Origin of the sequence: Aquimarina brevivitae (assembly GCF_004216895.1) — a bacterium.
Classification (GTDB): Bacteria; Bacteroidota; Bacteroidia; order Flavobacteriales; family Flavobacteriaceae; genus Aquimarina; species Aquimarina brevivitae.
In genome coordinates this window covers 1-230686 of the sequence record NZ_SGXE01000002.1, presented here as the reverse complement: position 1 = coordinate 230686, position 230686 = coordinate 1, and the positions used below count along the sequence as shown (strand labels likewise).

The following is a 230686-nucleotide window of genomic DNA, read 5'->3' as shown; positions in this document are numbered from 1 at the left end:
TCTATAATCAAATATTTGACCTGCAACATCATTAAGGCTTCCGGTATCAACAGGATCGCCATTAATAGACCAGGTTAAATCAATATCTTCGATACCATCTATTTCCGCTACAAAACGATATACTACGCTTCCAGGCACATTAGTAATGTCAATAGATACCTCTGGGCATCTATCTAACTCTTCAATATCCTGACAAGAATGGAACGTAAACAACACGGTGAATAACGCTACCAACCAAATGCTAAGTTTTTTCATCTTACTTTTATTTAGGGTTAATTTGAGTTGAGAACTAAATTCTATTATCCTCACACTTATAAAACGCGGCATTTAAAAAACACCCTACCCCCTTTTTTCATTTTTTTTGATACGACTAAAAAAAAAATTAGTTTTGGTGCTCCAATTAGCCATCTATGTCAGACAAAAATTCTACCTGCAACGAATCGAATTTTGATCACTTCTTTAAAGGACACGCCAAACTTTTAAGAAATTTCATCTATTATAAATTTGGGGATTTAGATCAGGCAGAAGATATCGTACAAGATGCTTTTATTAAATTATGGAACAATTGCAAGGAAGTACCATTAGAAAAAGCTAAAAGTTACATCTATACAGTAGCTAATAATTTTGCCATTAGTCTTACACGTCATCAAAAGGTAAAATTTAAGTATCAAAATTATATCGTTAGTAATACATCCGATGCAACGAATGAATCCTCGCCAGATTTTGTTATTGAGGAAAAAGAATTTGAAGAAAAACTAAAAAAAGCAATAGCAGCGCTTCCCGATCGACAACGCGAAGTGTTCTTACTGAGTAGAATTGATAAAAAAACGTATAAAGAAATCGCAGAATTATCTGATGTCTCAGTAAAGGCTATAGAAAAATTGATGCACAAGGCATTATCTACATTACGGGATAAAATCGGTGACATCTAATTAATTTTAAAAAAAGAGGTAGGGTATTTGGAAAGAAATACGTTACACTTATATATACCCTGAATTATGTATAAAGATCAAAACGATGAAAATTTCTTAGCGCGATGGATAAACGGAGAGTTATCCAAGGAGGAGCTTGAGGATTTTAAAAATCATCCCGACTATAAGACCTACCAAAAAATTAAGGTAGCTACAGATGCATTAGATACAAGAGCCTTTGATGAAGAAGCGGCACTGCGCTCGATTAAAAGCAAAAAAGAAAAACCGGTCAAAAAGCTGAATCCTATTGTAAAATGGTATCCCTATGTGGCTGTGGCAGCTTCACTAGCTATACTTTTTGCCTTGTTATTTTTTAACCCTACCGAAACTTTTGAAACCTCTTATGGCGAAAAACTTACGGTTACACTACCCGATGGTTCTGAAATGATATTAAATGCTACATCCAAAGCAAGTTTCAATGCAGATAATTGGAACGAAAATCGAGTAGTAGATTTATCTGGTGAAGCTTATTTTAAGGTAAAGAAAGGAAGTAAGTTTACGGTGGAAACAGAAAATGGTCAGGTTTGGGTTTTAGGTACTCAGTTTACTGTACAATCCCTAAATGATTTTTTTGAAGTTTCTTGTTTTGAAGGTAAGGTAAGAGTAGAAGACGCAAAACATAAACGCATCCTAACTCAGGGCATGGCATATCGCACGATAAATACCAATAGCGAGGATTGGACATTTGAGGAAGAAGAACCGACCTGGATTGATAATACTACCAGCTTACGAAGTGTGCCTTTTACCTTTGTTATCAAAAAGTTAGAACAACAGTATGGTATAACGGTAAATACTACCGCTGTAAATATCAATAAAACCTACACCGGAACGTTTCCAAATACGGATAAAGAAGTTGCACTTAACACAGTTTTTAGTACCTTAGGCGTTGCGTATTCAATTTCTGAAGACGGTAAAACCGTGATATTGGAAAAATAAACCAATGACTAAATATCTGTGTGTATTTTTAATAGTTTGTTCTATAAAAATATATTCTCAAAATGAGGATAATGCTACTTCATTTCAAAATGAAGCCTTACCCAGCATTCTAGACACACTACAGGATAGATTTAACATCAAATTTTCGTATCTGGATGAAGCAGTGGCAGCCCGAAAAGTCAATCTTACGCTAGTCCCTAATGGAGCATTAGAACCACTTTTAGACAGCTTAGAAAAACAAACGGGGCTAAAGTTTATCAAAACCAGCGATACCTTTTACACCGTACGCGCTTTTATGCCTTCGGACACCATTGCCATTTGTGGATATTTACTAAGTGAAATCGAAGAACCGCTTAGCGATATAGAGATTTTTATCAAAGAGACTAAAACCTACCTTTATACCGATAGCAAAGGTTATTTTTCTGGGGATAATATTCCTTACGGTTCAGCAATACTCGTTAGTGCTACTGGATTTAGACAACGGGTGTTACGAGGTAAAGCATTTATAAAAGAGGATTGTCCCACATTTATCCTCACAGAAAGCATTCAAGAACTAGACGAAGTACTGATACAAGAATATATTTCTACCGGAATTACAAAAACAGGCAACGAAATAAAAATTGATTTAGATGACGTCTCCATTTTACCCGGGCTAACTGAACCTGATATATTACAAGCGATACAGCTGATCCCTGGAATTAACAGCCCTTTTGAAACTGCGTCGGGTATCTATATCAGAGGAAGTGCCCCGCACCAAAATCTGGTACTGTGGAATGGTATAAAAACCTACCATCAAGGACATATGTTTGGCATGATCTCTGCCTTTAATCCTTATGTTGTCGATCAGGTAAATATCTATAAAAGTGGTGTTGATCCTACCTACGGTGATCGAATTGCAGGAGTAATTGATATTCAATCCGATACAGCAATCCCTGAATACACTACCGGAAATGCAGGTATAAACCTGGTCAACGCAGATGCTGTAGTACACACACCAATTATTAAAGACCAACTCTCCCTTCAGGTTTCGGGTAGAAGGTCCTATACTGATCTGGTAGAAACTCCAACTTTTGATCAACTATCAGATCGTGTATTTCAAAACACTACGATCAATACGGTATCCGATTTCCAAAATGACACCAATGACTTTTATTATGAGGATTATAGTGCACAACTAAACGCTAATCTTTCTACCAATAGTAAACTTAACTTTAGCAGTTTATATAGTACGAACAACTTAAACTTTGAACGCAGAAATGATACCTTAACCCTAAGCGATGAATTAAGAACCGAGAATGAAGGATATCGCATCAACTGGGAGTACCAACCTGGCCGAAAAAGATCCTATCAAATCAGTTCGTATTACTCTAAATACCTACTCGATTATCAATTCATCACCGATAATATGGGGGTGTTGGTAGAGAATGAACGCAAAAATAACAGCGTTCGGGATTATGGAGCCAAAATTACTACTACCTATAGCTGGTCGGAGTATTCCAAATTTACTAGCGGTCTCGAATATTCAAACAATGCAATTCGCTATGCCTTTGTGACCACAACACCTAACTTTGAATTGGTGTTGGATGAAGATGATAGAACCCTAAATACCTATTCCGTTTTTGCCAACTATAGTGTATCCGAACCAAAATCCTATCGTTTTGCTGTGGGGGCACGCCTTAATTATTACGAAGAATTAGATCAGATTGTTGTGGAACCTCGACTACAATATCAAAAACACCTCAACAACTATTGGCTAGTCCACACTACAGCAGAATATAGAACACAGGCCGTAAGTCAAATCAGAGAATCTGTGATCAGCGATCTGGCTCTCGAAAACCAAATTTGGACCCTGGCTGATCGCCAGGAGTTTCCTTTAGTTACAAGTTATCAATTGAGTACCGGTAGTACCTTTACTAAAGACAAATGGTTTATCGATGCTGAGGCTTATTATCGAAAAATTGATGATATTACTACCTTGACCGCTGGTTTTATAAATCCAATTGATAACACCTATAATCAGGGAAGCAGTAGTATTTTTGGTGCTGATATTTTTATCAAAAAACACTTTGAAAACTATAAAAGCTGGATCAGTTACTCCTATATCAATTCCAAAAATCAATTTGAAGCGATTAATAACAATAGCGCTTTTCCCGGGAATTGGAATATTGAACATACGATCAAATGGTCTCACTTTTATGAGACCGGTGATTTTCAATTTACACTGGGATGGTTATGGCATACCGGTAAAGTATACACCAACGTAGCTGGTGTTACTCAAGAAGGAGAAATTTTACTGCTCGATTATAATGAGATCAACGGTAGTACCCTGCCTTTATACCATAGACTAGATTTTTCTGCCACCTATGACTTTACCTTAGGGTCAAATAAGGAGGTTCGCTATCGCTTGGGCGCTTCAATATTAAATCTCTATGACCGAGAAAACATATTGAATCGTGAGTTTCGTATCAGTAATTCATTTAATACCAGATTTATAAATGACGATATGTATTCTTTAGGGATAACCCCAAACGTCAGTTTTCGAATATTTTGGTAATACTGCTAATAAAAAAACCGTGCTTACTAAAAAACACGGTCTTTCAAATATTTTCTTTGTTTTTGCTTAGAACTGCTCTCTACCTGAGAAATGAAAAGCACCCTCAATAGCCGCATTTTCATCGCTATCACTTCCGTGGATAGCATTTTCGCTAATGGAAGTAGCAAATTTGTTTCTGATAGTTCCTTCAGCTGCTTCAGCAGGATTAGTCGCTCCGATTAAGGTTCTAAAATCTTCTACTGCATTTTCTTTTTCTAAGATAGCCGCTACTATAGGACCACTCGTCATATACTCCACTAATTCGCCATAAAAAGGACGCTCTTTGTGCACAGCATAAAATTCCTTTGCGTCATCGGTAGTTAATTGTGTTAATTTCATTGCCACAATTCTAAAACCAGCTGATGTAATTTGCTCTAAGATCTGACCGATATAGCCTTTTCTTACCGCGTCTGGCTTAAGCATTGTAAATGTTCTGTTTGTTGCCATTATATCTGTATTTTAAGCTTTGATTATCCTGATAATGAATTCTGAAACGCTCAATATCAAAATGTTTGTTTTTAAATTTTGTGCAAAAGTATAGATAATAGTATCAAAAACAAGAAATAATAGTAGAAACTACATTTCTTATTTGGGATAGGTCTTACGATACGATTGAAGCAGTAGGTTATCCTTGCCACGCATTTCCATAGTTACTTGATAGGTGGTCAAATCAAACTTTAGTAAACCAAAACTAGGTATAGCAATCACCTTCCCTACTCTATGACGATTAGATTCTCCCGTAAAATCAGTATAGTCATGGGTTAATCCACTGCTGGTAAAATCCACCAAAGGATAGGATAAACCATCTGGCTGATAAACAGAAAACTCTGAGATATGACGATCTCCACTTAAAAAAATGACATTGCGCGCTTTATGTTTTTCTAAAAGTGCCATCATTTTGTTACGTTCCTTCGGAAAATTGCTCCAGCTTTCAAACTCGTGTTCTCCTGATAAGTATTGAATACTACTCACTATGATCATGAAATCCGAATAATTATTGGCTATTTCCTTTGCTAACCATTGCCACTGTGTAGCTCCCAAAACGGTAGCTGAAGGATCTGTTGTAGGTTGGTAACGTTTACCACTTTGACGATCCCTAACCAAAGGTGACCTAAAATATCTCGTATCTAATAAAATGATTTTAATACTTCCACCGGGTTTTTCAATGATTTTTGAGGTATAAATTCCTGCGCGATCTCTTCGTTCGTCGTCCTCATCAACTGCAAAGAAATCTAAAAATAGTTGTTGACTTTCTTGTTTCATTTTCCATTCCGCTCCCGCATCATTTTTACCATAATCGTGGTCATCCCATACCCCGATTACCGGTGTCGTTTGTAGCAATTTTTGATATCCCGGGTTTTGTAATTGTTGGTCATAGGCTTTTTTGAATTGTTGCATATCTGCGGTATCTGCATAGATATTGTCACCTGTCCAAATAAATAAATCTGGATCTTGCTTCATGATATCTTCCCAGAGCGGTTGTGGTTTATACTGCTTATTACAACTCCCAAAAGCAATGGTAAATCTTGCTTGTTCTGTAGCTGTTGACTCCTGGCTATATACCTTAGGCCATACCATAATTATCGCTACAAGCGTTATAAGCAACAGCAACTGTTGGTGTTTTTGCATAGGTAAATTCATACCCTAAAAGTAAAAGATCTAATATTAACAAACTATTATTTATTGTATATTCGCTCCCCTATGAATGAGAAAGAAATACAAGAGGTTAAGGAGTTACTATCACACAAAAAAAAGATTAGTATTACCGCCCATAAAAATCCTGATGGGGATGCCATAGGCTCCTCTTTAGGGCTGTATCATTATTTGGTAAAACTAGGACACGAGGTTTCGGTGATTATGCCCAATGATTATCCTGAGTTTTTAAAGTGGGTACCTGGAAACACTTCTGTACTTAACTATGAGCAGGAACAAGCCAAGGCCGATACCATACTGCAAGAAGCGGATATTATTTTTACCCTGGATTATAATCATTTATCCAGAACCGGTGATATGGAAACCATATTATCCTCAGTAGATGCGGAATTCATCATGATAGATCATCATCAACAACCAGATAGCTATGCGCGTTTTATGTACAGTGATGTTAGTATGAGCTCTACCTGCCAGATGATTTATCACTTTATTGAACTATTGGGCGATGTGGATAAGATTGATGCAGCTACTGCTACCTGTATCTATTTAGGTATTATGACCGACACCGGATCATTTCGTTTTCGATCCACCAATAGTGTAACGCATCAAGTAGTGGCTCAACTTATTGAAAAAGGAGCTGACAATTCGGCTATCCACGAACAGGTATATGATACCAATAGTGTTTCGAGATTACAACTCAAAGGTGTTGCATTGACTAACCTCAACGTACTCGACGAGTATAAGACAGCGTATATTACGATGTCGCAGGAGGAGTTAGACCGTCATAGTTTTAAAAAAGGAGATACCGAAGGATTTGTCAATATAGGACTCTCCATTGCAGGCATTGTATTCGCCGTTATTTTTATAGAAAACAAACAAGAAGGAATCATTAAAATTTCATTCCGATCCAAAGGCAGTTTTTCGGTCAATGAATTTGCTCGCGAGCATTTTGAAGGTGGAGGACATACCAATGCTGCAGGAGGAAAAAGTAATCTGTCATTACAGGATACAGTTGATAAATTTATTAGTATCTTACCATCTTATAAAAACGCCTTAAATTTATGAGAACAGCAGTAGTAATACTAGCAGGTTTGCTGTCCATATCCATGATCGCTTGTAAAACACCAGAGGCTCGAAAGCCCGTAACGGTAAAGACAGGATCTTTTATTGACGAATCGATTTCAAGAAATAAAAAACTTGCAGAACGCGAAGAAGCTAAAATCCAAGAAATCATTAAAGCAGATACCGCAAACACTTATATCACTTCTAAAGGTGGATTTTGGTATTATTATCAGGTAAAAGACACCAGCGCTGCGTATACCCCACAGTTTGGTGATGAAGTCATTTTTAATTATAATGTAAAAAGCTTAAGTGGTCAAACCATTTATACCGAAAAAGAAATCGATACGGTAACCTATCTCATCGATAAAGAAGAATTATTTTTGGGGCTACGCGAAGGACTAAAGCTGATGAAAGCAGGCGAAAAAGCTACGTTTCTGTTTCCTTCGTATCAAGCCTATGGCTACTACGGTGACGATAAAAAAATCGGTATGAATATTCCATTGATCACCGAAGTAACTTTACATAAAATCAATAGAGAATCAACAATAGAAAATTAATATTTAAAATGAAGAAACTAAGTTTTTTAATCTTAAGCCTTATTGCTATTACATTTACCAGCTGCGAAGAAAAATACCCGGAATTAGAGGACGGTATGTACGCAGAGATAGTAACCAACAGAGGTACCATCGTTGCAGAGTTGTTTTTTGAACAAACCCCAATGACCGTAGCAAATTTTGTTTCCTTAGCAGAAGGTACCAATACTATGGTAGATAGCACCTATAAAGGCAAAAAATACTATAACGGCATTAAGTTTCACCGTGTTATTAAAGACTTTATGATTCAAACTGGAGATCCGCTTGGAACAGGAACCGGTGGACCAGGTTATAAGTTTCCTGATGAGATCGTGGACTCATTGACTCACAAATCCAAAGGAATGTTATCTATGGCCAACTCAGGTCCTGATACTAATGGAAGTCAGTTTTTCATCACCCTTAATCAAACTGCCTGGTTAGATGGTAAACATACCGTTTTTGGAGAGGTTGTAAAAGGAATGGAAATTGTTGAAGCGATTGGAGAAACTCCGGTAGAAGGTTCTAAACCGAGAGATGATATCAAAATGAATGAAGTGAATATCATCAAAAAAGGTAAAGCCGCTAAAAAGTTTGATACCGATAAGGCCTTTACAGAAAAACTAAAAGAAATCGAAGCCGAAAAAGAAGAGAAAGCAAAAAGAGATGCAGAACGAAGTAAAAAAATAGCTGCAGATTTCGCTGAGAAAAAAGAAAAAGCAACGATGCTTGATAGTGGTTTAGGCATCTATTTTATCACTGAGGGTGATGGAGAAAAGCCTAACGATGGAGACACGGTTATGGTTAACTACGAAGGGTATTTTGCTGACGGTACCATGTTTGATACCAACAACGAAGAAAAAGCTAAAGACTTTGGTGTATTTAACCCAAGAAGAGCCGCTATGCCAGGTGGATATGGACCTATGCCAATGCCGTATTCTAAGGATGCACAGATGATCCAAGGATTTAAAGAAGGAGCATTACAAATGAAGATAGGAGATAAAGCTATTCTTTTCATTCCATCGCATATGGGTTACGGAGAAAGAGGTGCAGGACCAATACCTCCTAATACCGACTTGATTTTTGTAATGGAAATGCTTGAAGTGAAAAAAGAAGAAGCTGCACCAGCTACTAAGTAATAGTGTAGGCTAATGAGCTTTCTTACTTAGATAGCTAATTAACTTATAAGAATTAGAAAACTCCCTGAATGCTCAGGGAGTTTTTTTATATACTGCATTTAAATAGTGTTCTTTTTTGTATTGTCACCTTAAGCTGTTACATCAAGCTAAGTTGTAATGTTGTAGAAAGCATAAACCAAAAAAAACCGAAACATAAATCTCCTCCGAATTCTTCTCCTGGTTTACACGCTATTTATTAAGAATTTAATCCTTCTATTCTTTTTTGCATCGCCCAAAAAAGAACCAAAAAAGTCTAGCCTTAAGAAACATATGCTAAAAATATTGTTCCCTTCACTATGTAAAATGAACCTGTTGTACTCAAATCAATCATCACCAACATTAGTATAAAATATAGTGTATTAAGACATTATAGACTTTACGAATTTTACATTGTCGTTTCGTTCACTTCATTTTTTACGTATATCTTTCTAGGGCATTTTCTTAGTCAAAATTAATTTGTGGAACTTAAAAGTACTTTCCGAAAGTAAAGTAGCTAGGATATAAAAACATCCTGTAATACGCTTAAACACCCTAAATAAGCACATCCTTTTTCACTGAATTTTCAGAAGAAAAATGCATTCACTCTTTTTTGCATCGCCTTACCCTTCGACTAAGTTTATCCTGAGCCATGTCGAAGGACTCAGGGTGACCGTAACAAAACACTTTGACTATCCTTCAAAACACCATCAGAAAACCCTAGCTGCAAGAGAATATATACGCCTTATAATACTCCCCATTACCTGTGAAATTTAATGCATAATAAAAGTTTCGCCCTTTTTCACAAGAATAATCCTAGCAAAGCTCCGAGATTCAGGTGTAAAACACCGCGGAGTTTGTGGGATGGTTTTTAGCAACAGCTAAAAAATTCCTATGAAAAAGTGTCGTTTTCTTTGGTTCATTTCTTGTCTGCGTCCGACGAGTTTACGAGAGGAATGCATTGTCAAAAGAAATGAACTAGAAACTAAATCTTCACCGAATTCTTACCCTGGTTTACACGCTATTTACTAAGAATTAAATTCCAATATTCTTTTTTTGCATCGCCTTACCCTTCGACTAAGTTTATCCTGAGCCATGTCGAAGGACTCAGGGTAACCGTAACAAAAAACTTTGATCATCTTACGACACCCAATAACTATCGAAATAAGATGACCGAAGCATAGCTTGTGTTGAGCGTATTAACTACTTAAAAAAATAAAATAAACCTTGTTCTTACTTCTTCGGAATACGCTTTAGCGTTTCTAACACAAATTTCCAATACTTCTGAGCAGAGGAAATACTAGCGCGCTCATCAGGGGAATGGGCTCCTAAAATCGTAGGTCCAAAAGAAATCATATCCATCTCTGGGTAATGTTGTCCCAGGATTCCACATTCCAATCCGGCGTGGCAGGCTGCTACATGTGCTTTTTCACCATTAAGTTCCTCGTATAAACCATCCATTACTTTTAAGATGGGTGAATCCATATTAGGAGCCCAACCTGGATACTCACCACTGGTAGTTACATCGCATCCGATCAGTTCAAAAGTAGCGCGTAATTTATTCGTCAAATCCTGCTTAGAAGAATCTACACTACTCCGCGTTAAACACTCTATCGTAAGCGTCCCCTCTCCTACCGTAACTTTAGCAATATTATTTGACGTTTCAACCAATCCAGGAATGGAAGCACTCATCGTATACACCCCATTATGCGCGGCATATAATGCTTTCAATAAACCTTCCTGCACGCCTAATTCCATCACCCTATCGGGTAATGATGTCGGTACTACTTCAATTTTCAAATCTTTATCCACAAGCGCCAATTCTGCCTGTATGGTAGCCGCCAATTCTTGTGTTTCAAACTCAAAAGCTTCTTTATGGATCTCATCAATGATCACCGTAGCGCTGCTTTCTCGTGGGATGGCATTTCGCAAGCTTCCGCCTTTAAGGGCAGCAACGCGTAGCCCAAAATTTTCATAGCCTTCAAACAAAATGCGGTTCATGATCTTATTGGCATTACCCAACCCTTTGATGATATCCATACCCGAGTGTCCGCCTTGCAAACCTTTTACCGTAATGGTGTATCCTAAAGAATTCTCGGGAGTACTTTCTTCCTTATAGGTTCTAGTAGCAGTAATATCCACACCTCCTGCACAGCCTACTCCGATTTCATCATCCTCTTCGGTATCCAGATTCAATAAAATATCACCTTGTAACCAATCTCCTTGCAGTTCCATAGCACCGGTCATTCCGGTTTCTTCATCAATCGTGAACAAGGCTTCGATGGCAGGATGTTCAATTGCTTTGGATTCTAAAATCGCCATAATGGTAGCCACGCCTAAGCCGTTATCTGCGCCTAGCGTAGTACCCTTAGCACGTACCCAATCGCCATCTACATACATGTCTATCCCCTGCGTATCAAAATCAAAATCAGTGCCTTCATTTTTTTGGTGTACCATATCCAGGTGCGATTGCATCACCACAGTTTTGCGGTCTTCGTAACCAGGAGTTGCCGGTTTTTTGATCAAAACATTACCAACAGCATCCACTTCGGTTTCCAGACCCAGTGATTCCCCAAAGGATTTCATAAAAGCGATAACCCGCTCTTCTTTTTTGGAAGGTCTGGGTACTTCATTAAGGTCTGCAAATTTATTCCATAGCGCTTTAGGTTCCAGCGCTCTTACTTCGTTACTCATATCCTATGTGTGTTTTTAGCAAAAGTACATTATGCGGCTATTATATCAAATGATTAACGAAATGTTGTAAGTTTGTTTGCCTAAAGTGTACTGTATGAATACCAAAACAAAACTATATCTCACGATATTACTCCCGGTACAAATTGTACTATTGAGGCTACTCACATTTTTTCCAGAGGTGGTGGAACACTGGTATAGTAACGGGATCTATCGGTATATCTCCAAAGCATTTCGCTATGCGCTGGGGTGGATTCCGTTTTCATTTGGCGACCTCTGTTATGCTGCACTGATCGTTTTACTGATCCGGTATATTTTTACTAACATCTTAACCCGCAAGATACAATGGAAAACTGTGGCTCTAGATATCGGCGCTACGCTATCGATCGTATACGCTGCTTTTCATTTGATATGGGGTATTAATTATTACCGTTTGCCCCTGCATCAGGTATTAGCAATTAACGATCAGTATACGGAAGAAGAATTGATTAGCGTGAGCAAAAAGTTAATCGAACGTGCGAATGCGTTGCACCTGCAATTAGAACAAAATGACTCTGTACCAGTTCGTATGCCCTATGATAAAGATGAGATTTTTAAACAAACCATCCCAGCCTACGATCAGTTGGATACTATTTTTCCGGAGCTGAAATACCATCCCAGAAGCATTAAAACATCTTTACTCTCCTTACCCCTTACCTATATGGGCTTTAGTGGATACTTAAATCCGGTGACCAATGAGGCGCAGGTCAATGGCTTGATCTTAAATTATAAAGCACCCACCACCAGTTGCCACGAAGTGGCGCACCAATTAGGTTTTGCAAAGGAAAATGAGGCCAACTTTATAGCGGCTTTGACGACTATGAATTATGACGATCCGTATTTTCAGTACAGTGGTGTGACCTTTGCGCTAAAATTTTGCTTGAACGATTTATACTTTAGAGATGAGCAAAAGGCGATCTGTATGATCGAAGAAGACCTACGACCCGGTATTCGTAGGAACTATCAGGAGGTTAATGACTTTTGGCTGAGTTATGAAAACCCTTTAGAACCCTTATTTAAATCTACCTATAACAGCTATCTCAAAGCCAACAACCAACCCGAAGGTATGGAAACCTATAGCTACGTGGTAGCGCTATTGGTCAATTATTTTAAGGATAGAGAGGTTGGGATTTAGAAAGGTACTTTTTACTTATCAAAGGATAGAATTAATAAAACCAACTTTACTCATGTTCAAATTTTAATTGAGGATTATTCCACCAGTCAGTTTGTTTAAAATTCAGAATATGCTTTTTAAATTCTGAGTCCATGATTGCAATTTTTTCTTTAAAGTCTTTTAGAAGAACATTTTCAGAAATAGGTTTATGATCAATTACTTTCTGAATTTTCTGTCTAGATTTAATTCATATTTCCATTCTAAAAAGTAATCCTCTTCTTCATCGTTTAGTTCAGCTATCAGTTCTTCATAGCGCAGTAACAAAGCCGCAGGACTTAAATTAGTTAAATTTTCAACTTCTTGAATAAACTCAGTATAGTCTTTCCAATATTTTTGATCCTTTTCGGATTGCATTGATTTATAATTTTATCTCAGCTTGACATACCAGTGAATTCTAATAAATCTATTACTACCATGAATAAAACTCAGATTCGGGCTGAAATTCACATAATTCCACTACCGATTCAATTTTTTGTGCAAATGATTAATTTTATTTTTTTGATCAGTTGTCAAAATAATCTCCGTTTCGGAAATTACATAAATCAAGTGGTCAAATGCACAACCGTATTCGTTTTGCGCTAAAAATTCAAATATAATTTTTTCACTATCTAGAATTCCAATACTTTTCTCTTCTTTGGTTGTTTTTAGGCTTTTCCAATGTTCATTTAGTACACTTTTAGCTAATTCACCAATTTGGCTTTTAGTTGAATTTCCAAAAATCATTCTAATTTTATTATGTCTCTAAAATAGTATTTAAAAATTATCGGCACTGTAACCGCCAGAAGATGCTAGCTGGAGCATATTGCTGGGATTTTTATCGCTCATTTTAAAACCGCACCCTTTTGGCAATGGTAAAAACAAATTCGCTAAAGACACCTAGCTCGGAAGTTACGGTGATCTCGCCTCCTAAATTTTCTACAAGATTTTTTACGGTGGAGAGCCCTATACCGTGTCCTTTTTGTCCGGTATTATCTAGTTGCCCAGCCGTAGTGAATAGCTCAAAAATGGTATCTAGTTTTTCCTTTTCGATACCAATACCATTGTCGCGCACCTTAAATTCATAAAGCTTATCCATTTCAGTAACTGCAATCTGAATGACAGTTTTTTCTTTATCACTGTATTTCAAACTGTTTCCAATGAGATTCATAAAAATTTGTTGAAGGGCGGTACTATTGCAATGTATCGCTATATTATTTTCAGGGGTAAGTATCTCGCAATTATCTCTAATATTCATTAAATCGATAACCCCCTCTAATAAATCATTCACTTCAAATGCCTGAGTATCATCAATGTCGTACGAACTACATTCATAGTGATCCAAAATCTTTGTGATATAATCACTCATCGATAGCGATGATTTTTTGAGATAATCCAGATACGCTTTTCCTTGATCATCTATAAATTCGCCATACTTCTTTTTTACAATATCCGAAGTAAGAATAATATTCGCTAACGGCATTTTAAGGTCGTGGGATACGACACTCGCAAATTCTTTAAGCAGACCGTTGTGCTTTTTAAGACTTTCTTTGGTCGTTATCAATTCGTGATTCATACTGCGCAATAGCAGCAGTCGCTCTACCTGTTTCCCTAATTTCTTTAAGGCACTTCTTTGATCTGGCGTCAGCGCATTAGGCTTATGGTCGATCACACAAAGTGAGCCTATAGGCACTCCGGTATCCGTTCGTAGGGGTACGCCTGCATAAAAAACCACGGGAGTTTCATTTTCGGTGAGTGGATTGTCGATAAATCGTGGATCCAATCTCGCATCTGGGATTTCCAGGATTTCTGTAGGTTCGAGAATGGCGTGCGCACAAAAAGAATGCTCGCGAGCGGTCTCACAGACATCCAATCCCTTCTTGGACTTAAACCACTGTCGCTCTTCATCTACCATCGAAATCAAAGAAACGGGAGTACCACATAGTAAACTGGCCAATTCTGTGATCGTATCATAATCATCATCAGCAACAGTATCCAAAATTTTTAGGCTATGAAGCACTTGGAGACGCTCCGTTTCATTGGCTGGTTGTTCTGCAGGTATCATTCTTAGTTCCTTTGTTGATCAATGGATAAAGTTAGTCATTTAAACGATACCCTTTTTTTAATACACTTACGTATTATGGTTAGAACGATATAAACGACACAAGCAGGATGCTCGCACCAACGAGGAGATTTCTGTTAACGGTCACTTTGGATCGGTTTTTAAATCTTTACACCTTACTATTGTAAAAGAATAGGCTTAGAAGTTGCCACTTGTCTGCCTGTGGCAAAAACTTCGAAGCGCTGCAGTCGAAACCGTTTATAGCGCATTCTCAAAAATAACAAAATAACTACTTTACTTTCAGTGTTTTACACCACTCCTTGCTACTCGTTATTTTAAAATTAGGAGTGCTACTTAGCAAAAACTACTTTTAATAATAGGAATATCTCCTTTACTTAGCAATGTTTCAAAAATACTGATAATCAACTACCTAAAGATTCGTATGCTGCAAACACATTACCATTTTCAATTACGCAAACAGAAGGATCCTGATCCTGGTAAGAAATGATTTCTTGAAAGCATTCACAATGAAATTTAATTTTTTTAATAACTCACAACTTAAAACGAAATGTTTAAAAACTTAATTCTTCTTAGTATTACACTATTGAGCTTAGTGTCAACGGCAGCACCAAATGCTTATGCCTATGAACATGAAGTATGGAAATCCGGGGAACGGTATTATTGGAAAACCTTTGGTGTAGAAAGAAGTAGTTCCACCGATTTGGCGGTGGCTATCGAAGGTGCCATGGGAACTTCTGGAAATCGTGATATTCATATTTTAAATAGTGGAACCTTATATTCTACTATTAACATATCGAAACCAGGCGTAAGAATATATGGCCACGGAAATACGCTTACCTGCAACTTTTCTGGTACTGGTATTTCAAATAACGGTTACGATGGATTTGAAATCCACAATCTGACACTCAGAAACGTAGTAAGTGGCTACGGTATTCGCAGTAGTGCAGCCAGTAACCTAAAATTTACAAACCTTAATTTGATGAATATTGGTTGGATTGGCATCCGTATTGATAGTAAGTCCCGTAATCCCTGGGACCACACAGCATACAACCTTTATATGAAAGATATTTATGTGGATAACACAGGGGGGCACGGTATTGAGACCTACAGCATTGATGGTGTAAATTTCGATGGCACGATGAAGGTTAGAAATACTGGCGGTTGTGGTGTTTTGCTTAACCAATCTCATAACGGAACTATTGAAACTGTAGATGCGTACAATTGTGATTGGGGAGGCGGTTATGCCGGTTTACGTTTTGCAAATGGATGTACTAACCTCACTGCAGAAAGGCTTTATGCAGATCATTGTGGAAGGGGGTTTTTCATTGTTAAATCAGGACCTACTGTCAATTGTCACCTAAACTATGCAGAAATCGGTGAAAGTTCAGATATAGGTATCTGGATAGAAAGGGGAACTAATTGTAGTGTAAAATCAGGTTGTAGTGAGTCAGGTGTATCCGTTTCAGGGGCTGGAAGCTATGCAAATGTCAACAACACTTGCTCATCTGGCATAGAAAATGGAACTTATGTACAATTAAAAAATCGCGCAACAGGCTTATTCCTGGATGGCATGGGTCGCACTGCAAACGGAGATCCTGTAGGGCAATGGCCAAACACAACGCATTTCAACTCCCAATGGGAGGTCGTAGATGCCGGTAGCGGATACAGCCAACTTCGTAATCGTGGAACTGGGTTGTTCCTCGATGGCATGGGGCTTACTACAAATGGAGCTACTATTGCGCAGTATGCAAACACCGCTCATTTTAATGCACAATGGGCACTAGCAAAGTATAGCGGAGATTACTATAGAATCCAAAATCGCGCAACAGGCTTATTCCTGGATGGCATGGGCCGCACAGCCAACGGAGATCCTGTAGGGCAATGGGCCAATACCACAAGTCCTAATGCGCAATGGGAGGTCATTTATGTGGATGCTGCTAATCGGGTAGCTGATCAACAAACCTTATCTGAAACAGCTGCGATCACCTACTATCCTAACCCGGTGAAAAATGAACTTAACATCAAACTGGCAGAACATAAAGGCAGTGCAACTACTGCAACAATCCTTACAATGGCTGGTGATGTAGTATCAGTGACAAGCCTTAACGACGTAAACAATACAATTGATGTACAAACCCTGATACCAGGTATGTATTTTATTCAAGTATCAAATCACTTAGGTATCCGAACAACAAAGTTTATCAAAAAGTAATGTTGTAATTAGTCCATTGCGTAGCAACTTGCTATCATTACCCCTTAGCACTCGTTATTAGTAACGAGTGCTTTGGTTTACTTTCAAAACCAAAGTCCAATGACACAATGCTTAGGAATAGGAAACTTATAATTAGGACTTATGATCAACTATAGTGCAAAACTAGTTTGTCATTATAATAATTTATAAACTAACCTGGCACCCGAAAGGGTTCGGGCGCTAGGGTCTCTTTTTTGTTGTTATAAATAATTAGTTTTTAGGTTAAAGTTTCGAGGAGCTGGGAAGATTTGCAAAATATTTAAATACTTAAAAATCAATATTATGAGATAATTAAAAATAAAATATTAAATTAGAGAAGATGGACTAAAGCTTTTCATAGAAAACATTGGTGGCATTAGTTTTTTATTTTCTCAAATGAACAAGCTTTTATAAAAGATTTTCCAAAGTCAGTTATTTGATAGTAGCTTTTCTTCTTTTCAACTTTAGAAAATGCGCCTGTTTTTGTATAACTTTCATTCACTTTTTCAAATTCGTATTGTTCATATAAATTGTTGTATATATTCTCATCCATTTTATGCAATTGATGAGATATATCTAAAACTCCCATACTAGTTAAATTGTCTAAATATGTACTAATGTTTTGTGGAAATAGTAGTTCTAATTCAGTTTGTAAGGATGTTCCGTTTTTTAAAATTTCCATAAACCCTCTATTTCCTTCTTTCATATGGGCTCTTAATGAAATGCATGGGATAAAATCTTTATTTAGTAGATGTTTTATTATTCTAGCTTCGTCAACCGACAGCCTTTCAATTAATTGTATAAAACTAGGATGTGCTAAATTGACAGTTTTTGAAGAACTTGCTTTTGTCAAGAGACTTGTAAAAAGGTCAGCAATTTCATCATTTGTAGTATAACTTAATTTATCAATTATTGGTGTTCCAATTTGTGGATTGACTTCACAAATATCCTCTTCAGGTATTGTATCAAGTTTTTCTTTATAGTCGTTTAATCTTTTTTCAAAATTCAGTTTAAATTTTTCATTTAACAACTTTACAGGTAAAAGAATTGAAGTACTAAATTCTAAAACGGTTTCAAGAGCAGTTCCTACTTTTTTGACTCCAGGTTGTGCTAAATCCTGATAAATTGAAGTTAGGACTTGTGGCACATCTTTTACCAATCCAATTAGTTCTTTTCCTGCTTCCATTTTTGTTTGTTTAAATTAATGCCAACGATTATTGCCAGGATAGTAGCCGTTTGCGGACGACAAACCTATCAAACCGCTACAATTTTGAAGCGGGCTAAAACCGCCTGAACATGCACTTTCTCGGCTATTATTTTTACATATTGTTAGTGGCTGGGCTTTATTCATTTCTTATTCTTATATTGTTCCCATAATCCATCTGATACTGGTTTAGCAAAATTTGTTTTAGGGTCAACTGATAAAAACATCAGTCCATTTTTTACTTTTGGATTTGTTAGATTTTGATGAAAATAAGAGTTTTTTAATATCTCCAATCTTAATGCGTCTAAAATAGATTCAATATCAATGAAGCATTTTTTAATCAACCAAGATGATAAAAAAGCTAAGGTGATTTTCTCATCAGGGTATTCTTCTCTAATTACTTTAAAATGTTTAATTGCCAAATCCGATGCTAATATTTTTAAATCAAATCTAAAATCAACAAGTTTTACAGATGTATTAAAAATATGTTGGTCTTTCTTATTATGTAATAATCTTGAACGATAATCATACAACTTACCTGCTATTTTCTTATCAAGCTCTGCAATCACTTTTCCAATTTCCAGATTAGAAAACTCGTTATTTTTCCCATGTGCAGATGATGCTAATTTAGTCCAATACAAGGTCTTTGATTTGTTAGTTAAGCATATGTAACAGATCAAGTGACTCAAATAGTCAAATACAGATGATAATTGAAAAATAATATTGTCAAATACAGATGAAATTTCTAAATCAACTTTTTCAAAATAAGGATTCCCCATCGGAAACGCATTAAATTTCTTAGGGTCCTTTTGGTGTAGTTCCTGTAAATAATGTTCTGCATAATTTAATTCTCTAAGAAATATAAGATATTGATGTTTCAATGAAAAGATTCTATAATGCACATTATCCTTCAGTAGAAATATGTTTTCTTTAGAATTCTTATCTGATGAATGATCATCGTACATTACACAAATTGAACGTATACCCTTCTCTGCTCTCCAACTTTGTCTATCTATTTCTTTAAAGTCAGCCTGTCTATCATCGATATTTAATATCTTATCTTCCAATTTTGCAGTTTAGTTATATAGTCTTCTTGCCTTGCCGCTAAAGGTTTTGTGTAAGATTAGTTGCATGTTTATACAACTAATTTAGCAAATACAAACCGAATAGAAAATCCGCGAGGATTTTCGTAAGTAGGCTAGAACCAGCAATTAATTTTATACGTTTTTGCCAGTAGTTTTTTTGTCAGTTATAATTTCTGTTTCGTTAAATATAGATAACTTCAAGGTTTTTAATAATTCCGATGGTCTAAATTCAGTCAGTTTTAGATTAGTTAATATTCTTTCGAATGCGATGAAAGTTACAAAAGATTGTAAAATTGCTTTGTCAATATTTGGGTTTTCATAGTAGCTACTTTGTTGTAATCCTAAAAAATTAAATATAATTAACACTATAAAAAATATAGAGTATATAACAAGTTTTATATTGTTTTTAGAAACGATATATTCACATAATTCAACAAGTTTAAATCTTTTCATTTTTTCTGATTTTCTTGCTAAAAAAGGAATAAGCTTAAAAGTCAGAAATGTAATTTGCTTATGCAGTAATGTAGCTATAATCACTCCGGAAGTTATAATTAAATAAATCCAAGTTTCTTCTTTCAGTCCAGTTATTAATTGACTTTCGTCAATTCTATAAAGTACCATAGGAATAGAAAAAGATAATCCTAAATAAGCAAATAGATAGATTTGAGTTGACAGTATTGGGATGGCAACTGTAACAAAACCAATTAGTAAAGAGAAAGGCAATAAAATGACTTGTACTATAAAATCAAAAGTCTTGTTTTTAAATTTTTGATTTAGCTGATAAAATATAATACAGACAATAATATAAGTTCCGATTAACCAATATAGATTTTCAATAGTGGAAGCGTATTCAGTTAAATATTTAATTCCGACTACGAGTAAAATCATTCCCAAGTTAATGAGAAGGACTATTACTGTTGATATGATTTCTTTCTTAAGATTGTTCAATTTTCAAATTACTGGTAACATCTTTATAAAGTCACCCTCTAGTAACTCTATTTCTCTTTTTTCGTTAGTCTAGGTACTTATATATCTTACTTATTGGTGCATATAAGTACTTACTAAATTCAAAACTAGTAGTCTTCTCTTGATTTCTATTACAAAAAACCACAGACAAGAACTGTTTCAATACATGTAACGACTTAATTATGTGGGGTGGGTAACGATAAGTGTAGTAAAGTAACTAAATTTTTGGGTAAACTAAAAATTTAAGTGTGTGAGTCAGTGAGTTTATGATTTCATTGACAGCGTATGGCTTCCTCGTTATTTATTAATATCACCCGCCAGCTGTAGTAATACATAGAACTCCAACTACATCTCGATATATCCTGTTGAGCAAGGAGTTGCAAACTTCGAAGAGGTGGGATTTATCAACATTTAAACACTTTAAAATAAAAACTATAAAGTAATTAGAAATAAAATGTTAAATTAAAGAAACTTAATTAAGGCTTTTCATGGAATACCTTGTTAGCCACCGTTATTTTTATACCGGTTCAGCTAAAAAGTGTCTTTCTAAATTCTTTTACGTATTTACCTTTATGGAATTTCCATTTCGGATTTTCGTCAAAAATTTGTTCAAATAAATCTTTTGTCATTGAGTGACCAAAACTGTGAAACACCATAGCTAAAATCATATCGTACGCTCGGAATACAATTTTATTTATATCCGTAAACATTTTAGCAGATTCAAATCCGATGGTGTTATTCCGTTTGTAATTATTCACTTGCTCGTCAATTTGTTTTTTAGAAGGATGGACATAAGCACAAGCTTTATAGAAGAAATCTTTTAATTCACTTCTGAATTGAGTTTTTATCTCGTCCGAAAAGGGCGTTGAATAATCTTCTATAACTTCTATTGATGAATTAGGGACATTATCCCTTAAATATTCCGTTTTTGAGTCGAAACTGTCTCCCATTTTCACATAATCTACTAAGACATATTTAGTTGTCATTTCGATTAGATACCTTAACTCTCTTCTCACTGTATTGTGAATTCCATTTTCAACCATTGTTTTAATTCCAATAGCAGATTGAATTAAATCATCAATTGTTCTTATGCATAAAAAGTTAGTATAAATATCTCCACCTCTTGTTGAATAAATTGAAATAGCTCTAGTTGTATTTACAAAATCCATTGATATTGCTTCAAGAGTTTTAATTTCTTGTTGATATTGCTGAGAATTATATACATTATCTCTCCAATCAGAAGTTTTTGAATTTAGAGATTCCTTAAATTTTTTGCTTAATTCTTCAATTGGATCTTCCATAATTAAAATTTACAGGATGTCGCTGTTAGCCTCGATCTTTAATTAATTTCTTAAGTTTTTCTATACTTAATGTGTCAATTTCACGATGAAGCATTCTATGACAATTTGCACAGACTAAAGCCAAGTCATTTATTGATATTAAAGATTCACCTTCTAATTCAGACAAAGGCTTTTTGTGGTGACATTCAATAAACCCTTTTCCCAAATCTCCATAAATCTTATAAAAGTCAAATCCACAAATTTCACAATCTAGTTTGCCGTGTTTTTTTTAAATATCTTTTCTTTTTCTTTTTATTCAATTTAGGATTTCGTTCTCTATGTTTATGTAATTTATAGATTACTTTTCCTTCTTTTACTTTTAGTTGTTTTTCGTCTTCGTCATCTCCAATTTGATACAAATTTTCGGTTAGTTCCGAATCAGAAACAGTTTTCCTTATTTGTTCTGCGATTCGTTTAAGTCCATCATTATTATTTTGAAACTCAAAGAAAACTTCTTTATCAAGTTTACTGTATCTATCCATTCCTTTGCCATCATATTCAGGGTCAATGGCTTTGAAGTTATTCAACTTCATAGAAACACCATTCGGATTTCTAAATTTCATACTATCAATTCTCTGTGTATGGATTGGAAGATTATTTAATATTTCTGAAACTTCAATGATTTTAGGATTCTTACTATCCATTTCCCTTGGTTCAATTGAATGATAAAGGTCAAGTGCAAGTATTATTTCATCCCTATGCCATTTCGGTGGTCTAATAGATTTTTTAGTTTTTGGATGTTTAATTAAACTTACTATCGCCCCATTTCTATTAAACAAATTTGAATAAGTTCTGGTTCTTCCGTGTATTTGAAAGGCAGTTATATCTGAACCATCTTTCTTCCGATACAAATTATTTTTATTCAATTCGTTCGCGATTTCAGTAGTCGTCATTTGAGTTCCTTTTGACTCAATAACTTTTACAATCGCTTCGTGAAGTTTCATTTTTGATAATCGTTTTATAAATGGTGGGCAACAAATTTATAAACCCAATTGGGTTTATTTCTATTATATCTTTCTAAAGATACAATAATACCTCAAAAACCTTAGGGATCAAATCATTTACTAGACTAAACACATCTCGATACATCCTGCTGCGCAGCACACTAAACCCGGATGAAACGGTACAGTGTGACACCGCTGTTACTATGTAAATAAAATGTCAGGTCGAGTGGCGGATGGCGTAAAGCGCCAGCCGTTGTATCGAGACCCATTACTCAGTAATCATAACGTTCAATCCTTTTCTTAATACAACTCATCTCGATACTTCCTGCTTCGCAGAAAGTTGCAAAATTCAAAGAGCCAGGGTCTACCAATATAGCAATCAAGCCAATTGTAATTCGATATTCTCGTGTTCTCTAATAATTTCAATTATTCGGTCATAATATTTTAAATCCGCTTTGCTTTTTTCACTTCTGTGCCATTTTAGGATATATTTTTCGTTAACATCGTGAACTCCAAATCCCCCATACAGTACATCATTAAAGGCATTAAGATTACGTCCAATTTTCCAATTCAATCCAGAAGTCAATTTCGATTCTATCTCTCGATAAAATCCATTCATATTTGAAAATTTATTTCCGTTTATCTCTATTATTCGCATTTTGGTAAATTAATCGCAACGTGTTTGTATTAGAATAGTTGCGGTTTTGTGTGCGAGGATTTTTCGAATGGAAATTAGACGTAACAAAACCGCAACGACCTTTGGTTAAGAACTAATTTAGCAATTATTTTTATACGGTTTTTTGGGGAGTGCTTTACTCCAAAATTCCCCATATAACTCCTATTATTGTCGCTAATCCAACAATCAATGCAATAATTACATTCGCTTTCGACCAATTCGATTCTTTTTGTTCAGTTCCATTATTAAACGATTGTTTTTTGATTGTAGAATCATTATTTATAGTCAAATTTCCGTAGTTAATAATCTCCTGTTTTGAGCCTTCTTTTACATTCACATCTTGTTCTTTTAAGTAATCAATAAAATTATTACCTTCTTTTTCAAACCATTTTAAAAATTCCGGAATATTATCTTTAGAGAAATCAGGAACTGTTTGTAAATCTCCATCTTCTATTGCTAAATCTCCATCTTTAATTTGTAAGTCAAATTCTTGATTTTCTTCAAACCATTTTTTAAAATGCTTTCTAACACTTTGTTTGTCCAAGTTTATTAATCTTTTTTCTACTATAATGTCTAAAAAAAAATCGGCTTGATTAGTTCTTTTTTCAAGAAGTCTGTCATAATATTTATCCCACTCTTTTTCATCAAATAAAGGATTGCCATTAAATTCCTTTTCCATTTCTCTTTTGAGAAGTAAAACTATTGTAGACTCATTTTTTTCGACAAATTCTCTGCCTTTTCCACTCAAGTTATATTCACATTGACCGCTTAAAGTAGAATTATCTCTTCCTCTTACAAAATCTACTAAATTTAATTCTTCGAGGATATATTCAAGTGTTTTAAATTTCTGTTTATTTTTCTCACTTGGAAGTTGATTTCCTTCAATTCCCATAGCAAGTGAAATGGGATAATTAGAATCATATAATTTCCTTAAAAACTGGTCAATAAAATTGGCTTTTTCGCTTACTTCCATCGTTTTTTTGCAATACCCACAACAAATTTACAAACCCAATTAGGTTTATTTCTATTATCTTTTTAAAGATACAATAATACCTAAAAGCCCTAAGGCTAACGGCTCCTACTTATTTACATAATTCTTAACAATAGTTTTTAGCCTTACCCAACACCAACAACCAAAACTACTTACAAACTCCATCCCAACACTTCTGGGTAAGTTGTGACACCGCTGTTACTATGTAAATAAAATGTCTGGTCGAGTGGCGGATGGCGTAAAGCGCCAGACGTTGTATCGAGACCCATTACTAAGTGCTCATAACGTTCAACGCTTTACTTGATACAACTCATCTCGATACATCCTGCTACGCAGGACACTCGATGTGACAAATCGGGACAAGTTATGACAGATCGGGACAGTGTAATTCCTCAGGCTTCGAGACACCTCAGCCTTCGGGACTTACTTACTCCTCTTGCGCTACTGTAAATTCTATATCCCATCGTTGCAGATAAGCTTCTAAAGGACCAAAGCCAATTGCTGCTCTTCTTTTGTTGACAGTTTCAGGATTCGCCAGATCGTAGAGTACAAACTCACCTTTCTTTTGGGTAACCTGAGTGCCGTAGAGCTGAGGCTCTCCGTCCATCATCAGTATCCTATCCTTCATCATAGCTATATTGGTGGCTTGTAAGTCGCCATTGGCAGCTGCTTTTTCTAATAGTGGCAGATACTTTTTTCGGTTCGCGTTATCTGCATGCTGAAATACCAACCAGATCGCTGTCATTTGTAATTGATTTACCTGAGCTAAGGTAGGCATACCGCATTTTTCGATAATGCTAATAACCATTACCAAATTTTGTCTATCTACATCCTGATCTAACTGTTGCTCACCAGAGCGCATCCCTTGATCGGATTCATAAATCTTTTGTAATAATTGTGGTAATTGATCACAATCTACATCCACCACAGTTATAGGTTCTTGCTTATTATAAGCCTCTTGTATCTTTTTTCGTATTGCCTTATCTTCTTCATTAGCTTTCCTCAGGACTAACTCTTTGATTACATTAGTTTCATCTACATAATAATCTGCAGCCCATTCATCAGGATCATAATTTTTTCGTAAGCTATCCAGGGGAATGATCACTCCCATTTCGGTTTTATAGGTCACTTTAGTAACATCAGGGTATTCCTTATTCGTTGCTTTTTCGAGTAGTTGCTCTTTGGTGAGTTTGGTTAAGCCTTTAGGTTGGTATTTTTTATCCTTACAGGCAGATAGTAACGTAATGAGTGATAAAACAATAATGATTTTTTTCATAAGACGGTATGCGTATTCTTGTTGATATCGGTTTGAACTTTTTCAAATATAAATGAAATGGTAGTATTACCTATAGATATGGAATTTTCCTTTACCAAAAGATTGCAAAAAAAGTCGTTCTCCTATCATTGTTATGAGCTAACAAGCCGCTAAATTTAGCATGCAATACAACTCTAATGACATCTCGATACATTCTGTTTCACAGCACACTCGACCTCGATGTGAGAGATCGGGACAGTGTGACAACGCTGTTACTATGTAAATAAAATGTCAGGTCGAGTGGCGAATGGCGTAAAACGCCAGACGTTGTATCGAGACCCGTTACTAAGTACTCATAACGTTCAATGCTTTACTTGATACAACTCATCTCGATACATCCTGCTGCGCAGGAAACTTGACCCCAACGGATCGGGTTTTTAGCAAGGTATTATTTTAATCTATACTTTAAAGTTACAAACTTCGTAGAAGTGACTCTAAAGCTCAATATTATCTAGTTCATCATTGTAACATTTTTTTTTCAGTTTGATGAATTTATGTAATTTTCCGAAGCGATTTCATAATCAAACATCTCTCTATTTCAATTTTTTATACATCTAACGCAATGTCTTTGAGTATTAACACCGTCTACAAGAAGGTTATCAAGTATAAAAAAAGAATTAGCATCTTTTGTTGTACCAAATATGGAATATCTTCCTTGACTACTTATAGTACTTGTCCATTGATAACCTTCTTCTCCAGTATTTCCAAATTGGTTTTGAATATTCCAAATTCCGGTTGGCAGATGATTATATCCGCTATAATTATTCCCACCAGTGTTTCCAACCCATCCGCTAACACTTTTTAATAAAGCTTCATAATTAAAAAATCCAAATTCTCTCTCAATAGCTACAAATTCAATTAATTGATTGAATTCTTCATTTGACGGTAAATGCCATCCCTCGGGACAAGATACAAGAGCATCCTCAATAAAATAGAAGCGGCCATATAGTGATACAGTTGATTCATCATTATTTAAGGCAATTGCTGCATCGTTTGTTCTAAATCTAAGATTATCAACCATCCATATTTGATCTCCAATACCTATCCATCGATATTCTTCATTATCTCTTGGATCGATGAAAGTTCCTGAATTGGCAATTGTAGTAAATGTAAAAACTGGGCTTTCCGAAACTCTATCATTAGCATCTGTAGCCTTGACCTTCCAGTAATAAGTGTTTTGATTGGTAAGTAATTTTGAATAATTAAAGCTGATTTCATTTATATTTTCTTTAATTAATTCGAGATCGTTGGGGTTTAGCCCTAAATAAAAGTCATAAGTTATTTCTACTCCATCAATAGAACCATTAACAGACCAATTAAATGATGAGCTAGTATCAATATTATCGCTGTTATTCAAAGGAGTATTTAAAATAACTGTCAGATTTTCTTGTTGTATCGATGGAGTAGAATCATCGGAAGCACAAGATTCTAAAAAAGTTAGTATAAAAATATAAATTACAAGTTTTAAAAATTTAGTTTTCATAATTAGGTGTTTTCCGTTTTTATATTTTTAACAGTAATATTTTTTGTTACCATTGGATCAATTCCGAAAACAAAATGAGGATTATAAACAATATTTACTTTAATGTTTTCAACAAAATAAGAGGTTGCTCGTGTCTTCCACAAAAATTCTCTACACAGGATAATCGCTATAAAAAAGGCTAGTACCAATATTGCTTTTCGTTTTATGAAATATCTCATTTTGTTAATGTAGCACAACAAATTTATAAACCCAATTGGGTTTATTTCTATTTTTTTTAAAGATACAATAATACCTCAAAAACCTTAGGGATCAAATCATTTACTAGACAAAACTCATCTCGATACCTCCTGCTACGCAGGACACTCGACCCCGACGGATTGGGACAAATTGTGACAACTTATTGTGCCCTGAGCGTAGTCGAAGGGCTACTTATAAAACCTTAGCCTTCGTTCTTCAAACTACCAACTACAAACTACAAGCCTCACCAACTCATTAACTCACCCACTCACCTACTCACTTACTCCATCCCGAGACTTCGGGGCTTGCACCTCAGGCTTCGAGTCACCTCAGCCTTCGTACTACAATCTACCAACTACAAGCCTCACCAACTCATCCACTCACCCACTCACCCACTCACCCACTCCCTTGTTAAAGTATTATTAAACCCTTAGTGCTTTCTACCTCATCCGTTATCTTTAAAGCTTATTCTAACACATTACAACTTTTCATGAAAAAATTACTAGTATCACTAGCGGTGATCGGTGTTTGCATGTCGGTACATGCGCAGGAGTACTTTCCTAAAAATGATGGGGTAAAAACAACCAATTCTAATTACACAGTTTTTACCAATGCTACCATCCACACCACACCCGATGAGTTTATTAACAAAGGAACCCTAGTGGTTCAAAAAGGGAAAATCGTCGCTGTAGGCAAATCTGCTTCTATTCCTAAAAATAGCGTGGTTATCGACCTACAGGGCAAGCACATCTATCCTTCTTTTATTGATCCGTTTACTAATTTTGGGATTGAACCCCCTAAAGGTGGTGGCGGTAGCCCTTATGGTGGTAATCCACAGTACGGTCCCTCTAGAGAAGGCCATTATTGGAATGACCACATTCGCGCAGAGATCAATGCCTTGGATCATTTTAAATATGATGACAAAAAAGCAACGGAATATATTAAAGAAGGCTTTGGTGCCGTCAACACCCATATGCCAGATGGTATCGTCCGTGGTACGGGCTTATTAGTAGCCTTAAATAACGAAGGCTCTGAGGGGGAGCGATTGATCAGTGACCGCTCAGCACAGTTTTTATCTTTTGAAAAAAGTAAAGAAAGTAAACAGCTGTATCCTACCTCGCTTATGGGAGCTATGGCCCTGTTAAAGCAAGTATACCTGGATGCAGACTGGTATAGTAAAGGGAATGTAGCGACTAAAGATCAGTCCCTGGAGGCTTTTATCGCCAATAAAACTTTACCGCAGATCTTTGAAACCGACAGCCGTATCAATGGTTTCCGTGCGGATAAGGTGGGTGGTACTGGTGGGGTACAATACATTATCGTAGGTGGCGGAGATGAATATGCTCGCATCGACAAGGTAAAAGCGACCAATGCGTCATATATCCTTCCTTTGGATTTCCCAGATGCCTATGATGTTACGGATCCTTATGCTGCTAATTTGGTAAGTCTTGGGGATATGAAACACTGGAACCAGGCGCCTACCAATCCAGCTGCCTTAGCCAAAAATGGAATTACCTTCTCCATCACAGCCCATAAACTTAAAAAACTAGAGGAGCTTCAAAAAAACATAATGAAGGCGATCGAATATGGTTTGGATCGAAAAACAGCGATCAAAGCATTGACTACAGTGCCTGCTCAGCTTTTAGGGATGGGCGATCAACTGGGAACGCTTAAAAATGGTGCGTACGCTAACTTTTTAATTACCAAAGATGAGCTATTTACGAAGGACAATGTAATCTATGAAAACTGGGTACAGGGTAGTAAAAATGTCATCAATGATATGAATATCAAAGAAATCAAAGGCGAGTATGACATTACCCTGGCGAGTAAAACCTATGCGCTAAGTATTTCTGGTACGGCAGAAAAGCCAAAAGCGGAAGTAAAACAAGGTGACCTAAAGCTAGGTAGTAAGATTGAATACAGTAACGATTGGATCAACCTGACCTTTACGGATACTGATACCACCACTACCAAATACATCAGACTTATTGCTGCAGTTAAAGACAATACTGATGTACTCACTGGTAAAGCAATTTTAGCCAATGGGGCTGAAACCAGTTTTATGGCCAAGAAAAAACCAGCAACTGCGGATAGCAAGGACAAGAAAGACAACAAAGATAAGGACGAGAAAAAACCAGAAGTAGTTCCGGTTACCTATCCTAATAAGGCGTATGGTGCTGCTCAATTACCAAAGGCAGAAACGATCTTATTTAAAAATGCAACGGTTTGGACCAATGAAGCCGACGGCGTATTACAAGAAACCGATGTACTGGTCAAAGACGGTAAAATCGCTCAAATCGGCAAAAACCTATCTGCCGGAGGGGCTAAGGTTATTGATGCCACCGGTAAGCATATTACTGCTGGTATCGTAGATGAGCACTCGCACATTGCCGCTGCGGCGATTAATGAAGCGGGGCACAATTCTTCGGCCGAAGTGACTATCGAGGATGTAGTACAACCCGATGATATTGATATTTATAGAAACCTGGCCGGTGGTGTGACTTCCATTCAGATACTACACGGATCGGCAAACCCTATTGGGGGTAGATCTGCCATCATTAAGCTAAAATGGGGTCAAGATGCGGATAACCTGATCTATAGCAACACGCCTAAGTTTATCAAGTTTGCGCTTGGTGAAAATGTAAAACAGAGTAACTGGCAGAGTTTTAGCCGTTTTCCACAATCGCGTATGGGTGTGGAACAAGTGTATATGGATTATTTTTCGAGAGCGAGAGCTTATGAAAAAGCCAAGAAAAGTGGCGAACCGTATCGTAAGGATATCGAGTTAGAAACGCTGGTAGAGATCCTTAACGGAGAGCGCTACATCAGCTGTCACTCGTATGTACAAAGTGAAATTAATATGCTGATGAAAGTCGCAGAGAGCTTTGGGTTTAGAGTCAATACCTTTACCCATATTCTGGAGGGATACAAAGTAGCGGATAAGATGGCTGCACACGGTGTTGGAGGATCAACCTTCTCTGACTGGTGGGCGTATAAGTACGAAGTAAATGATGCCATCCCTTACAATGCTGCCATTATGCATAAAGAAGGCGTTACAGTAGCGATCAATAGTGATGATGCCGAAATGGCGAGACGCCTTAATCAAGAGGCTGCGAAGTCGGTGAAGTACGGTGGTATTAGCGAAGAAGATGCACTGAAGTTTGTAACACTTAATCCTGCGAAGCTATTACATATTGATGATCGTGTTGGTAGCATTAAAGTAGGTAAAGACGCGGATCTGGTACTATGGACAGACCACCCGTTATCTATTTACAGCAAAGCGGAAAAAACATTGATTGAAGGTGCGGTTTATTTTGATCTGGAAAAAGACAAAGCAATGCGTCAATCCATAGCCCAGCAAAAAAATAAGTTGGCCACAATGATGCTCGAAGCTAAAAACAGCGGACTCAAAACACAACCGGCTAAGAAAAAGGAGAAGCAACGTTTTGAGTGTAATACGTTAGAAACCATCCATTAAAAAATAGATCAGCTTCAGCTTTGATATAAGCAAGGCTGACACTAAGTAAAGACATAAGAACAATGAAACATATAGTAATAATCATAACGCTGCTATTCTTTTCCTTCGGAGAAGTAGCAGCCCAACAAACACCGGCCGATAAACAAACGGAAGCCATAAGTATTGTAGGTGCTACAGCGCATATCGGTGACGGTTCGGTGATCGAAAACAGTACGATCGTTTTTGAAAACGGTAAAATCACCGCTATAGGTACCAAAGCCAGTACAACGACCAAAGGTAAGGTCATCGATGCTAGTGGAAAACATGTATATCCGGGTATCATAGCGCCTAATACTACCCTAGGGTTAGTAGAAATTGGTGCGGTACGTGCCACAGACGATGATAGCGAAATAGGGTTATACAATCCACACGTGCGCAGTATTATTGCCTACAATGCCGAAAGTAAAATTGTAGAGTCTATGCGTCCAAGTGGCGTACTCATCGCTCAAACTACACCTAGGGGAGGCAGAATTTCGGGTACCTCATCCATTGTACAACTGGATGCCTGGAACTGGGAAGACGCCGCTATGAAAATAGATGATGGTATTCACATCAACTGGCCCAACCCTTTTACCAGAGGAAGATGGTGGATGGGTGAAGATCCTGGCTATAAACCCAACAAAAAGTATACTGAGCAAATCACAGAACTTGAAGATTTTATCAAACAAGCCAAAGCTACCATTCAAAGCAATGAAAAAGCGTATCACCTGCCCCATATGGCGATGAAAGGAGCGTTTGACGGTACGCAGAACTTGTACATTCACGTAGAATCTGAAAAGGCAATCCTGGATGTGATTAATTTTGCCCAAAAGCACAGCTTAAAAAACATTGTCATTGTAGGTGGTGATGAAGCCTATAAGGTAACTGCGCAGTTAAAAGCAGCCAATATTCCGGTGCTATTAACCCGAACACATTCTACACCAAACTTTGAAGATGATGATTATGATCAGCCCTATAAAAATGCACGCATCTTATTTGATAGTGGTGTTTTAGTAGGATTACAAAACAGTGGTCAAATGGAAAGAGCAAATGCACGGAATCTTCCATTTCAGGCAGGTACGGTAGCGGCACACGGTTTGGATAAAGAAAAAGCCTTACAGTTGATTACCCTTAATAATGCTAAGATCCTTGGAATTGATACTATGGCTGGTACTTTAGCGGTGGGCAAAGATGCTACCCTATTTATCAGTGAAGGTGATGCCTTAGATATGCGTACCAACCAATTGGATAAGGCCTATATACAAGGTAGAGATATCAGTTTAGAGAGTCATCACACCAAACTTTGGAAACGGTATAGTAAAAAATACGGTAAATAATTTAGGCATAAGCCTATAAGAATAGTCCTGCTAAGCGTTTGTTGTTTAGCAGGACTTTTTTTTAAAACTATTTCTTGACAGCGTCTGTCCTGAGCATAGTCGAAGGGCTCGATGTGACAGTGATGATATTTTTTACAATCTTCTTTTATCAATCAATACCAATTGAGTATTCTCAATTGAAAATTGCAACATTACATTTTAGTAAAGCCACAAGAAAATCAATTTTTCACTGCTCTTCCGACTGTTCTAAAAGTAATTCTCTGATTTGATGTAATGACTCTTTTCCGTATCCCCTTTCTATGATTTTCAACTCTTTATTTATCAATAAGAAGGTAGGATACGTCTGAATTCTAAGATCTTTGATTACCCTTGGATGATTTTTGCCTTTTGCGTTACCTTTTATAAAAACATGAGTCCAATTCATATCATGTTGTTCTATATAAGACGCGACTTTATTTCTTTCTTCATCATACGCAAAACTTACTATTGAAACCCTGTCAGGAAAATCAGTCTTCAATTTTACTAAATCTGGGGTAAGCTTGATACAAGGAGCACACCAGGTTCCCCAGAAATCTATTAATACATACTCATTTTGAGTCAAGAGCTGTGAAAGACTATTCGTTTTTAGGTTCATATCTATAAACCTAATATCCTTAATAGTTTCGCCTCTTCTATAACCGGTTAATTTTTCTTTTATCGCTAGTTTTTTTAAAAACAAACGAGACACCTGGTTATCAATACTATCCATTCTAAAATAAGAGCTACCTAACTGAATGGTATCCTTTAGTTTGTAGTCGATATAATCGTACTCTGCCCTTGTAGGGAACTTATCGTTTATTTTAGCAAATAAAAAATTAGGATAAAAAAGACTTCCAGGATCATAGGCAAGCTTGTAGATTTCATTTTCAATAGTAGTTTCGCCAGACCACCAGGGATCATAAGTTTGCATTTGTAATGACAATGTTGTTTTTATGGGATCATTTCGATAAACAATCGAACTATCATTCAATTTCACCTTATACATCAAAGTTATCAGCGCTGAATGACCATTTTTGAAGCCTTTATATTGTAAGGTATCTAATCGAGTTGTATACTTTCGCAAAGCCTCTCTTCCGTTCTTGTTGTTTAAAAATTCTTTAGAAAAATATAGCTTTCTATCATCACTAAAATCTTTATTATAATTTAAATCTAAAGAAATTACGATGCTATCATTTTCAAAACCAGAAAATAGGTGAATACCCTTAGGCTGCACAGAATCGTATAGTTTTGATGTTTTAAATCCATAATATTGAACTTTCAACGTATCAATAGCTGGAAGCCCTTTGATATCAATAGGCTGTTGATCGTATACATATAAAGGCCTGGAAGATGCGGGAAAAGGTCCATCTTCAATTTTTTTATGTAAAGAGATTACAACGTCGGTAACAGATGAAGCTCTATCCTCTTTTTGAGCACAAGCAAAAAGAAGAAAACAACTAAATACGATAAGTATTCTCATTTTGATCAAAATAAACTGAAACTCAGGAACAAGTTGTTCCTGAGTTGTCTAATAATTACCAAGATCGTGCTTTTTTAATACTTTACATTAATGAAGAATAATTAAAATTGACAAATTTCGATAGCATTTCGACAGCGCCTGTCCTGAGCATAGTCGAAGGGCTCGATGTGACAGTGATGATGTGTTTTACAACCCTTTTTGATCAGGTAACCTTACAAGGAAAATTCTTAGATTGACTTATTCCTTTAAAGTTATTTGAGTTCTGTTTACTTGTGAAGCACTTCAGCTTAAGAAAGTGCCCTAACAAATATATATGTTAAAAATGAAGCTAGCGGAATGGCAGTGTAAAATTCTTAAAATCAAGAATGGTTCTATTAGTAAGCATGTTTACTAGTGCAGCCTATGTTTACATAAAACAGAAAAGTTTCATTTTACACAATGTAGCGTGCAAAATTTTTAGCATATATTTCTTAAGGCTAGCTTTTTTTGTTTCTTTTTTGGGCAATGCAAAAAAGAAAAGATATGAGGATTTTGATATTTTCCTCATACCTAAGTTTTCAATAAATTTATAAATACAAATCTCATGTATGATGAAACTAGTTGTCTATTCATCTCTTTTACTAATGCATTCCTCTCGTAAACTCGTCGGATGCAGACAAGAAACGAATCAACCTGCTCGCCGTACTTAGTACTAAGGCAGGCGGGAGAAAACGACACTTTTTCATAGGAATTTTTTAGCTAAAGCTAAAAACCATTCTACAAACTCCGCGGTGCAAAGCACCTGAATCTCGGAGCTTTGTTAGAATTATTCTTTTGAAAAAGAAAGGTCTACTTTTACGATTTAAACTCCTTCATATCCTCGAGTGCGCTGATCAGCATATTAACGTGGTTTAGGGTACAGCTTTCACCCATGATACCGATTCGCCATATCTTTCCTGCAAAATCACCTAAGCCACCGCCTACTTCGATATTATATTCATCTAATAATTTTCTTCGGATCAAAGCCTCGTCGTTACCTTCAGGCAAATACACCGAATTCAAATTGGGTAAACGGTACTGTTCCTCTACCAAATACTTGAAACCTAAGTTTTCAAGCTTGGTCTTCAATACCTGGTGTACCTCCTGGTGTCGTTTCCATCGGTTTTCTAAGCCTTCTTCTAGTACTAAACGTAGCGATTCGCGCAACGCAAAAATTGAAGAAACCGGCGCCGTATGGTGATACGCTCTTTTGGATCCAGCCCAATAATTCTTTACGAGGGTCAGGTCTAAAAACCAACTCTGCACCTTGGTTTTTCGTTCGTCTAACACTTTTATCGCACGCTCAGAAAAGCTAACCGGTGATAATCCCGGCGGGGCACTTAAGCACTTCTGGGTTCCGGTATAAATAGCGTCAATATTCCATTCATCAACCTGAAGTTCCACCCCGCAATACGAAGTTACCGCGTCTACCATCAATAAGCCACCTGCATTATGAATAAGATCACTGATCTCCTGAAGCGGTTGTAAGGCTCCTGTAGAGGTTTCTGCATGGACCAAGGCCAGTAGTTTTGGCTTAGGACACTTCTCTAAAGCCGCTTTTACATCTGCTGTTGTAACGACAGTTCCCCATTGCTTTTCGATGCGGTGTACTTTGGCACCACAACGCTCGGCAATCTCAGACATTCTACCGCCAAACACACCATTGACTCCAATGATTACTTCGTCTCCTGGTTCAATCAGGTTTACCAGGCAAGTTTCCATACCGGCACTACCCGGTGCAGAAACGACAAAGGTTAAGTTGTTTTTGGTGATAAAGGTTTGCTGTACCATTTCCTTTACCTCATCCATGATCTCCACAAATTCTGGATCTAAATGCCCAATTAAAGGAGTTGCCATGGCTTGAAGGACTTTTGGGTGCGCATCAGAAGGCCCAGGCCCCATCAAAATTCTATTACTAGTATGCAATTCTTTGGTTATCATTTAATCTATAAATTTTACGATATCGTTTTCGTAAAGTTATTGAATTCAGAATATTGAAAAATCCAACTGATAATACATTTGTAATAAAACAACCTTAACGTTAAAAATTTAGTAGCTAAACCTGGTTATACAGGGTCTCGGTTGAAAATAATGCAAAAAAAAGCTTAATTTTTATCAAAAATAAATCTACGATTTTGGTTTCCCCCATCTATAGATGTGGTTTTTATCTTCAAATTGAAGTTTTTCCTTGTTATACCTGAAGGAATTTACATCTGCGTTTTCCATGATTTTCCCTTCAAAAAACACGTGATTTTTATCTTTACCATATTGATATTTAATCATTGTAAAGGTGGAAACATCCGCTTTTTCAATTCGCTGATCCTGAAAGTATACAGAGTTTTTATCTATAAAATACCCCTTGCTTACTAATTGAAAACTTTCAGCATCTACATTAGGGACTACTTTACCCTTGTAATAAATGTGTTCATCTGCCCTCAAAAATTGTGAGTCAGGTCCTACTAAGATTGAGCTACTGTCAGTAAACGGAATTACTATCAGCTCACGCCCGTATGACAAAAACATATATATAGATTGAGCATCCCTAATAATGGTTGAACTCAACATCTGTGTATTTTCGGGATTTGCAGCTATTTTTTGAAGTGGTTTATTAATTTGATGGAGGTACACTCCTAATTTATCTTTATAGAAATAATCGTTGACGGAACTAAATGTTTTAGGGTCTAATGCAGGTGCAATCGTGTCATTGTAATACACATGCTGCTTGTCTATTGAAAACGCAAAATCCAATTTTTTAAAGGTTTTAGGATCTGCACCTTTAATGATCTGTAAACATACCTTCGTTTGTGCTGTATCGCAATTCGTTTGTAATGAATACACATGGTTTTTATCCATGGGAACATTATCGAACTTTACGGTAAAAGAAGGGATATCTACAGCGGTTTTGATAGTTCTATACATATGGTATGCATTGTTTTTGTCTTTGGCATAAGATTTAGACAATACCTCAAACGACGGCAAATCTGCCTGAAAACTAGTCTTACCTAATTCAAACCAATTTCCCATAGGGCTGTACACCAAACTATTACCATCGGTAGCGTAATAATACGCATCCGATTTTTCTTCATTAACGGGATCGCCCAATTGATTAAATAATCGGTAAACCCCATACCCTACTAAACAAATGACAGCTACGACCACGATAGCGAATCCCATTACTATTTTTTTCAACATACCAATCTAATATCTAGTAGTACTACTAACTTTATTTCGTAAAACTAGGGAATATTGAAAACAATACGAGTACGGAAAAGGAAGTATCTAAATTTAAAGGTTGGATTTTTGCTTTTTTTCGCTAATTCCGCGAATATCCCTGGCTTAGCATTTTGGCAAGGTGACACAAAAAGTACTCCCTACTCCTAGCGAACTTTGAACACTGATATCACCTCGATTTAGCTTAATCAACTCTCTACAAATTTTCAAACCTAATCCAGTACCGGACTCATTATGGGTTCCTTTTGTGGTCAGTGTAATATCGGAGAAGATTTTAGTTATATTTTCTTCGGTAATCCCAACCCCGGTGTCTTCAAAATAAATCGTGGTTTGATCCTCTGCCTCCTCCTTAGAAATGGTAATCGAATCACCAGCACTACAAAATTTAACGGCATTGGCGATTAAATTTTGTACCACAATTGTACACATATCTTTATCCGCAAACACTTTGGTGAAACCGGTTAAATTATTAATCAATTGAATCCCCTTATTAGAAGCTTTATTTGCAAAAAAGGCAAATTTATCATTTACAATTTCTGAAAAATCAAAGTCACTCGGCTTGGCATTTAGACTATTCATTTGAGATTTGGACCAATTCAGTAGATTGGTCAATAATATGGAGGTTTGATGCGCACTGGTTGATAGTACTGGTATGATCTCTTTAAACTCACTTTCAGAAATCATATCGTCTTTCAACAAATTAAGGGTGCTGTCTAGTCCGTGAATCTCATTTTTTAAATCATGTGATATTATGGAAAACAATTTGTCTTTTACCTGATTGGATTCGTTAAGTTCCTTAATATATTTTACTCTCTGTAATCGTGTCTTAATGATTCCAATGATAAAAATAATAGCAACAATAAAAGCAGCTATGGCAATATAAGTATATACCTTTTGCTTAAACAAGGCTTTATCAGCTTGTTGTTTTTCAATTTTTCGTTTATCCAAAAGCGCTTGATGTTTTTTCTCATTCTCTAACCGCTTTCTTATCAAATCAATTTTCTTGCTGGATTCATTTAGGGTGTGATCTTCATACAATTGTTTATAGCGATTGCTCCACGCGTAGGCATCCTTATAATTTCCGCGTGTAGAATCTAATTTTGCCAACAACTCATAACTATCCAACAACAAAGGTGTTGAGTTGATGGCTTCAGAAGTCTCCCTTGCTTCAGATAAATACCTTGCAGCTTCATTATAATTGTTCGTTTTCATCGCTATTTCACCAAGGGATAATTTGGTACGGATTAATCGCAATTGATATTCTACTTTACCCCCGATTTGCAGCGAAGACTCATAGTATTTCTTTGCTTTGTCGTATTCTTTTTTATGATAAGCTATTTCGCCTAATAAAATATAGGCTTCTGCCATACCGGCGTCATTTCCTTCTTCTTTATTTTTTACCAATGATTTATCCAAAATCACCAAGGCGCTATCTAATTTTGACTGATTGACATAGGCTGAAGCCAAATTATTATAGGTTGGGCCAATCAAATTCGAATTGGTTTGCTCCTTAAGTGCTATGGATTTGAAGTAACATTTTTTTGCATCTTCTATCTGGTTGAGATCAAGATGTACATTACCCACATTATTGATGGTAACTGCCAGGCTTGTGCTATCTTTAAGCTTTTCGTAATACAAATTGGCTTCAAGAAGATGTGTAATACTTTTTTCTGGGTTACCTAGTTTTTGTTCAATAACCGCTTTATTGTTTTGGATAATTGCTAACCCTCTATCAAAATTTACCTTTTTGAAATAGTACGAAGCATGATCAAAACACTTTAAGGCCTGATACAGTTGATCCGTTTGGTTATAGAGGTATGCTTTTTCATTATAGATTTTACCAACCCCTTTATAATACTTGATTTTTTTTGAAATGCCTATCAGTGTATCACAATACTGTAGGGCATCATCAAATAGTTCTCTTTTATTCATTTCATACACCAAGTCTGCAGCTTGGTTGATATGTAAAGAATCCTTTGTAGATGTAGTGACTTGAATAAGACTGTCCAATTGTTTTTGCTGGGCAATAGCAAAAACACTAATCATAAGACAAAGAAGTAAAGCAATAGTAGAAGTACTAAATTTCATGATAACATTTTAGGGCACTTAAAAATAATCTTTTTTTGGTTGAAATCTAATTATTTTGCGCAAAAATAACCTTTTATCTATAAAATCATACTTTTTAACGATAAAAATTACTAAAAATAGTACTAGGTAGCATTACAAAAAGCAAAGTGTTTTTAGATGTTTTCTAAAAAATTGACGCATTTTAATTTTTATTACTTGTTTACAGTAAGTTTTGTGGGATTCGCTATATAGACATAGGCGAAGCACAAAGAAAAGATGATATACACTACAGTAATTCCTATCATAATCGAAAACACATCACCTGAAAATTGGTGAACCACCTTAACTAAAGCAAAGGAACTAATGACATAATGCGCTAAATTACCCACCACTAAGGGTTTGCTATAGATCCCGCCTATAAGATTATTTTTTGCCATCCAATTGAGCATTGCAAAACCCAGGTATAACGCACCTAAAACCTGTAACAACAGCCGAGTCACTTGATCGGAATTACTATTGAGATTTTGGGCGATTTCTTGTGGTAGAAAAGTCAATGCCAACCCCGTTAAACCTAAATAAACAGCGGTTGCCATCATTAAAATCTTAGTATTCATAACGCTTTTTTGGTCGAGATACATCGACTATGAATTTTAAATTCATAACCTTATCCAATTAAGGAATAAAACTAAAAGAATGGTATGTCTCTAAACACCCTGAAAGCAGTGAATTATAAAATATCAGGTTTTTTGTTTTTTCTTCTTAGCCGCAGGAAAAAGAACATTGTTTAAGATTAATCGATAACCGGGCGATGTAGGGTGCAATTCTAATTCCGTTTTAGGATCTCCTACCCTATGGGTATAATCCTCAGGGTCGTGCCCCCCATAAAAGGTAAAAAAACCTTTGCCCTTGATACCGTGGATGTATCTGGCTTCGCCATTGGTTTTGTTTTCTCCTAGTACCAATACATTGGATTTAACTTCGTTTGGATTATAGGCTGTGGTTTGTCCCATAAATCCTTTAACCAACATAGTATGATTTTGACACAACATCGTAGGCACAGGATCCCATTTGGCAGAAAACTCCATCAAAGAAAAATAATCTGTTTCTTTATTGATTCTACGATTACGGGTCATATCAATAGAAGAAAACTCATATACATTAGGACTACGCTCTAGCGTAAAATTCTTAAACGCAAAGGTTTTACTATAATCTATCTTGGATTGATAACCTGGATCGCTAGGATCCCCATCGAACATAGGTTCACAAATATCTACACCTTCCGCTGCTAGGGCAATATCAAAACTATCGGTAGCACTGCACATGGCAAACATAAAACCTCCACCTACTACATAATCTCTTATTTTGAGCGCAACAGCCAATTTTTGGTCCGACACTTTACTATAGCCCAGTTCTGCAGCTTGTTTTTCTGCTTCTGCTTTTTCTTGTATATACCAAGGTGTGGCTCTGTAATTAGCATAGAATTTACCATACTGACCAGTAAAATCTTCGTGATGCAAGTGTAACCAATCGTATAAAATCAGATTATCATTGAGTACCTCTTGATCATATATGGTTTCATAAGGTATTTCTGCAAAAGTCAATACCATAGTTACCGCATCATCCCAGGGTTGATTCCCTTTAGGAGAATATACCGCTATTTTAGGTGCTTTTTCTAAAATAACAGCCTCCATATTTTTTGAAGGACTACTGATTTCATCTAGGATTGCAGTAGTTTCTGCGTCGGATAAGACCTCATAAGAAACCCCACGGATGGTACATTCTTTACGGATTTGTTCTGTATCAGGTAGTAAAAAAGAACCACCACGATAATTGAGCAACCATTTTACTTTAAGATCCTTACTTAAAGTCCAGTAGGTTATTCCATAGGCTTTAAGGTGGTTTTGTTGCGTTTCTGCATCCATTGGTAATAAGACATAAGATGCCTTAGCTACAGTACTACAACATAAAACTATTACTACAAAAAGGTATTTAAAAAGGTACTTCGTCTTCATCATCATTAGAATCGTTTAGGCTGCTTCCGAAAGCTTCATCCGCACTAGGAAAATGAGAAGTACTAAACGGTTCTTCTTCATTTCCGTCGTTCATTTTAGAATGAAATTCAAAAGGAGTGCCAAAGTCATCTAAGTTATCAAATTTACCTAAATGTCCAATGAATTTTAACCTGATATTGTCCAATCCACCATTTCTGTGCTTGGCGACAATAAATTCACCTTGACCTTGTGTTGGTGAACGTTCTTCATCGTCCCATTCATCAATCTTATAATATTCTGGTCTATAGATGAAGGCAACGATATCCGCATCCTGCTCAATTGCTCCAGATTCCCTAAGGTCACTTAACAACGGACGCTTACTACCCCCACGGGTTTCAACCGCACGAGATAACTGAGATAAAGCTATTACAGGTACCTCTAATTCTTTAGCCAAGGCTTTTAGGTTACGCGAAATAGTAGAGATCTCTTGCTCTCGATTTCCATTCTTTCCACTTCCACCAGCAGTCATTAACTGTAAATAATCGATTACAATCATTTTAATACCGTGCTGAGAGGCAAGACGCCTTGCCTTTGCCCTTAAGTCAAATATAGAAAGTGAGGGGGTATCATCGATAAAAAGTGGCGCTTTTTCCAGATCCTTGACTTTAACATTTAGTTGTTCCCACTCGTGCTTTTCTAACTTACCTGTCCTTAATTTTTCTGAAGAAAGACCGGTCTCAGAAGAAATCAATCGTGTAATTAACTGAACCGATGACATCTCTAGTGAGAAAAATGCAACAGGTATATTTTGACCTACGGCCATATTTCGAGCCATGGACAAGGTTAGCGCTGTTTTTCCCATACCTGGACGGGCAGCCACAATGATTAAATCACTTGGCTGCCATCCTGAGGTAAGTTTATCCAATTTATCAAACCCAGATGGGATCCCACTCAGACCTTCTTTGTTAGATATCTCCTGTATTTTCTTTTTGGCCTGGATAACCAAACTTTGTGCTGTTTCTGTAGATCGTTTAATGTTACCTTGGGTAACTTCGTACAATTTAGATTCTGCGGCGTCTAATAAATCAAAAACATCAGATGTTTCATCATAAGCCTCTTCAATAATTTCATTCGAAATTTTGATCAAGCTACGCTGAATGTATTTCTGTAAAATAATACGTGCATGGAACTCAATGTGTGCAGAAGATGCTACTTTTTGGGTAAGTTGAATCAAATAATAATCTCCTCCTGCAACTTCGAGCTTAGCATCTTTCTTCAATTGACTCGAAACAGTTAATAAGTCAATTGGTTCTGAATTTTGAAACAATTTATAAATCGCTTCAAAAATGTATTGATGTGCTTCTTTGTAGAAAACGTCTGGATTAAGAATATCGATAATTTCATCGACTCCCTTTTTATCGATCATCATTGCGCCAAGCACAACTTCTTCTAAATCAGTAGCTTGCGGAGGTATTTTCCCCTTTTCTAATGAAATTATATTTGCTCCCCCGTATTTAATGTTTTTAACCTCTGGCACTTTTTCCATAGTTACGAATGTAAAAAAATTGTAAAGAGATCGCCCCTTTTACAAAGATACGAATGTTAACAGCTCTTCAACAATCCTGCTGTTAATAACTTCTATTTATTGTTAATAAGCATAAAAAAATCCGAAACTGCAAGTTTCAGATTTTGTTAGCAAGTGTTTTCTTAGGGATTATCCTTTAAAAACCCCCATGTTACTATATTTTTCCATTCTGGATTCCACCAATTCTTCTGGTGATAAGTTTTTCAACTCTTGAAAATTTTCAAAAATTCGATCTCTAACGATAGCAAACGCTTTTTCGCGATCAGTATGTGCACCTCCAAGCGGTTCCTTTACAATCTCATCGATAAGCTTTTGCTTTTTCATATCCTTGGCAGTCAACTTCAGTGCTTCAGCTGCCTGTTCTTTATATTCCCAGCTTCTCCATAAGATAGAGGAACAAGATTCTGGAGAGATCACAGAATACCAAGTATTTTCTAACATCAACACTCTATTTCCTACTCCAATTCCAAGGGCTCCACCACTCGCACCTTCTCCTATAATCACCACAATGATAGGTACCTTAAGGCGTGTCATCTCCAAAATATTTCGTGCAATAGCTTCCCCTTGTCCTCGTTCTTCAGCTTCTAAGCCTGGATAAGCACCCGGTGTATCTACAAAGCAAACTACAGGTATATTGAATTTCTCTGCACTTTTCATAAGTCGTAATGCTTTTCGATATCCTTCGGGATTAGCCATACCAAAGTTTCGATATTGTCTGGTTTTGGTATTGTACCCTTTTTGTTGGCCTACGAACATAAAACTTTGGTCACCTATTTTTCCTAAACCACCAATCATGGCTTTATCATCTTTAACCGTTCGATCCCCGTGTAATTCTAAAAAAGAATCTCCACAGATAGCCTTGATATAATCTAAGGTATAGGGTCTAGAAGGATGCCTGGATAACTGCACGCGCTGCCAAGCCGTAAGATTCTTATAGATTTCTTTTTTGGTTTCCTTTAGTTTCCTTTCGATTTGTTTACAGGTATCAGAAACATCCACATTACTTTCTTCACCTATCTCACAAGCTTTATGGTATTGCTCTTCTAATTCTTTGATAGGGAGTTCAAAATCTAAATATTCCATAATATAAGATTAGATTTATTTGTTTCAAGGGTTAGCAGACAAATATAAAAACTTTAGTTGGTATAGTTGCTTTTAAAAGGAGCTCTTTTTAGTTTTTTAGCATTTTTAAAAATACCATTTAGTAGCACAGTCGCTAGAATAATTGCAGCACCATAGTAAAACTGTACACTCATTTGTTCTGCGTCTCCAAATATCAAAAAGGCTAAAAAGATACCGTAAACGGGTTCTAAATTAATGGTTAACATCACCGTATACGGACTTAAAAACTTCATGACCTTAACAGAAGCGATAAAGGCATAGGCGGTACAGATAATGGAAAGAATCATTAAATACATCCAATCAGATGCGGATAAAATAAAAAATGCTTTCGTGAAACCTAAGTCAGTCTTACCAAGTACCGAAGTTATAAGCAGATATATGGTTATTAATCCTACCCCACATCCTAATTCATAAAAAGAGATCCTACTGGGGTTATGCCGCTTCGCTAATTTACCGTTAATAAGCGAAAAAACAGCCGATAAAAATGCAGAAATAATGGCTAAGATGATCCCAGTCACGTACTCCCCTTCTACCTTAAAAATTATATACAATCCTCCAATTACGATAAGTCCAAAAAGCACTTCATACCAAATAATTTTTCGTTTATAAAACAGCGGTTCTAATAAAGAGGTAAAAAATGCTCCTGAAGATAAAATCGATAAGGTTATAGAAACATTAGAGGCTTTAATGGCTCCAAAAAATGTAATCCAATGCAATGCAATGACAGCCCCGGCAAAAGACAAGAGATAAAAGTCTTGCTTACTTACCTGTAATGGTATTTTCATCAATTTGATATAAATGAAAATAAATATAGTAGCGGTAAGCATTCTATACCAAACTAAGGGTAAAGCTTCAATAGTTATTAATTCGCCAAGTATTGCGGTAAATCCCCAAATAAAAACGATAAAATGGAGATGGAAATAATTTTGGAGTTTAACGTTTGGCATTGTAGAGTAAATAAATAGCTAAAATCCCAAAAGTTACATTAGGAAACCAAACAGCTACAATAGGTGGAAAATCAGATTGATCTGCCATAGTACCTAGTACTTTGTCAAAAAATATAAAAACAAAAGCTAATGAAATACCAACGGCTAAGTTGATCCCCATGCCTCCTCTTCGTTTTACGGAAGACACTGCAACACCGATAACGGTTAAAATAAAAGCTGAAATAGGTATACTCCACCGTTTGTATGCAACTACCATATACCTATTGATATCGGAAGAACCCCGTTTTTTTTCCTTTTCTATAAAATCACTCAATTCCGTATAATTCAATGTTTCGGCAACATAAGTTACCGGCGTAAACTCGTCGATATTAAAAGGGAGCACCGTATCTTTTTTTCTGGCTTTTTCGATTATGTCTCCGTTTTCAAGCACCTTTCGCTTTACGAAATCTCTCATTTCATAAATGCTGTCTTTTTCAATAAACACAATTCTTCTTGCAGAAATTTTAGTATCCAAACGATTGCCGTCAAAATACTCTAAAGTAAAATTGGTAGCCGATTTTTTCAACGGTTCAAAATTACTGGCATACAAAAATATACTATCGTTAAGCTGTCGATATACATTACGAGTATCTTGAATTTTTCTTCCTTTTTTGAGATACGTATATTTAAAATCGTTAAAACCTTCGCTTGCTTTTGGCGCTAAAAAAAGTCCCATAGCCAGCGCACCAATACAGATAATGATTGCTCCTATCATATATGGCCTTAAAAAACGCCAATAAGACACTCCTGAGCTTAAAAAAGCAACAATCTCTGTTTTATTCGCTAGTTTTGAGGTAAACCAAATGACCGATAGAAATACAAAAAGCGGAAATAATAAATTGGCGAAATACACCGTAAAATCGAGATAATACGCTAACACCGCCTTCAAAGGAGCCTCGTGCTCCAACATATTATCTATCTTTTCTGACAGGTCTACAATGATCCCAATTGGTATAAAAAGGAGTATCATGGTAAAAAAAGTACCTAAGTATCTTTTAAGAATGTACCAATCTAATATTTTCATCAAAATTACTTTACGTTCACCAAAAGTGTTATAGACGGCGATCCATCTGTTTCACCATTTTATTTTTCCACGATTCAAAATCTCCTGCTAAAATATGCTTTCTTGCTTCTCTAACCAACCATAAATAAAATCCCAGGTTATGAATTGTTGCAATCTGCTTACCTAATAATTCATTTACCGTAAAAAGATGTCTTAAGTAGGCTTTGGAATAATCCGTATCCACGAAGGTGATACCCATTTCATCTATGGGCGAGAAATCGTCTTCCCATTTTTTATTTTTAATATTTATCGTTCCATAAGCAGTAAAAAGCATTCCATTTCTGGCATTTCGTGTGGGCATCACGCAATCAAACATGTCTACACCCAGTGCAATATTTTCTAATATATTTATAGGAGTACCAACACCCATTAAATAACGAGGCTTATCCTCTGGCAGTATTTCTGTAACCACTTCTGTCATGGCGTACATTTCTTCCGCTGGCTCTCCAACGGACAGACCACCGATAGCATTACCCTCTGCCCCAACACCAGCAATATATTCTGCTGATTGTTTTCTTAACTCTTTATAGGTACTCCCCTGAACAATCGGAAAAAACGTTTGCTCATACCCATATTTAACGGGTACTTTTTTGAGATGTTGCAAACAGCGCTCTAACCATCTATGGGTCATGTGCATACTCCGTTTTGCGTATTTAAAATCACAAGGATACGGTGTACATTCATCAAAGGCCATTATAATATCAGCACCAATAGTTCGTTGTATCTCCATCACATTTTCTGGGGTAAAAACATGATATGATCCGTCGATGTGAGATTTAAACTTTACCCCTTCTTCTTTTATTTTTCGATTTGCCGATAAGGAATAGACCTGATAGCCGCCACTATCCGTAAGTATGTTTCTATCCCAATTCATAAATTTATGCAGTCCACCTGCTTTCTCCAGTATCGTAGTTTGTGGTCTTAAATACAAATGATACGTATTACCTAATATAATATCTGGGTTGATATCATTCTTAAGTTCTCTTTGATGCACTCCTTTAACAGAGGCCACCGTACCTACAGGCATAAAAATTGGTGTTTCGATTGTACCGTGATCTGTAGTGATGGTACCCGCTCTTGCCTTTGTTAATGGATCTTTAGATTTTATCTCAAACTTCATAGAATTGACGCGCTATAGCTATTTATGCCGTATAAATAAGCATTTGGTAAAAATTGAACGGCAAAGATAGGCAACTAATCTAACTTCAATTCTCTAATCTTTTTAAAAAGTAGGTTATTAACAATAATCTTTTAATTAAAAGGCTATTATTCATTTTGTAGCAGGACACAAAAGATTTATTTTTGCGGCTTAAACGTAATAAGGTTCATAATGCCAAACACAACACAATTAGAAGATTTTGTAACCCAGGTCCGTAGAGATATTCTACGCCAGGTACATAAAGTAAATTCAGGACATCCCGGAGGCTCTTTGGGCTGTGCCGAATTTTTTGTTGCTCTTTATCAGGAAATCCTAGAAAGAAATGATGGATTTGAAATGGATGGAATTGGAGAAGATTTATTTTTTCTCTCTAATGGTCATATTTCTCCAGTTTACTATAGCGTTTTAGCACGTAGCGGATACTTTCCGGTTGAGGAACTTAACACCTTTAGACTAATCGATAGTAGATTACAGGGGCATCCCACTACTCACGAAGGCTTACCAGGTGTACGAATTGCCTCTGGGTCACTTGGACAAGGAATGTCCGTTGCTATTGGCGCAGCGTTATCTAAAAAATTAAATAACGACGACCATCTAATCTATAGCCTGCACGGAGATGGCGAATTACAGGAAGGACAAGTTTGGGAAGCAGCTATGTACGCGGCTGGAAAAAAAGTAGATAATCTAATCAGTACTATCGATTACAACGGACAGCAAATCGATGGATCAACAGATGATGTTTTACCATTGGGCGATTTAAAAGCCAAATTTGAAGCATTTGGTTGGGATGTTATGGAAATTAAGGACGGAAACAACATCACTGCAGTTATCGATGGACTTAAGGAAGCAAAATCAAGAACTGGTAAAGGAAAACCTGTTTGTATTTTAATGCATACGGTAATGGGTAATGGCGTGGACTTTATGATGCACACCCACGCCTGGCACGGTAAAGCACCGAATGATGAACAATTAGAAAACGGTTTAGCTCAAAATCCTGAAACCCTAGGAGATTATTAATAATCCCTTTTAAAAAATCGAATACATGAAAAAATATACAGATACAGGAAAAAAAGATACACGTTCAGGTTTTGGAGCTGGATTAGAAGAACTTGGTAAAGCAAATGAAAACGTGGTGGCCTTATGTGCTGATCTTACCGGATCCCTAAAAATGGATGCCTTTAAAGAAAATCATCCAGATCGCTTCTTCCAAGTAGGTATAGCCGAAGCTAATATGATGGGTATAGCAGCCGGAATGACAATTGGAGGTAAAATACCGTTTACTGGTACATTTGCTAACTTTTCCACCGGACGTGTTTATGATCAAATACGACAATCCATAGCATACTCCGGTAAAAATGTTAAGATCTGTGCTTCGCACGCTGGTTTAACCTTGGGAGAAGATGGTGCTACGCATCAAATCCTAGAGGATATCGGCCTAATGAAAATGCTACCTGGAATGACAGTGATCAACACTTGTGATTTTAATCAAACTAAGGCAGCCACTATTGCCATTGCTAAACACAACGGACCGGTATACCTAAGATTTGGACGTCCTAAAGTGGCAAACTTTACTGCTGAAGATCAAAATTTTGAGATTGGTAAGGCAGTACGTTTATTAGAAGGAAAAGATGTGACTATTGTAGCAACTGGTCATTTGGTTTGGGAAGCTATACAAGCGGCAGCATCGTTAGAAGAAAAAGGTATTAGTGCAGAAGTAATAAATATACATACGATCAAGCCTTTGGATAGTGAAGCTATATTAGCTTCGGTTAAAAAAACAGGCTGCGTAGTTACTGCAGAAGAGCATAATATTTATGGTGGTTTGGGAGAAAGTGTTGCTAGAGTACTTTCAACGAATCATCCTTGTCCTCAGGAATTTATTGGAACTCAGGACACCTTTGGTGAAAGTGGTACACCAGCACAACTTATGGAAAAGTACGGTCTTAATGCTTTATCTATCAGTAAAGCTGCTGAAAAGGTAATGAAGAGAAAATAAAATTTGCTTTCTCAAATAGCAATAATAAAGGGTATCAATTTTTGGTACCCTTTTTGATTTTAGAAAAACTGAAACATTTATGAATTAAAACTCTTTTAAAGAAAGATGAAAAAAGCAATTATTTTATTTTTCATTACTGTTAGTAGTGTAACAATGGCACAAAACGGTAGTGGAATTACATTTGGACTTAAAGCTGGGCTTAACTACGGCGATAATGGTGAAATTGAAATTAGAGATCTTACTGGAGCTGGCTCCAACATTATCACAGAAGATGCCAATGACAGAATTGGATATCATTTTGGGGTATTTCTCCGTGGAGATCTCTCTGATAAATTCTACTTAAAACCAGAGCTACAGTACACTAAAAACAGTAGTAGTTATACCGTAGATAACCGCAAGCTGGGGTATGATATTCAAAAATTGGATCTACCAATTTTGGCGGGGGTGAGAGTACTTAAAGTTTTTCATGTTTTTGGTGGACCATCCTTGCAATATATGGTAGAGAATGATTTAGATGATGTCCGATTAGGTGATGTAAAAAATGAGTTTACCATAGGCTTTCAATTTGGAACCGGAATTCAAATCGGCCCATTTAATGCGGATATCCGATACGAGAGAGGTTTTACTGATAACCAGGCTCAAGCAATCGATACAAATACAGGAAGTGATGTACGTGTTGATTCACGCCCAAATCAGTTCATTCTTAGTATTGGATTAGATTTATAAAAGGTCCTTGTGACCAAAATGAAAAAAGCCAGTAGAAATAAATCTTACTGGCTTTTATACTATTTGTAAAGTACATACATTTTACCTAGCTACTATGCGTAGTTTAAGTATAACTTAATCATTTTTAAATTCATCATCATCAGGATCTAAATGATTCGGTACCCCATCACCATCATCATCATAAAAAACCAATTCATCTAAGGATATGCTTCCATCATTGTTCAAATCACCTAATTCGGTGATCTCATCTTTAGTAGGCGTACCATCACCATCATCATCCGCGTCTATATAATTCGAAAAACCATTATTATCTGTATCATCGTCTTCATCAATAACTAATCGATCTCCATCCAAATCTTCAAGATATGAAGGAATTCCATCTCTATCGTGATCTGCTTCATTTAACTCATACAATTGTACGTTAAATACTAAAGAAGAATACAAAGGTATTCCAGAACCTAGAGGAGGATTTACATAATACGCTAAACCTGAAGGGATGAATACTGTAAAGTCCCCAAAGTCATCGATGTAATCTACCGTTCCATCAGCTGGCGGAGGACTTTCTAAGCCTGATGAAACTTTGAAATCCACAGTTGCTTCTCTAAACCCTTCTATTACAGATACTAGATTAAACCAAACTGGAGTCACAGCACTATCAAATACTCTTCTGTCAAGATCCGTATTATCTACAGGATCTTTTTCGTCTATAATTCCATCACCATCACTGTCTTCTTTACCAGGGTCAGTTCCAGGTGTACCATCATCATCTGCATCACTGTCATCAGCAATTCCGTCTCCATCCCTGTCTGTTCTTACTTCTTCGTCAATCACATCAGCGACACCATCTCCGTCAGCATCTACATCAGCTACGTCCGGGATACCGTCTCCATCAGCATCTACGTTATCATACAGGATTTCTCCTCTATACGTAACATAGGTCGAGTCTGTAAATACCGGTGAACTTTTACGTTCACTAATCCCAGCACCTTCGTTAAATTTTAAGATATATAACGTATAATTCACATCATTTCTGGTAATAGATTTTGTTTCTAGTAAACCAGAATCCCAAATCGATTGCTGCCCTGAATTATCACCTGCTATGGTATCAAAGATAGGTACCTGATATTCTGCAATATCATCATTATTTAAATCTATATCCTGTAGCGTATAAAAATGCGTTCTAAGATAATCTTGTAATAGCGCATCATCTACGATTTGTTGTTCGCCCCGATCTCTTACCGGGACAGCTACTACCTCATTATCATCATCTTTGCGACAGGAATATACCACTGTACATATGGCTATTGCCAAAAGAAGATATGTTACAAATTTCATCTCATTACCTTTTTGAGGGCGCAAGATACGATTTTCTTGTACTTTTGTTTTATAATTAGTAGAGAATAAAAACATTTTTTTAAGACTTTATTATGCGTGTTGATAAATATTTATGGTGTATCAGGTACTTTAAAACCAGGAGCATTTCTTCTAAAGCTTGCAAAGAAGGAAAGGTACGCGTAAACGGTGATTTGATTAAACCATCGCGCGAGGTATATCCTACAGATAAAATTACGGTACGCAAAAACCAAATTAATTATGAAATTGTAGTATTAGACATCCCAGATAATCGAGTGGGTGCTAAACTTGTTGATATCTATCGAAAAGACGTAACTCCTGAGGAAAGGTTGCAAAAATTGGATCTGTTAAAATACTCCAAAGAGTATTATCGCAAAAAAGGTAGTGGCCGACCTACCAAAAAAGACCGAAGAGATCTTGATGATTGGTTCGATTGGGATAATACAGATGCCAAAGACAAAGAAGAATGAAATTAGACAAAAACTACTGGGCTGAGCGTTACCAAACGCAACAAACGGGTTGGGATATTGGCTATCCTGCACCAGCGCTTGTGGAGTATATTACCCAGATTGAAGAAAAAACAATTAAAATTCTTATCCCGGGGGCTGGTAACGCTTATGAGGCAGCTTATTTATATCGACAAGGATATACCAATATTTATATCTTAGATTTCGTACCCAAAGTTCTGGAGGGATTTATGCAAAAAATACCGGATTTTCCAAAGGAACAAGTGATTGTTAAAGATTTTTTTAACTACACAAATACATTTGATATTATCCTAGAGCAAACTTTTTTTTGTGCCATACCCAAAGAAAAAAGAGAACGCTATTGCCTACAGGTCCAAAAACTTTTAAAACCACAGGGTAAAATTGTAGGTGTATTATTTGCGTCTGAGTTTGAAAAACCAGGCCCTCCTTTTGGAGGAGTAAAGGAAGACTATCAAAAATTATTTTCAAACTTTTTCAACATTAGCACCTTAGCTCCTTGTTATAATTCTATTCCTCCGAGACAAGGTAACGAACTGTTTTTTATCTTTGAAAACAATTAAGCAAATAGCAATCATGGAAACTAAAAGCAGTACCATACTGGATCATAAACAAATTCAGCATAAAATTAAAAGAATAGCCTATCAAATTTATGAAACTAATGTTGATGAAAAAGAAATCGTACTCGCTGGTATTGCTGACAATGGGTACGTTTTTGCAAATAAAATAAAAGCAATACTCGAAAAGATTTCTGATATAAGAGTTACCCTTTGTAAGGTTTCTATGGACAAAAAAGCGCCTCATAATACAGTCACGACAGATCTTTCCCCAGAAGCCTATCGCAATAAATCGCTAATACTTGCAGATGATGTGTTAAATTCTGGGACTGCCTTAATCTACGGTGTCAAGCATTTTTTGGACGTACCCTTAAAACAATTTAAAACCGCCGTATTAGTAAATCGAAACCATAAAAAGTATCCGATTAAAGCAGATTTCAAAGGTATTTCTTTATCTACTTCGCTAAAAGAGCACATCACAGTACAATTTGGTGAAGAAGATATAGCTATTTTAAATTAGCACACTTCCTCACTAAGGTTAGACACAATCTCTGATATTGATTTATTATCTGTATTTGCGATGATATTTGCTTGATTGTAATAAAAAGCGCGTTCAAAAAGATGTTTTCGTATAAAATCTTCTAGCTGACCCTTTTCGGTTACATGAGCAATTAATGGTCTTTGATCCTTTTCTTTAAACAAACGATCTGTAAGCACTTTTATTGAAGATTTTAAATACACACTCACTGAACCTTGTTGTTGTAGTGCTTCTAAGTTACCTGCAAAACAAGGGGTGCCTCCACCCAAGCTTAGTACCAAATTTTGATGTTCTTTTAAGAGCTTTTGTAGAAAGAAAGATTCCTTTTTCCTAAAATACAACTCCCCTTTTTGAGAAAAAAGTTCTTTTATCGATAATTGTTCTTGTACTTCAATATATTCATCTAAATCAACAAAAGGATACTTTAGACTTTGGGCTAACTGCTTGCCAATCGTAGACTTACCACTTCCCATGTATCCCATTAAAACAATTTTCATTATTTACTTTTTTTACGCAAGGTACTAACAAAAAATTGCGATTTTGAGGAATTCTGAAATTTATCTCAAATTCTTCTTGAAAAATAAATTATTGATAGTATATTTGCACCCGCATTCAGGAAATAAGAATGCTTATTATTTGACCGGGTAGCTCAGTTGGTAGAGCATCTCCCTTTTAAGGAGAGGGTCCTGGGTTCGAGCCCCAGCCCGGTCACATTTTAGTGTATTTTAATACCGTAGTTCATATCACATAATGACCGGGTAGCTCAGTTGGTAGAGCATCTCCCTTTTAAGGAGAGGGTCCTGGGTTCGAGCCCCAGCCCGGTCACAAAAAAGTATCACTTTGTTGTGATACTTTTTTTAGTTTGTATATTTACCTTCAAGCCCACGTGGTGGAATTGGTAGACACGCCATCTTGAGGGGGTGGTGTTCGCAAGGACGTGCTGGTTCGAATCCAGTCGTGGGCACTTTACTTTTCTAATTTTACGTATTCCATAAATATTACAAGGTTTTAACAAAAAAGCTATTCATTTTATAATCTTAGATTTCAAATCGTTACCTTTTAACAAAAACCTACTTATTTTTAACAAATAAAGAAATAATTACTATCCAGTTTTTAGTATGTTTGTTTAAACATTTTTAGCTAAAGGTGAACAATATTAAACAAACATTTAGTATTAAAGATCTTGAAAATCTTTCAGGAATTAAAGCACATACTATTCGTATATGGGAAAAGCGATATAATCTATTAGAGCCCGACAGGACTGATACTAATATACGAATGTACAATTTAAAGAGCCTGCAGAAATTACTTAACGTAACTTACCTTGTTAATAGTGGTTATAAAATCTCTAGGATTTCAAAACTTAATGAAGAGGAGATAAATGAATATGTGAGACGTATTGTTTCTGATAGCAGCACCAAGTATCAAGCTCTGAATTCACTTAAAATCGCAATGCTTAACTTTGATCTTGAGCTCTTTTTAGGCACTTATGAGCAATTAACCGATCGAAGAAGCTTTAGGCAAATATTCTTAGATATATTTATTCCGTTATTGACGGAAATTGGTTTACTATGGCAAACAAATACTATTGACCCCGCCCACGAGCATTTTATCACCAATTTGATTAAGCAAAAAATGCTTTTGAATATTGAGAAACTACAATTTGCGAAGCCCACGAAAAATGATAAGGCTTTTGTATTATTTTTACCAGAAAATGAAATACACGAATTGGGGTTACTATATGTGCACTACGAAATTTTGCTTGCCGGATACAAAGCCATATATTTAGGTCCCAGTATTCCTTTGGACAGTTTAACTAGCCTAACCAAATATCATGATAACGTAGTTTTTGTGTCCTATTTTACTATCAAACCTGAAAAAGATCAAGCCGTAGACTACGTGCAAAGTTTTAATGATATTGTATGTAAGGATAAACAACACGATTTCTGGATGCTTGGCAAACAAACCGCATTTATGCCCAAAGAAAGTGCTACTAATCATAAATATTTTGACTCCATTAGTGAAATCATCACTATACTTAATTAACACCCCATGAATAAAAAAATTATCATCATTGGATCAGGGTTTTCCTCGCTTTCTGCTGCTTGTTATTTAGCTCAATCCGGATACGATGTCTCCGTTTGTGAAAAAAACGATTCTGTTGGCGGAAGAGCAAGACAGTTTGAGCAAGAAGGATTTACCTTTGATATGGGACCCTCGTGGTACTGGATGCCTGATGTATTTGAAAAATTCTTTAATGACTTCGGTAAAAAAACTTCGGATTACTATCAGTTAACAAAGCTAAATCCAGCTTACAAGGTTATTTTCGACCAAAATGATGAAATTACTATAGGTGACAATCTTGATACCATTTATGAAACGTTTGAAGCAGTTGAAAAAGGTAGTTCAGATAAGCTCAAAAAATTCATTGCGACAGCCAAAGATAATTATCAGATTGCTATTGATAAATTGGTCTATCGCCCCGGTATTTCACCTTTAGAATTAGTAACGAGTGAAACCATAACACGACTAAATCGATTTTTTAGTAATATTTCTAAAGAAATTCGTAAGGAGTTTAAGAATGAAAAATTGATCAAAATATTAGAATTTCCGGTTTTATTTTTAGGTGCTAAACCAAGTGCAACTCCATCTTTCTACAGTTTTATGAATTATGCAGACTTTGGATTAGGTACCTGGCATCCTAAAGGGGGAATGTTTCAGGTCATACAAGGTATGGTCGATTTAGCAAAATCACTTGGAGTACAAATCCATACTAACGCTGATGTTACCAAAATTGAAGTAAAAGACGGACAATGTACAGGTATAAACGTAAATAACACCTTTCAAGCCGCCGATATGGTTATCAGCGGAGCAGATTATCACCATACGGAAACATTACTAGATAAGAAATACAGACAATACTCAGAGCAATATTGGGAGAAAAAAGTATTTGCGCCTTCATCATTACTTTTTTACGTTGGATTTGACAAAAAACTAGATAATATAGAACATCATAATCTGTTTTTTGACACTGACTTTGACCAGCACGCCAAATCGATTTATGACGATCCCTCCTGGCCAGAAGAGCCACTGTTCTATGCAAACTTTACGTCAAAAACAGATCGGGATACGGCTCCAAAGGATCACGAAAACGGATTCTTTTTGATTCCTTTAGCTCCTGGAATTGAAGATACTCCTGAGTTGAGAGCACAATATTTTAACAAAATAATAACTCGTTTTGAAACCTTAACCAATCAAAAGGTGCAAAATAATATTATATTTAAAGAGTCGTATTGTGTAAATGACTTTATAAAAGACTATAATTCTTATAAGGGAAATGCATATGGAATGGCCAATACCTTATTACAAACGGCATTTTTAAGACCTAAATTAAAAAGTAAAAAAGTAGATCGATTATTTTTTACGGGACAATTAACTGTTCCCGGACCAGGAGTTCCTCCATCGCTCATTTCGGGAAAACTAGTAGCTGGGATCGTAGCTTCAGAATACAAACTAGATTCGAAAGCAATTCTATCAACCACTTAAAATTAATCAACCTAAACACAAATTATTATGAAAGCAATATTCGACCTAGTATCGCACCAATGTAGTAAGATCGTTACGCAATCGTATAGCACTTCTTTTTCCATGGCTACAAAAATGTTATCTGATACCATACGCCAGGATATTTATAATATTTATGGTTTTGTTCGTTTTGCCGATGAGATTGTTGACACCTTTCACGATTATAATAAAGAAACCCTTTTCAATGAATTTGAAAAGGAAATGTATGACGCTATTGAACGTAAAATCAGTCTAAATCCAATATTAAATTCTTTTCAGGAAACCGTACATAAATACAATATCCACCCAGAACTCTATGAAGCTTTTATGAGCAGTATGAAAATGGATTTGTATAAAAAAGTATACACAACTACCGAAGAGTACAAGGAATATATTTATGGTTCTGCGGATGTAGTAGGGTTAATGTGTCTTAAAGTTTTTGTAAATGGTGATGAAGAAAAATATCAGGAATTAAAGCCAAGTGCTATGCGCTTAGGATCTGCTTTTCAAAAAGTTAATTTTCTCAGAGATCTTAAAGCGGATTTTGAAGATTTAAATAGAACTTATTTTCCTGGAACAGATCTCAAACGATTGGATGAAGCTTCAAAAATGAAAATTATCAAAGAAATCGAAGATGACTTTAATGAAGGGCTAAACGGTATAATGCATTTACCAGTAGAAGCAAAATTTGGCGTATACACCGCATATATATATTATAGAAAGTTATTGAATAAATTAAAAAGAACACCTTCACTTGAAATAAAAAATACTAGAATAAGGGTGCCTAATTATCAAAAAGTTGGTTTATTAGCCAAATCATATGTTGATTATCGATTAAATATGATTTAATTTTGACCAAAAGTTAGCTTAGAGCATGAAATTACTGATTCAGATTTTAGTATTTATTACCGCATTTTGTGTTATGGAGTTTATGGCATGGTTTACACACAAGTATGTTATGCACGGTTTTTTGTGGACACTACATAAAGACCACCATCACAAAAAGCACAACAGCTGGTGGGAGCGCAATGATCTATTTTTTATTTTTTACGCTATTGTCAGCATGACTTGTATTATGCTTCACGATGCAGAAACATTTTGGTTAGGGTTTCCAATAGGTTTTGGTATTCTAGCTTATGGGATCGCTTATTTTATAGTCCACGATATTTTTATTCACCAGCGGTTTAAACTTTTCAGAAATGTAAATAACTGGTATGCCAAAGGCGTTAGAAGAGCACACAAAATACACCACAAGCATTTAGGTAAAGAAGAAGGTGAATGTTTTGGAATGCTAGTTGTACCTTTCAAGTATTTTAAAAATCGGTAAGCCCTTCATCACTCCAATTGCCTAAAGATTTAAAAGGTTGAAAACGGGAGAAAAGTTCTTCTCTATACCAATTCAATTTTTTAGTCTTCGTAATAGCTTTTGCGTGATGTGGTTGTTTATAAGCAAACTCAAGTAAAGCCTCTTTGTCTTTCCATAAACTAAAGGTTGCCATTTGTAGAAAAGGTATTGTGCCAATTCCCTGTGTATACAGCAATCCTTTATTATGGACAAGGTCTTTTCGAGAAATAGGTACATAATTCCAAAATCGAAATAACTTATTCCATTTTATGGTAGCTCTGGTGATGACCGCGATCTTATTTTGATTTGGGTCTAAGGAAGTACTCCTTTGAAATGGATTTTTACCGATCCAACTCCCTTTAGCAGATATATTTTTTAAAAAAAGAGTATAATGATGCTCGCTTTTGGATTTAAATTTATCGATTACATTCGACTCGGCGAAGAAGAGATCAGCACTTGCTTCGTTATCCCAAACCTGTAACAAAGCATAAACACTCCAGTTCGGCCAGGGTTTAAACTTATTTTGTCCACTACCCATTAATCTATAAAATGACTGTCCCGCAATTGACTTTAAGCGCAAGGGCATCAATCCCATCATACGTAAGGCCCAAAACTTGTTAAATATACCTTTGTATTTGAAAAATGTAATTGTGGTTATCTGGTTCATATCTTTAGTTAGCGATGAGTTGATCCAAATATTCCTTGACCGTATTTGTGTTCCAATCGGCAACTCCTCTTTTATAGATCGCTATTTGACCTCCTTTATCCAATACATAAGTTCCCGGAATAGGATTCATTACAAAGGGCTCTGGATAGGTAGACAAAGAGCGATAAATAGGATATTCATACTTTTTATCCTTTAAATATTTATTGATCTCCGGATCATCATCTTCCGTTAAGAACACGAAAGCAATATCATCATTATTCCGGTAGTGGTTATATAAATCTTGGAGCGAATACATTTCTGCTATTGAAGAAGGCTTCCAGCTATTCCAAAAATTTAAAACAACCACCTTTCCTTTGAGCTCTTTAAAATTCATAGATTCCCTATTGACTCCATGTAATTTCCAGTCATAATCAGACACCGAACTTCGTTCCTCTTTTTCAATCATATCCGGACTTAATGAAAACAAACGGTTTAGGTAGATCTGCATCATACCCCTAGTGTTAGGAATAAAAAAAAGAACGATAACTGAGACAAATAAAAGATTGATTACATTTTTCTTTATGCGCTTTGAATCCATAAATTATACCGATTAATGATATCACAAATGTATTAATATTAGGTAAAAGCACACCCTATAAATTAAAAAAGCGAAAGAATAATCTTCCGCTCTTTACTTACTTCAAGTTAAAATTATTTTTTTTAATAAAGTAACGTATCAATTTCTTGTTACCCTAACTGAATTTGAAAGATCAAAATCTTCCATAATGGCATTAGCATTCATACCTGTTTCCAAGCCAGTAACCATTCCATTATATCTTGCGTACCAAATCAAACAAACGCCTGGACCAGCATCATCAAAGTTTACCCCCTCAACAGCGGTTAAGGTTGGTGGCAATCCTAAAATGGTTCCCGTATCATCAGTAATGATCCACGTACTGTTTTCACCAAAGGCGAAAGTATCATCAAGCGTAATCCCTGATACAAAATCAGCGGCTCCATCCACAGTAAATTCAAAAGGGCCACCTGAAAGTGATCCTGCATTGACTACCTGATTTCTTGTTACGGTTATGGAATTGGAAAGATTAAAGTCGCCAGTGATATCATTTGCATTCATACCCATTTCTAAGCCTGTAACCGTTCCGTTATAACGAGCATACCAAATCAAACATACTCCAGGCCCTGCCCCATCAAAATTAACACCCTCTACAGCCGTAAGTGTAGGTGGTAGTCCAAGTATATTTCCCTGATCATCCGTAATTATCCAGGTACTATTAGCACCTAAAGATGTGGAACTATCTAATGTAATTCCGGATACAAAATCTGACTCTCCATCTACATCAAATGTAAAAGGTCCACCACTAATGGTCCCAGCATTGGCTACTATCACTGCAGTATCATCATCGTCGCTACAAGAAATAGCGATCGAAGCTACTACGGTAAGTCCTAAAAAAAGTTTTTTAAACATTGCTTTTTGTTTTTATGATTTATCTAAGCATAAAAGTATACACCTAAAACATCATAAAATGTTAGCTAGCTAACACTACCTATTTTTTTATACGAATTTCTTTTCTATTGAAATCGAGAAGACTGTTCTCTTTAAGCTCATTCATCATAATATTTAATGTAGGTCTTGAAGTACCTATTAAACTTGCGATATCCTTTTGGGTAAAAGGATGTATAATAACCATATCTCCAGTTTCAGGACAACAATGGCCATAGTCATCTTGCAAATCATATAAAAACTCTAGTAATCTGGTTTTGGCATCTTTACATAATAGCAATTGTAGTCTTCTTTCTAATTTTTTTAATCGTAGACCGATAAATTTATAAATTTTGAGGGTAAAGCTTTGATTATCTCGCATTAACTCGTGTAGTGTCTGTACCCCGACTGGACAAATAGAAGTGGTATTATCCATAGATTGTGCAAATTCGCTTCTCTTATTTTCACCCAAAATTGCTTTTTCTCCAAACAACTCACCTTTAGTAAGTATTGCATTGATGACTTCATCACCATTCTCTGAGTAATAACCAATTTTAACTTTACCTTTTTCGATGAGATACACTTTATTTGCTGAATCCTCTTGAAAATAGATATAGTCATTTTTGTTATACGCATTAAAAATGTGATCTCTTTTGTAAGCTTTAAATTTATGTGGACAAAGTAGTTTAAAAAGATCTGTCCCTTCGAAAAACCAATAGGAATCCATGAGCAAGCAACTATTAACTATTAAGACGTATGATGTAGTCGATAAAGCATTGAAAAACTAACCAAGATGATAAAAAAACGCTCTAAGTTACCTTAGAACGTTTTTATTAGTAGTTCAGTTTTATACTATGCTAATCGTTGTCTTATGCTTGATAATTCTTCATCAATCAACAACTTTCCGTCTTTGAATACAGTTCTAAACAAGCCTTCTTTTTCCTGCGCTTTGGATACCTGATCTTTAAACTTCAGTGTGTCATCCTCTTCATAGAGATAAATTAGCCCTTTTGCAGATTTTTTAGTTCCATCATCAGTTACAGGATCTTTATAGATTTCGCGTCCTTCGCCATTTACTTCTACATAAGTAGCTTTCATAGCAAATCCAAAGGTATCTCTGGTATTGTATTGATAGGTAAAACTACCGATACCTAAAACCACATTGGTTGACGCAAAACCTTTTTCCTTTAATCGCTCGCAAATCTGAGTAGCTCTTTCTAGAGTTATGCTATCACCATAGATGGCACCTATTTTAGGATTAAGCACTTTATATCCCTGATCATTAGTTGTACCTCCAAAGGTGTCCCATAATAACTCAATAACTCCTTTGGCAATGATCGGATCATCATGATCACAGCCACAAATGATATCCACAGGATCTCCAGAGTCAGGTCGAATGACTAATTTACCGTCTCTAGCTAAAATTTCTTCTTTTAGTTGCGGCAAATAATCGGTAACTACCTTCCATAAATCCCAGGTGTCTGAAACCACAGATAATATACCTGTAGGATATGTGTTTAAAAGTCTTCTAAACGTTCCTATTTCATCATCTTTACGACCTGCACACATTACACTATGCTCTGTAGCATTTACACTACCAATAACCAATTCTTTGGTTACATCTGCTCCATAATAGGTTTCAAAAGCTTTAGCTACCGGTAGGGTGTCACTACCTGAAAAGGATAAAGCATGTCCCATACCACTTAATATAGAAGATTCCGTACCCGACATACCGCGCATTGAAAAGTCGTGGCCCTGCCAAGTGATAAAACCTGTATTATCACGATCTGTTTGCTGAGCAAAGGACAGTAATATTTTTTGATATTGGCTAGCAATGGTAGCAGAGGTACACGGCTGCCATATGACATTGGACAATAGTGTTTCTAAATAATTAGTTAACCAAAAAAAATCAGGTATGGTATTCACCAATGTAAACATAGGTACTCGAATCGGCACCTCACTACCCTCTGGCAGTGCCTTGATTTCAATAGGTAAGTACCCTAAATCGTGTAATTTTTCAATATGGCTAATATCATAATCAACGCCTAGATAATGATCCACATAACGCTTATATTCAGCAACCACCTCTTGTTTTGGTAGGTTAAAGAAATGTGCATCAAATTGCTTGATTAAATATTCTTTGATGAAATATTGTAGCCCAAAAAAAACTACTTTATCTACACCCTCAATTCTACTTTTTCTTGGCGTCCAGTTAGAATATACTAAAGATGTACCTTGTGGATACTGTTCTCTATGTCCAAGTTTGTAACCGTCTGTTAGCAATAGTGGGTTCATATATTTTATTTTGCGTTATTTTTACACAAATTTAATTTAATTATTTAATGCCTGCAAGTTTTTATCAAAAAGAATTTAAAATTACCCTTCAAAACTCCAAAAAATACAGTTAATCGCATACCCTGAGAACCGTGAAATCCAAATGGGTTATTTCAGCGTTAAGCAAGGCATGAATCACGATTTATATTGAAATTACAGCCCAAAAAAAAGAGAATAGATTCTTGCTTTTAGTAAATAAGTGTTTAGAATTTGATATAGCTTGGAGGTACCGAATCGGTAAGCCAAACGCCATTTGCAGATGTAAAGAATTGAATACCATCAGTAGCCATGGCAGCAGCAGCAATTTGTAACACTATAGGTTTACCTCTTCTGGCACCCACTTTTGTTGCCGTAGTTATATCTTCGCTTAAGTGCACGTGATGCCGATTCATTTTAAGTAATCCTTTGGCTTTAATCTCAGGCAAATACTTAGCAATAGTTCCGTGATATAAAAATTCTGGCGGTTGCACCGCAGTATATTGTAAGTCTATACTAATAGAATGCCCTTGACTTGCCCTGATTTTGCTCTGATTTTCATTAAAAGCGAAGCGTTGTTTATCATTGGTATACACAAGGTCTGGAGTACTTCAAAAGTGAAATTAGGTTCTTGAAGGCTAATTTTTGCTATCAGTTCCTTTACCTCCGCCCAACCGTGATCATCTAACTCTAAGCCAATCTTGCCTGGATTATGCCTTAAAATAAAGCTTAAAAATTTGCTTAAATGTTTATATTCTGATTTCATTTGAATTCAACACTAGTTTTAATTCTTCAAATCCATCAACTATTTGGAATAGTTCGTATTCATAACCAGGAAGTAATTGTTTTTTAACTACCTCAATAACTTTTTTCCAGGCATCACCAACAAAAAACATCATAGGTCTGTTTGCTATTGGTTCTTTTCTTAAAATATCTAGAACCAGAAAAACTTCTGAAAGTGTCCCGATACCTCCTTTTTGCACAATAAAAAGCTCAGTATTATTGATTAAAACCTTAAGTCTATCGTACAAATCCTCAGTAACTATAGTTTGGGTCAAAAAATCATTACCTTCAATTGTTCCAACTTGTTTACAAGTAACTCCGATTACCTCTCCTCCCTGTTGTAGCGCACCATAGGAAACAGCCTCCATCATACCACCATAGCCACCATTTTTAACAACATAACCCATATCGGCTAACAATCTTCCTATTTTAACAGTATCGTTATATTCTAAGGTAGTTTTATCTTTACCTGAACCCCCAAAAAGTGCTGCATATCTTTTCATACTAATAACATTTTTGATTCCAGCTTTCGCTGAAATGTCAGTTTATCCAACCACTTCAATTTGCACTACCCCTTCTTCTTGTAGGTTCCTAACTGAATTGGTAGTAAATACCTGATCAAAAGCTGTTGTTAATTCTTTAAACCCTTTACTAAAAATTCCGTGACTTACCACTAAACTTAGTTTAGCTGCATTTTTATCCTTTAAGGCCTGTGCCAATCCTAAAAATGTACCTCCTCCGTCACAGATATCATCTACAATGACACAATGTTTCCCAGATAAATCTTCTTCATATACCCTAAAGCCTGAGAGCTGACCTGTCCTCACATCTCTTTTCTTAGAACATTCTACTACCTCAATTCCTCCCAGGTATTCAGCCACCTTATAAATCTTTTTCAGCGCACCACCATCGGGAGCAATTAGTACAACATCCCCCTCAATAGTTTCCAGGCATTTTTTTACAAAAGCATAATTATTAACAACGGAAACGTTATTTAGTAATGCGGGTGTAACTTCAGAATGTGGATCAAAAATAATCACCTCATTATACTGCTGTGCATTTATGATGTCTGCATATACTTTAACACTCAATGGCTCACCAGCCACCATTACTCTATCCTGTCTGGCCGCAGGAAAATAAGGGATGAATAACTTAATTACCTTAACCCCCATTCGTTTTAATGCATCAGTAGCCACCAGGATAAACCCTAGGTCCTCAAACGAATTTATGCGGTGAGTAATCGTAATTTGATCACTGATAGGCTCTAAAATTTTGATATGGGGCTCACCTCCATTAAAGGTAAATGCCTCAAAAGCAATAGAACTATCAAAGGGTGAAAAACTGGGATCTAGATGAAGGTATTTCATATTTGTGTAATTTATACGCAAATATAAATAAGTAATTTAAACTACACAATTAATTTATGTGGTTATTACACAAATTAAAATATTCAAGGAGACTGTAATTATTTAATATCAAAAAGAAAACCTTCTTTCTTATGCTTAAAGTATTGTTCTTTATTAAATCGGAAGAGGTTTGCAGGTCTTCCTCTACCCTCGGATACTTTTTCATCTAACTCTTCGAGTATATTGAAACTTAAAATCTTTTTGCGAAAGTTTCTTCGGTCTATATCCTTTTCGAGAATCGTTTTATATAAATTTTCTAAATCAGAAAACAAGAACTTATCGGCTAGCAAATCAAAACCTACGGGCTCATAAGTAAGTTTATTTCTTAACCTGGTTCTGGCGACATCCAAAATTTTACTATGGTCAAAAGCTAGATCTGGTAAGTCGTTGATATCAAACCAGTCTACTTCATCTGCATCAGTATCTGCAATGATAATATGATGTTCTGGTTTAACCAAGGCAAAGTAGGTAACACTGACCACTCTATTTCTAGGATCACGCGTTGGTTTTCCAAACGTATATAACTGTTCCAAATAATCAACAGTTACATTAGTTTCTTCTTTTAGCTCTCTAATAACAGCCTCTTCCAGACTTTCTGTATCCAATACTAACCCACCCGGTAGCGCCCAGGAGTTTTTAAAGGGTTCAACATTTCTTTTAATCAAAAGAATATGAAGACTTTTCTCCTTATATCCAAAAACTACTGCATCTACTGCAACTTTAATATTTTGGTGTATCATATACACAAAATTACGATTTTGTAAAGAGCATAAAAAAAACTCCCGAAGATTTCGGGAGTTTTTTATCAATTCTATTATAAATACTTATTATGCATTTTGTCTTTTGATTAAGTTCAAAGCAGAACCTGCCTTAAACCACTCAATTTGTTGTGCATTGTACGTGTGATTTACTTTGATCGTATCTTTTGATCCATCAGCATGCACTACCTCTATATGCAAAGGCTTATCTGGTGCAAATTCATTTAGATCGATAAAGTTGAACGTATCATCCTCTTGAATTAGATCGTAATCATTTTCATTGTCAAAAGTAAGTCCTAACATCCCTTGTTTTTTAAGGTTTGTTTCGTGGATACGAGCAAAAGACTTCACGATTACTGCACGAACCCCTAAGTGACGTGGTTCCATAGCAGCGTGCTCTCTTGAAGAACCTTCACCGTAGTTATGATCACCAACTACAACAGTAGGAATACCTTCAGCCTTATATACACGTTGTACATCAGGAACTCCACCATATTCTCCATTTAATTGGTTCTTAACGAAGTTGGTTTGCTTATTGAACGCATTCACAGCGCCTATAAAACAGTTATTAGAAATATTATCTAAATGCCCTCTAAAACGTAACCAAGGACCTGCCATAGAAATGTGATCTGTGGTACATTTTCCGTACGCCTTCAACAATAATTTAGCACCTGTGATATTCTTACCATCCCAGGGGTCAAATGGCTCCAATAATTGTAATCTTTCAGAATCCGAACTCACTTTAATTTCTACTCCGGTTCCATCTTCTAATGGAGCAATGTATCCAGCATCCTCAACGGCAAATCCTTCTGGTGGTAATTCGTATCCTCTTGGCTCATCCAATCTAACCTCTTCACCTTCTTCATTAATTAATGTATCGGTTAATGGGTTAAAGTCTAAACGCCCTGAAATTGCAATTGCAGTTACCAATTCTGGCGATCCTACAAACGCAAGTGTATTTGGGTTACCATCTGCTCTTTTTGCAAAGTTTCGGTTGAACGAATGTACTATTGTATTTCTTGGACCATCTGCAGCGTTATCGCCATAACGATCCCACATTCCGATACAAGGACCACAAGCGTTGGCAAATACGGTAGCCCCGATTTTATCGAAGGTATCGATATACCCATCTCTTTCAATAGTATATCGTACTTGCTCAGAACCTGGAGTGATCGTAAATTTAGATTTTGTTTTCAGTTTTTTATCAGATACCTGTTGTGCTAAAGAAGCAGCTCTTGAGATATCTTCGTAAGAAGAATTCGTACAAGAACCTATAAGTCCAACCTCTACGTTTAATGGCCAATCATTTTCTTTAGCCACTTCACTCATCTTAGAGATAGGCGTAGCTAAATCTGGTGTAAATGGACCATTAAGGTGCGGTTCTAGTTCAGATAGATTAATTTCGATAACTTGATCAAAATATTGCTCTGGATTTGCATATACCTCTGGATCTGCTGTTAAGTATTCCTTTACTTTATTAGCTGCGTCCGCAACATCTGCTCTATCTGTTGCTCTAAGGTATCTATCCATAGACTCATCATAACCAAATGTAGAAGTCGTTGCTCCAACTTCTGCACCCATATTACAGATAGTACCTTTACCAGTACACGACATAGAAGTTGCACCTTCTCCAAAATATTCAATGATAGCTCCTGTACCACCTTTAACAGTTAGTATATCTGCTACTTTAAGAATTACATCCTTTGGCGCAGTCCAACCAGAAAGCTTTCCTGTTAATTTAACACCAATAAGCTTTGGAAATTTTAATTCCCAAGGCATTCCTGCCATTACATCAACCGCGTCAGCTCCACCAACACCTATAGCAACCATCCCAAGGCCACCCGCGTTAACGGTATGAGAATCGGTTCCGATCATCATACCACCCGGAAACGCATAATTTTCTAAAACTACTTGATGTATTATTCCTGCTCCTGGTTTCCAGAATCCTATACCATACTTATTAGATACTGACTCTAAGAAGTCAAATACTTCATTACTGTTTTCATTTGCTCTTTTAAGATCTGCTTCAGCACCAACTTTTGCCTGAATTAAGTGGTCACAATGCACTGTTGTAGGAACGGCAACTTTTGGCTTACCTGCGTGCATAAACTGTAAAAGTGCCATCTGAGCAGTTGCATCCTGACATGCGACACGATCTGGTGCAAAATCCACATAGTCCTTACCTCGTGTAAATGCTTTTTCTGCCTTACCATCCCATAAGTGTGAATACAATATTTTCTCTGCTAGAGTTAAAGGTTTACCTGTGATTTCGCGAGCAGCATCAACCCGCTCCGCAACTTCACTATAGACCTTTTTTATCATGTCGATATCAAATGCCATATTTTTGTTTTTTTTATTGTTTGAAAAGTCCTGCGAAAATACGAATTTATAAGGACTTTATTAAACCATGCGAAACATAGTCTTGTTTTTAAGTATTTGAGAATTTTACCCCCTTAATTTAGAGATGTTTATAATTTAACACTGTTTATATTGTGTTTTTTTAAGAAAAATTAAATTTGGAATGCCTAAAACTATACATTTCACGAAAACGTTGTAGTTTTTTTATGATTTAACACCAAGAAAATTATATAGAATACAGAAAAGCATAGTTTTTACTATGCTTTTTCTCTTTGTTATTGATACCACTTTATTAGCCTTGCCGTTTTTGACCTTTTCTAAATTCTGTCATACGTTCATATAGTTCTTTTTATTCTGCCGTGAAGGTAGTGATCAATTTAGTACGCTCTGCTTTCATGGATTCCTTATGTGCTGAAATCATTTTCTTTTGAGCTTCATTTAACAACGGCTGCAAGGCCATTCGCTTACCATAGCGAGACAGTTCTTTATTTTCAACTATTTTATACTGTTGATCCGAAAAGGTGACTTTTAATTGTCGCAGGTGCTGTTGCCTTAGCTTCTTTTGAAATTGCAATTGCGCCTTTTGTTCCGCAGATAACGTACAATTCAATTCATTTCGCAATTCGCGCAATTCAGATTTATCTGTCTTACTTTTTTGCTGCGCAACTGTTAAAGATATATTACAGACAATTAGAAGTATTACTAAACTTACTTTTTTCATTTTCTTACTTTTTTAGGATTATTACTTTACCGAACGTTCTAATCCTTAGACCGGTAAAAAATGAAAAAGTTTAACTTGGTATCTTACTTTAAAATAAGTCTTCTATAATCTGTTCGATAGTAATACCTTCCGCTTCGGTTTTATACTTTTTAATCATACCCAACCTTTTTAATACTCGATCAGGATTTTTACTTTGTATTTAGTCCTAACTTTATTAAGTATTAAAAATACTAATGTGGCATTTGTTGCTGAGTTGGCTCTGAAGGTCTATTTGTACCTACCCTTATACTTTGTGAACCATTAATGCTATTACCTCCACCGTTTTGGGCAACTTGTGTATTGGCCGAAGATGGATTGCCGTGAACGCCTCCGCTTACTACTTCCAATTGACTATCATTCAACTCAAAGTCTCTTTCTTGATCTTCTGTCAAATTTTTCTTTTGTTCAATTTGCTTTTTTTTAAAGCCACTAAATAATCTTCTTATCATTTTAAATTTTAATTTAAAACAAATGTTAGTTCACTTGTTCTTATGTAATGATGTAAAAATATTTAGTTGTTGATATACAATAATGCCAATATACCTGAGAAAACTGCAACAAACCTTTTTTTAGACATTCAAAGTTAGACCCCTTTCCAACATTTTTCAAAAAACACTTACAATTCTATTCTATATATTAGTAAACTAGAAAAAAATTGTCTTGACTATCTATTTTTAAAATAAGTCCTCTATAATCTGTTCGATAGTAATACCTTCCGCCTCAGCTTTGTAGTTTTTTATAATTCGATGTCTTAAAATACCAACGGCTACAGCTTGGACATCTTCTTTGTCTGGCGAAAATTTACCGTGAATAGCTGCATGAGCTTTAGCAGCCAGTATTAGATTTTGTGATGCTCTAGGGCCTGCGCCCCAGTCTACATAATTGTTCACTAAATTGGTAGCGTATTCTCCTGAAGGTCTGGTTTTAGACACTAAACTAACGGCATACTCAATTACATTATCCGCAACAGGTATCCTTCTAATCAAATGTTGAAAATCTAATATTTCTTGAGCTGAAAATAAAGGATTAATGGTAACGGTTTCGTCGTTAGTCGTTTGTTTTACCACATCCACCTCTTCTTGAAAACTTGGATACTTCAATTCGATAGCAAACATAAATCGGTCCAATTGGGCTTCGGGTAAAGGATAAGTTCCTTCTTGCTCAATTGGGTTTTGTGTCGCCAATACAAAATAGGGTAAATCCAATTTATAATGTTGTCCTGCAACAGTTACTGCACGTTCTTGCATAGCTTCTAACAACGCAGCCTGTGTTTTAGGAGGAGTTCTATTAATTTCATCTGCTAGAATTATATTAGAGAACACCGGTCCTTTTATAAATTTAAAATGACGTGATTCATCTAATATTTCACTCCCTAAAATATCACTCGGCATTAAATCCGGGGTAAATTGAATTCTTTTAAAATCCAATCCCAATGCTTTAGAAATCGTATTGACCATAAGTGTTTTGGCCAAACCCGGTACTCCTATCAATAGCGCGTGACCTCCTGAAAAGATGGAAAGTAATATTTGATCGATTACGTTTTCCTGGCCAATAATAACCTTTGCAATTTCAGATTTGAGTTCACCGTGTTTTTGAACCAGTTTTTTTACTGCCGCTACGTCGTCTGACATATTATTTTTCTTTTTTAAGCCAGTTACCGCTAAAATCGCAGTCTCTGTATTCGCCATTAACTTTTATGTAGGTATCCATTATTTTCTCTTCCTGCCATTTTTTTATGGCCTCAATCTGTTTTTTTCTAAGCGCTAACTCTCTGATTTTAAGATAATCCTTTGAATAATCTGCGATATGCTCATCATATCTATTCAATACTGTTATCAGCTTAAACTTTTGGCGCCCTTGTCTATCCTGATCTGGAATAACCAACGACACTTCGTTATTTTTAAGCTTAGACACTTGGTCATACAATATAGGATCAATTTTAGTAAGTTCAAAACGCGTGTCACCTGTTGTTGGGTTAATCAACAAACCACCGTCTTCTTTAGTTTCTTTTTCATCACTAAATTTCCTTGCTGCTTCTTTAAAATCTAGTTTACCACCTACAATTTGCTTCCTTATGGAATCAATTTGCTTTTTGGCCTTCTCCACACTTTCACTAGTTACCTCAGGTATTAATAGTAAGTGACGTACATCCACATCTTCACCACGTATTTTATCCACCTTTAAAATGTGCCAACCAAATTCAGTTTTAAAGGGCTCACTCACCTCTCCTTCGGGTAAACTAAATGCCATATCTTTAAACTCTTTCGCAAACCCCGATTTTCTATTTAAAGTATACTTACCTCCTGTGGATTTAGAACCTGGATCCTGAGAATATAATACTGCTTTGGTTGCAAAACTTGAGCCATTTTCAACGATATCCGCTCTAATTTCATTTAGTCGATCTACAACCTTTTGTTCCTCTTCTTCCGGAATTTCGGGTTCTATAATAATTTGTGCCAACTCTAATTCTGTACCGAATAAAGGTCTTTCATCTTTTGGTATGTCATCAAAAAACTCCCTAACTTCTTCAGGGGTTACCTCTACCGTTTCCACTATAGTAGCACGCATTTTATCGGCCAATTTGTTTGCCTTATTGATTTCAAAAAGTTCTTTTTTGAAGTCTTCGATATTATCTTTTTTATAAAACTTAAGTACCTTATCCAAAGTTCCTAACTGCTGTGTCATATATCCCAGTTGTTGATCAACCATGGCATCGACCTCTCCATCTGCCACCAATATACTATCTTGAACAGCATGATGGGCGTACAACTTATTTTCGAATAAGCTTCCTGCTAACTCACATTGACTAACATCCTTTTTGGATACCCCTTCACTAATTAATTGTTGATATGCAATAGCTACATCACTATCCAAAATTACGTGCTCCCCGATAACCGCAGCAACCCCATCAATTTTAATACGCTTAAAATCCTGAGGTGCCTTTTCTACTTCAGCTACCTCTTCTTCTTCTTTTTCTTCTTCATCTTCAATAATTTCTTGAGCAACTATATTCATATTGCTCAGAAACATAAAAAGACCTGCCAATAGCAAGCTATTACTCATAGACTTCAAACTGTTTATTTTTAATTGCATCTTTTGTTATATCCTTTTCTAATTTTTTTATCAATTCTCTTTTTCGTTGGTTAAGTATAATTTGACTGATTGTCGGTTTAATATACTCTAAAGGCGCGGGTTCATTCATTTGCAGTACACGCTCTATCTTAACCATATAAACACCTGTTGAATCTCGCAACTGGTTAAATTTACCTTCTTTTAATAGATCTTTTCGTTCTTTATTCTTCAAAATCGGGATTTTACTAATTACCTGATCTAAAGAAATCCACAGGGAATCATTGAACGAATATGAAATAAAGTCCACGGTATTGCTTTGCAATGTCTCTTTATCTGTATCATTATAACGATTTAATTGAGATTGCGTTGCAACAATATTACCATAATCTGGCGGCAAATGTAAGTAGCGTAATTGAACTAATTCTTCTTTTAGATTAAAATTCTCAATATTTTCTTCATAAAAGGTCTTCATCTCTGCTTCAGACACTTCGAGATTAAGGGATTGCGTCATCACCGCATCTTTATATGCATTGATATACAACGTGTTTCTATAATCATTAACCAAGGCATCAAAGTCATTTTGCTCTTTTTCTGTTAAATTTCGTTTTGCCTGATCGATAAAGAGTTGTTCGGTAGCCCATTGATTGATGAAATTTTTAACCAAAACAATACTATCTTCCTTTTTTACATCAGCAGGCACCACATTTTTGAGATCCTTTTTATATAAATAACTGTCATTAACCCTTGCAACAGCTTCCAATTCTAATTCTTTGGTGAACTTATCGCAAGAAAGAACCAGTGTAACACTTATAATTATAATTAAGTAACGCATTATTGATTTAATTCTTTTTTTACCCCTTTTAACACCTTTTTGTTTACCTCAACAGTGTATTTATCTCTTAACTCTTGCAGCCATTGACCTTCAATATACTCTTGATAATCGTTAATCACTGCTCCTTTAACCTTATCAAAAGGTTGAACCCGCTCTGGAATTATATTTTCAATATACACCAAAGTATGATAGCCATCATCGGTTGAGATATCGTAAACTCCCTTTTTCTTAGTTTTAAGATGAGCTAAACTTGCATCCTCCTCCTCTAGTTCAACTTTAGAGATCAGAACGCTTTCGTTCTTATTATCACTAAAAGACGATTTTAGCTCCTCAAACTGTTTATCAGCATTTAAGGCAATGACAAGGGCATCAATTTTAGCCCGATTGTTAGAAGATGCCTTAACAACACTATATGTTATTGGCTTGGTATACTTTGATGGGTTGGCCTTATAATAGTTTTGTAAGGCTGTAGTATCCTCCTTTGCCGCACCCCAAACTTTAAATTCCATTAAGTCAAAAAGTAGTAATCCCTCCTTATACTCCTTGAGTACTGAGGCAAACTCTTGGTTATCCCTTTCGAGATTGTCTTTATAATAGGTTAATAGGGTACTGGAAAAAAAATTATCATACAAGGAAGTGATGAAGTTATCTTTGTCTTTAGCTTTTGTCAACCTTACTTGTCTAGGTTTAATGTATTCTGCAAAATCACCATAACTTATCGTAGTATCCTTAATATTAAATAGGGGCTGATTCATTTCTTTTTCATTAGCTAGTAAAGCTTCCAACGATTTACCAATTTCTAATTCGGAAACAAAGTAAGCAACCACGCTTTGATCTTCTTGGATATTATATTTTTCCTTTAAGCTGTTGATGAACGATTCCGTAATCTTTTTAGACCGTACATCTCTGGTAACTTTTTTTGTCAATTCAGGCTTAAGTGCTTCAAAGGTTTCGATTGGGTGCTTTTGAAGTAGTTTTATGATATGCCAGCCATATTGTGTTTTAACCGGAGCCGAAATTTCTCCAGGTTCTTGCAAAGCAAAAGCTGCATTTTCAAATATTTCCGAATTTAATTCACCTTTGGCAAATCGGTTAATTCTACCTCCGTTTTTAGCCGTGTTTTTATCATCGCTAAACTCTTTGGCTAGGGTATCAAAGGGAGCTCCGTTTTTTAATTGCGCTTCTATCTTTTGGATTTGCGCAAGTGCTTCTTCTTTTTTAGTACCGTTTTCATCCGCGATCATTATATGAGCTACGCTAACCTCGCCTTGTTTATCCTCCTTTGCATTTACTTTAAGAATATGGTAACCAAACTGTGTTCTAAACGGTGCTGATACTTCACCTACCTTGGTGGTAAAAGCCGCGTTTTCAAAATCATACACCATGCTAAATGCAGAAAACCAGCCTAAATTACCTCCATTTTGTTTTGCCGATGGGTCCTCACTATACTGTTTAGCCAGTGTATTAAAATCTTTTTTCTCCGTAACTATTTTATCGCGTATCATTGCGATTCGGTTATAAGCTTCTAGGGTATCCTGTGGGGTGGCATCTGATGCTAAACGGATCAAAATATGACTGGCATTAACGCGCTTTAAAGTTCTTTCGTAAGCTTCCTTTACCAGTTCTTCCGTTGCTTTGGTATCGGTGAGGTATCCAGAGGCCAATTGCTTTTTATAACCTTCTAATTCCTTTTGGTATGTAGGTTTTTTATCAAACCCCAGTGCCTTTGCTTCTTCTATTTTCAGCTTGTAATTAATAAAGAGATTCAGGTATTCATCAATATCTTTTTGAGATTCATCTTTTACTAAATCTATATTCTTTAAATACACTTTTTTAAATTCCGCTACAGATACTGGTGTATTATTTACAGACAATAAATTTTCTTCATTTGACTGAGACCAAAGACTGGTACAAATGATAAGCCCTACAAAAAGTAAATAAAAAGATTTATGCATAATAAGATCCTCGTAAAAATCCTGAATCGGACAAAAATAACAATTAATATACGTTAAACAATAGTTATAGTAACGAAACCTAAAACTAAGATAGTATTCTATTTTAAAAATAATTTAAAACGAAGTATCTTGTCCAAAAGCAAGAAATTCAATGCAACATGAAATACACCATTAAAATCACCTTAGCCATGCCCAGAAATGAGGTTATTGCCAAGTTTGATAATGAAAATAATTTAGAGCACTGGCAAAAGGGATTAGTGAGTCAGGAACATATCAGTGGCACCAAAGGTGAAGTGGGAGCGGTGACCAAGTTAAGATATGCTATGGGAAAGCAGCAATTAGAAATGATTGAAACCATAACCTTTAAAAATCTTCCGGAAGCCATTCATCTTACTTTTGACACTAAAAACGTATATAACATTCAGCAGAACTATTTTGAAGCCACTACTGCAGAAACCACCACCTGGATTTCTAAAAATGAATTTAAATTCTCTGGTTTTATGAAATTTGTGGGCTTTTTAATGTCTAAAGCGTTTAAGAAACAAACGATACTATTTATGAAGAATTTTAAAGCCTTTGCCGAAGAGGGAAAAAGTGTTCTGGATAACTAAAGCAGCCTATGGAAGAGCGAAAACTTAAACTAATTTGGGATTTCAAAGGGCCCAATGCCCATAAAACTGCAGAACACCATGCAATTCACCTCAAAGATTATGCACTGCAAGAAACTATCCCCTATTTTAAAATTGGTCAAACTTCACTACACGACTTACATAGTATTGCTTTCATCGCTGTCCCTGAGCGTGTGATGAAAAAGGTGCGAGACGATCTTAAACCACATCGAGGACAACTGTATACCGAATAATTTTTAAAAAAGTAGCAGGCTGGCACATATATTGATTCTCACCTTTTATATTTGCAAAAAATTAAAAATCAGAAAATCAATATGTATATGAAAAAATTCATAGTATTTCTTTTAACCCTTGTTATCAGTTTTTCGGCACAAGCTCAAACTAAGACCGGCACTATAGATAGTGAATTCATTTTATCTCAAATGCCTGAACTAGCAAAGGTACAAGAGGATCTAAAAGCCTACAACAAAAAGTTAGAACTTGAGCTAAAAGAGAAGCTAGATACGTACCAGGTAAAAGTAAAAGCGTATCAAGAAAAGGAAGCTACTTTTACGGATCCTATGAAAAAAACTAAGCAAGATGAAATTATCAAACTTGAAAATGAAATCACAAAGTTTAGACAAAATGGGGCACAATTAGTACAAATCGAAGAGAATCGTCTTTTACAACCGTTGTACCAAAAAATAGGAAAAGCATTAGAAGAAGTCGCTAAGGCAGAAAAATATACTCAGGTATTTACCATAACCTCTAGTGGACTAGCCTATATCGACCCTAATTATGATCTCACTAAAAAGGTAGCTACTAAACTGGGTATCAGTTTAGAAACCAAAAATTAAATTAGTTAGTTTTATTCTAACTAAAAAAAGACGCGCAAATGCGCGTCTTTTTGTTTAATTAGCGTTGTAATTCTGCTAACTTATCTACAACCTGCATCTGATATATTTCATTATAAACTTCTTTGTAGGGATCAGATTTTTTATAGCCTAACTTTATTAAGTCAAGAGCCTTGTTAAGATTTTTTACAGCTTCTTCTTTTTTGTTTAGTTTCACGAGGGTTAATGCCCTGTAATAATACGCCATAGAAGACTTATCATAAATTTGGAGCGTACTATCGTAATCCTGTAACGCTTTTTCAAATTGACCGAGGTAATCATAACTTATTCCTCGATACACAAATGCTGCGTAATCTATAAAATCTCCTTCTACTTCAATTGCTTTTGTAAATTCTTCAATCGCTTCCTCATGTCTTCCTAAAGCCTGTAACACCTCTCCTTTTAAGAAATTTACATTTTCTCCCCAGGCGTAATCTGTTTTACCTGGAGTATATGCATCATATTGATTTAAATAACTAAGTGCTCTATCGTAGTCCTTATATAAATCAGACATGAGCCAAGAAGTGTAATACAACGTTTCTTTAGGATTTAACTTCATTGCTTCTTGCAGTAAAGGAAATGCAAGATGATAATCTCCTATTTTACTATGTGACATAGATTTAGCCTTATAGTATTCGTGGTTTGATGGATTCAATTGTATGAGCGAATCAAAGTATTTTTGCCTTCTCAGACTCCCTTGAAAGTAGGTTGCTTTTGCATACTCGAACGATTTAATTTTCTGAGTTTTCTCATCTGCCGACAGATCCTGAAAAGGATTTTTATTTGTATTGCAAGAAGTCAAGATAGATATCAGCAGCAAACTAAGGATATATGCGTGTAATTTTTCCATGCTCAATTCTAAAATTTAAATACTTATAGGTGTCAATAACCTCTCCTTTTTTATTTCTACCAGGGTTCCAATCTTGAAGTGACTTTACAATAGTAACTATTTGACTCACAATTGAATCGGAAAATTCTTTTAACTTATAATCAAAATCAAAAGCCTGATTTTCAAATAACCCTGCTTTACCTTCACAATTCACCACAAACCTTACCTGTACGATTCCGGATTCTTTACTGTTGGATGGTGCTTTATACTGTTCTGCTACAATTTTGCGAATATGGTACAGCCCTCCCTTAAATTCTGTACCCTTATAATAATACCTATCCAAAGGAAAGTTTTTATTTAGGTATGGATTACAAAGCTGAAAATTCGTTGGTTTATTAAAGAGGGTTTCTTCTTTTAATTTTTTGGAGTACACCCTGGTTTTAAATTCTCCGTTAGCAAAACCATAAGTTTCTATTTGGCTTTCTTTAATTGCTATGATTTGTTCTAAAAATTGATAATCCCTATTACAGTCCAGCTGGTTTCCCTTTTTACTTAAAAAAAACTTATCCTGATATTCTAAAATATCATAACAATACTGTAAAAATCCTTCACCTCCATTTTTTGCAACTAAAATCTTCTGGTTATCTGTAAAACGATACGTAGCAGAAGAATCCTTCCAATCTGACGACTTTAAGATTGTTTCTATTTCTTTATGATCTACATTTAACTTTACATTTTTTGGTCTACCAGCAATTAATCTATCTAGGTATAATGCATTCTGCCTGAGTTTAAATTTATCCCTGGAAAACGTCCAATCCCCAAAATGAACAGAATCTTTATCAACAGTAAACGGATGAACTGATACAACGGAATCCTTAACATTCTTGATAAAGCAAGAATCTTCTGTAAACTCCATTATAGCAATCGAAGGTTTGTAAAAATTCTCATCGAATTCCCACGCAGCCCGCAACCACTCCCCTTGTATATCTTTTATCGCTAATGGAGCACTTTGCTGCTCCCTTTTACAACAAACACAAAATAGCGCTATAAACAAAAAAACTAAAGACACAGCCTTTAGTTTTTTGAATATTACTCGTTTTTGCATCGTAAACTTCATATTATCGCCTGCTATAGTTAGGCGCTTCTTTGGTAATGGTGACGTTATGCGGGTGGCTTTCTGTGATACCACTTGCTGTTAACCTAACGAATTGAGCTTTTTGTTTTAAGTCCTCAATATCCTTCGCTCCACAATATCCCATACCTGCTCTTAATCCGCCAACGAATTGATGGATACTTTCGATAAGATCTCCTTTATAAGCTACTCTTCCTACAATTCCTTCAGGTACTAATTTCTTAATATCATCTTCTACATCTTGGAAGTAACGATCCTTAGAACCTTGTTTCATGGCTTCTACAGATCCCATTCCTCTATAAGTTTTATACTTTCTACCTTCGTAGATAATCGTTTCTCCCGGTGATTCCTTAGTACCTGCTAATAGCGAACCTAACATTACACAATCCGCACCAGCCGCTATTGCTTTAGGGATATCGCCTGTATATCGAATCCCTCCATCTGCGATAACAGGCACTCCTGATCCTTTAATAGCCGCTGCCACCTCTAATACAGCAGAAAACTGAGGAAATCCGACTCCAGCAACAATTCTTGTAGTACAAATAGAACCCGGGCCAATACCCACTTTAACCGCATCTGCACCCGCATCCACTAAATATTTAGCCGCATCTGCGGTTGCTATATTACCTACAATAACCTCTAATTGCGGAAATTTAGATTTTACTTCTTTTAGCACTCCTACAACCCCTTTGGTGTGGCCGTGAGCCGTATCGATAACAACAGCATCCACACCTGCATTAACTAGTGCTTCTGCTCGTTCCACTGCATCTCCTGTAACACCAATTGCAGCAGCAACACGTAGTCGACCTAATTTATCTTTATTGGCCATCGGTTTTAACGTTAGCTTAGTAATGTCTCTAAACGTAATTAATCCCACCAATTTATAATCATCATCGACTACTGGTAACTTTTCTATTTTATTTTGTTGGAGTATAACCTCTGCCTCTTGTAACGAAGTTCCTTCTGCAACGGTAACCAAATTTTCGCTGGTCATCACTTCAGAAATAGGTCTATCATCATTTTTCTCGAATCTTAGATCGCGATTCGTAACGATACCAATGAGTTTATTGTTTTGATCTACAATAGGAATACCGCCTATACTATGCTCTCGCATATTGTTTTTTGCATCGACAACTTTCGCATCTTTGTGCAAGGTTACTGGATCGATAATCATACCGCTCTCAGCTCTTTTTACCTTACGTACTTTTACCGCCTGTTCCTCGATTGTCATATTTTTATGCAAAACACCGATACCACCTTCTTGTGCCATGGCAATCGCCATACGGCTTTCCGTAACTGTATCCATAGCAGCAGATACAATAGGAACATTAAGCGTAATATTTCTGGTAAACTTTGATTGAATACTAACCTCTCTAGGTAGAATCTCTGAATAGGCCGGTACTAAAAGGACATCATCGTAGGTTAGACCTTCTCCTACAATTTTGGACTCATGTGCTGTCATCGCAATTAAGATTTAATTGCGTGCAAATATAGGCCTTTTTAAAGTAATAATAACAGCATATCGTATTAATTTGTTTTTGTCCCATTATGTAATCCAATAGCTACAAAAGCGTTCCATAAATTCCTACAAAAATACATGTTTTTCGAAATAAAATTAGTTACTATATTCGTTTAAAAACATTTAACAACGTTAAAATACACAAATAATCTATTTTTATGATTTTATTATGAAAAAACATGTATATTGTATCTCCCTAAATCTAATTATCCCTATAGCTATGAAAAACCTATGCTTAGTATTACTTTTGATCACCAATTTTAATTTTGCCTATTGTCAAATCGAAAACACCGAAGAACATCCTGAGTTTTCCAAAAACATAAATTTCAAGTCCGTACAAAATGATTTCAATGTAGAAAAGCCATCCCTTGTGCAACGATTAATTCCTGTTGCCTTAATTACCTCTGGTGTATTATTATCTACATCAGATTTTGAAAAAGCTTTACAAAGTGATGTGCGCAACTCAGTTGGTAATGATTTTTATACTACCGTAGATGACTACTTTAGATATGCTCCAATTGTACAAATGTACACCGCGGATATGCTTGGTGCCAAAGCTAAAAATCATTGGTTCGACCAAACTAAAAATATGGCGCTTTCATTAGCTATTGCTAATATCACCAGTACATTATTGAAAAAAGAAGTTTATAAATTACGCCCTGGTGGTGGTACTAATGCCAATTCTTTTCCCTCTGGCCATACTACAACCGCATTTGCAACGGCAACAGTGTTGTACGAAGAGTTTAAGGGTAGTAACCCTCTTCTAGCCAACAGTGGTTACTTGTTCGCTGCTGCTACCGGAACACTGCGCATGCTAAACAACGCCCACTATTTATCTGATGTATTGGTTGGCGCCGGTATCGGAATTCTATCTGCAAAACTAGTTTACCAGTTTGATAACTTGATCAAATGGAATCCATTTAAAAAAGAAAAAGGTTTTGCCTTTGCTCCGCAATTTAGTGAAGAAGGATTCGGGTTTTATTTTACACGTTTATTCTAAAAATGGGGCTAATCTCCCTTTTAAAATCAGTTAATATCACTGGAAAGACTACTGTTATCTTGATTATATTTATAACATATCTAGCTAATACTAGTACAGTGCTATAAACCTAGATAAACCATTTATCGACAAACTAACTAAAGGTATAGCGATAAGTCCGAAGCATAGTGTACTACACCTTGCTCTTGTATTGCCATGGGCCAACCAGAAAAGGGGAGCACATAAGAAAAGGGAATTATGACTGGTAACAGTGGAAGTGTCAATACTCATATATATTATGCTTCGGGCTTATTCTTTTAAATCTTCAATTTTTTGAGGCACCGATCCTAATTCTCCTAATCTAATAATCTTCATAATAAAATTCGCTATAAAACCAGGTTCTGTAATGATTTTGGCTTTTTTGGCAATTTTAATGTCACGCTGATTGATTACATTTACTTTTTGATCTTCTGCTGTAGCAAATAAGGTTTCTGCAAATTTCCAGGCGCCATCTCTAGCCAATTTCATACTAAAATCTACCAGGAAGTTATCGACATCTTTAGTAAGGGTCAGTATCTTTTTTAAGGTCGGCCAAATTTTCGATAAATCCTCTTCAACATCATATACCAAATCAGATAGTATTTGATTAATTCTTTCAAAATCTGTTTTTAAACTAGAAATATCACCTCCTTTACTAACCTCAGCAGCAGCGATACCCAGGTCTAAGTTAATATGTGCATTCATTCCTATAAGCAGATGCTGAAAAACAGTAGGCCAAAACTGTGTGGCAAGACTAAAAGCATATTGCCAGGATGCCGTAGTTGGTTGATTGGATTGATACGCATAGTATGCATCAATGTACCGGCTGGCAAAAATGACATCCAATTGCTCCATTCTAGGGTTATCTTCAAAAAACTCTTGTTGAATCCCTTCTTTTACCTTTTGGGTCACTTTATAGTACAGCACGGCAAAGTACCCCAAAGGATCTTTATTTTTGATTGAAGTGTCAATAATTTGTTGTAGTGCCTGAAGCACTTCGTCGATTGTATGTAGTGGTTTCAAAAGTAATTAATTTGCTAGGTGTAAAATATCTGAGTAAGATAATTAAATTATACATTGATTCACCTAACTGCACTTTCTATACTGCTAATTTTTAAGTATCTTTTTGCTAAAAATAGCAATGAAAAAATTTATTGCCTTTCTTTTTTACCTGGGCCTGGCTAACAGCTATGCTCAAGACAAGGCCACCTATTATGGGCTTAAAGGGCATTATGGGTTTATCATTGCGCACTCTAGTGAGTTAAAACCGATATCACAAACGAACCCCTTCGGACTTCAACTGGAATACAGCAAGCTAAGAAGCAGTGACAACGCCTGGAAAACCTGTCATTGCTATGGTCGATCTGGGTTTTCTTTTGCTTATTTTAACTATGCCAATCCTGATGTTTTAGGCAGTTCCTATAACTTGATCTATTTTGTAGAACCCTATTTTACGTACAAAGGACCGCTAAAGTTTTCATTACGCGGATCCATTGGGGCAACCTATCTAGACACTATCTATGACGAGGAAAATAATCCTGAAAATTTATTGTTTAGTACCCACCTGAGTTTCTTTTTGGGTTTATCACTAAACCTAAACTATCAACTATCCGACAACTACGCGATCAATCTATCAGCCAACTATAACCATATCTCTAATGGAGGTCAAAAACAACCGAATAAAGGAATGAATTTCCCTACTGTTTCTGTAGGTATTGATAAAATCATCGATCATACTCCCTTGCAAAAAAAGCCAGACTCGCTACGTTTCTATAATCCTTCGTTATCTTATTATATGGGTGCTTTTGGTAGTTTGCGGTCCTCGGATCGCGAGGCTGAAGCGACCAACCATCCACTAATCGGAATCACCGCAGGCGGATTAAAACCATTATCGGGTATTAATGGAATTAATGCTGGAGTAGAACTTTGGTATGATTACTCGGATAAAAAGATTGCCGAAAACATTGAGGTGGATGATTCTGCGTTTTCCTCGGCTATAAACCTAGGGCATCATTTTCATTTTGGTAATTTCTACTTTTTACAACAGTTTGGTATTTATGTTACCCGACCGAAAAACATTCAACCAAAATGGCTCTACCAGCGCTATTCGTTTTGGTATAAACTCCACAAAAACTGGGCAATCGGTGCATCCATGATTGCTTATGGACACGTGGCAGATCATATGGACGGTAGACTTATGTATATCTTAGATTAATTATGCGATTACGTAACGGTATTAATTCCTGATGCATTTGCGTTAGGGATAGGAGTGAAAAGCCCACAGCCTGAAATCATCAGGCGAGGACTTGAAGCGTATAGCCCGACCCGAAGGGTAACGCCCTGATAAAAAATACTATTCTGCTTTGGTCAACTCTTGTTTTACGGCAATGATCTCTGATAGGTTTTTCAATTCTTTTTTAACATCCTTTCTTATGATCCAAATAAGCACACTAGCAATAGCGATATACGAAACGTTCATTACGATCAATTGCCACGCTTCGAAATAGTTGCTAAACTCAGGCATAAGCATAAAGAAGCCTATACTATACGCTGCGAATATGGCAATGGTTATGGGCTTATGGATTACCCTTCTGAAATTATAAAAGGCACGCGTTTGCTCTAGATTTTGGACCGCCAGATCGGCCATGTTGATCTTTTTAACCTTAGCTACACTTACAAATTCAATGATTATCCTAAGTATCAACCCTCCTATCATAAGTCCTACCCCTACCCTGCTTAAAACGTGCTGCACAGGAGCCAGGAAGTAAAAGAATAACACCAGCATTACTACTGTTGCGGCAAGTACTACTATATTGCCATAATGAAACTTGGCACTGGATTTCTTTTTGGCTTTTAGCTTTTGCAGCTGCTGTTCTATTGCTTCAGAGGTAGTAGTAATTTCTTTTTTATTACTGCTCCATTGTTTTTTTAATTGTTCTAAATCCTTATCCATCTTGTAATATTTTTTTAAGTCGTTTTTTAATTCTATGAATTTTTACCCTAACATTTACGGCGCTAATCCCCATCACTTCTGCGATATCCTCATATTCCTGCTCTTCGAGCACCATCATAATCAGCAGCCGATCAACTTCATTTAATTGACCTATAGCTGTATACAGCTCACTATGATCCTGATTCTCTTGTGGTTGCTCCACTTGCTGTAATTTATACGCTACTTCATCAAAACGAGCGGTTGGTTTTGTTTTTTGCTTGCGCAAATATTGCAAGCAGGTATTTACGGTAATGCGATATATCCAGGTTTTGTAACTCGCAGTTTCTTTGAATTGATCTAAGGCGCTCCAAACATTGATAAATACTTGTTGTGCAAGATCTTTAGCTACCGGTCGATCTCCCTTGACAAAACCTAAACTCATCTGCAGCACCATAGGATAATACTGTGTATACAATGCTTCAATCGATGGGATAGTTTTAAAATTGGTCATTGGTTAGAAAGGCATTTATTTTTGCGTATAAGACTTCTGGTTGATCAAACATAATAAAGTGTTTACTGTTGGGCACCATTACGATGTTTTTATTTTTAAGATTAGCATACTGGGTTTCAAGGGTGTTTTTAGCCATCTCCAGCGATGGAAAAGTAGCTCCAAGAATTAATGTTTTGGCCTTGATAGTAGTTAATTTTGGTCTTAAATCTAGTTTCAATAAATCGGTATAACCATAGACATACGTTTTGCGATCCGCCTCTAACATCCACTGTAGTAAGGTGTCCACTTTATCCTCTTTATTGGTCATATTCTTAGCCATAAAGGTAACGGACTGCTTAAACTGCTCCTCGCTTAGCGATAACATTTGATTATTGTATGGACTATCATATTGCAATTGCGTTGCCGGAACGCCAGGCATCATCACTGCTCGCATACAAGGTAGCGCGTCTATCAAGACCATATTTTTTACTGCATCGGGTCTTGCGGCTGCGAGATCGACCGCTAAGTTACCACCCATGCTATGCGATATGATAGTTAAGTTATGTAAAGCATTATTATCAATATAGGTCAATAAATCAGCGCGCAAAGTATCATACCAGGGCATTTCAATTGTAGGTATATTATTAAATCCTGCATAGGATACAAAATGGTGTTGCCCTTTAGAGCTAAGATTTGCTGCGGTTGACTTAAAAATAGATCCGGGATTAGTAAAGCCTGGTAAGAATAGGACTGGGTCACCGGTGCCGTTGACCTCTACTTTAATTGCTGTGGATTGTGCTGTCATTGTTGTAACTGCAAATAAAAATACGAAGATGTAATTGAAAGTTTTCATTGTGATGTTGTTTTTGGTTTTCCCTTTGATGCAGTAGTTTCTGATTTGTTACATCCAAGGGTGAAAAAAATTATTTTTAGGTCAAAACCACAGGTTTTACAATGCTTGAGCGGGTATACTTATTTTTTTGGTGAACATTAAGGCAAATCCTATTTGCGTCATTTTTTATAGAGCACAATAATCAAAAAGGTAGTTTTACGCATTTTAACAGCTCGTTCCCTAATTCCATATTGGGTATCGCTACGCTAACGCATAGGTTTGATGCCATAACCAAAACATATATACTATGAAAACGCAATTCAACCTAAGTATCCAAAAACCATGTACTCAAAACTTTAATCATTTTGCGCCTACGCCAAAAGGAGGGTTTTGTGATTCTTGTAAAAAAGAAGTAGTAGATTTTTCGACTATGAAATCCGAAGAAATTAATACCTATTTTAAAAATCATTCAGCTCAAAACACTTGTGGAAGGTTTAAAACCGATCAATTCACCACCTACACCTATCCTACCCTTACAAAAAAGAGGACAAACTTTATTAACAGTCTGGTTTTGGGCTGTATCGCCTTTTTTTCGTTTGCAAAAGCACAAGCTCAAGAGAATTCTACAAAAGAAGTAGTTGCCGATAAGGATCAGGCATCCGTATCAGATACGCTATCGTTACAAGAAACTACCATTAAAGGCGTAGTTACAGATGGTGAAATCCCTTTACCTGGTGTCAATGTAGTATTGCAGGGGTCTACAATAGGTATACAAACCGATTTTGATGGTAAGTTTACCTTCCCTAAACTCTTAAAAAAAGGAGATGTATTGGTCTTTAATTATCTAGGCTTTAAGACCAAAAAAGTACCTGTTTTGGATACAAGCTCAGCAAAAGAAGTAACCTTAGCCGTAGATCTAAAAGAGGAAACTATTATGCTGATGGGCGCCGTTGCGGTAAAGAAAGTATACCAGTCTAAATCTAAATAAAACTGCAATTCTTATGAAACTAACCAGGTATCTACTTCCCATTATATTAAGTATACAACCCTTGTTTGCACAGGTATCGGATTTCGCGGCTGTAGATTTTACAAAAGCTGACAATCGAGCACAATTCTATTATGGCGCTTCCTTAGACAATCTACCGGTCTTAGCTCATCAATTAACTAAGGATTTATCTACTGATGTAGAAAAGTTCAGAGCTATCTACCTGTGGGTTTGTCAAAACATCAAGGGCGATAACCGACAGTTTCTCAAAGTGGAACGGCAACGTAACAAGCTTCAACACGATTCCATATCTTTTATGAAATGGAATTATAACTATGCCAGAAAAGCCTTTAAAAAGCTACTCAAATATAAAGCTACAATGTGTACGGGATATGCCTATTTGCTTAAAGAATTGTGCTATTTAGCCAACCTACCTTGCGAAATTGTAGATGGATATGGCAGAACTGTTAGCGCTAATGTGTTAGCGTTAGATACGCCTAATCATTCCTGGAACGCGGTCCAACTAAATGGCAAATGGTATGTGTGCGATGCCACCTGGGCCAGTGGATATTTGGACGAATACTATGTATTTATCAAAGCCTATAATGACGGATATTTTTTGACCGATCCCACCCTGTTTGCCAAAAATCATTTTCCATTGGATAAAAAATGGTTACTAGATGCAACCTTAACAGCAACTGAATTTGTCAATGCTCCATTGGTATATGGTGAGAGTTTCGCCACAGGTGTTTCCCCAATCTATCCCAAAACCATGGACATTGAGACCACAACAGATAAAGCAACCACCTTTAGCATTGGTACGAATACGGATGTACTTCCAAAAAATGTTGCGCTAGTACTTTACCTAGGACCTAAAGAAAAAGAATTACCAAGCGATGTGAAAGCGCAAAAGGATAATATCCTAACGATAAGCCATCGGTTTAAGATCAAAGGAACTTATGATGTGCATCTCAAAATTGATGATGCTATTATAGCAACGTATACGGTTAAGGTAAAGAAGGTGTGATGAATAGGCACTCGTGTTATCATTGCTCAAAGTCCTGAATTCGAAAATTCGACAAATTCAAACTTTGCGCAGTGGGAGTTTTTATTTTATTCTATACTCGATCAAATATTGATAATAGGTAAAATCATATTCCTTTTGCCCATATTGTATTTTGGATAGATTTAAATCAAAAGGAGTTTTTTTAATAATTTTGTTATTTGGTTTTAAAACCCAGATATCCGAATGATCGGTTATCATAGGTGTGAATTCTATACCTCCATCTCTACAAATTAAGTACCAATCATCGTGAAGATATCTTTTTACTTCATTCAAAAATGATTCCGGGTAATTAGGTGGATAGACATATTTATCTTTTTTTGAATAAACCAATACAGGTTTACCATTAAAATAAAAATAAGAAGATATTGGATGACGATAGATAGAAGATAGATTAACCATTCTAGTTAAGAAAATATCCTTTTTATCTTGGACCAAAATAATAAGAAAGTTTTCAGGATTATTCTCTTTTTCATAGTTACTAATTGCCTCAAGAACTTTTTGATCGGTGTATGCTATTTTTTCCAAATCTTTGTATAAACGGACTAATTTTTCTGGTCTGTGGCAGCTTATAAAAGCTATTAGAATACTTAATATGGATATACTTTTTTTCATAGAATAATCTTATTCGTCTATATTTTCTTAATATTCTCATAGCGCTTTTGCGCCGCGGATTACAAATCTGCACTATCTAGTTTTACGAAGGAATTATTTAATTTACTATATAATCGTTTATATCACCTTTATGAATCCGTAAACTATCTAAATTAACTTCATCTGAATACCAATAATTAGGATCATGGTACAAAAATTCATTTTCCCTAAATTTCGTATAATCTACAATTTTCTTCTTCCCTTGTTTAATTACCCAATACTTGGGATGTAAACTATACTTAATATCTTTACCATATAGAATTGCTCCTTTAGGCAATGTAGGATCTGTATAGATGTTCCAATCATCCAAAAGTTTCGCATTAAACAACTTTACCTGATCCTCGGTAAATAGTTTAGGATTCGCGTACTTTTCAGTATTACTATAAATAAAAACAATACGATCATTATACATAAAAAAGTAAGATGGAGGTGTGTTAAAAACTGATGACAAATAAGGTTTATCACCTAAAACATAACTTTGATCCTCTAAATCAGATAATTTCTTTATATAAATGGTTATTAAAAATTTATCATTGTAACGAGATTGAATTTGCCTTTCATAATAGGCATTTTCAATATATTCATCAATTGTTTTTAAAAGAAGTGCATGTTTCAACACTTGATCACTAATATTTGTTAAGGGACGATTATGATCAATAAAAGATTTTTGAGCCTTACATCCGTAAAACATCACAATCAGCAATAACAGTCTAAAAATTTGGGTAAGCCTATTCAAACGATAACAATAATTTAATAAGAGATTTCAGTAACTTGATTTTTCCAATTCCAACAACTCAATGTCGCAAAAGTAATGTTATCAAATGATAAATTCCGATAGTTCATAGGAATTTGAAGATCTTGATAGTTCAAGATGATTTCAGCATTGAACTCTAGTTCTATAATGCGCTTGATATATCAGCGTTATTTAGGATTACTAGTTAAAATAATAAGATTCTATCGTATAAATAGTTCAAAGCCTATCAGGCTCTATTTAAAACAGTATTCTATATTTGCCACGGGTTAAATAATAATACATTCTACAGTATATTACTATGGTAGCTAGTCACAGTTTTAAGAATCTCTTCTTTATACTTTTTATAAGCCTATTTTTGAGTGGGACTTTCGTAAATTTTGCTCAAACCACTGATATCGAAAAGCGACAACAAGAAGCTATAAACTTCAAAGAGCAGGATTCTATACGCGTTGAGCGTATGCTTGACACTATCTACGAGACCTACCCTAATGACCCCACTGGTGCCAGACTACTGGCAGACCAGGCAGAAGCTATCGCTGAGAAGATAGATTTAAAAATTCCAAGAGCTACAATTACTTACTTTAGAGGGTACATTGAAAAAGTAGAATCGAATAATGATAAAGCCTTACTTTATTTTAACCAGGCCTTGTCGTCCTATGAAGCATTAGACCATAAGCAAGGGATTTCCTATACTTTGAATGCGATGGGTAATGTGTATTATCGCAAAGGAAATTTTGATAAGGCAATTGAGTACTACAAAAAGGCAATGGTTGTCGATAAAGAGCTGAATAGTCCTAAGGATATTGCTTCGAGTTTGATGAATATTGCGAATATATATGCAGATCAGGGAAATTATGATTCCGCAATCAACAACTATTTAAAATCACTAGAGATAAGAGAAGAAATCAAAGACGAATACGGGATAGCAAAAACATCTAGTAATTTAGGGAGTGTCTACACCGAACAAGGTAACTTTCCAAAAGCGCTAGAATTCTATAATAAAGCCCTAGAAATTACCGAGAAATCAGAAAATGTAAATATCGAATACTTATATAGTAATCTTGGTATATTTTATAAAAATAACAACCAACCCAACAAAGCACTGTTCTATTTTAAAAAAGGATTACAAAAATATAGAGCAATTGGAAATAAACGTTTGATTGCGAGATATCTCAATGACACTGGTAATGTTTATAAAGAGCTGAAAGATTATGAAAAAGCGTATAGCTGCTTCGATGAAGCTTTAGCCATCAATGAACAAATTGAAAATCAAGTCGGTGTTACTTTTAGCTTAAATAATTTAGCCGATCTCCAACTGATCCGCCAGCACTATAGCGAGGCTTATAAAAATTATGAAAAAGCACTTACCCTAAATAAAAAGATGGGATATACTATAGGCCTTTATAGACCTTTGTTTGGTATGGCTACTATTTTTTATCATCAAAAAGCATATACTAAAGCATTAGATAATGCACTTCAAGCCCAGAGGATTGCTATAGAAACGGATGGCATTACGGCACAACGAGATATCGCAAAATTGTTATCGGATATTTATATTGGACTTAAGGATTACAAAAATGCTTTTGAAACTCAGAAAGTTTTCAAAAAAATGAATGATAGTGTCTTTAATAAAGAAAATATCCAAAAAATTACTCGACTAGAATATGAGTACAAGTATCAAAAAGAATTGGATGCTGCCAAAACAAAGGAAATTACGCTAACCAAAAAAATTAAAACCGTAGATGAAAACTTGGCCATTTCTCAACGCCAAACGCTCTATGCGATTATTGGTATTCTTTTACTAGCCATCGTATTAGGTGCTAGAATATTTATATTACGGATTCGAAATATAAAATCAATCAATGAAAATATTTTAGTCGAGCAAAAATTATTACGGTCTCAGATGACACCGCATTTTGTATTTAATTCGCTTTCTGTTTTGCAAGGCATGATTCTTAATAAAGAGTTTAAAAAAGCGGTCACCTATCTATCTAAATTTTCAAAATTATTGCGAATTACGCTTGAAAACTCAAGGGACAAAATTGTGCCCTTGGAAAATGAACTACAAGCCTTGGATAATTATGTTGCCGTACAAAATCTTGGAGCAGAAATCCCCTACGAGTACAATCTACACTTGCCAAGCGCTATTGATAAAGAAAAGATCTGCATTCCACCGATGATGATTCAACCTTTTGTAGAAAATGCTATTGAACACGCTTTTCATAAAACAGATGCTAACAAAAAAATTGATATCACTTTTACTTTTAAAGACCACAAACTGATTTGTGTTATCGAGGATAATGGTAAAGGTATTGAAGCCGAGTCCACTTCGTCTAATCCTGACAAAAAATCCTTGGCTACCACCATTACGTCAGAAAGGCTACAGCTATTGGCAAAAGAGTTTAAGGTAGAAACCAAGTTGACTATTGAAAACAAAAAGCATCTTGGCGAACAGGGTACACGCGTTACCATTATCCTGCCTTATCAATATACATAACATACCGTACACAAACCAAGTAAAGGTTATATAGCACAATAAATAAAGTTCTAAATCCTTCCTCATACTGGTGTTCTACCAGTACTACTATGACATCCTATGTTAGTTGTACTTACGAAAAAACATTAAGGTGCTACGAATATATATTGACAACTTGTTGTGGTCCATCCTAATTTTACATTTGTTAAGGAATTCATAACAAATCACGGAATACATTAATCACAACAAATTCACTTCTTATGAAATTGAAACTACTCTTATTCGTCAGCACTGTTTTTATTTTACATAGTGCTATGGCACAAACGACTTACACTTTTTCTGGTAGAGGAAATTGGACAGACACTGCAAACTGGAGCCCTTCTTATCCTGGAGTAATAACCGAGGACGGAGACATTATTCGTATTAACTATGGGGCTAGCCTTACCATAGATAGCAATATTATCAATAATGCCGACATGCAAATACTAAATCTATCAACGTTTACTATACCAAAGGACATAGTTTTCACTAACATTTCTAGCTCTGTAATCAGTGAAGGTACCATAACCAATCACGGTGTTATGGTAAATGACGGGAGCACTTATTTTGTAATGGTCAATAAATTTATAAATGAATCTGATGGTAAAGTTATCTTACAGAACAGAATACCAGGTAGTTATGCTGGTTCGTTTAATTTAAACCGGGGTAATTATCCAAATACTGAATTTATCAATAAAGGAATCATCATAATTAGTGGTAGGGCACAATTCTTGTTAAGAACGGAAAGCATATTACATAACGAAATAACAGGTATTATCAATATCACCGATGGTTCTGATTTAATGACGCAATTCAATGGAGGATTGATCAATAATAAAGGATTAATTAAAGCGGTACGCGGAAAAGTTTCTGCATTTGGAGGAGAAATCAGGAATGCCGGTAAAATTGAAATTAATCACGAATATCTTGTAATATTTGACCACTATTTATCAATAACACCAGCATTCTTAACAAATATGCCAGAAGGTGTCATCGATTATGCAAATGGTTTTCTATATATTGAAAATTATGACACCTATAATAATTACGGAACCATAATAGAAAATACAGCGTTAATTCAACAGGAAAGAACAATATCTCAAGTACATATAATAGATAGCAATACCTTTAATAGTACTCAATTTACGGACATAAGTAGTGTACCAGAAAGCAGAATTAATGGTGATCTTACTATTAGTATTGAAGATCCATCAGTATTGCGTATTGGAGATACGTTTACCATTCCCTTAAATGGATTATCTGGAAATTTTAAAACAGTCAACGTACTGAACAACTCAACTACTTTTGACATAGCTTATAATGAATCAAATTTTGAACTCACGGTAACTTCTTTACCACAAACTCCAATTGTCACCCCACCAGCAGCTCCCATCGTTTATGAAGATGCTAGTGCAGTACCCTTAAGTGATGCTATACAGGTTGCAGATCCCGATAATGCAGATCAAACGGTTACGTTTTCCGTCACTGGTGGTAGTGTTACACTAGGAACTACAGGGGTAAGCTTTGGTGGAAACGGTAATGGTACCGATAGTTTTATAGTATCTGGAACATTAGACGCAATCAACACTGCATTAGACGAGGCCACCTTTACGCCATTACCTAATTTGGCAGGAGATGATGTAGCTACTATTAGCTTTAGTTCTTATAATGGAATTTTTGAATCGAACACAGCCGCTGTAACCTTTAGCATAATTCCTGTAAATGATGCTCCTTATTTTGAATTACAACGGTTTCCAAATCTTACAGTTACTCAAGATGCAGATGGTCAACGTATTGCCGACTTTGTACGTAACGTTAATGATGGAGATCCCGAAACTGATCAACGATTAGTCTTTAAAGTTAGTAATACTAATAATGCATTATTTGAGTCACAACCTTATATCGATAGTAGACAAAATACGTTGTTTTTTACTCCAGCAAATCGCAGTACTGGTACTGCAACTGTAACCGTTCTATTATTAGACGATGGAGGAACCGCTAATGGAGGGGTTGATATGTCTGAAAGTCGAACCTTTACTATTACAATTACCGAAAGTAGCAGACCTACTGTAAAAATTGAATCACCTCTAAGTCCAGGACCTACCTCAGAAACAGTAATACCGATTACTTTTTATTTTTCAGAACCGGTTACAGGTTTTGACCAAACTGATCTTTTGCTATTAGGCAACTTTATTATTCCAAACGGAATTGAAGGTAGTGGGGATACTTATACTATGGATGTAATACCAACTGATGGAGGCCTAATTAACATATCCGTTCCTGGAAATGCCGCAATCGATGCTTCAGGAAACGGTAACCTTCCCTCATCTCAATTTACCATTGAATTTAAACCCGGTTCAGGGGATCCAAATGACATCTATTTTTATCCTAATCCCACAAAAGATTATATCTACTTCAGCTTACTCTATGATGTTATCAATATTACGATTTATGACCTGAATGGTCTTGAAGTATTAACCAGAAATGTACAAGGACAAGGATCATTAGATGTTTCATCTTTAAGGAATGGAGTCTATTTGATTCAATTTATTACCGGAAGCGGTCAGGTATCAAAACAAAAATTAATGAAAGAATAAAAGTTGGTGTTGAGGAAGCGTATGGATCGATAGTTAGTTCATACGTTTCCTTTTTAAGCTTTAATCAACAATCTAAAAACTATAAAGTTGGAAACAATGAAGATCAAAGTAGAGAATCAATTCAAAACGCTCGAAGAAATTGTGGCGCATCTAAAAAACAAAACTGAATATGAAATAAGCATAAGACCAGATGAATGGCTTACAGACGACTCTTGGATGCTAACTCCAGGAAAAAAATGTGTAGTTGTTAAAAAAAGTGCTACAGCTGGCGCCAAAATTGAATTTGTTAACGACAACACTATAGAAGTCAACCCTATTGCTCCTAGCAGTTTTATCAATCGGGTGGTACAAAATGGGATAATTGCCTTTATCGTCTATGGAATTATCATTGGTTCCCAAAAGCAAGTAGCTAAAGAAGTAGAAGCTTATTTTGTAGCAGAATAATACTAATGCACCATAAATCTTTGAGGGAGTTCTTTGCCTGTATTGAAAGTTATAATACTACGAGAATTCCTTCAAAGGTTTCCTTTCTTAACCTACCTTATTACAGGCTTATTCAATATGTTTAAATTGTAAAGAGCGAAGAAAGTTAATCAATTATAGTTCCTAATAAGATCTAAAGCTTAGGACAGCGTTTACAATTAGATTTGCCTTTTTTCTTATATTTTTTACAACATTTCTTCTTTTTGTTTAGACAAGAAGAAGAACAATCTGTTACTGCACAAGGAGAATATAAAGATGGTGTACTCAATGCTTATAATTATTTTTATTAAATCTAAATAAGCACAAAAATACAGTATAATACCCTAACCCACAAGTACATTAGTGTTAAAAAATGGGGATTTACCCCTCTGAATCTTCACCCTGAAATTTTAAGATATCACGGTCAAAAAGATAGTGCCCCGACTTATCATCACCTATAATTCTTAATTTATCTAATAAGGTTCTGGCAATAGCCTCTTCTTCTAATTGTTCTGCTACGTACCATTGCATAAAATTATGCACATTGTAGTCCTTAAGCTGTAAACATTCAAAAATTACATTATTGATTTTTTCGGTAACGAACTCCTCGCTTTTCAAAAACGTTTCAAACAATTCTAATAACGAAACATAACTTTCCTTAGGCTGATCAACCGCAGGAATTACTGCCCTTCCATTGCGTTCATTAACAAATTTTACTAATTTGGTCATATGACCTCGCTCTTCTTGTGACTGTGCATAGAAAAACTCTGCAACACCATTGTAGCCTTTAACATCTGCCCAACTAGCCATAGCTAAATATTGAGCTGCAGCATTGGCTTCATATTTTATTTGATCGTTGAGTAGTTTTTCAATTTCGGCAATCATAGCGGGATTTGTTAGTGTTTGATTCTACCACTAAAAGTAAGAAATAATCCAGAAATAAGCATTATTAGGCAGCAGTTTCAAAAGCAATGTAATTAATCAAACTTCCCTTTTTATCAAAAACAGGGTAACCTTTAATCACACAATAATAGGGTTCTGCATTTTTTTTATAGTTCAGAATTTTCTCTTCAAAAGGTTTTGCCTTATCGATAGCAGCGCGTATTCTAGAACTCGTTCGCGGACAGGTATCTGCTCCCTGAAATAATTTTGGAGTATTACCCACTACTTCATCTGGGGTATATCCGTTTAGTTTCTCGATATTAGCAGAGGTATATACAATTCTTAATTGCACATCTGTTATAATTACTACATTTTGCTCGAAAACCAATTTTTTACGCAGCCCGTAATCAGTATTCCATCTTTTAGTGATCTTTTGCAACTTGGCACTTTCTTGGCCAAACTGGTGGTTATCCATCAAATGGCTTCCATAAAACTCCCAGCTTAGTAAGGGAAGAGCTGAACAATTTGCGTTGGTTTTATCAGTAGTTTTAGTTCTATCGTAGCTTAATAGCTCTTTCATACCTATGCTTTTTTAACAAAAATATAGATATAATCTTAAAATCAGCTTGAACAAAAGTTAAACCTTTAATTGCTTACCTACTTATTATAAGCTATTTACAATTTTATTTCTAAAGTTGCATACCAGGAACGAGGAGCAGCCGGAATAATACCTGGACCAGGATAACCCGTAGCACGCTGCGTAAAATAGGACTCATTTAAGGCATTATTTAAGCCGGTTTCTAAGGTGAATCTTTTGTACGTATAGGACAACGATATATCTAGAATAGAGTACGCAGGTATTTTACCTAGTGTGCCTTCTTCTCTACTTCCAGGGGGTGCTGCATCAGCATTAGTAACCTCTGTATATTGGTCTGATAAGTGGGTAAACTGTATACTGCCTAATAAGTTTTTATATCCAAAACCTACTCCTGTTTTTAAATTAATAAGAGGAATAAATTCTACCTTTCTTCCTTCTATAGGTCTTTCTGAACGGGTATATTCTGAATCCGTCACAGCTAGATTTAGAAAAGTATTGAATACTGCACTATTAGCTTTAAAGAAGGTTCGATTTATATCCCATTCCAAATAACTTTCAAAACCATAAATAAAAGCATCGCCAATATTACCTCGTTGCCGCTGTGCTCTATCATTGAAAACCTCTCCGATTCTATCTTCATATAACAAGGCAAACACATTAGTATCATAATTTAACACGTTGAAAGCCTTTCCTCTAATTCCCAGATCAGCTGTATAACCTCGTTCATCGCTAATATCAGGTCGAATGGTAAAGGTTGGGTTAACGATTCTTATGTCACTGAATGTAACTGAACGATAATTTTGTGAGATGTTACCATAGGCTTCTAAAGAAGTAAAAGGTTTATAACTTAAGCCTACACCTAACAATATAAAGGATCGTTCTAACTCCTCATCATCTCTACCGATACTACTACTTATGGGATTACCTGCATTATCATAAACCACATTATTGTATACTCCATCTGCCTGCGTTTTGATATATTCAAAACGAATCCCAGGGGTAACAGAGAACTTGTCGGTAAGGTTGAAAATATTTTCGCCAAAAACAGCTACGTTGAGGTTTGGAAATTCAAAATCTGACTGATTTGCATAACCCGGAAACTCCTCATTTCTGAACGAAAAATCTGCATCAACTCCAAGGCTACCTGGTCCTTGCCTGGCCTCATTTGCTGCCTGATAATACTTGGAGCCAATTAAAAAAACGGATTCCTCGCCAAAGAGTTTATATCTACTTAATAACCTAGCTTCTGCTCCCCAATTTTGAAAGCTACCTACTATAAGATCCCTAGGCGTTACAAAATTGCCATCCGCATCGATTTCATCTGATACGGTAATAGGATTACTATTTAAATCCGTAGGTAATCCTCTAAATCCTATCGCTCTTCTTGAGGCATCGAGTCCAAACAGATTAAGGCTAAAATCTGTTTTTTTAGAAAATTGATGTTCTAATTTTAGTGCATACAGCTTCCAGTCTACTTCAAACCAGTTACGTGTTCGGTTACTGAAATCTGGGTCTAGATTAAACTGTGTATCGGTTAACCCTCCAGGTTGTTGGGCTAAATAATTAAGATAAGTAAACTCCCCAGTAAGTTTAGTACGCTCATTAAATTGATACCCCAAATGTGTATACACATTTTTAGACTCAAACTCAGAATTAGGTCTAAAACCATCACCTTGTTTAAAGTTGTAATAGGTATAATAACTAAACTTATCCACAGTACCGCCTATACTATTAAAGCTAGTGAATAAATTAAAATAACCTAAGGTTTGTCTAGAAACAACCTCTAGCTTCTTATCTTTTGCCGGTTGCTTCATTTTAAAATTAATCAAACCACCAAACTGCGTTCCATATTGTAATGAAGCCGCTCCGCGCACCACCTGAATCTCTTCTAAGGCTTCTGCAGGCGGGGTATAGTAACTTTCTGGATAACCCAACACATCTGCACTAATGTCGTATCCATTTTGTCGGGTATTGAAATTAGCAGATCGATTAGGATCTAAACCTCGTCCACCAATATTGAGTTGCAATCCCCCGATACTATTTTCATAAATATTAAGTCCGGCAACTTGCGCATAAATTTGTCTTGCATTATTTGAGGCCAGGTTACCCACGGTATTATCTAGCAATACTACTTCACTTTTTTTACCGGCATAAATGGCTGTACCCTCTACGGGTTTTAACTTTTTTAAACCAAACACCCGAGCTCTTCGCTGACTGATGATAACCTCTGACAATTCTTCACCTAATGGTTCTAATGTAAGTACTTGTCTTTGCTCGGCAGGAATCGTGATTTTTGTTTCTAAAATTTTATATTCAAAACTAAAAACCGTGATATTATAAGTACCAGCTTTGAGATCCTCAAAACTAAATTCACCCTTAGCATCTGTTAGCGTCTGCGACCCTAAATTTTCGTTATATACTTCTGCATTAGCAACAGGGATATTCTTTTGATTTACAACCCTTCCCTGTAAATCAAATTGTGCCCACAGTCCAAGAGAACTTAGCAAGCAAATTATGGTGATACTATAATCCTTTAATTTCATCTTTAAATGGAATAATCCACGTTTTATGTTTAAATGACTCTTTTTGTTTTCCTAAATCAACAGTAGGATCGATAAATCGCGTACTCAACCTACCATTAAGTGCTACATAACTATCTACGTAAACCTCGACATTTTGATGCCCCTGACTTTCAAAATGCTGTTTTAAAAAATGTGCGTATTCTAATATAAAATCTGGCTGTGTAGCCATTTGTTTTTCCTGAAAAGCAGATAAAAAATCTGTATTATCAACTAAAAAAGAAGTTCCTGTTTTTCCATTTACAATCTTAAAAGAGGCATACCCCGCTTTTTCAATCAACATCACTCGCCACGAAAATCGATATCCTTCTTCTGTCCAAAAAAGCTCTCCGGGGTATAAAAGATACCGAAAAGGTAAAGCAAGCTGTATTATAAAAAATAGTGCTAAGAACCAAAGTAACGGTTGCTGGTGGTTATAGTGTAGGATTTGACCTGAATCGAATCGTTCCTTTGTGATGCGAAATACCATGGCAATACTGTGTAAAATCTTATGGTGTAATTTTGCCTCAAAAAACACAAGCACACTTATCGTCATAATAAATGGAAACATTCCGATAGGGAATAGTACTCGAGTAAGGGTGTGAAAAATAACCACAGCGATGAAAGCGACCCATCGGGTTCTTTTATAAAACAGCAAGAATGGGATAATTAGGTCGTATATAGCCCCCGAGTAACTAAAAAAGTAATGTACCCATTCTTTTTGCAATACACTTCCTAAAAAAGGAAGGTCATATTTTGAAGGCAACCAAATTTTAAGCGGCATAGCATTTAGTAACCAATCTGAATTTAACTTCGCCAGTCCAGCATAAAAATAGACGATTGCCAAGAGCAGTTTTATCGAATCTATAGTCCAGGCAGGTATGCGTTGGTAAGACCTTCCTTTTAGCTTAGCATCTACGGAGAAATAGGCTGAAGCTGGTAAAAATATCATCACAAAACTGAGCACACTGATAAAGTAGTAGTGGTTAAGATAAGTGGTCTTATCCATCAACTCTATGTAGGTAAAGCTCAGAAAAAATAAAACAATGGACAACCTATATTTATAGCCTACCGCTACTCCGATCGACGCTAAAGCACACAATACGAAAATCAAATAGGTATACTCCCCAATGGGTTTTACAAATTCAAACCCATAAAATGAAAAGAAGAATTTTGGTTTTACATATAACTTATCAATCCATCCATAACTCCAAAAACGGATAATACTAATAAGCATCATAAACCCAAAAAAAATACGGAAGACTGCAAGTGGTGCAGCCTCCGTATCTTTTGAAAAATATGATTTTAAGGTATGATTCATAATGAATTGATGGTGGTACTACTTAATCTCCATCTGCATCTATAAAATCAACACTTACGCTAAATGCTGACAACATATCAACTTTTAGTAATACTACATTTGCTTGAAGATTGTCAAAGGTTTGAAGCATCAATGTATTATTGGTCCTTACCTGCGCAGAAAAATTATCATCAAGTTCTGCTGATTCCAATCGTATGATATCAAACTGATCGTTAATTAAAGTACTCAAATCATTTCGGTTTAAGTACTCAAGATAGGTTTTAAAACTTTCTCCATTAGTTGCCGCATCAAAATGCTTGCCATTAAAAAAGTCTTGCATAGCATTCAGGTTAGCTAAAAATAGAGTTTTGGAAAACTCCCCATCATAATATGCTTCAACTCTATCTTCTAAGGGAACATTATTAAAAGCTCCGGCAGGAATTCCAATTTTACCTGCTCTTAGATGCTTTTCATAATGAAATAGGTAGTCATTTACCAGTTTATCAAAAGAACTGGTCGCTGAAGAACCACTATTGTTTACAAAATTATCTCTATAGGCTCCTTTCCAATCCGATACTACAACATCCGTCAATTGAACCATCCTGGCTACAACATCAGTAAGGTACTGTCTATAATTAGCACCTGTTGTAGGTTCATTGAACACAGCGACTACCTCTTCATCGGTAGTTCCTATTCCATTTAATAGGTAATCTATTGCTGCGAATCCCTGTTCATCTTGTTTAGAAACCAATGATAAGTCATAGGAACCCGAAGAAATATTAGCCTCAATGTCTGCAACAGTCACTGGGTAAACATTCATAAAATTTCGGAATGAAATCTCTTCTGCTTTTCCAATTTCAAGAAAACTGATGGCTTGCCATGACACATAGGCTTGTTTCCAAGATGTTCTCAGACTAGTTAAATTCTCCACACTAACCGTTGTGGTAAATGCAGTGGTGCTAGACTGTAAAGAATTTAGACGCGCTGCTAAATTTTCATAAGCAGGTATCGCAATATTATCTGCTACATTTTCTAACAACACTTTTCTATCAAATCCACTTTGATCTCCACCGCCGCCATTAACATCGTCCTCGGTAGAACAAGAAAGTAATAGTGTAATAAATAGTATTCCAACAAATGATAACCTCTTCATCTTATTTTTATTTATTCTTAATAAATTTTTGCAAATGTATTAAAAGCGTAGAAAAACAACTAGTTATCTCCACTACTTTTTATCAGAATTAACGTATACTTAATTTGCCGCTTCTTCAATTGTAAAATTGAATTCTGCCGCAATCGTTTCGGACATAGTTTGTAATGTCGCTGGTGTAACGTTCCAGAAACCATTCTGTGGTGTATCCACAAGAGTAGTTATAAAATCTTCTACCTCAGTTTTAGTAAAATAGGGTTGAGTTGTTCCTGGTCTTCTTGTAAACTGCAATGCGTAAATGAATCCTAATCCCTCTGATAAATCATGGAAGACACTAGCGTAGTCTACTACACCTGCCTCTAAACCTAACTTACCTTGTTGTAGATAGTACACGGCACGGATTCCTATGATCTCTGATGCTTTTTCTCTAATAATTTCCGCCTGAGCATCTCTAACGGTATAATCTTTAGCTACAATAGCTGCTCTTCCTAACTTAAATGCATTAAATATATCTGCAGCTATACCTGCAAAGTCTGAATCATTTTCTGCTCTACCAATATATTTGTTCATAAACCCATCATCCTGTCCGATAGTAGCATTTGGATTCGCAGGATCTGCAGCAGTACCATAGAAATAACCGTAAGCTTCATCCCACTTGTGTTCCATAGTGGTATAGTTTCTACCTTCGGCGGTAATCCCATTGTTATTATTTTCGATGTTGTCCGCTTCATCTAAAACTGCAGAACTTAAGTAATTGTTTAATGCTTGATCTAACATTAATGCACCAATAAGAGATTTCGTAAAAAGCTGGTTGTATTCTACCCCTTCTGCATTGACATAACGCACTGGGCCACCACCGGCTTCTTGTATAGCTCCTGCCTGACCTGCGGTAGCATCAGTATTCCAATTTGGAAACACTTCGCTTACCTGATTTGCGATCCATAATTGATAATCTGCTTTGATGTCAGCAGATGCTACTGTATTGGCAAAGAAAAAGTCTCTTGACGCCGCAGTTTTGCTTAAAATATTTTTATCAGAAGCGTTTAAATCAGCATCAGAAAAATCGTTATCTCCTTGCTGATGCGCAAACATAGCATCTAACTCCGCTTCTGTAGCAGTAGGGTCTAAAAAAGCAGCTGCTAATTCTTCAGCCATTAAAATACGGGTAGTCTGACCTGAAAAACTAACCGTGCTTTCGTTATTTCTTGTAAAATTGTACGTTGCTGGTTCAACAATTCCTGGAGTTGTATCATCATCCGAAGAACAAGATAGTAGTAGAGTTGCTCCTAAAACAAATGCACCTTTGGCAATGCTATTAAATTTCATATTTCTTTTAATTTAGACTTATTTTAAATAATAAACTGATGCAAATATATTTATCACATCAGTTTTCACAAAATTTATTTATATTAAATCTAAATAAAATTTACAAGCAGCTGTTTTACAGAAAAATAGAAATACTATTTTTTAGCCTGTAATGCTTTTCTTGATTTTTTTGCCCACTCAATAAGTGCCGTTTGTTGGTCTTTGGTAAGGTCACCGTGCAGCCAAGTATAGGAATCTAAAGGCATATGTCCTTCCTCTACTTCTTCTTCTAACTCTTCGAGCTTATGATCTTTTCTTTTTACACTATAGCTTTCCCATTCAGATACATTAAAATGTTCTTTACCTTCTTCAATATGATCATTTAACCAATAGGATACCGGTGCAATTTCTGCATACCAAGGATAGGTAGTTTGGTTACTATGACAATCGTAACAATTATTCCTCAAAATGGTTTTGATTTCCTCCGTGGATTGTGTTTCCGCTTCAAAAGCGACAACGCTTTCATATCCCTGTTGATTCTTTTTTGGTCTTATAAATTGGATAATAACTAAAGCAATAAGGAGTACGCCTCCTATTATTTTTCCTACTTTTTTCATGAGTTTTATATTAATGGTAATGGGTAAAAATTTTAGTCGCTTCATTATGTGAAGACTCAAAACTTAAGGTTCTGATATTAGTATCTGCATTTTTTGTCGTAAAATAAGAAATCATACGTTCTGTGGGCATATTACCGGTTAGCTCATCTTTTGCCATAGGACAACCTCCAAATCCTTGTATCGCTCCATCGAACCTTCTGCATCCGGCATTAAAAGCCGCATCCACTTTTTCGAACCAAGTTGTTGGGGTAGTATGGAGATGAGCTCCAAATTCAATATCAGGATACTTAGGAATTAGGTTGGAAAATAAGTAGTCTATCACCTCAGGTGAAGATGTACCTACTGTATCGGATAAAGATAAAATCTGTACGCCCATCTTTCCCAGCTTTTCTGTCCATTCGCCTACGATGTCAACATTCCAAGGGTCTCCATAAGGGTTGCCAAACCCCATAGACAAATATGCTACTACGCTTTTATTATGAGCATCTGCAATTTCAAGTATTTCTTGAAGGGTAACGATAGATTCGGCAATGGTTTTATGCGTATTACGCATTTGAAAATTTTCGGATATAGAGAATGGATACCCTAAATAATCAATCTCTGAAAACTGAGAAGCATCCTGAGCCCCACGTACATTAGCCACAATAGCCAACAATTTGCTTTGGGTATCTGATAAATCGAGTTTAGCCAAAACCTCAGCAGTATCTACCATTTGAGGAATGGCTTTGGGCGAAACAAAACTACCAAAGTCAATGGTATCAAATCCACACCGTAGTAAGGATTGAATATATTGAACCTTTTTATCCGTAGGAATAAAATCTTTGATACCCTGCATCGCATCTCTTGGGCATTCAATTATTTTTACTTTTTCGCTCATTGGATAGCTTTACAATAAAAGAAGTTCAACATTGGGTATAAAAATATGATTATTTTTCAGAAAGAAGAATAAAAATTCCAATTCCGATAAAGACGATTATTTGCAGCCATTTTAAAAATCCACCGATTTTTTTATGCTCTTTTACATATTTTGATATCCTACCCGAAAGCAAAGCGATAAGTCCAAATACAATAAAAGATATCACTATAAAACCTAATCCTAGGATATAAAACTGTGTAATCTTATTAAGATCTTGACTAAATAGAAAGCCTGGAAAAAAGGCCAAAAAGAAAATGGATACTTTAGGATTTAATACATTCATCATAAATCCCTGTTTAAATAGCGCTTTGTCAGATTTTACAGGTACTGTTGAAGAATTCAAGTGTATGGTTGCATCGCTTTTAAACACTCTAAACGCCAAAAAAAACAAGTAAGACGCTCCAAAAATTTTTATCACTAAAAAGATTAGATCACTCTCTTTAATCAAAGCAGAAACACCAAAAGCAACTAAGGTAGTATGCACTAAACAGCCAGTCATTAATCCTAAAACGACCAGTAAACCACTCTTTACTCCGTGAGCGATACTTTGTAGTAAAACAAATATATTATCTGGTCCTGGAGATATCGCCAACGCAAATACCGATATAGCAAACCCCAATAAGATATCTACCTGGATATCCATACTACTTTAAAAGCGCTTTATTGATTTTTTTAATCAAGGCCGGACCTTCATAAATAAAACCAGTATACAGCTGTACAAGGCTAGCTCCTGCGGCCAATTTTTCTAAGGCGTCTTCTGCACTATGGATTCCACCCACTCCAATAATCGGAAAGGCGCTATTACTTTTTTCTGCCAAAAATCGAATCACTTCTGTTGATCTTTTGGTCAATGGTTTACCACTTAATCCACCCATTTCATTAATTACCTCCTCATCGGACTGTAAACCTGATCTATCGATAGTAGTGTTGGTAGCGATTACTCCATCAATTTTAGTTTGTTGTACGATTTCAATAATATCTATCAATTGGTCATCCGTAAGATCAGGGGCTATCTTTAACAAAATGGGTTTCTGTTTGGGTTTCGTTGCATTTAAATCTTTGAGTGTCTTGAGTAGTTGGGTCAAGGGTTCCTTATCCTGTAACGCTCTTAGATTAGGGGTATTTGGAGAACTTACATTAACCACAAAATAATCTACATACTCAAATAAGGCTTCAAAACACAAGGTGTAATCATTAACCGCATCTTCATTTGGAGTAACTTTATTTTTACCAATATTACCACCAATCAACACCCCTTTATTTTTCTTTAATCGTTCTATGGCTTCCGCTACTCCCCCGTTATTAAACCCCATGCGATTGATAATGGCCTTATCTTTTTTTAATCGAAACAATCTCTTTTTTGGATTACCGGACTGTGGCTTAGGGGTTAGTGTACCTATTTCAATAAAACCAAATCCAAAATCCGACAACTCATTAAATAATTTGGCGTCTTTATCGAATCCAGCGGCCAAACCTACTGGATTTTTAAATTTCAATCCGAAAACTTCTCGTTCTAAACGCGGATCTTTAACCTCATATATTCCCTTAAAAACAGTGCTCATTAAAGGCAATTTAGCTAGTAACTTTATCATTTTAAAGGTAAAATGATGCACTTTTTCTGGATCGTAGTTAAAAAGAATTGGCCTCAGTATGGATCGATACATGTTGTGAAGAAATTTTATTGGACAAAAATAAGTTTAAATACCTTTAATAAAAATGTATTTTTGAAATAAAAACATGATTGAAAAACAACATATAATAGATCGCTTTATCAGTTATGTAACTATTGATACCGAAAGTGATCCTCATAGTGCTGCGACACCTAGTACCGAAAAACAGTGGGATTTAGCAAACAAATTGGTCGATGAACTCAAGGATATTGGCCTCGAAGATGTGACCATCGATGAAAATGCCTATATCATGGCAACGCTACCAGCTAACGTAGACCACGATGTACCAGTCATTGGCTTTATCTCACATTTTGACACCACCCCTGATTTCACCGGTGCTAATGTGAAACCACAGATCATCGATGAATATGATGGATTGGATATTATTTTGAATCCAAAAGACAATATGAAATTGTCCCCTTCCTATTTTGAAGACCTTAAGCAGTATAAAGGACAAACCCTTATTACCACAGATGGCACTACCCTATTAGGAGCTGACGATAAAGCAGGTATCGCTGAGATTGTTACGGCTATGGAATACTTAGTACAACACCCCGAAATTAAGCACGGAAAAATACGAGTAGGCTTTACTCCGGATGAAGAAATTGGTAGAGGAGCTCATAAATTTGATGTTGAAAAATTTGGAGCAGACTGGGCCTATACTATGGACGGTAGTCAAATTGGTGAATTAGAATATGAGAATTTCAATGCAGCCGGAGCCGTGGTAACGGTAAAAGGAAAAAGCGTGCATCCTGGTTATGCCAAAGGTAAATTGGTCAATAGCATCCTTATAGCTCAAGATTATATTGATTTACTACCTAAAATAGAAGTTCCGGAACAAACAGAAGGGCGAGAAGGTTTTTTTCATTTACATACAATAAAAGGTAATGTAGACAAAACGCAATTAGAATATATTGTAAGAGACCACGATAAGCAACGTTTTGAAAATAGAAAACAGTTACTAATTGATTTAGCTAAAAACCTTAATGAAGAACACGGAAAAGAAATTGTTACCGTAGAAATAAAGGATCAATATTACAATATGAAGGAAAAGGTTGAGCCTGTGATGCATATTGTAGCTATTGCAGAAAAAGCAATGAAAGCAGTAGGCGTTGAGCCTATCATTAAACCGATACGAGGAGGAACAGACGGATCTCAATTGAGTTATATGGGACTACCCTGTCCAAATATCTTTGCCGGTGGCCATAACTTCCACGGACCCTATGAATACGTACCGGTAGAGAGTATGATCAAAGCGGTAGAGGTAATTGTTAAAGTTGCAGAACTGACGGCTGCTGAAAAAAAATAGTCTACTTAGCATAGTACTATTTTATCCTGGTAGTATAAAAAAAAGCGGTGAATGATCACCGCTTTCTGTTTTTAATGCAATTAAAATATTGTCTTATTTCTTTTCTGCTGCAGCAGGAGCGTTTAACTTTTGGCTCATATCCATAGAAATGGCTGATTTATCAAAAGTAAGTTTACCTGCCCCAGTTTCAATAACAACTGCATTGTTTTTTTCGCTAAAGTCAAAAACTTTACCGTGTAAACCACTTTTAGTAATGACACGATCTCCTTTTTTTAACTCCGCTGCAAATTTCTTTTCCTTTTTCGCTTTTTGCATCTGTGGACGTATCATAAAAAAATACATCACTACAATAATCAATAAAAAGGGAAGAAATGATTGTAATTGTTCCATAAAATTATTTGCTTACTGGTGTTCCACTTGCTGGTTGAGCCTTTGGAGTAACCATAGCTTTTATTTTTAAGATTTCTTTACCTGCCTGTGTATTTGTAGTAATGGTAACTTGCTTATTTTGTAAGTTTGGTTTACCATTAGAATTAAACTTTACCAACATCTCACCAGAGTCTCCTGGAGCGATTGGCTGCTTTGGCCACTCAGGTACTGTACATCCACAGCTTCCTTTAGCGCTTACGATTACTAATGGTGCTTTACCTGTATTTGTAAACTTGAATACGTGCTCTACAACATCCCCCTCATTGATGGTACCGAAATCATATTCAGTTTCCTCAAAAGTCATTACAGGTAAATCTTTGTTTTGTTCGTCACGCTCAGCAGCTATTCCTACATTTTCTTCTTTTACTTTTTTACTTGCGTTCTCTTTACAAGACACTACAGTCATAGCAAAAATTCCTGCTAAAATTAAGATTCCTTTTTTCATTTCTTGGGTTTTTAAAATTTTAAGGGTTAAAAATACTATTTTTTATAAAACTACATAAGTCCTCGACCGACTTTATTTAATCTTCCATTTTCTTGATACTCCTTCGAGACTTTATCGAGTATACCATTGATAAAAATACTACTTTTAGGAGTACTATATTCTTTTGCGATTTCTAAATATTCGTTAATTGTGACTTTGATCGGAATTGAAGGAAATTTTAGGAACTCACATAAAGCCATTCGTATGATAACTTTATCTAAATCCGCAATTCGATCCTTATCCCAATTTGGGGTTTTACCTTCTATCTCTTGATTAAACTCCTCGACATTTAAGGCGGTTTTTCTAAAGATGCGCTTTACAAAGTCTTTATCATCCAAATCTTTATACAAATTAGGAAGTGCCATATGCTCATCCTTAGTTGGTTTGATTTTCTTCAGCATTTTTAAAATCGCTGTATTAACCAGTGGCAGATCATCCATCCAGGTTAGACGTTTGTCCTCGATATACTCGTGTAATTTTTCATTAGGAGCAACAACTTCTTTAAAGATATCCATAACAAACTCCTTATCTTCTTTAAAAGAGCTTACTTTGGTTTTCATATATTCGTTATATACCTGACTTTCCTTTATTTCGTTCCACAAAATACTTACGTATTCATCATCCAATTCCCAATAATTCATTTTCTTATTGGAAACCATATCCGACAATTGGATATTGTTTTCAAGCAAAACTAATACTTGATTATCTACAAATTTGGTATTCGGATTTCGTTCTTCGTTGGTGGCAAGATGCTTTTTTTTACTGATATCAATATATCTAGCTACGTGTTTTTTGATTTCGACTAAAAGTTGAAGATTGATTAAAAATAAATCATACATCTGATCTATACTGTAAAAAAGAAATTTTTCTTCTTTATCAAGATGATCACTTTTAGCCTGCCCCATTGCATATAGGGACTGCATTACTTTAACTCTAATATGTCTTCTGGTTAACATAGAATAAATTACAAAGAACTTAAATTAAAAAAAGCGAAAGTAACTTTACTTTCGCTTTGCAAAAATACTATTATTTTTTATCCGACTAGCTTAATTTTTCTTTTTTTCGTTGTGCTATGCGATCATCAGCAATTCGCACTGCTGCCTCATTGGTTGTAATCCCCATAGCTTCAGCCTTAGTCAGGATATCTAATGTGGTATTGTAGATATTTTCTGTCTTTGTAATGATTTGATCTCTACCGTATTTTTCAATCTCTGCAAAAACGTTAATAATACCTCCTGCGTTGATTAAGAAATCTGGAGCATAGATGATTCCCTTTTGTTGTAATAAAGGGCCGTGGATATGCTCGTTCGCCAATTGGTTATTGGCTGCTCCTGCAATAACTTTAACTTGTAGTTTGTTAATCGTATCATCATTTACGGTAGCACCTAATGCACAAGGTGCATAGATATCCGCTGCTTCAGCGTATAAATCCTGACCTCGGTATATTTCAACTCCGTATTTAAGGCTAACCTCATTTAAGCGCTCTTCATTGATATCACTTATGATCACCTTAGCACCTTCTTCAGCCGTAAGACGAACTAGCTCCTCACCTACGTGACCTATACCTTGAACTAAGATTTTTTTACCAGTTAAATCATCTTTTCCAAAAGCAAATTTTGCAGAAGCTTTCATACCCATATAAACACCATAAGCAGTTACTGGCGAAGGGTTTCCTGCTCCACCTTTGGCTTCTGATATTCCGGTAACATAAGGTGTTACTTCTCTAACGGTATCCATATCAGAGGTTTCCATCCCTACATCTTCTGCTGTATAATACTTACCACCAAGGGTATGGACAAATTCTCCAAATCGTCTCATCAAATCTGGAGTCTTTATTTTTTTAGGGTCACCCATAATAACAGCCTTTCCACCACCCAGGTTTAAACCTGTAATGGCAGACTTATAGGTCATCCCTCTAGACAATCTAAGAACATCGTTAAGGGCGTCCCATTCTGTCTTATAATCATACATCCTAGTGCCGCCTAGTGCAGGTCCTAAAATTGTATTGTGCACACCAATAATTGCTTTTAAACCTGTATCTTTGTCAAAACAAAAAACAACTTGTTCGTGATCATCAAAAGAAAGCTGGCCAAAGACAGGCGCTTCTTTCTTTAATTGATTTGCAGTTAGCACTTCAGTAATCATATGCAGTAGTGTTTAAATTATGTATTAATCAAAAATCGGGTGCTAAAATAATGCATTTTTACGAATTTAAAATTTTAAGTTGTTAAATTTTAAGAATATAATAATTTCAACCTTTTTTTAGAATAAATCTTTATGCGCGCACTTCGCCACCTTAATAAGTATTTTCTAAAGTATAAATTTCGATTAATAATTGGATTAATAATCACTATCATAGCTCGCATTTTTGCCATAGCAGTGCCTAAATTTGTTGGTGATTCCGTTGATATAGTTGAGCAATATATCAATGGAGAAGTTAGTAGTATTAGCGAAGTTAAATCTGGTCTGATGACCAATATTCTATTAATATTAGGTGCTGTACTGATATCTGCATTTTTTACTTTCTTAATGCGTCAAACCTTTATTGTGGTTTCACGTTTTATTGAATATGACCTTAAAAATGAAATATTTCAACAATACGAACGTCTTTCGTTAAACTTTTACAAGAAAAATCGAACTGGTGATTTAATGAATCGCATTAGTGAAGATGTTTCAAAGGTTAGAATGTATGTAGGACCAGCTATTATGTATAGTGTCAATACCATTACCCTATTTGTGGTCGTTATAGGTTATATGATCAGTATAGCTCCTATGCTGACGCTCTATACCATTGTCCCTCTTCCGATATTATCCATATCCATTTACAAACTCAGTGTTACCATTCATAAAAGAAGTACTGTTGTACAACAGTATTTATCAAAACTAACCACCTTTACACAAGAATCCTTTAGTGGAATCACGGTGATCAAAGCCTACGGGATTGAAGAACAAACGCAGCACGATTTTAAAAACCTAGCCAATGATAGTAAGGACAAAAATCTTGACCTGGCCAAAGTACAGGCTCTATTTTTTCCGTTAATGATTTTACTAATTGGAATAAGTAATGTCATTGTCATATATATTGGTGGTAAACAGTTTTTAGACGGAAAAATAGAAGACCTCGGAGTAATTGTTGAGTTTATCATATTTGTCAATATGCTAACCTGGCCGGTCGCCACAGTAGGTTGGGTAAGCTCTATTGTACAACAGGCAGAAGCTTCGCAGGTTCGGATCAATGAATTTTTAAGTCAGGAGCCCGAAATTAGTAATACTGTAACCGAACATACACCAATCCAGGGCGATGTAGTTTTTGACAATGTTTCTTTTACTTATGATGATACTAATATAGTAGCTCTCAAAAATGTTAGTTTTGAAGTTGCCGCTGGCGAAACTATAGGAATCATTGGCAAAACAGGCTCCGGAAAATCCACCATACTCGATTTGATTGGCAGACTATATGATGTTAGTCAAGGAACTATCCGTATCGGAAATACTCCGATTCAGCAACTTAATCTCGACGAGCTCAGAAAACATATTGGTTATGTCCCCCAAGATGCCTTTTTATTTAGCGACTCCATAAAGAATAATATAAAGTTTGGCAAAGAAGAAGCCAGTGATGAAGAGGTTATTGAAGCTGCAAAAAATGCCGTAGTGCATCGAAATATCATTGGATTTTCAAAAGGATACGACACTGTTCTCGGTGAAAGGGGAATCACCTTATCAGGTGGTCAAAAACAACGAGTTTCCATTGCAAGAGCTATCATAAAAGACCCAAAAATCCTTCTTTTTGATGATTGCTTATCTGCTGTTGATACCGAAACAGAAGAGGAAATTTTAAATAATTTACACAAAATTTCGAAAAACAAAACCACTTTTATTGTCAGTCATCGGGTTTCTACAGCTAAGAATGCTGATAAAATAATAGTACTTGAGGACGGTAAGATAATCCAGCAAGGCACTCATAACCAGCTCGTAAGCCAAGAAGGATACTACAAAGAACTCTACCTAAAACAGCTTAGCGAAAAAGAAATCTAGTTTTTTTTTGTCCGATTAACAATTTTTTTGGATTTTTGGTTCCATCATAATATACTAACTAATAAGCAAAAGAATTATGAGTGATAATGGAATGATGGAGAAAGAAGAAATTTTCTCAAAAGTTTTAAGAGCAGGTAGAAGGACATATTTCTTTGATGTAAGAGCTACTAAAGCCGGTGATTATTATCTAACAATCACTGAAAGTAAAAAGTTTACTAATGATGATGGATCTTTTCACTACAAAAAGCACAAAATCTATCTTTACAAAGAGGACTTCGAAGGCTTTAAAGAGATCCTAAATGAAATGACAGAGTTTGTCATCGATGAAAAAGGGGAAGAGGTAATTAGCGAAAGACATCAAAAAGATTATCAAAAATCGTACGATAACGAGAAAGAAACAGTGACCACAGACAGCTTTACAGATGTAAGCTTCGATGATATTTAAAAAAACTTAGTTAAAGTTATGTAAACCGCCTCAATAATTGAGGCGGTTTTTTTTTATATTCCGCACACACTGTAATTTTAAAGTAATGAAGAAACGAATTTCGTTAGTTCTCCTAATTTTCACCGTACTCGCAAATGCCCAAGATGACCTATCCTTAGGCTATTATTTACCTAAAGATATACGTTATAATACAGAAATCCCTACACCACAAGAAATTCTTGGCTTTGTACCAGGGCAATGGCACGTCAGTCATGATAGATTAGTCACCTATATGAAAGCGTTGGCAGAAGCATCTCCAAGAATAACTATTGAAGATAGGGGCGACACTTTTGAAGACAGACCTTTATTACTTCTAACGATTACCTCAGTAGAAAATCATAAACGCCTGGATGAAATTCAGCAAAAACATCAAGCATTAACCGCTCCTGGCGCGGAAAATATTGATTTAAGCTATTTGCCTGCAGTGGTGTACCAGGGTTTTTCAATACACGGTAATGAGCCGAGTGGATCCAATGCTGCTTTGGTAGCTGCATATTATCTTGCAGCAGCAGAAGGTGCTGCTATTGATAAACTATTAAATGATGTAGTGATTCTATTTGACCCATCCTTTAATCCAGATGGATTACAGCGCTTTGCGTATTGGGCAAACACCAACAAAAGTAAAAATATCTCCACCGATCCACAAGATAGAGAATATGACGAAATTTGGCCAGGAGGTAGAACTAACCATTATTGGTTTGATATGAACAGAGACTGGCTACCTGTACAATTACCAGAGTCCAGGGCCAGAATAGCAACATTCCACCAGTGGTACCCAAATATATTAACTGATCATCATGAGATGGGTTCCAATAGCTCATTCTTTTTTCAGCCTGGTATTCAATCTCGTACCCATCCCCTAACCCCTAAGTTGAATCAACAACTAACCAAAGAAATTGCAAAATATCATGCTAAGGCGTTTGATGAATTAGGTTCATTCTACTACACTGAGGAAAATTTTGACGATTTTTACTATGGAAAAGGATCTACCTTTCCTGATATTAATGGAGGAATTGGAATATTATTTGAGCAAGGTAGTTCTAGAGGGCACGCACAGGAAACAGAAAATGGAATTTTAACCTTTCCCTTTACGATAAGAAATCAATTTACGGCAGCTTTATCTACATTAGAAGCTGCTCAAAACATGCGCACGGAGCTTCTTAATTACAAAAGAGACTTCTACAATACCGCTAATACTTCTAAAACAAAAGGATATTACGTTTTTGGAAATGAAAAAGATGCAGCTTCCGCTTACCATCTTGCAGAAATTTTAAAACGTCATAAAATTAAATTTCACGAGCTCACTAAAGATATAAAACTAAATGACATTGCTTATAAAAAAAACCACAGCTATGTTGTTCCAAAAAACCAACGGCAAGGCAAATTAATTGAAGCTATTTTTGAAAAACGAACTACTTTTGAAGATAGCTTATTTTACGACATTTCTGCCTGGACCTTCCCACTTGCGTTTAATTTGGATTATACACAAAGTAATGATGATAACCTAATCGGAACTGAGATCACTGAACTTAAAAAACCAACCACACCGCCAGTTACCAAAAGTGACTACGCATACCTAATGGAATGGCACGAGTATTACACCCCAAAAGTATTATATCAAATACTTAACAAAGGGTTGCGCGCTAAAGTAGGTATGCAAACATTTTCTTTAGCTGGCAAATCCTATGATTATGGAACCATACTTATCCCGGTACAAAATCAAAAACTAGACAAAGAGGAGTTGTATACCCTACTACAGGAATTATCTAAGGAAAACTCAGTAGCTATCGATGGTGTAACTACCGGTTTAACTAAGGGTATTGATCTAGGTAGTAATCAATTTAGGGCAATTACCCTGCCTAAAATAGCCTTGATGACAGGACCCGGTATTACGCCTTATGATGCCGGAGAAATATGGCACCTGATGGATCAACGCTACGATATACCTATTACTAAAATCACCACCGATAATTTTTCGCGATTGGATCTAAGCAGATACACTCATATTATATTACCGAATGCCTGGGGAACTGCCATTGAAAAAACTGCTATTGATAAATTGAAAGCTTGGATTCGATCTGGTGGAACACTTATTGGATATCGAAATGCCGCTAGCTTTTTTAAGAACAATAACCTATTAAAAATAGAGTTTAAAAAAACTGAAAATATCGCTAAAAACATCTCTTTTGAGGAGCGACGCGATTTCTTTGGTGCCCAAGTCATTGGAGGTGCTATTTTTGAAGCCAATATTGACCGATCGCATCCTATAAACTTTGGATACAAAAATGATAAAATTGCATTGTTTAGAAATACAACGATTTTTATTGAGCCAGATGAGCAGAGTTATAACAATCCGATTCAATATACCAAATCACCACTTCTCAGTGGATATATCAGTTCTAAAAATCTAGATTCTCTGGCTACCACTGTACCCTTTAAACATCAAAGTCTAGGAAGAGGAAATAATATACTTTTTACAGACAATACCAATTTTAGAGCGTTTTGGTACGGAACCAATAAGCTATTGATGAATGCCATCTTTTTTAGCGATGAGATGTAAATGGTAGTGTAACAAATATATAATTTGAGAGACTAATCAGGTAAAAAGAAAAATTATGGCAAGGACTCCATCAAATATGCTTCCTTTAGGCACTAAAGCACCTGACTTTAAACTGCTTGATACGGTTACGGACGAGCGTGTTAGTTTGGCAGATGTCAAAGGAGAGCACGGTACTGTAGTGATGTTTATCTGTAATCACTGCCCGTTTGTCATCCACGTCAATCAAGAAATTGTACGTTTAGCCAATGATTATAGAGCACAGGGATTTGGCTTTGTGGCTATTAGCAGTAACGATGTGATAAACTACCCTCAGGATAGCCCTGAAAATATGAGAAAAGTAGCGGAGAAAAATCATTATACCTTTCCCTATCTTTATGACGAAACTCAGGAAGTTGCTAAGCAATATGATGCAGCCTGTACTCCAGATTTTTATCTTTTTGATGCAGAATTACAATTGATTTACAGAGGTCAACTTGATGACTCTAGACCAGGAAATGGTATACCCGTTAATGGTAGAGACCTAAGACAGGCCTTAGATGCTGTATTAAGAAATGCAACGGTTTCCAAAAATCAAAAACCAAGCATAGGGTGTAATATCAAATGGAAAACTGAAAAACCATAAGGTTATCGATCTGCAATGAGTTGAAGATGTGCCAGATGATGCTCCCCGTGCCAGGCATAAATACCAATATCTTCAGCTAGTGTAAGGGTAACATTGCCTTCAGGGTGAATGAAAGCCCTTTGAAGATCATCCTCTAAGCTTAGCCCTTTTAAAAAATACACCCACTTAGCGTGTAGTGCTTTGATGAGGTTAAGGGATAATTCAACCGGAGCAGATTTTGAATCAAAGAGTTCTGCCCAGGATTGTTCATTATACGCTTTAATAACAGGTGTATCTTCTGTCATTGCCCATTTGAAACGTATATATCCGTTATGATGACTATCGTGAATGTGGTGCACCAGCTGTCTTGCATTCCAACCACCGGGTCGATAGGTAGCTGCCCAATCTTTTTCGTTAAACGGACGTATAAGTTTTTCAATACGTTCTGGTAACGTTTCTATGCTGGCTATCCATTGCCTAAGTAGTTCTTCTGATATCAGATCAGGGCAAGAAAATGTACCGATCGGGTATTGTAGTTTATTCAATTTTGGCATAAACTAATTCTTCTTTTGTAAAAAGGTCTGTCAAGGTCAGTACATCCTCAGTCACCTCTACAATCTTGTATTGATAAATACGTTCATCCATAGGTACCCAACAGGTCAAAACACCGTCTTCAATTTTTGTCTTAAGTCGGTTTCTAAATTTTCCATTATAAAAGTTGAAGCGGATCGTACCGTCAAACACAATATAGTCATTGGTACTTTGCACAAACAACCATTTGCCTTGTAATGCTTGATAGGTCTCCTTATTGTAATATTTATTATCCAATAGGGATTTCATCTTAGTAGCATATTTTACAAAAGCGGTTTCAGGTTTTACATCAGCTAAAGGTTTACCTGAAGTTTCTTTTTTAATTTCTTTACCGTTATCAATGTAATGTTTGGACTCAAAGGCTACATAGGTAGTACCGTAGTCATAAACTTTCTGCCCGTTAGCTGCGGTAGTTTCAAAATAAGGTCGATGCTGATATATAACGTGAATCAATTCGTCATTCCAAAAATAAAACGTTGTTAGTATGTCAGCAGTTCGATACCCAACCTTTCGTACTATTTTTTTTAGCCTTTCGTGCTCATAATATCCATTAAGTTCAGCTCCATGATCTGCCATGCGATCAAGAAATTCTTCTGGATCCAGGGTAAAAACTTCAGAATCACTATAACCATCAATAATCTGCACTTGATCATTAATAGCCGTAAGTGTCTCCTTGTTTACTTGCCCAAAAGCTACATTAACCAAACAAACTAATACTAGGGGAAATAGTGTTTGTCTCATAATCTAATATTCTAAAATAAGGTTACATCATTCAATAATAATGCCACTTATCAAAGACAAATATCTAATTAATAAATTAAAAACCTAATGATTTAGCGAACTAATTATCAACAGCATATATCGAAAAATACTTGTAAATAAGAAATTCTTATGTAAAAAATAAAAAAACTCATGAATGCTTCAGGAGTTTTTTTAATAACTATTTAGAGGCTACTATTATTTTACCTGCATTAATTCTACATCAAATATCAAAGTTGCATTAGGTGGAATTACACCTCCGGCACCGCGAGCTCCATAGGCAAGGTGAGCCGGGATTACAAAACGTGCTTTATCGCCAACACTAAGTAGCGCAACACCTTCATCCCATCCTGGAATTACCTGTCCCGCACCTAATGAAAAGTCGATAGGTTGATTTCTTTTATACGAAGAATCAAACACGGTTCCATCTGCTAAACTTCCTTTGTAATGTACTGATACCATTTTACCTTTTTCTGCTTTGGCACCTGTTCCTTGTTGGATAATCTTATAGCGCAAACCGCTTTCTGTTTTATCGAACCCAGCGGCTAGTTCTTCTAACAACTGCTCGGATTTCTTTTTAGCAGCAGCCTCGCGCTCAGCTTTGGCTCCGTTGAATTGTCGAAAAGACTCCACCGCGTTAAATTGTTTCGCCTCCTCACCTACACGCACGATTTCTATAGCATCTATGGTATCACCCTGAGCAATGGCATCTACAACCTCTTGCCCTTCTACGACTTTACCAAAAACAGTATGCTTACCATCTAACCAAGGCGTAGCAGTGTGTGTTATAAAAAATTGACTTCCATTAGTCCCTGGTCCTGCATTTGCCATAGATAATACCCCTGGTCCATCATGCTTAAGATCGGGATGGATCTCATCATCAAACTGATATCCCGGACCACCGGCGCCTGAGCCTTGTGGGTCACCCCCTTGGATCATAAAATCTGGTATCACTCTATGAAATTTAAGTCCATTGTAATATGGTTTACCCTGTGGTATGGCGTCATTCTCCAAGTTTCCCTCGGCCAGACCGACAAAGTTACCTACCGTTCCTGGTGTTTTAGTGTATTCAAGATCTACGAGTATTTCTCCTTTTGGTGTATTAAATTTAGCGTATAAACCGTCTTGCATAGTTCTATTTTTATGTAATTTTTGAGATAAAAAGGCAAAGATAAGGATTTAGGTACTGAAGCAAAAGATATTACTTTAATTCAGCCTGCCTACTTACTCAAGTGCTTTTTTAATCGCCAATGCTTTATCGTAATGATAAGAACTTTCAGATTGTAAAATGCGATTTAAAATTTGTTGTGCTTCTCTCCTATTTCCTTGTTTTAAGCTTGTAAGTAACAAATACCAATTTGCTTTTTCACTTTGTAAAGTGTTTGATTTTGCTAGTAAGTTAAATTGGTTTTTTGCTTTGCTGTATGCGCCCACTTCAAGATATGAAATCCCCAAATAAATATAAGATAATGGATTTATGACTTCACTTTGGGATTGGTAGTTTTCAAAATTCTTGATAGCTTCTTTATAATTTTCATTATCAAACAGCGATTGTGCTTTATCCAGGATTCCTCCTCCTGAATTCCGGGTAATCATGGAAGGCAGCTCTTCTTTATTTATATATTCTGCATATAAATCACTTGTTCCACCATCTTTAAAGATTACAAATGTCGATGCAAGCAACACGGCAAAAGACGCGGCAATGGACAACCAAATAAATTTTCGTCTGTCATTATTTTTGCGGTCCGCTATAACCGCTGCAATACTATTTTTGACCTCATCAGCTTCGGTACTTTGATAATATGCTTTGAATCGTTTACCCTCTTCACTATCAGCTACAGCCGCTTTATTTGCCAATATCCAATCTTCATCAGAAAGTAGCGCCCGCATATCTTTTTCGAGTTTTACCTGATCTTGTAATTCTGGATTCAATTGCAATTCCTCTTCAAAACGTTCCAGTTCTGCAGCAGTTAATTCTCCATCCAGGTATCTGTCTATATGTTCAAACACGTCTTTCATAATTCTTTAAGATGCTTAAACCTTACATCGTTTGTGATCATTTTAGTCAGTTGTGATTTGCAATTAAAGATACGTTGCCTTACCACATTGTCTGAATTATACCTTAGTTGTTTAACAATATCCTTATATGGAGTTTTTTTAAAAAAGAGTTTTAACAAGGTTTTGCAGTTCTCTGATAACTCTAAGAGCTTTTCTTGAAACAACTCCCACTTTTCTTGTTCTAAGGTAGCTGCTGTCATATCCTCTGCTTCATTATAGAGTTCCACTACCTCTTGATTTGTTACTACCTTTTTTCGTTTATTTAACTCTCTTCTCCATAAATTTCTGCAAGCAGTGAATAAAAAGGCCTCAAAGGAAGATTCTATGGATAGCCCTTTAACCTTATACCTAGCGATAATTTGCATCAATGCTTTTTGAAATACGTCTTCTGCGTCTTCTTGCTTCCCTTTATTTTTTAACACAAAAGAATGTATTTTCGGAAACACCACTGTATATAGCCGCTGCAAAGCTATCTTATCCCCATTGGCGACATCATTAAGTAGGCTTTCGTTATCGGACATCTATTATTTTAACTTTTTTTTATACTTTTGGACCAATTTTTGTATGATAAGGGAACATACTAATAATTTTAAAACAAAAACATATTTTTATGAAAAAAATCGCTTTAGTACTCGTAGCGATTCTTGTGATTGGAATACAAGGATGCTCAACAGAAGAACAAGAAATTAACGGAAGTGAACAATCATTAACAGTTGAAGAATCTTCTAAGCATTGGCTCAATACTGAATGGTGCAATTTTTTTGTACGTTATCCAAGAGAATGGACACCACAGCAAAGAGACGATTTCGAAGCTTATGCCAGAGAACATATGTTTAGTCGAGTTCTTGTTCTTAATGAGGATGCTTGTATAGAAGTAGACGAATGGCGTGTGCCTTGTCAAGAGTTGTATGATGTCATTAAAACTGATGGACAAAACAATGCTACTGACGCCAAGGCCGTTGTAGAAAATGATCCGACGACAACGCCTAAACCCGATGACGAAATGCCAACTATATTAGGGTATACACTTACATTAATAGACAATACCGTTTATAATTCTTGTGAAGAAGTACCACTCCATGGAGGTATTTAAGAAATATTTTATTGTTCAATACACTACAAAAAATGTAAGAAGGCGACCTCTCTTTCCCTTCTTACATTTTTTTACTTTCCTTCTCATTTCCTACACTTCATTTGCTCAGGATATATCAACTGCATTAGATATTATACTATCCAGTACGGCTACTGATTCGATAAAAAAAATTCAATACACTCAGTTATTTAATCACTATAAAATTGATAATAATTTTAAACAACTTGGTGATGACGCTCATGAATTGGGTAAATATTATTATCGAAAAAAAGATAAAGACAACACCATTTTATATACTAAACTAGCAATTGATGCTAAAAAAAAGGCAGTTCCCTTTGATGAGCAACTATTAAAAAATAGTTATCTTAATTTAGGTTTTGCTTACAAAAAATACGAACAATACGATAAAGCAATTGTAGCTATTACTAAAGCTGTACCTTTTAAAAACAAAAAGTTGAATATCATAGGGTACGGTTATTTATCAGAAATTTATGATATTCTGGAAGACCCCTATAATGCCGTTGAAAACCAGCTCAAAATATTTGAATTTCTTGACCCAAAAGTAGATCAAGAAAAAATAATTAAAAACCACATTGAAGTAGCATTTTCCTATAGAAATATGGGGCAAAAAAAAACTAGTAAAGAGGTTATTCGGCACCTTTTAACCGCTGACTCTTTATCGAAACTCCTTAAAGAACCCAACCAAAAAGATAGTTATTTAATCCTATTAAATTTAGGAGTCCAATACCACGAGAGAGGGGATGAAGATTACTTGATAAGTAAAAATAATAAAAACCTTCTCAAAGCGATAAACTACTATAAAAAAAGTCTTACTATAGCAGAAGAATTAGAACACAAAGGCTTATTATCTTCTACCTACTACAACCTAGGATTAGCCCACGTGGATGTTGACACTGATAAAGCTATTACTTTTTTTAACAAATCCTTAGAATTGGTGGATCAGGCACCTCATTTATTAAAATTAATTTATTTTGGTAATGGTAAGGTTGCTTATAAAAAAGGAAACTACACTAAAGCAATCCAATGCTACAAGCAATCAATTGAAGCCTTTTTTGACGCTAAAGAAAAAAGGCCTAATTGGCAACCCAATCAACAACAGTTAAATGCTGTAAAAGAAAAATCAGAATTATTAGAAGTGTTAAAAGCCAAAGTAGAAGCGCATATAGATAATGCAGGAACTACTAAAGATGCTACTTCTTACCATAACGCTTTGGCTACTTTAGATTTAGCTGATAATCTTATAGAGCTGATGTTGACCTCCGATGCCTCACCGCAAACAAAACTTCAATGGCGTGATCTCGCTTCAGAGATTTATATTTTAGGTTTAGAAGCATGTTATCAAGGTAATTTATTAGAAAAAGGCTTTTATCTCATGGAAAAAAATAAGTCTTTACTATTAATGAAGGACCTAAATATCGGTAAAGCAAAACTTCCGGAAGCTTTGCTTCGAAGAGAATTGGAGTTTAAAAATAGTATTTCTTTTTTACAAGAAGAAAAACAAACAGCTACCGGCACCAAAAAAGATGCTATTGCTATTGCAATTTTTGATAAAAAAGAAGAATTACGTCGTTTTCACGATTCCATATCCCACTATTATCCTGGCTATTTTGTTTCAAGAAAAATGCCAGATGTTTTACCATTATCAAAAGTAAACGTCAAAAGTAATGAAATCATTATTCAATTCGCTATGGCAGAAAGAATGGGCTATACCACTCCATATGCCTATGGAATGATTATATCTAAAGATCAGAATAAGCTCTATAAAATAAACAATATTGCTACACTAATCGATGATATTAAAACACTCAGAGGTCTGCTTGATAAACCTTTCCAAACAATAGAGGATCAAAAAAACTATAATGCTAAAGCATTTGCCATCTACCAAAACCTGTTTCCTGCTGAACTACGAAGAATAGTAGAAGGTAAAAAAGTAACCATCATCACCGATCATGTGCTAAACTTTATTCCTTTTGAGGCTTTACTTACCAATACAGATCAACCTGCCTATCTTATTGAACAATGTCAAATAGCTTATGCGTATTCTTTATCCTTTCTTGAAAAAAACTCAAGCCTTACCAGAAAACCTGAACATGATTTGTTTGGTGTTGCTCCTCTTAAGTTTTCCAACAACTTAGCAGCGTTACCCAGCAGCAAACAAGAACTTGAAGCTATTGAAAACTACTATAGCGGAAGCTTACTTTTGGAAAACCAGGCAACAAAAGAAAATTTTATAACCGAACTGAACAAGTATAAAATTATCCATCTGGCAACGCATGCAGATGCCTCAGATCAGGTAGCTCCTTGGATTGCATTTCGAAATGAAAAATTAACCGAATTAGAACTAAATAGTTTGCAAAGTCAGGCAGAACTTGTCGTACTAAGTGCCTGTAATACTTCTATAGGAGAAATTCGACGGGGCGAAGGGGTGCTAAGCCTGGCAAGAGGTTTCTTTAAATCTGGAGCCCATACCGTTATACCCACCTTATGGAGTACTAATGACAAGACAACTGCAGAAATCACCAAAAACTTTTATAAGCACCTTAGTGAAGGAGCTACAAAACCCGAAGCCTTGCATAAAGCCAAATTGGAGTATCTTAAAAATCATAAGGGTGCAGAAGCTTCTCCGCACTATTGGGCATCACTTATTCTTATTGGCGATACTGGGCAATTACTACCCCAACACAATTACCAAATAATACTGCTTTGTATCGGTTTGTGCCTAATAATTATCTTCTTGACTGCCTATATCTATCAACGAAGGAAAAAGTAACTTTTTATTTTTTTTGATTTTTTTTAAAATTCCGTAGTAACAATTTTATGACCTAAAGAACATCAGTGTAGTTAAGTAAAAAAATTATAAAGCTACACTATGATTTCAAGACAAATACTGGCCTTTCTCCTACTAGCAGGACTTACTTGCTTGGCGCAAGATAATAGCCAAAATGATCTAAGTATTGATTATGGAGGGGAACTCTCCAGAATCGCAGCTGCTGCCAAATCACCCGAAACTGCAGCATTTCAACGCTATGGTAATACCGACGTAGGTTTGTATACAGGTACTGCCAATGTTAGTATACCGCTTTATCAACATACCGGCAAGGAATTTACTCTACCAATGGCATTAACCTATGACGGTCAAGCTATAAAGGTAGAACAACAAGCTACAAATGTTGGTTTAAGTTGGAATCTAAATATAGGTGGACGTGTTTCGAGAATTGTCAACGGAATGCCAGACGACTATATTTTTTCAGATTACAATACCATTTTCAATACTACTATTAGAGCTTCTTATCTGCAGTATAGAGAAAATAATTTTTCCTTTGACTCCGCACAAGAAGCAATTGCGTATTTTGATTTTCTAGAAGATGTTAACGACAATAGAATAGACATAGAGCTAGATTACTATAGTATCAATGCCCCAGGTTTAAATGATATGGTGGTAATTGACCCTGAAACCCTTACAGCGAAATGTTTAAAAAATCCAAGAAATAAAGTTACCTATCTTGGATCTGGATATATAAATAAATGGTTAGTAACCAGTGAAAACGGTACGCAATATATTTTTGAGGAATTAGAACTTACAAAAACGCAAGGTAACGATGCTGGCTCTGTTGGAGGTATTGTAAAAGAATATGTGTCTTCTTGGTTGCTTACCAAAATCATCTCTCCACTTCAACAAGACACCTATGAATTTAACTATACCAGTACTGGTTATTGGTCAGAGCCATTTACCTCATCACCGGTTAGCCACGTTACCAACCAATTAAGAGAAAACCCCGGAGGACACACTATAAGTGCAGCTAAGGGTGGCTCATTCATACCGCAAACTTGGATAAGTCAAAAGATGCTTACCTCAATAAGCTATAATAACAATCTTTTGGTTTCTATGCTATTAAAGAACCGCTTGGATTTACCGTTGACGGTAGCTTCTGCGATTGATGAAATTACTATTCACGCTCCCAATTTAGCAAATGACAGCCCGCCAGTTTTAAACAACCCAATAAAAAGAGTAAAACTTTATCACAGTTACTTCGGTATTACGGCTAACGAAAATCCCGCCTCTAAGCACCATATGGAATTGCGACTTAAGCTCGATCAAGTTGAAATATTTGGTAGCTCAAACACCGAATCCAAAACCTATTCCTTGACATACATTTCACCCCAACAACTACCTCATAAAAATTCGCGGGCCCAGGATTACTTAGGATATTATAATGGAAAAAACAACGATGTACTGTATCCAAGTTATGTAAAAAATGGTGATAAATATACAGGAGCAGACCGAACTCCCGATTTTGGATATATGAAAATAGGAATGCTTTCTAAAATAACATATCCTACGGGTGGGCATAGCATTTTTGAGTATGAACAACATAGAGCTATTACTGGATCCTCTGCTACAACCGAAACAAGAGAAGTTGTATATGGATCATTAAGCCTAACCGGTGGTGAAGATGAAACTAATAGTGCAGTTTGTGGTAGTTACTGTATAGATAAATACCAATTCCCTCCAAAAATTAATAGTTCGGTATTTACCATACCAGAGGGCTATACCTACGAGTTAGAGTATAATATCGAAGGACAAAATAATGCGGCTGCGTATTTGTTTAAACATATGTCAGACAACCCTTCTTCTCCTGCATATAATGCTGATCCGCTACCCTATAATCAAATCATAAATCAGTCGACTGGTCAGTATTCGGTTAACATGCTATGGAGTTCCTATGGTTCTGCTGATAAACGACAAATTTACCTAGCGGCAGGAAATTACCAACTAACCCTGGTAAATGCCATGAGTGGTTATCAATATGTACGGGTGTATCGAGAAGAAACTTTTGATACCTCAGAGAGCAATGGCGAATTTCTAAAAGCAGGATTACGAATAAAATCAATAAAAGATTATGAAGACAATGCAACCCTAGCCTCTTCTAAAGTATATCGATATACCACCAGTAGTAATGGCAGCTCTGGTAGGGTTATTTTCAATCCTAACCTAGCCTATACGGTGACCCGAACAATGTCAGATGGTATAGACAATCAAATCATTACAACCTTACATAGATTATCCGGTAGCTCAAGTAATCAACCCCACGTGGTATATCAAGCAGTAAAGGTTATACAACAGAGTACTATGCCTACTGCAGATGACCATAATGGGTATACGTTTCATCAATTTAATATAGGCTCCGATGGAATAACATCTTTTGGCAAAAGACCGTATACCAATAATTTTGTAGCCAACTACAAGGTAGGTAAAGAGGCAATAAATTATGTTTTCAATAAAGATAACGACACCTTAGCTACCAGTGAAAGCTATTATGAAAACCCATTGTATTATTCGACAGTGAGTCTATCCTTGGATCACAATGAAGACAACAGTACGAAGTACATTCAAATTTATTTTGACGAGTCCACAAATCAATATAGATATCGCTATTTAGAACCCCTATGGACTGGTGGTAGTTTAGGATCGACCTCTGATGTTTTAGGACCTAACGGTACTGCAGCCTCTCCTGCTCCGATGCCTCCACCAGCTTGCGACGATCCAAATAGTATCTGTTTACAGGATTTTTCGTTATCAACATTACAACTGCGTAGAAACCTAATTCAGGCTGGCGCGGGTAATCTAAACCAAACGATTTCCACACAGTATTTCGAGGATAAAAAAGTAACCACGATCAATGAAACGGATTTTGACCCCGCTATCGATTATCTTCCCAGAACCACAAAAAAAGTGTTAAACACCAGCGATAGTTTACAAACCACATTTTATTACCCAAAGGATTTCTCCTCTACAGCACATATGGCTATGGTTGATGCCAATAGATTAACTGAAGTGGTCAAGGTAGAACGTTTTCAAGTAGATAGTATTGGTGGAGAACAGACCACTACGCTACTGGGACAAAAACAAACGCTATACCGACAAGAAGGCAACGGTCTATATGTACCTTCAGAAATCCAGGTAGGAAAAGGCGCATCAGAACCTGAATCCAGAATTGTATATCATAAATACGACAGTAGTCTCAATCCTATAGAAATAGCACAGCCAAATGGCATCCACAGCATTTTTATTTGGGGATATCACAAGCAATATCCAGTGGCAAAAATTACCAATGCCTCATATACTGATATGCCACAGGATTTATTGGATTTAATCGCTGCTATACAGGCTGACTCTGATCAAGAAAACACCAATCTAGAAGAAATAGCATTACAAGAAAAGTTAAATACCCTAAGGGCGCATCCCTATTTTTCAAATTCAGCGGTTACCACCTATACCTATGACCCGTTAATCGGAATCAAAAGTGTAACTGATCCACGCGGGTATACCACTAGCTATCAATATGATTCTTTAGGGCGATTACAGCTTATAAAAGATAACGATGGCCATCTGATTTCAGAAAACAAATACAATTACAAAAATTAAATCGCTAAGAGATGAAAAAATTATATATATACTTAATACTATGTTTACCATTTGTAGGATGGAGTCAATTGATGCCACCATCTGGTGGAGATGATTGTAGCGATGTGGATCCCAATGCTACCCGATGGTATAGAGATGCAGACGGAGATGGGTACCACGGATTACAATCAATGTGTTCCGTTACTAAGCCAAATGGTTATATCGCTAAAGGAACCTTTGACTGTGATGATACGGATAGCTCTGTAAAAGGGTTAAGAACCTGGTATCGTGATGCAGACGGTGATGGGTATGGTAATAGTGCTGATTCTAGAAAAAATTGCTACCCCATAACTGGATACGTAAGCAATGCCAATGATTGCAATGACAATAATCCTAATATTAATATTGATAAAGTATGGTATCGAGATGCAGATGGCGATGGGTATGGTCTCTCAAATAACTCTATCACTAGCTGCACTCAACCTAGCGGCTACATCAGTATAGGTGGAGATTGTAATGATACAAATACTGCGGTTAATCCTGGGGCGACTGAGCCATGTATTAAAGATAATATCGATAACAACTGCAACGGTCAGATTGATGAGCGAAGTGCATCAACCACCACATTTTCTATTGTAAAAAACTGTGGCAGCACAACAATTGAAAAAGGAGCGCATAATCAGTCCTTTGAAACCTGGTATTGGCAGAATAGTGCTACAGGGACCAGTACTACAAATGCCAGTCAAAGCTTAACCAAAACCTCTGATGGTACTATCTATCTTAGAGGTAGAAATAATGCCTCAGGATGTTGGGGACCATCAAAAAGAATCAATTATACGGTAAACCAAAAACCTGGCAAACCAACCGCTACCATAGATAACCAATGCGGCAAAACTGTGCTTAAAAGAGGAACACCACCTAATGGTATCACTTGGTATTGGCAGAGTAGTTCCGGAGGTACCAGTACAGCAAATTCTGCTGTCGCAATTACCAGAACGACCGGAAACACTTATTATTTAAGGGCTAGGAACAATACATCAGGATGTTGGAGCGCAACAACCGTACTCAATTATACGATACACCAAAACCCTAATATGCCCTCGGCTCCATCAGTTGCTACTAACTGTGGTAGTACACTACTTACTCGAGGCAATCCACCTAGTGGAGAGACCTGGTACTGGCAAAGTACATCTGGAGGCACTAGCACTACTAACTCGGCTACTTCTGTAACCAGAACTAGTGGTGATACCTATTACCTGAGAGCAAGAAACAATAGCACACAATGCTGGAGCCCGGCAAGATCGGTATCCTACCAAGTACATGCTATACCGAATGCACCTGCTTTGAACAACATTACAGTTGTCAACAATTGTGGAGCCACAATCTTAACAAGAGGACCCGTATTGAACACGTTTACCTGGTATTGGCAAAGCACTGCCAACGGAACCAGCTTAGCTAATTCCTCAGCTTCTATCACCTTAACAAGCGGTAGCAGTTATTACATTAGATCCAGAAACAATAGCACCGGATGCTGGAGCCCAGCTACTACAATAAACTATACCATTGATCAAGCACCAGACTGGTACTTAGACGCCGATGGAGATGGTTTTGCGATTAGTAAAATTACACAATGTACCAGTCCTGGTCAGGGTTATACCACAACAGCGCTTCCGCTAACTGACTGTAATGATAGCGATGCAGCCATTCACCCAAATACCGTTTGGTACCTGGATACCGATCAGGATAATTATGCAGCAAGTACTGTTGTGCAATGTGCTAATCCGGGTATAGGCTATACAATTATTGTGTTGCCAGTTACAGATTGTAATGATGCTGACCCCTCTTTGAATCCGGGTACAGTATGGTATGCAGATACTGATGGTGATGGGTTTGGAGATGCCGATCAAACCCTACAACAATGTACCGCTCCAAACGGTTATGTGGCCAACGCTGAGGATCTTTGTCCGGCAGTGGCTGGTAGTTTTGAAGGATGTAGCGCTAGGCCCTATCAAGCACCTGTATTTAGTAATGAAAATTATGTGTTTACCAGAGCCTATCAAGTACCTCTCACCGATAGCCTAGACATTCAATACAATAAAGATGTTGTTGAAAGTATTTCTTATTTTGATGGTCTTGGGCGGGCCAAGCAACAGATAGGTATCAAAGCTACTCCTGACCTTAGAGATATCATTACCCATATCGAATATGATGGTTTTGGCAGACAAGACAAGCAGTATTTACCGTTTGTACGTAATTCAGCACCGGGCAGCTATCAAACCGTAGATGTAAACACTGCTATTGGTGCGTACTATCAAGACAAGTATCCTGAAGATTTTACTACAGCCATGGGTATAACCATAGCCCCTAACCCCTATGCAGAAAGTATTTTTGAATCCTCCCCACTAAATCGTGTGGTAGAACAGGGGGCTCCGGGAACCGCTTGGATGGCCCTACCGGATTCAGATCTCGACAATACCATAAAGTTCGATTGGGATACCAATAACACAGAAGAGGTAGTCTACTTTAAAGTAGGATTTACCGACGGTAACACAGAAGCTCCAGAATTGGTACAACAAGGACATTACCCGGCAGAAGAGTTGTATGTTTCCATAACCAAAGACGAAAACTGGCAGCCTACGGATGGAGACTTAAGAACTACGCGAGAGTATAAGGACAAGCAAGGCAGAGTGATCTTAAAAAGAACATTTATAGACACTCCCCCCTTGGGGGAGACGGAGGGGGTTGACACCTATTATGTGTATGACGATTATGGTAACTTAACGTACGTACTACCACCCAAGGTCAATACTGACGATGGCGTATCTTCAAATGAGCTCAATGAGCTCTGTTATCAGTACAAATACGACTACCGCAACCGACTGATCGAAAAGAAAATACCAGGTAAGGGTTGGGAGTATATCGTATACAACAAACTGGATCAACCTGTACTGACTCAAGATGCAAATCAACGTGCTAATAACGAATGGCTCTTTACTAAGTACGATGTTTTAGGTCGTGTAGCGTATACAGGTATAAAAAGTGATGATCGTGATCGCCTTGTACTACAAGATGAAATCAATGCTTTTACCGGGAATCTATGGGTAGACAGAGATGTAAGTCAGCTTATAGGTGGCGTAGCGATGTATTATAATAACGGAGGTTATCCCAATACATTAAGTGCAGAAGTATTAACCGTGAATTACTACGACGATTACGAAGTTGGCGACATAATTGTTTTTAATCCAGCAAACGGCGCTGGTACCTGGGAGGGTATGACAGCTACAGCTAATGCTAAAGGGTTACCCACCGTATCTCAGGTTAAAGTTTTAGAAACCGAAACCGACAATTGGATCACCACAGCTACCTATTATGATAACAAAGGTAGAGCCTGGGAAACACACCTGGTTAATGAGTATCTGGGTACAGAAGATTGGGTCTTAAATAAGCTTGACTTTGCCGGTAAGGTGTTAAAAACCCGAAGTATGCACATCAAAGATGGACAAACCCTGGTTACAGTAGACACCTTTGAGTACGATCATATGGGTAGGCTCTTAAATCAACAACAAACCATCAACAACCAGGATACAGAGCAGATTGTAGCCAATACCTATGACGAACTAGGACAATTAGTTTCCAAAAACATAGGAGGCCAACTCTCCCCCTCTGGGGGAGCCGGAGGAGGCTTGCAACAAGTGGATTACACCTACAACATCCGTGGCTGGTTAAAAGGTATCAATGATGTCACCAATTTGGGTAATGACCTGTTTGGGTTTGGGATCAATTATAACGATCCGCAAAACGGAGCTACGGCTTTATACAACGGTAACATTAGCGAAACGCTATGGAGAACGGCTAATGATGATATACAGCGTCATTATACCTATGACTATGATGCGCTTAACCGTATTACCGCAGGTACTAGTAGTGACAACCGTTATAATCTAAGTAACGTATCCTATGATAAAATGGGTAATTTACTGACACTACAACGTGGTGGGCATATCAACGAAGCTGCTACCAGTTTTGGGGTGATGGATGATCTTACCTATAGCTACTATGATGGCGGCAATAAGCTAAAAGCAGTGGCCGAAGCATCACCAGAACCTTTTGGATTTACCAAAAATGCAACAACAGGTACAGACTATACCTATGATGCTAATGGTAATATGGTTACGGATAACAACAAGGGTATCACTGGTATTAGCTATAACCATTTAAATTTACCGACTACTGTTAACGTTAATACCAATGCGCATAACGGAAATATTACCTATATTTACGATGCCACCGGAGCAAAACTAAGAAAAATTGCAACGGAGGGAAGTGCTGTGACAACAACGGATTATGCAGGTAATTACATCTATAAAAATGGCAATCTGGAATTCTTTAACACGCCCGAAGGGTACATCGAACCCACGGTCACCTCGAGCGGAGTCGAGAGGTATGACTATGTGTATCAGTTTAAAGATCATTTAGGAAACATCAGACTCTCATACGCAGATAACGACAAGGATGGGAAAATTGATGTTTTACGTAATGACGCAGATGTTGACGGAGATAATGACAATGCACACGAAATATTGGAGGAAAAGAATTATTACCCTTTTGGCTTACAACATAAGGGATATAATGACCTAATTGTATCGGAGCATAATTATGGATTTGGTGGAAAAGAAGAACAAGATGAATTAGGCCTAGGATGGATTGATATTACAGCGCGTAATTATAACCCTGAATTAGGTCGTTGGATGAACCTTGATCCATTAGCTGAACAGATGCGTAGACACTCGCCTTATAACTATGCTTTTGATAATCCTATCTACTTTATGGATCCTGATGGGATGATGCCTGTCAGTGGTGGAGATGATGACGTCATAAAGAAAGTATCTAATACAAAAAGAGCAGGCAATCGAGTTCAAAGAGACGTTAGCGTAACGGTTACTCTTTCTGTTGTCGCTGGACCAAATGATGATTTAACTAAAACAATGTTTAGCAAAAAAAGTGGAACAATTAGTTTAAGTAATTTTGAGGGTAAAGCCTCTGCGTATAATGTTGATGCCGATCTATTATCAAACGATAATGTTACTGACTTTAATATTGAATATAAAGTAGTGAGTTCTTTAGATGATGTCGGAGAAAACGACCACGTAATGATGCTGGTTGACGAAATTCCAGCACTTACTGCATCTGGAAAAGACCCAGTCGGAAAAGCTGAATTAGGAGGTAGAGTATCAGCAGTAGAAAGAGGAACTTTATCGAATGGTTCTTTTAATGAAGCTTCTCAACACGAATTAGGGCATAATTTGGGTTATGGTCCTGGACACTCAAAAGGAGGAGGATTAATGGGAGCAAGTATTAATGGAAATACAGCTTTATCCAAAATAGACCGTGGAAAAATGGTTGGAGGAGAATATGGAATGTTAGTCCACTCACAAGGTGATGGCACTTATAAAGAATCGAATAATGGAGGAACTGAATATAAAACGTCAATAAAGACGCAAGCTCAAAAATTTATAAAGAAGAATAAAATCACACAATAAGATGAAATTTAAATATCATTTTTTATTGTCTTTTATAATATTGACAGGTTGTAATAATAGCCAACAAAATAAGGTAATAGACTTTAATAGTTTTGAAATAACAGTTCCTAGAACTTGGAATAAACTTGATGTAAAAGGGATTGATTCTTATGTAGGAGGTTTTTCTACTAATTCAGGAGACAGTATTTTTTTTGATTACGGAAATCATACATTCAAAATGGATTTAGTACTCAAGGTTAATGACCTGAAAGAATACAAAAAATTAGATTCTATAGGTTTTGAAGTAAATGATTTAATATTTTCAAAGTATCCAAATATCGACCAAAATCAAGGAACTTTCCACAATGAATATTATATGTATGATAGTATTGATAATTATCAAGCAAAAATTAGTGCGCCTAAAATAATCGGAAATGGTACAACAGGAATTTATTTTGAAGGTTTGCCGAAAGGAAAAAATCTCTATGTATATGGTAACAACCTAACAGATAATGAACATAGAGAACTTCTTAAATCATTTAAAACGATAAAGATTAAATAAAAATAAACCTGACCCGCTCTTCGAAGTTTGTAACTTCGAAGCATGTAATGATTGAAAATCCAATCGGGTGGAAATGTTTTCCGTGCGGTTCACAAATACGATTTATTAAATTAAACAAAGACCAGATCGCTCGGATATGATAGCGCGGAAATGTTTTCCGTGCGTTTAATAAAGACAAAGACCAGCTGCATTGATGTGGCTGGTTTTTTTATTAACCAGATAGCGCGGATTTGTAATCCGTGCGTTTAATAAAGACAAAGACCAGTTACATTAGATTGTAGCTGGTTTTTTATGCGATAGACTTTAGTTTTACATCCAAGCTCTTCAAAGTTAATCATCATCAAATTTTCAATTTCCTGACCTTAGACAACGTTCTGACATTTTGTAAAAATAACACGGTAGTCCATCTACAGCAATGCAATTGAACTCTTTTGATTGTCCGATCAGCAAACTTTGATCCTTTTATAGCCTAAAGGATTTTAGATCTGTACTATGAACTTCATTTGATCAAAGTAGTGTCAAAATACACAATATTCTATTTTTTTAACATAACTATTAGATTATTGTGATTTTTTGATATCTTAAATTGTTTATTTCATTAATTTAATCACTCAGAATATAAGTTGATGTACCATCAATCTTACTATTCCTTCACACAACTTTTAAAACCAAAAACTCATGATTAAAAAAACAACGTATTTTCTTTTTAGTGTATTACTGCTAAATTTTATTTCTTGTACAGTAGAAGAGCCATTACCTAGTAAGATTGGATCTATAACCGGGGTTCCCTTAGAGCTCACACAAATTGAGGGACAGCCATTTGATGATGGTGTTTTCGAAGCTATAATTGGTGAAACCAAAAGTAGCGTAGTCGTCCAAAACAACACTATCCATTGGATGATACCCCATATAAAGCCTGGTGATCATACCCTTCGCATCCTATACAAAGAACAAGAATACCAGGTAGCAGTTACCATTTTACAACATAAAATAATGAGTGCTCCAAAAGCTTACCTATTAAAAACTATTGAGGAATTAGCTCTTGGCATTACCCCGCTCGAGGTTGAACAAATGACAGCAGCGCAGCAACGTACTTATGCGCAATATCTAAACGCAAACTATACACAGATACTATCCAATGCATCTACTAACGTACATAGCCAGCAGCTTCAAATCAGTCGTAAACTTGCGATTCGTGAAAGTGTAACTTTGACTGTGGCCTCCAAGGAAAAATGGAACAGATCAGGGATATATGCTTTGATAGGTGAGGAATATGAAATTTCTGCTTCCGGAAGCTGGACGGATTGGTATATCGATACCGATGCTAATGGTTACGAACGATGGCATCTTAGTTTAGCCGGTTTTCTTAAACGAGCTCCCAAAGAAAATTGGTTTAAACTCATAAGTGCTGTCGATAGACAGCAATACCATCCAATTGGAGCAGCTAATACGATAACGGTTACGACCGAGGGTGAATTAGAGTTTTTTGCCAACGATATCCTAGGATTTTACTGGAATAACAAAGGAGACATATCGGTTAGGGTTACAAGAATAAAATAAACTAGAGTGTTTTATAAAAGCTATTTCGGGTAGAAGTAGCTTTTGTGTTTTGGTAACTTTATATTAGCACTAGTAATACCATAGTAAGAGTTAAGTAAGGCCAATGATGTTACCAATGCTAAATAAAATCAAGCAAATTTTAAATGCAACTAATTGTAAGGTAAGATTTGCTTGGTTCTACGACCCAGGTATAGAAGTAACAGCGTGGGTAAATAATTTTACTTTTCCCGAGAAAGGATATATAGAAATACCACTTACAGGACCAATTAAAGCAGAGCAACTTAAGTGGCTTGAAATAGACCCTATAGAAACGCAGGTTATTAGCAGGTTAATTGCTCCCAAAAAGATATCACAACTAAAAACTTTAACTGATTTTTTAGCAAAAGAAAATATTATATTTTCATTTGATGGAGAATTAATTAAGATTGAGTTATAGCTAAAAAAGTATAAAAATGAAAAAATATTTGCTTGTTTTAGTCTTAGCAACATTTAGTTGTACACCCAATAAAGACACTATGGAGATCTACTTTTTTGAGCGTGAGGTCTCATCTCAAATACAAGCAGATTGTAACTTAATATTTTCCTTTTATGGACTGAAAAAAATTGAAATTACAGATAATAAAACTATAGCAAAGGTTCTTGAAGAGATGAATAACTTAAAATACGCTGGTTTTGATAAAGCTATAGATGTAAGAACTAAGGTTGTCGTGAACAAAGACACTTTATGTTTTGATACATTTGATAACATATTGGTAAACGACAAACTGGTTGATAGTACAACATCAACCCACTTAATTTCATTAATTAAAAATAGTATTCGAAAAAATAAGGACAATGCTATTATCATTAATAAATTTCCAGAGTTTCAATTCGATAATAAATAATTAAAGGAACGTTACTATATAAAAATATATTTAGTGCTTTTTTAATCAGATAGCGCGGATTTATTCATTAATTTAATATTTAAATAAATAGAAATTCATTCGTTCGCTTTGCTCGAGTTTAATCAGTGCGGTTAAAAAAGATCAACCAATTACATTAGATTGTAGCTGGGATCAAACAAAAAAAGATGGCCATTATTCAAAGACTTGCGGAAGCGGTGATGCTTACTTTCAACAAGAAAACGCTAAATGTCATAAAAAAGGTACTTTGGTAGAAATTTCAGTTAAATAAAAAGTTTTTCAAGAAAAACAACGAAAATTGGACTCGGTTAAAAAATCTAATGGAATAAATTAACAAATGTTATGATGAAATTTAATAACCTAATTTTTGTTCTATTTCTTATCTCTTGTACTAATGTCACAAATAAAAATAACTACCCAAATGTCCAAGAAAATGATGAAAACATTACTTTGAATTTACCTAATGCTATTTTCATAAATGAAAAGATTAAGGACACTATTTACTATAAATCACCTTTAGACACAATTAACATATCTGATATTGAAGAACGTTTTATAATATTTTATACTGCTACTGATACTATGAAATTTAAAAATGTAAAAGAAATCGAATCTACACAACACCAAATGTTTATCGAAGAAGAAAAGGGAATGATACCTTTTACCATAAAGTTTGATCGATTAGGAGATAATTATTTTACAGGAATAATTGAAGATCAAGTTATTTTAGAAAACCTTAAGAATGGTAAAGCACGTATTATTACAAACGAAAGTGTCGTTACGGTTAAAGTAAGGGTAAAAGAAAGAAAAAAGCAAAAGATATAATAGAGTCCTGCTGTACAAATTGTGATTTGCGAATGCCTGTGACTTCGTAGCAAATTATGATTAGTAAATAGCTTTTTAACTATAAATTAAAACTGCGAAGTTGCAAACTTCGCAGAGCTTAGATTTCCTTGATTCTTTAGGGAGTTCAGAAAACAATCCTGATGTAAATTTTCAGGACGGTAAAGGAAACTTTTTAAGAATAGGTTATTGGAACCATATTGTTAATTTCGCAGATTTATATAGCATCAACAGGGTAAAGTTTGATGATCGAATAGGTGAAAATAATTATAAAATTTATCTTAAATCGCATTCCAGAGGAGGAGGTGATCCTCCAACAATAATATTCATGCACTTCCAAGGAAAAAATAAAAACTTTTATAACAGAATTAAATCTAGAATAGAATCATACAAATATGAAAGCGTTAAAATTATCCCTTATAAAAATTAAAGTAATAATAAGTTTCATAGTTTTTATCCTATTTATTTCTTGCAACCATATAAAAAAAATAAACCCTGAATTAATAGAAGGAAACTGGAGTCTTGTAAGAAATGATACTTATGAATTGTATTATTTTAATAATGATGAAATGTATACCTATGAGCCTTACTCTGAGAACATTGTTCATTTTAATTATTTTATAGTAGAAGATTCTTTATATAGATGTTTTGTACATCCTGAACTTCTAAATAAAGATTATGTTTTTTATGATAAAATTGTTAAACTGGATTCCTTTAACTTAGAGTTTAGAAAAATTGAGCTTGAAAGATTGCAAAATTCCCAAGTCGGTTTAGATTCATACCTATTAGGAAAGATTAGTAGGAGAAATTTTTTATTAAATAGTCTTCGCTCAGCAAAACAAGATAGCGCGGATTTAAGTATGTAACCTTATGAGGAGTCAATTTGTAGGTTCAGCCTCTGGAAATAGAATAACACCCGCTAAGCGAAGTGTGCTCTTCGAAGTTTGTAACTTCGAAGCACATTATGATTAGTGAATAGCTTTTTAACTATTAAACTGTAGTGTTCTATACAATAGATACTACAGTTCTATTTTATTGTAAATTAAAACTGCGAAGTTGCAAACTTCGCAGAGCTTAGGACTTTTACTGGAATAACAAAGGAGACATATCGGTTAGGGTTACAAGAATAAAATAAACTAGAGTGTTTTATAAAAGCTATTTCGGGTAGAAGTAGCTTTTGCGTGTTATTCAAAAGTACTGACACAAGTAATGAACTGGCCGAGTAGAATGTATTGAAATCTTAGTAAACCAAAAAGGCTCCGATTTCTCGGAGCCTTGTTACTATGTATTTATTCGTAATCTTAGTTTGCGACTTCACTGATAAACTTGATACGGTATAAGCGCAGTTCTTCATCATCATAATCGCCATCAAACTCCTCAATAGCCAAATCGATTTTATCGTTCTCTGCTTCTAAGAAATAATCGTGTATCTCCTCCTGTTGATCTTCATCCAGGATTTCGTCAATCCAGTAGGTAATATTAAGCTTGGTACCACTGTAGACAATAGCCTCCATCTCTTTGATAAAGTCATTCATCTCCATTCCCTTAGCGGCTGCGATATCGTCTAACGGCAACTTACGATCCACGTTTTGTATGATATACAATTTGAGACCGCTATTGGCACCAGTACTCTTCACCACAAAATCATCAGGTCGTAGAATATCATTTTCTTCTACGTACTTGGCGATAAAGGCCACAAACTCTTTCCCGTATTTCTTGGCCTTGCCCTCGCCCACTCCGTGGACATTACCTAATTCTTCAATGGTTACCGGATACTTCAACGCCATATCTTCTAAAGACGGATCTTGGAATACCACAAAAGGAGGCACGCCTAGCTTTTTGGCAACCTTTTTTCGCAAATCCTTTAGCATTCCGATCAGTTTATCATCCGCCCCACCTTTGTTGGCGCTTTTACTAGCGGTAATAATACTTTCATCTGTGGTATCAGCGTATACGTGATCATCCGTCATCATAAAACTCTGTGGGTTCACCAAAAAGGATTTTCCGGCTTCTGTAAGTTTAATCACCCCATAGGTTTCGATGTCCTTTTTAAGATACCCGGCCACCAACACTTGTCGTATCAACGCCATCCAGTACTTATCTTCTCTGGATTTACCCTGCCCAAAAAAGGACTGTTCATTGGTCTTATGAGAAAGGATCAGCGCATTGCTTTTACCCACCAGGGTATTCACGATTTCCTTAGCCTTATAGATTTCGCCAGTTTTACTAACCACTTCTAGTAATAACTGTACCTCATCGCCGGCTTCATGTTTCTTTTTGGGATTACGAACATTGTCATCCATATCTGCGCCTTCGCCGTGAACCTCATCAAATTCTTCACCAAAATAGTGTAGTATAAATTTACGACGAGACATAGAAGTTTCGGCATAGGCAACTACCTCTTGCAACAGCGCGTGACCAATCTCTTGCTCCGCTACTGGTTTGCCGCTCATAAATTTTTCGAGCTTTTCAATATCTTTATAGGAGTAATACGCCAAACAGTGTCCTTCGCCACCATCTCGGCCGGCTCTACCGGTTTCCTGATAATAACTCTCTATACTTTTCGGGATGTCATGGTGAATCACAAAACGCACATCCGGTTTATCGATACCCATACCAAAAGCAATAGTTGCTACCACCACATCTACATCCTCCATTAAGAACATATCCTGGTGCTTGGCACGTGTTTTTGCATCTAATCCGGCGTGATAAGGTACTGCTTTCACTCCATTTACTTCTAGGGTTTGCGCCAATTCCTCAACGCGCTTGCGGCTTAAGCAGTACACAATACCGCTTTTGCCTGCATTCTGTTTTACAAAACGGATGATATCGGCATCGACATTTTTTGTTTTGGGTCGTACCTCATAGAATAAATTCGGTCGATTAAAAGATGCTTTAAAAGTGTTAGCATCATTCATCCCTAAGTTTTTCAGAATATCTTCTTGCACCTTAGGAGTTGCAGTGGCAGTCAATCCAATAATAGGAATATCTTCGCCAATACGTTTTATGATACTACGTAAGTTTCTATACTCAGGTCTAAAATCGTGTCCCCACTCACTGATACAGTGGGCTTCGTCTACCGCTAAAAAAGATATTTCCTGCTCTTTAAGAAAGTCTACATACTCTTCCTTGGTCAAGGATTCCGGTGCTACGTAAAGCAACTTGGTAACCCCGTTGACGATATCATCTTTTACACGTTTGACTTCTGTTTTGTTAAGGGAAGAATTTAATACGTGTGCTATTCCTTCTTGAGAAGAGATACTTCGAATAGCATCTACTTGATTTTTCATTAGCGCAATCAAGGGTGAGACCACGATTGCTGTACCTCGACACATTAAGGCCGGAAGCTGATAACATAATGATTTTCCTCCTCCTGTAGGCATAATAACAAATGTATTCTGTTTGCTAAGAATACTTTTGATCACCTCCTCTTGTAATCCTCTAAATTGACTAAAACCAAAATACTTTTTTAAAGCATCTTGTAAGTCGGTCTCATTTAAACTCATTAAAACGTTACACTTTTATATACCAATTAAAAATAGATTTCACCTTCATTACGTCTATCTTCCCCAAAAATAGATGTAATAATTTTTCGTTTTCGAATTTTAAAAAAGCCCACAAATATACGTAAACCAATAAATTAAAAAGGTTTTTTTACTGGCTATTTACTTTTCATACGGTATTCTATACCTTTGTATTTTTAAAGATAATAAAATCTTTATTGATAATACGCAAATTTTTCAAATTTTGAATATACAAGAGACGATCATTTCTTATGCTAAAAAGACCATTGCAGAAGAAGCTCAGGCTATTGCCTATCTAGAATCACTAATCAACGATGAGTTTGCAGCAGCCGTGAGTGCTATCTACAACTCCAAGGGAAGAGTTATTATAACCGGCATAGGAAAAAGCGCCATCATTGCCTCAAAAATTGTAGCGACAATGAACTCCACCGGTACACCAGCCGTTTTTATGCACGCAGCAGATGCCATACATGGAGATTTGGGTAATATACTGGATGATGATATCGTCATTTGTATTTCCAAGAGTGGTAATACCCCAGAGATTAAAGTGCTGGTGCCTTTGATTAAGAACTTTAAAAACACCTTAATTGGTATCACTGCTAATCGAGGTTCTTACCTGGGGCAAGAGGCTGATTATGTATTAGAAGCCTACGTAGAAAAGGAGGCTTGCCCTAATAACCTGGCACCTACCACCAGTACCACAGCACAGTTAGTTATGGGTGATGCCGTAGCTGTTTGCTTATTACATCTCAAAGGGTTTTCGAGTCACGATTTTGCCAAATACCACCCAGGGGGGGCGCTTGGTAAAAAACTATACCTCAGAGTACACGATATTACGTCCAAAAATCAAAAGCCACAGGTATCTCCAGAGACAGATATCAAACAGGTAATTGTAGAGATGACCGAAAAAAGATTAGGGGTTACTGCCGTAGTGGAAAATCAAGAAATTATTGGTATTATTACCGACGGAGATTTAAGACGGATGTTAACAACAAACACTTCTTTTGAAGGTTTAAAAGCTAAAGACATTATGTCTAAAAATCCCAAAAGCATCTCCAATGATGCAATGGCGGTTGACGCCTTGGAAATGCTTGAAGAAAATGGTATTTCGCAATTATTGGCACAAGATAATGGAGCGTATACCGGCGTTGTACATATTCACGATTTAATGAGAGAAGGTATCATTTAATGAAAAAGAAAACAACTAAAGATCCACAGGCGATGTCATTTTTGGATCACCTGGAGGAGTTAAGATGGCATCTGATCCGTTCTACCCTTGCAGTACTTATTGCAGGAGTTATCGCATTTGTGGCTAAAGAATTTATTTTTGATGTGATTCTCTTTGGTCCCAGAAAAGCAGACTTTCCGACCTATAATGGATTATGCAATATTTCAAAACTATTAGGACTCGACGAAAGTTTATGTTTCCAAGAGCTTCCTTTTACGGTTCAAAGCAGAAAAGTCGCCGGACAATTTTCGGTACACATCTGGACCTCTATAACAGCTGGTTTTATCATTGCTTTCCCCTATGTGCTTTATGAATTTTGGAGTTTTTTGGCTCCAGCATTGTATGAGAAGGAGCGTAAATATTCTAAAGGATTCATTATCATTTGCTCCATGTTATTCTTCTTAGGTGTATTGTTTGGGTATTATGTCATCGTACCTTTAACGATTAACTTTTTAGGAGGATATCAGGTAAGTGAAGAAGTGATTAATGAATTTGATATTGACAGTTATATCGGTATACTTAGAGCATCCGTGATCTCCTGTGGGTTAATTTTTGAATTGCCTGTGGTAATGTATTTCTTGGCAAAAATTGGTCTAGTCACACCAGAGTTTCTCAGGAAATACAGAAAATATGCGCTAGTTATTGTGCTAATTTTATCTGCGGTGATCACTCCACCCGATATTGTTAGTCAAATTATAGTGGCTATCCCCATCTTGATCTTATACGAGGCAAGTATTATTATTACAAAATTTGTGACGAAAAAAGAAAATCAAAAATTAAAAAAGTATCGCTAAATGAGCAACATTGTTGAAGATTTTGACAATTATCGCGAAAAGATGAACACTCGCATCTTAGCGGATAACAACAAGATTATTAAAAGAATTTTTAATCTTGATACTAATGCGTTTATGGCTGGTGCCCTGGATGTAAAAACTAAAGAATTACTAGGCTTAGTCGCCTCTACCGTACTGCGCTGTGACGATTGTGTACGCTATCATCTCGAAACCTGTTATAAAGAAGGACTGACAAAGTCAGAAGTTACAGAAGCCCTAGGTATTGCTACTCTGGTAGGGGGTACAATTGTAATCCCACATTTAAGAAGAGCCTATGAGTTTTGGGAAGCTTTGGAACAACAGCAAGAATAATAGGTATTTGATTTGAATCTATTATTTTTGTTCCCCCACAGTGGCAACACTACCCAAATAAAGACGTCTATACAATTATGAAGTTATCAGCACAAAATTTAATCAAATCCTATAAAGGTCGAAAAGTTGTTAAGGGGATTTCCCTTGAAGTCAATCAAGGCGAGATCGTTGGCCTTTTAGGACCCAATGGAGCCGGAAAAACTACTTCGTTTTATATGATCGTAGGGTTGGTAAAGCCTAATGGCGGTAAAATTATGTTAGAGGGTACAGAGATCACCAAGTTTCCGATGTATAAAAGAGCACAAAACGGAATTGGTTATTTGGCCCAGGAGGCTTCAGTGTTTCGTAAACTGAGTATAGAAGATAATATCCTTAGTGTATTGCAAATGACCAAGCTCTCCAAAAAAGAGCAACTGTTAAAGATGGAAGGACTTATTGAAGAGTTTGGTTTGAATCATATTCGCAAGAACAGAGGAGATTTATTGAGTGGTGGTGAGCGTCGACGAACAGAAATCGCCAGAGCCTTAGCCACAGACCCTAACTTTATTCTTTTGGATGAGCCCTTTGCTGGGGTAGATCCGGTTGCGGTAGAGGACATTCAACGTATTGTGGCGCAACTTAAAAATAAAAACATTGGAATTTTAATTACGGATCACAACGTACAAGAAACGCTGGCTATTACAGATAGAACCTATTTGATGTTTGAAGGAAGCATCCTAAAAGCCGGAAAACCAGAAGAGCTTGCAGAAGACGAAATGGTTCGTAAAGTGTACCTGGGGCAAAACTTTGAGCTTAGAAAAAAGAAACTCAATTTTGATGAGTAATTTATTTTGCCACAGATTTCTGATTTGTAAAAATTGAAATTAAAATATAACTTAAAATTATCACCGGGACCGCCATAAACTTTAATAAAGCAATTAAAACGAATACCAGAATCAAAAACAGGTATCGCACTTTATTTTCCTTAAAACCCCAGGTCTTAAACTTCAAAGCAAAAAGTGGAATTTCGGCATTTAACAAATAACAACTCAGTACTGTTAAACCAACAAGAACGTATGGACTTAATAGTATAGCACTGATCCAGGCTTCATTCTGGTAGATCAATATTAGGGGTAAACTTAAAATCAAAATCGTATTGGCCGGTGTAGGCAACCCAATAAATGAGGTAGTTTGACGAGTATCAATATTAAATTTTGCCAATCGATAAGCGGAGGCTAACGTAATACAAAATCCCAGCAATGAAACGTAAGACACATCAAAGTTGGTGATCAATTCATCAGAATTCCAAGAGTCAGCCGACTCATAAAACGGTTGTCCAAAAGCCCTAGTCATCAACTGAAACATTACAATCCCGGGCACTACTCCACTGGTTACCATATCCGCTAAGGAGTCTAGTTGTAACCCCAAGTCACTCTGTACTTTGAGTACCCTTGCGGCTAGCCCATCGAAAAAATCAAAAACAATACCTAGCATTACAAAAAATGCAGCAAGTGCCAATTGATCTTTTACCGCAAAAAGCACCGCAATGCATCCACTAAACAGATTCAACAAGGTAATTAAGTTAGGTATATGTTTTTTAAACCCCATAATGTGTTATTTTTTGTAAAAATAGAAAACAATTTTCGTCTAATTCCTTTTCATTACAATATGAAAAAAGAAATAAAGTTTATATTATTGAAAAATAGTAAGATATTTGCCAAAAATTGCAAGAATTGAAAAAAGTCATATTCAGTTTTCTATTCTTTATTAGTATATGTACCATTGCGCAAACTGCACGTAAGTATTCTAATGAATTTCTAAACATAGGTGTGGACGCCCGTTCCCTTGGGATGTCTAATGCGGTGGTGGCCCTAACTGGTGATGTGAATTCAGGGTATTGGAACCCCTCTGGTCTCTTGTCCTTAGAAGATAATCAGGCGTCCTTTATGCACGCAGCCTATTTTGCGAATATCGCCAACTACGACTATTTGGCCTTCGCTATGCCTATAGACGAAAAAAGTGCTGTTGGATTTTCATTGATTCGTTTTGGGGTGGATGACATCTTGGACACTACGAGTTTGGTAGATGCAGATGGTAATATTGACTATACAAGGATAAACCTCTTCTCTGCAGCCGATTATGCGTTTACCTTCTCCTATGCAAGAACCACAGGGATAGAAGGATTACGGTTTGGTGCCAATGCCAAAGTAATACGTAGGGTAATTGGAGACTTTGCCTCCTCCTGGGGATTTGGTTTTGATGCTGGCTTACAGTATACCCACAAGCAATGGCAATTTGGAGCAATGGTAAGAGATATTACCACCTCTTTTAATGCCTGGAGCGTTGAAGAATTTGAAGTCGGCGACCTCAACGGAGACGGAATCCCTGATGAAGATCAGATTCCTCAGCTCAGAGATCAGGAATTACCAGAAACTACTGAAATAACGATACCTAAACTTCAATTTGGCGCTGCAAGGAGTTTTGAGTTAAATTCAAAATTCTCGCTACAAACCGAATTAGATATGATTGTACGTTTTGTGGAAACCAATGACGTTATCTCCACATCAGCCATGAGTGCAACTCCTGCTTTTGGATTTGAACTGGATTATAACAAACTGGTTTTTCTACGTGGCGGTGTAGGTAATTTTCAAAACATTCGTCAATTTGATGACTCCGAAGAAATCGGTTTTCAACCTAATTTTGGCGTAGGGTTTCAATATAAAGGCATCACTATCGACTATGCACTAACCGACATCGGTGACCAAAGTGCCGCAATCTACTCCAATGTATTTTCGGTAAAGCTCGATTGGAGTATTTTTAGGTAGTTTATTTTGTTATAAAAATCATATTTTTATGAAAGGAAACAGATATGCTCCAAATGAAACGGTTATAAAAATTTCAAAAGTAAAACTCTTAACAGAGAGTGGCTTAAATGTTTTCTTATCTTTTTTATGTCTTTATTTTGCTTTTAGTAATCTTTTTGGATTAAGGTACTTATCCCTTTTACTTTTATTCTTATTCTCGTATACCAGTTATCACAACATAAAGAAATATAAGCAGGAGCCTAAAGTTCAATTACGCTTATCAAACAAAGGATTGATTCCCAAAAATGAATTTTTGATTACTTGGTCTGAAATTTTAAATATTAAAGTTACCGTTAAACCAAATTATACTTCTTGGGTTCAAAAAGAATATTTAGTTGTAAATACTAACAATTCTAAAATGGAATTTTTTATTAATGATTTAGATATTACAGCTTTGAGATTAGAGTACTTAATAAAAATCTACAGAAATAGGTTTGAACAAAATAATGAATAAAAGTAAACAAGGTTTAATCACGAAACCATTAGCTAAAATTCATTAAAACCTAATTTAAATCATCACATTTTTTTAGCATCTCTGATTCTTATAGCAATATAAATTACCTTATTTTCGTAACCAATCGCACGAATAGTTCACATGAAAAATATAGTACTTGCTGTCCTCACCGGAGTTTTACTAGCTATCAGCTGGCCAACTTATGGATTTCCGTTATTTCTTTTTATTGCTTTTATACCGCTTATGCTCGCAGAGTATTCCTTGCGAAATGATAAGCATGCTAAACGCAAAGTATTTGGGCTGGCCTATCTGGCCTTCTTTATCTGGAATGTAGCTGCGACCTGGTGGATCTATAACTCCACCGCCTTGGGTATGGGGTTTGCAGAGATCGTCAATACACTATTGATGGCTTTGGTGTTTCTACTGTATCACGTCATTGCTAAAAGAGCTTCTTTTACCTCTGCTACTTTATTCTTAGCGTGTATTTGGATTGGTTTTGAATATTTTCACCTGCAATGGCAATTCTCCTGGCCCTGGCTTAATCTGGGCAACGGCTTCGCCTCTTTTACCAGCTGGGTACAATGGTATGAATATACGGGTAGTTTTGGTGGCTCCTTATGGGTATGGATTGTCAATATCAGCCTTTTTAAAAGTGTGCTCCTTTATCAACAGCATAAAGAAAAACCGATTGTTATACGTGCGGTGAAAAAAGCGATGCTACTCATAGGTTTACCCATAGTAATTTCCCTTACGCTGCTGTATACCTATGAAGAAAAAGGAGATGATGTGGAAGTAGTGATCCTACAGCCAAACATCAACCCCTACACAGAAAAATATAATATCACAGATCAAAGAATCGGAGCGCTACTCACAGAAATGACCAGTGCTGCGATAACAGAAAGCACGGAGTATATCATTGCCCCAGAAACCGTTTTTGCAAACAGTAATCGCCTCAATGAATTTCCATATTCCACTGCAAAAAGCACTGCGGCTAAAATCATTTCAAGGTATCCTAATCTCCATTTTTTATCGGGTATCTCCCTAATCGATGTATTTAGTGATCCCACACGAATTAAACAACAGACTAATATTTACAAAGAGAATATTTTTTATGATGATTACAACTCAGCCTTCTTTGTGCGGCCTGATGGTTCTACAGAATTGTATCACAAAAGCAAGTTAGTAGTCGGTATTGAAAATTTTCCGTATCAAAACCTTCTAAAACCCATCTTTGGTGATATGATGATCGATCTTGGCGGTACCGTAGCCAAAAAGACTACACAGCCCGATCGTGAAGTATTTTTCACCAAAGACAGTGTTGGTGTAGGGACTATGATTTGCTACGAAAGTGTATATGGAGAATTCGCTACTGGTTATAGCAGAAATGGTGCCGATTTCTTAGCCGTAATTACTAACGATGCGTGGTGGGGTAATACACAGGGCCATAAACAACATCTCAATTATGCCAAATTACGCGCCATTGAAAACAGAAAAAGCATTGCCAGGAGTGCAAATACCGGTATTTCTGCCATTATCAACCAAAAAGGTGAAATCGTAAAATCATTAGGCTATGAGCAAAAAGGAGTCCTCAAAGGTACGCTCAAAACTAATGACAGCATTACCTTTTACGTAATGGCTGGTGATTATATCGCTCGGGTAGCCATATTCATAGCCGTATTTGTTTTATTAATATCAATTACTCCGCGAAAAAAGAAACTGAATCTGTAAATGTCTACAAAATATGTGTAGCCTACAGTTCTACTTTGTATTTTTGCACTCTTTATAACAGATTGTGAATTACGTATCAGTAGAAAATATAGCAAAAGCCTTTGGAGAACGAGTTCTTTTCAAGGATATCTCCTTTGGAATCAATGAAGGACAAAAGATTGGTTTTGTAGCCAAAAATGGAACCGGTAAAACCTCATTACTCAATATTGTGGTAGGCGATGAAGAACCGGATGAAGGACAAGTGGTGTTTAGAAAAAATCTAAAAACAGCTTTCCTTCCACAAGAGCCAAATCTTAACCCAGAACTGACTGTAGAGCAAACGATTTTTGACGCTGATAACGAAATACTTCGTATTATCAATGCGTACGAAAAAGCCTTACAACATCCTGAAGATACAGAAGGCTATCAAAAAGCCTTTGAGCAGATGGAGGCTAAACAAGCCTGGGATTTTGAAACACAATACAAGCAAATTCTTTTTAAGCTCAAGCTCGAAGACCTCAGCAAAAAGGTAAGTGAATTATCTGGTGGGCAAAAAAAACGCCTGGCCCTGGCCAATATCCTATTGAGTAAACCCGGACTCCTATTCTTAGATGAGCCCACCAACCATTTGGATCTCGAAATGATCGAATGGTTAGAGGACTATTTTGCTAAGGAGAACTTTACACTATTTATGGTGACTCACGATCGTTATTTTTTAGAGAACGTATGTAATGAGATCGTAGAATTAGAAAACGGTAAACTGTACAGTTACAAAGGAAATTACGATTACTATCTAGCCAATAAGGAAGCACGGATAGCGAATGAAGAAATTGAAACCGATAAAGCCAAGCAGTTATATAAAAAAGAACTGGATTGGATGCGTCGCCAACCTAAAGCGCGTACTACCAAATCCAAATCCAGAATTGACGATTTTTATGAAATCAAAGAGCGTGCCCATCAACGCCGTAATGATCATCAGGTTCAGTTAGAAATAAATATGGAGCGCTTGGGTAGTAAGATTCTGGAACTGCACAAGGTGTCTAAGTCCTTTGGCGATCTAACGCTATTGGATCAGTTTGAGTATGTGTTTAAAAAAGGAGAACGCATCGGTATTATCGGTAAAAACGGTACCGGAAAATCTACTTTCCTCAATCTGATCACCGGAGGTATTGAACCAGACCAAGGTAAAATAGTCATTGGCGAAACAGTAAAATTTGGGTACTACACCCAGCGCGGGATTGAGATCAAAACTGGCCAAAAGGTTATTGATGTAATCCGCGAGTTTGGTGATTATATTCCGTTAAAAAAAGGGCGTCAGATTTCTGCACAACAGTTGTTAGAGCGATTTTTATTCGATCGTAAAAAACAATATGATTTTGTAGAAAAATTGAGCGGAGGAGAACAAAAACGTTTGTATTTGTGTACGGTATTAATCCAAAATCCAAACTTCTTAATACTAGATGAACCTACCAATGATTTGGATATAGTAACACTTAATGTTTTAGAAAACTTTCTACTTGATTTTCCAGGGTGTTTGTTAGTGGTATCACACGACCGTTATTTTATGGATAAGATCGTGGATCACCTGTTTGTATTTAAGGGAGATGGAAAAATTGAAGATTTTCCGGGTAATTATACCGATTACCGGGTCTATGAAAATAGTAAGGATCCAGAGCCCAAAAAAGCTGCAGAAAGCGAACCAAAACCAAAAAAATCCTGGAAAAAAGATGAAAACGCCGGTTTGTCGTATAACGAACAAAAAGAATACAGTAGAATCGAGCGGGATTTAAAAAAGCTAGAAATCCAGAAAAAAGAAATAGAAAGCTTGTTTGTAACAGGTGATCTTTCCCCCGACCAGATTAATGAAGAATCTGCAAAATTACAGGAGATCATTGACAAGATTGAAGAAAACGAGCTACGGTGGTTTGAATTGTCAGAAAAATTAGAAGGGTGATTAATGGTTCGTAGTTTATAGTTAAGAGTTTATAGTTAGGTGTCTAATCTTTTATCTTTTCTAACCAAAGATGCTTTTCAGAATAATAACATATTTACATTTTCTACACAGATCCACCAATCAACACGGAGTGCACTCCCCTTTTGTGTATAGTTTGGTGACTAAATGCTTTTATAAAAGAGCTGATAGAAAAATCAGTACTCAAATAAATCTTTGGACTAAAAAGGTGAAAAACCTATCCATTTCCCCAAAAAAAATAAAACTGATCCACAGTACCATTAGCTACTTAGACCTTAAACATGGTTTAATTCAAAGTGATCATAAAGCAGTATTAACACAATGTTTTTCACTCAAAACTGCGATTTGTTTTCAGGAGGCTGACCTTTATGATTTTATATATCTTGAAGGTAATAACGTGAATACAGCCTCATTTGAAAAGTATGTCAACAGAGTGCATAATGATTCCGTAATGGTCATCAATAAGATCCATCATAGCAAAGGCTCAGTACAACTATGGAATGAGCTTAAACATCACCCAAAGGTTATTGTGACTATTGAAGGCTATAATCTGGGTTTTATTTTTTTCAGAAAAGAGCAGGTTGAAGAACATTTTGTAATTAGATTGTAACAACTTGGACAACTCTGCGTCATATAGAAAAAATTGTATCTTCATCAACTAGAAAGCACATTTCATGAGCAACGTAATAGAAATCCGAGGTATTATCAGAAATTTTCAACTGGGGCAAGAAACAGTTTATGTTCTAAAAGGCATAGATCTGGATATAGAACGTGGAGAATATGTAGCGATTATGGGACCTTCGGGTTCTGGTAAATCGACCTTGATGAATTTATTAGGATGTCTGGACACCCCTACCGCTGGGAGTTATAATTTAAATGGTCAGGATGTGAGTCAAATGACCGATGATGAGCTTGCAGAGATCCGAAATAAAGAAATTGGTTTTGTATTTCAGACTTTTAATTTATTACCCAGAACAACTGCGCTTGATAATGTAGCCTTACCGATGGTGTATGCGGGGGCTTCTAAAAAAGACAGAGAGCACAGAGCTGCAGAGGTACTAACCGATGTAGGATTAGCAGATCGAATGGATCATAAACCGAATCAGTTATCCGGTGGTCAACGTCAACGTGTAGCTGTAGGTAGAGCATTAGTTAACAAACCGTCGATTATCCTTGCCGATGAACCAACCGGAAACCTGGATTCTAAAACCTCTTTGGAGATCCTGCAATTATTTGATCAGATCCACCAGGCTGGTAACACTGTTATTATGGTAACCCACGAAGAAGATGTGGCTGAGCGTGCACACCGAATTATCAGACTTCGGGATGGGGTGATCGAAAGTGATATACGAAACAAATAGTTGTACTCCCTTATTTATGGTTGCTAGTTAATTTGTATTTTGGCTACAATTTTGTAATTAAAATACATGAAACCTATACATATCTTATTGCTCATAGCAGCATATTTTGGTGTACTTATTCTTATTTCCTACTTCACCGGAAAAAATTCAAGTAACGATACTTTTTTTAAAGCGAATCGACAATCCCCTTGGTATATAGTAGCTTTTGGAATGATCGGTGCCTCCTTGAGTGGGGTAACTTTTATTTCTGTACCCGGTTGGGTAGAAGAATCCCAATTTAGCTATATGCAAGTAGTAATGGGTTACGTATTAGGCTATTTAGTAATTGGAACAGTACTGTTGCCTTTATACTACCGCCTGAATCTAACTTCAATTTACACCTATCTCGAGGACCGTTTTGGCAACTATGCCTACAAAACCGGAGCTTCCTTTTTTTTACTGTCACGTACTGTCGGTGCCAGCTTTAGACTGTTTCTAGTAGCCAATGTATTACAAACCATACTTTTTAATGAGCTTGGAGTTCCCTTTTGGGTTACGGTGATTATAACGATTCTGCTGATCTGGTTATACACCTTCAAATCAGGTATCAAAACCATTGTATGGACAGATACACTACAAACGCTTTTTATGCTTATTGCCGTTGGCGTTGCTATATATTATGTGTCTGACGACCTGGGAATTCAAGAAATCGGCATTTTTAATTATATTATGGATAGTGAACTCTCTAAAGTCTTCTTTTTTGAAGATATCAAAAGTGGAGAGTATTTTTGGAAACAGTTTATATCCGGAGCGTTTATCGCAATAGTGATGACAGGTTTAGACCAGGATATGATGCAAAAAAACCTAACGTGTCGTAGCCTAAAAGACGCACAAAAAAATATGTTTTGGTTTACCATCGTACTTACTATTGTCAATTTTATATTTTTAGGATTAGGACTGCTATTGACGCAATATGCATCGCTAAATGGTATTGATGCCCATAAAGATCAATTATTTCCGATAATCGCTATTACAGGCGAATTAGGTATAGGTATCGCCATATTCTTCATTCTAGGATTAATAGCAGCAGCATATAGCAGTGCGGATAGTGCGTTGACATCTCTGACCACATCCTTTAGTATTGATATTTTAGATATTGAAAAAAAATATGAGGAAAATGATCAGGTTAAAATTCGAAAACGAATCCATATATTATTTTCTGTATTATTGATACTAGTGATAATCACCTTTAAATACATCATTAAAGACGAAAGTGTAATTGCAAAACTGTTTGTTTTTGCAGGCTATACCTATGGACCATTATTAGGATTATATGCATTTGGCTTGTTTACCAAATTAAAGATAAAAGATAAACTAAGTCCTGTGGTTGCCATCGCAGCTCCTATTTTATCTTATGTTATTAGTGTTAATAGTTTAGCCTGGTTTGGCTTCGAATTTGGGTTCTTCATCTTGATATTGAATGGATTCTTGACCTTTTTGGGTTTAATACTGATCCATAGAAAGTAAAACCAAGGTACAGGCGATCTCTACTTCAATACCATTTTTCTCTAAACGCTTATATAGCTCTGGATTCTCAGTTCCGGGATTAAAAACGACCCTCTTAGGCTGAAGATCAACAATATAATCATAGCATTCCTGCTGTCGTTTTGGATTCAGATATAAGGTAATGGTATGTATATTATCATAAGGTTTAAGTTCGGTATCAATCGACACTCCAGCTACTTCACCTTCTCGCAGTCCTATAGCGACTACTTCTTGCTGTTTGGCAACTAATCGGTTGATGGCTAAATTTGAATACCTTCCTGGATTTAAAGATGCTCCAAGTACTAATGTTTTTTTACTCATAACAAATTGATAAGTCTTGAAAATAGTAGAATCTAAAGGGTATAGCTATACCAAAAACGTTAAAAATTATTGCCAAAGTGTTAAAAACGTCTTCTCATTGTAACACAAGGTATTGAATCGCGTCTTACTAATAAAAGATTTAATTTTTCATAAATTTAGTTAGTTAGTTACTTAGATAATAATCAAATTTTATTCATAGTTGATGGTTAGTGTTACTATTTGGTTATTATACGAAAACCGCTCTTAGGAGCGGTTTTCTTTTTTAAACACTTGTCACATTAAATCAACACTTTACCATTTTCCTAATACATATTTGAAAAAATTATACGGTTTTACTGTAACAGATTTTAAAATCAATCGTCATACTTATTATACACGCCTAATCACCGTGCAATTTTTAAAATTTTTTTGGCTTTGTATTATGCAATACAAAGTACAATGCAATACAAAAATCAATAAAAAACGACCAGATGAAAACTATCAATCAAAAAACGATCCTATCGTTGCTATTTTCTTTTTGGTGCTTACTACTTGTAGCACAACCAAATAATAATGCTGTAGTAGGCACCATAAAAGGAAAAGTAATGGACAAAAACCTTAAACAACCTATCCCCTACGCTACTATTGTAATCAATGGAGCCAATGACAAAGTAATTAGTGGGGGGATTACTACAGAAGAAGGAGATTTTTTAATTGCAGATATCCCGGGAGGAAAATACACTTTAAATATTCAATTCATAGGCTATAAAACCTTTAGTCAGCCTATTGAAATTACCAGAAAAAATAAAGATCTCGATATCGGTACCATCAATCTAGAAGAAACAGCCGAGGCCTTAGATGACGTGACAATTGTGGCCGAAAGAACTACTATTGAACAAAAAATTGACCGTAAAGTAATAAATGTGGGTAAAGACCTAACCACTACAGGAGGCACGGCTTCAGAAATTATGCAAAATATCCCATCCGTTAATGTAGATCAAGATGGAAATATTGCGCTGAGGGGAAATCCTAATGTTCAGATTTTAATTGATGGAAAACCCACCAACATTTCACCTGCACAATTATTAAGACAAATTCCTTCTACCTCTATCAAATCGGTAGAATTGATTACCAATCCATCTGCAAAGTATAACCCAGAGGGTATGAGCGGAATTATAAATATTGTATTACATAAAAATGCAAATGTTGGTTTTAATGGTAATATCAATATCGGCCTAAATTGGGATCAAAATGCTCGATTTAACAACTCCGTAGATCTTAACTACAGAAATGGTAAATTTAATATCTATGGCAACTATGGAGCCAATATAAACAAAAACAGAATGGGTGGATTTGTATTTAGGGCAGATCAAAATTATGAGACTGATCTCGCTATTTTAGACAATAACAAATCACACTTATTCAAAGTAGGCCTGGATTATTATATAAACGATTACAACACGGTCTCTTTTTATACCAATCAAAATCTATTTGATGGGCTAACAAAAGGAAATGTTGCGCTTCAATTTAATGATAACCCAGATGCTGACTTTAGTCAAATTTTTGTTAGTGACAGTGATAACCTGGGGAGTACCTATAATTTTGATTATAAACGAAAATTCAAAAAAGAGGGACATAGCCTTGAATTAGAAGTGGATTATAATGCCTTCGAAAGCGATAGCGAAGACAGCTTTAGATTCACCGGTGGTCCAACACAGAATTATGTAGACCTCATCGATAATGAGCGTAAAAACACTACTATAAATTTTGACTATGTGAATCCCCTTACTGAAAAGACCAAATTAGAATTGGGTTATGAAGCGCGATTACGAAGAACAGACAACGACTACCAATCTACACTGTTTGATGACTCCGATTATAGCTATGATAGAGATATCCACGCGGTATACGCAACCTACGGAACTACTTTTGAAAAATGGTCTTATCAGGTAGGTGCTAGATTGGAGAATTATGAAGTGGAAGCAATTTTTAATAATCAAAAAATATTTGAGGATCAAATTTTAACGGTTTACCCTTCAGGATATTTAACTTATACTCCGGGAGAAAAAGACACCTATCAGCTGAGTTATAGCAGAAGAGTAGATAGACCCGGCTTAAACCAGGTTAATCCAATACGGGAGTGGGCAACCCCAAGAATTACCTCACGTGGAAATCCACAGCTAGATCCACAATTTACCAACTCCATTGAGTTTAATTACACAAGACGTTTAACAGGGGGTTCCATAACAGGAGGTGTATTTTATAGACTTATCAACGATGAAATTAATCAAACCCTTATCGAAGATCCTACCATTGAAGAAGGACAAATATTAACCTTTGACAATTTTGATAATAATTCTGCTTATGGGGTAGAGATTTCCAGTAATTATCGCCCAACTAAATGGTGGAATTTTAATGCCAGTTTTGACCTTTACGGGCAAACACAACAAGGCGTTGTTGAAGGTATTGCAAGAGAAGTGGATGCGGTTATCTATAATTTTAGAATGAATAATAATTTTAAGGCCACCAAAAACCTTACGTTTCAAGTATTTGGTTTCTATAGAGGAGAACAAGAAGGGATTCAATTTACGACTAAACCATTTTACTTTATCAATACAGGAGCACGTTATAACTTCTTAGGAGGAAAAGGAACTGCTAGTATCAATTTTAACGATATCTTCAATACGATGCGTTTTCGATTCTCTGGCGACATCCCCTTTCCACAAAACGGAAGATTTCAGGGAGAAACACAAACGGTTTTCCTTGGACTATCCTATAGATTTGGAAGTGGTAAAAACCGAAAAGTTGCTCGAAAAAGAAGAGATGATAATGAAAAATCTGGAGGAGGAATACTTTAGTTAATTTTTTAATTTCATTTGTTAATCTTCTATGTAATTATTTGATTATGTGGTATATTAATGTAGAGTTAAGGAGTGAAATCCAAAAGTTAAATTATTCCAAAAAATTGACGGTTTTTGTAACACTTAAAGATTTATAACGTTTAATACTATAGTGACGGTTATAATTTATTTGAATTAGCCTTTAAAAAAAGAGTAGCCAAAAACCTGATATAAAAAACGCGAGATTTGACCCTCGCGTTTTTTTATGTTTGTTACTTTAGTGTGGCATACTCAATTACCATCTAATGATTGCACTACCCCAGGTAAATCCACTACCAAAAGCTGCTAGGACAACTAAATCGCCTTCTTTAATTTTACCTTGTTCCCACGCTTCGGTTAATGCAATAGGAATGGATGCAGCCGTTGTATTTCCATAGCGTTGAATATTATTATACACTTGATCATCTGTTAACTTAAAGGTTTTTTGCACATATTGACTAATCCGAAGATTCGCCTGATGTGGAATCAGCATATTAATATCAGCTGGAGTTAGCTCATTAGCTGTTAAACCCTCATTTATTACTTCTGCAAAACGGACTACAGCATTTTTAAAAACAAACTGTCCGTTCATATGTGGATAGTAAGGAATGTCTTCTTGTGGGTTTTCTGCAATGATTTCTGGCACCCAATGTTCAGTACTTGGCCCCATCAATACAAGTTCCTCGGCGTGTTTACCTTCACTATGTAAATGTGTTGACAGAATACCCGTACCTTCTTTATCACTTCGGGTTACTACCGCAGCACCTGCACCATCTCCGAATATTACTGAAACCGCTCTACCACGTGTGGTCATGTCCAATCCACCACTGTGATTTTCACTACCAATCACCAGTACATTTTTATACATCCCGGTTTTAATAAATTGATCAGCGACGGATATTGCATAAATAAAACCACTACACTGATTTCTAACATCTAATGCAGGTATTGTATCCACGCCCAGCATCTCTTGTACTTGGACCCCGCCTCCAGGAAAATACATATCCGGACTCAAGGTTGCAAAAATGATTAAATCAATATCATTGGCGTCTATACCCGCTCGCTCTAAAGCAATTTTAGAGGCTTTAACGCCCATAACAGCGGTACTGTTACCATCTCCTTTTTTAATATGACGTCTTTCTTTTATACCTGTACGTTCTTGTATCCAAGCATCATTGGTTTCCATTATTTTAGATAGATCGTCATTGGTAACTAAATTTTCAGGAACATAGTAACCTAAACCTGCTATTTTTGAAGTATACATAGTTTAATTGTATTGAATGTGTATTGTGCGTTCTCTACCAGAATGGTTAACACGAAAACTGCCGCACAATATATGTATTCTGATCTTTTTGATAAAAGAAACAGTTGTGATATTGTATGCACGCATAGTAGTTTTTTTGAAGAAATTCGATCAAGTGTTAAAAAAGCGAAAAGCACGCCAACCACAGCGTGCTTTTCAAACAACCTAACCAATAAATAAACAAACCAAGTCAGTCAGGTCGACTGACTAAAGGAATCTTTCAAAATTTCTTACGACTACCTTAGCTTTAAGATCGTGTAACAAATTATATAAGCCAAAAAACGTACGATTCATATATAAAAAGTGTTTACTTCCTCTATTACCATTCATTTTTCTAAGCTCAGTATCTTTACTATATTTTTCACTCAATTCTGTTATTTTTTTCCAAAATGTATCATCACCAAAATCAAAAGTTTCACTGTTAAAGGGTTTAGTGAACAAACTCAGTAATTCATGAAATAGCTCCGAGAAAAAGCGGACTTCTTCTTCCGAATCATCTTCTCGGAGTATTTCAAGCTGAAACATCTTACGGGCAAAAAAAAGAGGGTCATTCAAATTTTCACTAACTGCCAACTCAAAGTATGGTTCATAAAACTCGTTTGGTATCTTTTTTATACATCCAAAATCTATAGCAATTAAATTATGGTCTTTATCTACTAAAAAATTTCCAGGATGTGGATCTGCGTGGACTTCTTTTAACACATGGATTTGATACATATAAAAATCCCACAATGTTTGTCCTATTTGATCTGCGATTTTTTGGTCTTCATTTAATTTTGCAAATTCACTTAAATGTTTACCTTCCATCCAGTCCATTGTAATGAACTTTTGACTGGACAGTTCCTTATAGTATTTTGGAAATTTTAAATTTGGAATAGAAGCGCAAGCATTTGTTATCTGCTCACTTTGCTCCAACTCTAATATATAATCTGTCTCCTCCAATAATTTGGATTCTATTTCTTTAAAATACTTATCTGAATCCTTACCTTTTAAGTTAAACATCCTGATGGCGATGGGCTTTACCATCGCCAGGTCTGAACTTATACTATCTGCAACACCAGGGTATTGAATTTTCACAGCAAGTTTTTTCCCATCTTTAACGGCTTTGTGTACTTGACCTATACTAGCCGCGTTTACTGATTGTGTTGCAAATTCATCAAATAGCTCTTCAGGATATTTCCCATTATATTTTTTAAATGTTTTTCTTACCAATGGTGCTGACAATGGAGGTACACTAAATTGTGACAAAGAAAAACGTTCCACATAAGCATTCGGTAATAAATTCTTCTCCATTGAAAGCATCTGTGCCACCTTGAGCGCACTACCCTTTAAATTTTTTAAACCATCATAAATATCAGTAGCATTACTTTCGTCTAATTGATCCCGGGTAGTTTCAGGATTAATAGCCTTCTTGCTATAATATTTAATATAATTACCTCCAACTTTAACTCCAGTCTTCACTAATTCGGCAGTGCGACCTATTTTTGAGGTTGGTATTTTATCTAAAGTTTTCAATATATACTTTCTCTATTTTAATTCCAGAAGGATTTTTCCTTCCATAAAAATTTACTAAAATCAATAATACTATCTAAAGGCGTATTGTCAAATACGTCAAAAATTGTATTCACAGATTTCTCAATAGCCATATCCGTTTTTTCAAAGTCAGCCGAGTCATCGTCAATCCAAAATTTCAATAAAAAAACCAATTGAATCCAGGCTCCTTCAGCAAACAAGGTTACCGGCCGTTGTGTAAGCTTGTATTGCTTCTCCTCATTGTCATCTTCAATTAGCTTAGCCGCAAATTCTCTTACTTGCTTACGTAAGCCGCTTAATTTTTTCATTTTCTTTAAAGAATCATTGTCAGTATCTAAATCAAACAATACGAAACTCCGATTCATTTTAAGTAATTCAAAAAAGGTATAAAAGAAGGTTAACATCTTTTCGCGACTGCTAAAATTTTCATATTCTTTGTTATCCAGCATTACTTGATGAGTATTGGAAAAAAATTCATTCCAAACGGATCTTATTAATGCATCGACGTTACCAAAATATTTATAAAAATCTTCTTCCTTTATTTTAACGTCCTTACAAAATTTATAAACTGATTTAGGATAGTGCTCATAATCCAATACATATTGCATGTACTTGGTAATGATTATTTGCTTATCAATTTTTGTTGTTTTTTTTGCTGAGGCCATTTTTATCAACTTTACATTACAAATATAATCATTGTTTAACTTTTCAATTAAAAACTTAAACAAAATATTTGTTAAAGTTGTTTCATTTTTTTTGAAATCAAATAGATTGCTGTTCAGCAACTTAATTCCTTTTATAATACAAAAAAGTCAAAACCAAATGCCAGTTTGTCAGCATCAAGGAATTGGTATTTTTTTTGAGTTCTTGGGATTGTTATAAATCAATAGTAGACATTTAAAAAATAATCATATGGCAACAGGAAGTATTAATGTATCTGTAGAAAACATTTTTCCGTTAATCAAAAAGTTTCTATACTCTGATCACGAAATATTCTTAAGAGAATTAATTTCTAATGCTACCGATGCAACTTTAAAATTAAAACATTTAACAGCTATCGGTGAAGCTAGTGTAACCTATGGTGACCCAATAATCGAGGTTAAAATTGATAAGGAAAACAAAACGCTCCACATCATTGACCAGGGAGTTGGGATGACCGCCGAAGAGGTTGAAAAATATATTAACGAGGTTGCTTTTTCAGGAGCTGAGGAATTCTTAGAAAAATATAAGGATTCTGCTAAGGATGCAGGTATTATTGGACATTTTGGTTTAGGTTTCTATTCTGCCTTTATGGTAGCAGATAAAGTAGAAATTATCACTAAATCTTATAAAGATGAACCTGCAGCACACTGGAGCTGTGATGGCTCTCCGAAGTACACCCTGGAGCAGCACGATAAAAGTGAACGCGGTACAGAAATCATCTTGCATATCAATGAAGAAGAAAAAGAGTTCCTTGAAGATGCAAAAATCAATGAGCTATTGGTAAAGTATAATAAGTTTATGCCAATACCTATTAAATTTGGTACCAAAACAGAGACCTTACCAAAGCCTGAAGATGCTAAAGAAGAGGATCCGGCTCCAACAAAAGAAGTTGATCATATCATCAATAACCCTAATCCTGCCTGGACAAAGCAGCCAGCAGATTTGGAGGACAAGGATTATAAGGAATTTTATAGGGAATTGTACCCTATGCAGTTCGAAGAGCCGCTATTTAATATCCATCTTAATGTTGATTATCCATTCAACCTAACGGGTATTTTATATTTTCCAAGGTTGGGACAGGATATGAATTTGCAAAAAGATAGAATTCAATTGTATCAAAACCAGGTGTTTGTAACCGACAATGTCGAAGGTATCGTGCCAGAGTTTTTAACGATGCTGAGAGGAGTTATCGATTCACCTGACATCCCATTGAATGTTTCCAGATCTTATTTACAAGCTGACGGTAATGTTAAGAAGATATCAAGATACATCACCAAAAAGGTTGCTGATAAATTGAGTGCGATGTTCAAAAACAATCGCGAAGATTTTGAACAAAAATGGAATGATATTAAAATCGTTATTGAATACGGCATGCTTTCGGAAGATAAATTCTTCGAAAAAGCGGATAAATTTGCTTTGTATCCTACTGTAGATAATAACTACTACACTTTTGAAGAACTTATTGGAAAGGTAAAAGCAAATCAAACCGATAAAGATAATAAGACCGTTATCCTATATGCCTCTAATAAAGATGAGCAACACGCGTACATCAGTGCTGCAAAAGATAAGGGGTATGAAGTGCTATTATTAGATTCGCCTATCGTATCGCACTTAATACAAAAACTAGAGACTACAAAAGAGAACATCACTTTTACCCGAGTGGATGCGGATCACGTCGATAATTTGATCAAAAAGGATGAAGAAAAAATCTCTAAACTATCAGATGAAGAAAAAGAAAAGTTAAAGACAGATCTTGAAAAAGTGATTCCTGCAGAAAAATATACGGTACAATTAGAAGCGATGGATAGTAATGCTGCTCCATTTATGATTACGCAACCAGAATTTATGAGGCGTATGAAGGAAATGCAACAAACTGGAGGTGGTGGAATGTTCGGTATGGGTAACATGCCAGAGATGTACAACCTGGTAGTTAATACAAATCACGAATTAGTTGGTCAAATCGCTGAAACCAAAACCGATAAGAAGAAAGAACGCTTAATTAAGCAATCTTTGGATCTCGCTAAACTGTCGCAAAATTTATTGAAGGGAGAAGAACTTACGGCCTTTATAAAAAGAAGCTTTGAGATGGTTAAGTAAAATTATAACTAACCAAGGATTAGATATAAAAGCCCAATTCAGTTAGAATTGGGCTTTGTTTATATTAATTTAAGATTGAAACTCAAATTTAATTTAGTTATCTCCTTTTAAATGTTGAGCAAAGAAACCCATCATTGCCTTATACATCGCAATAGAGTTTTCTTCTTTAGCAAATCCGTGTCCTTCATCATAACGGACCATATAAGGCACTTCAAATCCTTTGGCTCGCAATGCCTCAACAATCTGATCGGATTCATCAATATTTACCCTTGGATCATTTGCCCCTTGGACTACAAACAATGGTTTTTTGATCTTATCAATTTGATAGACCGGAGAAACCTCTTCCATAATGGCTCTTTCTTCTTCAATGTCCTCATCATACCATATTTCTTTGATGATTTTCAAATAAGGTTTCCAATAGGGTGGTATGGTTTTCATAAAGGTAAAGATGTTAGACACCCCAACATAATCCACCCCGCAAGCATATAAGTCTGGTGTTTTGGTTAATCCTCTAAGTACAGCATAACCACCATGACTTCCTCCATAGATAGCGACACAATTTTCATTGATCCAACCTTCTTTGATAACGTACGCTATACCATCTTCTACATCATCCATTGCTTTTCTACCAATCTGTTTGAAACCAGATTCTAAAAATTTTCTCCCATATCCTCCAGAGATTCTAAAATTAACCTGAAGCATGGCATAGCCTCGGCTAGCAAAAAGTTGCGCTTCGGGATTAAAACCCCAGGTATCTCTTATCCCCTGTGGTCCGCCATGAGGATTAACAATAAGTGGCACTTTATTGCCTTCTAAAGCTATTTTTGGTAATGTGATATAGCCGTGTAATTCAATCCCATCTCTACTTAAAAATTGTATCGGACGCATATCCGCCATATCTTCTTCTTGTAAATGTGGCATTAAATCATACAATAATTTAAACTCGTCTTTTTTTACATCATAAGAATAATAAATACCATAGCATTTATCGCTCTGTAGAAAAATCAAATATAGATCCTCATCGTCGGTCTTGTCAGCTAGGCTGTATTGCTGATTAGGGAATTGTGTGGTAATTTTTTGGTGTAACTTTTTATAGTATTCACTAACCGGAATTACATTTCTTTTTTCACCCTGATACGAAAAGTAATCCAATTCATAATTTCTTTTTCTGGATAAAGACAAACCAGCAACATCATATTTTTCATCAGCAAATAGCATCTCTATCGGTTGATCTTCTTTGAGATCATACCGATAAATCCTAGACCGGTCCGTTTCTAGATTTGACACTACATAAGCTTCATTTGAATTATCAGACGCATAATTAAAACTAAGAATAGAGAAGGCATCTTTCCAGCTTAATTTTTTGATTACCTCATAACTTTGCCCATCCAACGTATAATATAGCTCTATATCTACCCCATTGATCAACCTAGAAAATCCTCTTAAATTACCATCTTTATCAAAAATATAATCCATTATAGGGTTGGATGGATCATCATTTTGGTATAACTGCTCCAACTCACCTGTAATCACATTGATCTTATAAGGTTCAAAGACTTCTGGATTATTTTTATTCATTGATATGATGATATGATCCTTATCTTCCTTCAGTAACTCTAAGAAATTAACCTGTACTCCTTCATATGGGGTAAGATCTTTACTATCCGACCCTTGTATTGTAGCGGTATACAAATGATAATTTTCATCTCCACCTTTATCCATTACATAAACCAATCGTTCATTGTTGACCCATCCATATCCACGGATCAATTCTTCATTTTCAACTATAACCCTGGTGACTTTTTCTGTAGTAACTTCTTTAACAAAAACATGATTCTTACCATTATCATCTTTCTCTCGATAGGATATAAATTTTCCGTTTGGCGAGAGTTGAAAACCTCTCGCTTTGGGTTTGGCAAAATAATCCTCCACTGTGTAGTTATATTTTGTCTGGTCTAGTTGTGCTAATTTTTTAAGTTCCTCCTCTGAGGTAACTAATTGTGGGTTACCCGGTACTTCTTTTTTACTTTTCTTCACATCTAAAGATGATTCCATATATTAAATCTCTAATTATCTAATTTTAAATAAGAATGTTGTCCATATAATCGACAGACATCAAATGTACTGGTTTGCTTTTAAAAAATAAATTTCACCACAGTTTTCTGGAATAATAATTTTTTAAAGTTAGTATTGTTCCTAAAATCAACTTCTGTTAGAGTTTTCATAAATATTACCATTGCGAAATACGAATTAGTAATTTAGACCATACACTAACCCCTACATAGTTATGAAAAATCTTGTATTAATATTACTTGCCACAGTAGTAATCAGCTGTAAACAAACATCTGACACTAAAGCAGAAGATGAAACAGCTAAAGAAGAAGTGATCACCACCAAAAAGGAAGATACTTTAGCTACCATGCCTGTGGAACTTGATGGGGGTATTGGCGATGGTGCCATTAGTTTAGAAAGACAATTAACGCAAAATGTCGAAAAGGCGCATAAGAAAGAGGCTTTTCTAGAAAAAACTGCCATTAGTTTTGATATTGTTGTACGGTTTGGCAATTCAACGGTTTTGGATGGAAAAATCACCCAACTAACCAACTCCACAAAGATTAGGATTGACAAAAAAGATGGCACTAAATTAATCTACAACGGTGAAAAGGTTATGCTGTATCCGGCGGATGCTAAGTATAGTAATGCCCGATTTGATATCTTTACCTGGTCCTATTTCTTTGCGATGCCTTATAAACTTAATGATCCGGGTGTGGTAATGGAAGTAAAGAAAGACAGGAGTCTAGACAACGAAATTTATACCTCTGCTAAATTGAGTTTTAATAAAGGTACAGGAGACGCACCAGACGACTGGTATATCATCTATGTAAACCCCAAAAATCATGTATTAACTGCTGCCGCTTATATTGTAACCTTCGGACCAAACAATACCGTAGCTAAAGCAGAGCGTGATCCACATATGATTATCTATAAAGATTATGCCATGGTCAATGATATTCCTATCTCAACACAATGGGACTTCTACGAATGGAAGGATGGCGAAGGAAAAAACAAAAAATTAGGTGAAGCGATGTTAACTAATGTAGGGTTTATTGAAAACGCTGCGTCTTTATTTGAAGAACCCGATGATTATAAAGAAGTTACCCTAAACTAAAAAGCGTTAAACATCATAAAAAAACAGTGGTTTTTTGTATCTTTAAGAAGCCTAACTTTCTTCAACATCACTGATATGACACCGCTTTTTAAAAAACTACAACTCCCTAAAGATTTGGACGAAATATTAATTCTCAACGAACCTGAAGACTTTTGCCAAGAGCTCGACTGTTTAAAAGATGTAAAGATAAAAGAGTCACTCATTCAAATTTCAGAGATCGATTTTGCATTAATTTTTGTTACTGATAAAGCCCAAATTGAAAATAGAATTGAAATCGTTTATCCTCGATTAATGGAAGATGCTATTTTATGGTTTGCGTACCCAAAGAAAAGTTCCTTACGCTACAAAAGTAATTTGACAGCCAACTACGGGTGGGATATATTGGGAGATTTTAATCTTCAACCCTTGCACAAAATTTCACTTACTAAAGATTGGTTTGCACTTCGGTTTGTAAACACTACCTTGTACCCTCAAATGAACGATAAACTAAATTCCCATACAGGAAAAACAAAAACCTCTGAATCACTATGAGTTGGCACTTTTATATTTTTCCGGTTATTTTTATGATATCCGGTGTATTTCATTTGGTTAAACCCAAAGCTTTTATGCGAATCATGCCGTTATACCTACCCTACCATAAAGAAATTGTTTATATCAGCGGTGTAATTGAAATTGTGGTAGCCATTGGTCTATTACTAACACGCTTTAGAGATTTATCCCTTCTGGCAGCTATGGTCTTACTACTTCTTTTTTTTCCGGTTCACATACATATGCTCATTAATAGAAAAGCATCCCTTAATCTTCCAAAATCCGTATTGCTTTTTAGATTATTGCTACAGTTCTTTATGATCTATTGGTTGTCTACCTATATTTCTTAAACGATGAAACTTTTTGAAGACGATAATCCAAAGAACTTGAATTTACCAGATGCAGAGGTAGCCTATTACCCTAACCTCATCGCTCCTGGACAAGCATTGAATTATTATAATACTTTATTAAAAGAAGTGCCTTGGCAACAAGATGATATCAAAGTTTTTGGCAAAGTTTATTCGCAACCCCGCTTAACCGCGTTATATGGTAATAATGAAAAGCCTTATAGCTACTCCAACATTACCATGAAACCACTCCCCTTTACCCCTTTACTTCTAAAGCTTAAAGAAAAAGTGGAGCAACATACCTCAGCTAATTTCACTACCTGTTTACTCAATCTTTATAGAGATGGCAGAGATAGTAATGGTTGGCATGCAGATGACGAAAAGGAATTAGGAGAACACCCTATAATTGCATCGGTAAGCTTAGGAGCATCCAGGTGGTTCCATCTCAAACATAAAAAAAATAAAGAATTAAAGACTAAAATATTGCTAGAATCGGGTAGTCTTTTGTTAATGCAGGGAGAAACTCAAAAAAACTGGTTACATCAAATACCTAAGTCCAAAAAAGTAACAGATCCAAGAATAAACCTTACTTTTAGAGTTATAAAATAAATACTGTTTTAAGTTAATTCATATATATATTTCACTATTTTAAGTTTATTACATTTTTTTTCGTAAAATTTTAAGTATTTTTACCAAACTAACAAATGTTAACCAACTTGAAACCAAAGTGTTACTCCTATTACTAAATTATACTAGTATAAACAAGTATTTTAACATTAAATTAATTTTTGTACCTTTAAAATGTTAAAGTTAATTTATGAACCGTTATACCCTCCAAGAAGTTCTAGTAGTTAATCAATATTCCTTTGATCAATGGGATACATCGCTAACCGATCAGAACTATTTTCAGATCATTTTTGTGAATTCAGGTAAAGGCTATCGTAATAGTAATGGTATACGGTTACCTTATCAGGCAAACAATATATTTCTCTCTTCTTCAAAACATAAAAACAAATTTGAGGTCGAAGAACATTCAAAATTCACCTATTTCAGATTTACAGAATTAGTACTCTCTGGAGGTGTCAATCTTCCGGAACGAAAAAGTTGGCTTAAGCGTATTGAGCAATTATTGCATCAACCCAGTATTGTTCCAGGAGACGTGATAAGTTTCGAGGATGATCGTGAAATTGTCTGGGATTTACATAATCTTGTAATAGAAGAATTTAAAAGTGAGAAGGTTTATTATCAAGAAATAATAGCCAATGCCATAAGCACCATATTAAGTATCATGGTACGCAACATCTCTTCAAAGCATACGACGATAAAAAAAGAGGTACCCTATACCAACAACAAAATCGATCAAATACTTAGTCATATCCGGCAGCACGTCTATGACAACAATAAAACTAAAATTAGTTTTCTTGCTGAAAAGTTTACCATGTCACAAAGTTCCATCAGCACCTATTTCAAAAGAAAAACAGGAGACTCCATACATCAGTATGTTACTAAATACAAAATGAAACTGGTTGAACAACGATTACAACATACGGATTTAACCATAGCTGAAATCGCGTACCAACTCGGATTTACTGATGAGAGCCACCTTACTAAAACCTTTAAAAAGCATTTTACAGTGTCGCCAAAGCAATACCGAAACTCGTACAGTGAAACCTGATTACAAAAGGATTATCCAAAAATATCATTAAGTACTTTAGCCAACCGGATTCCTCCCTTTTGTAATTGCGCTCTTAACAGTGGGAAATAATCATAAACATAGCGATACCCTAATTTTTCACCAACAGTCGCAGATTCGTATACTTTCTCAGCCAGGTCCTGGGATTCATAAACCCAATCCAAGACACTACCCTTTTCTATATCTTCAATCTGTTGAGCGGATAGAACTGCTGCATTCGCTGCTAATTCACTATAGCTCATTTTGTAATGCTCAATCATGTTAGTATCCCACAATCGATGAAGATTAGTACCTTCATTAAACCACCTTACTTGTATATCATTACCGCCCTTATCTTCGCCTCGCCCTACATGCAGTGGTTGATGCAAGTCTCCTATAAAATGTACTAGTAATTTTAGATGAAATTCTTTGTCTTCTTGACTAGAAGATTTATTCTTAAGAATGTCGATGCATTTTTGAATCCCAATGACCAGATCACCACGTTCACTTGGAGCTTCGGCACCATATTCTTTATCAAAGTCAAAATTTACATAATGCCACGGGCTGTAGTTCTTATACGAACGCTCACTTTTAATTTCATCCGCATAGGTTGACACCAAGGCCAAACTTTGACCACTCAACAATTCGTTAATTCGCTTTTTAGCTTTTTTTGTTAGGTATTTTTCGGCAATTTGTGCTGTTGCTCTATGCCCAGTTTTACCCCAGTCATCGGCAAAACAAGTGCTATAAAAAACTACTGTACACAATGCCGTTACTATCAATGTCCGAATATTCATTCAATTAATTTTGCAGCAAAGATAAAAAAGGGTATGTTAGTTGAGCGTTAAATTATACAACGAATTAAGATTTCTTGAAAAGATGACAATTACTTAATTTGAATTAAATTTTATGAGCTGATTTTAAAAGAATTCACGTTGTCTTACGTTACCTATATACCCCATTTCAAAAACTAAAATTACTTATGAAATTTTATATTCTTCAGTTAGTAATTCTAATTCCCCTGCTTCTAAAAGCTCAGGAAAAGGAATATAATTCAGCCTATGTAAAAACCAATAAGTTTACCACAGGAACATTAATCACCCCTTATGCCGATGATGAAGCAGTACCACTAATTATTTTCATTATGGATGCTGGCACGGTCAATAGAGACGGCAACGACAGAATGTCTAAAAGTGATACGTTTAAAAAATTATCGATTAAACTAGCCAAAAAAGGAATAGCCTCTTTTAGATATGACAAACGTTTATTCACTATGGATAAATTTAACATCAAAGAGCATGAAATATCTTTTGATGACTTTATCGAAGACGCAAAAGCTACCATTGATTACTTCAAACAAAATTCTAAATACACCAATATCATTGTGGCTGGTCATGGACAGGGTTCTTTAATTGGTATGGTGGCTGCCAAAGATCGGGCAGATGCTTTTATATCATTGGCTGGTAATGGCCAATCCATTGATTTTGTCATTTTAGATCAACTATCCCGACAAGCTCCTGGTCTCGATAAAAGTGCAGCCATAGCCTTTGCTGATCTTAGAAAATATGGAAAAGCTTCGAGTTTTGACCCCGCACTTGGCTCCATATTCCGATATGATTTACAGCCCTTTATGAAATCCTGGATGAAGTATGACCCAGCGGAAGAATTAAGTAAACTTGAAATACCTATATTACTCATACAAGGTGAAAAAGACATTCAAGTAGGATTAACTGAAGCGGAGATTTTACAATCCAAAACTCCTAATGCCAAACAGCAAATTATCCCTAAAATGAATCATATATTTAGAGCTATTGAAGGAGGAAGAATGGAAAACCACAAATCCTATAATGAATCATGGAGAGAAATCATGCCGCAATTTATTGATAGTATTACTACCTTTGTGACTCAATTAAATGTACAGGATTAATGGGCTATACAATTGCTTTTTCGGATGTAGATGGGACCCTCTTAGATCATAATAGAGAATTATCCGCTTATACTATTGCCGAAATTAAAAGAATCAGTCAACACATCCCTTTTGTTTTAATATCCTCTAGGATGCCCTCAGCCATGAGCCATTTACAAAAATCTTTAGGCATAGAAGACACCCCCTTGATCTGTTATAATGGAGGACTAATTTTGATCAACGGTCAAGTGGCACAATCCACCACCATACCAATACAAATTATAGAGGAGCTAATAGACTTTAATACTAAAGATCAGGTACACCTCAGCTTGTATCATAACGATGAATGGTATGTGCCACAAGATGATTTCTGGGCTAATCGAGAGCGACAGAACACCAAAGTAACTCCGACAATAAAAGCCAATCATATTGTTTTACAGGAGTGGAAACAAAAACATAAAAGTGCACATAAAATTATGTGTATGGGAGAAGAGTCAGCAATAGACAGGTTATATGATTTTATGGAAAAGAATTTTTCAACTGAATTGCACCTCTATCGCTCCAAACCCACTTATATTGAAATAGCAGAAAAAAGCATTTCTAAAAAAACAGCGATACAACACTTACTTGACCAACATTTTAACTTGAAGGTAGAAGACGCAGTGGCATTTGGTGACAACTATAACGACATAGAGATGATACAATTTGCCGGCACAGGTGTTGCCGTAAAAAACGCCAAGCCTGAAACTATCGCTGTAGCAGATTACGTTACCGCTAACGGAAAAGAAGATGGTGTTGCCGAATTTATTAACAAACATATCATTTTTTAAGTGTGAAAAAACTATTACTTCTATACACCATAACCCTCGTCATAAGCTGTAAAACAGTTGAATCACCATTACAGGTCAATAAACCGCCGGTAATCGTCAATATTGATTTGTTAAACGTAGTGGATGACAAGGTTAAGGTAGAAGTTGAAGTATCAGATATTCTATCAGATTCCATAAATTATTTTTTACCAAAAATCGTTCCTGGCACGTATCAGAATAATTATTATGGAAAATTTATTGAGGATTTTGAAGCTTTTGATGAAGAAGGCAAACCTATTATAAGTATTCGAAAAAATGATAATCAATGGACGATAAGCAATGCTGCAACGCTTAAAAAAATAACCTATTGGGTCAACGATACTTTTGACAGTGAAGATACACACCAGGTTTTTTCTCCTACGGGTACTAACATTCAAGCAGGTAAAAACTTTATCCTCAATTTATATGGGTTTGTAGGGTATTTTGAAGGTCTAAAAGAAACGAAATATCGATTATTCATAAAACATCCTGTACAACTCGAAGCTTCGACTTCCTTAACCGAAATAATGTCCGAAGAACCATCTGCCTATGCCTCTTATGATACGGATTACTTTGCATTTAAACGATATGCCGACTTAGTTGATGCTCCTATTATGTATACCATACCTGACAGGGTATCGTTTACGGTTAGTGGAATTGAAGTAATATTCAGTGTATATTCACCTAACAGCACTCACAAGGCAATCACATTAGTGCCAGAAATGGAGCGTATGATGACTGCTCAAAAAAACTTCCTCGGCGCAATTAATACAACAAAAAAGTATAGTGTACTGTTATACCTATCGACCAGTAAGAAAGACGATGCTCAGGGTTTTGGCGCTTTAGAGCACAATACTTCTACCCTGGTGGTGCTACCGGAAGCTTTGTCTAAACAAAAACTAGAGGAATCACTGATCGATGTCGTTTCTCATGAGTTTTTTCACATTGTAACTCCATTGACTATACACTCTGAAGAGATTCATAATTTTGACTTTAACAACCCTAAAATGTCAAAACACTTATGGCTGTATGAAGGTACAACAGAATATTTTTCACTACTTTTTCAGATCAGACAGGGTATTATCAATAAAAACACATTCTATAATCGCCTACAACAAAAAATAGAGCTCGCTCAAGAGTTTGACAATTCATTTTCTTTTACTGAGATGAGTGAAAACATTTTAAAGCCTCCCTATCTTCAAAATTTTAGAAATGTATATGAAAAAGGCGCACTCATATCCATGTGTTTAGATATTATGATACGAGACCAAAGTGGAGGCATCTACGGAGTTCTAGATCTAGTAAAAGATCTGTCTAATGAATACGGAAGGGATATTCCATTTAAAGACGATGAGCTCTTTGAAAAAATTGAATTACTTTCTAATACTGAAGTTGCTGAGTTCTTAAAGAAGCATGTATCCCAGAACATTCCGATCAATTACAACAAATACCTCAACAAAGTAGGCCTGCAATTGACTGAAAAAAACGAAGCTTCTTCGTATTTTATTCACAATCAAGATCCTTTTATCCAGGGGGCAGAAAACTCTGAAAGCATTGTATTTACTGAAGATGCTTCAAAAAATAATTTTTTGAGGAAATCTGGTATAAAAGCTGGTGACACTTTGATTAGTATTAATAATAAGAAATATAATGTCAAAAATATTTATGACTTATTTGGTGATTCTAAACAGTGGAAAACTGGAGAAACAATAAGCATTACCATTGAGCGCAAAGGTTCCCTCAAAAAATTAACACCGATAGTTATCAAACCCACCACTAAAGTGGAAGTTATAGCTCCATTACCCGGTGCTACGGAACAACAAAAAGACTTGCTGAAACGATGGTTAAATGACTAAAGTTTGATCTAAATTTAAAAATTGTATTTTGCAGCGCATCTGCAAAGCTCAATAAAAGTACACATGAATACTATTCCTTATTTCACTGACGATACTATTGTTTTTGGCATCTTATTACTTTGCCTAGGCCTGGTATTTTACACCGCAAAATTACAAACTCCATTTTGGAAAACGTTTTACAAATTTGTTCCTGCCTTATTATTATGCTACTTGTTACCCGCTATCTTTAATTCGTTAGGTATCATAGCACCACATTGGGAAGAAATAAATACGGATGGAGAAACTATCGAAAAATCGTCGAATGTATATTATGTAGCAAGCCGCTATTTATTACCGGCGTCTCTAGTCTTAATGACCCTTAGTATTGACCTTAAAGGAATCTTTAATTTAGGACCTAAAGCACTGATTATGTTTCTAACAGGTACTCTTGGAATCATCATAGGCGGCCCCTTAGCTATATTGTTGATTGCCACCGTATCTCCTGAAACTGTTGGAGGTGCTGGTTTTGACGCGGTGTGGCGTGGATTAGCTACCTTAGCTGGTAGCTGGATTGGTGGAGGAGCCAACCAAGCAGCGATGTTAGAGATTTATAAATATAATCCAGACAAATACGGAGGAATGGTGCTTGTTGATATTGTTGTAGCCAATTTATGGATGGCAATTTTATTGATTGGAATTGGTAAGAGTAATAGGATTGATCGTTGGTTAAAAGCAGACAATTCTGCAATAGAAGCTTTAAAACAAAAAGTATCCGGATTTTCTGAAAAAATTACCCGCAACCCATCTCTTACTGATTATATGATCATGATTTCCATAGCGTTTGTAGCTGTCGGTATTGCCCATTGGGGTGCCAATGGTATTTCTTCGTTTTTATCCTCCAATTTTGAAAGCTTTAATGATAAAAGCTCTTCATTATCCTCCTTTACCTCGCAATTTTTTTGGATGATTACGATAGCCACGGCAATAGGTATTCTTTTATCCTACACCAAAGCTAAAAATTATGAAGGTGCAGGTGCTAGTAAAATAGGAAGTATATTCATTTATATTTTAGTAGCCACCATTGGTATGAAGATGGATTTAGGTATGGTATTGGAAAACCCAGGTTTAATCGCTATTGGCTTGGTATGGATGTCCATCCACGCCGGTTTGCTCATTTTAGTTGCTAAATTGATTAAAGCGCCTTACTTTTTTATGGCAGTAGGTAGTCAAGCTAACGTTGGTGGCGCTGCCTCTGCACCTGTAGTTGCTGCAGCCTTTCATCCATCACTAACCACAGTAGGAGTGCTGCTCGCCGTATTTGGCTATGTTGTGGGAACCTATGGGGCGATTTTCTGTACGATATTAATGCAAGTAGCTTCAGGCTCATAAGAAATTGTAAATTGTTGACAATTTTTTAAATAGAATCATCGCTATTCATCAGTAAACGCCAAAAAATATGCATATTTGTAGCCGTTTTGACACCTATAGATAGCATTGTCATACAGAATGATATTTACGAGTTTAAATCAAAGTAATACGTGAAAAATTTAGTTATTTATATCTCCGTAGTGCTGTTTATCGCAGCCTGTACTTCTTCAAAAAAGAAAGAAGGAAACGTTACCGTCACTGGTACCATCAAAGGTTTAAAACAGGGAACCCTGTATTTACAAAAAATTGAAGACAGCACCTTAACTACAGTAGATTCCTTGATCGTTGACGGTGATCCAAATTTTACCCTCTACTCTACGATCACTGAGCCAGAAATTCACTATTTGTATTTAGACAAAAATGACAACGCTCCACATAATGATCGTATTGACTTTTTTGCTGAAAAAGGGACAATAAATATAGTAACCACGCTTAATGATTTTGAGAGAGATGCTAAGATCACCGGGGGCAAAAACACTAACCAGCTCCAAGAGTATAAAGCAATCTTACGTCGCTTTAATGATCGTAATTTAAGATTGATTAAGGAGAATTATGAAGCGCAAAAGCAAAACGATCAGATTAAGCTTATGGCTTTGGAGAAGGAATATAAAAAATTAATCAAGTCAAAATATTTATACACCATCAATTTTGCAGTAAACAATAAAGATTTAGAAGTGGCCCCTTATGTTACGCTTCTTGAAGTCTTTGATGCCAATGTGAAATATTTGGATACTGTAGTTGATAAACTCACTCCTAAGGTTAAAAAATCAATGTACGGCAAACAACTCATTGACTTTGTTGCCGAGCGTAAAGCTATTGAAAAAAAGCAACCAGAAGCAAAGGATAAAGTTGTTGATACCTTACAAAGTATGTAAACGGCAACACTATACTGTTAAGTATGGGTTGAGGTGTAGCTATATTCTCTTTTCAGATTTAAAAAAGCTAACTAATCTTACGAATGATTATTAGATAGTTATTCCTGTCAACTATTTTAAACATCCATCACACATAATTTTCTCAATAATGCTCCTAAGATTTAGGATTTACCATTCAGCTGGTTAATAGTTGTTAATTGCGGTTAAGCCATAATTTTTTATGTAAATAATACCGTAATTTCCTTTTGAATTAAAACCTAATAATCATGTTAAAAAACATCTTAAACCTAAAAGGTACTCAAAGAATTAAAAAGGGAGATCAACAAACAATTATTGGAGGACGCCCACCTGGTATTTTTTTATGCTGTAATCCTTTACTGGAGTGTTGCACCACTACTCATTTAGCTTTAAATAATCCAAGGTGTGGAGGTCAATATCAATCGGGATGCTCTTATCATAAAGCAACCGATTGCTGTGCTTAATTAAAAGCTACTTAACAACTATAAAACGTCTTGAGTCACAATACTTGAGACGTTTTTTGATTTAATTTATCTTTAGTTTTGCACAATAAAAAAATCCTGACTTCTAGATATAATCAGGAGTATTAATTAAAGAACCGATAGAGGGACTCTCTTCGACTGCGCTCAGAACAGGCTTCTCGTACCTTACAAATAAATATATTCCATAAAAAAATCCTGACTTCATCTAGAAATCAGGATTTTTAATTAAAGAGCCGATAGAGGGACTCGAACCCACGACCTGCTGATTACAAATCAGCTGCTCTAGCCAGCTGAGCTATATCGGCAAAAGCGGTGCAAATATAATTTCTTAATTGATATTTGCAAATACTTTTTAATTAAAAATTATAGTTTATTTACTTTCTCTAAAAGAGCGTTGCCTTTATCTTCTAAATCTGTTCTGATTTGTTTGAAGTGCTTAGAAGCATTTTCGATACCTCTTTTATTAACACGCTCCATAAGATCATCAAAAGTGGCTATAGCTTCATCAATAATCGCCTCACCTTTTTTTGAATCTTTATCTGGATTTTCTAAGCCTCGAACATATACTTCTTCTATGATATCACCAAGTACATAATTGATATCTTTCTTTAAATCTCTCCTATTTGCCATAATTCAATTTTTATATGCTATTTCGCCGTAAATTTATATATAAACCTGTAATAATTTTCCGTTTCCGTCAACTATTTCTATATCCTCTATACACGCGGGAACTAAAATAGTATTTCCCATGTGTAAAGCAATCGATTCTTCACCATCCTTAACTTTCACAACTCCTTCTACACACATATAAATCACAAATGAATCCAGCCCTAGATGCGAAATACATTGTGCTTTGGTAATATGTATAGTATTTGTGATAAAATGATCACAACGAACCAAGTTAGTCAATTGATTTTGTGTCTCTACCTGATCAATTTTATAAGGTTGAGTTGAATCAAAATCAATAGCGTCAAGAGCCTCTTTTTGATGAAGCGCTCTATAATTACCGTCTTTATCTTGTCTATCCCAATCGTATATTCTATAGGTTATATCACTGGTTTGTTGTATTTCTGCCAATACCACTCCTGCCCCAATAGCGTGTATTAAACCTGCGTAGACAAAAAAAGTATCTCCTGCAGCAACTTTTTCGCGATTTAAAACTTCAGCAATCGTCCCTTCTGATACTCTTTGTTTATACTCAGCTTCGGATATCTCTTTATTAAAGCCAATAATAATCTCTGCATCTTTATCTGCCTGCACAATATGCCACATTTCAGTTTTACCCAGGGAGTTATGTTTTGCTTTTGCAATTGTATCTCCAGGATGCAATTGTACAGATAGGTTTTCCTTAGCATCTATAAACTTGATCAGCAGCGGGAAGGCTGCACCAAATCGCTTACTGTTTTTATACCCAACCAAATCAGCTCCATAAAGCGCTATTAATGAACGTAATGTTTTGCCTTTATGCAACCCGTTTGACACTACGGACATAGCATCATCTACATCGCTAATCTCCCAACTTTCTCCTACATTGGTATCAGTAACTGATTTATTTAGATAATCTTGAAGTTTAGAACCGCCCCAAATTTTTTGTTTAAAAATTGGTTCAAATTGCAATATGGATAATTTAGGATTATTCATCTGCAATTTGTTTTACAACACTAAGTGCTTTGCTCATATGCTTGGAAGCATTAAGACTATTAAATCGATAACGCAACACACCATTTTTATCTATTACAAAAGTTTCTCGACCTGGTAATAGACCTAATAAAGATGATTTTACTCCAAATAACTTTCGTAATTGACCGTCTTTATCTGCTAAAAATATAAATGGTAATCTATATTTAGTTTTAAATTTTTGATGAGAAGATGCACTATCTGAACTTACAGCAATAACCTCAGCGCCTAACTCCTTAAATTCTGTATAATGATCTCTAAAGTCGCAGGCTTCTTTAGTACATCCGGGTGTAAAATTTTTTGGATAAAAATAGACTACAGCTACTTTTTTACCTAACAAGGACGTACTTTCAAAAGTAGCTCCATTATCATCTTTACAACTAAAATGATCAACCTTATCTCCTTCTTGTAAACTCATCCTTATTCTCCTTTATATATCACAAAATTTCTGGGAGTTTCGTATAACGTAATCTCAATATCGTATTTGGTGTCAAGCTTTGCTCTTAACCTATTGAAAATAACCACAGCAATGTTTTCTACGGTAGGGTTTAATTTCTTGAACTCTTCAACCTCTTCATTAAGATTTTTGTGATCCATATAATCTTCAACCTCTGTTTTGATATGGTCTTTTAAAATTTTTAAATCGATTAAGTAGCCTGTTTCGGGATCTATTTCACCGGTAAGAGCTACAATCAATTCATAGTTATGACCGTGATAGTGTGGATTGCTACATTTACCAAATATCTCTGCGTTTTTTTCATCGCTCCAGTCTGATCTGTATAATCGGTGTGCGGCATTAAAATGTGCCTTTCTACAAGCTTTGATTCTCATAACTAGAAATATGGGCGTAAAATTTATCAAAAATTATCTTAAACCAAGCCGTATAAACCTCTGGATGATCGTTCATATCTTTTTTGAGATCTTCTAATGACATCCACTTCCAAGCGGCTACTTCATCAGGGTTGATATAGGGATCCGCATCATAATACCCTATAAGGATGTGATCAAACTCGTGTTCTGTTAGCCCGTTATCAAAAGGAGCTTTGTAAATAAATGAAATGGTTTCTTTAAGAGCAGTAGTAAATCCCATTTCTTCTTGCAATCTACGCATCCCTGCAGCAATATTGGACTCTCCTTCTCTCTGATGACTACAACAGGTATTGGTCCATAAGCCAGGTGAGTGATACTTATGCATTGCACGTTGCTGAATCATCAGTTCATTTTTAGCGTTGAACACAAATACTGAAAATGCTCTATGAAGTAAGGCTTTTTCGTGAGCTTCCATCTTTGGCATTAAGCCTATCTGCTCATCTTTTTCGTTTACGAGGATAACTTTTTCTTCTTCCATATAAGTCACCAAAATTACAAAATCATAGCAATTTATCAGCTAATCGCCCTTTTTATTAATTTTTATTTAAGAAAAAAGCACCCTTTCGCGGGTGCTTTTACTTTTCTATTGTAAACAATTACAAGAGCGAATCACCAATGAACTACTTTATGATAATAAATTCACTACGTCTGTTTTGTTGATGCTCTTCTTGCGAACAAGGAACATTATCAACACATTTATTAATAATGTTTTGTTCTCCATACCCTTCTGCTGTTAATCGCTCCGCTGCTATTCCCTGACTAATTAGATATTCCATAGTGGCTTCAGCTCGTTTTTTGGATAGCATTAAATTGTAGGATTTAGGTCCTCGACTATCCGTGTGAGCTCGAATTTCAATATTCATTTCTGGATATTTCTTCATCGCTTCTACCACTTTATCCAACGCTTCTTTCGCTTCGTTTTTAATCTTATACTTATCAAAACTAAAATAAACAGTATTAAGGGCCAACTGCTCTGTAATATCTTCGCCTGGTTGGATCAATCTTGTTTCTCTGACTAAACGAAGTTCTCTATAGTCCGAAAGATCAACAACCTGAGTAGTATCCGGTGTGTCCAATTGCATCTCTGCCATACCATATTCCAATTTTTCTATACGAATATGGTAGGTAGCGCTGCAATCGATTTTTTCAGTAGTTTCATACGCACCATTTTGATCAGAACGCATTACTTCTATCACATTATATTCAGCATCGAAAACCGTAACCTTAGCATTAGTAATAATCTCTTCTGTCTGAGAATCTTTTACAACTCCTTTTATGGTAATCTCACAGAATTTACGCAATTCTTCTGTTTCTAAGAAGCTATATATATCATCGCCTCCTTTACCACCTGGACGATTTGAGGATACGTATCCCCTACGTGTTACCTCGTCAATGACATAGGCAAAATCATCTTTGGGACTATTTACCGGTTTACCTACGTTGATGACCAGCTTCTCTTCATCATTGGCGGGTTCAAGTTTGGTTACAAATACATCTAAACCTCCTAACCCACTGTGTCCATTAGAAGCAAAATACAAGTCTCCACTTGCACTAACGAATGGGAAGGTCTCCTTACCTTCAGTATTAATTCTATCACCTAAGTTTTCTGGAGTTCCGAAGGTACCATCCGGGTTAATCGCAACTTTATAGATATCCGTATTTCCTTTTCCCCCGGGCATATCTGAAACAAAATACATCGTATCTTCTGCTGAATTTAACGTAGGGTGAGCCATGGAAAAGCCATCCTTATTGATTGGTAGGGGCTTAGCCTCAGACCATTCACCTAACTCATTTTTTGTAGCAACAAATAATCTGTTCGTAGGGATATTGGTACCTTTTCGTTTATATTTCTCATCTCCATATCCAATTCTTGTAAAATATACGGTATTGCCATCTTTGGTAAATGCTGGCGAAGATTCGTGAAACTTAGAGTTAAGTACATTGCTCATTTTTTCATACTCTAAGAGTTCTCCTGAATTCTTATCGTAGTTCGCTTTAAACAACTCTAAAAACGCTTCATTAGTTCTACCATCAATGATTCTTTTGGTTATTAATGTATCCCGGGTAGATGCAAAAACCACATATTGATCGTTGTAAAAGGTGCCTCCATAATCTGTAAATTCCGTATTTACAGCTAGATTATACATATCATACCTACCAGATTGATAATCGATACGCTCTAAATAATCAGGATGCTCTCTATAAATCTTAGCACGTTGATCGTTATCAGTACGTGTTGCAAACTGTTCCATATAGGTATTTGCCTCTTCATACTTTTCTTGCGATTTAAGACACTGTGCGTATTTAAAAAAGTAATTGGCTTCTATCTCTTCCTTCGGATAAGACTCTATTAATTCTTTGTACCACTTTTGAGCTTCAGCGAATTGGCTATTGTAGTAATAGCTGTCCCCTAGATTTTTAAACAATTCTGCACTGCGGTAACCTTTTTCTAATACCCGTAAGTAGGATTGCTGGGCGTCAATGTACTCATATCGATCATATTGTTCCTTAGCTTTGGCCATTAGTTGTTCCTCCTGACTAAAGGATTGTATACTAAAACCTAGTAAAAACAAAAGGGTTACAAAACGTGATAACGTTCTTGTAGTTCTCATAAATAATATTCTTTTTTCTTATCCTATTAAAAGAAGCGTGGAATTAAAATTCTGTTATATTTCTTAGAGAGTTCAAAGCGTAGCATAACTTCAAAACTTCCGTCATTAAATTGGGTTCGTCCTAGTTCTGTAGTTTCTCTATCATAAGCAAAACCAATCATCAAGGCATCAGAGACCTGGAAACCAACCAAACCACTAAAGGCCGCATCCCATCTATAAGCTGCACCCAGTGTTAGTCGTTCATACAATAAAAAATTAGCAGACACATCTACCTGTACCGGAGAACCGGCTACTGCTTTGGTGAGTAAGGCTGGTTTAAACTTCAAATTGTAGCTTAAATCAAAAACATAACCAGTTATCAAATAGAAATTAATTCGCTCTTCTGCTAAAAATGATACTGCATCACTGTCGCTGCTTAAAGCATTTTCATTAAAATGCTCAGTTTCCAAGAGGTTTGGGGCACTTAAACCCGCATAAAATCTATCGGTATGGTAATAGAATCCTAGACCAACCTGCGGTGTAAATCGATTGTCAATATCACTACCAAAAAAAGGATCATTTTCGTTAAATTCACTAAGCCTGGTAAGGTCAACATTCAAAAGATGACCGCCAGCTTTTAATCCAAAACTTAACTTTCCTTGTTCTGAGGTAGGTATGGTATACGAAAAATCAACACCAAAAAATGTTTCACTTGTTGGGCCAATTTCATCATTTACGATTGAAAGACCAAGTCCTAATTTTTCTTTGGTACCTATTGGGGTATTGACTGTCAATGTTTGGGTTCTTGGTGCTCCATCTAAGCCAACCCATTGACTGCGGTGTAATCCCATTATACTCAATACTCCCCTACTACCAGCGTAGGCCGGGTTAACACTGATAGTGTTGTACATATATTGAGTGTATTGGGCATCTTGTTGAGCAAAGAGGCATTGCCAACAACAGGGTATTAGGATAAAAATAAATATAAGTAGTTTTTTTATCATATAGTTTTGTTAGACTTTGGGGGTTAACAAATTAGTTAATACGTTTAAAATGTTACTTTATCAATCCGTTACGGAAATACCGTACTATTTGTTAATGTACAAATATGGTGATATTTTTTTATTTATTAACATTTTTTAACGATTATTATTGTATTAATCATCGATGAATCATTGATTTACCTCGATAATATACCAAATTCATCAAATGCTAAGCTTTATTCAATATAAGAATAATCAACAATATTTTTTACATAATAATGGTATATTTGCACCCTGATATTCAAAAGCATGAAATTTACCGACGAAATAAAGAGAAGGCGAACCTTTGGCATTATCTCTCACCCGGATGCCGGAAAAACAACACTAACTGAAAAGCTATTGTTATTTGGAGGAGCTATTCAAGAAGCAGGGGCTGTTAAATCCAATAAAATAAAAAAAGGAGCTACCAGTGACTTTATGGAAATAGAGCGTCAGAGAGGAATTTCTGTGGCGACATCTGTTCTTGCCTTTGAATATCAAGGAACTAAAATTAATATACTAGATACACCTGGCCACAAAGATTTTGCTGAAGACACTTTTAGGACATTAACCGCAGTTGATAGTGTCATTGTGGTGATTGATGTAGCAAAAGGTGTGGAAGAACAAACCGAAAAATTAGTATCCGTATGTAGAATGCGAAACATTCCAATGATCGTTTTTATCAATAAATTAGACAGAGAAGGTAAGGATGCATTTGAGTTACTAGATGAAATAGAGCAAAAACTTGATCTCAAAGTTGTTCCTTTAAGTTTTCCAATTGGGATGGGCTATGATTTTAAGGGAATTTATAATATTTGGGAAAAAAACGTTAATCTTTTTAGTGGAGATAGTAGAAAAAATATTGAAGAAACAATTGAAATATCAGATCTTTCTTCAGGTTTGCTAGATCAAACCATCGGCGCATCTTCTGCAGAAACCCTAAGAGAAGAGTTGGAACTTGTAGAGGGAATTTATCCTTCTTTTGATAAAACGGCTTATCAAGAAGGTAAATTACAACCCGTATTTTTTGGATCTGCATTGAATAATTTTGGAGTACGGGAATTATTGGACTGTTTCATTACTATTGCTCCTTCTCCAAGACCAAAGGAAAGTGATGTTCGAGTTGTAAAACCAGAAGAAAAGGAATTTACTGGTTTTGTATTTAAAATACACGCTAATATGGATCCTAAACATAGAGATCGCTTAGCTTTTGTAAAAATCGTTTCTGGTAAGTTTGAAAGAAATGTTCCTTATTTACACACCCGACACGATAAAAAACTAAAATTCTCTTCTCCCAATGCTTTTTTTGCGGAAAAGAAAGAAATAGTTGATGTATCCTATCCGGGAGATATTGTAGGATTACACGATACGGGTAATTTTAAAATTGGCGATACGCTTACCCAAGGTGAAGTGCTACAATACAAAGGTATCCCCAGCTTTTCTCCAGAGCATTTTAGATATATCAATAATGCAGACCCTATGAAGGCCAAGCAACTGTTTAAAGGTATCGACCAGCTTATGGACGAGGGCGTTGCACAGTTATTTACGCTAGAGCTAAATGGAAGAAAGGTTATCGGTACCGTTGGTGCTTTACAGTACGAGGTCATTCAGTATCGTTTAGAGCACGAATATGGAGCTAAGTGTACTTATGAGAATCTCAATGTTCACAAAGCCTGTTGGGTAGACCCAAGCGATCCTAGCAATGAAGAGTTTAAAGATTTTAAACGCGTTAAAAGCAAGTTCCTAGCGAAAGACAAACAAGGACAATTAGTCTTTTTAGCGGATTCTTCTTTTAGTTTGCAAATGACCAAAGACAAATACCCGTCCATAAAATTTCATTATACTTCAGAATTTTAAGTCAAAAAAAAGCTTACCTAATTTAGATAAGCTTTTTTCAAACTAAAATTTTATTACTGAAAAATTATGCTTCACCAGTGGGACCAAAATTCATTGGAATTGGGGGCTGTTCATAATCTTTGATTTCTCCGTGGGCACTTTCAAAACGTTGTACGTTATCACCTAGCGCTTTTAGTAAACGTTTGGCGTGTTGTGGTGTTAAAATAATACGACTCTTTACCTTACTCTTAGGTCTACCAGGCATAATATTCACAAAATCCACAACAAATTCAGAAACTGAATGGTTGATGATAGCTAGATTACTATAAATTCCATCTGCCACAGCCTCATCCAATTCAATATTAATTTGGTTTTGCTTCTGATTTTTATTTTGGTTATCTGACATATCTAAAAATTCTAATTAATAAAAAAGCCTGCCTAATTAGGCAGGCTTTTAAGTACATTATATTAGTTATAATTCACTTCTTGTCTTTGTTCCATTCGATCTTCAAATTCCTCTTTAGAACCTACAATAATACTTTCGTATTCTCTTAGTCCAGTTCCGGCAGGAATTCTATGTCCAACGATTACATTTTCCTTAAGACCTTCTAGGTAATCAATTTTACCATTAACTGCCGCCTCGTTTAATACTTTTGTAGTTTCCTGGAAGGAAGCTGCAGAAATAAACGATTTAGTTTGTAATGAGGCTCTTGTTATACCTTGAAGTATTGGAGTAGCTGTTGCAGGAATTACTTCTCTTGCGGTTACCAGATTTTTATCCTCTCTTCTTAAGATTGAATTTTCATCTCGTAAGTCTCTAGGAGAAATGATTTGTCCTGGTTTAAGCTTTTCGCTATCTCCAGCATCCTCAACTACTTTCATTCCAAAAATCTCATCATTTTCTTCGATAAAGTCAGAAGAGTGTACCAATTGGTTCTCTAAGAACACCGTATCACCTGGATCCTGAATTCTTACCTTTCTCATCATCTGACGCACCACTACTTCAAAGTGTTTGTCATTAATCTTCACACCCTGTAAACGATATACCTCCTGCACTTCATTTACTAAGTATTGCTGAACAGCAGATGGTCCTTTGATCTTCAAGATATCTTCTGGTGTTACAGATCCATCAGATAATGGCATACCAGCTCTTACATAATCATTTTCTTGAACAAGAATTTGATTTGACAGTTTTACCAAGTATTTCTTGATCTCTCCAATTTTAGACTCTACGATAATTTCTCGATTACCACGTTTTATCTTACCGAAAGAAACTACACCATCAATTTCACTTACAACCGCTGGGTTCGATGGATTACGTGCTTCAAACAATTCGGTAACTCGTGGAAGACCTCCCGTAATATCCCCTGCTTTAGCAGACTTACGAGGAATTTTCACTAAAATCTTACCTACTTTTATCTTCTCACTGTCATCTACCATTAAGTGTGCACCTACTGGTAAGTTGTACGAACGTAATACTTCATCACCTGATCCCATAATGTGTAGGGTAGGAATTTTCTTTTTATCTCTAGATTCAGAAATTACCTTTTCCTGGAACCCTGTTTGTTCGTCAATTTCTACTTGGTAGGTAACCCCTTGTTCGATGTTTTCATATTTTACCTTACCAGCAAATTCTGAAATAATTACACCGTTATATGGATCCCATTGACAAATCGTTTGATCTTTTTCTACTTTATCACCATCTTTAATGAAAATCTGAGAACCGTAAGGGATTAAGTTAGTACTTAATACAATACCGCTTTTAGTATCAATGATTTTCACTTCAGAGGTACGTGAGATTACTACATCAATAACATTACCTTCTGCATCCTCACTTTTTACCGTTTTAAGATCTTCGATCTCTGCTTTACCGGCAAATTTCGTTTTAAGTTGATTTTCTTCAGAAATGTTTCCTGCAATACCACCCACGTGGAATGTACGTAGTGTAAGCTGTGTTCCTGGTTCTCCAATGGATTGCGCGGCTACTACACCAACTGCTTCTCCCTTTTGCACCGTTTTACCAGTAGCCAGGTTTCTACCATAACATTTCACACAGATACCTTTCTTAGCTTCACAAGCTAAGGCTGATCGTACTTCTACTGCATCAACAGGAGAATTATTGATTTTTGTTGCGATTGCATCATCAATCTCTACTCCCGCCTCAACTAGTACTTCTTGAGAAATTGGGTCAATAACATCCATCAAGGCTGTTCTACCCACAATTCGATCTCCTAAAGGCTCTATAATCTCTTCATTTTTCTTAAGCGCAGTAACTTCTACACCTCTTAATGTACCACAGTCTAGTTCTGTTACAATAACATCCTGAGCTACATCTACTAGTCGACGAGTTAGGTATCCAGCATCTGCAGTTTTAAGTGCCGTATCCGCAAGACCTTTACGCGCTCCGTGTGTAGAGATAAAGTATTCTAGAATTGAAAGTCCTTCTTTAAAGTTAGAAAGAATCGGGTTCTCAATAATTTCACCTCCGGCAGAGTTTGATTTTTTAGGCTTAGCCATCAAACCACGCATACCGGTAAGCTGACGAATTTGCTCTTTAGATCCCCTTGCACCGGAATCAAGCATCATATATACCGAGTTAAAACCTTGTTGATCCTCTCGGATTCGCTTCATAGATAATTCCGTAAGCTCCGCATTGGTTGATGTCCAAATATCAATAACCTGGTTATAACGCTCATTATTAGTTATAAGACCCATGTTATAATTAGCAACAATATTATCTACCTGAACGTTAGCATCGTCAATCATCTTATGCTTTTCTTCAGGAATAATAATATCACCTAAACTGAAAGATAATCCTCCACGGAATGCAAAGGTGTACCCTAAGGTCTTAATTTCATCTAAGAACGAAGCTGTTTCAGGTACACTAGTTACCTTTAAAATTTTACCAATAATATCTCTTAAAGACTTTTTGGTCAATACTTCGTTTATATATCCAGCTTTTTCTGGTACTTTTTCGTTAAATAATACTCTACCTGTAGTAGTTTCAATTATCTGCGGAACTAATTCACCTTCTTCATTAAAGTCTATTGTTCTAACCTTAATAACCGCATTAATGTTCAATCGCTTTTCGTTGTAAGCAATTACAACCTCTTCCGGAGAGTAAAACGTTAGACCTTCTCCTATAATAGGCACTTCTGGAGTTGATTTTCTTGGTTTTGTTAAATAATATAAACCAAGTACCATATCCTGAGAAGGTACCGTAATAGGCGAACCGTTAGCAGGATTAAGAATGTTATGTGATGCTAACATAAGCATCTGAGCTTCTAATATAGCCTCAGGTCCTAAAGGTAAATGCACTGCCATTTGATCCCCATCAAAATCCGCATTAAATGCAGTACATACTAATGGGTGTAATTGTATCGCTTTACCTTCAATAAGTTTAGGCTGAAAAGCCTGGATTCCTAATCTGTGAAGCGTAGGAGCACGGTTCAATAGTACTGGGTGTCCTTTCAATACATTTTCAAGAATATCCCAAACTACTGGCTCTTTTCTATCAATAATTTTTTTGGCTGATTTAACCGTTTTAACAATACCTCTTTCAATTAGTTTTCTAATCACAAAAGGCTTGTACAATTCAGCAGCCATATTTTTAGGTAAACCACACTCGAATAATTTCAACTCTGGTCCTACAACAATTACAGAACGAGCTGAATAATCCACACGTTTACCTAATAAGTTCTGACGGAAACGACCTTGCTTACCTTTTAAAGAGTCAGATAACGACTTTAATGGTCTATTTGAATCGGTTTTTACAGCTGATGCTTTTCTTGTATTATCAAATAAAGAATCTACTGATTCCTGAAGCATACGCTTTTCATTACGTAAAATTACTTCAGGAGCTTTGATCTCCATCAATCGCTTAAGACGATTATTTCTGATAATTACTCTTCTATATAAATCATTCAGGTCAGAAGTCGCAAAACGTCCACCATCAAGAGGTACCAATGGGCGTAATTCTGGTGGAATTACAGGTACCACTTTTAGAATCATCCACTCAGGGTGGTTTTCTCTATTTTTATTAGCATCTCTAAAGGCTTCAACTACTTGAAGTCTCTTAAGAGCTTCTGTTTTTCTTTGTTTAGAAGTTTCGTTATTTGCCTTATGTCTCAACTCATACGAAAGTGCATCAAGATCGATTCGCTTAAGAATTTCGATCAAACACTCCGCACCCATTTTAGCGATAAACTTATTTGGATCGTTATCGTCTAAGTATAAATTTTCTTGCGGAAGACTATCTAAAATATTAAGGTATTCTTCTTCTGTTAAGAAGTCCATTTTTTGAACAGGCTCACCATCCTCATTCTTGGCAATACCAGGCTGAATTACCACATATCTTTCATAGTAGATGATCATGTCTAATTTCTTAGACGGAAGCCCTAAAAGGTATCCAATTTTGTTTGGTAACGAACGGAAGTACCAAATATGTGCAACCGGAACTACCAAATTGATATGTCCTACACGATCTCTACGAACTTTCTTTTCTGTTACTTCTACACCACATCTGTCACAAACGATTCCTTTGTAACGAATTCTCTTATATTTACCACAAGCACATTCGTAGTCTTTTACAGGACCAAAAATACGCTCACAAAACAAACCATCGCGTTCTGGTTTGTGCGTACGATAATTGATAGTTTCAGGCTTAAGTACTTCACCGTTAGACTGTGCAAGCACAGACTCTGGGGAAGCTAAACCTATCGAGATCTTATTAAATCTCTTTACTGCATTCTTATCATTATTTCTTGCCATAATATATGGTTGCTAAAGAATTATTGTTTTTTAAAATTGAATAGTTACTAATTAAACTATACACGGCAAATTAAGCCGTGTATAGTCGTAGTATAACTATTCTTCTAATCTGATATCCAGACCCAAACCTTTTAATTCGTGCATTAAAACGTTAAATGATTCTGGTAATCCTGGTTCTGGCATCGGTTCACCTTTAACAATACTTTCGTATGTTTTAGCTCTACCGATTACGTCATCAGATTTGACCGTCAATATTTCGCGAAGCGTACTTGATGCTCCATAAGCTTCAAGCGCCCACACTTCCATCTCACCAAAACGCTGTCCTCCAAACTGTGCTTTACCACCTAATGGTTGCTGCGTAATCAACGAGTATGGTCCAATTGAACGGGCGTGCATCTTATCATCCACCATATGCCCTAGTTTAAGCATATAGATCACCCCAACGGTAGCCGCCTGATCGAATCGATCTCCTGTTCCACCGTCGTATAGGTATGTATGTCCAAATCTTGGAATTCCTGCTTCGTCAGTAAGCTCATTGATTTGATCTAATGAAGCACCGTCAAAGATAGGTGTCGCAAACTTTTTACCAAGCTTTTGACCTGCCCAACCTAGTACAGTTTCATATATCTGTCCAATGTTCATACGCGAAGGTACCCCAAGTGGGTTTAATACGATATCTACAGGTGTACCATCTTCTAAGAATGGCATATCTTCTTCTCTTACGATACGCGCAACGATACCTTTGTTACCGTGACGCCCTGCCATTTTATCACCTACTTTAAGCTTACGTTTTTTTGCAATATAAACTTTAGCTAATTTTATAATTCCAGAAGGTAATTCATCCCCTACTGATATCGTAAATTTCTCTCTTCTTAAGTTACCCTGAAGATCATTCTCCTTAATTTTATAATTATGGATAAGATCCGCTACCATGCTGTTTAATTCGTCATCTGTAGTCCAGGTACCTTTAGTAAGGTGTGTATAATCATCAACTGCGTTAAGCATTTTTTGAGTATACTTTTTACCTTTTGGCAATACCTCTTCTCCAAGATCATTTTGTACACCTTGTGAAGTTTTACCACCAACTATAGCAAACAACTTGTCTACTAACTGAGACTTTAACATTGCAAATTTAGCCTCATAAGAACGTTCAAGGATATTGATATCCTCTTTATCCTGAGATCTCTTTCGCTTGTCTTTAATGGCTCTAGCGAACAATTTTTTGTCAATAACCACACCGTGAAGTGATGGAGAAGCTTTTAAAGATGCATCTTTAACATCTCCCGCCTTATCACCAAAGATTGCTCTAAGTAATTTTTCTTCTGGCGTTGGATCACTTTCTCCTTTAGGAGTAATCTTACCAATAAGAATATCTCCTGGTTTGATTTCCGCACCAACTCTGATCATACCGTGCTCATCCAAGTCTTTGGTAGCCTCTTCAGAAACATTTGGAATGTCATTGGTAAGCTCTTCATTACCTAATTTGGTATCTCTTACCTCTAATGAATACTCATCAATATGAATAGACGTGAAAATATCATCTCTTACCACTTTTTCAGAAATCACGATTGCATCCTCGAAGTTATATCCCTTCCAAGGCATAAATGCAACCTTCATATTTCTTCCCAGTGCTAATTCTCCATTCTCAGTGGCATAGCCCTGACAAAGAACCTGACCTTTTTCAACTCGATCCCCAACTCTTACAATTGGCTTAAGGTTGATACTGGTTCCTTGGTTTGTTTTACGGAATTTAATTAACTCATAAGTCTTAGAGTCTCCATCAAAACTAACCATTCTATCTTCATCAGTTCTGTCGTACTTAATGGTTATTTTTTGTGCATCTACATATTCTACTTCTCCTGCTCCTTCTGCATTTATCAATACTCTAGAATCTGACGCCACCTGACGCTCTAAACCAGTACCTACAATTGGAGAATCTACTCGTAATAATGGAACTGCCTGACGCATCATGTTAGATCCCATCAAAGCACGGTTTGCATCATCATGCTCTAAGAAAGGAATTAATGAAGCCGAAATCGATGCGATCTGGTTAGGTGCAACATCCGCGTAGTTTACTGTTGTCGGATCCACTACGGGGAAGTCACCTTCCATACGTGCAATAACCTTATCAGTATCTATAGTTCCATCTTCACCTAGTGGAATGTTAGCCTGAGCAATTAACTTTTCTTCTTCTTCCTCAGCACTTAAATAGCTATACTCACCAAGATCTACTTTACCATCTTCTACTTTACGATATGGGGTTTCTAAGAATCCCATAGAGTTTACTTTAGCAAACACAGATAGTGAAGAAATCAGTCCAATATTCGGTCCTTCAGGTGTCTCAATAGGACATAAACGACCGTAATGCGTATAGTGAACATCTCGAACCTCGAATCCTGCTCTTTCTCTGGATAAACCACCAGGTCCTAGTGCAGAAAGTCTTCTTTTGTGTGTAATCTCAGCTAGTGGATTCGTTTGATCCATAAACTGAGAAAGCTGGTTGGTACCAAAGAATGAATTAATTACAGACGATAGCGTTTTAGCATTGATCAAGTCAATCGGTGTAAACACTTCATTATCTCTAACATTCATACGCTCTCTGATCGTACGAGCCATACGTGCAAGTCCCACACCAAATTGCTGTGATAATTGCTCTCCTACAGTACGTACACGACGATTAGAAAGGTGGTCGATATCATCAATCTCTGCTTTTGAATTGATTAACTCAATAAGATATTTGATGATTGTAATGATATCCTCTTTGGTAAGCACTTGCTTATCCATAGCGATATCAAGACCTAATTTTTTATTCATTCTGTAACGACCAACTTCACCTAAGTTATAACGTTGATCCGAAAAGAATAATTTGTCAATGATACCTCTTGCTGTTTCCTCATCTGGCGGTTCAGCATTACGTAATTGACGATAAATATGTTCTACAGCTTCCTTCTCGGAATTTGTAGGATCTTTTTGAAGGGTATTATGGATTATCGCATAATCACCTTTTTGATTATCTTCTTTATGTAATAAAATAGTTTTAGCCCCAGAGTCTACGATCTCGTCTAAGTGATCTTTATCCAATACGGTATCACGATCTAAAACTATTTCGTTTCTTTCAATAGATACTACTTCTCCTGTATCCTCATCCACAAAATCTTCGTGCCAAGTGTTTAACACACGTGCCGCAAGCTTGCGTCCTAAAACTTTCTTTAATCCGGATTTAGAAACCTTTACCTCTTCAGCAAGATCAAAAATTTCTAAAATATCTTTATCGCGCTCAAAACCTATAGCACGGAAAAGTGTAGTAACCGGTAATTTTTTCTTTCTATCAATATACGCATACATTACGCTATTGATATCGGTAGCAAATTCTATCCAAGATCCTTTGAAAGGAATTACTCTGGCAGAATAAAGTTTTGTTCCATTAGCGTGGAACGATTGTCCAAAGAATACCCCTGGAGAACGGTGTAGCTGAGATACCACAACTCGCTCAGCTCCATTGATACAAAATGTACCACTAGGAGTCATATATGGTATTGTACCTAAGTAAACATCCTGTACAATAGTTTCAAAATCCTCATGCTCAGGATCTGTACAAAAAAGCTTTAACCTGGCTTTTAAAGGCACACTATAGGTTAAACCTCTTTCTATACATTCTTGAAGATCGTATCTCGGTGGATCTACAAAATAATCAAGAAATTCAAGTACAAATTGATTACGGGTATCCGTAATCGGGAAGTTTTCCATGAAGGTATTGTAGAGCCCTTCTTTTCCTCTTTCTTCAGATTTTGTTTCTAATTGAAAGAAATCCTGGAAGGACTTGATCTGAATATCCAAAAAGTCTGGATAATCAGGTCTGTTCTTTACAGAAGAGAAATTCAATCTTTCAGTTTGCGTTGCTAACATCAATGGACGGAATTAAATTAAAATACTTTAAATATGTTGCGCTACAAGTGCTAACACTTATATACGCAAAATGGTTTAGACCTGATCACGCTTTTTATAGGTGACCGGTCTAAACCTATGCTTTAATATATGGTAAGCTTACTTAAGCTCAACCTCAGCTCCAGCCTCTTCTAATTGAGCTTTAAGAGCTTCAGCCTCATCCTTAGCTATTCCTTCTTTAACAGCTTTAGGTGCACCATCTACTAATTCTTTAGCGTCTTTAAGACCAAGACCAGTTAATTCTTTAACTAGTTTTACTACGGCTAACTTAGAACCACCAGCTGCCTTAAGGATTACGTCAAATTCTGACTGCTCCTCAGCAGCAGCATCACCACCACCAGCAGCACCACCAGCAACTGCAACCGCAGCAGCAGCAGGCTCAATACCGTATTCTTCTTTTAATATATCAGCTAACTCATTAACTTCTTTTACTGTTAAGTTAACTAATTGTTCTGCGAAATCTTTTAAATCTGCCATTTTCTATCGTTTTAATAATTTTTTTTAAATAATATAATTTGTTAAAAAGTGCGTACTTGCTTAAGATTATCCTTCTTTTTCGGATAATGTTTTAAGGATTCCCGCCAGTTTTCCTCCACCTGATTTAAGTGCTGAAACAACATTCTTAGCTGGTGATTGAAGTAATCCGATGATATCTCCGATAACTTCTTCTTTAGACTTGATACTAACAAGAGCATCAAGATTTTCGTCACCTACAAAGATTGCTTCTTCGATAAAAGCACCTTTCAATAGTGGTTTTTCTGATTTTTTACGGAACTCTTTTATAACTTTCGCTGGTGCATTACCAGTTTCAGAAAGCATAATAGAAGTATTACCTTTTAGTACATTTGGTAATTCTCCGAAATCCTTATCTGAATTCTCCATAGCTTTTGCCAGGAGTGTATTCTTAACTACTTTTAAAGAAACATTAGCTTTAAAACAAGCTCTTCTTAGGTTAGAAGTGCTTCCTGCGTCTAGGCCTGAAATATCTGCTAAATAGATATTAGGGCTACCCGCCAACTGAGCAGTTAAGTCTTCAATTACTTGTGATTTTTCTTCTCTAGTCATAATCGTTTTTCTTAATTACTCAGCAGCAAAGTTTTTAGTGTCCACCTGTACACCAGGGCTCATTGTAGAAGACATAAATATTGACTTAATATATATACCTTTTGCTGCCTGAGGCTTTAACTTTACTAATGTTGTTATTAATTCTTTAGCATTTCCTGCTAACTTCTTTGCATCGAATGAAGACTTTCCTATTGACGCGTGTACGATTCCGGTTTTATCTACTTTAAAGTCGATTTTACCAGCTTTAACGTCTGAAACTGCTTTAGCTACATCCATAGTAACGGTACCAGTTTTTGGGTTAGGCATTAATCCTCTTGGTCCTAATATTCTACCTAAAGGTCCTAATTTACCCATAACGCTAGGCATCGTAATAATTACGTCAACATCAGTCCATCCTCCTTTGATCTTATCTAAATACTCGTCTAGACCCACGAAATCAGCTCCTGCTTCTTTAGCTTCAGCTTCCTTATCCGGAGTTACTAATGCTAAAACTTTCACATCCTTACCAGTACCGTGTGGTAGCGTAACCACGCCTCTAACCATTTGGTTAGCTTTACGAGGATCCACATTTAAACGAACTGCTAGATCTACTGATGCATCAAAGTTTACGTTTGTTATCTCTTTTACTAAAGCAGATGCTTCAGCTAACGTATATGCCTTACTGCTATCTACTTTAGCTTGTGCTTCTTTTTGCTTTTTTGTTACTTTTGCCATTTTGTAAATCTTTTTGGATTAAAAAGGAGCTTGTCCTTTTACATTTACACCCATTGAACGTGCAGTACCCGCAATCATTTTCATAGCAGACTCTAAAGTAAATGCATTTAAATCCTGCATTTTATCCTCAGCAATTGCTTTTACTTGATCCCAAGTGATACTTGCTACTTTTTTACGATTAGGCTCTCCAGAACCCTTCTTCTGCTTCGCTGCTTCCAGTATTTGAACAGCTGCTGGTGGTGTTTTAATAACAAAATCAAAAGATTTGTCACTATAAACATTAATCACTACTGGCAATACTTTACCAGCTTTATCTTGGGTTCTACCATTGAATTGCTTACAGAATTCCATGATATTAACCCCAGCAGCACCTAGAGCAGGTCCAACAGGTGGTGACGGGTTAGCAGCACCTCCACGAACTTGAAGTTTTACAACTTTACTTAACTCTTTTGCCATTTTTCTAATTTTTAGTTAGCATTGCTCTATTATTGGAAGCAAAGAACAATCCTAGAATATATAGTTTGTAACAATTATATTTTTTCTACTTGCATATAACTTAGTTCTAATGGTGTTTTTCTACCAAAAATCTTCACCATTACTTCTAGCTTACGCTTTTCTTCATTTACTTTTTCAACAGTACCATTAAATCCATTAAATGGACCATCGATTACTTTAATGGTTTCTCCCACAGTGTAAGGAATCGCAACATTATCTGTTTTAACAGCTAATTCATCAACCTTACCTAACATCCTATTAATTTCAGATTTTCTAAGCGGTACAGGATCTCCACCTTTTACTTCACCTAAAAAACCTATCACTCCATTAATGGATTTTATAATATGTGGAATTTCCCCAGATAGATTAGCCTCTATCATAACATAACCCGGAAAATAAACACGTTCTTTATTTATTTTTTTTCCGTTTCTAATCTGTATAACTTTCTCTGTTGGAACAAGGATTTGCGAAACATAATCCTCAAGTTCCAAGTGAGCGATTTCTCTTTCGATGTAATCTTTTACTTTATTTTCTTGTCCGCTTACCGCCCTAACAACGTACCATTTTTTCGTATTATCAACCTCCGCCATTGTATTCTCCTATTCTTATGATTTAACCAACTTGAAATAATACTCAATTAAATTACTAAAAGCAGTATCAATACCCCAGATTGCTAAAGAAAAAATAACTGAAAAAACGATTACAACCACAGTAAGACGTTGCGCTTCTGCCCAAGGCGTCCAGGTAACGTGGTTTTTTAATTCACTGTATGATTCTGTAATGTAATTGATAAATCCAGCCATTTGTTTATATTTTTTCTAAAGTCATCCTTAAGATGACTAATATTTGTATCAGAAACTTAATTCTTTAAAGCAAAGATCTCCATCAAAATTGTGATCATCTTTTACTTTGCACGGGTTGAGAGGCTCGAACTCCCGACACCTGGTTTTGGAGACCAGTGCTCTACCAACTGAGCTAAACCCGTATATAGTCAAGGTATTCGATAAACGAATACCTTAACTTATATGTATCTATCTAAATTGTATTAGTCTAGAATCTCAGTCACCTGACCAGCACCTACAGTTCTACCACCTTCACGGATAGCGAAACGTAGACCAACATTCATTGCGATTGGCTGAATAAGCTCAACAGTAATTGTTAAGTTATCTCCAGGCATTACCATCTCAACTCCATCAGGAAGAGAAATATTTCCTGTAACATCAGTTGTACGTACGTAGAACTGTGGACGGTAGTTGTTATGGAATGGAGTGTGACGTCCACCTTCTTCTTTCTTAAGGATATAAACCTCAGCTTTGAATTTTTGGTGTGGAGTTACAGAACCAGGCTTAGTGATAACCATACCTCTAGAGATTTGAGTCTTTTCAATACCTCTTAATAGGATACCTACGTTATCTCCTGCTTCTCCTCTATCTAATATTTTACGGAACATTTCAACCCCAGTAATAGTAGAAGTTAATTTTTCAGCTCCCATACCAATGATTTCAACAGGGTCACCTGTGTTAGCTACACCAGTTTCAATACGACCAGTTGCAACAGTACCACGACCAGTAATTGAGAATACATCTTCGATTGGCATTAAGAAATCCTTATCAACATCACGCTTAGGAAGTTCAATCCAGTTATCTACAGCTTCCATTAATGACATTACTGTATCAACCCATTTTTGCTCACCATTAAGCGCTCCTAAAGCAGATCCAGCAATTACAGGACCATTATCTCCATCATACTCATAGAAAGAAAGTAAATCTCTAACTTCCATTTCAACAAGCTCTAATAATTCCTCATCATCAACCATATCCACTTTATTAAGGAATACAACGATTCTAGGAATACCTACCTGACGTCCTAATAGGATGTGCTCACGAGTTTGTGGCATTGGACCATCAGTAGCAGCAACTACTAAGATCGCTCCGTCCATTTGCGCAGCACCAGTTACCATGTTCTTTACGTAATCCGCGTGACCTGGACAATCTACGTGTGCGTAGTGACGGTTAGCAGTTTGGTACTCAACGTGAGACGTATTAATTGTAATACCTCTTTCTTTTTCTTCTGGAGCGTTATCGATCTGATCAAAAGATCTTACTTCAGAAAGACCAGCCTCAGCTAATACTTTAGTGATTGCAGCTGTTAAAGTAGTTTTACCGTGATCAACGTGTCCAATAGTACCTATATTTAAGTGCGGTTTGGAACGATCAAAAGTTTCCTTTGCCATAATGAATTTATTTAATCTTAGTTATATATTAGTGTTCAACTTAATCCTAATGAACTTAGAGCCAATGACGAGATTTGAACTCGTGACCTCTTCCTTACCAAGGAAACGCTCTACCCCTGAGCTACACCGGCTTTTTAATGAGTACAATGATAACTCAGAAACTTTCGGTCATTTTAGAAAGAAATCTGACTTATCATTTTACAAGCAAAACTCAATCTTTAAACAAGTAAGATTAGCTCTATTTAATGTGCACCATATAAGTTACAAATAATTGCCAACTTATTTCAGGGATTGCACCTGAAATTCTTTAATAAATTACGAGCTCAAAGAACAAGAATCACTAAAGAAAATCTTTAGAGCGGGAGACCGGGTTCGAACCGGCGACATTCAGCTTGGAAGGCTGACGCTCTACCAACTGAGCTACTCCCGCATATTGAATTTACATTAAATTCAATCTGTTGTGGGGAGAGCAGGATTCGAACCTGCGAAGGTAAAAACCAACAGATTTACAGTCTGTCCTCGTTGGCCGCTTGAGTATCTCCCCAATTCAATATTTTAACTTAAGAACTTTTAAATTTCGAGGCGCAAAATTAAGTAAAAATTTTACATTTCAAAATTTAATTCCAAAAGGTTTATAATTATTTTCTAACCCCTTGAAAATGAGCCGATAGAGGGACTCGAACCCACGACCTGCTGATTACAAATCAGCTGCTCTAGCCAGCTGAGCTATATCGGCTTTTCAGTATGTTTTAAGAACATAAAAAAGTCCGCTATTTCTAACGGACTGCAAATGTAGAGAATTTATTTTTTACTCAAAACTTTTTTGTAAAAAATTTAGTTATGCTCTTGCTTTTAATTTTTCCTTCCGTTTCTTAAGCTGTCGCTCTAATGAACTAACACACTCATCCACACCCTCTTCAAAGGTTTTATTGATTTTTTTAATGATAAATTCATCCCCAGGCACACTTAATAAAATCTCTGTTATTTTATTTTCTTTACTGCTCGTTTTTTGCACTTTGAGAAAAACATCTGCGTGAATAATTCTATTAAAGTGATTTTCTAGCTTATCGAGTTTATTTTGTGTGAAGTTTACTAACTTTTGATCTACTGAAAAGTTAACGGATTGCAAGTTCATTTTCATACTCTGTTTAATTTAAAAGGTTGAACATCATTTTAACTGCAAAATCAATCCAGGACTGACATCATTACTTTTTATTCCGCGGGTGGGATTGCTTATGGATTTTAGCGAGCTGCGATACACTCTGATGAGTATATACCTGGGTGGCTGCTAAACTAGAATGTCCAAGTAATTCTTTTACAGCATTTAAATCCGCTCCTTCGTTTAATAAATGAGTCGCAAATGAATGTCTCAAAATATGCGGGCTCTTTTTTACCTTAGAAGAAGCCTTACTAAAATAATTATTTACAATTCGATAAACAAGTGTTTCGTACATTTTAACGCCCTTTTTTGTCAAAAATAAATACGGACTCCCAAGCTCCGGAAACTCTTGATTCCTTAAGACTGAATACTGCTTAATTGTCTCGATTATTGTAGGCAATAAGGGGATGTACCGTTCTTTCTTTCGTTTACCAAGAACTTTAATGGTTTTATTGGACAGCGATACATCTTGGTGCTTGATATGGATTAGCTCTGATCTACGAATTCCTGTAGCATAAAATAATTCAATGATTAATTTATCGCGCACCCCTTCAAAATCATCTTGGGCTTGTAGCATATCAACCACTTGTTCAATTTCTTTTGTAGAAAATGGCACTTGTAATTTTTTAGGAGCTTTTAGAGGGATATGCTTATCCAGGGGCGAACTTTTTATCTCCCCTATTTTGCGTAAAAAATTATAATATGATTTTAATGTTGATATTTTTCTGTTTACCGACCTATTGACAATCCCTTTATCAATCAAATTAATTATCCACGGTCTAATTTGGGTATAGGTAGCTTTATTGATTTGATCCGTTTGATATTGCTCTTGATAAAATTCAGCAAAGTCAGTTAAATCCTTATGATATGCTGTTATGGTATTTGGTGAATACTGCTTTTCGTAAGTAAGGTGATCGATAAACTTTTGGATAGCCATAAAAAAAACCGTTAGAAGGCAAAAATAAACTTTTACTTTCTAACGGTTGTAGTATGAAACGAAGATCTTGGAATAGAGCTACGTTTATAGTTTAATAATTATAAAATAATTATATTTCTTCCTGATCTCTTAAGTGCTGTATATACTGCGCTTTTTGAATTTGAGCTCTTCGCTCTACAGAAGGTTTAGTAAATTGTTGACGTTTACGAAGCTGACGCATCGTTCCGGTTCTATCAAATTTACGCTTAAAACGTTTTAACGCTCTATCTATATTCTCTCCGTCCTTTACTGGTATTATTAACATTTGTGCACCTCCTTTCTTTAAAAATTAGGTTGCAAAGATACATTAAAACTATAATCTACAAACTTTTTTAAAGATTTTTATCCTTTTAAAGTGATTTGCAATAAAAACTTACTGTAGCACAAGGAATTACATATTGGAATTAATTTACTTCAAAGACCACACAGTATATCCCTTGGGCGGGGCTTGTATCTTAACCCATCGACCACTTTGAGTGACCGGTTCCCAACCTGAATTACCAGTATAATCCTTAATTCTTCTGCTAGACCAATTCGTTTCCACCCATCGTTCTTGCCACGAATTGGAATTATTGATATACACAATAAGACCATTTTTACCCCCTCCTCCATTTCTTTTGGCAATATACTCATCATTATCTGTCCATAAATTAGTCGTTGATCCACCCGCTAAATTATTATGAATCCAAATGAGATTATTCAACTTATTTTTATCTAACCACGCTTCATAATCACTATAAAAAAGTGCTGGATACCCTTCGTGAGTTAAAATATAGGCATAGGCCAATAACTTATTATTATAAATTTCATCGGTATCATGGTTAGCCACAAAAGTTACGGCTCTGGTAGGGTTTCGTTTCCATAGCATATCCCCACTTAATGCGTTAAGATTATTACCCATAAAGGCATCTCTCATGCGATAATAACAGGCAAAGTCAAAAGCCGACATTTGCGCTTCGTTAACCCACCAATTTAAGGTATTGACGTTACCATCCCAATACTCTCCAACAGCAAATCCACCTACTGCATTTCTGAATTCTCTTGCTACCCAAGGCTCAAAGCCTTTTACATAATCAAATCGCCAACCATCAAACTTCATCGTATTTTTATAATATTTAGCCACTGAATTTGATTTTTTCCAAAGCCAATCTTGTACATAAGGTTTATGATGACATAGATCTGCAAAACCGCCAAATACACCCCAATCATTATTATGGTAATCATTAGGGTGAAAATCATATTGAGTTCTGTTAAATAAGTTAGACTTAGGGTTATAATCGGTATACGTATTTTGATTAGAAAATATATTGTACTCCAAATCTCCACCACTATTGTGATTAAGAACGATATCTGCGATTACACTAAGCCCTTGATTATGTGCAGAGGTTATAAGCGATTGGAGCTCAGATTTGGATCCAAATCGGGTTTCTACACTTCCCATTTGATCGTAATTACCAAAATCGAAATAATCAAAAGGATCATACCCCATAGAGAATTTCCCATTTTGTGCTTTGCTTACCGGTGGAAGCCAAATGGCATCAATCCCTGCAGCGCTCCAACTGCTAGTCTTTGCTTTAATAGTATTCCACCAGGTACCACCGGCAGGAACATCCCAATAAAACGCTTGCATCATTACACCCGAGCCAATGGGCTTAAGAGCTTTTGAAGAAAAATCCGATGTTTCTTGTAGTGATTCTGTTTCAAGCTCTGTAAGTTCATCCTTTTGACATGCTACAAAAAAGAAAATGGAAAACAAGAGTAAGTAAGTTAACCTAAAATGTTTCATAATTGTTAGTGTTTGTGTGTTATTATTATGAAACTAATACTTCTTAAAACAACGAAAACGTTTGAATTTAAACTCAAACGTTTTCGTGTTAATAAACCTTTTAAAAATTATTATTTATTACTTGTATATTATAATAGAATTTATGATTCTTATAATCCAACTACTTTTTTATTGAATTAGTCAGAAGAAATGTAGGTTAAAACTGATAATCTAATACAACTTAAGTCGCTGGTTTGTATTCTTTTTTGTCTATAATCATCTTGGCTATGATTTCTTTGAGAATTTCAGAAGTACCACCGCCAATTGGGCCTAATCTGCTATCTCTAAACATACGCGCCAATGGGTAATCTTCCATGTACCCATAACCACCCAACAACTGTAGACATTTATAAATCGCTTCGTCCGCCATTTTAGTTGATAACAATTTAGACATTGAAGCTTCTTTTACTACATACAGCCCCTGATCCAGTCGTTTCGTTATGGAATAATTAAATTCTTTGCACATTTCTATTTCACTTGCGATTTCGGCTACAGTATGCCTTAACGCCTGGAACTCATTTATTTTTTTACCAAAAGCTTCGCGCTCAGACATATATTGTAATGCATATTCTAAAGCATATTCTGCCCGGGCGTGTGCATTGACCCCCATAATTAATCGCTCTAAAGCGAAATGCTGCATGATATAAGAGAATCCTTTATTCTCTTCACCCATTAGATTGGCAACAGGAATTTTGACATTATCAAAAGCAATTTCGCCTGTATCCGAGGCTCTCCACCCTAATTTATTAAGTTTGGTAGCTGACACACCAGGTGTATCTCTATCGATAACAAAAATACTTATTCCTTTGTTGCCCTGTTCAGGATTTGTCTTAGCGGCAACCACTAAATAGTCGCTATACACTCCATTAGTAATAAACGTTTTGGAACCATTTATAACATAATGATCATTATCCTTTACTGCAGTAGTTCGCATACCTGCAACATCAGAGCCACCAAAAGGTTCTGTGATACATAGACAACCGATTTTATCTCCGCTAATGCTAGGAGCTAAATATTCCGATTTAATTCGATCATCACCTTCTGCATTAATGTGTGTCATCGCCAAATAGACATGTGCCCACATTGCAGCCGCAAAACCACCAGAATTGATGCGTTGTAATTCTTCTAAGAAGATAATGGTATAAAACAAATCAAGATCCATACCACCATATTCCTCTGGGTAAGGAATACCGAAATATCCCATTTCTCCAAATTTCTTCCAAATAAATCTATCGATAGTCCCTGACTCCTCCCATTTATCGACGTGAGGTACTACTTCTTTTTGTAAAAAGTCGCGTAGACTTTCTCTAAACAGATCGTGCTCTTCAGTAAAATACATATGTTGCATTTTAATTATTAATTATAAGAAACTGTGAGCGACCAATCTCAAATTAAAGATTCATCAAAATTCACAGCAATTTTTTCCGATTTTTATTTTATTGTCAAATATAAAGCTATTCTATCAATTTTTTCTACAGGAAAACCTTGTATTTTTCTTAATTCTTCAAAATTAGATATCCCACCTTGTTCTACAATATGATCATGGATATCCAAAGCTAATTCAAAATTAAAATATGGAACTTTCATTAAGTCCTTAACCGTTGCTGTATTTATCGCTATTTTAGAAAATGGGGTGTTCATTTTCACGGTATAGTACTTTAAAATTCCTCTCCTCGTACCGTCATATAGCCCTTTAATATCAAGCAACTGCGCATCACTCAAAAAGCCACCAATTTTATTGCGATAACTAATGATTCTATCCGCAATAAAATCTGGTACATTCATTTGTGTTATTAGCTCATCCCTCGTTACAGTATTAAGATCTTTTTTAGTACCTACGGCTATAGGCGCTACATTTTTTGATCGGTTAGATAAACTCGTAGATTTTTGACTAACCCATTCCGGAAATTTGAAGTATTGCGCAATACTATCGAGTTGCGCACCTGTTACTCCCGTAACTCTTGCAAAATCTTCTTTGGAATTGATCCACTTATTCTGTGCCCTATATTCCTGAAGTTTATCAATTTGTGCTACAGAAAGCCCTAAAACATACCCTTTATAATCTGTTATAAAATTAGGATTGAAAGGTTTCATAGCATAGGCTAACTTTTCTTGATGCGCTGCTTTTTTAAGAGAATCAATTTTTGTCTGATACACCACAAGTTCCTGAAGTTCCAGTGGTTTTTCGGTTGAAGAAGACACCGAAAAATACCCCAATGCACTGAGAAATACTATTAATAAAATAGCCAAAACAAAAATCCCATTTTGAAAACGTGGATGGATTTCAAAATGGGATTTAAATGTTTTCATATGTTATCTAAGAAACTAGCTTAAATCACTTGCTCCTTCATCGATAGCGTCTTTTTTAAGACGTATAGCTTCATAATACTTGTTAAGCTCTGATCTCACCTTTGGCGTCAATAAGATAACCCCAATAATATTAGGCACCACCATTGCAAAAATCATAGCATCAGAGAAATCAATTACAGATCCTAAACTAATTGAAGCTCCAATTACTACGAAGCATAAAAATAAAATTTTGTAAATAAGATCCGTGATTTTCCCTTTACCAAATAAGAATTTCCACCCTTGCATACCATAGTATGACCAAGAAATCATAGTAGAGAATGCAAATAGAATTACTGCAATAGTTAATACAATAGAGAATTTAGGTATTACTGTATCAAATGCTGTAGCGGTTAATTCTACACCTTCTGTAATTTCAGTACCATACTCCAAGAAACCTGCCTCAAAATTAGTAATAATAATTACTAATGCTGTCATTGTACAGATTACTACAGTATCTACAAAAGGCTCTAATAGCGCTACAATCCCCTCACTTGCCGGGTATTTTGTTTTTACAGCAGAGTGTGCAATAGCCGCAGAACCAACACCGGCCTCATTAGAAAATGCTCCTCTACGTATACCTTGAATCATAACACCGATTAAACCACCAGCTATACCTAATCCAGAAAATGCCCCTTCAAAGATTAATCCAAAGGCATCTCCAATATACTTATAATTTACTGCTAAAATAACAATAGCTGCAAGCACATAGATACCTGCCATAAATGGAACAATCTTTTCGGTTACAGAAGCAATCCTTTTAATTCCTCCGATAATAACCACAGCAACTAAGGCTGCCATTACTAAACCAAAATAGAATCCAGCGTTTCCTCCTTGTAATCCTGCTAGTTCAACAAATTGAGCTGCTGCTTGATTGGCTTGGAACATATTACCTCCACCGAAGGACCCTCCAATCACAAAAATGGAAAATAATACTGCCAGTACTTTTCCAAGTCCTGCCATATTCTTTTCACCAAGTCCTTTTTTAAGATAGTACATCGGTCCTCCATATACAGTACCGTCTTCACCTACATCACGGTATTTAACCCCTAAGGTACATTCTGCAAACTTAGACGCCATACCTAATAATCCTGCTACGATCATCCAGAATGTAGCTCCTGGCCCACCAATAGATAGGGCCACAGCAACACCAGCGATGTTACCTAATCCTACTGTTGCAGACAATGCTGCTGTCAATGCCTGGAAGTGCGATACTTCTCCGTCAGCACCTTCATCTCTTATTGTATCCGGAAGATCTCCATCCACAGTGACACGATCTTTTGTGGATATTTCAGGGTTTTCAAGTTCTTCGAGATCATCAATCTCGTGTGCTAAACCATCTTCACCGTATAAGGCTTTAGCACCGTGTTTTTCAATATCTTCATACTGACCACGAACCACCTTAATTGCGGTTACAAAGCCCGTAAAATTGATCAGTTTAAAATAAATTGTAAAATATAATGCTCCTCCGATAAGAACGATGAGCACCCAAGGAATTTGAAATTGCTCTGAAAATGGAATTTCATAAAATATCCCTTGAACAAACCAACCTGTATAATCACTAAACACTTGATCTATTTTTTCAGAAAGTGTTGGCTCTTTAGCCTCTTGAGCAAATGTTAAAATTGGAGTAATTAATGCTAATAATGAAAGAAGAGTTCTCTTCATAATGTATGAGTTAATTTGAATTTTAAAATTACAAAGGCAGCAAGATGCTAAAAAAAAGTATTTCTAACAATTTTTTGAGTAGTAAATATATCGAAGATTGAAGTTTAACAATACTTTTATTAATGTATTGTTATAATTTTATACAAGACTAAATATTAAATTCCTTATTCAATTTATTAATTTGTTCTGGTCTACCCAAAACAACAATTTTTGACCCCGGTAAGAGTAGGGTTTCTGCTTCGGGATTGACGATATATTCTCCTTCTGGTGATTTATATCCGATTATAGTACAACCTGTTTTGGATCGCATATCAATAGTACGAATTGTTCTCCTCTCATTATCTTCAAACATATCCTCAAAAGAAACCTCTTCGATATTGATTGATCTTTTACCTACAATAGATAGATTGTCTAAAAACTCAATAAGATCAGGAACTACCACTAATGATGCCATATGATCCCCTCCTATCCTATCTGGCATAATCACGTTGTCGGCTCCAGCCAACCTAATTTTCTTATAAGAAGCATCTTGAGAGGCTCTACTTATTATTTTCAGGTTACTATTTATTTGTCTTGCCGAAAGCACTATGAACAAGTTATCTGCATCCTCAGGCAATGTACAAATCAAACAAGATGCCTTTTTAATTCCGGCATCAATAAGTGTACTGTCTTCTGTAGCATTACCTTCAAAAAACATAAGCTTATCATTTTGGTATTTTTCGATAACTTCTCTATCATTCTCAATAATGATAAAAGGTTTATCATAAGCCATCAGTTTTACAGCAGCTTGCTTGCCATTTCTGCCGTAACCTATTATAATAATATGATTTTCTAATTTTTCGATCATCTTTTGAAGTTTACGATATTGTACTCTTTTTGGATCATTTTTATTTACGATATATTCTGTGATTACGGAAACCGAATATGCAAATATAGAGACGCTAGTTCCTATTAGGAATACAGTGAAAAGCTTAGCCATATCATCAAGGGGTTGTACCTCTCCAAAACCTACCGTAGACATGGTAATAACTGTCATATATAAAGCGTCTACCCAGCTGTAATTGGAAAAAAACCGGAATCCTAACACCCCAAACACTACGACTAACACCAATAGTATTAGCGCAATATAGATTTTTGACTTTACCCACCTAAACATTCCATTCATAAATCAAATACCGAAGTTCTTTTTGTATAAACAAGATCTTTTAATCGCAACCAAAAAGCAAGGGTTAAATATACCACAAACCCTAATCCTGCGGTAGCAAAGGTGGCGTAAATAAAAAACAACCGCACATTTTTTGCCCGCATCCCCAACCTGTCAGCTAACCGGCTGGACACATAAAATCCATTTCGTTCTAAAAATAATCTTAGGTTATACAGCATAACGCAAATTACTTATTATTATCAAATGAGCTTAATTTTTGAGCAAATAATTACCAAAACCACATTGCAAACATCGATTATTGCTACAGTATTTCGTAAATAATTGGATAACTGCTTGTGATTCCATAGCGTTTTTTATTGTAATTTTCTCTTTTTTGAATCGTTTAACGATTGCATTATCTTCGGCACTTAAGCTTGTGATGAGGGCCACTGCTTTATCCTCTGCCGCTTCGTTTGTATATTTTTGATAAGCAAATCGTATGGGTAATAAAGTATTTATAATGAGTAGCTCCTTGAACGATTTAGATAGTCGTTTGGATTTTTTCTTTGAGGTTTTAGTTAGCGAATAGTGTGTTTCCCAAAAAGAATTAGGCTTAACATCAAGTAAATTCATTAATTCTAGCAAGGATTTAGCCTTAGTTACCGCAGAAAATAAAGATGGCTTAGTAGCATAGAGTGCTGCTAATTGTACCAACCGGACGGTGGGAAAATTACTAGGTCTAAGGCGAAAGAAATTGACAGGAAGTACCTTTGTATTATCCAAACTAAACTTGGTTTTTAGATAGTGATATTCTTCTTGTAATGTATTTGCGTACTCGTGATCCAAACTATCTTCCAAGAGTCCTGCTTGCCCTAATAATAGAGCTTCTAATCTTTGTTGCTGATCTGTACATTTTCTAAGTACACTAAAATCTATGGATTGTGCCAGACTATAAAAAGCTTCTCCATTTGTGTTTAAACCAAAAGACCGGCAAAGCATATGAAAAAGAACAGCTTCCCAGTCATTTTTTGTGCTTTTCAATACTTGTTCAATTTCCGTCGCTTTTTTTTCAAGTCTTTCAAAGTATAACCGCTCCAACCAATTATTTTGAATAATACCTGGAATATCTTGAAGCTGACCTTGACAATTCAAACTATTTTTGGAATTAGATAGTTTTTGATAATTGGCAAAAAAATTAGTGTCCACAAAATCTTTAATCCTCAAGGTGGGAATAGGACTGTTATCTTTATTATATACTTCTACATCATCTTCCCAGACCACATGTAGAATAACATTATTATATAAATCGTCGTTTTGGTGATTGTGTAGATACCAATCACTGGATTTGACATGAATTTCAACATTACCTGCCCATTTCTGATCATCAATACATAATAATGCATTGAAGAAATCAGGTCCGCCATTAGACTCATTATGAGTTCCTGAATCCAAAACAGCAATAGACGCACCATTAACCGTTGCCAGGTTAAGACCATTATACTTTTTGTATTTCCAAATATGATGTAAAAAATCTTCCTTCATATCAATAGTGAAGATAAAAGATTTTTAAATAAATACTTAGAAAAACATATCATTTTAAAACAACCCTATAGAATTAATAGGGTTATCTGATTTATTATCAAATTATTACAACAACACCCTTATTTTTAACACCCAAACTTCAAAATTGTACTATTGGTAACAAAATATGTATTACTGGAAACAGAAAACTGCCCTTATTTTAGTTATTTTGCCCTCAACAGGGAAAGGTAAAAACACAAAGACATAAAAATAAATTAAAACCCTAAGCTTAGTTGAGTTTGTGTTAGGTTATTGATGGTTGTCATTTTCTGACGACCATCTTTATTTAAAGTTTATATCAGGATACAGATCAAACTTGTTGTAGAAGGCTTTTCTAAACTTAGAAGAGTTAGAGTAATTCAAATTTTCCATAACCTCTTTTATAGGTTTACCTTGAGCAAATATCATGTTGTATGAGCGCTCCAATCTTCGGTTATTAAAAAACTCTAAAGGTGTTTGGTTATGTATTTCTTTGAACATATTAAAAAAATAGGTTCTACTCATATTAGCCATATGAGCGAGTTGATCTACACCCGGAAAAGGTTCGTGTAGATTATTTTCAAGAAAATGGCTTACACTAAATATATTACCAACCTGCGTACTGTTAATGGTAAAAGGATCTTGTTCGCTTTCCCACTTTAATACATCTTTCCAAAAAGTTTCCAAAAGTCGTATACCTCTGGCTACAAAGTATAAATAGTTCTCCACTCTATCGAAATCCGCATCTACGATCTGGTCGAATAACACAGATTGTTTGTACGAAAAATAAAATTTATCGATATGTCGATGTGATTCTTTGATATACATATCAAGCTTATCTGCCCATTTTCCACTTCTCATAAAATAAGGCGCAGTGCATGAACTCTTTAGTACGATCATAGTTGATTTTACCTCGGCCCCTTTGGGAATATAAACAATTTCTCCTCTTTTAGCATCAATACAACGCATGTTACCCGGCGTGTAACTATCAGAATAGTCACTTACCACTTCTTTATTTGTAAGCTTATGATCTAGCGCATATTTCCTAAAATGTAAAATCAGATCATTTTCATCAATAGGCAGACGTACATACTTGATATCAGTGTTAGCCTTATAATTATTGACTAATAAAAAAACTTCGGGTGAAATTTTGTAATACGACAGATATCCCTTGCCTATTGCATCGGGAAAAAATATTCTATCCGTATTTCCATCAGGGTCCAACTGAGATTTGTAATAAGATCTTAGGGTATCGATATCGGAGAAATCAAATGTATAGGTAACCATTTCCGTAATTTTAATCCTTACTAGTTTAAAGGTCGTAGTCAATATAAATTAAAAACGACACTGCGGGTATCTGATTAAAAATCAATACTTATATCAATAAGTTATATCCTAAGTTTTAAGAAGTCTATAAAAAAACCCCTACATCAGATTGATAACTGATAGAGGGGACATTTCTATATTATAAATATACTAAATTAATTTATATTGCTTATCACATCGTATTTGGTAACGATATGATACGCTCCTGCATTGTTTTTAATCAACACAGCTGTATTGCCATCTTTAATTAAGGAAGAGAGTTTTTCTAATGAAGTTTGCTCATCAATTATAGGATATGCTTCTTTCATGATATCCTTTATAGGTGTATTCCCTAAATGCTTGTCATCTAAAAATGCAGAAAATAAAATACTCTCATCAACGGCTCCGACGATTCCTTCGCTGTCCACTACCGGCAATTGTGAGATTTGATGTTTGCGCATTCTTTCAATAGCGTGCGATACAAGTTCCTCTGTTTTAACCGTAATCAGTGGCTTATCTACCCTGCCTTTAATAAGGTCTGCAACTGTTGACACTTCCTCATCTAAAAAACCACGATCCCGCATCCAATCATCATTAAACATTTTACCCACATATCGACTACCATGATCATGAAACAAAACGACCACTACATCATCTTTCTTAAAATGTTCTTTAAGTTGCAAGACTCCTTTTATAGCAGCCCCAGCACTGTTACCTAAAAACATGCCTTCTTCTTTTGCCAATCGTTGTGTATAAACAGCAGCATCTTTATCTGTTACTTTGGTGAAGCCATCAATAATCGAAAAATCGACATTCTTGGGTAAGATATCCTCTCCGATACCTTCCGTGACGTAACTATAAATTTCATTTTCATCAAAAATACCCGTTTCGTGATATTTTTTGAACACAGATCCATAGGTATCTACGCCCCAAACCTTAATGTTAGGGTTTTGTTCTTTGAGGTATTTACCGACACCGGATATGGTTCCTCCTGTACCAACACCTACAATAAAATGGGTAACCTTACCATCAGTTTGCTCCCATATTTCTGGGCCAGTACTTTGGTAATGGGCTTTTGTATTTGACGGGTTATCATATTGGTTTACATACCAGGAATTAGGGGTTTCTTCTGCCAATCGCTTTGATACTGAATAATAAGATCTGGGGTCGTCTGGTTCTACATTCGTAGGACATACCATTACCTTTGCACCAACAGCTCGAAGAATATCCATTTTTTCTTTAGATTGTTTATCTGCCATTACGCAAACCAGCTTATATCCTTTAACAATAGCTGCCAATGCCAATCCCATACCTGTATTACCCGAGGTTCCTTCAATAATTGTTCCTCCAGGTTGTAATCGACCATCTGCTTCTGCATCTTCTATCATTTGAAGTGCCATTCTGTCCTTCACCGAGTTTCCTGGATTGAACGTTTCGTACTTCGCAAGTACCAGTGCGTCAACATCCTTCACTAAGGCATTCATTTTCACTAAAGGAGTATTCCCTATAGTTCCCAATATGTTCTCTGCGTATTTCAAGTCTTCTACTCTTTTATTATTAGTACTAAGTATTCCAAATAATTATTTTCGGCTGCAAAGATACGAAGTTGTAAAGGGTCTTACAATTTTATACTCCATTAAGATCATAAAGTCATTACTGAAAGCGAATTGCTTTTACCGGAGAAATTTTTGAAACGATAAAAGAAGGAATCAAAAGCATAAGCATACATAATAACATGGTACCTAGATTTAGCAAGATAATATACCCAGTACTAATGTAAACGGGAGCTTTATCAACGTAGTAGGTGTCTGGATTTAAAGTAATAATTCCATAATGTTGTTGCACATACAGTAGACCAATACCTAAAACGTTACCTAGAAGCAACCCTACCAAAATAAGGTAACTAGCATTGTATAAAAACACTTTACGTATCGACCAGTCACTACTACCTAATGCTTTTAAAATTCCAATTAATGAAACTCTTTCCAGTATCAAAACTAATAAAGCGGTGATCATATTTATACCCGCTACCAAAATTATGATACCAATGATACCAATTATATTGAGATCAAACAGTTTTAACCATTCAAAAATCGTCCCATATTTCTGTGCTATCGTCTGTGCATCTAGGGTAGAAGGAAGCTTTTTGTAAATTTCATTTCCTTTTTTTTCGATTTTATCAAAATCTTCAAGGAGCACTTCGAAACGACCTACCTCATTTTCTTCCCACTTATTCATCAGCTGAATATGTCTAATATCAGCGATTACAAAAGAGCGATCAAACTCTTGCATCCCAGAGTTATAAACACCTACAATTTCAAAAGCTCTTGTATTTGGCCTTGATTTTGGATTAGAGTTTTTCTTTAGAAAAAAAGTAATGGCTTTATCGCCAACACCAAGTTGTAATCGTTTTGAAATATAATCTGAAATAATAATCTCTGGATTTAGATCATCCGAAAAATTCGGTAACCGCCCTTCAATCACATAATCTCCAAAATCTCCCCATTGATAATCTGCTCCTACCCCTTTAACGACTACACCCTCAAAATCCTCTTCGGTACGAATTAAACCTGCTTTTGTAGCCACTCCCTGGATGTGCCGGATTCCTTTTACACTCTTAAACTCTGGATAAAAATCTTGCGCTTTACTTATGGGAACGAGTGTTTCTACACTACTATTATTATCAAAACTCGAAATGATAACGTGTCCTTCAAAAGCGGCTACCTTTTCTCTTATCTTTCGTTGTAAACCAATCCCAGTGGCTACGGTGATGATCATCATTACCATACCAATAGTGATAGCTGCTATCGCAATTTTTATGATTGGTGCAGAAATACTACTTTTACGTTCTTTACCTTTGATAAGGCGTTTTGCAATAAAAAATTCGAAATTCAAGCTACTATGGTTTTAATCCAAAATGCTTCTACCTTTTTGGCAGAGAAGTTCAAAAATACATTTTTATTTTTTTCTATCCTTTTTATTTCGTGCGGAAACAATTCAAAGGTAGTTTCGCAACAGAAAAACAGCGATACTTCTAAACCGAATCAACAGCTTGTTCAAACCAAAGATTCCTTAACCATAGGTGCCAATCAAACCGAGCTGTACCTACCTTTATTACAACATAAAAAAGTAGCAATTGTTGGGAATCAAACTTCAGTAATTTTTAAAAAAGGAGCAGTTACAAGTGATTCCTTAACGGAGCATACGCTACTGCACACGCACCTGGTAGACTCCTTAGTTAGTAATGGCATCAATGTAGTTAAAGTTTTTGCTCCTGAACATGGATTCAGAGGTACGGCGGATGCTGGAGAACTAGTAAAAAATGGCAAGGACATTAAAACCGGTATCCCCATCATTTCCCTCTATGGTAAAAATAAAAAGCCTTCAAGCGAAGCGTTACAAGATGTTGATATTATGGTGTTTGACATTCAGGATGTGGGGGTACGCTTTTACACCTATATTTCTACATTACATTATGTGATGCAATCCTGTGCAGAAAACAACATCCCATTATTAATTCTTGATCGTCCTAACCCCAACGGACATTACATCGATGGACCTACCTTAGAAATAGCACATCAAAGTTTTGTTGGGATGCATCCTATACCCTTGGTTCACGGTATGACTATAGGAGAATATGCAAAGATGGTAAATGGCGAAGGCTGGCTAGGTAATGATCTTAAATGTGAAATCACAGTAATACCAATTAAAAACTATACACACAATACTTTTTATAGCCCTCCCATTCGTCCTTCTCCTAATCTACCCAACGATACTTCAATAAACCTATACCCTAGTTTAGGATTTTTTGAAGGAACCAGTATAAACGCAGGACGTGGAACAGAAATGCAATTTCAAATTTTTGGCTCACCAGACCTCCCTAAAGAAACCTATGATTTTACTTATATACCACAACCAAATTTTGGAGCAAAACACCCTAAGCATCAAGGAAAAAGTTGCAACGGTAAAGATTTAAGGGCAACCCAACGTATGAATCATGTTGATCTTAGTTGGTTGATAGAAGCCTATGTTAATTCCACAAAAAAGTCAAATTTTTTTAATAGTGATTCGTTTACAATACACGCCGGTACCAAAAAACTACAGCTACAAATTGAACAGGGCTATTCGTTTAAAGAAATTAGAAAAACGTGGCTGCAGGATCTAGAAAATTTCAAAAAAATTAGAGCAAATTACTTGCTGTATCCATAAGCACTATTCCTAAAAAATTGTTAAATTGGGAGCAAAAAATTATCTATTGCTTTCCACCGGAGAAAGGAATTTTTATAGTATGAATATTTTGCTAAGAAAAACGATACTTATCAGCTTATTGTGCTTTAAAACACTACTCTACGCACAGACCTATGGCGAGATGTCGTTAAAAAGAACAGATAAGCTTAATACTCAAAAAGCAGAATTACTTCAATTAGAAAAGGCGTATACTTATCTAGACACTTCAGAAGATGCCAAAGCATACAACATTAGCCATCGAATACTCAAAAACTCAGTATATGAATCCAGCCGAATAGCAGCAAATATAGTACTGGGGGTATATTTTAATGATAAAAATATTGCAGATTCTGCGCTTTTTTATGGTAATCGTTCTTTAGCGCTCCTTGAACCAAAAACGGACACCTTAGCCATGCTTAAAAAAACTGAGGTGTATAATATCATTGCCAACGCTTATGGTGATAAAAGTTTGCTCGAAAAAAGTAAAAAATGGCATCTCAGAGGAATCGAACTTTCTAAAAAATATCACGATAAAGCAGAATATTATCGAAAGCTGAACAATTTGGCCTCAGTGTATATGAGGCAACAAGATTTTAATTTTGCCCTCCAATTATTAGAAGAGTGCTTAGCCTATGATAAAGATCCTGAATTCATTTTTTCTTGCTATATTAATTTAGCTTCGATTTACTCTTATAAAAATGATTATGAAAAATCTTTAATTTATTTAAAAAAGACGTTATCATTTTTCCGAAATGCGAAGGAGCTCAGGAAAAAAGTGATTATCCTGCAAAACATTGGGGTACAGTACCATTTATTAAAACAACCTGACTCTGCAAAACAGTATTATATTAGAGCATACAAGTTAGGAAAAGAAAAACAATATCATCGGCCTACACTCGATGCCATAAACAACTTGGCATTACTCAATAAAGACAATAAAAACTACGCGGAGGCTACTGCTGCCTATGAAAAAGCATTATTGATGTGTGAAGAGTTAGGATATCTTGATAAACAGATTACTATTTATCAAGAACTCAAAAATATTGCAGAGATCCAGGCGAATTACAAAGCCTCTTTAGCGTATTTTGAGAAAGAAATAGCAATCAAAGATTCAATTCAAAAACTACAGCGCGATAAAGAAATTCAGGAACTTGAAGTAAAATTTAAAACCGCCCAAAAAGAAAAAGAAATTGAGTTTTTACAAATTGAAAATAAAAACAAACAACTTACCGTAGCCAATCAAACCGAAGCGATTAAAAATCTAAAGCTGCAACAAGAGTTAGAAAAAAAGAATAATGAAATCGCTCAAAAAGAGAATCAAAATAAAATCTTAGCCTTTCAGCGGGTGTCCGAACAAAGAGAAAGTCAAATTAATCTATTAAAAAAGGATCAACAACTGAAACAGGCAAGTATTATAAGAGAAAAAGGCATTAAAAACACCATACTCTATTCATTTTTGATCATCATGATTCCGATCATTGGCCTCCTGGTAATGTATTATCAAAAATTACAGACACAGCACAAACTCAACGCGCAACAAGAAGAAATTAATACTCAGAGAATTAAATCCATCATTAAAGATCAAGAATTAGAAATCATCAAAGCAAGTGTTGAAGGCCAGGACATGGAAAGAAAACGAATAGCACAAGAGCTACACGATAGTATTGGTGGTAATTTAGCTGCAATTAAGTTACAGCTTTCCCATTTTGTAAAAGAGGAGCAGTCTTTACAGGATATCAACCTCCAAATCGATGACACCTACCAACAGGTACGAAATATCTCGCATACCTTGATTCCTAAAAAGTTTCGAAATAACGATTTTTGCGACATCATTGAAGAATATTTGATAAAAATTGGAAACGCCAGTAACTTAGAAACTAATTTTCAAGCCTATCCTCGAAAAGCCATAAATCAACTCACTGAGCAAATTCAGATAGAAGTCTTCAAGATTGTTCAAGAACTTTTAACCAATACGATAAAGCACGCACAAGCAAAGACTGTTGACGTTCAGTTAAACTATAGAGATGAACAATTGAACTTAATTTTTGAAGACGATGGGATAGGTTTTGATCCGGAAACCATTAACCAGGGACTAGGTTTACTCAGTATCAAAAACCGACTATCGTCAATTCATGGCACACTACAAATGGACTCCTCAAAAGGAAGGGGCTCTTTAATCAATATCGATATAAATACTACAAAATCTATTGTACATGAAAAGGTATAATGTAATCATAGCCGATGACCACAAAATGTTTTTAGATGGATTGACCAGTATATTGGCTTCTGAAGGAGATCTCAACATACTGCTCACCGCCAAAGATGGTAATCAAGTCATCAAATTTTTAGAGGTGAACCCAAAAGAAACTATAGATTTAGTTATTACAGATATCTCAATGCCAGATCTTAACGGTATTGAATTAAATAGTTTAGTTAAAAAACATAATTCGAGAATAAAAACATTGGTGGTTAGCATGCACAATGATCCGATCATGACTGAAGAATTAATCACCAACAATGTGGATGGGTACGTGCCAAAAAATGCCGAAAAACTAGAATTAATTAAAGCGATCAGAACGCTACTTAAGGGAGATAAGTATTTTTCAACTCAAATTAAGGAAGCTTATCTACAAAATAAGTTTACGCAACAAAAAGAGCAAGAAGTAAAACTCACCAAACGCGAAATCGAAGTCATAACACTAATAGCCGAAGAGTACACCACTCAAGAAATCGCAGATCAGCTTTTTTTAAGTAAACATACGGTAGAAAGCTACCGCAAGAATCTTATGGCCAAACTTAATGTCCGTAACTTAGCAGGGTTGACAAAATACGCTCTGCGCAAAAAATATATCAAAGCCTAAAAAGCAGATTAACTCTTTTTAAAACCATTATTGAAACGATAACTCAATACAAATCCGTGTGTATTGTTAATTGGTGTGTTTCTCGTTGTTTGATTATAGCTATAGACAATACGCCAGGAATCAAACATATAAAATCCAGCTAATAGATTGATAGAAGTGTCTGTTCGGTATCCACCCCCAACTTCAAACTTGTTTTTATAATTGATAATCGTATTAAAATCGAATTGTAAAGGTGCTCCGACGACATATTTTAATAAAACGCTAGGCGTAATTAACACCTCTTGAAAACGGGTTGCAAAAAACCGATAGCCCGCATTTAAATACCATGGTCTTTCGAGATTCAAATTGTTTTCATTCGATAATGTATCTCCTAGTAGATTTGGAGCAGATACTCCAATAAAGATATGTTCTCTATTAAATCGGATTCCCGCTCCAATAACTGGTACTGCAGTATCTATATTTGCCGCAAAATTAGGATCATTATCAATTCCTAAAGCTAATAAATCCTCATTATATAATGCTACTCCGGCGGTAATACCAAAGCTAAGTACGCTCGGATTATAACTCCACCATCGGACTCGGTTGTAATTATGATCTAGATTGATTTTATAAGATAATGATCCTGAAATGAAAGAGGTGGTGGTAACCCCTATCTCATCGTACATTACTCCTAAACCAAGGCCTAGTTTTTCGGATCTTAGACTAGAGTTCATTAAAACTCCAAGGGTTCTTGCACTACCCTCAAATTGATTTAAATATCCTCTATTAGTCAATGTTATATCCGTTTGTGGAAAATAGCCAGCTTCCGCTGGATTAATGAGTAAAGCATTATAGTTATAGTCCGAAAAACTTGGTGTTTGTTGTGCTGTACTATACTGTTGGAAAACTAGTATATAAATTATGAGTTGTAAAAATTGAAATCCCCTTGTCATTACTTATCGTTTTAAAATGATAAATCCGTTTGTTTTTCTTAATTGGTGTGCTCCGTTTATACTAATATTGAAGAAATAGGTACCTTCAGGAAGCTCTCCACCTCCTAGGCTAGTTTTACGATTTGCTTGGCCCCTAAATACCCTAGAGCTGTTATTGTATCCATTGATTTCAAAAACCAGGTCTCCCCATCGGTTAAAAATCTGAACTGTATTATTTGGATAGTTTTCGATATTGTGAATTTGCCAATATTCATTGATACCATCTCCATCTGGGGAGAAACCATATTTTGTTTCATCATCGGGTAATGGATCAACAAAAATGGTTACCGTGTCTTCTAGCAAACATCCCTCATCACTAATAAAGCTGATGGTATAGGTAGTTGTCTGCAACGGAAACGCTATGGGATTTGCTACACTTCCATCATTAAGCGTATCATCAGGTGACCACTGGATTAGACCTGTGCCGGGTAGCGTAGCCGATAATTGTACCCGTTCGCCTTCGATAATGGTTTGATTATTCCCTGCATCTATACTAAGTTGAGAAGGAAACACGGTAAAATTACACGTAGACAGGTTTCCACTAGCATCAATGGCCTCTATCCTTACCGTTGTTGTGGAAGTAATACGAGATCCTGGTGGAGGAATTTGTCGTCTTGTAACCTCAGCATCACAATCATCAGTGATCGTTAATTGCGTCATATAATTTGGTAAAACAGATTCACAGCCCAACTCCTGATCCTCTATACAACTGATTATTGGAGCTTCCGTATCCGTTGAATTTAGGGTTATCGTACATTGCGATGTATTTCCTGATATATCAGCAGCTGTGAATGTAACTGTCATTCCATTTTCGAAAGCCGTTCCCGCCTGTGGACGCTGTATAATGGTAACCAAATCACTACAGGCATCCTCAGCAGTTACCAAATCGATAAAATTAGGGATTGTTGTTTGTTGACAACTTAACTGCTGATCTTCAATACAATTGATAACCGGTGGTTCCGAATCTATTGAATTACGTACTGTAATAGCACATCGCGATGCATTTCCAGAAGCATCTGTTGCCGTAAAAGAAATTGTCATACCTTCAGTAAACGCAGTGCCCGGTGCTGGTGATTGAACAATCGCAACTACATCACTACAATTATCGGTAGCAGTAAGCATAGCTGTGTAGTTAGGTAACGTAGTTTCTGTGCACTCCAACTCTTGATCGTCAATACAACTGATCACTGGAGCTTCAGTATCTGTGGCTGAGTTCACATTGATAGTACATCGTGACTCATTACCCGAAGCGTCTGTAGCCGCAAACGTAACTGTCATGCCATCAGTAAACGCAGTGCCAGGCGCTGGCGATTGAACAATCTCAACTACATCACTACAATTATCCGTAGCAGTAAGCATAGCCGTGTAGTCAGGTAGCGTAGTTTCTGTGCACTCCAACTCTTGATCGCCAATACAACTGATCACTGGAGCTTCAGTATCCGCGGCTGAATTCACTGTTATGATACATCGCGATACATTACCCGAAGCGTCTGTAGCCGTAAACGTAACTGTCATGCCATCAGTGAACGCAGTGCCCGGTGCTGGCGATTGCGCAATGGCAACTACATCACTACAATTATCCGTAGCAGTAAGCATAGCTGTGTAGTCAGGTAACGTAGTTTCTGTGCACTCCAACTCTTGATCGCCAATACAACTGATCACTGGAGCTTCAGTATCCGATGCTGAATTCACTGATATGGTACATCGAGATACATTACCAGAAGCATCTGTTGCCGTAAAGGTAATTGTCATACCTTCAGTAAACGCAGTGCCAGGCGCCGGCGACTGAACAATCTCAACTACATCACTACAATTATCTGTACCAGTAAGCATAGCTGTGTAGTCAGGTAGCGTAGTTTCTGTGCACTCCAACTCTTGATCGCCAATACAACTGATCACTGGAGCTTCAGTATCCGCGGCTGAATTCACTGTTATGATACATCGCGATACATTACCCGAAGCGTCTGTAGCCGTAAACGTAACTGTCATGCTATCAGTGAACGCAGTGCCAGGCGCTGGCGATTGATCAATTGCTATTACATCACTACAATTATCCGTAGCAGTAATCATAGCCGTGTAGTCAGGTAGCGTAGTTTCTGTACACCCCAACTCCTGATCGTCAATACAACTGATCACTGGAGCTTCGGTATCTGGAGCTTGATTTACAACGATACTACAGCTACTTTCGTTCCCTGAAGCATCTGTGGCTGTAAAGGTAACCGTCATTCCTTCTGTAAACGCAGTGCCAGGCGCTGGAGATTGAGCAATCGCAACTACATCACTACAGCTATCGGTTGCAGTAAGCATAGCTGTATAGTCAGGTACCGTCGTTTCTGTACACCCCAACTCTTGATCACCAATACAACTGATCACTGGAGCTTCAGTATCCGATGATGAATTTACTGTTATGATACAACGCGAAACATTACCCGAAGCGTCTGTAGCCGTAAACGTAACTGTCATGCCATCAGTGAACGCAGTGCCAGGCGCTGGCGATTGATCAAATGCTATTACATCACTACAATTATCCGTAGCAGTAAGCATAGCTGTGTAATCAGATAGCGTAGTTTCTGTGCACTCCAACTCTTGATCGCCAATACAACTGATCACTGGAGCTTCAGTATCCGCGGCTGAATTCACTGTTATGATACATCGCGATACATTACCCGAAGCGTCTGTAGCCGTAAACGTAACTGTCATGCCATCAGTGAACGCAGTGCCAGGCGCTGGCGATTGATCAAATGCTATTACATCACTACAATTATCCGTAGCAGTAATTAAATTGATATAGTTGGGCAGTATAGTTTCCGTGCACTCCAACTCTTGATCATCAATACAACTAATCACTGGAGCTTCGGTATCTGGAGCTTGATTTACAACGATACTACAGCTACTTTCGTTCCCTGAAGCATCTGTGGCTGTAAAGGTAACGGTCATACCGTCAGTAAACGGTGTGCCCGCAACAGGATCTTGTGTAATCGTTGGATTAGGATCATCAACATCCGTAGCGGTAACCAACGTAGTGTAATCTGGGAGCACTGTTGTTCCACAACTTAACTCCTGATCTCTTGGACAGGTCATTTCTGGGGCTTCAGTATCATCAATGGATAAAGTTCTTACATTATTTAAATGATAAATCTGGCCTTGATTTCCAACTGCATCTTCTAAAAAGAGATATACATCATATGTTGTATTAGAAGCTAGTGAGGAAATAACCTCTGTAACATCAGTATTTGCAATATTCATGGAAAAATTTCCGTTTACAATTGCTCCGGTTCCATTAAGAATATCATCATAATCAGAATCGCCAGAAAAATTCCCGGGATAAATAGCATAATGAATGGTTCCTGTTTCTGGTCCATTAACTAGTAATGTAAAACCTGAAGTTGTTTCATCAATAGCCTGAGGGTAATTCGTATTCAATTGCATTGCATAATGATCCCCACCGAAAACAACGTAGGCTGCACCTCCGTTTCCTAAAACAAAATCAGCAACTCCATCTCCATTAAAATCTCCATCTCCTCCAACAGGTCTTCCGCTACCTCCTCTCAAACCTTCTATGACAAAACCAGTAGTACCATCAAGGTTGGTTTCATTTATAGGATCAGGAAATCCTGCTGAACTACCGAATACTACATAGGCAATGGGGGAGCCAGAACTACCGCTTCCAAAAGTGGAAATAAAATCATCAATTCCATCCTGATTTATATCTCCTAAAGCAGCAGCAACAGAAATTGCGGGCAAATTAAACCCATTTGTACCATCAATGTCACTTAATTCAAAATTGGCAGGAAAGGGATCCGAACTACCAAATATTGCCAAACCTTCAGAAAAAATATCATCGATATTATCATTATTAATATCACCTAATAAACCCACATAGGCTAAAAATGATCCACCAGTATGCTGTATGGTAAATCCATTGGATCCATCCAAAGTTCCATCAACATTTTCGATATTATTAAATGAACTTCTTCCAAATAAAACGTGTGTACGCTCCTGTCGAGACCCAAAACTACTTGACCAATCCCCTAGTATGATATCATTGAACCCATCATTATTTACATCTCCAGCGCTTCCAACAAGATATGAAGCTCTTAAAGTAGACGAGTATCCATCAATTCTAAAGCCATTAATTCCACCAACCCAACTTTGATTAATAGTTGCTGGAAAATCACTGGTTCTACCAAAAATAACTAAAGCATCTGTAGAAGTAAATACGGGGCCTACTATAAAATCACTATTACCATCACCGTTAACATCCCCTAAACCTGCAACCTCATTGAAACGGTTACCCTCAATGATAAAACCATTAGTACCATCTAAATCATTTTTATCAAAACGAGCTGGAAATGCATCAGAACTACCATAGATCACTAGGGCATCAATATCACCAGCTGTTACAAAATCATCGATGCCATCTCCATTTACATCCTCTATTGCACTAATTGAAGAACCAATTCTCTCCTCATCTTCAATACCCTCCATGATAAAACCATTGGTACCATCTAATGAAAGTAAGTCAAAATCAGCCGTAAAACCTGTTGATGAACCGAAAATAACATATATAGACCCCGCTCTTGTCAACCCATTAAAAGAAGCATAGTTTGCTCCAATAGCAACATCATCCAAGCCATCATTATTAATATCACCAATAAAATCAACTTCTGCTCCAGTCCTTGCTCCATTCAACACCCCAGGTGTTCTAAAACCATTATTCCCGTTTAGCGTAGAAAGATCAAAATTAGCCGGGTAATACTGCTGAGCAAACAAAGCTGAAGTTAAAAAAAAGTATACTAAAAGTGTAAAATAGTTAGCTTTTGCTATTCCTAGTTTAGTCTGTATCATAATATATTTCCCCAAAAAAAATTAACGTTACAAAACTATAACGCATAGCCGAGGATTCTCCCCCCTGATTCAGGGGTATTTTTTTTGAAAAAACAATACAATTACTCCCTACTACCCCATTTACAGGGTAGCCATTTTCACGGTTAGAGGTGCAAAAACATAGTGAAGTTCGGTTGCATATTTGCACTGTGTTCAACAACACAAATACAATTACTAACCTTTAAAACAATCAATTATGACTTGGGGAATCTCATTAATTTTACTAAGTATTATAGCAGTACCATCATTACTGTTAGCCAAAAAACAAAATGCAAAAGAACTATTAGCTAAGATCGAACCGTATCAAGGATGGATTGGTTTAGTTTTTTGTTTTTGGGGAGTTTGGGGTATTATCACCGCTGTACTTAATTTAGGATGGTTAACTACTTACCCTATTTGGTGGGCATCTTTATTAGCGGGTAATATCGTATCTGCTGTACTAGGCTTTATGCTAGGATTTGGATTAATCAATAAGTTTTTCTTATCCAAAAGCGAAGCGGCTAAAGATAAAGCAGATCAGTTACGCAAAAAATTGGCGCCCAAACAAGGTAAATTAGGAATATTAGGCCTTTGTGTCGGGGCGTGGATGATTGTAGCCTCCTTTTTATTCTTCTAGACGGGTTTACTTGTCCTCAAATTTAAAAACAATTTAAATCAATTTACAAATCATTTAAAACTCCTTTAATTTATGAAAACTAAGATTTTAGTGGCCTTTAGTATATTGTTTGCAGTAGCAATAACAACTACACAAGCTCAAAAGTTAAAAAAATTCGGTAGCTCTGTTGAGAAAAAAATAGGACCTAAGACTATCCAGGTACCGTATACGGATGTAATCTCCTATTTAGGTTATGCCGCGCCAGATAATGAGGATGAAGTAAAAGATGACAAAAAGTTTTATTACATCTATGTATGGGTGCCATTAGTTGCACCAGAGATTTGTGTACGTATGCTATCTCCGGTGGGAAAAACAAAGGTTAAAAATGCCATTACTGCAGAAGCTTTTACCGCTAATAAAGACAGTGAAGATTATTTTGACACCTATATCACCTTAGAGCGTTCGGATATCATTAGTCAAGATAAAATCACGGAAGATGCAGTAAAAAATGCCAACTGGGTGACCTTAGCCTCTAATGATGATAGCAGCGAAATGCCTGAGCAACCAAGTGGAAGTAGCTATAACTCATTATTGCGCTATAAGAGTGATGCCGGCAACCCTACCAAGGCCTTAACTGCAGGATTGTACCGCATTGGTTTTACTACCTATAAAAGAGGTGAAGTAAAAGGAACATTCCTAGCTGAGGTAGCAGCACCTATAAAATTACCAGGTGTTGTAATGGCCAAAACCATTGAAGGACTTAAAAAAACACTATAATTTAGTACATAAAGCATAGGAACTATTGTTCCTGTGCTTTATTAACAAGACTGGTTAAGATAAGACTTGGTAGCCTAACACTTCCTTTACGTACCAACAGCAAAAGCATATGTAAAAGTTGTCAACTATTTAAGATCAATTCTAGGCTCCCATTATATCAAAATCCATGTAGACACTAATTAGCAAAATCTCAAAGGAACACAACCTATCATTATTTTTGTCTTTTTTGCCCTAACCAAAAGTATACACTATACTATAAATGAACATTTTGTGGGACTATGCGGGGTAAACTTGCTCTCCTTTGATATTATCTAGGTCGAGAAAAATTTAAAAAAGCAATTAGGCTCTTACAACGATGCGTAGCAGTAGAGCCTATTGCTAACCATTACAGCATTTTTGCTGAACTATTTTTAGACATTGGACACCATAAGAGAAACCTATGAAATACATTACTCTACTTACTTTTTTAGTACTATTTACAAACTGCGAAGCTCAAGAAACGAAACTTCTTCTTCGTCAAAAATTAATAGCTGATTTATCAGCAACACCAATATATCCGAGATTAACCGAAGATATAAATGGACAGCTTGCATGGAAAGAAAATTTTAAATATTTAGACCATATTGACATTTATTCAATCACCTATTTAAGTGATGGTTTGAAAATAAACGGACTTATGGTTACCCCAAAGAAAAAAGGAAAATATCCTTGTATAATATACAATCGCGGCGGAAACAGGAATTCTGGTGCACTTAAAACTGCTCACGGCGCCATTACACTTGGTCAAATTGCCAAAGAAGGGTATGTGGTAATTGCTAGTCAATATAGAGGAAATGGAGGAAGCGAAGGAAAAGAGGAATTTGGCGGCAAAGATGTTAATGATATAACTATTTTACCAGAGGTCTTGAAAGAAATAGAAGATGCAGATACAGATAAAATTGGCATGTACGGTTGGAGTCGTGGCGGAATGATGACCTATATAGCATTGACTAAAACGGATAATATTAAAGCAGCTGTTGTTGGTGGAGCAGTTTCTGATCACTTTAGCTCTATTAAAGATAGACCAGAAATGGAAAAAGGTGTTTTATCAGAACTGATTCCGGATTACGCTAAAAATAAAGATATCGAATTAGAAAAAAGGTCCGCAATAAAATGGGCAGATCAATTTCCAAAAGATGTACCGATATTAATGCTACACGGCAATTCTGATTGGAGAGTAAAACCAGAACAAAGCCTAAACCTTGCTTTGGAATTTGAAAAAAATAGAATTCCGTACAGACTTATACTGTTTGAAGGTGGCGACCACGGTATTTCTGAACACAAAGATGAAGTTAACGAGCAAGTTTTAAATTGGTTTGATAAGTATCTAAAGAACGATGAACAATTGCCGAACATGGAATATCACGGAAGATAAAAACGGTATAAAACGTTTATAGCACTAACCAGGCTAAAGTATCCACCGAAAAAGCATTGGGTTTGGATTTGGCTTGCGAGCCTGCACAACGAATCTAAGAGGAGGTAATAACATTAAAGAAGCGCAATCAGCGCGGGGAAGATAGGTTAGCCCTATCGGTTTGAGTTGAGTGGCCTGAAAAGCAATGCTTTTCAGGCTTTTTTTATAGTTTGATGTGCTGTTTCATCTTTTCGACAATATTATAAGCTGCTGGGCAAATCGCTGTGTTTTTTACGGTAAGGTTACCGATCTGATGAAATTTTTTACGATCGGTATGTGGGTATTCCCGGCACGCTTTTGGCCGAACTTCATAAATACTGCAATAGTTATCAGCCCCTAAAAAGGTACAGGGCACGGACTGCAACACCAAATCCCCATCCTCATCGCGTCGCAAATATTGCGCTTCGAACTGTTGGGGTTTCAATTTAAAAAATTTGGCAATGCGTTCTACATCTTTATCCGTAAAGAGTGGTCCGGTCGTTTTACAACAATTGGCACAATCCAGGCAGTCTGTCCGCTGAAACTCTTCATCGTGCAATTGCTGCATAGTTTGGTCTAAATTTTTTGGCGGCTTTTTTTTTAGCTTCGCAAAGAATTTTTTGTTTTCCTTATGTTTATCTTTGGCCAGTTGCGGAAGCTGTGCTATAAAATCTTGCATGTGGACAAAGGTACAAAAGTATGTCTTTGGTCCGCGTAAAGGATAGGACGAAAATCCCGCAGCGCTGCGTGCGCGAGGAATTGTAGGGATAGCCTGGTCCCGACCGATCGGGATACGCCATACCAATTTAATTAAACAACCTATGAATCCAGATATTTTTGGAGCTGCCATACAAGATTATTACGCTGACCAGTATAGCGAAGATATTGTGGTACAAGCCGCAGATTTTGATGATGATAGTATCCCTATCCCCTATCTTTTTAGGTCTTATGAAGAGATGCCGCCCTTAGAACAAAAAGCGCTATCGCTCTGTCGAGGTACGGTACTCGATGTAGGCTGTGGAGCGGGGAGTCATGCTTTGTATTTACAGAACGAGTGCAAACTACAGGTTACGGCTATCGATAGCTCTGCCGGTGCAATTGGCGTTTGTCAACAACGCGGTGTACAGCAAGCAGAAGTGAGTACGCTTTATGATTGGAAAAAATCAGGTTTTGATACAATCATTTTATTGATGAATGGCAGCGGTATCATCGGTCGACTACAGGAGATCGATCGCTTTTTTACCCATCTCAAAAGTCTACTACAACCTAATGGACAAGTGCTGATCGACTCCTCGGATCTTGCCTATTTATTTATGGAAGAAGACGGTGGGTTTTGGGTAGATGCAGCAGCGGGGTATTATGGCGAAATGCAATATCGCTTGCAGTACAAAAATCAAGTGTCGGATTGGTTTGATTGGTTATACCTAGACTATAACACCTTGCAAAATGCCGCTAATCACCACGGTTTTGTATGCGAATTAGCCTACGAAGGCGATCATTATGACTATTTAGCACAATTAACTTGGGTCGATAGCTAATTTCGGTACACTATTTGATACAAATAGTGCCTATAAACAAACCACAAATCATTTCATTAGATGCCAATCACAAAATTAATCGGAGCAGCTGCGGGGATCTTACTACTTTTTAGTGCCTGTACCGTGGATGAGGCCGACCCAATACAACAACTGCGAGAACCACATATGTTACCCTTAGGCTCTGCTGCAATAGACCTGCTCACCGACACAAAGTATAGGAGTCTTACTGTAGAAATCGTTGCTGCACAAGATTATGCGCTTTCGCCCTGGGCGGTAGAAAAGTTTACCAGCTTTTTAACTACACACTTAGCTAAGCCCGACGGTATTTTTATAGAACAACGCGTCCTCAACGTAGCTCATAGTGGATCCCTAACCATTGCTGAAGTTTTGGAGCAAGAACGACAAACCCGAAGTTTATATAGCAAAGAAGATCATATAACCGTGTACATCTTTGTTGCAGACGGAACTTTTCATTTGGATAATGACACCCATAAAACGCTTGGATCTGCGTACCACAATACGTCTATGGTCATTTATGGCAAAACGCTGCGAGCGCTAAGCCAACGGCCAGACATGCCGCTATTATCCGTATTAGAAGCCACTACACTTACACATGAATTTGGTCACTTACTAGGATTGTCGGATGATAATCGCCACGCTAAGGATCATAGTGACGGGCATTGCAATGAGGAAGGATGCCTTATGGAAGCTGCCATACGGTTTGATTCCGGATTGTCTATTATCGACAAAAACATACCTGATTTGGGTCCTAAATGCTTGTTGGAGCTCAACGCTAAAAAAAATCAATAACCCATTGACCTAAATAAACTAAGGTTGCCTTTATCGCCAAAGCGAATTATGGGCAACCTTACGTTTATTTTATTATTTTACCAGGTGTTAATACACCTTTACCCCGTTGAGATACGTAGCATTAACTTTGATATTGGGCAATTGCTGCTCTGGAGCCGTCATCATATCCTGTTCCAGGATCACAAAATCCGCTAATTTACCAGCGGTGATGCTGCCCTTTTCTTTTTCTTCAAAATTACTATAGGCTGCCCATAGTGTCATTCCTTTTAACGCTTCTTCTCGGGTCAGTGCATCTTTCATTTGAAAACCACCCTCAGGATAGTGCTCTAAATCCTTACGGGCAACTGCCGCATAAAAGGTATAAAAAGGACTTACATTTTCTACCGGGTAATCCGTACCTAGTGCCAGTTTACCTGTTTTATCCAATAATGTCTTATAGGCATAAGCACCCTGCACGCGCTCCTCACCTAAGCGATCCTCTGCCCAATACATATCACTGGTAGCGTGGGTAGGTTGTACACTCATTACTAAGTTATCATCCAGGGCTTCAAACTCCTCTGGGGCAACCACCTGAGCGTGTTCTACACGCCAGCGACGATCTTTTTGATCTTTCAACACATCGTAATAGGTGTTGATCACCACCGCATTGGCAGAATCACCAATGGCGTGGGTATTCATCTGAAAAGGCGATTTTGCTAATCGCTGTGCCAGCGTTTTAAATTGATCTACACCAATAACCATAGCCCCATAATGATTTTCTTTGTCGCTATACGGAGCTTTTAATACGGCACCTCTAGAGCCAAGTGCCCCGTCTGCATATACTTTAAAGGAAGACACATTTAAACGCTCTGTTTTGTAAGGTCCTTCATCCAGGTATTGCTCTACATACGCGGGTACATTGCTCACCATAGCATACACCCGGATTTGCAATTCATTGTTTTGCTGTAAGCTATCAATGAGTGCAATGGCCGATGGACTTAAACCCGCATCATCCACCGTGGTTAATCCATAACTAAAGTTAATCTTCTCGGCTTCCTTTAATCCATTGATCTGCTCTTGTAAGGAAGGCTGAGGAATGATCGCCGATACCATAGCCATTGGGTTATCGATTAAGACTCCTGTTAGTTCACCCTCCTGGATAACGATTTCGCCTCCTGCTACCTTAGTATCCACGGTAATCCCAGCAAGATCCAAAGCCTTTTGGTTTGCCAAATACGCGTGTCCATCTACTCGGGTTACCGCAACCGGTGTATCCGGAAACAGGCTATCTAGTTTATCTTTGGTGGGAAATTCCTTTATGGCCCAATCGTTTTGATCCCAACCGCGACCGGTAATAAAAGGTACATTTTTTTCTTTTTGGAAGGCTACAATGCGATCCAACACCTCTTGATAACTCTTGGTACCGGTAAGATCTACTTTTTGGAGTTGTAAGCCTAAATTATAAAAATGACAATGGGCATCGATAAGTCCTGGTACAATGGTTTTGCCCTGGGCGTCGACTACTTCTGTTGCTTCAAAAGATTCTTTAAGCGTTTTACCGGCACCTATGGCCACAAATTTACCGTCTTTAACCACAAAGGCCTCTGCTTTGGGTTGGGTATCGTCTACGGTATAGACTACTGCATTATGTACTAAAAGATCTACCTTTTCTTTGGGCGTTTGACAAGCCGCTAAAAAAAGCAAGGCGCTCAGCGCCACTACGAAATTTTTCATGTGAATTGTTGAGTTTATTGATGATTTTTATTCAAAAGCTAAAAATACAGATTAAAACGTATAAGTTTCTTATGGTTTTCTAAAAGTTTAGTTGCCCGTATAGGATTGCCATTGGATAAGCAGGTATTTTTGTTTTCCGTTTTGAACGGTTGACAGAAATCCAAACTCATAACAGAACAAATACACCTCTCCTTTTTTATTTTTCCAGTAGTGGGTAAAGTAATTGGGGTTAAATCCCTCGGCAAGTAGCGTTTCTTTTCGTATTGTGGCCAACCCGGCTTTGTTATAATTTTTGAGCAATTTTCGATTCTGTTTTAACTGTCGGTCGATCTTTTTAAACTGCGTGTTTTTATTTTCTTTATGTTGGTGATAATACCAGGCGGATCGACAGTATGCAGAACAATACTTTTTATCGACTCTCCCTTCAAAAATTTCTTTACAATAGACACATTTTCGTTCCATAACTACTATTTACAAGTATAGTGTACTTTAGTAGCCAAATGTTACCTATCCATCAAATTAAACGTTTATTAAACGTTTAATTCGACGCTTTTGTTTGTAGTATATCCCAAATTCGTTGATTTTTGAGCGACGTGCAGCATCCTCATAAACATATCACCTTAAAGCATCTCTATATCGATCAACAAAAAATGATTGGATTACTCTTTTATTCCGATAAGGTATTGGAAGCCCTCATCAAGACGTTGCCAAATGCAGCGTGGAGCCCTGTTTATGGTATGTTTTATATTGAAAACACCAAGAAAAATCTAAACCTAATTTTTGAAACCTTTAGCGGTATCGCTTGGATCAATTGCAATTATTTTTTTAAAAACAGAATTATACAGCGGGACAATCCAGAAGTATCCCAAAATTTTAGGCAACAACAGCTCCAAAAAAAGCGGAATTGTCCTGAAGCTTATATCCAAAAGCTAATCATAAAACGCTATTCTAAAAATACCATTAAAAGCTATATCAGCGCTTTTGAAACTTTTATGGAGCATTTTGCAGACATTGAAATCGATAGTCTATCCGAAAATGACATACGAAGTTATATACGGTATTTGCATCAAGAAAAAAAGTCCAATTCGTATATTAATTTAGCGATTAACTGTATTAAATTCTATTATGAAATCGTACTTGGAATGCCCAATAGGTTCTATGCAGTTGAGCGACCACGAAAACAGCGAAAGTTACCAAAGGTGATATCAAAAGCTGCGGTACTTTCCATGATAGATAAGACCAATAACCTTAAGCACAGGTGCATTTTAAGTCTGCTCTACTCTGCTGGATTACGAAGAAGTGAGCTACTTAACTTAAAACTCACTGACATTGACAGTCAGCGCATGTTGATCCATGTCATACAGGCTAAGGGTAATAAGGATCGGTATACGCTACTATCAGCCACCGTACTAAAAGAATTAAGATCCTATTATAAAGCGTGGAAACCCCAAACCTATGTTTTTGAGGGGGCTCCTGGTCAACCATACTCTAGTGCAAGTGTAGCAAAAATCGTTAACAGCGCAAGTCAAAAGGCCGGTATTACCCAAAGCGTAACCCCACATACGCTAAGGCATAGTTTCGCGACCCACCTGTTAGAGCAAGGTACGGACCTACGATATATCCAGGCATTATTGGGGCATAGCTCTAGCAAAACAACCGAAATCTATACCCATGTGGCTACCAATAGCTTTAGAATGATAAAAAATCCATTAGATTTGTAAAAAAGATAAAGGATATAAACACACCGGTGTGTTTATTCCTACGTTAGGCACAATTAGAAAAATGAAAAACAGAAAGTATTTAGTTTACATTGTGGCATTTATCTCAATTTCATTTTTCCAATGTAAATCACAAACGGAAAATAAATCAAACGAGAGCGAAGACACACAAAATAATAAGATTTATATCAACCCAAATTATAGCGGAGAAACTATCGAACCTGAAACATATAATGTGACAGGAAAGGTTTACAATATCTTTATTTTCAATGAAACTTCAAATTCGATAAGTGCTAATGAAAAAGTGACAATTAAGCCTAACGAAAGTTATGTATTTAAAATACCTGACACAATGGGTATTGCACTTGATAACGGAATTCAATTCTTCTTTGGAGAAACAGAAGGATTAGAAGTGATTGACAATAAAATTCAAGTAGCTGGATTAGGTGGAGAGTGGCTCGAAAAATTAAATGTACCTAAATCTGCGGATTGGGCGTTTTCAATATTAAATCCAGGAGAAGGAGACCCAATCCCAGAATAAGAACGAAATGAAAAAACTGTTTTTAGATGACGTTAGGACTATCGAAATGATTTATGATAAATCAATGGAATCTGAATTCGATATAGTTCGGACTTATGACGAATTTGTTGCTTACATAACAGAAAATGGATTGCCGAATTATATAAGTTTTGACAATGACCTCGGACTTGACAAAAACGGAATCGTCGCTTTGGACGGACTGGCTTGTGCGAAATGGTTAGTTTATGAATCTGGACTTGATTTGCGGAATTTAGAATTTAAAGTTCATTCTGCGAATCCAGTCGCATCTGAACAAATAAAAGGACTTTTAAATAATTATATAAAACATTTAAAAACAACGAAATAAAATAACTGTGCCTAACACCGTGTATAGCTCATTGCGGCTGAATTCCTAATCGGAATTCATTGCAATTTACTATCTTTCGGTTACGGCGGAAAATCATAGCTGATTTTCCACAACGAGCCATACACAAAACCGTTGGCAAACATTAAAACTGAATGAAAAAATTAAGCATTCTACTTTTTATCTTAGTTTCATCTATTTCCTCTGGACAACAAAACGATTTTGATGAATTGCTTGATCTTTTCGAAGAACATAAAAAAAGTATACCACAAGAATTAGCATCCAAGTACTTCAATTTTAAACCTGACAAAAGATTCGGAGATCTTTTAACGGATAAAGTTGTTCTTAAAACTGATAATTTCATTGCCTTATCAACTCATCTTGACTGTTTTGCTGGAGGAATGTGTCAAAGTTCTACATTGACAACGTTTGATTTGAATGGTAATCGAATATCCGAAACAGCATTTGAAAGTGAAATGGCTGACTGTTCATTCCAAAGTTCAAGAGAATTAATCTTTAAATCCGAAGACCTAATTGTTATAAAAAACATCGAAATTGAAGAAGATTGCAGTGGAGAAACTGACTTTAGAAAAGAGGAGCTAATACTTGAATTTAAAAGTTTAGATTCTATTGGAAACTTTGGTTATTCCAAATATCAAAAAATTGATCTAAGAAGAGATCACCCCTATTCTTCATTCAAGTTATTTTCTAAAAAAGATCTTCAGTTGATGAAAAAGGAGAATCTACCAATCATTAGAAACGAAATTTTTGCCGCTTATGGATATGAATTTAAAAGTAAGAAATGGCAAGATTTTTTCTCGAAAAAGGTTTGGTATAAGCCAATATCTAATGATGTAACGGACAAACTTTCAATCATCGAAAAAAGAAATGTGGAATTAATAACTGAATTGGAAAAAAAATAAACGATTTGCCAACAAGATATATGTGATCATAGCAACTAAGTGATTAATCCAATGGTCTGTGTATATTTGGTTAGGCGCAATGCTTGCAAAAGTAATCCCGACGCTTCGGGAAGCAATCAATGCCTAGAAAAATCAAAAATCAGGGTAACAATTTGCCCTGCAACGACACATATATTAAACGTTGCAGCTCATTAGTATTTAAAAAAGTGGCTTAAAAGCAGCTTTTGGGCATGAGTTTTTTGCAAAGCAATCGCATTAGATTCTAGCAAAAATAGATTTCGATTTTTTCGGAAGTTGATAGCGATTTTTTTAAATCAAAAGCTCTTGGCCATCAAGTTCGACTTGAGATCTGGGCGGTTTAAAATTGATTTTGCTCCAAGCTTTAAATTCGACTTGATTGGCGCTCAAAACCAGAGTTTTTGCAGAAAAATATCAATCAGATTTGCTGTCAAATTCGACTGGAGATTTTTGGCGATTGAAAAAAAAGTATGGCTTTAAATCTCAGAAGTTCGACTTTCGTTCTGCTTTTAAGCCGAAAGTTCTGGATTCAAGTGCTGAAAAAGTGATTTTGCCTATATTTGGCGTTGAAAAAAAATAATAAAAACGAAGCTGCAACAAAAGCTAAATGTCCATGCCTTGCGACTGCTTCGTCACGGCATTTAGCAGGGCCGTTGGGCATAATTATGAACAAATCAATTTCAATCATGTTAACCTTTCTTTTTGGAATCCAAATGGCAATTGGACAGGAAAAGAATGAAATTAATGATTGGGACAAAATAGTGATAGGAGATGTATATGGTGGATGGTCACATTTTGACAATAAATACCAAGTCAAAAAAGATGATTTATTGCTCACAGCTTTGAATAAACCTGATTCGACATTTAAAAAAGTTGATTCTAAATCAATCTCTGAACTTATCTATTTACTAAACAACCCGTCAGATTCAAGAAATAATCCTTTGACTTTCTTTGGCAAGGATTCATTGTGGCTTAACCAAAATGCAGAACAACTTTGGATTGAATATAAAAATGACAGAAAGACTACAAAAGAGATAGATTCAATCGCTATAAATACCATAAAAGACTTTAAAAAAGCTAACCGAATAGCTTGGACAATTCAAGGTTCACATTGGACTGATGACTATCCCGTAGTTTATGTTCATTTAATCAAAGAAAATGACACATTATCATTGTCAACAAATGGACAATATCCTTATATGCTTCCTTGGAATTTTAAAGGACAAAAACTTTATAATCAAAGAGTTTCAGAAATAATTGCCGATTTATTACCTAATATTAAACAAAGTAATAAAAAGAGATTGAGTGGAAATAACTTTAATTACCACTTTATAGAGAAAATTCACAGAGCATATATTGAGGATAAAGAGAACTACATTGAAGCCAGAAATAAATACTCAAGTACATTTAAGCTGTTAGAAAAGGAATTTGAAATTAAAAAAGCAGAAATTACTGATATGTCCTCTATTGAATGGGGAGGAAATTTTGGTAGGACTTGCCTTGAAATGTCTTTAAAGGATTCTACTGTCTCAAAGAACATAGAATTTTACACAATTTATGGAACAAATAAACTATTGAACTCGCCAAAAAACATTATTGACAAAAAAGATAAATTAATAGAATTACTAAAAGAAAATCCTGTCTACAAGTACACTTTGAATTGTCAAAATTGTTTGGGAGAAATACATTGGGTTAAATCTCAATCTTTGAGTAAAGAAGCGGAAAAGAGTTTTAAGGAAGATTTAGTTGATAATGGAATTGACAAAAACAAATACAATGGCAAGTATGGAAATGCAATATTCTATGAATTGACAGAGTATCGAAATTCTAAAAGGAGCTTTTCGAGATGGATTTTCCTAAATGACGGAACTTTGATTTTATGGCAATTGAGAGGAAAATACTTAATGAATTTACCCGATAGTTTTGCCGAAAACCAAGGATATATATGCAAAGAAATTGAACCTATAAAAATAACTATGCCCAACAATGGCTCCTATGAAAAGCCTTAGTCCGGTTTCTCTAATTTAATATTTTATTTTTAATTATCTCATAGTGTTGATTTTTAAGTGTTTAAATGTTGGCAAAT

201 protein-coding genes, 9 tRNA genes and 1 pseudogene (1 of these 211 cut by a window edge) are annotated in these 230686 nt (G+C 36.1%); 88 read left to right on the top strand and 123 right to left on the bottom strand.

Annotated elements, in window-relative coordinates; all coding sequences use genetic code 11:
- Positions 1–255, bottom strand: the start of a protein-coding gene (locus EV197_RS08860) for a hypothetical protein (protein ID WP_130286398.1). Its footprint begins 1434 nt before the window's first position; only the first 255 of its 1689 coding nucleotides appear in the window; the start codon lies at positions 253–255; its stop codon lies beyond the left edge, outside the window.
- 155 nt (positions 256–410) lie between these two features.
- Between EV197_RS08860 and EV197_RS08855 the strand changes: the two genes are divergently transcribed.
- The 3 genes from EV197_RS08855 to EV197_RS08845 all read left to right on the top strand — a co-directional run bounded on the left by EV197_RS08855 (position 411) and on the right by EV197_RS08845 (position 4461).
- Positions 411–932, top strand: a complete 522-nt coding sequence (locus tag EV197_RS08855; protein WP_130286397.1) for an RNA polymerase sigma factor — start codon at positions 411–413, stop codon at positions 930–932.
- A 66-nt stretch (positions 933–998) separates the two neighbouring features.
- Positions 999–1907 (top strand): FecR family protein, encoded by a 909-nt coding sequence (locus EV197_RS08850; RefSeq protein WP_130286396.1) that lies wholly within the window; start codon positions 999–1001, stop codon positions 1905–1907.
- A 4-nt stretch (positions 1908–1911) separates the two neighbouring features.
- Positions 1912–4461 carry a TonB-dependent receptor plug domain-containing protein gene (locus EV197_RS08845; protein ID WP_130286395.1) on the top strand — a complete coding sequence of 850 codons (2550 nt, stop codon included), beginning with the start codon at positions 1912–1914 and terminating at the stop codon, positions 4459–4461.
- A gap of 66 nt (positions 4462–4527) precedes the next feature.
- Here the strand turns inward: EV197_RS08845 and EV197_RS08840 are convergent, their stop codons facing one another.
- Positions 4528–4947 carry a nucleoside-diphosphate kinase gene (locus EV197_RS08840; protein WP_130286394.1) on the bottom strand — a complete coding sequence of 140 codons (420 nt, stop codon included), beginning with the start codon at positions 4945–4947 and terminating at the stop codon, positions 4528–4530.
- A gap of 138 nt (positions 4948–5085) precedes the next feature.
- On the bottom strand, positions 5086–6129 hold the full coding sequence (locus EV197_RS08835; protein WP_130287094.1) for an alkaline phosphatase D family protein: 1044 nt from the start codon (positions 6127–6129) through the stop codon (positions 5086–5088).
- Between the two features lie 72 nt (positions 6130–6201).
- Between EV197_RS08835 and EV197_RS08830 the strand changes: the two genes are divergently transcribed.
- Genes EV197_RS08830 through EV197_RS08820 form a run of 3 tightly spaced genes read left to right on the top strand, consistent with a single transcriptional unit; the run spans position 6202 to position 8923 of the window.
- Complete coding sequence (locus tag EV197_RS08830; protein ID WP_130286393.1) at positions 6202–7218, top strand: DHH family phosphoesterase; 1017 nt, start codon at positions 6202–6204, stop codon at positions 7216–7218.
- Positions 7215–7772 (top strand): gliding motility-associated peptidyl-prolyl isomerase GldI, encoded by a 558-nt coding sequence (gldI, locus tag EV197_RS08825; RefSeq protein ID WP_130286392.1) that lies wholly within the window; start codon positions 7215–7217, stop codon positions 7770–7772. The genes EV197_RS08830 and gldI overlap by 4 nt, the downstream gene beginning before the upstream one ends.
- An 8-nt stretch (positions 7773–7780) precedes the next feature.
- Positions 7781–8923 (top strand): peptidylprolyl isomerase, encoded by a 1143-nt coding sequence (locus tag EV197_RS08820; RefSeq protein ID WP_130286391.1) that lies wholly within the window; start codon positions 7781–7783, stop codon positions 8921–8923.
- Between the two features lie 1248 nt (positions 8924–10171).
- On the opposite strand, the gene EV197_RS08815 is transcribed toward EV197_RS08820, so the two are convergent.
- On the bottom strand, positions 10172–11632 hold the full coding sequence (locus EV197_RS08815) for an aminoacyl-histidine dipeptidase (protein WP_130286390.1): 1461 nt from the start codon (positions 11630–11632) through the stop codon (positions 10172–10174).
- Positions 11633–11726: 94 nt separating this feature from the next.
- Here EV197_RS08815 and EV197_RS08810 point away from each other — a divergent pair, with 94 nt between their 5' ends.
- The gene (locus EV197_RS08810) at positions 11727–12803 is read left to right on the top strand and encodes a DUF3810 domain-containing protein (protein ID WP_130286389.1); all 1077 of its coding nucleotides are present in this window, start codon (positions 11727–11729) and stop codon (positions 12801–12803) included.
- Positions 12804–12998: 195 nt separating this feature from the next.
- On the opposite strand, the gene EV197_RS08805 is transcribed toward EV197_RS08810, so the two are convergent.
- From EV197_RS08805 to EV197_RS08795, 3 genes are all read right to left on the bottom strand, one after another.
- Complete coding sequence (locus EV197_RS08805; RefSeq protein ID WP_130286388.1) at positions 12999–13196, bottom strand: hypothetical protein; 198 nt, start codon at positions 13194–13196, stop codon at positions 12999–13001.
- 102 nt (positions 13197–13298) lie between these two features.
- Entirely contained in the window at positions 13299–13565 is a 267-nt protein-coding gene (locus tag EV197_RS08800; protein ID WP_130286387.1) for a hypothetical protein, read from the bottom strand.
- 103 nt (positions 13566–13668) lie between these two features.
- Entirely contained in the window at positions 13669–14883 is a 1215-nt protein-coding gene (locus EV197_RS08795; RefSeq protein WP_130286386.1) for a sensor histidine kinase, read from the bottom strand.
- Between the two features lie 565 nt (positions 14884–15448).
- On the opposite strand from EV197_RS08795, the gene EV197_RS08790 reads away from it, so the two are divergent.
- The gene (locus EV197_RS08790) at positions 15449–17113 is read left to right on the top strand and encodes an RICIN domain-containing protein (protein ID WP_130286385.1); all 1665 of its coding nucleotides are present in this window, start codon (positions 15449–15451) and stop codon (positions 17111–17113) included.
- 394 nt (positions 17114–17507) lie between these two features.
- Here EV197_RS08790 and EV197_RS08785 read toward each other — a convergent pair whose 3' ends face one another.
- The 10 genes from EV197_RS08785 to EV197_RS08735 all read right to left on the bottom strand — a co-directional run bounded on the left by EV197_RS08785 (position 17508) and on the right by EV197_RS08735 (position 27135).
- The gene (locus tag EV197_RS08785) at positions 17508–18317 is read right to left on the bottom strand and encodes a DUF4393 domain-containing protein (protein ID WP_130286384.1); all 810 of its coding nucleotides are present in this window, start codon (positions 18315–18317) and stop codon (positions 17508–17510) included.
- 161 nt (positions 18318–18478) lie between these two features.
- A complete protein-coding gene (locus EV197_RS08780) occupies positions 18479–19402 on the bottom strand; it encodes a hypothetical protein (RefSeq protein WP_130286383.1) in 924 nt (307 codons plus the stop codon).
- A gap of 150 nt (positions 19403–19552) precedes the next feature.
- Positions 19553–20308, bottom strand: coding sequence for a hypothetical protein (locus EV197_RS08775; RefSeq protein ID WP_130286382.1), 756 nt, complete (start codon positions 20306–20308; stop codon positions 19553–19555).
- Positions 20309–20913: 605 nt separating this feature from the next.
- Positions 20914–21687, bottom strand: a complete 774-nt coding sequence (locus EV197_RS08770; RefSeq protein WP_130286381.1) for a hypothetical protein — start codon at positions 21685–21687, stop codon at positions 20914–20916.
- A 25-nt stretch (positions 21688–21712) separates the two neighbouring features.
- Positions 21713–21892, bottom strand: coding sequence for an HNH endonuclease (locus EV197_RS17295; protein ID WP_423190649.1), 180 nt, complete (start codon positions 21890–21892; stop codon positions 21713–21715).
- A 37-nt stretch (positions 21893–21929) separates the two neighbouring features.
- Entirely contained in the window at positions 21930–22670 is a 741-nt protein-coding gene (locus tag EV197_RS17135; RefSeq protein WP_207224199.1) for a hypothetical protein, read from the bottom strand.
- A gap of 379 nt (positions 22671–23049) precedes the next feature.
- The gene (locus tag EV197_RS08750) at positions 23050–23328 is read right to left on the bottom strand and encodes a barstar family protein (protein ID WP_130286380.1); all 279 of its coding nucleotides are present in this window, start codon (positions 23326–23328) and stop codon (positions 23050–23052) included.
- Between the two features lie 154 nt (positions 23329–23482).
- Complete coding sequence (locus EV197_RS08745; RefSeq protein WP_130286379.1) at positions 23483–24319, bottom strand: hypothetical protein; 837 nt, start codon at positions 24317–24319, stop codon at positions 23483–23485.
- Between the two features lie 445 nt (positions 24320–24764).
- On the bottom strand, positions 24765–25613 hold the full coding sequence (locus EV197_RS08740) for a DUF6624 domain-containing protein (RefSeq protein WP_130286378.1): 849 nt from the start codon (positions 25611–25613) through the stop codon (positions 24765–24767).
- Between the two features lie 577 nt (positions 25614–26190).
- The gene (locus EV197_RS08735) at positions 26191–27135 is read right to left on the bottom strand and encodes an FISUMP domain-containing protein (protein ID WP_130286377.1); all 945 of its coding nucleotides are present in this window, start codon (positions 27133–27135) and stop codon (positions 26191–26193) included.
- A gap of 727 nt (positions 27136–27862) precedes the next feature.
- Here EV197_RS08735 and EV197_RS08730 point away from each other — a divergent pair.
- Both EV197_RS08730 and EV197_RS08725 read left to right on the top strand, forming a co-directional pair.
- A complete protein-coding gene (locus tag EV197_RS08730) occupies positions 27863–30850 on the top strand; it encodes an amidohydrolase family protein (RefSeq protein ID WP_130286376.1) in 2988 nt (995 codons plus the stop codon).
- 62 nt (positions 30851–30912) lie between these two features.
- Positions 30913–32205 carry an amidohydrolase family protein gene (locus tag EV197_RS08725; protein ID WP_130286375.1) on the top strand — a complete coding sequence of 431 codons (1293 nt, stop codon included), beginning with the start codon at positions 30913–30915 and terminating at the stop codon, positions 32203–32205.
- A gap of 226 nt (positions 32206–32431) precedes the next feature.
- On the opposite strand, the gene EV197_RS08720 is transcribed toward EV197_RS08725, so the two are convergent.
- The 11 genes from EV197_RS08720 to tgt form a co-directional block, all read right to left on the bottom strand.
- Positions 32432–33703 (bottom strand): TlpA family protein disulfide reductase, encoded by a 1272-nt coding sequence (locus tag EV197_RS08720; RefSeq protein ID WP_130286374.1) that lies wholly within the window; start codon positions 33701–33703, stop codon positions 32432–32434.
- A gap of 834 nt (positions 33704–34537) precedes the next feature.
- Positions 34538–35662: a pyridoxal-phosphate-dependent aminotransferase family protein gene (locus EV197_RS08715; RefSeq protein WP_130286373.1), complete on the bottom strand. Its 1125-nt coding sequence runs from the start codon at positions 35660–35662 to the stop codon at positions 34538–34540.
- A gap of 186 nt (positions 35663–35848) precedes the next feature.
- Positions 35849–36913: a DKNYY domain-containing protein gene (locus tag EV197_RS08710; RefSeq protein WP_130286372.1), complete on the bottom strand. Its 1065-nt coding sequence runs from the start codon at positions 36911–36913 to the stop codon at positions 35849–35851.
- 144 nt (positions 36914–37057) lie between these two features.
- Entirely contained in the window at positions 37058–39040 is a 1983-nt protein-coding gene (locus EV197_RS08705; RefSeq protein ID WP_130286371.1) for an ATP-binding protein, read from the bottom strand.
- Between the two features lie 191 nt (positions 39041–39231).
- Entirely contained in the window at positions 39232–39633 is a 402-nt protein-coding gene (locus tag EV197_RS08700) for a hypothetical protein (RefSeq protein WP_130286370.1), read from the bottom strand.
- Between the two features lie 123 nt (positions 39634–39756).
- Positions 39757–40941, bottom strand: a complete 1185-nt coding sequence (locus EV197_RS08695; protein WP_130287092.1) for an asparagine synthetase B — start codon at positions 40939–40941, stop codon at positions 39757–39759.
- 67 nt (positions 40942–41008) lie between these two features.
- Positions 41009–42556, bottom strand: a complete 1548-nt coding sequence (dnaB, locus tag EV197_RS08690; protein ID WP_130286369.1) for a replicative DNA helicase — start codon at positions 42554–42556, stop codon at positions 41009–41011.
- A 168-nt stretch (positions 42557–42724) separates the two neighbouring features.
- Entirely contained in the window at positions 42725–43678 is a 954-nt protein-coding gene (locus tag EV197_RS08685) for an acetyl-CoA carboxylase carboxyltransferase subunit alpha (protein ID WP_130286368.1), read from the bottom strand.
- Between the two features lie 53 nt (positions 43679–43731).
- Positions 43732–44664: a DMT family transporter gene (locus EV197_RS08680; RefSeq protein ID WP_130286367.1), complete on the bottom strand. Its 933-nt coding sequence runs from the start codon at positions 44662–44664 to the stop codon at positions 43732–43734.
- Positions 44651–45727: an LptF/LptG family permease gene (locus tag EV197_RS08675; RefSeq protein ID WP_130286366.1), complete on the bottom strand. Its 1077-nt coding sequence runs from the start codon at positions 45725–45727 to the stop codon at positions 44651–44653. Before EV197_RS08675 ends, EV197_RS08680 begins: the two co-directional genes overlap by 14 nt.
- A gap of 28 nt (positions 45728–45755) precedes the next feature.
- Positions 45756–46886: a tRNA guanosine(34) transglycosylase Tgt gene (gene tgt / locus EV197_RS08670; RefSeq protein WP_130286365.1), complete on the bottom strand. Its 1131-nt coding sequence runs from the start codon at positions 46884–46886 to the stop codon at positions 45756–45758.
- A 210-nt stretch (positions 46887–47096) separates the two neighbouring features.
- On the opposite strand from tgt, the gene EV197_RS08665 reads away from it, so the two are divergent.
- From EV197_RS08665 to EV197_RS08655, 3 genes are all read left to right on the top strand, one after another.
- Positions 47097–47942, top strand: a complete 846-nt coding sequence (locus EV197_RS08665) for a transketolase (protein WP_130286364.1) — start codon at positions 47097–47099, stop codon at positions 47940–47942.
- A gap of 25 nt (positions 47943–47967) precedes the next feature.
- Entirely contained in the window at positions 47968–48921 is a 954-nt protein-coding gene (locus tag EV197_RS08660) for a transketolase family protein (RefSeq protein ID WP_130286363.1), read from the top strand.
- A gap of 105 nt (positions 48922–49026) precedes the next feature.
- Positions 49027–49647, top strand: coding sequence for a porin family protein (locus EV197_RS08655; RefSeq protein WP_130286362.1), 621 nt, complete (start codon positions 49027–49029; stop codon positions 49645–49647).
- Between the two features lie 114 nt (positions 49648–49761).
- On the opposite strand, the gene EV197_RS08650 is transcribed toward EV197_RS08655, so the two are convergent.
- The gene (locus EV197_RS08650) at positions 49762–50982 is read right to left on the bottom strand and encodes an FKBP-type peptidyl-prolyl cis-trans isomerase (protein WP_130286361.1); all 1221 of its coding nucleotides are present in this window, start codon (positions 50980–50982) and stop codon (positions 49762–49764) included.
- Positions 50983–51074: 92 nt separating this feature from the next.
- Here EV197_RS08650 and EV197_RS08645 point away from each other — a divergent pair, with 92 nt between their 5' ends.
- The 3 genes from EV197_RS08645 to EV197_RS08635 are packed head-to-tail and all read left to right on the top strand — an operon-like array spanning position 51075 to position 52562.
- Complete coding sequence (locus tag EV197_RS08645; RefSeq protein WP_130286360.1) at positions 51075–51470, top strand: RNA-binding S4 domain-containing protein; 396 nt, start codon at positions 51075–51077, stop codon at positions 51468–51470.
- Positions 51467–52048: a methyltransferase domain-containing protein gene (locus EV197_RS08640; protein ID WP_130286359.1), complete on the top strand. Its 582-nt coding sequence runs from the start codon at positions 51467–51469 to the stop codon at positions 52046–52048. Before EV197_RS08645 ends, EV197_RS08640 begins: the two co-directional genes overlap by 4 nt.
- Before the next feature lie 13 nt (positions 52049–52061).
- A complete protein-coding gene (locus EV197_RS08635) occupies positions 52062–52562 on the top strand; it encodes a phosphoribosyltransferase family protein (RefSeq protein ID WP_130286358.1) in 501 nt (166 codons plus the stop codon).
- Here EV197_RS08635 and EV197_RS08630 read toward each other — a convergent pair.
- On the bottom strand, positions 52559–53077 hold the full coding sequence (locus tag EV197_RS08630; RefSeq protein WP_130286357.1) for a shikimate kinase: 519 nt from the start codon (positions 53075–53077) through the stop codon (positions 52559–52561). The two genes, EV197_RS08635 and EV197_RS08630, sit on opposite strands and share 4 nt — an antisense overlap.
- Before the next feature lie 141 nt (positions 53078–53218).
- Between EV197_RS08630 and EV197_RS08625 the strand changes: the two genes are divergently transcribed.
- The 7 genes from EV197_RS08625 (at position 53219) to EV197_RS08595 (ending at position 57471) form a co-directional block, all read left to right on the top strand.
- Positions 53219–53291, top strand: a tRNA-Lys gene (locus tag EV197_RS08625).
- A gap of 41 nt (positions 53292–53332) precedes the next feature.
- Positions 53333–53405 (top strand) — tRNA-Lys (locus tag EV197_RS08620).
- Positions 53406–53460: 55 nt separating this feature from the next.
- Positions 53461–53544: transfer RNA gene (locus tag EV197_RS08615), tRNA-Leu, on the top strand.
- Between the two features lie 182 nt (positions 53545–53726).
- Positions 53727–54626, top strand: coding sequence for a MerR family transcriptional regulator (locus EV197_RS08610; RefSeq protein ID WP_130286356.1), 900 nt, complete (start codon positions 53727–53729; stop codon positions 54624–54626).
- 6 nt (positions 54627–54632) lie between these two features.
- Positions 54633–56126: a phytoene desaturase family protein gene (locus EV197_RS08605; RefSeq protein ID WP_130286355.1), complete on the top strand. Its 1494-nt coding sequence runs from the start codon at positions 54633–54635 to the stop codon at positions 56124–56126.
- A gap of 27 nt (positions 56127–56153) precedes the next feature.
- Complete coding sequence (locus EV197_RS08600) at positions 56154–56993, top strand: phytoene/squalene synthase family protein (RefSeq protein WP_130286354.1); 840 nt, start codon at positions 56154–56156, stop codon at positions 56991–56993.
- A 25-nt stretch (positions 56994–57018) separates the two neighbouring features.
- Positions 57019–57471: a sterol desaturase family protein gene (locus EV197_RS08595; protein ID WP_130286353.1), complete on the top strand. Its 453-nt coding sequence runs from the start codon at positions 57019–57021 to the stop codon at positions 57469–57471.
- Here EV197_RS08595 and EV197_RS08590 read toward each other — a convergent pair.
- The 16 genes and pseudogenes from EV197_RS08590 to EV197_RS08515 form a co-directional block, all read right to left on the bottom strand.
- Entirely contained in the window at positions 57458–58156 is a 699-nt protein-coding gene (locus EV197_RS08590; RefSeq protein ID WP_130286352.1) for a DUF3291 domain-containing protein, read from the bottom strand. The genes EV197_RS08595 and EV197_RS08590 overlap by 14 nt on opposite strands.
- Before the next feature lie 4 nt (positions 58157–58160).
- Positions 58161–58646 carry a TlpA family protein disulfide reductase gene (locus EV197_RS08585; protein ID WP_165389031.1) on the bottom strand — a complete coding sequence of 162 codons (486 nt, stop codon included), beginning with the start codon at positions 58644–58646 and terminating at the stop codon, positions 58161–58163.
- Positions 58647–58871: 225 nt separating this feature from the next.
- Positions 58872–59621, bottom strand: coding sequence for a hypothetical protein (locus tag EV197_RS08580; protein WP_130286350.1), 750 nt, complete (start codon positions 59619–59621; stop codon positions 58872–58874).
- Positions 59622–59700: 79 nt separating this feature from the next.
- Positions 59701–60363, bottom strand: coding sequence for a Crp/Fnr family transcriptional regulator (locus EV197_RS08575; protein WP_130286349.1), 663 nt, complete (start codon positions 60361–60363; stop codon positions 59701–59703).
- 125 nt (positions 60364–60488) lie between these two features.
- Positions 60489–61931, bottom strand: coding sequence for a nicotinate phosphoribosyltransferase (locus tag EV197_RS08570; RefSeq protein ID WP_130286348.1), 1443 nt, complete (start codon positions 61929–61931; stop codon positions 60489–60491).
- Positions 61932–62173: 242 nt separating this feature from the next.
- A pseudogene (locus EV197_RS08565) lies at positions 62174–62712 on the bottom strand (RNA 2'-phosphotransferase).
- The gene (locus EV197_RS08560; protein WP_130286347.1) at positions 62696–63232 is read right to left on the bottom strand and encodes an LOG family protein; all 537 of its coding nucleotides are present in this window, start codon (positions 63230–63232) and stop codon (positions 62696–62698) included. The pseudogene EV197_RS08565 and the gene EV197_RS08560 overlap by 17 nt, the downstream one beginning before the upstream one ends.
- A gap of 42 nt (positions 63233–63274) precedes the next feature.
- The gene (prs, locus tag EV197_RS08555; protein WP_130286346.1) at positions 63275–64096 is read right to left on the bottom strand and encodes a ribose-phosphate diphosphokinase; all 822 of its coding nucleotides are present in this window, start codon (positions 64094–64096) and stop codon (positions 63275–63277) included.
- A gap of 98 nt (positions 64097–64194) precedes the next feature.
- Positions 64195–64875, bottom strand: a complete 681-nt coding sequence (locus EV197_RS08550; protein WP_130286345.1) for an NUDIX hydrolase — start codon at positions 64873–64875, stop codon at positions 64195–64197.
- 87 nt (positions 64876–64962) lie between these two features.
- Positions 64963–67233 carry an aconitate hydratase gene (locus EV197_RS08545; RefSeq protein ID WP_130286344.1) on the bottom strand — a complete coding sequence of 757 codons (2271 nt, stop codon included), beginning with the start codon at positions 67231–67233 and terminating at the stop codon, positions 64963–64965.
- Between the two features lie 367 nt (positions 67234–67600).
- On the bottom strand, positions 67601–67972 hold the full coding sequence (locus EV197_RS08540) for a hypothetical protein (RefSeq protein ID WP_130286343.1): 372 nt from the start codon (positions 67970–67972) through the stop codon (positions 67601–67603).
- A 230-nt stretch (positions 67973–68202) separates the two neighbouring features.
- Positions 68203–68460, bottom strand: coding sequence for a hypothetical protein (locus EV197_RS08535; RefSeq protein ID WP_130286342.1), 258 nt, complete (start codon positions 68458–68460; stop codon positions 68203–68205).
- A 225-nt stretch (positions 68461–68685) separates the two neighbouring features.
- On the bottom strand, positions 68686–69642 hold the full coding sequence (locus EV197_RS08530; protein ID WP_130286341.1) for an AAA family ATPase: 957 nt from the start codon (positions 69640–69642) through the stop codon (positions 68686–68688).
- 1 nt (position 69643) lies between these two features.
- Positions 69644–71074, bottom strand: a complete 1431-nt coding sequence (locus EV197_RS08525; RefSeq protein WP_341273017.1) for a peptidylprolyl isomerase — start codon at positions 71072–71074, stop codon at positions 69644–69646.
- Entirely contained in the window at positions 71067–71915 is an 849-nt protein-coding gene (locus EV197_RS08520; RefSeq protein WP_130286339.1) for a peptidyl-prolyl cis-trans isomerase, read from the bottom strand. The genes EV197_RS08525 and EV197_RS08520 overlap by 8 nt, the downstream gene beginning before the upstream one ends.
- Positions 71915–73870 (bottom strand): peptidylprolyl isomerase, encoded by a 1956-nt coding sequence (locus tag EV197_RS08515; protein ID WP_130286338.1) that lies wholly within the window; start codon positions 73868–73870, stop codon positions 71915–71917. Before EV197_RS08515 ends, EV197_RS08520 begins: the two co-directional genes overlap by 1 nt.
- Before the next feature lie 158 nt (positions 73871–74028).
- On the opposite strand from EV197_RS08515, the gene EV197_RS08510 reads away from it, so the two are divergent.
- From EV197_RS08510 to EV197_RS08500, 3 genes are all read left to right on the top strand, one after another.
- Positions 74029–74481 carry an SRPBCC family protein gene (locus EV197_RS08510; RefSeq protein ID WP_130286337.1) on the top strand — a complete coding sequence of 151 codons (453 nt, stop codon included), beginning with the start codon at positions 74029–74031 and terminating at the stop codon, positions 74479–74481.
- A gap of 8 nt (positions 74482–74489) precedes the next feature.
- Complete coding sequence (locus EV197_RS08505; protein WP_130286336.1) at positions 74490–74732, top strand: hypothetical protein; 243 nt, start codon at positions 74490–74492, stop codon at positions 74730–74732.
- 87 nt (positions 74733–74819) lie between these two features.
- Positions 74820–75335, top strand: coding sequence for an OmpH/Skp family outer membrane protein (locus tag EV197_RS08500; protein WP_165389030.1), 516 nt, complete (start codon positions 74820–74822; stop codon positions 75333–75335).
- A gap of 58 nt (positions 75336–75393) precedes the next feature.
- On the opposite strand, the gene EV197_RS08495 is transcribed toward EV197_RS08500, so the two are convergent.
- The 3 genes from EV197_RS08495 to guaB are packed head-to-tail and all read right to left on the bottom strand — an operon-like array spanning position 75394 to position 78794.
- Positions 75394–76221: a tetratricopeptide repeat protein gene (locus EV197_RS08495; RefSeq protein WP_130286334.1), complete on the bottom strand. Its 828-nt coding sequence runs from the start codon at positions 76219–76221 to the stop codon at positions 75394–75396.
- Positions 76193–77269: a hypothetical protein gene (locus tag EV197_RS08490; RefSeq protein ID WP_130286333.1), complete on the bottom strand. Its 1077-nt coding sequence runs from the start codon at positions 77267–77269 to the stop codon at positions 76193–76195. The genes EV197_RS08495 and EV197_RS08490 overlap by 29 nt, the downstream gene beginning before the upstream one ends.
- A 49-nt stretch (positions 77270–77318) precedes the next feature.
- Positions 77319–78794 carry an IMP dehydrogenase gene (guaB, locus tag EV197_RS08485; RefSeq protein WP_130286332.1) on the bottom strand — a complete coding sequence of 492 codons (1476 nt, stop codon included), beginning with the start codon at positions 78792–78794 and terminating at the stop codon, positions 77319–77321.
- A gap of 277 nt (positions 78795–79071) precedes the next feature.
- Here guaB and EV197_RS08480 point away from each other — a divergent pair, with 277 nt between their 5' ends.
- Positions 79072–79851: a phosphatase PAP2 family protein gene (locus EV197_RS08480; protein ID WP_165389028.1), complete on the top strand. Its 780-nt coding sequence runs from the start codon at positions 79072–79074 to the stop codon at positions 79849–79851.
- 288 nt (positions 79852–80139) lie between these two features.
- Here EV197_RS08480 and EV197_RS08475 read toward each other — a convergent pair whose 3' ends face one another.
- On the bottom strand, positions 80140–80892 hold the full coding sequence (locus tag EV197_RS08475; protein ID WP_130286330.1) for a DUF5995 family protein: 753 nt from the start codon (positions 80890–80892) through the stop codon (positions 80140–80142).
- Positions 80893–81010: 118 nt separating this feature from the next.
- Between EV197_RS08475 and EV197_RS08470 the strand changes: the two genes are divergently transcribed.
- Complete coding sequence (locus EV197_RS08470; RefSeq protein WP_130286329.1) at positions 81011–82084, top strand: acyloxyacyl hydrolase; 1074 nt, start codon at positions 81011–81013, stop codon at positions 82082–82084.
- Positions 82085–82222: 138 nt separating this feature from the next.
- Here EV197_RS08470 and EV197_RS08465 read toward each other — a convergent pair whose 3' ends face one another.
- From EV197_RS08465 to EV197_RS08455, 3 genes are read right to left on the bottom strand one after another with little or no spacing between them, the layout of a single operon-like run.
- Complete coding sequence (locus EV197_RS08465) at positions 82223–82822, bottom strand: hypothetical protein (RefSeq protein ID WP_130286328.1); 600 nt, start codon at positions 82820–82822, stop codon at positions 82223–82225.
- The gene (locus tag EV197_RS08460; protein ID WP_130286327.1) at positions 82815–83312 is read right to left on the bottom strand and encodes an RNA polymerase sigma factor; all 498 of its coding nucleotides are present in this window, start codon (positions 83310–83312) and stop codon (positions 82815–82817) included. Before EV197_RS08460 ends, EV197_RS08465 begins: the two co-directional genes overlap by 8 nt.
- Positions 83299–84144, bottom strand: a complete 846-nt coding sequence (locus EV197_RS08455) for an alpha/beta fold hydrolase (RefSeq protein ID WP_130286326.1) — start codon at positions 84142–84144, stop codon at positions 83299–83301. Before EV197_RS08455 ends, EV197_RS08460 begins: the two co-directional genes overlap by 14 nt.
- A gap of 286 nt (positions 84145–84430) precedes the next feature.
- Between EV197_RS08455 and EV197_RS08450 the strand changes: the two genes are divergently transcribed.
- Positions 84431–85111: a carboxypeptidase-like regulatory domain-containing protein gene (locus EV197_RS08450; RefSeq protein ID WP_242610709.1), complete on the top strand. Its 681-nt coding sequence runs from the start codon at positions 84431–84433 to the stop codon at positions 85109–85111.
- 13 nt (positions 85112–85124) lie between these two features.
- Positions 85125–86135 (top strand): transglutaminase domain-containing protein, encoded by a 1011-nt coding sequence (locus EV197_RS08445; RefSeq protein ID WP_130286325.1) that lies wholly within the window; start codon positions 85125–85127, stop codon positions 86133–86135.
- An 81-nt stretch (positions 86136–86216) separates the two neighbouring features.
- On the opposite strand, the gene EV197_RS08440 is transcribed toward EV197_RS08445, so the two are convergent.
- Positions 86217–86786, bottom strand: a complete 570-nt coding sequence (locus EV197_RS08440) for a hypothetical protein (protein WP_130286324.1) — start codon at positions 86784–86786, stop codon at positions 86217–86219.
- Positions 86787–86883: 97 nt separating this feature from the next.
- The gene (locus tag EV197_RS08435) at positions 86884–87561 is read right to left on the bottom strand and encodes a hypothetical protein (protein ID WP_130286323.1); all 678 of its coding nucleotides are present in this window, start codon (positions 87559–87561) and stop codon (positions 86884–86886) included.
- A 373-nt stretch (positions 87562–87934) separates the two neighbouring features.
- Between EV197_RS08435 and EV197_RS08430 the strand changes: the two genes are divergently transcribed.
- The 3 genes from EV197_RS08430 to EV197_RS08420 all read left to right on the top strand — a co-directional run bounded on the left by EV197_RS08430 (position 87935) and on the right by EV197_RS08420 (position 93135).
- Positions 87935–90076, top strand: a complete 2142-nt coding sequence (locus EV197_RS08430; RefSeq protein WP_165389027.1) for a tetratricopeptide repeat-containing sensor histidine kinase — start codon at positions 87935–87937, stop codon at positions 90074–90076.
- 239 nt (positions 90077–90315) lie between these two features.
- Complete coding sequence (locus EV197_RS08425; RefSeq protein ID WP_130286321.1) at positions 90316–92691, top strand: T9SS type A sorting domain-containing protein; 2376 nt, start codon at positions 90316–90318, stop codon at positions 92689–92691.
- Positions 92692–92787: 96 nt separating this feature from the next.
- The gene (locus EV197_RS08420) at positions 92788–93135 is read left to right on the top strand and encodes a hypothetical protein (RefSeq protein WP_130286320.1); all 348 of its coding nucleotides are present in this window, start codon (positions 92788–92790) and stop codon (positions 93133–93135) included.
- A 399-nt stretch (positions 93136–93534) separates the two neighbouring features.
- Here EV197_RS08420 and EV197_RS08415 read toward each other — a convergent pair whose 3' ends face one another.
- The 10 genes from EV197_RS08415 to EV197_RS08370 form a co-directional block, all read right to left on the bottom strand.
- Positions 93535–94038: a ferritin gene (locus tag EV197_RS08415; RefSeq protein ID WP_130286319.1), complete on the bottom strand. Its 504-nt coding sequence runs from the start codon at positions 94036–94038 to the stop codon at positions 93535–93537.
- A 64-nt stretch (positions 94039–94102) separates the two neighbouring features.
- The gene (locus EV197_RS08410) at positions 94103–94615 is read right to left on the bottom strand and encodes a PAS domain-containing protein (RefSeq protein WP_130286318.1); all 513 of its coding nucleotides are present in this window, start codon (positions 94613–94615) and stop codon (positions 94103–94105) included.
- A 95-nt stretch (positions 94616–94710) separates the two neighbouring features.
- Positions 94711–97176 (bottom strand): TonB-dependent receptor, encoded by a 2466-nt coding sequence (locus EV197_RS08405; protein ID WP_130286317.1) that lies wholly within the window; start codon positions 97174–97176, stop codon positions 94711–94713.
- The gene (locus tag EV197_RS08400) at positions 97157–98512 is read right to left on the bottom strand and encodes an HTTM domain-containing protein (RefSeq protein ID WP_130286316.1); all 1356 of its coding nucleotides are present in this window, start codon (positions 98510–98512) and stop codon (positions 97157–97159) included. Before EV197_RS08400 ends, EV197_RS08405 begins: the two co-directional genes overlap by 20 nt.
- 22 nt (positions 98513–98534) lie before the next feature.
- Positions 98535–99644: an imelysin family protein gene (locus tag EV197_RS08395; RefSeq protein WP_130286315.1), complete on the bottom strand. Its 1110-nt coding sequence runs from the start codon at positions 99642–99644 to the stop codon at positions 98535–98537.
- 99 nt (positions 99645–99743) lie between these two features.
- Entirely contained in the window at positions 99744–100967 is a 1224-nt protein-coding gene (locus tag EV197_RS08390) for a DUF4856 domain-containing protein (RefSeq protein WP_130286314.1), read from the bottom strand.
- Between the two features lie 134 nt (positions 100968–101101).
- Positions 101102–101563 carry a heme-binding domain-containing protein gene (locus EV197_RS08385; RefSeq protein WP_130286313.1) on the bottom strand — a complete coding sequence of 154 codons (462 nt, stop codon included), beginning with the start codon at positions 101561–101563 and terminating at the stop codon, positions 101102–101104.
- Positions 101564–101573: 10 nt separating this feature from the next.
- Entirely contained in the window at positions 101574–102440 is an 867-nt protein-coding gene (locus EV197_RS08380; RefSeq protein WP_130286312.1) for a hydroxymethylglutaryl-CoA lyase, read from the bottom strand.
- Positions 102441–102489: 49 nt separating this feature from the next.
- The gene (locus tag EV197_RS08375; protein WP_242610727.1) at positions 102490–103116 is read right to left on the bottom strand and encodes a LysE family translocator; all 627 of its coding nucleotides are present in this window, start codon (positions 103114–103116) and stop codon (positions 102490–102492) included.
- A gap of 7 nt (positions 103117–103123) precedes the next feature.
- Positions 103124–104143 carry a quinone-dependent dihydroorotate dehydrogenase gene (locus EV197_RS08370; protein ID WP_130286310.1) on the bottom strand — a complete coding sequence of 340 codons (1020 nt, stop codon included), beginning with the start codon at positions 104141–104143 and terminating at the stop codon, positions 103124–103126.
- A gap of 73 nt (positions 104144–104216) precedes the next feature.
- Between EV197_RS08370 and pepT the strand changes: the two genes are divergently transcribed.
- The gene (pepT, locus tag EV197_RS08365; RefSeq protein ID WP_130286309.1) at positions 104217–105458 is read left to right on the top strand and encodes a peptidase T; all 1242 of its coding nucleotides are present in this window, start codon (positions 104217–104219) and stop codon (positions 105456–105458) included.
- A 93-nt stretch (positions 105459–105551) separates the two neighbouring features.
- Here the strand turns inward: pepT and yajC are convergent, their stop codons facing one another.
- The 4 genes from yajC to EV197_RS08345 all read right to left on the bottom strand — a co-directional run bounded on the left by yajC (position 105552) and on the right by EV197_RS08345 (position 108516).
- Positions 105552–105848: a preprotein translocase subunit YajC gene (gene yajC, locus EV197_RS08360; protein ID WP_130286308.1), complete on the bottom strand. Its 297-nt coding sequence runs from the start codon at positions 105846–105848 to the stop codon at positions 105552–105554.
- A 4-nt stretch (positions 105849–105852) separates the two neighbouring features.
- A complete protein-coding gene (locus tag EV197_RS08355) occupies positions 105853–106332 on the bottom strand; it encodes a DUF1573 domain-containing protein (RefSeq protein WP_130286307.1) in 480 nt (159 codons plus the stop codon).
- Between the two features lie 50 nt (positions 106333–106382).
- Entirely contained in the window at positions 106383–107294 is a 912-nt protein-coding gene (gene nusB / locus EV197_RS08350) for a transcription antitermination factor NusB (protein ID WP_341273016.1), read from the bottom strand.
- 118 nt (positions 107295–107412) lie between these two features.
- The gene (locus tag EV197_RS08345) at positions 107413–108516 is read right to left on the bottom strand and encodes a Leu/Phe/Val dehydrogenase (protein WP_130286305.1); all 1104 of its coding nucleotides are present in this window, start codon (positions 108514–108516) and stop codon (positions 107413–107415) included.
- 132 nt (positions 108517–108648) lie between these two features.
- Here EV197_RS08345 and EV197_RS08340 point away from each other — a divergent pair, with 132 nt between their 5' ends.
- The 4 genes from EV197_RS08340 to EV197_RS08325 all read left to right on the top strand — a co-directional run bounded on the left by EV197_RS08340 (position 108649) and on the right by EV197_RS08325 (position 114072).
- Positions 108649–110406 (top strand): ABC transporter ATP-binding protein, encoded by a 1758-nt coding sequence (locus EV197_RS08340; RefSeq protein WP_130286304.1) that lies wholly within the window; start codon positions 108649–108651, stop codon positions 110404–110406.
- A 76-nt stretch (positions 110407–110482) separates the two neighbouring features.
- On the top strand, positions 110483–110851 hold the full coding sequence (locus tag EV197_RS08335; protein ID WP_130286303.1) for a PUR family DNA/RNA-binding protein: 369 nt from the start codon (positions 110483–110485) through the stop codon (positions 110849–110851).
- A gap of 85 nt (positions 110852–110936) precedes the next feature.
- Positions 110937–113450: a M14 family metallopeptidase gene (locus EV197_RS08330; protein ID WP_130286302.1), complete on the top strand. Its 2514-nt coding sequence runs from the start codon at positions 110937–110939 to the stop codon at positions 113448–113450.
- 55 nt (positions 113451–113505) lie between these two features.
- A complete protein-coding gene (locus EV197_RS08325; protein WP_130286301.1) occupies positions 113506–114072 on the top strand; it encodes a thioredoxin family protein in 567 nt (188 codons plus the stop codon).
- Positions 114073–114074: 2 nt separating this feature from the next.
- Here the strand turns inward: EV197_RS08325 and EV197_RS08320 are convergent, their stop codons facing one another.
- From EV197_RS08320 to EV197_RS08300, 5 genes are all read right to left on the bottom strand, one after another.
- Entirely contained in the window at positions 114075–114605 is a 531-nt protein-coding gene (locus EV197_RS08320; RefSeq protein WP_130286300.1) for a YfiT family bacillithiol transferase, read from the bottom strand.
- Complete coding sequence (locus tag EV197_RS08315) at positions 114589–115383, bottom strand: hypothetical protein (protein ID WP_130286299.1); 795 nt, start codon at positions 115381–115383, stop codon at positions 114589–114591. The genes EV197_RS08320 and EV197_RS08315 overlap by 17 nt, the downstream gene beginning before the upstream one ends.
- 216 nt (positions 115384–115599) lie before the next feature.
- Positions 115600–116532: a peptidylprolyl isomerase gene (locus EV197_RS08310; RefSeq protein ID WP_130286298.1), complete on the bottom strand. Its 933-nt coding sequence runs from the start codon at positions 116530–116532 to the stop codon at positions 115600–115602.
- A gap of 93 nt (positions 116533–116625) precedes the next feature.
- On the bottom strand, positions 116626–117420 hold the full coding sequence (locus EV197_RS08305; protein ID WP_130286297.1) for a zf-HC2 domain-containing protein: 795 nt from the start codon (positions 117418–117420) through the stop codon (positions 116626–116628).
- Complete coding sequence (locus tag EV197_RS08300) at positions 117417–117980, bottom strand: RNA polymerase sigma factor (RefSeq protein ID WP_130286296.1); 564 nt, start codon at positions 117978–117980, stop codon at positions 117417–117419. The genes EV197_RS08305 and EV197_RS08300 overlap by 4 nt, the downstream gene beginning before the upstream one ends.
- An 89-nt stretch (positions 117981–118069) precedes the next feature.
- Here EV197_RS08300 and EV197_RS08295 point away from each other — a divergent pair, with 89 nt between their 5' ends.
- From EV197_RS08295 to EV197_RS08250, 11 genes are all read left to right on the top strand, one after another.
- Positions 118070–118552, top strand: a complete 483-nt coding sequence (locus EV197_RS08295; protein ID WP_130286295.1) for a hypothetical protein — start codon at positions 118070–118072, stop codon at positions 118550–118552.
- A complete protein-coding gene (locus tag EV197_RS08290; RefSeq protein WP_130286294.1) occupies positions 118539–121343 on the top strand; it encodes a CHAT domain-containing protein in 2805 nt (934 codons plus the stop codon). The genes EV197_RS08295 and EV197_RS08290 overlap by 14 nt, the downstream gene beginning before the upstream one ends.
- Before the next feature lie 99 nt (positions 121344–121442).
- Positions 121443–125000: an RHS repeat protein gene (locus EV197_RS08285; protein ID WP_130286293.1), complete on the top strand. Its 3558-nt coding sequence runs from the start codon at positions 121443–121445 to the stop codon at positions 124998–125000.
- Positions 125001–125011: 11 nt separating this feature from the next.
- A complete protein-coding gene (locus EV197_RS08280; protein WP_130286292.1) occupies positions 125012–130519 on the top strand; it encodes a DUF6443 domain-containing protein in 5508 nt (1835 codons plus the stop codon).
- A gap of 1 nt (position 130520) precedes the next feature.
- A complete protein-coding gene (locus EV197_RS08275) occupies positions 130521–131060 on the top strand; it encodes a hypothetical protein (RefSeq protein WP_130286291.1) in 540 nt (179 codons plus the stop codon).
- Between the two features lie 678 nt (positions 131061–131738).
- On the top strand, positions 131739–132620 hold the full coding sequence (locus EV197_RS08270) for a hypothetical protein (protein ID WP_130286290.1): 882 nt from the start codon (positions 131739–131741) through the stop codon (positions 132618–132620).
- A gap of 103 nt (positions 132621–132723) precedes the next feature.
- Complete coding sequence (locus EV197_RS08265; protein WP_165389026.1) at positions 132724–133056, top strand: DUF6678 family protein; 333 nt, start codon at positions 132724–132726, stop codon at positions 133054–133056.
- Positions 133057–133072: 16 nt separating this feature from the next.
- Complete coding sequence (locus tag EV197_RS08260) at positions 133073–133504, top strand: hypothetical protein (protein WP_130286288.1); 432 nt, start codon at positions 133073–133075, stop codon at positions 133502–133504.
- Between the two features lie 360 nt (positions 133505–133864).
- Positions 133865–134347, top strand: a complete 483-nt coding sequence (locus EV197_RS08255; RefSeq protein WP_130286287.1) for a hypothetical protein — start codon at positions 133865–133867, stop codon at positions 134345–134347.
- Between the two features lie 100 nt (positions 134348–134447).
- Entirely contained in the window at positions 134448–134795 is a 348-nt protein-coding gene (locus EV197_RS17050; RefSeq protein WP_165389025.1) for a hypothetical protein, read from the top strand.
- On the top strand, positions 134761–135231 hold the full coding sequence (locus EV197_RS08250; protein WP_130286286.1) for a hypothetical protein: 471 nt from the start codon (positions 134761–134763) through the stop codon (positions 135229–135231). The genes EV197_RS17050 and EV197_RS08250 overlap by 35 nt, the downstream gene beginning before the upstream one ends.
- 435 nt (positions 135232–135666) lie before the next feature.
- On the opposite strand, the gene recQ is transcribed toward EV197_RS08250, so the two are convergent.
- The gene (gene recQ / locus EV197_RS08245; RefSeq protein WP_130286285.1) at positions 135667–137871 is read right to left on the bottom strand and encodes a DNA helicase RecQ; all 2205 of its coding nucleotides are present in this window, start codon (positions 137869–137871) and stop codon (positions 135667–135669) included.
- A gap of 241 nt (positions 137872–138112) precedes the next feature.
- Here recQ and EV197_RS08240 point away from each other — a divergent pair, with 241 nt between their 5' ends.
- From EV197_RS08240 to lptB, 4 genes are all read left to right on the top strand, one after another.
- Positions 138113–139078: a KpsF/GutQ family sugar-phosphate isomerase gene (locus EV197_RS08240; RefSeq protein WP_207224198.1), complete on the top strand. Its 966-nt coding sequence runs from the start codon at positions 138113–138115 to the stop codon at positions 139076–139078.
- A complete protein-coding gene (gene tatC, locus EV197_RS08235) occupies positions 139078–139911 on the top strand; it encodes a twin-arginine translocase subunit TatC (RefSeq protein ID WP_130286284.1) in 834 nt (277 codons plus the stop codon). Before EV197_RS08240 ends, tatC begins: the two co-directional genes overlap by 1 nt.
- Positions 139912–140262 carry a carboxymuconolactone decarboxylase family protein gene (locus EV197_RS08230; RefSeq protein ID WP_130286283.1) on the top strand — a complete coding sequence of 117 codons (351 nt, stop codon included), beginning with the start codon at positions 139912–139914 and terminating at the stop codon, positions 140260–140262.
- Between the two features lie 77 nt (positions 140263–140339).
- Positions 140340–141086, top strand: coding sequence for an LPS export ABC transporter ATP-binding protein (gene lptB / locus EV197_RS08225; RefSeq protein WP_130286282.1), 747 nt, complete (start codon positions 140340–140342; stop codon positions 141084–141086).
- Position 141087: 1 nt separating this feature from the next.
- Here lptB and EV197_RS08220 read toward each other — a convergent pair whose 3' ends face one another.
- Positions 141088–141849 (bottom strand): CDP-alcohol phosphatidyltransferase family protein, encoded by a 762-nt coding sequence (locus tag EV197_RS08220; protein WP_130286281.1) that lies wholly within the window; start codon positions 141847–141849, stop codon positions 141088–141090.
- A gap of 125 nt (positions 141850–141974) precedes the next feature.
- Between EV197_RS08220 and EV197_RS08215 the strand changes: the two genes are divergently transcribed.
- From EV197_RS08215 to EV197_RS08185, 7 genes are all read left to right on the top strand, one after another.
- Positions 141975–143066: a putative type IX sorting system protein PorV2 gene (locus EV197_RS08215; RefSeq protein ID WP_130286280.1), complete on the top strand. Its 1092-nt coding sequence runs from the start codon at positions 141975–141977 to the stop codon at positions 143064–143066.
- A 28-nt stretch (positions 143067–143094) separates the two neighbouring features.
- Positions 143095–143559 carry a hypothetical protein gene (locus tag EV197_RS08210; protein ID WP_130286279.1) on the top strand — a complete coding sequence of 155 codons (465 nt, stop codon included), beginning with the start codon at positions 143095–143097 and terminating at the stop codon, positions 143557–143559.
- 141 nt (positions 143560–143700) lie between these two features.
- A complete protein-coding gene (gene lnt, locus EV197_RS08205; RefSeq protein ID WP_130286278.1) occupies positions 143701–145287 on the top strand; it encodes an apolipoprotein N-acyltransferase in 1587 nt (528 codons plus the stop codon).
- A 64-nt stretch (positions 145288–145351) separates the two neighbouring features.
- Positions 145352–147220 carry an ABC-F family ATP-binding cassette domain-containing protein gene (locus EV197_RS08200; RefSeq protein WP_130286277.1) on the top strand — a complete coding sequence of 623 codons (1869 nt, stop codon included), beginning with the start codon at positions 145352–145354 and terminating at the stop codon, positions 147218–147220.
- A gap of 226 nt (positions 147221–147446) precedes the next feature.
- On the top strand, positions 147447–147848 hold the full coding sequence (locus EV197_RS17045) for a hypothetical protein (protein WP_165389024.1): 402 nt from the start codon (positions 147447–147449) through the stop codon (positions 147846–147848).
- A 64-nt stretch (positions 147849–147912) separates the two neighbouring features.
- Positions 147913–148599 (top strand): ABC transporter ATP-binding protein, encoded by a 687-nt coding sequence (locus EV197_RS08190; RefSeq protein WP_130286276.1) that lies wholly within the window; start codon positions 147913–147915, stop codon positions 148597–148599.
- Between the two features lie 66 nt (positions 148600–148665).
- Positions 148666–150105 (top strand): sodium:solute symporter, encoded by a 1440-nt coding sequence (locus tag EV197_RS08185; protein WP_130286275.1) that lies wholly within the window; start codon positions 148666–148668, stop codon positions 150103–150105.
- Here EV197_RS08185 and EV197_RS08180 read toward each other — a convergent pair.
- The gene (locus EV197_RS08180) at positions 150082–150444 is read right to left on the bottom strand and encodes a CoA-binding protein (RefSeq protein ID WP_130286274.1); all 363 of its coding nucleotides are present in this window, start codon (positions 150442–150444) and stop codon (positions 150082–150084) included. The two genes, EV197_RS08185 and EV197_RS08180, sit on opposite strands and share 24 nt — an antisense overlap.
- A 470-nt stretch (positions 150445–150914) precedes the next feature.
- Here EV197_RS08180 and EV197_RS08175 point away from each other — a divergent pair, with 470 nt between their 5' ends.
- Positions 150915–153281 (top strand): TonB-dependent receptor, encoded by a 2367-nt coding sequence (locus EV197_RS08175; protein ID WP_130286273.1) that lies wholly within the window; start codon positions 150915–150917, stop codon positions 153279–153281.
- A gap of 277 nt (positions 153282–153558) precedes the next feature.
- Here the strand turns inward: EV197_RS08175 and EV197_RS08170 are convergent, their stop codons facing one another.
- From EV197_RS08170 to EV197_RS08160, 3 genes are all read right to left on the bottom strand, one after another.
- Positions 153559–154566 (bottom strand): 3-oxoacyl-ACP synthase III family protein, encoded by a 1008-nt coding sequence (locus tag EV197_RS08170; protein WP_130286272.1) that lies wholly within the window; start codon positions 154564–154566, stop codon positions 153559–153561.
- Between the two features lie 246 nt (positions 154567–154812).
- Positions 154813–156120 carry an ABC1 kinase family protein gene (locus EV197_RS08165; RefSeq protein ID WP_130286271.1) on the bottom strand — a complete coding sequence of 436 codons (1308 nt, stop codon included), beginning with the start codon at positions 156118–156120 and terminating at the stop codon, positions 154813–154815.
- Positions 156121–156137: 17 nt separating this feature from the next.
- Positions 156138–156803 carry a TetR family transcriptional regulator C-terminal domain-containing protein gene (locus EV197_RS08160; RefSeq protein WP_130286270.1) on the bottom strand — a complete coding sequence of 222 codons (666 nt, stop codon included), beginning with the start codon at positions 156801–156803 and terminating at the stop codon, positions 156138–156140.
- Between the two features lie 247 nt (positions 156804–157050).
- Here EV197_RS08160 and htpG point away from each other — a divergent pair, with 247 nt between their 5' ends.
- Positions 157051–158937, top strand: coding sequence for a molecular chaperone HtpG (gene htpG / locus EV197_RS08155; protein WP_130286269.1), 1887 nt, complete (start codon positions 157051–157053; stop codon positions 158935–158937).
- A gap of 93 nt (positions 158938–159030) precedes the next feature.
- Here the strand turns inward: htpG and EV197_RS08150 are convergent, their stop codons facing one another.
- On the bottom strand, positions 159031–160992 hold the full coding sequence (locus EV197_RS08150; RefSeq protein WP_130286268.1) for a S9 family peptidase: 1962 nt from the start codon (positions 160990–160992) through the stop codon (positions 159031–159033).
- Positions 160993–161224: 232 nt separating this feature from the next.
- On the opposite strand from EV197_RS08150, the gene EV197_RS08145 reads away from it, so the two are divergent.
- The 5 genes from EV197_RS08145 to EV197_RS08125 all read left to right on the top strand — a co-directional run bounded on the left by EV197_RS08145 (position 161225) and on the right by EV197_RS08125 (position 164656).
- Positions 161225–162106, top strand: a complete 882-nt coding sequence (locus tag EV197_RS08145) for a DUF6503 family protein (protein ID WP_130286267.1) — start codon at positions 161225–161227, stop codon at positions 162104–162106.
- A gap of 75 nt (positions 162107–162181) precedes the next feature.
- Positions 162182–162637: a hypothetical protein gene (locus EV197_RS08140; protein ID WP_130286266.1), complete on the top strand. Its 456-nt coding sequence runs from the start codon at positions 162182–162184 to the stop codon at positions 162635–162637.
- On the top strand, positions 162634–162984 hold the full coding sequence (locus EV197_RS08135; protein ID WP_130286265.1) for a DoxX family protein: 351 nt from the start codon (positions 162634–162636) through the stop codon (positions 162982–162984). Before EV197_RS08140 ends, EV197_RS08135 begins: the two co-directional genes overlap by 4 nt.
- Before the next feature lie 3 nt (positions 162985–162987).
- On the top strand, positions 162988–163590 hold the full coding sequence (locus tag EV197_RS08130; protein ID WP_130286264.1) for an alpha-ketoglutarate-dependent dioxygenase AlkB family protein: 603 nt from the start codon (positions 162988–162990) through the stop codon (positions 163588–163590).
- Between the two features lie 208 nt (positions 163591–163798).
- Positions 163799–164656, top strand: a complete 858-nt coding sequence (locus EV197_RS08125) for an AraC family transcriptional regulator (protein ID WP_130286263.1) — start codon at positions 163799–163801, stop codon at positions 164654–164656.
- An 11-nt stretch (positions 164657–164667) separates the two neighbouring features.
- Here EV197_RS08125 and EV197_RS08120 read toward each other — a convergent pair whose 3' ends face one another.
- Positions 164668–165450: a S1/P1 nuclease gene (locus EV197_RS08120; protein ID WP_130286262.1), complete on the bottom strand. Its 783-nt coding sequence runs from the start codon at positions 165448–165450 to the stop codon at positions 164668–164670.
- Between the two features lie 185 nt (positions 165451–165635).
- Here EV197_RS08120 and EV197_RS08115 point away from each other — a divergent pair, with 185 nt between their 5' ends.
- The 6 genes from EV197_RS08115 (at position 165636) to EV197_RS08090 (ending at position 172027) form a co-directional block, all read left to right on the top strand.
- Entirely contained in the window at positions 165636–166580 is a 945-nt protein-coding gene (locus tag EV197_RS08115; protein WP_130286261.1) for an alpha/beta hydrolase, read from the top strand.
- Complete coding sequence (locus EV197_RS08110; RefSeq protein ID WP_130286260.1) at positions 166580–167389, top strand: Cof-type HAD-IIB family hydrolase; 810 nt, start codon at positions 166580–166582, stop codon at positions 167387–167389. The genes EV197_RS08115 and EV197_RS08110 overlap by 1 nt, the downstream gene beginning before the upstream one ends.
- Before the next feature lie 2 nt (positions 167390–167391).
- Positions 167392–169263, top strand: coding sequence for a M61 family metallopeptidase (locus EV197_RS08105; RefSeq protein WP_130286259.1), 1872 nt, complete (start codon positions 167392–167394; stop codon positions 169261–169263).
- Positions 169264–169326: 63 nt separating this feature from the next.
- Complete coding sequence (locus EV197_RS08100) at positions 169327–170631, top strand: DUF819 family protein (RefSeq protein WP_130286258.1); 1305 nt, start codon at positions 169327–169329, stop codon at positions 170629–170631.
- Positions 170632–170780: 149 nt separating this feature from the next.
- A complete protein-coding gene (locus EV197_RS08095) occupies positions 170781–171545 on the top strand; it encodes a DUF4369 domain-containing protein (RefSeq protein ID WP_130286257.1) in 765 nt (254 codons plus the stop codon).
- A gap of 266 nt (positions 171546–171811) precedes the next feature.
- Positions 171812–172027 (top strand): hypothetical protein, encoded by a 216-nt coding sequence (locus EV197_RS08090; RefSeq protein WP_130286256.1) that lies wholly within the window; start codon positions 171812–171814, stop codon positions 172025–172027.
- Positions 172028–172276: 249 nt separating this feature from the next.
- On the opposite strand, the gene EV197_RS08085 is transcribed toward EV197_RS08090, so the two are convergent.
- From EV197_RS08085 to EV197_RS08050, 8 genes are all read right to left on the bottom strand, one after another.
- Positions 172277–172350: transfer RNA gene (locus tag EV197_RS08085), tRNA-Thr, on the bottom strand.
- Between the two features lie 58 nt (positions 172351–172408).
- Positions 172409–172675, bottom strand: coding sequence for a hypothetical protein (locus tag EV197_RS08080; RefSeq protein ID WP_130286255.1), 267 nt, complete (start codon positions 172673–172675; stop codon positions 172409–172411).
- A 33-nt stretch (positions 172676–172708) separates the two neighbouring features.
- Positions 172709–173686, bottom strand: a complete 978-nt coding sequence (locus tag EV197_RS08075) for a type I phosphomannose isomerase catalytic subunit (protein ID WP_130286254.1) — start codon at positions 173684–173686, stop codon at positions 172709–172711.
- Positions 173679–174140, bottom strand: coding sequence for a peroxiredoxin (locus EV197_RS08070; protein ID WP_130286253.1), 462 nt, complete (start codon positions 174138–174140; stop codon positions 173679–173681). Before EV197_RS08070 ends, EV197_RS08075 begins: the two co-directional genes overlap by 8 nt.
- A 2-nt stretch (positions 174141–174142) precedes the next feature.
- Positions 174143–174553: a 6-pyruvoyl trahydropterin synthase family protein gene (locus EV197_RS08065; protein WP_130286252.1), complete on the bottom strand. Its 411-nt coding sequence runs from the start codon at positions 174551–174553 to the stop codon at positions 174143–174145.
- The gene (gene idi, locus EV197_RS08060) at positions 174534–175070 is read right to left on the bottom strand and encodes an isopentenyl-diphosphate Delta-isomerase (RefSeq protein WP_130286251.1); all 537 of its coding nucleotides are present in this window, start codon (positions 175068–175070) and stop codon (positions 174534–174536) included. Before idi ends, EV197_RS08065 begins: the two co-directional genes overlap by 20 nt.
- A gap of 142 nt (positions 175071–175212) precedes the next feature.
- Positions 175213–177204 (bottom strand): OmpA family protein, encoded by a 1992-nt coding sequence (locus tag EV197_RS08055; protein ID WP_130286250.1) that lies wholly within the window; start codon positions 177202–177204, stop codon positions 175213–175215.
- 26 nt (positions 177205–177230) lie between these two features.
- Positions 177231–178187 (bottom strand): PorP/SprF family type IX secretion system membrane protein, encoded by a 957-nt coding sequence (locus EV197_RS08050; protein WP_130286249.1) that lies wholly within the window; start codon positions 178185–178187, stop codon positions 177231–177233.
- Positions 178188–178475: 288 nt separating this feature from the next.
- On the opposite strand from EV197_RS08050, the gene EV197_RS08045 reads away from it, so the two are divergent.
- The gene (locus tag EV197_RS08045; protein ID WP_130286248.1) at positions 178476–180062 is read left to right on the top strand and encodes a peptide chain release factor 3; all 1587 of its coding nucleotides are present in this window, start codon (positions 178476–178478) and stop codon (positions 180060–180062) included.
- 64 nt (positions 180063–180126) lie between these two features.
- On the opposite strand, the gene EV197_RS08040 is transcribed toward EV197_RS08045, so the two are convergent.
- The 28 genes from EV197_RS08040 to EV197_RS07905 form a co-directional block, all read right to left on the bottom strand.
- On the bottom strand, positions 180127–180447 hold the full coding sequence (locus EV197_RS08040) for a DUF3467 domain-containing protein (protein WP_130286247.1): 321 nt from the start codon (positions 180445–180447) through the stop codon (positions 180127–180129).
- 62 nt (positions 180448–180509) lie between these two features.
- The gene (gene rpoC / locus EV197_RS08035; protein WP_130286246.1) at positions 180510–184811 is read right to left on the bottom strand and encodes a DNA-directed RNA polymerase subunit beta'; all 4302 of its coding nucleotides are present in this window, start codon (positions 184809–184811) and stop codon (positions 180510–180512) included.
- Positions 184812–184907: 96 nt separating this feature from the next.
- The gene (rpoB, locus tag EV197_RS08030; RefSeq protein ID WP_130286245.1) at positions 184908–188717 is read right to left on the bottom strand and encodes a DNA-directed RNA polymerase subunit beta; all 3810 of its coding nucleotides are present in this window, start codon (positions 188715–188717) and stop codon (positions 184908–184910) included.
- A gap of 138 nt (positions 188718–188855) precedes the next feature.
- Positions 188856–189233 carry a 50S ribosomal protein L7/L12 gene (gene rplL / locus EV197_RS08025; protein ID WP_130286244.1) on the bottom strand — a complete coding sequence of 126 codons (378 nt, stop codon included), beginning with the start codon at positions 189231–189233 and terminating at the stop codon, positions 188856–188858.
- Positions 189234–189299: 66 nt separating this feature from the next.
- Positions 189300–189821, bottom strand: coding sequence for a 50S ribosomal protein L10 (gene rplJ / locus EV197_RS08020; protein ID WP_130286243.1), 522 nt, complete (start codon positions 189819–189821; stop codon positions 189300–189302).
- A gap of 15 nt (positions 189822–189836) precedes the next feature.
- The gene (gene rplA / locus EV197_RS08015; protein WP_130286242.1) at positions 189837–190535 is read right to left on the bottom strand and encodes a 50S ribosomal protein L1; all 699 of its coding nucleotides are present in this window, start codon (positions 190533–190535) and stop codon (positions 189837–189839) included.
- Between the two features lie 18 nt (positions 190536–190553).
- Positions 190554–190991, bottom strand: coding sequence for a 50S ribosomal protein L11 (gene rplK / locus EV197_RS08010; RefSeq protein ID WP_130286241.1), 438 nt, complete (start codon positions 190989–190991; stop codon positions 190554–190556).
- A 74-nt stretch (positions 190992–191065) separates the two neighbouring features.
- On the bottom strand, positions 191066–191620 hold the full coding sequence (gene nusG, locus EV197_RS08005; RefSeq protein WP_130286240.1) for a transcription termination/antitermination protein NusG: 555 nt from the start codon (positions 191618–191620) through the stop codon (positions 191066–191068).
- Between the two features lie 15 nt (positions 191621–191635).
- Positions 191636–191833: a preprotein translocase subunit SecE gene (secE, locus tag EV197_RS08000; RefSeq protein ID WP_130286239.1), complete on the bottom strand. Its 198-nt coding sequence runs from the start codon at positions 191831–191833 to the stop codon at positions 191636–191638.
- A gap of 109 nt (positions 191834–191942) precedes the next feature.
- Positions 191943–192015: transfer RNA gene (locus tag EV197_RS07995), tRNA-Trp, on the bottom strand.
- A gap of 60 nt (positions 192016–192075) precedes the next feature.
- Positions 192076–193263 carry an elongation factor Tu gene (tuf, locus tag EV197_RS07990; protein ID WP_130286238.1) on the bottom strand — a complete coding sequence of 396 codons (1188 nt, stop codon included), beginning with the start codon at positions 193261–193263 and terminating at the stop codon, positions 192076–192078.
- Between the two features lie 59 nt (positions 193264–193322).
- Positions 193323–193394 (bottom strand) — tRNA-Thr (locus EV197_RS07985).
- Positions 193395–193620: 226 nt separating this feature from the next.
- Positions 193621–193693: transfer RNA gene (locus EV197_RS07980), tRNA-Gly, on the bottom strand.
- A 31-nt stretch (positions 193694–193724) separates the two neighbouring features.
- Positions 193725–193807, bottom strand: a tRNA-Tyr gene (locus tag EV197_RS07975).
- A 118-nt stretch (positions 193808–193925) separates the two neighbouring features.
- Positions 193926–193999: transfer RNA gene (locus EV197_RS07970), tRNA-Thr, on the bottom strand.
- Between the two features lie 102 nt (positions 194000–194101).
- A complete protein-coding gene (hpf, locus tag EV197_RS07965; RefSeq protein WP_130286237.1) occupies positions 194102–194404 on the bottom strand; it encodes a ribosome hibernation-promoting factor, HPF/YfiA family in 303 nt (100 codons plus the stop codon).
- A gap of 64 nt (positions 194405–194468) precedes the next feature.
- The gene (locus EV197_RS07960; protein ID WP_130286236.1) at positions 194469–195359 is read right to left on the bottom strand and encodes a tyrosine-type recombinase/integrase; all 891 of its coding nucleotides are present in this window, start codon (positions 195357–195359) and stop codon (positions 194469–194471) included.
- A 109-nt stretch (positions 195360–195468) separates the two neighbouring features.
- Positions 195469–195663: a 30S ribosomal protein S21 gene (gene rpsU / locus EV197_RS07955; protein WP_130286235.1), complete on the bottom strand. Its 195-nt coding sequence runs from the start codon at positions 195661–195663 to the stop codon at positions 195469–195471.
- Positions 195664–195807: 144 nt separating this feature from the next.
- On the bottom strand, positions 195808–197184 hold the full coding sequence (locus tag EV197_RS07950) for an alpha-amylase (RefSeq protein WP_130286234.1): 1377 nt from the start codon (positions 197182–197184) through the stop codon (positions 195808–195810).
- A 220-nt stretch (positions 197185–197404) separates the two neighbouring features.
- Positions 197405–198571, bottom strand: a complete 1167-nt coding sequence (locus tag EV197_RS07945) for an acyl-CoA dehydrogenase family protein (protein WP_130286233.1) — start codon at positions 198569–198571, stop codon at positions 197405–197407.
- An 83-nt stretch (positions 198572–198654) separates the two neighbouring features.
- Positions 198655–199533, bottom strand: a complete 879-nt coding sequence (locus EV197_RS07940; RefSeq protein WP_130286232.1) for a ComEA family DNA-binding protein — start codon at positions 199531–199533, stop codon at positions 198655–198657.
- 15 nt (positions 199534–199548) lie between these two features.
- On the bottom strand, positions 199549–201237 hold the full coding sequence (locus EV197_RS07935; RefSeq protein WP_130286231.1) for an alanine/glycine:cation symporter family protein: 1689 nt from the start codon (positions 201235–201237) through the stop codon (positions 199549–199551).
- Positions 201238–201385: 148 nt separating this feature from the next.
- Positions 201386–202393, bottom strand: coding sequence for a potassium channel family protein (locus tag EV197_RS07930; RefSeq protein ID WP_130287089.1), 1008 nt, complete (start codon positions 202391–202393; stop codon positions 201386–201388).
- 5 nt (positions 202394–202398) lie between these two features.
- On the bottom strand, positions 202399–202620 hold the full coding sequence (locus EV197_RS17185) for a PspC domain-containing protein (RefSeq protein ID WP_423190648.1): 222 nt from the start codon (positions 202618–202620) through the stop codon (positions 202399–202401).
- 31 nt (positions 202621–202651) lie between these two features.
- Positions 202652–203923, bottom strand: a complete 1272-nt coding sequence (locus EV197_RS07920) for a DUF2851 family protein (RefSeq protein ID WP_130286230.1) — start codon at positions 203921–203923, stop codon at positions 202652–202654.
- A 321-nt stretch (positions 203924–204244) separates the two neighbouring features.
- Complete coding sequence (locus EV197_RS07915; RefSeq protein ID WP_130286229.1) at positions 204245–205228, bottom strand: helix-turn-helix domain-containing protein; 984 nt, start codon at positions 205226–205228, stop codon at positions 204245–204247.
- 194 nt (positions 205229–205422) lie between these two features.
- On the bottom strand, positions 205423–206784 hold the full coding sequence (locus EV197_RS07910; RefSeq protein WP_130286228.1) for a pyridoxal-phosphate dependent enzyme: 1362 nt from the start codon (positions 206782–206784) through the stop codon (positions 205423–205425).
- Positions 206785–206899: 115 nt separating this feature from the next.
- Entirely contained in the window at positions 206900–208141 is a 1242-nt protein-coding gene (locus tag EV197_RS07905) for an ABC transporter permease (RefSeq protein ID WP_130286227.1), read from the bottom strand.
- Between the two features lie 6 nt (positions 208142–208147).
- On the opposite strand from EV197_RS07905, the gene EV197_RS07900 reads away from it, so the two are divergent.
- The 3 genes from EV197_RS07900 (at position 208148) to EV197_RS07890 (ending at position 212334) form a co-directional block, all read left to right on the top strand.
- Entirely contained in the window at positions 208148–209455 is a 1308-nt protein-coding gene (locus EV197_RS07900; RefSeq protein ID WP_130286226.1) for an exo-beta-N-acetylmuramidase NamZ family protein, read from the top strand.
- A gap of 79 nt (positions 209456–209534) precedes the next feature.
- On the top strand, positions 209535–211700 hold the full coding sequence (locus EV197_RS07895; protein ID WP_207224197.1) for a tetratricopeptide repeat-containing sensor histidine kinase: 2166 nt from the start codon (positions 209535–209537) through the stop codon (positions 211698–211700).
- On the top strand, positions 211687–212334 hold the full coding sequence (locus EV197_RS07890; protein WP_130286224.1) for a response regulator transcription factor: 648 nt from the start codon (positions 211687–211689) through the stop codon (positions 212332–212334). Before EV197_RS07895 ends, EV197_RS07890 begins: the two co-directional genes overlap by 14 nt.
- Positions 212335–212342: 8 nt before the next feature.
- Here the strand turns inward: EV197_RS07890 and EV197_RS07885 are convergent, their stop codons facing one another.
- Entirely contained in the window at positions 212343–213266 is a 924-nt protein-coding gene (locus EV197_RS07885; protein ID WP_130286223.1) for a PorP/SprF family type IX secretion system membrane protein, read from the bottom strand.
- 3 nt (positions 213267–213269) lie between these two features.
- Complete coding sequence (locus EV197_RS07880) at positions 213270–218153, bottom strand: HYR domain-containing protein (RefSeq protein WP_130286222.1); 4884 nt, start codon at positions 218151–218153, stop codon at positions 213270–213272.
- Between the two features lie 235 nt (positions 218154–218388).
- Between EV197_RS07880 and EV197_RS17040 the strand changes: the two genes are divergently transcribed.
- The 3 genes from EV197_RS17040 to EV197_RS07865 all read left to right on the top strand — a co-directional run bounded on the left by EV197_RS17040 (position 218389) and on the right by EV197_RS07865 (position 220978).
- Positions 218389–218808: a hypothetical protein gene (locus tag EV197_RS17040; RefSeq protein WP_165389023.1), complete on the top strand. Its 420-nt coding sequence runs from the start codon at positions 218389–218391 to the stop codon at positions 218806–218808.
- A 72-nt stretch (positions 218809–218880) separates the two neighbouring features.
- Positions 218881–219564, top strand: coding sequence for a Lipl32 family lipoprotein (locus EV197_RS07870; RefSeq protein ID WP_130286221.1), 684 nt, complete (start codon positions 218881–218883; stop codon positions 219562–219564).
- 439 nt (positions 219565–220003) lie between these two features.
- Complete coding sequence (locus EV197_RS07865; protein WP_130286220.1) at positions 220004–220978, top strand: alpha/beta hydrolase family protein; 975 nt, start codon at positions 220004–220006, stop codon at positions 220976–220978.
- Positions 220979–221180: 202 nt separating this feature from the next.
- On the opposite strand, the gene EV197_RS07860 is transcribed toward EV197_RS07865, so the two are convergent.
- Entirely contained in the window at positions 221181–221675 is a 495-nt protein-coding gene (locus tag EV197_RS07860; RefSeq protein WP_130286219.1) for a YkgJ family cysteine cluster protein, read from the bottom strand.
- 142 nt (positions 221676–221817) lie between these two features.
- Between EV197_RS07860 and EV197_RS07855 the strand changes: the two genes are divergently transcribed.
- Positions 221818–222534, top strand: coding sequence for a class I SAM-dependent methyltransferase (locus EV197_RS07855; RefSeq protein WP_130286218.1), 717 nt, complete (start codon positions 221818–221820; stop codon positions 222532–222534).
- 60 nt (positions 222535–222594) lie between these two features.
- Positions 222595–223344, top strand: coding sequence for a zinc metalloprotease (locus EV197_RS07850; RefSeq protein ID WP_130286217.1), 750 nt, complete (start codon positions 222595–222597; stop codon positions 223342–223344).
- Between the two features lie 87 nt (positions 223345–223431).
- On the opposite strand, the gene EV197_RS07845 is transcribed toward EV197_RS07850, so the two are convergent.
- Together EV197_RS07845 and EV197_RS07840 are read right to left on the bottom strand one after the other, a co-directional pair.
- Positions 223432–225057, bottom strand: coding sequence for an amidohydrolase (locus tag EV197_RS07845; RefSeq protein ID WP_130286216.1), 1626 nt, complete (start codon positions 225055–225057; stop codon positions 223432–223434).
- 87 nt (positions 225058–225144) lie between these two features.
- On the bottom strand, positions 225145–225519 hold the full coding sequence (locus tag EV197_RS07840; RefSeq protein WP_130286215.1) for a hypothetical protein: 375 nt from the start codon (positions 225517–225519) through the stop codon (positions 225145–225147).
- 188 nt (positions 225520–225707) lie between these two features.
- Between EV197_RS07840 and xerA the strand changes: the two genes are divergently transcribed.
- The 6 genes from xerA to EV197_RS07810 all read left to right on the top strand — a co-directional run bounded on the left by xerA (position 225708) and on the right by EV197_RS07810 (position 230609).
- A complete protein-coding gene (xerA, locus tag EV197_RS07835; RefSeq protein ID WP_130287086.1) occupies positions 225708–226778 on the top strand; it encodes a site-specific tyrosine recombinase/integron integrase in 1071 nt (356 codons plus the stop codon).
- A gap of 28 nt (positions 226779–226806) precedes the next feature.
- Positions 226807–227316 carry a hypothetical protein gene (locus EV197_RS07830; protein ID WP_130286214.1) on the top strand — a complete coding sequence of 170 codons (510 nt, stop codon included), beginning with the start codon at positions 226807–226809 and terminating at the stop codon, positions 227314–227316.
- A 7-nt stretch (positions 227317–227323) separates the two neighbouring features.
- The gene (locus tag EV197_RS07825; protein WP_130286213.1) at positions 227324–227662 is read left to right on the top strand and encodes a cyclic-phosphate processing receiver domain-containing protein; all 339 of its coding nucleotides are present in this window, start codon (positions 227324–227326) and stop codon (positions 227660–227662) included.
- Between the two features lie 152 nt (positions 227663–227814).
- Positions 227815–228582, top strand: coding sequence for a YARHG domain-containing protein (locus tag EV197_RS07820; protein ID WP_130286212.1), 768 nt, complete (start codon positions 227815–227817; stop codon positions 228580–228582).
- 397 nt (positions 228583–228979) lie between these two features.
- Positions 228980–229180 (top strand): hypothetical protein, encoded by a 201-nt coding sequence (locus EV197_RS07815; RefSeq protein ID WP_130286211.1) that lies wholly within the window; start codon positions 228980–228982, stop codon positions 229178–229180.
- On the top strand, positions 229161–230609 hold the full coding sequence (locus tag EV197_RS07810) for a hypothetical protein (protein ID WP_130286210.1): 1449 nt from the start codon (positions 229161–229163) through the stop codon (positions 230607–230609). Before EV197_RS07815 ends, EV197_RS07810 begins: the two co-directional genes overlap by 20 nt.
- The last annotated feature ends 77 nt before the right edge of the window (positions 230610–230686 follow it).

What these genes read in the sequence shown, in the direction of transcription:
- EV197_RS08855 (WP_130286397.1), top strand. Translation starts at nt 411, where the DNA reads ATGTCAGACAAAAATTCTACCTGCAACGAATCGAATTTTGATCACTTC.
- EV197_RS08850 (WP_130286396.1), top strand. Translation starts at nt 999, where the DNA reads ATGTATAAAGATCAAAACGATGAAAATTTCTTAGCGCGATGGATAAAC.
- EV197_RS08845 (WP_130286395.1), top strand. Translation starts at nt 1,912, where the DNA reads ATGACTAAATATCTGTGTGTATTTTTAATAGTTTGTTCTATAAAAATA.
- EV197_RS08840 (WP_130286394.1), bottom strand. Translation starts at nt 4,947, where the DNA reads ATGGCAACAAACAGAACATTTACAATGCTTAAGCCAGACGCGGTAAGA.
- EV197_RS08835 (WP_130287094.1), bottom strand. Translation starts at nt 6,129, where the DNA reads ATGCAAAAACACCAACAGTTGCTGTTGCTTATAACGCTTGTAGCGATA.
- EV197_RS08830 (WP_130286393.1), top strand. Translation starts at nt 6,202, where the DNA reads ATGAATGAGAAAGAAATACAAGAGGTTAAGGAGTTACTATCACACAAA.
- gldI (WP_130286392.1), top strand. Translation starts at nt 7,215, where the DNA reads ATGAGAACAGCAGTAGTAATACTAGCAGGTTTGCTGTCCATATCCATG.
- EV197_RS08820 (WP_130286391.1), top strand. Translation starts at nt 7,781, where the DNA reads ATGAAGAAACTAAGTTTTTTAATCTTAAGCCTTATTGCTATTACATTT.
- EV197_RS08815 (WP_130286390.1), bottom strand. Translation starts at nt 11,632, where the DNA reads ATGAGTAACGAAGTAAGAGCGCTGGAACCTAAAGCGCTATGGAATAAA.
- EV197_RS08810 (WP_130286389.1), top strand. Translation starts at nt 11,727, where the DNA reads ATGAATACCAAAACAAAACTATATCTCACGATATTACTCCCGGTACAA.
- EV197_RS08805 (WP_130286388.1), bottom strand. Translation starts at nt 13,196, where the DNA reads ATGCAATCCGAAAAGGATCAAAAATATTGGAAAGACTATACTGAGTTT.
- EV197_RS08800 (WP_130286387.1), bottom strand. Translation starts at nt 13,565, where the DNA reads ATGATTTTTGGAAATTCAACTAAAAGCCAAATTGGTGAATTAGCTAAA.
- EV197_RS08795 (WP_130286386.1), bottom strand. Translation starts at nt 14,883, where the DNA reads ATGATACCTGCAGAACAACCAGCCAATGAAACGGAGCGTCTCCAAGTG.
- EV197_RS08790 (WP_130286385.1), top strand. Translation starts at nt 15,449, where the DNA reads ATGTTTAAAAACTTAATTCTTCTTAGTATTACACTATTGAGCTTAGTG.
- EV197_RS08785 (WP_130286384.1), bottom strand. Translation starts at nt 18,317, where the DNA reads ATGGAAGCAGGAAAAGAACTAATTGGATTGGTAAAAGATGTGCCACAA.
- EV197_RS08775 (WP_130286382.1), bottom strand. Translation starts at nt 20,308, where the DNA reads ATGATTTTACTCGTAGTCGGAATTAAATATTTAACTGAATACGCTTCC.
- EV197_RS08770 (WP_130286381.1), bottom strand. Translation starts at nt 21,687, where the DNA reads ATGGAAGATCCAATTGAAGAATTAAGCAAAAAATTTAAGGAATCTCTA.
- EV197_RS17135 (WP_207224199.1), bottom strand. Translation starts at nt 22,670, where the DNA reads ATGAAACTTCACGAAGCGATTGTAAAAGTTATTGAGTCAAAAGGAACT.
- EV197_RS08750 (WP_130286380.1), bottom strand. Translation starts at nt 23,328, where the DNA reads ATGCGAATAATAGAGATAAACGGAAATAAATTTTCAAATATGAATGGA.
- EV197_RS08745 (WP_130286379.1), bottom strand. Translation starts at nt 24,319, where the DNA reads ATGGAAGTAAGCGAAAAAGCCAATTTTATTGACCAGTTTTTAAGGAAA.
- EV197_RS08740 (WP_130286378.1), bottom strand. Translation starts at nt 25,613, where the DNA reads ATGAAAAAAATCATTATTGTTTTATCACTCATTACGTTACTATCTGCC.
- EV197_RS08735 (WP_130286377.1), bottom strand. Translation starts at nt 27,135, where the DNA reads ATGAAAACTAAATTTTTAAAACTTGTAATTTATATTTTTATACTAACT.
- EV197_RS08730 (WP_130286376.1), top strand. Translation starts at nt 27,863, where the DNA reads ATGAAAAAATTACTAGTATCACTAGCGGTGATCGGTGTTTGCATGTCG.
- EV197_RS08725 (WP_130286375.1), top strand. Translation starts at nt 30,913, where the DNA reads ATGAAACATATAGTAATAATCATAACGCTGCTATTCTTTTCCTTCGGA.
- EV197_RS08720 (WP_130286374.1), bottom strand. Translation starts at nt 33,703, where the DNA reads ATGAGAATACTTATCGTATTTAGTTGTTTTCTTCTTTTTGCTTGTGCT.
- EV197_RS08715 (WP_130286373.1), bottom strand. Translation starts at nt 35,662, where the DNA reads ATGATAACCAAAGAATTGCATACTAGTAATAGAATTTTGATGGGGCCT.
- EV197_RS08710 (WP_130286372.1), bottom strand. Translation starts at nt 36,913, where the DNA reads ATGTTGAAAAAAATAGTAATGGGATTCGCTATCGTGGTCGTAGCTGTC.
- EV197_RS08705 (WP_130286371.1), bottom strand. Translation starts at nt 39,040, where the DNA reads ATGAAATTTAGTACTTCTACTATTGCTTTACTTCTTTGTCTTATGATT.
- EV197_RS08700 (WP_130286370.1), bottom strand. Translation starts at nt 39,633, where the DNA reads ATGAATACTAAGATTTTAATGATGGCAACCGCTGTTTATTTAGGTTTA.
- EV197_RS08695 (WP_130287092.1), bottom strand. Translation starts at nt 40,941, where the DNA reads ATGGATGCAGAAACGCAACAAAACCACCTTAAAGCCTATGGAATAACC.
- dnaB (WP_130286369.1), bottom strand. Translation starts at nt 42,556, where the DNA reads ATGGAAAAAGTGCCAGAGGTTAAAAACATTAAATACGGGGGAGCAAAT.
- EV197_RS08685 (WP_130286368.1), bottom strand. Translation starts at nt 43,678, where the DNA reads ATGGAATATTTAGATTTTGAACTCCCTATCAAAGAATTAGAAGAGCAA.
- EV197_RS08680 (WP_130286367.1), bottom strand. Translation starts at nt 44,664, where the DNA reads ATGCCAAACGTTAAACTCCAAAATTATTTCCATCTCCATTTTATCGTT.
- EV197_RS08675 (WP_130286366.1), bottom strand. Translation starts at nt 45,727, where the DNA reads ATGAAAATATTAGATTGGTACATTCTTAAAAGATACTTAGGTACTTTT.
- tgt (WP_130286365.1), bottom strand. Translation starts at nt 46,886, where the DNA reads ATGAAGTTTGAGATAAAATCTAAAGATCCATTAACAAAGGCAAGAGCG.
- EV197_RS08665 (WP_130286364.1), top strand. Translation starts at nt 47,097, where the DNA reads ATGCCAAACACAACACAATTAGAAGATTTTGTAACCCAGGTCCGTAGA.
- EV197_RS08660 (WP_130286363.1), top strand. Translation starts at nt 47,968, where the DNA reads ATGAAAAAATATACAGATACAGGAAAAAAAGATACACGTTCAGGTTTT.
- EV197_RS08655 (WP_130286362.1), top strand. Translation starts at nt 49,027, where the DNA reads ATGAAAAAAGCAATTATTTTATTTTTCATTACTGTTAGTAGTGTAACA.
- EV197_RS08650 (WP_130286361.1), bottom strand. Translation starts at nt 50,982, where the DNA reads ATGAAATTTGTAACATATCTTCTTTTGGCAATAGCCATATGTACAGTG.
- EV197_RS08645 (WP_130286360.1), top strand. Translation starts at nt 51,075, where the DNA reads ATGCGTGTTGATAAATATTTATGGTGTATCAGGTACTTTAAAACCAGG.
- EV197_RS08640 (WP_130286359.1), top strand. Translation starts at nt 51,467, where the DNA reads ATGAAATTAGACAAAAACTACTGGGCTGAGCGTTACCAAACGCAACAA.
- EV197_RS08635 (WP_130286358.1), top strand. Translation starts at nt 52,062, where the DNA reads ATGGAAACTAAAAGCAGTACCATACTGGATCATAAACAAATTCAGCAT.
- EV197_RS08630 (WP_130286357.1), bottom strand. Translation starts at nt 53,077, where the DNA reads ATGAAAATTGTTTTAATGGGATACATGGGAAGTGGTAAGTCTACGATT.
- EV197_RS08605 (WP_130286355.1), top strand. Translation starts at nt 54,633, where the DNA reads ATGAATAAAAAAATTATCATCATTGGATCAGGGTTTTCCTCGCTTTCT.
- EV197_RS08600 (WP_130286354.1), top strand. Translation starts at nt 56,154, where the DNA reads ATGAAAGCAATATTCGACCTAGTATCGCACCAATGTAGTAAGATCGTT.
- EV197_RS08595 (WP_130286353.1), top strand. Translation starts at nt 57,019, where the DNA reads ATGAAATTACTGATTCAGATTTTAGTATTTATTACCGCATTTTGTGTT.
- EV197_RS08590 (WP_130286352.1), bottom strand. Translation starts at nt 58,156, where the DNA reads ATGAACCAGATAACCACAATTACATTTTTCAAATACAAAGGTATATTT.
- EV197_RS08585 (WP_165389031.1), bottom strand. Translation starts at nt 58,646, where the DNA reads ATGATGCAGATCTACCTAAACCGTTTGTTTTCATTAAGTCCGGATATG.
- EV197_RS08580 (WP_130286350.1), bottom strand. Translation starts at nt 59,621, where the DNA reads ATGTTTAAAAAACTTTTTTTAGGACTTACCGTAGTAGCTTCGATCGCT.
- EV197_RS08575 (WP_130286349.1), bottom strand. Translation starts at nt 60,363, where the DNA reads ATGGATTCCTATTGGTTTTTCGAAGGGACAGATCTTTTTAAACTACTT.
- EV197_RS08570 (WP_130286348.1), bottom strand. Translation starts at nt 61,931, where the DNA reads ATGAACCCACTATTGCTAACAGACGGTTACAAACTTGGACATAGAGAA.
- EV197_RS08560 (WP_130286347.1), bottom strand. Translation starts at nt 63,232, where the DNA reads ATGAAAAGATATGCAGCACTTTTTGGGGGTTCAGGTAAAGATAAAACT.
- prs (WP_130286346.1), bottom strand. Translation starts at nt 64,096, where the DNA reads ATGAAATACCTTCATCTAGATCCCAGTTTTTCACCCTTTGATAGTTCT.
- EV197_RS08550 (WP_130286345.1), bottom strand. Translation starts at nt 64,875, where the DNA reads ATGATACACCAAAATATTAAAGTTGCAGTAGATGCAGTAGTTTTTGGA.
- EV197_RS08545 (WP_130286344.1), bottom strand. Translation starts at nt 67,233, where the DNA reads ATGGCATTTGATATCGACATGATAAAAAAGGTCTATAGTGAAGTTGCG.
- EV197_RS08540 (WP_130286343.1), bottom strand. Translation starts at nt 67,972, where the DNA reads ATGAAAAAAGTAAGTTTAGTAATACTTCTAATTGTCTGTAATATATCT.
- EV197_RS08535 (WP_130286342.1), bottom strand. Translation starts at nt 68,460, where the DNA reads ATGATAAGAAGATTATTTAGTGGCTTTAAAAAAAAGCAAATTGAACAA.
- EV197_RS08530 (WP_130286341.1), bottom strand. Translation starts at nt 69,642, where the DNA reads ATGTCAGACGACGTAGCGGCAGTAAAAAAACTGGTTCAAAAACACGGT.
- EV197_RS08525 (WP_341273017.1), bottom strand. Translation starts at nt 71,074, where the DNA reads ATGAGTAATAGCTTGCTATTGGCAGGTCTTTTTATGTTTCTGAGCAAT.
- EV197_RS08520 (WP_130286339.1), bottom strand. Translation starts at nt 71,915, where the DNA reads ATGCGTTACTTAATTATAATTATAAGTGTTACACTGGTTCTTTCTTGC.
- EV197_RS08515 (WP_130286338.1), bottom strand. Translation starts at nt 73,870, where the DNA reads ATGCATAAATCTTTTTATTTACTTTTTGTAGGGCTTATCATTTGTACC.
- EV197_RS08510 (WP_130286337.1), top strand. Translation starts at nt 74,029, where the DNA reads ATGAAATACACCATTAAAATCACCTTAGCCATGCCCAGAAATGAGGTT.
- EV197_RS08505 (WP_130286336.1), top strand. Translation starts at nt 74,490, where the DNA reads ATGGAAGAGCGAAAACTTAAACTAATTTGGGATTTCAAAGGGCCCAAT.
- EV197_RS08500 (WP_165389030.1), top strand. Translation starts at nt 74,820, where the DNA reads ATGAAAAAATTCATAGTATTTCTTTTAACCCTTGTTATCAGTTTTTCG.
- EV197_RS08495 (WP_130286334.1), bottom strand. Translation starts at nt 76,221, where the DNA reads ATGGAAAAATTACACGCATATATCCTTAGTTTGCTGCTGATATCTATC.
- guaB (WP_130286332.1), bottom strand. Translation starts at nt 78,794, where the DNA reads ATGACAGCACATGAGTCCAAAATTGTAGGAGAAGGTCTAACCTACGAT.
- EV197_RS08480 (WP_165389028.1), top strand. Translation starts at nt 79,072, where the DNA reads ATGAAAAACCTATGCTTAGTATTACTTTTGATCACCAATTTTAATTTT.
- EV197_RS08470 (WP_130286329.1), top strand. Translation starts at nt 81,011, where the DNA reads ATGAAAAAATTTATTGCCTTTCTTTTTTACCTGGGCCTGGCTAACAGC.
- EV197_RS08465 (WP_130286328.1), bottom strand. Translation starts at nt 82,822, where the DNA reads ATGGATAAGGATTTAGAACAATTAAAAAAACAATGGAGCAGTAATAAA.
- EV197_RS08460 (WP_130286327.1), bottom strand. Translation starts at nt 83,312, where the DNA reads ATGACCAATTTTAAAACTATCCCATCGATTGAAGCATTGTATACACAG.
- EV197_RS08455 (WP_130286326.1), bottom strand. Translation starts at nt 84,144, where the DNA reads ATGAAAACTTTCAATTACATCTTCGTATTTTTATTTGCAGTTACAACA.
- EV197_RS08450 (WP_242610709.1), top strand. Translation starts at nt 84,431, where the DNA reads ATGAAAACGCAATTCAACCTAAGTATCCAAAAACCATGTACTCAAAAC.
- EV197_RS08445 (WP_130286325.1), top strand. Translation starts at nt 85,125, where the DNA reads ATGAAACTAACCAGGTATCTACTTCCCATTATATTAAGTATACAACCC.
- EV197_RS08440 (WP_130286324.1), bottom strand. Translation starts at nt 86,786, where the DNA reads ATGAAAAAAAGTATATCCATATTAAGTATTCTAATAGCTTTTATAAGC.
- EV197_RS08425 (WP_130286321.1), top strand. Translation starts at nt 90,316, where the DNA reads ATGAAATTGAAACTACTCTTATTCGTCAGCACTGTTTTTATTTTACAT.
- EV197_RS08420 (WP_130286320.1), top strand. Translation starts at nt 92,788, where the DNA reads ATGAAGATCAAAGTAGAGAATCAATTCAAAACGCTCGAAGAAATTGTG.
- EV197_RS08415 (WP_130286319.1), bottom strand. Translation starts at nt 94,038, where the DNA reads ATGATTGCCGAAATTGAAAAACTACTCAACGATCAAATAAAATATGAA.
- EV197_RS08410 (WP_130286318.1), bottom strand. Translation starts at nt 94,615, where the DNA reads ATGAAAGAGCTATTAAGCTACGATAGAACTAAAACTACTGATAAAACC.
- EV197_RS08405 (WP_130286317.1), bottom strand. Translation starts at nt 97,176, where the DNA reads ATGAAATTAAAGGATTATAGTATCACCATAATTTGCTTGCTAAGTTCT.
- EV197_RS08400 (WP_130286316.1), bottom strand. Translation starts at nt 98,512, where the DNA reads ATGAATCATACCTTAAAATCATATTTTTCAAAAGATACGGAGGCTGCA.
- EV197_RS08395 (WP_130286315.1), bottom strand. Translation starts at nt 99,644, where the DNA reads ATGAAGAGGTTATCATTTGTTGGAATACTATTTATTACACTATTACTT.
- EV197_RS08390 (WP_130286314.1), bottom strand. Translation starts at nt 100,967, where the DNA reads ATGAAATTTAATAGCATTGCCAAAGGTGCATTTGTTTTAGGAGCAACT.
- EV197_RS08385 (WP_130286313.1), bottom strand. Translation starts at nt 101,563, where the DNA reads ATGAAAAAAGTAGGAAAAATAATAGGAGGCGTACTCCTTATTGCTTTA.
- EV197_RS08380 (WP_130286312.1), bottom strand. Translation starts at nt 102,440, where the DNA reads ATGAGCGAAAAAGTAAAAATAATTGAATGCCCAAGAGATGCGATGCAG.
- EV197_RS08370 (WP_130286310.1), bottom strand. Translation starts at nt 104,143, where the DNA reads ATGTATCGATCCATACTGAGGCCAATTCTTTTTAACTACGATCCAGAA.
- pepT (WP_130286309.1), top strand. Translation starts at nt 104,217, where the DNA reads ATGATTGAAAAACAACATATAATAGATCGCTTTATCAGTTATGTAACT.
- yajC (WP_130286308.1), bottom strand. Translation starts at nt 105,848, where the DNA reads ATGGAACAATTACAATCATTTCTTCCCTTTTTATTGATTATTGTAGTG.
- EV197_RS08355 (WP_130286307.1), bottom strand. Translation starts at nt 106,332, where the DNA reads ATGAAAAAAGGAATCTTAATTTTAGCAGGAATTTTTGCTATGACTGTA.
- nusB (WP_341273016.1), bottom strand. Translation starts at nt 107,294, where the DNA reads ATGCAGTCCCTATATGCAATGGGGCAGGCTAAAAGTGATCATCTTGAT.
- EV197_RS08345 (WP_130286305.1), bottom strand. Translation starts at nt 108,516, where the DNA reads ATGATTACTGAAGTGCTAACTGCAAATCAATTAAAGAAAGAAGCGCCT.
- EV197_RS08340 (WP_130286304.1), top strand. Translation starts at nt 108,649, where the DNA reads ATGCGCGCACTTCGCCACCTTAATAAGTATTTTCTAAAGTATAAATTT.
- EV197_RS08335 (WP_130286303.1), top strand. Translation starts at nt 110,483, where the DNA reads ATGAGTGATAATGGAATGATGGAGAAAGAAGAAATTTTCTCAAAAGTT.
- EV197_RS08330 (WP_130286302.1), top strand. Translation starts at nt 110,937, where the DNA reads ATGAAGAAACGAATTTCGTTAGTTCTCCTAATTTTCACCGTACTCGCA.
- EV197_RS08325 (WP_130286301.1), top strand. Translation starts at nt 113,506, where the DNA reads ATGGCAAGGACTCCATCAAATATGCTTCCTTTAGGCACTAAAGCACCT.
- EV197_RS08320 (WP_130286300.1), bottom strand. Translation starts at nt 114,605, where the DNA reads ATGCCAAAATTGAATAAACTACAATACCCGATCGGTACATTTTCTTGC.
- EV197_RS08315 (WP_130286299.1), bottom strand. Translation starts at nt 115,383, where the DNA reads ATGAGACAAACACTATTTCCCCTAGTATTAGTTTGTTTGGTTAATGTA.
- EV197_RS08310 (WP_130286298.1), bottom strand. Translation starts at nt 116,532, where the DNA reads ATGCAAGACGGTTTATACGCTAAATTTAATACACCAAAAGGAGAAATA.
- EV197_RS08305 (WP_130286297.1), bottom strand. Translation starts at nt 117,420, where the DNA reads ATGAAAGACGTGTTTGAACATATAGACAGATACCTGGATGGAGAATTA.
- EV197_RS08300 (WP_130286296.1), bottom strand. Translation starts at nt 117,980, where the DNA reads ATGTCCGATAACGAAAGCCTACTTAATGATGTCGCCAATGGGGATAAG.
- EV197_RS08295 (WP_130286295.1), top strand. Translation starts at nt 118,070, where the DNA reads ATGAAAAAAATCGCTTTAGTACTCGTAGCGATTCTTGTGATTGGAATA.
- EV197_RS08290 (WP_130286294.1), top strand. Translation starts at nt 118,539, where the DNA reads ATGGAGGTATTTAAGAAATATTTTATTGTTCAATACACTACAAAAAAT.
- EV197_RS08285 (WP_130286293.1), top strand. Translation starts at nt 121,443, where the DNA reads ATGATTTCAAGACAAATACTGGCCTTTCTCCTACTAGCAGGACTTACT.
- EV197_RS08280 (WP_130286292.1), top strand. Translation starts at nt 125,012, where the DNA reads ATGAAAAAATTATATATATACTTAATACTATGTTTACCATTTGTAGGA.
- EV197_RS08275 (WP_130286291.1), top strand. Translation starts at nt 130,521, where the DNA reads ATGAAATTTAAATATCATTTTTTATTGTCTTTTATAATATTGACAGGT.
- EV197_RS08270 (WP_130286290.1), top strand. Translation starts at nt 131,739, where the DNA reads ATGATTAAAAAAACAACGTATTTTCTTTTTAGTGTATTACTGCTAAAT.
- EV197_RS08265 (WP_165389026.1), top strand. Translation starts at nt 132,724, where the DNA reads ATGATGTTACCAATGCTAAATAAAATCAAGCAAATTTTAAATGCAACT.
- EV197_RS08260 (WP_130286288.1), top strand. Translation starts at nt 133,073, where the DNA reads ATGAAAAAATATTTGCTTGTTTTAGTCTTAGCAACATTTAGTTGTACA.
- EV197_RS08255 (WP_130286287.1), top strand. Translation starts at nt 133,865, where the DNA reads ATGATGAAATTTAATAACCTAATTTTTGTTCTATTTCTTATCTCTTGT.
- EV197_RS08250 (WP_130286286.1), top strand. Translation starts at nt 134,761, where the DNA reads ATGAAAGCGTTAAAATTATCCCTTATAAAAATTAAAGTAATAATAAGT.
- recQ (WP_130286285.1), bottom strand. Translation starts at nt 137,871, where the DNA reads ATGAGTTTAAATGAGACCGACTTACAAGATGCTTTAAAAAAGTATTTT.
- tatC (WP_130286284.1), top strand. Translation starts at nt 139,078, where the DNA reads ATGAAAAAGAAAACAACTAAAGATCCACAGGCGATGTCATTTTTGGAT.
- EV197_RS08230 (WP_130286283.1), top strand. Translation starts at nt 139,912, where the DNA reads ATGAGCAACATTGTTGAAGATTTTGACAATTATCGCGAAAAGATGAAC.
- lptB (WP_130286282.1), top strand. Translation starts at nt 140,340, where the DNA reads ATGAAGTTATCAGCACAAAATTTAATCAAATCCTATAAAGGTCGAAAA.
- EV197_RS08220 (WP_130286281.1), bottom strand. Translation starts at nt 141,849, where the DNA reads ATGGGGTTTAAAAAACATATACCTAACTTAATTACCTTGTTGAATCTG.
- EV197_RS08210 (WP_130286279.1), top strand. Translation starts at nt 143,095, where the DNA reads ATGAAAGGAAACAGATATGCTCCAAATGAAACGGTTATAAAAATTTCA.
- lnt (WP_130286278.1), top strand. Translation starts at nt 143,701, where the DNA reads ATGAAAAATATAGTACTTGCTGTCCTCACCGGAGTTTTACTAGCTATC.
- EV197_RS08190 (WP_130286276.1), top strand. Translation starts at nt 147,913, where the DNA reads ATGAGCAACGTAATAGAAATCCGAGGTATTATCAGAAATTTTCAACTG.
- EV197_RS08185 (WP_130286275.1), top strand. Translation starts at nt 148,666, where the DNA reads ATGAAACCTATACATATCTTATTGCTCATAGCAGCATATTTTGGTGTA.
- EV197_RS08180 (WP_130286274.1), bottom strand. Translation starts at nt 150,444, where the DNA reads ATGAGTAAAAAAACATTAGTACTTGGAGCATCTTTAAATCCAGGAAGG.
- EV197_RS08175 (WP_130286273.1), top strand. Translation starts at nt 150,915, where the DNA reads ATGAAAACTATCAATCAAAAAACGATCCTATCGTTGCTATTTTCTTTT.
- EV197_RS08170 (WP_130286272.1), bottom strand. Translation starts at nt 154,566, where the DNA reads ATGTATACTTCAAAAATAGCAGGTTTAGGTTACTATGTTCCTGAAAAT.
- EV197_RS08160 (WP_130286270.1), bottom strand. Translation starts at nt 156,803, where the DNA reads ATGGCCTCAGCAAAAAAAACAACAAAAATTGATAAGCAAATAATCATT.
- htpG (WP_130286269.1), top strand. Translation starts at nt 157,051, where the DNA reads ATGGCAACAGGAAGTATTAATGTATCTGTAGAAAACATTTTTCCGTTA.
- EV197_RS08150 (WP_130286268.1), bottom strand. Translation starts at nt 160,992, where the DNA reads ATGGAATCATCTTTAGATGTGAAGAAAAGTAAAAAAGAAGTACCGGGT.
- EV197_RS08145 (WP_130286267.1), top strand. Translation starts at nt 161,225, where the DNA reads ATGAAAAATCTTGTATTAATATTACTTGCCACAGTAGTAATCAGCTGT.
- EV197_RS08140 (WP_130286266.1), top strand. Translation starts at nt 162,182, where the DNA reads ATGACACCGCTTTTTAAAAAACTACAACTCCCTAAAGATTTGGACGAA.
- EV197_RS08135 (WP_130286265.1), top strand. Translation starts at nt 162,634, where the DNA reads ATGAGTTGGCACTTTTATATTTTTCCGGTTATTTTTATGATATCCGGT.
- EV197_RS08130 (WP_130286264.1), top strand. Translation starts at nt 162,988, where the DNA reads ATGAAACTTTTTGAAGACGATAATCCAAAGAACTTGAATTTACCAGAT.
- EV197_RS08125 (WP_130286263.1), top strand. Translation starts at nt 163,799, where the DNA reads ATGAACCGTTATACCCTCCAAGAAGTTCTAGTAGTTAATCAATATTCC.
- EV197_RS08120 (WP_130286262.1), bottom strand. Translation starts at nt 165,450, where the DNA reads ATGAATATTCGGACATTGATAGTAACGGCATTGTGTACAGTAGTTTTT.
- EV197_RS08115 (WP_130286261.1), top strand. Translation starts at nt 165,636, where the DNA reads ATGAAATTTTATATTCTTCAGTTAGTAATTCTAATTCCCCTGCTTCTA.
- EV197_RS08110 (WP_130286260.1), top strand. Translation starts at nt 166,580, where the DNA reads ATGGGCTATACAATTGCTTTTTCGGATGTAGATGGGACCCTCTTAGAT.
- EV197_RS08100 (WP_130286258.1), top strand. Translation starts at nt 169,327, where the DNA reads ATGAATACTATTCCTTATTTCACTGACGATACTATTGTTTTTGGCATC.
- EV197_RS08090 (WP_130286256.1), top strand. Translation starts at nt 171,812, where the DNA reads ATGTTAAAAAACATCTTAAACCTAAAAGGTACTCAAAGAATTAAAAAG.
- EV197_RS08080 (WP_130286255.1), bottom strand. Translation starts at nt 172,675, where the DNA reads ATGGCAAATAGGAGAGATTTAAAGAAAGATATCAATTATGTACTTGGT.
- EV197_RS08075 (WP_130286254.1), bottom strand. Translation starts at nt 173,686, where the DNA reads ATGAATAATCCTAAATTATCCATATTGCAATTTGAACCAATTTTTAAA.
- EV197_RS08070 (WP_130286253.1), bottom strand. Translation starts at nt 174,140, where the DNA reads ATGAGTTTACAAGAAGGAGATAAGGTTGATCATTTTAGTTGTAAAGAT.
- EV197_RS08065 (WP_130286252.1), bottom strand. Translation starts at nt 174,553, where the DNA reads ATGAGAATCAAAGCTTGTAGAAAGGCACATTTTAATGCCGCACACCGA.
- idi (WP_130286251.1), bottom strand. Translation starts at nt 175,070, where the DNA reads ATGGAAGAAGAAAAAGTTATCCTCGTAAACGAAAAAGATGAGCAGATA.
- EV197_RS08055 (WP_130286250.1), bottom strand. Translation starts at nt 177,204, where the DNA reads ATGAGAACTACAAGAACGTTATCACGTTTTGTAACCCTTTTGTTTTTA.
- EV197_RS08050 (WP_130286249.1), bottom strand. Translation starts at nt 178,187, where the DNA reads ATGATAAAAAAACTACTTATATTTATTTTTATCCTAATACCCTGTTGT.
- EV197_RS08045 (WP_130286248.1), top strand. Translation starts at nt 178,476, where the DNA reads ATGAAATTTACCGACGAAATAAAGAGAAGGCGAACCTTTGGCATTATC.
- EV197_RS08040 (WP_130286247.1), bottom strand. Translation starts at nt 180,447, where the DNA reads ATGTCAGATAACCAAAATAAAAATCAGAAGCAAAACCAAATTAATATT.
- rpoC (WP_130286246.1), bottom strand. Translation starts at nt 184,811, where the DNA reads ATGGCAAGAAATAATGATAAGAATGCAGTAAAGAGATTTAATAAGATC.
- rpoB (WP_130286245.1), bottom strand. Translation starts at nt 188,717, where the DNA reads ATGTTAGCAACGCAAACTGAAAGATTGAATTTCTCTTCTGTAAAGAAC.
- rplL (WP_130286244.1), bottom strand. Translation starts at nt 189,233, where the DNA reads ATGGCAGATTTAAAAGATTTCGCAGAACAATTAGTTAACTTAACAGTA.
- rplJ (WP_130286243.1), bottom strand. Translation starts at nt 189,821, where the DNA reads ATGACTAGAGAAGAAAAATCACAAGTAATTGAAGACTTAACTGCTCAG.
- rplA (WP_130286242.1), bottom strand. Translation starts at nt 190,535, where the DNA reads ATGGCAAAAGTAACAAAAAAGCAAAAAGAAGCACAAGCTAAAGTAGAT.
- rplK (WP_130286241.1), bottom strand. Translation starts at nt 190,991, where the DNA reads ATGGCAAAAGAGTTAAGTAAAGTTGTAAAACTTCAAGTTCGTGGAGGT.
- nusG (WP_130286240.1), bottom strand. Translation starts at nt 191,620, where the DNA reads ATGGCGGAGGTTGATAATACGAAAAAATGGTACGTTGTTAGGGCGGTA.
- secE (WP_130286239.1), bottom strand. Translation starts at nt 191,833, where the DNA reads ATGGCTGGATTTATCAATTACATTACAGAATCATACAGTGAATTAAAA.
- tuf (WP_130286238.1), bottom strand. Translation starts at nt 193,263, where the DNA reads ATGGCAAAGGAAACTTTTGATCGTTCCAAACCGCACTTAAATATAGGT.
- hpf (WP_130286237.1), bottom strand. Translation starts at nt 194,404, where the DNA reads ATGAAAATGAACTTGCAATCCGTTAACTTTTCAGTAGATCAAAAGTTA.
- EV197_RS07960 (WP_130286236.1), bottom strand. Translation starts at nt 195,359, where the DNA reads ATGGCTATCCAAAAGTTTATCGATCACCTTACTTACGAAAAGCAGTAT.
- rpsU (WP_130286235.1), bottom strand. Translation starts at nt 195,663, where the DNA reads ATGTTAATAATACCAGTAAAGGACGGAGAGAATATAGATAGAGCGTTA.
- EV197_RS07950 (WP_130286234.1), bottom strand. Translation starts at nt 197,184, where the DNA reads ATGAAACATTTTAGGTTAACTTACTTACTCTTGTTTTCCATTTTCTTT.
- EV197_RS07945 (WP_130286233.1), bottom strand. Translation starts at nt 198,571, where the DNA reads ATGCAACATATGTATTTTACTGAAGAGCACGATCTGTTTAGAGAAAGT.
- EV197_RS07940 (WP_130286232.1), bottom strand. Translation starts at nt 199,533, where the DNA reads ATGAAAACATTTAAATCCCATTTTGAAATCCATCCACGTTTTCAAAAT.
- EV197_RS07935 (WP_130286231.1), bottom strand. Translation starts at nt 201,237, where the DNA reads ATGAAGAGAACTCTTCTTTCATTATTAGCATTAATTACTCCAATTTTA.
- EV197_RS07930 (WP_130287089.1), bottom strand. Translation starts at nt 202,393, where the DNA reads ATGTTTAGGTGGGTAAAGTCAAAAATCTATATTGCGCTAATACTATTG.
- EV197_RS17185 (WP_423190648.1), bottom strand. Translation starts at nt 202,620, where the DNA reads ATGCTGTATAACCTAAGATTATTTTTAGAACGAAATGGATTTTATGTG.
- EV197_RS07920 (WP_130286230.1), bottom strand. Translation starts at nt 203,923, where the DNA reads ATGAAGGAAGATTTTTTACATCATATTTGGAAATACAAAAAGTATAAT.
- EV197_RS07915 (WP_130286229.1), bottom strand. Translation starts at nt 205,228, where the DNA reads ATGGTTACCTATACATTTGATTTCTCCGATATCGATACCCTAAGATCT.
- EV197_RS07900 (WP_130286226.1), top strand. Translation starts at nt 208,148, where the DNA reads ATGGTTTTAATCCAAAATGCTTCTACCTTTTTGGCAGAGAAGTTCAAA.
- EV197_RS07895 (WP_207224197.1), top strand. Translation starts at nt 209,535, where the DNA reads ATGAATATTTTGCTAAGAAAAACGATACTTATCAGCTTATTGTGCTTT.
- EV197_RS07890 (WP_130286224.1), top strand. Translation starts at nt 211,687, where the DNA reads ATGAAAAGGTATAATGTAATCATAGCCGATGACCACAAAATGTTTTTA.
- EV197_RS07885 (WP_130286223.1), bottom strand. Translation starts at nt 213,266, where the DNA reads ATGACAAGGGGATTTCAATTTTTACAACTCATAATTTATATACTAGTT.
- EV197_RS07880 (WP_130286222.1), bottom strand. Translation starts at nt 218,153, where the DNA reads ATGATACAGACTAAACTAGGAATAGCAAAAGCTAACTATTTTACACTT.
- EV197_RS17040 (WP_165389023.1), top strand. Translation starts at nt 218,389, where the DNA reads ATGACTTGGGGAATCTCATTAATTTTACTAAGTATTATAGCAGTACCA.
- EV197_RS07870 (WP_130286221.1), top strand. Translation starts at nt 218,881, where the DNA reads ATGAAAACTAAGATTTTAGTGGCCTTTAGTATATTGTTTGCAGTAGCA.
- EV197_RS07865 (WP_130286220.1), top strand. Translation starts at nt 220,004, where the DNA reads ATGAAATACATTACTCTACTTACTTTTTTAGTACTATTTACAAACTGC.
- EV197_RS07860 (WP_130286219.1), bottom strand. Translation starts at nt 221,675, where the DNA reads ATGCAAGATTTTATAGCACAGCTTCCGCAACTGGCCAAAGATAAACAT.
- EV197_RS07855 (WP_130286218.1), top strand. Translation starts at nt 221,818, where the DNA reads ATGAATCCAGATATTTTTGGAGCTGCCATACAAGATTATTACGCTGAC.
- EV197_RS07850 (WP_130286217.1), top strand. Translation starts at nt 222,595, where the DNA reads ATGCCAATCACAAAATTAATCGGAGCAGCTGCGGGGATCTTACTACTT.
- EV197_RS07845 (WP_130286216.1), bottom strand. Translation starts at nt 225,057, where the DNA reads ATGAAAAATTTCGTAGTGGCGCTGAGCGCCTTGCTTTTTTTAGCGGCT.
- EV197_RS07840 (WP_130286215.1), bottom strand. Translation starts at nt 225,519, where the DNA reads ATGGAACGAAAATGTGTCTATTGTAAAGAAATTTTTGAAGGGAGAGTC.
- xerA (WP_130287086.1), top strand. Translation starts at nt 225,708, where the DNA reads ATGATTGGATTACTCTTTTATTCCGATAAGGTATTGGAAGCCCTCATC.
- EV197_RS07825 (WP_130286213.1), top strand. Translation starts at nt 227,324, where the DNA reads ATGAAAAAACTGTTTTTAGATGACGTTAGGACTATCGAAATGATTTAT.
- EV197_RS07820 (WP_130286212.1), top strand. Translation starts at nt 227,815, where the DNA reads ATGAAAAAATTAAGCATTCTACTTTTTATCTTAGTTTCATCTATTTCC.